This window comes from bacterium (genome assembly GCA_016708315.1).
GTDB lineage: Bacteria > Zixibacteria > MSB-5A5 > CAIYYT01 > CAIYYT01 > JADJGC01.
The window spans coordinates 1-166,869 of record JADJGC010000005.1; the positions used below are offsets into that span (position 1 = coordinate 1).

The following is a 166,869-nucleotide window of genomic DNA, read 5'->3' on the forward strand; positions in this document are numbered from 1 at the left end:
GTCGTTGGCCGACAACGGAGAATCTGTTGTCGTAATGATAAATTATCCTCCTTCAAGATCGCAATCACGATCAGTCTATCGATCCCCCTTTGCACTCAGATGGGGACGAATCACAACAGAAAGTGGATACTTCTCCCAATACAAAGAGGCCCGTCAAGGTCTCAATGTACAGTGAGCGGTTCTGCGTCAAACAACGCTCCAAATGATTCTTAATTGGCACCAATTGTCCCGCTTAGCAAAGAGCGCGTTAGGCATCATGCCTCGCGACTTATGGTCAAATTAGGATTTCGAAATGCACCGCCTGAACGAAGGTATCCTTCCGGCATCCTTTCTTATCTCGTAGATGGCTCCCCAGAACGGGAAGCGACGTAGCGTGGCAAAGTTGCGGATGATGCGCGTTAAGGCCGTTCGGTATGACCTATTACATATTCCCAAGTCGAATCGGATCGAGACCGTGTTCGAACACGTTCAGTCCAAAGGCGTCATCTCCATAAATGATTGTGGCTGCGAATGCATCAGCCTGAGCTTCCAAGGTCTTCTTCGCGTACATCGACCAGCTTTGGGTGAATGTCTTTGAAGCATGCTCCCAGAATCTCGCGCAATTCATGGGCGAGGGTAAACAGCTGGACCTCTTCAGTGTCGTCGGGGCGAACAAAGATGAAGATTTCGTCACCTTCTTTGTTGAACATGCCTTCGGGTCCAGCGTCTGCAGGATAGGGCACTATTGCGGTCACTCCCATAGTTCCCAAGAGCAGCCTTTTGAAGCCCTTGAGTGTAAGATGCCCTTTGATTCCATAGAAACGTCTGCACGCCATCGCGAGATACTCTGGGTCTTTTATTCGACGCCGACCTGAAGTTCTCCAGAAGTGATCGCAGAAGTTCATCAACGATTTGTCAACAGCTACTTGAACCTGCTCGAGCATCTCTAACCCCCGCTCTTCCCCTTCCCCTTCTGCTTCAGCTCGCGATAAAGATTCGCGATTACTCTCTTTGCTTCAAGACTTAGATGCCCCTGAATCTGTGACCAACGTTAACAGTCTGGTCCTTCATCGCTTGCTGAATAATTCTTCGACATCGAATCTGTCTTGCTCCTGCACGGTAGCGTCAAGATATCCAGCGATCTTCATCAGCTCTTCCAGATCTTCTCCGTAAGCCGCCGCAAGGCTCTTCAGTATCCGTGGATGTGGATCTTTCCGTTTTCCGCTTTCGATCAAGCAAAGATAGGCATTAGAGACGCCTGACAGCTCCTCGACCTGGCGGAGCGTCATTCCACGCTCTTCTCTCTCTTGCCTTCAAATAGGCTCCAATTTTGCTCACCAACCCTCCGTTAGTGTCAAACTAAAAAGAACCTGCTAACATATGCAAGCAGTTTTTTACAATTTTGCGATTTAGTACTTGCTGTCAAGTTAGCAGATTCTTACTATTGTAAGCAAATGTTAGCGAGGCTATGCAAGATATCATGAACCGTACAAAGCTCCGACTCGACACGATTGTTGATCTCTAACCAGAAAGAACCTTTCGCAGAATTGGCTGGCTAAAAGGCTGAACATATCCAGTGGCTATATGTCGCAACTACTGACCGGACAGAGAACCCCATCGCCAAGTCTGCGTGCCCGAATTCTCGAACACTTTCCCGAGACCACGTTTGACGACCTGTTCGAGATCATGAAGTGACGATCAGTAACGAGGGCATTCAGGAGGCTTGGAATTACTCGCGAGGATCATTGCCCGTAAAGTGATAGCCCATGAGTCAACTCAATCGGCTTCCCCAATCAGTGGAAAGGGCAAGATGATTCGCCAAGAGACGACTCCGACGCCATCCAGCGAGCAGCTACCGGCTCTCCACCGAAAGAGGGTACGCCCTGAAGCGGTCAGTCAGTAATCGGATTAACAGGGTTCGCCTCATCAATTCTTACTCGATGAGCGAACTTGCCAAGATCCTCCAGGTGCATGTTCGTACGATCCAAGCCTGGCACAAGGCAGGTCTCTCACCAAACAACCCCAACGAACGTCCACTCCTTTTCAAGGGCGAAGTTGTCCGGGCATTTCTCACCAAACGCCGGGACAAGGGTCGACACGAACTTAGACCCGGGGAATTCTACTGCACCAAATGTCACAATCCCAGAATGCCACGGCCCGGCTCTGTTACTTTCGAACTTACCAACAGGCGTATCGGCAAAGGTGCACTGCAAGTCATTATCCGTGCATCGTGTCAGGTGTGCGGCTGTGCTGTGGATCTCTTTTCAACCGACAAGCATCTTGAGAAGCAGCAAGCAAACATGAAGTCTGTGCAGCGTCAGCGAGGATTAGAATGTGAGCAATTAGGCTTCGCATTCACTGACTTGAAAGCAGGATAATTAGATGAAGATCAATTCCGAAAATGAGAAGCTGAAGAAGAAGTATTTGGACCGTCTCAAAGATGCGGATGGCTTATCCGAGGCTTCCGTAGTCTCGATTTCAAGGGCGATCAACAAGTATGATGTTTTCTCGGAAACCGAGAACTATCGAATGATCTCCCTGCTAAGGCTATAGCCTTCAAGCAGTGGCTCTTGGAGCAGCAAAACCGAGGAACACCAGTCTCCCTATCGACTACTTACGGCATATTGCGGCACTTTCGAGGTTTCGTTAAGTGGTTGTCGGCAGAACCTCGATTTAAATCGCAAAGTCTCCGAGATTCGGTGTCCTACCTTAAACTCGATCAGAATCAAAATCAGGAGGCAACGGCCACCAAGCTCGTTGAAGCGCCAACTCTCGATCACGTGAAGACTCTCGTTTCTTCTATCGAACAAACTGATGAAGTTAGTAAGCGAGATTGTGCTCTAATTGCATTTCTTTTGCTCTCTGGAATGAGAGACTTGGCAGTCGCTACCTTGCCTTTGGGGTGCTTTGACCGGCAGAATCTGGTAATCCACCAGGATCCCAAGAAAGGCGTAAAGACGAAGCGGAGAAAGACCATACATTCCAGGCTCCTGCCGTTCGATAATGAGCTTGTCCAGACGGTACTCGATTGGTACGACTTTCTCGTAAATGTGAAAGGGTTCAAGGAGACTGATCCGCTTTTCCCCCAAACAAACCTTGTGCAATCAAGCAATGGGTATTCCTTTGAAGTACAAGGGTTAAAACCGGCCTTCTGGAAGACCGCATCTCCCATTCGAGGGATACTGTTAGGCGATCCAGACAGGCCGGGCTAACTTATTTCAAGCCTCACTCATTTAGGCATGCAGCTGTCAGATTGGTTGAACGGTTCTGCGTCACCCTTGAACAATTCCGGGCAACGAGTCAGAATTTCGGTCATGAGAACATCGGCACAACCCTACGAACTTACGGGAAGCTTGATACTCACAGAGTCATTGAAGTCGTTGGGACAATCAACTTTGACCCGACTGCTGCTGGGACTGTCGACTACGCACAACTTGACAAAGCCATTGAGCTACTGAATTCTATGAAGAATAAAGTCAGACCCGATCTGAACCGGAAAGAGATTGCAGATTTGCCAGAAACGCCTTAATATCATGTGCAAATTCACGGATAGGAAGAGGCTGGCAAATTCCCCATTTGCTGGAGCGGAGCATGGCAGAGCTAAGATTCAAAGGCAAGACGTTCGTTCAGAATCACCATCTAATGGTGCCTTATCATGAGTTAATCCCGGTCAAGAACAAGAGCCTTACCGACAAGGTGAACCTCCAGGACAATCTTATAGTCCACGGCGACAATCTCAAGGCGCTCAAGGCGCTTTTGCCAATGTATGCAGGAAAGGTGAAGTGCATCTACATAGACCCGCCGTACAATACAGGCAACGAAAACTGGGTATACAACGACAACGTCAATTCGCCGATGATGCAAGATTGGCTCGGTAAGGTTGTAGATCGTGAGGATCTGACTCGCCATGACAAGTGGCTCTGCATGATGACGCCCAGGCTAAAGATCCTGCGTGAGCTACTGACTGATGATGGTGCCCTGTTCGCAACAATTGACAATAACGAAATTCAACACTTGCTCATGATCCTTAATGAAATATTCGGTGAGGATAATTTCGTTGATTGCTTGGTGTGGCAGAAGAAAGTCTCACCGTCTAATGATGCAAAGTGGTTTAGCAGCGACCACGATTACATCGTGGTTTTGCGAAGAACAAACAACCGTGGAGACCGTTGGACTTCAACGGTCTCAAAAGCAAACTTTCATACTATGGGAATCCGGACAATGACCCACGGGGCCATGGAACTCATCGACATATACCTGCAATAAGTCAAAGTCGGAACGGCCTAATCTCTATTATCCGATCACGAATCCAATAATCGGCAAAAAGTCATTTCCCAAAGAGACAGCAGTCTGGGCTTATTCCCAGGACGCCTACAAAGTTCATGTACAAGAAGATCGACTATATTGGGGAGCGTCTGGCACTTCAAAGACGCCGCGACTAAAGACGTTTCTTTCTGATGTCGAGGATGTAGTTCCAAGGTCGGTGTGGCAATATGATCAAGTCGGTCACACGCAGGAGGCAATGAGGGAGTTCTTAGAGATTTTTGAAGAGGGTGGATTTAGTACACCCAAAACCCAGCCGACTCATCAGGCGAATTCTCCAGATATCGACAACTCCTAACTCAAACGATATAGTCTTGGACTCCTTTGCCGGGTCTGGGTCCAACTGCGCATGCACTTCTTGCGCAAAATAACGAAGACGGTGGCAATCGCCGATTTATTTTGATAGAATGCGAAGATTACGCCGACTCTCTTACTGCCGAGCGTGTACGCCGGTAATCAAAGGGGTGCCAAAGGCTAAGGACGAATCTCTCAAAAGGGTCTTGGCGGGTCCTTTAGCTATTTAGAACTCGGAAAGCCAATCGAATTGCGGGGAATTCTCGACGGCAGCGCCCTGCCTTCCTATAAGGAACTCGCCAGATACGTCTTCTACACTGCGACCGGCGAGGAGTTTGACGAAAAGGCAGTTAAGGCGGAGAAGCACTTCATCGGCGAAAGCGCAAACTACCAAGTCTTCTTGTATTATGAGTCTGATATCAAGAAATTGAAAAACCTCGCCTTCACCCTCGACATGGCGAAGGCGCTACCCACGCTTAAGAAAAGGAAACGTCGACTGGTGTTCGCCCCGACCAAATATCTGGACCAAGAGATGCTGGATCAATTCAGCATCGACTTTGCGCAATTGCCTTACGAGATTTACGAACTGACCCGGTGAGCCATGCAACCCCGTGAGTACCAGCAGAGAGCCCTAACCGAAATTCGGACATATCTTGGACTCCTGGCCGACTGGCGCAAAAAGGCTGAAGCCAATCCCGATCTCGAAATCGATTTCCCGGCGAAAGCCTGGGAAAAGGTTGGCAACGGACGTCTTTACATTCGCCGAAAAACGGAATCGGCGAACCACTACCAACATTTTGCATGAAGATCCCCACCGGTGGTGGCAAGACTTTTCTCGCAGTCAAGACTATCGACCTGGTGAACATGGTTTATCGTCGTCGCAGAACTGGCTTGGTCCTGTGGATTGTTCCCTCAACGCAAATCTATCGCCAGACGATCAAGCAACTTCAGGATAAGGATCACCCTTATCGTCAACACTTGGACATCGCGAGTGGTGGCCATACAGTTATCAAGGAAAAGACCGACCGATTTCTGCCCGAAGACATAGCCCAAAATCTCGTTGTGCTGATGCTGATGCTGCCTTCTGCGAACCGCAAGACCAAGGAAACACTGCGGCTTTTCAAGGACAGCGGCGGATTCCAGGGGTTCTTCCCCGATGAGGACAATCTCAAGGCTCACGAAGCGCTGCTCAAGCAATACCCAAACCTCGACACTTACGAAAAAGTGAGCGGATTCTGGGGGCGACAAGTCAAGACTTCGCTTGGAAATACACTTCGACTGTTGTCACCTTTGATCATTCTCGACGAGGGCACAAGGCGTATAGTGAGGGGCACAGGAAACTCTGCGAGGATTTAACCCTTGCCTGATTGTAGAGCTATCGGCCACGCCAAGTCAAAGCAATATACTTATCGATATTGCCGGACGCGAACTGCACCACGAAGAGATGATCAAACTTGACTTGCATGTGACCAACAAGCAAAGCCCTGATTGGAAAGACACATTGCTTGCAGGTGTGAACCAGCGCAATGTTCTCGAGGAGAAGCTAAGGAATACGAGGCAAATTCCGGTATCAACATCAGGCCGATCTGCTTGATCCAAGTTGAGCGGACCGGCAAAGATCAAGAAGGCGGCAAGTGGATTCACTCCGAGCAGGTTCGAGAACACCTGACAAAAGTCGTCGGAATTCAACCGGACGAGATTGCAGTCAAGACAAGCGAGAAAGACGAACTGAAAGAAGTCGACGACATCGGTGGATTGCTGACTCGCGACTGCAAAATTCGGTATATCATCACCAAACAAGCCCTTCAAGAAGGCTGGGATTGCTCTTTCGCCTATGTCTTAGTAATTCTGACCAACCCCTCTTCGAAGAACTCTCTTACGCAGCTGGTGGGCAGGATATTGAGACAACCGTTTGCTCGCAAAACACACGTTCGCGAACTCGACGAGAGCTACGTCTTCTGCTTCCAGCAGAAAGGGAAGATGCTGTTAGACAGTATCAAACAGGGATTTGAGCATGAAGGGCTGGGAGACTTGCGTGGCCATGTCGTCACCGATTCCGGGACCGACGGAGTCGACTCTTCCGGTGCCACTCTGTACGGAATTCGTGAGAGGTTCCGAAAGGCTGCCGGTCACACGATCCTGCCGGTCTTCGTAGTCAAGAATGGTAAAGGCTGGCGACCGGTCAACTATGAGATGGATATCGTTTCACGGATTTCCTGGGACCAAGTCGACCTGAAGCCCGTAATGGAATTGTCGCTCTCACCTATCGAGGAAAAGGACTATGAGAGTATTGTAACCCTGATAGACGATAAGCATCGTGTAATTGATACCAAAGGGCACCGAAAGCTCAAGGAGGGCGGGATCAGAGTTGATCCAGTCTTTATGACTCGGCAGCTTCATGACCTCGTGCCCAACCCTTGGCAGGCTCACGAATTCGCAGTAAATATCCTGACACACTTTCGAAAATCGGCAAGTAAGGGCGAATACATTGAGGCTCTGATAGCCAACAACTTCGTTTTTGATTGAACAACTTCGTCAGCGATTAGAATCCGAGAGAGAACGGCTTTCAGAGGAAGTATTTTTGATCGCGTTTACGTGGTCGAAACAAAGGGCTTCACCTTGCCGGTAATCTCAAGACCGACTACATTCGAAAGATCTTCGATATCTGCACCAAACAGGCCAAGTCCAAGTCCTGGACAGAGCTTGGTCTTGAAATGAAGGACAAGGACTTGCGCTTCGAAGTTCTTTCAGAAGATGAGTGGGAGGCGAAGCTGAATGAGATTTTGTCGATTTAGTGGGGACTGCAGATTGAGTTTTGTAACTGTGTCAGTTGATCAGTTTGACCAAGGGTGACCAATTCTGGAATGTAACAAGTCAGAAGTGCGCAGCGTCAATCATTAGGAGAGGCGGGGCCAAATTCCTATGACCCCGCTCCCCGATCAATCACTAAGTCAATTTAGTGCAAGATCTCTATCAACTTGTCAATAAGACCTTCGTGAATAAGCGCCACCAAAATCGCGGTGACCGCCGGGATAATCACGCAGAGCAAACGACGACTTACTCTTGGGCTTGAGTTATTCTTCATGGTTGGCCTCCACTAAAGAACCAAATCACCATCTACAAGAGCGACTGTTTCGATTCGAAACCAGCTAAACTGGTTGAACCGTAAGGTATTGCTGAGAGAGCAACGGTATCGACTGATAACCAGTCAAGCTGGTTCAATCGTAAGGTGCTCCTGAATTGACGGGCACATTGTGACAGGTCAATCGATTCCCGAGTCTGGTGGAGGTCCGAAAATCAGCCCCCGCCGGGCTCTCGAACCAATTGGGCTGTGGACAAAGCACTACCCGCCCACAGCCCTTAATTAAAACAGAACTTGTCTGTTACACTCTTAGGGATGCAGTTAGCGAAGAGAGTGCAACATTTGCTTAAGGCAATACATAGGCAGTAACTCTCTTTCTCCTTCCGAAGTCGGCGTGACTGAGAAGCAAAAAAATGCTTCATTAGTTTTATTGCTTTTGGATGGTGATTTTGGTGCCCTAAACTGCTTAGAGTCAGGACATTTACTTATGGAGGCCATGATAAGAATACATCATACATCTAACTTTGTCAAGAAGATTTTACGGACTCTGAGAATGGAAGTGAAGGATTGCTACTTTGGTTCTTCAAAATTGGTGTCGCCTAAGTCCCGCCACTGTCAATCCCTTCGAAATCGGATGCTGCGGTTCTTTGATAAAGCCGAAGATCTTCGCTATCTGCACCAAACAAGCCAAGTCCAAGACCTGGACAGAGCTTGGTCTTGAAATGAATGACAAAGACTTGCGCTTCGAAGTTCTTTCAGAAGTTGAGTGGGAAGCGAAGTTGAATGAAATCCTCAAAGGTCAATGAGGTAGCAGAAAAGGATTGGCTCCAACAACTGTCCATGTACGTCTCAAGAACACCTACCCTTTGAGGGCTCTTTTTGCCCACATCGCTTTCAAAACATCCTGCGATTATTCCAAGATGAAGTACGGCACCAAACTCTGGAACCATTCAATTTCGTACTCATCTCCAAGGCTACCTTGAGCCTAAGAGTCGAATGTGATTCCGTTCCAGAATGCCGAGTTTACAAGGGTCTCAGCGGCAACGCACCAATTCAATCCTTGGTGCCGGTCCCACGAATGTTCTTTCGCAGTTAGACCTTGTGGTTTGCACCGAGACTCACCTCGTGGTGAATCCCGGTATGCTTCTGCCGATCGACTGCTGCTATCGATGTTCGCGACGCAAATCCGCAGCCATCTCTCTGATTTCAGATAGATCTCGAACCATTTCACTCCAGCCGTACCAGAGCGCATAGTCAGGGTTGGCGTGAAGGTGCCTTGGAAGGCACGCATGCGATGCTCCAAGTGCATTTGAAAAAGCTGCTGTTCGATTACGGTCGGTGCATCATGGAAGGTCAGCAGATCAGGAAATGCTGTTGCGTATCCTTCCGGCTTAGCCAAAATACCATCTTGATATAGACTCGCTATGATTCGGATAGCCTCTGCCAGCAGGTGATCCGCTTCCCGAATCATGTCGTCACCCTTGGCAAGCTCTGCTTTCGCGAAGTTCTCTGAGTGGCAATCACCACAGATACTCACCATCTTATTGCGCTCGATATCAAACGATTCCTGAGTGAGTCGAGCAACATCTGCCGCCTTGACAACATCCAATCGGCCCGTAGGATTGCCTGTCGGATCGAGGACACCAAGAGCCTGGAGGATGGTCACCTGATCCGCTTTCCAAACCGAGTCCTCAGCAAGTGGGAGTCTCACAGCCAGAAAACCCCACGCGGTCCTGACTTCGTGATTCCCATCGGCCATGTGGCAAGTTTGACACGTGGGTGCAGCAATCGTCTCTGACAAAGTGCCGTTTTGCTTGAGCAGATAACGGACACCATGCTTTGATGCTGAGTACATTTCCCACTGGGGATGGTCGAAGCCCATGTGACAGGTTTGACATGCCTGTGGCTGTTGGGCTTCAACCTTTGAAAAGTATGGCGCGTGTGACAGGCATCACATGAGGCATGGCCAAATTTGGAGCCTTCTGCTTTGAGCCTCTTGACTTCTGCTTCACCTTTATCTCCGAGCTTGTGACAACCACCACACCCCTTCATTCCCTCGGTAAGTGCCATCGGTAATGCATGTGTGGTGGGCATCGCGGTCATCGAGGCCCAAGCGAGTGCGTGCTTGCCCTTGCCAAACTGTGTAGCTTGATCCCCGTGGCATTGAGCGCAAGTCGCAAGCGTCGGTGTTTCCGCCATGGCAGCGTCCAGTTCATTCTGGTGTGCCGAGCCATGACAGCTTTCGCAAGTAACGTCGTTCAGGGAGTGCTTACTAAGCCTCCAATCAGTAACCACGCCTGGTGTCGTAGTCTCGTGACATTCCAGACAAGTCTTGCCGAAGCCGTTCTGTGTTGCGACGAGCATCAAGATGATCAAAGCAAAAGTACGAACTAACATGTAAATCCTTTCAGTTAAGGTGTTTGGCCTAATATCGCTACTTTCATCTTCGATAGGCAACAACAAATCCAACAGTTGCCTGTTGAATCAACTTCTCAGATTGGATGTAACTGAACATGATGGAAATCGTCTGCTGATTAAATCTTACCTCATGGTATTCCGGTCACAATTTTGAAAGACTCCTGACGACTGATCCGCGACACCGTATCTCGATACCAATCGGCTTAGAGACTTCTCCAAGAGTATCCTTTGCTTAAGAGTCAGGGTTGACTCCGCCTTGATCCGTAGACTTCGCTTCTCAATCAAGCGGTCAGCAATTGGGAACACGTGATGATCTTCGCTACAAATGTGGCAAGACAACAACGTGTCATATGCTTGGGCACTCGATACGAATATCTTGCGCCACCCGCGAAGACCGGTGGCCGCTCCGTCGATCGCTTCCGAGATTCGGTGTACCAAAAAGCGACCCATGACGTGCTGTGTGACTAACTGCTCCATCATTCGTCGAAGTGATTTTGGCGCTATCTCAGCAAGCGGATCGAAGAGCAGACTTTCCTCGGCGTGATGGTGAATACTGTCAGCATAGACTTTGAAGAAACGCTTCAAGACTATTGCGCCAATCGATGACAGAACATGAAGTGTCTGAAAATGTTCGGGATAAGAATGCAAGCCTTTTGGTGAGCCCAGCGTCCCAAGAATAAACTGAGGCACAAAAGTCACGGCGCCTCCGAGCAACATACCTGCAGCTGCCAGAAATCCAAGCGAACGCGAATACTCGCGGTTCGTCAAAGTCGGTAGCCAGTGAAACAATCCGGCAAGGAAGGACGTTAAGACTGTTCCAAGTAGGACCAAATGAAGTTGAGCAACAGTGAAGTAGGAGTTATGCAGGTACACTCCAAGTGCTGGGATTGCAAGCGCGAGCGTGGTCAGTAAAGCGACCGTCATTGCTACTAATTGTATCCAGATAAAAGTCAATGGTACTGTCAACAATTTGCGAGCGGCTAAGATTATGCTGAGCCATGAAACAACAATCAATAAGAGTGGAACGGTTGTCAGGGCGGCGAAAAGGCTTCCTGTGGCAGCAAGTTTTTCCTGATCGGCCGCCGTGATCAAGTTCTGCCCCCACGACAGCATTATCAGAAAACTAAGCCCTACTCCGGCAACAACCAGCTTCGTGCGTGAAGCAAGCAAGTATCGAGTTTGAGCTGATAGAATTTCGAAAGTAGTTCCAATTGCCGGGAGCAATGCTGCAAGAACCGCTGTACCTGCATAAAACCAGAATAATTGCTGGTATCTCACGATTCCTGCTGGATCAATCAATGAAAGGTATGAGCTTGCATCGTTACGCGCGGCCAAAGTCAATGCCAAGGTCACAAGGCGAACTGGAGCCACAAGGACATTGATGACGGCCCAGAAAAGGAAGAACCAGACAAAAAGCGGGAACCTTCGTAAGGCAGTCGCACGATGTCCGGGCGAAAGGATGGATCTCACTACGCATAATGATTGAATCAAGAGTGAGCAAGCACAAAGTGAGAGTCCGACAATTAGCGAAGCAAATAGAAGCCGTGAAACAGTGGGAGGCATGAGCATAGTCCATCCGCTGGTGTACGAACCAAGTTCGACGCTTACGAGGATTAAGATCCCGCCGATGACATGACAGAACCAACCAAAGAGATTTAACCCCGGCATGGCGAGATTCCTGACTCCCAATGCTGCCGGGAGTGCAAAGTTCCCGAGCGTACCGGCCATTAGTGGCAAAAGAAATACGAAAACCATGACCATGCCATGCTGAGTAAGCGCTTTGCCGAATTGCTCTGGGTCAAGAAAACCAAAACTCAGTTTCGACAAGTCAATCTGAACAGCCAAGGCACAGGTGGTACCTACCAATAAGAAAACGGCGCAACTAACTAAGTAGAGAAAACCGATCCGGCGGCTTTCACATTCAAGAAGTTTGTGAAATGCAAAAATCACTTTGGCTCCCATAACTGGCCTTTGTTTATCGCCCTAAAGAGGCTATAGATCCTTATGCCTGAATTGCCGCAACCCAATAAGTACCGGCGTAACAATCCACAAGCACAATGCCACTACCGCAATCGAAACGCCCAGACCTGTTCCAAAGAACCGATTGAACACGGCTCCGGTGTATCCCATCAAAGCCGCCCAATCGGTCTGTACCAAAAGCGTGACTCTCGCCAGATCGATCGGGTTTGTCACCACTGCAATTAACAGAGGCGTCTCGAGCGGATAGTCGGAGAACGCCATTGTTGCCAGCATCACCAGTCCGTCGTAAACAAGGGCAGTAAAGAGCCAGACACCTAACATTGCCGCCAGCCCCTTCCCACGGTCATCAAGAATCGTCGCCAGCAGGAATGAAATCGCCAAAAAGATAATAGTCAGAAACGAGCCGACTGTCAGCAATAGCAACAGTGACAACATTTGCTCCTGGCTAATCGACATGAAAAACAAGTACGGTAGGCCGACACCAAGAATAAATCCCGCCACAAGCGAAGCTCGAGGCCGCAGAACATTCCTACGTACACCGTTCGACGGTTCACCGGCTGGGTCAAGACTAACTCCACAAACTCGCGCGAGTTGTAAAAGTAAATGGTTCCAAACAATGAACTAACCAGCGGAATCAAGAACAGGCAGATACTCATCAAACTCACCGCAACCTTTGCAGATTGAGCTTGAAGCTGGAATAATCCGACTGTCACTGTCAGAAAGAACGCTGTATACAGCAGACCCCAGCGGTTGCGGGCAACATCACGGATAGCATACCAGCCGATGTGAAGAGCCAATCTCATGCCGCCTCCCTTTCGAGCAGACGTGCAACCGCTACTTCAAGCCGAAGTTCACCGGTCTGAACCTTGAGTTCGCGAATCGGACCGGCAAAACGAATTCGGCCATCAATGATGATGACGACCTCGTCTGCCATTTCTTCCAAGTCACTCATAATGTGCGTGGTAATGAGAACCGTTCGCTTCTGATTGCGATGATCGCCAATGAACTGCTTGAGACGAATGTTGGAAACCGGATCAAGTCCCGCTGTCGGTTCATCGAGGATGAGCAACTCGGGATCGTACATCCCGGCAAGCACCATACTCAACTTCTGGCGAGTTCCGCCAGATAGTGCGCGTGTTCGCTTGGCAAGCTCATGCCGCAAATCGAACCGCTCGACCAATTCACGTTCCAAACTGGCGGGCTCCTTCCGCAATCCCTTGACAATGTCAATGATCTCGTTACCGGTGAGATCCTGCGGGAAGCGGGCAATCTGCGGTACGTAGCCGATGGATTGACGATAGTCGCATGCTCCATCCAGAACGGATCCATTGATCGTGATCGTGCCGGAAGTCGGATTCACCAACCCGAGCAGGCACTTGATCAATGTTGACTTGCCGGAACCGTTAGGCCCGATGATACCTGTGACACTCCCGCGCTCAATGGAGAGCGAAACATCGTGCAGCGCGACAAACTTGCCGAAGCGCTTATGGAGATTAGTGACTTCTATCATGAGACCGGCTTCATCCTTGGTTTCGCGTCCGCCAGGGCCTCCGGCGTGAGTGTCGGCATGATGCGCTCCGCGAGATTGAGCAAATCGACCAAAAGGCTGCGAATCAGCACCATGGTCGCCGGTTCAGATTCCACTATCAAAGAATACAGACTGACAGGCCGATACGGCATATCGCCATAACCGTCACGATCAAGATCGTACCCATGATAGGTGCTCCAATAATTGCCGTCAAACTCGCTGAAGCTCTGCCTGCTGTTGGTGGCAACTTGGAAAGAATTATCAATAAAGTCGTTTGCTATGACTTTGCTCCCGACACAATTTGCCATGATCTTGATCGCCCACCCATTGGCATGAAATTGATTGCCTGAAATGACGATGCGATCCGAACCCTCAAGGTATATACCGACGGAGTTTCTCGTGATGGCATTTCCCCGCACGCGACTGTCTCTGATATCCTTGAGCAGCAACCCATACGAGGCGCCGCCCCAACTATCCTCAAATGAATTTCCTAACATGTCAACTTGACTCGTATACATCACGGCAACTCCGGCGCCGTTGCGGGCAAAACGATTCTTTTCGTACCGGCAACTGTCAGAGAACATGAAATGCAATCCGTAACGCAAATTGTCCGAACTGTCATTCCCGCTGATCGTACTGTGCTTAACAAACTCCAGATAGATGCCGTCGCGCTGACCATGAATCTGATTATCCTGAACTGCAATGTCTCTGCAGTACCACATGTGAACACCGTTGCCTGCGGAAGTCAGTGCCGTCGCTGAACCGACTATTGAATTTCGAATGACTCGACATCGTTTGGAATGCGCCAGGTAGACCGCAAAGAAATTGTCGACAAAACGATTGTCGCGCACTTCACAGTTTTCCGTCTCACTTAGTAGAATCGCGGCGTGTTCTTTGACGAAACTAACTGGAACGCCGCGAAGTTCAAATCCGCTGATAACGACATTGGCAGCGGTCACTTCGAATATTGGTCCGCGCCCGGCGGCATTCACAACCGGCCAATCGTTGCCTATCAATGTCATTGGCTTGACAACGCGGAGGTTTGCCTCAAGGTAAGTCCCCGACTCGACGCGCACAGTATCGCCCGGCATGGCCAGCGAGAGTGCTTCGGACACGGATTGAATCGCTCCTCCCGGCTGCACCGTGATCACAGTCGCAACAGTCGACTTCGACCCTATGACCAGGCAAACTGCAACCAGCACTCCGGCAATGTGGCGGGAGAATTCGCTGTGACGAATGCTCTGCCCTGTCCGGCATGACTTCGACCAAAGAGTCAATTGCTGTTCTCCAGTTTCCAAGCCACTGTCACGATTTCCCTTGATCTCGCCCCATGTTACAATTCTGCCGCCAACATCATCGATAAGTTTCGTTGCTGATTCTTCCGTACTGACCGCAACCAACCCAATCCCCATCGGGCTCTTCTGGCGCTCCGCGAGAACGATCCAGGCCTTGTTCGCATCCAGAAATTGACCAGGTTGGCCAAAGTCGGTCACCCACCGTGAGTGCACATCCTGCGATTTGTTTGCAAACACCATGTCGGCAGCGGCCAAACACTCGATGGAATCGTATTTCAATACTTTCCCCTTTTGAGTAATCAACTCGGAACCGAAACTCTTATCGGCAATCGTCATCTTGCAGTAATCACACTGGTCGGTACCGTAGTGGATTTCTTCCGGAGCATAACCTGCGCACCCAATCAGAGCGGCCGCTATCAAAGTCATTACCAGCATTGCCGTCATCTGCCTAATCGACATTTGGAATCACCTTTCTTGCTCTGCGCGTTTCCATAAACCAGATCAGCGCTCCCGCCAACACACTCCCTATCGCAGCCCACCCACCGAGTCCAGGCAGCGACACCGCTTCGAAATTCAGCAATTTCTTGCTGCCGATCAGCGGCGGTTGATAGGTCATGCCCGGCACCTTGATGATCGCATTTTCCAAATCCAAGTTGTGACCGTAGTCATAACCCCATAGGTAGAAATCCACCAATCCTGCCAATGCGACCACCAGGAAAATGACCAGCCACGCTGTCAACATCCATTTTCGTCCACTGATGGCCACCGCCAGTCCAAACAGCATCACTGCCCGCATAACCCACGGCATGATGCGTAGTTCTGGAATCGATTCCGGTTTGATATGCTTCATGCCAATATAATGATTCAGATTGTTGATCTTGGCAAGATCACCCGGGTGCTGCCCCTGCACTTGATTGATCCAAATCTCCATCCCCAAACCTTCCGGATATTGCGGCGCAATCAACTCGATCTCCCACAACGGCAGGAAGTATGTCAATGTGAGCAACAGGGCTGCGACAGCAATTGATGCTCGAGATAGCGGTTTCATGATTTGACTCCTTGCCTGCTTCCTGCTGCCATTGGTCAGCATCACCGGTTTCCGCTTTTTCTGGAAACCGGCTTCAATATTATTGAGCACTGTGACTCCATCAGCACCTAACTGGAAACCCTGATCCAGCCTTGCATCTCCTGATGCAGCGCCGAACAGAAGTCGGTGCAATAGAACGGTATGACACCGGCCATCTTCGGTTCCCACAGTAGTGTGCGGGTTTGTCCCGGCATGACAAGTAGTTCCGATGTCGTCGCACCCATCACACTGAATCCGTGTGGAACATCCCAATCCTGTTCGAGATTGGTCACATGGAAATAGACTTTGTCGCCAACCTTGATCCCCTCAATGTTGTCCGGGACAAAGTGCGTGCGAATCGTACTCATGTACACATGCACCGTCTTACCGTCGCGTTCGATACGCGACTCGTTCTCGGCCTTGATCGCAAATGGATTCTTGTTCTCAGCGATTGGATACCACCGCACCGAGCGGTCTTTGATCATTGTCGCCGGAAGCGCCTGCGCGTAATGCGGCTCGCCGATGGTCGGGAAGTCGAGTAGAAGCTTCATCTTGTCGCCGGTGATATCGATCAACTGCGCGGATTGCGTCAGTTCGGGTCCAGTCGGCAGGTAGCGATCCTTGGTAATCTTATTCAGCGCGACAACATACTTGCCATATGGCTGCTTGGTGTCGCCGCCCGGAATCATCAAGTGCCCGATCGAATAATAAGTCGGGATGCGATCAACGACTTCCCACGTTCCGATCTTCCACTTCACAATCTCGGAAGACAAGAACATGGAAGTGTACCCGAAACCCTGCCCGTCAAATTCCGTGTGAAGCGGCCCTAAGCCCGGATCCTTGACTTCTCCCGCAATTACCGACTCGTACTTGACAATCGGTATTCCGTCAAACTCACCTTCGAAATCGCTGGCTTCAGCAGCCTTTTTGAATTTGCTGAACGAGTGCACCGGTATGAGAGCTGCAAGCTTCCCTCCGGCAACAATGTACTCGCCGGACGGATCGATGTCGCAGCCATGCGGCGACTTGGGTGTCGGCAGGTAGTACATCAGTCCCGGATGGTCCTTTGCAACCAGCACCTTGACCGAGTTTAGAACTTCACTTTGGCCAACATCGGCATCGTCCATGTAATTGTGGTAATGCGAAGCCGTCCAATCTTGACCCTTACCCTGTGCGATCAGCTCTTCGGCCAGCTTCCAATTGATTGCCGCAACGAAGTCCTTGTCGTTCTTTGATGCATTCACTTCAAGTTGCGTATTGGCCTGTTCGGAATTGTATGAGCTGAAGAATGACCAACCGTGCGACGGCCCCTTGCCGGAACGCGACAGATCGTAGTTGATTCCCGGCACGAGAATTTGAAATGCGATCTTCATCCGTCCGCTCACAGAATCGACGCTAATAAACGATATCGTTCCCTTGAAGTTCTCTTTGAACGAGGAGATAGACACATCCTGCTGCGGAATCGGAACGCTAAACCGGGTTGAGGCTACCACATACTCGTTGTTCGGAGTCAAAAATGGTGAACCGTGATTGCCGCCCGAATTGGGAATTTCAATCGTCTCCACGGTTTCGAACGTCGTGAGATCCATGCGCGCGATACGTGGGGTATTGTTGCCGTTGATGAACAGCCACCGGCCGTCGGACTGCCCGTCGGTCACCGACAGCTGCGGGTGGTGAGCATCATCCCACGGCACAAAACCGTGCGAAGTCATCAGCAACGGCTTCGTCTCTTCCGAATATCCGTAGCCCTTCTCCGGATCGACGCTAAACACTGGAATTACCCTGAACAACCGCCCCGATGGCAAACCGTATACCGAAACCTGTCCGGAAAATCCACCGGACATGAAGGCGTAAAATTCATCATAACTTCCCGGCGCGACATAGACCTTTTCCGCCGCATCCCCGAATCCGCCAACCTCTTTCTTGGGCGAACAGCCGGAGAACAACGCCGCGATGCCAATTATCGATACGACAAATCCCATGGCGACAATAAGGGACCTCTTCATCTTCCGCTCCTTCCGATGGGAATAACTCTCATTAAGCTGTGTCATCGAGTATCTCACTTCGCATCCGCTGTTGGCGGGGGCGGCGGTGTTCCGAAGCCCGGCTGTTGTTCCATCGGCGCAGGCGGGTTACCAGCTTCGGAGCGCAGGAAATCAAGCAGCTCAAGTGTGTTGTCGCGCGTGATACCTTGGATGGTCATGAACTGCGCGTACTGTGCCACCAGCTGCCTGCCGTCCGGATGCATTTTGCCCATTTGTTCGGGATTCAGGATTTGATTCATGACGTACTCTGCAGACCGCCGTTTTGTCACGTCGCGAAGCGGAGGACCAGTCTTTTTCATGTCGAGATAGTGACAGGTTGCACATTTCTGGACAAATATCGCCTTGCCGCGTTCGGCCAAAGCGTTGTCCACGGCTGCTAATTGGATGTCCTCCACGACTGGACCGATTCCGTGCTGGATTTCCCAACTCGTGAGATTTCCTTGCTGCCATCTGGCTTGGCGTTCGGCATCCGTCTCTGGCGTCGATGAGCACCCGCCCATCAACCAACCGCAAGCAAGCAGGCCAGCCAGCGAGATCATTCTTGAAACTGTTCGTCCAAGGTTCATTGTCACAATCCTTTCATTTGATATAGAAATTTTGAGCTTTAATCGCTGTCTCGTTTAACCAACCGAAATGCCGATTTCGGAGTCGGTTATCCTTAATAGGCGCAGAATTACTGGCGGGTGTATTCATACTATAGCCCTAACTCCTCAAGCTGTCTTTACTGAAGTCCTGTGCAAGTGTGGCCAGCGTCGTCTTTTCGAACATCCGCTTCAATTCGTCCCGTCGCTTGGACCAAGATTGGTGCAATGGGCAGGGCTTGGCCTCTCCGCAGTCGGGAAGTCCCAAGGCGCACTCGGAGAATAGCGACATTCCTTGTTGGCTTCCCGGGCAAGCCCGATACCTACGTTTGGACGACGGAAAGATTCCATGATTTCCGCCTCGGTGAGAACCTGTAGTATCTTGGTGAGAAAGTGAAACGACAGATCAAGTTCGTCGGCGAGTTCCCGAATAGGAATGAACTTGCGTCCCTCTCGCGTCTCTTTCACCGCCACCAGTAGAGCGGCGCGAATCGCGTATGTACAACCTTTAGAAAACAGCATTGCCTATTCCGGTATTAAGAGTCTCTTGTCTTAATATATCGACAGCAAGACCTTCGTCAAGCACAAATTTGAGAAGATATTCGCAATCACTATGGGTTGTTTCTTGCAGACGCAGAAGTCGGGGCAGATTTTGAAGCTATTCGGGAAACATTGTCAAGAGACGCCGTCAGTTCAAAAGTTCTGAGTTCTGCCCTATTCGGGGAGCTTAAACTGCAAAGAGACCCCTTCGGCGATCAAGTCGAAGGGTTTTCTGTATGTAGGGTATACAGTTAGCCCTTCCAGTTTGCAGTTCGAGAGAACGCCATCCTGCAACAGGCGTTTCTCGGTCGATACTCGCTTGTCGCAAGGCGGGCGCGGGAACATTGCGAATTTTGAGACTTCCGGGATATTCACGGCTTTTGCTACTCCTTCATTAGTCTTGTGGATAGATCACTTTGATCCACGACTCACGCTACTTTGCCGAGTGCGGCAAGATTCATTGCTTCGGGCAGTACACTGCCCATATGTCCGGTGCGAAGGAACGCCAACTCACGGAAACATGAGTCTTCCTTCTGCACCCAACGTTTAGCGAAATGACTCCAACAGCCGCACCGCCGTTTCAGATGGTCGCATCATAGAATTCGTCGACCCGAAATTATCCGGACCAACACGGCCACAATGGCAATTACGATAAGAATATGGATAAATCCGCTCATCGTATAACCGGTCACCAAGCCGAGAGCCCACAGGACCAACAATACTACAGCTACAGTCCACAACATTTGAATTTCCTTTCGATTCACTTGCGAGCCGCGGTTTCAATCGCGCAGACAAGGTATTAATAATCATTGATTCGACGTCCAGAGACTAGCTGGAGAAAGATCGCCGCGAGTGCGATTACGGGCATCAAGTGAATAAATCCACTCAACGTAATTCCAGCGACTAGTCCCAAGACCCAGAGAATGAGCAACACGACTCCGATTGTCCAAAGCATGTTAATCTCCTTTCAGTGCTTCGGAGAAACCGCCAACCGGTGATTGTTGCATCGGCCGGCGGCCATCCAAGTAGGTTTTAAATCAAAGTTTTCATGGCTTCGATTCCGTTTCGGTTAAGTGCGACGTCCAGATCAGTGAAGCTGCTCTTAGAGTTACTTCCCGAATGTCCAGCCGACGGTAGCCTTGAAGTCAGGTGCGTCAGCTAAGCCAAGTTTGCCTTCAACAAAGAAGCGTCCGGACTGGCTTGCAGAGCGACCTTTGCCAATTCCGAATTGCAAGTAGACCCCAAGTTCGGAGTTGCTATGGCCGTGCTTCGATGAGTAGATCACCGGTCCTACGCCGCCACCGAGGTAAGGCGTCCACACTCCCCAATCATTGCGGAAGCGGTAGTCAAGCTCGAACGTCGGTGCGATTGTGGTGACATTCTGGCCGAAACCGATTTCAAGATTTGGCTGCATCATGAAGTTGTTCGATAGATCGCCAAGGTCCATATGGAATCCGACATGGAACTGATCAGGATTAACCGTCAGTCCAACTCTTGGTCCAATACCGCGGAAGCCAACCGGGCGTCGGAGACCAAAAGCGGTCATACTCAGCACCAGAGCGAGTATCAAAGATGTTATGATGATTCTTTTCATTCTTGCATTCCTTTACTTATGAGTTTTCGTTTCTATCTATTTAAGAGCGATTTGTTTCGATTGACTTGTGTAGAAAGTCACTTCCGTGCCAACGCCATGGAAGATGTCCTGCTTGCCGGTTGCGGCAGCTGCACCAGTGCCGGCGGCTGCGCCAGCGGCTGCGCCGATTTCGGTGCTGCCTTTTCTGTCAATGATTTTGCCGATGATGCCACCGACAATTGCACCGCCGCCGATCAAGGCGACCTGTCTATTTGTGTGCGACGCTTTCTTTTCAAGAATGGTGTTGGTACCAACGTCGATCCAGCGGCCACTTCCATCCTGTATTGAAGTCAAAGTGAAGTTGAGTTCAGCCGGAGTCTTGAGACGGCCCGACTCAACAACCTTGTTGAGCGTTCCTTTGGCACTGGCGCCGTCGGCAAACAGAGTGTGTCCGTCGACCATGATTGAACGACTAAGCTGAGCCCGGAAGTCACCGCCAGTGACATCGACATCAGTGTCGATCGAATCGGTAAGCGTAACGGAGATCGCGGTATTCTCCGGCATGGTGACATACTGAGTTTGCTTCACCGGTTTTTCGACTACCGGCGCCTTACCGGAAGGCTGTCCGCTGGTGTTGCCGGTGCCGCACGACACAAGGGCGAGCGCGAGCAAGCCGACCAGTGAGAGAATGAAATTCTTAGACATGTTTACTCCTGAGTGAAATGGTGATTGAATTACTGTTTCGATATTACTTTCCATACCCGTTCTATTCCTCCTCACTCCGCCTGTGCACAAGGCGTACCTGCTCCATGCACGACATGGTGGCGAGACTCTCTCTAAAGAGTTTGCGGCCACGAGGAAGATTGGATTTTACAGTCGCTAAACGGATGCCGGCGATTTGAGCTGTTTCTCCGTGCGAGAAGACTCCGAGCATCGACAACACCACTAACAGCCTGACATCATCGGGAAGCGCCCTAATGGCTTTTTTGACTTCGTTGCTGCTCAAACCTGAAAGCGTGGATTCGTCGGGGACACTCGTTTGCGGTGGGTAATCAGACTGGCGCTTGGGTTGAAAATCATCAAATGCGGCTGCACTGTTAAGCGCGATGCTGAGTCGTGGTGAATGAGACGACAAAGAGCCGTTCTCACTCATCGGTGTCGTGAACCGTCTTCGCGGTCTAAAGTCCTCGGTTTCGCTCGCAATATTGATTGCGGCATTCATGCTGATGGGCATGGTTTTGCCGGAATCATCAAGTCGCGGCTGAATCGCCGGCCGCGAAGCTGAACTGTACCCTTCAGGCCAATAGGCTGCATTGAGCGACTCAATCAATCCGGGGAATGGTCGGAACTTGTTGATGTAGGCTTTAGCCAAGATTCTAAAGAGCCAAACACGGCGGTTCGCCCAGGGCTGAAGTTCATCCCACGATTTATATGCCGCGCAAAGTGACTCCTGTACAAGTTCTCGCGCTTGGACGTCGGTACCGACGAGACATGAAGCTGTGCGATACATATCCTCGAGTTGAGTCAACGCGTGTTCTTCAAAATCACGCATCTTCTCGCCACACTGAGTTTCGTCATCGTTCTGGCGAGTCAGTTTTGGTGCGATGTTGTTTTTCATGCGCTTGCCGACTCCTGGTCTGATTCCTCTTTGAACTCTTCCTTGCCCATCAGATGTGCATAAAGCTCTTCGCGCAAAAATGTGCGGCCGCGATTGAGCAACGTTTCAACCTTCTGCGGCTCGACTCCTGCAAGCTCGGCGATCTCCCGATTGGAGAATCCCTCTAAGCAAGACAAGATCATTGCTGAGCGATATACTGCCGGCAGGCAGGCAATAGCTTTGAAGTAATCGAGATCTTCATTCGATTCGCCGGACAGAAAGGACGGCTGGCGGAAGTTGATTGTCGCATCTGGAAAAAGGCGATTGTTCTTTATCAGACGGTCATCCACGTTGACGGCTATCGGCGCCTGCGATTTTTGCGCTTGTTGGAATCCATTGAAGAATCGCCGGGTGAGAATTTTGTGTATCCAGATCCTGCGGCTTTCGTCAGGCGTCCGATTTTCCCAAGACTCGAATGCTTCTTTAAGTGCGTCGCGCATCAGGCTGGACGCATCGCTGCCATTCTTGGTCAGCCATAACGAGAATTGCAGGAGGATTTCAAGGTCCGGTAAGACTTCGGTCTTGAATGTCAATCGATTCTCACTGTTGTTCATCATTAGGCGATACCTCAACTTTCGTCCGTGGCGATGTTCGGACTTCTTCGCTATCGAGCGAGCATTTGGATTCGAACTACATTCGAGAATCCAATTACTCATGCGGCCCCGCATTAGATCCGTCTGCTTCGAAAGGTTGTTGTGCTTCCGGGAGTGGTCTTTGCTTCTGTACTAACTACGACAAATACTAATTGAGATTCTATAGCTCGTGGGGTTGAAAAGGGAGCTAACCCAATGGGATGAGGAGAAAGCGGAATCGATTAGCGTCGCTTGGACTTTGGCTTTCGCTTTGCGGTCACCAAAGGCGGGATCGAGGGATTCCAGACGAGTGTGAAGCGCAAGTTTATCGAGAATGTTTCGTTGATGTCCCTTTACAGTGAAGACGGCAATTTTGAGTTTGCGGGCAATCGCCGCGATGCTCTTTGCCTCCGCCAACAGGACGACGACTTCCAATTCGCGTTTAGTCAATTTGACCGAATCTATCACCTGTTGCGTTTTGCCTTCCTGAATCGCGCTTTCCACAACCCGAGAGAAAAGCGAATCCGCCTCTGTTGGCGGCAGGACCTTAACGCCTTTAACAACAGTTCTTATAGTGCGGAGAAAATCAGCAACCGTTGCGTCTTTGGGAACAAATCCCGACACGCCGGCTTTGATAAACTCGCCCACTTCCGTTTGTGTAGGAATCAAATCCATGACAATGACCTCCGTTCGCGGCAGCAATTTCTTGATTAGTGCCACTACTTTTAGACTGTTTTGACTTTTGAGACCGATGTCGAGGAGCACAACGTCCGGTACCAGTGCCTCGGCTTTCGCAATGGCGCTTCGGTTGCCGGCTGCAGACACAGCTATAATGTCGGCCTGGTCGTTAAGTAACGCAGCCGTCTCCTCGCGCAGGAAACGATTGTCTTCGATCAGAAGGATCTTTATTCGTTTCATCGATCATCAATTCTTTCACCATAGTGATCAAGGATCTTTCAAAGTCAGGTGAACTTGGCCGAAAAAGATCAGAACAATGGCATATGTCTATTTAGGCATACGGCACGTATCGGTGGAAATCAACTGTTCTTAGGATTGATAATGTAGTTAACTCTTTTGTGGAGTAACTAATCGCCATTATCCGACGATAGGGACGGACTCTTTCTTTCCATCCCGCGCGTATGGGCGTATGTGGCTAATTCGAGGCGGGAATGCAGAGCCAATTTTTCCAGAATATTATGTACATGGCTCTTGACCGTGTAGACGGCAATATTCAGTTCGCTGGAGATCTCCTTATTGCTTTTCCCGGCGGCTATGTGAACAATGACATCCTGTTCGCGGCTGGTCATCTTGACGGAATTTAACAACTTCTCCGTTTTACCCGACTGAATTGCGTGATCGACAATCTGCGAAAACAGGGAGCTGGTCATCAGCGGGGGGAGAATCTTGACGCCCTTCGCGACTGATCTGATTGTATGCAGGAAATCACGAAGTGTGGCATCTTTGAGGATGAAACCGGCAACACCGGCACGAACAAATTCAGCAACCTCCGCATGTGCCGGCACCAGATCCATGACAACGACGTGAGTTGAAGGAAACTGCTTCTTTATCACGCCGACTGCCACAAGACTATTCTGGTTCTTCAGCCCCATATCGAGCAGCACGACATCCGGATTCAGCTCTTTTGCTTTTTCGATGGTGTCGCCCTTGCCGGAAGACGCGAGCACTTTCATGTCGGCCTCGGCATTTAACATCTTTGTAATACCTTCTCGAAGAAGGCGATTGTCTTCTATGAGTAGAACACGAATTTTAGGCACGCGTGTGTTCTCCGCACTCACTTAGATGACTCGTCATTAATTGTAGTATAGTAAATCTACAATTAGTCTTCAAGCAACAAATTGATGCCAAATTGCCACATACCCTTGATGCTGTCGAGTTACTCACGTTAAGTAAGTACGCTTACTTGATGCAGTTTGTTGGCAAAGAACATATTACTGCGAACCGGAAACGGCGCGATTTAACATTCTGCAAGACGATAAGTCCAACTCGATGGTCTCTTTAGCTCTGCCTCCCTGATTCACTACTCGTTTGAATATTGACGATAGTCGATACGTTGCCTTGGAGGGGTTAGTTCCTATTTCAACCTTTTGGACGATTGCGCGCTTTGCGATTCGCAGTATTGTAAGATGACATAATCTCGGTCGTCTACCAGGTAAGGTCTTTATGCAAGGCCTGACTTGCAGAGCGAGCCATCTTGGTAGTTAAGCGATCGAAAGATAGGAGAATTCAATTTTGCAGAATGATTCAGTGAGTTCAATAATAAAGCGTATCGCATTCATCGGTAATTATTCTCCGCGCCGTTGCGGTATAGCGACATTTACCACCGATCTGTGCGAAGCGATCGCCGCTGACAATGAAGACACGACCTGTATTGCGCTTCCCGTCAACGACAATAGTCATGGGTACGAATATCCTGGTCGTGTTCGGTTCGAACTGATAGAGCGGGATATCGACTCGTATCGCCGCGCCGCCGACTTCCTGAACATCAATGACGTGAATCTTGTCTGCCTGCAACACGAATATGGTATTTATGGAGGCAAAGCAGGCAGTCACATTCTGGCTTTGTTGCGGGAGTTGCGCATGCCGATTGTAACGACGCTGCACACGATCTTAACTGATCCGGATGCCGACCAGCGGCGGGTTCTTGAGGAAGTCGCAAAGCTATCGGATCGGCTCGTTGTCATGAGTCACCGGGGCAAAGAGTATTTGTCCAGCATCTACAATGTCTCACCGGATAAGGTCGACTTCATCCCTCATGGCATTCCTGACGTTCCCTTTGTTGACCCGAGTTTCCACAAGGACCTATTCGGCGTCGAAGGAAAAATGGTCCTGCTTAGTTTTGGACTGCTTTCTTCAAGCAAAGGAATTGAGAATGTTATCGAGGCACTGCCGGCAATACTGGCGGTGCATCCGAACGTGGTATATATGGTACTGGGTGAAACCCATCCTCATGTGAAAGAAGTTGATGGCGAGGCGTACCGGCTCTCGCTCCAATGGCTGGCTCGCGAGCGAGGCGTGGAAGCCAATGTCATATTTCATAATCGGTTCGTCAGTTTGGAAGAGCTGATTGAATTCATCGGAGCTGCGGATATCTACATTACTCCCTATCTCAATCAAGCGCAGATCACCTCGGGTACACTCGCATACACCCTTGGCGCCGGAAAGGCAGTCATATCGACACCGTATTGGTACGCCGAAGAATTATTGGCAGAGGAGCGCGGTGTTCTGGTGCCGTTTCGCGACCCGCCGGCAATCGCAAGAGAAGTCATCAACTTGCTGAACGACGAAGCGGCGCGTCATGCGATGCGAAAGCGCGCCTATATGTTCGGCAGAGAGATGACCTGGCCGCAAGTGGCGCAGCGCTACCGCGAGACATTTGAACACGCCCGCGCGGGTCGTCGCCATTTCAGCAGACCCGGCTTTACAGTCAAGGCCCTTGATAAGCATCCCGGTGAACTCCCGACATTGAGGCTCGATCACCTGCGAAACATGACGGACGAGACCGGCATCTTGCAGCACGCCATCTTCACGATACCAAATTACCACGAAGGCTACACCACCGATGACAACGCTCGTGCCCTCATCGTGAGTGCCCTATTGGAAGATGTCGTTAATCCGGAAGCATTCGAGCTGGCATCGCGATACCTTGCGTTTGTCTGGTACGCTTATAATGCCGAGACAGGGCGCTTTCGTAACTTCATGACGTATCAGCGAACGTGGCTGGAAGTGACCGGTTCGGAAGACAGCCATGGCCGTGCATTATGGGCTCTCGGAACGGTGTTGGGCCGCTCGCGAGCCAAGGCGTTGCAGAGTATGGCGGGTTGGTTATTTGAGAAAGCCGTGCCGGCGATTCTCGACACTACAAGTCCTCGAGCTTGGGCTTTTGCGCTGATCGGCATCCATGAATACTTGCGGCGCTTCGCCGGAGACCGTCGCGCCGGACAGGTTCAAGTGGAGCTATCGCATCGGCTGATGGATTTGTACAAACGCTGTCGTACCGACGATTGGCGTTGGTACGAAGACGGACTTACGTACTGTAATGCAGTTCTGCCACATGCCTCACTGATTTGCGGACATTCGATTCAGAATAGGGAGATGATAGAAGTTGGACTCGAGTCCTTGACGTGGTTGGCAGACGTTCAGCGCGCCACCAAAGGCGGGCATTTCGTTCCAATCGGATCCAACGGTTTCTACCGCAAAGGCGGTGAGCGGGCGCGTTTCGACCAGCAGCCAGTGGAGGGTCAGGCCATGGTATCGGCTTGCATTGAGGCATACCGAATTACTTTGGACGATAAGTGGCGCAAGGAAGCGCAACGCGCCTTCGAATGGTTCTTGGGGCGCAACGACCTAAATCTATCAATCTACGATCCAACAACCGGCGGTTGTCGCGATGGTTTACATCCCGATCGACCGAATGAAAATCTCGGCGCGGAATCGACTCTTGCATTCCTCCAGTCTCTGCTGGAATTGCGCTTAGCAGAGAACACCCTTTAATACTGCGGAGACGAGACTTTAATGAGCAACACACATCCTGAACTATTGCAACGACACAAACTCAATCCAATCTTAACCGCAGCTAATTGGCCATATCCAATCAACAGCGTGTTTAATCCAGGCGCCACGTTACTTCCCAATGGAGAGACGCTGCTATTGTGCCGTGTCGAGGATCGCCGCGGTCTGTCACATCTTTGTGCAGCTCGTTCAGCCAACGGAGTGGACGGTTGGCGAATTGATCCAGAACCGACGATGGCGTCGGATCCGGAAAATTATCCCGAAGAGATTTGGGGAATTGAGGATCCGCGGATTACCTTTGTTCCGGAATTGAATCAGTACATAGTGGTCTACACCGCCTTCACGCGCGATGGCCCGGGCGTTGCTCTGGCTACTACCGATGATTTCCATAGTTTCAAACGTTACGGGGTTATCATGCCTCCGGACGACAAGGACGCTACCTTGTTGCCGCACCGCATCGACGGCCGCTGGGCGCTGATCCATCGACCGGTTAGTTCGCCGCGGGCTCATATGTGGATTTCATATTCTCCTGATCTGATTCACTGGGGGGATCACAAGATAATGATGGAGGCTCGCCGCGGTGGATGGTGGGATGCCAACAAGATCGGCCTATCACCGCCGCCGATCGAAACTCCGAAGGGGTGGCTGGTGCTGTACCATGGCGTGAGGCATACAGCGGCGGGAGCAATCTATCGACTCGGCTTGGCACTGTTCGATTTGAAAAAACCCGAACTGTGTCTCAAGCGAGGCGGCCAGTGGATCTTCGGCCCGGAACAACCGTACGAACTTCACGGCGACGTCGGCAACGTGGTGTTCCCTTGCGGTTACACGATTCTCAGCGACGGCGACACTGTTCACTTTTATTATGGCGCAGCGGATACGAGCATTGCACTGGCAACAGGCAGTATATCAGCCATGTTGGAATGGTTGGAGAACGACTCGTGACATGAATGGTAGAGTCGCGCGACGATTCGCTAAACAATTGCGGTACAAGTGAATCAGTGCAAACAAACGCGGAATTCATGAACTTAGATCGACTTTCTCCTCGCTTTCAATTGTAACACTTATAGGAAGGAGGATTCTATGTACACATCAATAGACGAGAAACTTCGATTTGAGCTGATGATCTCCGAATTATGCTCGGCGTTTGTAAGCGTAGCGGCGGACAAGGTTGACGACGAGATCAACCGCTGGCTGGCATTCGTTATCACCACGCTGGGCGTGGACCGTTGCACGTTGTTTCAGATCACCGAAGATGATAGTACCGGTGTTCTCACACATACATGGGCTGCGAGAAAATCACTCGCCCTGGAACCAAGTGCGATAGCTGAACTTCGCGAAGGCGTGTATGTGTTGCCTTGGAGCGTCGAGCAGTTACTGCGCGGAGATCACATAGTGTTTTCTTCGATGAACGAGCTGCCGCCAAGCGCAACCGAGGACAGAGAATTCTTTGAGTCGAGCGGTACAAAATCCAACGTAACTCTGCCGATGTCGGTCGGAGGCAGTCTGATTGGCGCCATAGCTTTCAGCACGGTTCGGTTGGAGATCAAGTGGTCGGAGGAGTTGATCGGGCGACTCCGGATGGTCACACATGTGTTTGCCAGCGCCCTTGCGCGCAAACGGGCAGATCTCGAGTTGAAGTCTTCATACGACAGGTATCAGACCCTTTTTGAATCCGCCAGTGACGCGATCATTGTCTTGAAAGATAATGTAATTGTCGAGTGCAATGGAAACAGCGTGGCGATGTTCAAGTGTGCAAACAAATCGGAAATCATCGGTCATAAGCCTTGCGAATTGTCCACTGAGAAACAAGTCGACGGCGAGTCTTCATTTGAAAAGATGAGTCGACTTGCGGATGTTGCCTTAAGTGGAATCCCGCAGCAATTCTACTGGAAATGTCAGCGAAAAGACGAATCCATTTTTGACGCGGAGATCTCGCTTAATACTTTCAAAGTATCGGGCCAGTCATTGTTATTGGCGATCGTGCGGGATGTTACGCTGCACATCTCGGCGAAGGAGATTCTGAAAGAGGCGAATGACCGGCTGCAGTCCGAAAGAGAGATGTTAGCCGAGAAGAACGCCGCTCTGCGGGCAATCCTATCCCAGATCGAGCAACAACGACTTGAGTACGAGGAGCAAGTTTGCGCCAGTCTCAAGAACATGTTTGCTCCTTCACTCAAGAAACTCCGCACTGGAGATGGCAAACTCAGCAATAAGGATCTCACAAAACTCGAAGATGCCTTTGAGTCACTTGTAGGGCAAGGGGTGAGTACTTTCAAAGAAAATTACGCCAAATTGTCGCCGCGCGAAACCGAAGTTTGCAGGTTGATAGCTGAAGGCAGAAGCTCTAAGGAGATATCGGAGACGCTGAATGTTGCTCCGCAGACCATTCATAAGCATCGCGAGATCATCCGGCGCAAACTCAAAATCCAGAATCTGGAAATCAATCTGCCGACCTACCTTCGCAACAAATCATAATACATCATTGCTTTCCTCAGGGTATTGCCTACGCAATAACCCCGTATCGTCCAATCCTTTCACTCAACGTAGAATAAACTGGACGAGCGAGTCGAGCTTACGCGACGACACAAAGACCTTGTGATACTCAACTCGAATTGACACCTCGTGTGTCGTTGTGCGGAGTCGATTGCTCAGAACTTAGGAGGCTCTTGAACCGGCGAACCGGGGCGACCGAGCATGGACGCCCCAAGCCGTTCGGTGAAAGGAGCCTCTTGAGCCTTTCAGAATATACCCGCTCCAGTTGAAAGCAACCTCAGGCAATCACTACGCAATAAGCCCGTATATCGTAACCACGGATTTAGGTGTACCATCTTGCGGCTGCGAGAATCCTCTATCTTGTAGTCCAGAATTGTCAAAGTGGTAACTCTGGCCGAGAAGCCACGCATTTACAAGGTTGGCAGATACCTCTCTCGTCGACCATGGTTCGTTATGATCTAAAATCGGATGGGGGCATCCAGTGAAGGGATTCAAATGATCTGCTTCAAGAAAACTGTGCTAGCAGTGGCTATAGCCATGTGCCAGTTGCTTGCACTTTCCTCTGCTGAGGCCGCAACCTACTATGTTCGGGTCGGCGGCAACAATTCGAGCAACGGTCTGACTTGGGCGACCGCGTGGGCTACACCGACCTATACCAACGGTCGAATCGGGGCCGGCGACACGGTACTCTTCGGTCGTGGAATTTACCTAAACTCACAGATAGTTCCACCTACCGGAAGTACTCGCACAAATATGACCTACTACCTCGACTCCGCCTATGTCGCCAATGGGTCAAATGGTTTCTCCGGATTGGCCCAAATCAACGGCGCAGATGTTATTCCCAAAGCTAGCTGGGCTGTCTATTCCGGCAGTGTCTACCGCGCGTCGTGGACGGGAACCGGTTGCGACATTGAGGACGGCGCAGGCGGTCAAGCATACGTCGGTGCTCAAGACGGGACTCTGCTCGAACCGCAATTGTCAATATCGGGAGTCAATTCCCCGGGTGAATTCTACCACGATTTGGCAACTAATCGAGTTTATATCCAGTGCTTTGGCAACGTCAATCCGAACACTGTGGAAATTCAAGTGGCGTGCAAGTCGCCGGTGAAATTCAACAACACAGCTCAAGACAACATCTACTTCGGTGGACTCGATATCCGAATGGGAAAACGCGCCGCCGTGATGTTTCTTGCTGGCTCAGACTCGGCGATTTTTCGCCATTGTAAGCTTTCGCGCACTTCATATTGCCAAACCTGCAACCCTGCTGTGATTATGTCAAATCAGCATGGTGAAGTGCACGACTCTACCGGCAATTGGGACGCGACTTACAATCGTTTCAATGTCTTCAGCAGTTGTTCGATTGGAGTAGCGATAGCACCAGAAGGCGAGGGCACAATCGCCCACCGCGGTTCCGGCTTTATTGGATACGATATTACCGAAACGACATTTGACAGTTGCGTCTTCCACAATTTGCCCGGTGACGGCATTGAGGTAAAGAACTCCTATGCCTCAGGCACAAAACGAATCGTCGAGCGTCTTACAGTGCGATTCAGCAAGTTCGATAAGATTGGCGGCGAGGGTGTAAATCTGTACACCAACGCGTATGCATGTTCAGTGTACGGTTCAATATTCGTCGATTGCGACGATGCCGGAATTCTCATTGGAAACAGTTCACCCGGCAATGACGACCGCGGCAACCACGTCATCTACAACAACACTTTCTACAACTGCAATGCGGGACTCCAAGTGCAGTCTCCTTATGCCGCAAATACCGGAGTATTCAAATACAATGTCATCTATGACATAGCGGCAGGGCCTTACGGTTACTCTTATCACTACGACTTTCGAGACAACAGCTCCGGTCTGGCGATCTCGATTGATTCGAATCAGATCCACGAACCATCAGGATCGTTTTCGGCACTCTGGGGAGGCAGCAGTCAGACCTGGTCATCGTGGCAGTCGGGCGGTCGAGATACTCGCGGTACGTATTCAAACCCCGGGCTCAATACGACGACATTCGAGACTTCTGCTACCGGTTCAATGAACCGCACCTATGGAGGGAGGAACTGGACTCGGTACGGAGCGATTCAGTCCACTTCCGGCGGATGTACACTTCCCGGCGTCACAACTCTGACCCTGCCCGCTAATGGCGCCACCGGTTTGGCATTGCCGGTGATCCTTGACTGGTCCGATGTCGTAACAGCAACATCGTATCAAATCCAGATAGACAATAATTCTGATTTTTCGAGCCCGGTCTCTGACCTAACATCACCGATCTCAACATACACTGCCGTTAGCTTAACAACCGGTACTCTGTACTGGCGAGTTCGAGCGCAGAATACCTGCGGTTGGGGAAACTGGAGCGGAGGACGGACATTTGCTATCGTGTCGTGCACTGCGCCTGTTGCACCAACGCTTGCCAGTCCTTCGAACGCGGCGACCAATTTGTCGCAACCGATAACTCTAGACTGGAATGATGTCGCCCTGGCGACTGGCTATCAAATCCAGGTCGATAACAACTCAGATTTTTCGAGTGTGACTGCTGCGCCGACAGCGACGGCTTCTACGTATGCGCTCTCCGGGTTGGCTGCCGGAACCACATTCTATTGGCGTGTTCGTGCGCAAAACGCTTGCGGGTCGGGAAGCTACAGCGGCATCAGGTCGTTTACTACAACCTGCACATTGCCTGCTGCGCCATCGTTTGTATCGCCGGCAAATGGAGTTACGAATTTGACCCAGCCAATAGCGCTCGATTGGAGCGATGTCGCTGGCGCAACCCGATATCATGTGCAGGTCGATAACAACTCCAACTTCTCAAGTCCAGCGGCTGACAATCAGCCGACGACCTCAACCTATTCAGCTAGCAGTTTGACTGTTGGAACGGTGTACTACTGGCGAATGCGCGCTCAGAACGCGTGCGGCTGGAGCGTCTGGTCTGCCGCCAGATCGTTTTCGACGTCATGCAGTCTTCCCAGTGCGCCGTCTTTCGTGTCACCGGCCAACGGCGTAACTAATGTCGCTCAGCCGGTTGTGCTCGATTGGAGCAACGTGACTGGCGCAACCCTATACCAGGTTCAGGTTGACAACAATTCAGACTTCTTGAGCACAGCGGCCGACAATCAGCCGAGTGCTTCAACATATTCGGTGAGCGGTCTTGCCGGTGGAACTTTGTTCTATTGGCGGATGCGCGCTCAGAATGCTTGTGGTTGGGGTGCCTGGTCTGCGGTGCGAGCATTTACGACGAATTCCGCAGATGCCGTGCCACCTGTAATCTCGAATGTGATAGCGACCAATATCACCAGCGTATCAGCAGTGATTTCGTGGACAACCAATGAGGCGGCCACGACACAAATCAACTATGGCGCGACAGCTTCGTATGGCACATCGACAAGTCTCATTTCGACGCTGACGACTAACCACGAACAGGTGATCACCGGCCTCGGCTCGCTGCAGTCTTACCACTTCCGAGTGCGCTCTCGCGATGCCGCCAACAACGAAGCCGTCAGCGGCGACTTCGTGTTCAACACGGTCGTTGATGTGGGCGAGGGCATTATGCCTACGGTCTCGAGCACATACCCAGGTTACAGCGCAGCCCGTTTAACCGATGGCAACTATAACTCGCGCGGCGGCGAGTCAACCACATGGGCAGCGCTAAGTGCAACTCAGGCACATTGGGTCGAAATCAATCTCGGTGCGAGCCGGACGATCCAGGGAGTCGCTGTGTATTGGGCGTGGAATCCTTCGCAGCAGAAATGGATGACTTCACAGCAATTCCGCGTTCAGATTTGGAGCGGCTCTGCGTTCAGTGATGTCGCAACGAGTAACAATATTGTTGGCGACAGCTGCACATTCGTTGAATTCGCAACAGTTGCGACTACACGTGTGCGTTACTTTCAACCGGCGAATATGGGGGCGCCGACATATGCAACCGTAGCGTGGTTAACAGAGTTCGACATCTTCGGCGCAAGCGGACCGAATTCGGCACCCAGCGTACCGACGATCGTAAACCTGGACGACGGTGCAGCGGGAGTGGCATCGGTTGCGATAGAAGTTCTTGAAAAGACAGCGGCTGTGGCTGGTCAGGGTTACACTAAGTTACTCGGAGCAACGAGCTCAGTTGATCCTGATGGCGATGCGATCTCATATCAATTCGAGATTTACGCGAACACTGACTCAAGCTTAGTTTTGAAGACTACTACGATTTCGGCAGATTCAATTACTACGCTTTGGGCTGTCCCAACTGATTTGCCCTCTGGAAAGCAATACTCCTGGCGCGCAAGAGCTACCGACGGCGTCAACTGGTCCGACTGGTCGGAGCTGTCGCACTTCAATACGGCAGCCGCAGGCGTCTGCGGCGACGAAGATGTTTCCGGAGCGGTCGATGTCAGGGATGCAATCTATCTATTGAACTATATCTTCTCCGGAGGAGCACTAACAGTCAACGGAGATGTCAACTGTGATCAGGTAGTCAGCGTATCAGACGCGGTCATACTCTTGGAATTCCTCTTCGCAAACGGTGATGAACCGTGCGCGAAATGCGGCCAATAGGCCCTGCCTACTTCCACCACCGAACGAGGGCGCCGCAATGGCGCTCTCGCTTCGATTCTGCCGTGATGAGTGCCACCCGAATTGCACGCGGTTCACCAGTATCAACGCGATTATCATTGAGTAGAACTATGAAGCGGCATGTCGTAGAGTAGATTCTACTTCTGATCCCGCTTCGGCTGCTTGTCCTTTCGTATCTTTTCATCATGGACGTGTTTGTTATCCTTCTGCTTCTGGCCCTTCTCTTTGTCTTTCTTTCCACCCTTGTCTCCCATATTCGTTTCCTTTCTTGATTGCTTCGAGATCGTGATTCACGTTCTCGGTAGCGCAATCATTGCGCCTGTGAAACTGACTTCGATTTGTCGTGAGCCGGGACGCCAAAGCTAACACCTACAGAGTATTCGCGTCCCGACCGACGGACAAATCGCTTCAGCGCGATTTTCTTGAGTTGACCCAGCCGACTACGGATTCGGCGTAACTATCGTGCTTCCGTTAAGTGTGACTGCACCGGTTCGAGCGAAGGCTCTGCCTTCCAACGACGCACCGGTATTCATCGTGATCGATTGGTCGGCCATGATGATACCAGAAAAGGACGATGTCGCTCCCAGCGTCGCCGATGATCCAACCTGCCAATAAACGTTGGAGGCTTTCGCACCGCCGCTGAGAATTACTCGGCGATCCGTGGTGGTAACAAGCGTGGATGCGATCTGGAAAATCCAGATGGCGCTGCTGTTTCCTTTGGCGTCGAGAGTAAGATCTCCGGATGAGATTTCAAGACCGGAAGTCGATTTGTAGAGACCGGAGGGCAATGTCATGCCTCCGATATTACCGGCGATTGTAACAACACCCGATGACCGTCCAGCCGCGCTGGCAAAAGCCGAGGTCAGGTCAAGTTTTGCTTGAATGGAACCTGGGTCGCCGACGTGACTGGCTCCTGACATGATACCGGGAGGAAAGCCGGTTACAGCCGTTCCCGGGCTAAGCCCTACTGCGCCCGCTATAAAGGTTGCACCGGTACTGGCAATGGTCGAGCCGGCGATTACTGCAAAATCAACAGTTGATTCCAGCACTACCGGAAGTTGGTCGATCGTTGCATCGAATGTGGTGAAGCTCCAGACGTATTGATTGGCAATAGCATTGCCGGCTTGATCCTTCGCTGTGCCAGTTATGGTTGCCGTATAGACAGTTGACAACGCTAGGTCATTGGTCGGAACAAATAGAGCGCGATTGTGTGCGGCGTCATATGAGACCGAACCAGCGACGTTGGTGGCACCGGGGCCTTTCACCGTAAACGATGTCAGTCCGATTGTTGAAGAACTCATCGATTCGCTGAAGGTCACATTAATGAGTGCCATACCGGTTGCGCCGTTAATGGGATTCGTGGACAACACCGTTGGGGCCGTTGTATCGGCTGCCGGACCATTTGGCTCGTCGTCACTGCAGCCAGTGATTAGCGTTAAGCCCAACAGAGCCATTGTCATGGTCAAGCTCGTAAACTTGCCAACATAATTTGGTTTCTTCATCTTCATACTTTCTTGAGTGAGTTTTGCGGCTCACTCTTCGTGTCGTTATGATCGCAATGTCAAGACAGCCTGTTTACTGTCAAAGAGCTATTGGCGATCCGAAAAGTCTGGACCGGCAGTTGCCGGATGCGGATTTGTGATCTCCATATCAAAATCCGAGATCCTTCTCAGTTGGTTCCTACCTACGCCGTCTTACGCCGTCCAACAACAATCAAGACAGTACCAATCGCCACCGCTGCGGCGCCAAAGATTGGCGGGAACGGAATTTCTTTCTTCTCATCGACCCGAAGTTCAATTGGTCCAAGGTCAACGACTTCTTTATTGGAGGTATAGGTAATGCCTCCGTAGATCAGCCCGACTAAGCCGAGCCCAATTAGGATGATTCCTATCATCGTCACAGTTTTCAAAAGTGATCCTTTCTAAAGGCGGAACAGCACGCCGATATTTATTGAATAGAAATCGGATTTGGCGCCATCAAGGACGGCATCCGGTAGTTCTTTGAACTTGTACTCGAGAAACACATAGCGGATATCTCCGTACACGTGGACATTTGGCGATGCGGGTAGTTCGAGTCCCGCGACCAGGTGCCAACCAAACTCGCTCTTAGTTTCGTCGTCGATTCCAGCATCGTTATAGATGTCAGAGTAATCAAAAGTGGTGTTATACCAGCCGCCGCCGATTCCGCCATAGATGATCGGCAATGGATAGAGCAATCCCGTAACGGTGAACGGCCAGCTCTTGGCAGTCAGCGCTCCTGAACCGTACTTCTCCTGCCGATAACCGATATCGCCCTCTATTCCGATGACCGGCATCAGCTTCAATCGCAGGGTGGCGCCGACAAGGTAGTTGGCATCTTCGGCGTCGTGTGATTTCTGAATCCCGAGGTGGGGGCCAATGTAGGCGCCCGGTTGGCTTTTCGCTGTGGGCGGAAAGAGCAGCAGAGACCCCAATAACAGCCCGATTCCAATTTTTCTAAACATGCTATTCTCCTGTTTGAGTTGTAAATACAAACTTGTGCGCAGGCGCCGCGTTGTACTGTCTGAGCACTACAGAGGACTACGGTGATTGCTCTGGTAGATTCATCGTCCATAGGGATGAAAAGGGAGCTACATCGCTCGAGTGATTTCCGCCGAGGTCGTCCTCTGGACCGTCATCGGATTCGAGCGAAAGATCTCCTCGAAGTAGACGGTCGATGAAGTCAGTGCTGGACCAGTTAACTTTGAGCGCAAACAATGAGGCTTTGGAATGTTCTGTATCATCCGGCTCGATCTACTGAGCAATTCCAAGCTCGACACCAAAAATGCCGACTATTGCCGCTTCGAATTCGGTTCAGAACTCAAAGATCAAGACAAGAATTCCGAGTTCTGTCTTGCTCGGAAAACTCATTGTCTATATTTTGTCGGCGATCATCGAGAGACCAGTGTTTAGATTAAACGACAACAGTAGTTTCGGGGAAAATGATGACTCAGATCATTAGGACAGATTCTTCCAACTCGGATTTTCGCAATCTCGTAACGCTCCTCGATCAGGACTTACGGATACGCGACGGAGACGAACACACGTTCTATGCCGCCTACAATAAGATAGACTCGATAGCTCACGTCGTGGTGGCCTACAGGGATGTAACACCGGTCGGTTGCGGAGCGATAAAGAAGTATTCTGACCTCGTGATCGAGATCAAGCGAATGTACGTCCTGCCGGAATATCGCGGCAAGGGTATTGCCGGGGCGGTGCTAAGCAATCTTGAAGCTTGGGCGGTTGAATTGGGATTCACCGAAAGTATTCTGGAAACCGGCAAAAAGCAGCCCGAAGCAATCCGCCTGTACCAGAAGTCGGGATACACCACAATTCCCAACTACGGCCAATATCAGGGTGTCGAGAACAGCGTTTGCATGCAGAAGAAGCTCACAAAATGATCAACTGCGCTCTAACCTTGCCAGAATCTTCATAGTTTTTAATCGGAAGCTCGATCACAGCGTTAGGGGGTTGACAGTCAACTGGAATTTGGCATACTCAGTCTCATGTTACCTTCAGTGTTGTTGTTTGACGCCGCAAATCGGGTGTGGTTGGCGTTTGAGAATCCGGTTGAAATCATAACTGCGACGAACATTGAAGATGTCGCCGCGTCTATGCTTCTGGTTCAAAATCGAGTTGAGACCGAACAACTCTGGGCTGCCGGCTTTCTGAGTTACGAAGCTTCACCAGCCTTTGATCGCAGCCTCATAGTTCACTCTGAATCGGAGTTTCCCAAACTGTGGTTTGGGCTCTACCGCGAACCACGCCGCTTTGCTCTTCCTGATGACGCTGATGAAGCAGCAGATAACTCATTGAAATGGACTTCTTCAATCGGACGTGAAGAGTACGACGCAAACATTTGCAGGATCAAGAATCTCATCGCGCGCGGCGACACCTATCAGGTCAACTTCACAACGCGATTGCGCGCTGATATTAGCTCCGACTTCAATTCAGCGAGTTACTTCCAAAGTCTGATACAGGATCAGCAGGCTTCATACGCCGCATATCTGGACATCGGTGATCATGTGATATGCTCGGCATCGCCGGAGTTGTTCTTCCGATTGGACGGTAATTTTATCACGACCCGTCCGATGAAAGGGACGGTACATCGCGGACGAACGACATTGGAAGATGCAAAGTTGTCGGAGTGGTTAGCTCAGTCTGAAAAGAATCGCGCTGAGAACGTCATGATTGTTGACATGATGCGCAACGACCTTGGCAAGATCGCCAAGGTCGGCTCTGTGCAAGTGCCGCAATTGTTCGCGTTGGAACGATATCCAACAGTCTGGCAGATGATATCAGAAGTAACCGCTTCGACGGATGCCTCTTTTAGTCAGATCATTTCTGCGCTCTTTCCAGCTGCCTCAGTGACCGGGGCTCCCAAACCGAAGACGATGGCGATCATTGCCGACCTGGAGCCGGAAGCCCGCAAGATTTACACAGGTACTATTGGATTCTTGTCGCCGAATCGTCGGGCGCAGTTCAGCGTCCCCATTCGCACAGTGCTAATAGATAGAACACTTCGCACTGCTGAATATGGCGTCGGCGGTGGGATCGTCTGGGACTCGAACTCCGCCGAGGAATACGACGAATGCCAAACGAAGGCGAAAGTGCTGGCAAGACGGCCTCGTGACTTCTCATTGCTTGAGACATTATTGTGGACACCAAATGGCGGCTACTTCCTTTTGGAAGAGCATCTTTCTCGGCTGAACGATTCTGCTGACTACTTCGGATTTGAATTTGACCTAGCGAAGGCGCGTAAATCATTGGCCACTCTTTACAATCAACTCGATGGCCGACAGAAGATCCGACTACTGCTCGATCGTCGCGGTACGATCACACTGCAAAATGATGCTATTGCGGACGTCGTTTCGGAGGTACCATTGCGTTTGCGATTCGCAAAGGACCCGATCGACTCAAGCGATGTATTTCTTTACCACAAAACCACCAATCGCGGTTGTTACGAATCGGCACGACAATCGGTAGAAGATTGTGATGACGTCGTCCTGTTCAATCGAGAAGGATTCATAACCGAAACCACAATCGACAACATCATTGTGAAAAGGTCTGATGGCGCTCATGTCACTCCGCCGGTGAGTTGCGGCCTTCTTGCCGGTACGTATCGTGCCTCGCTTCTAAGTGAAGGCAAGATTATCGAAGACGAAATCACCATCGAACAGTTGAAACGCGCAACGTCGATCACAGTCATCAATTCTGTTCGCGGTTGGCGAAACGCGGTTCTTGTTGTCGATTAGTCGCGCTCTTCGACTACAAGCTGCTTGACCAAAACCAATATAATGTGCATTCTTGCTAAGCAGATTAGCGACTGCACGCGACTTTCTTGACTACTGGAGGTTCAGTGCCTGACTCGATATTACTTGGCAAAGGTGAAGCCCATGTGAAGCTGCTTCTACGCATGGCCAATCGCCACGGCCTAATTGCTGGTGCAACTGGCACTGGAAAAACTGTGGCTCTTCAAGTGATTGCTGAGAAGCTCAGTCAAAACGGCGTGCCGGTGTTTCTCGCTGACGTAAAAGGCGACCTTGCGGGGATATCTCAGCCGGGTGTTGAGAAACCGAAGATCACCGAACGTATTGGACAGATCGGGATTGCTGATTTTCAGTTTGCCGGTAGCCCAGTAGCACTTTGGGATCTGTTCGGCGAGCAGGGACACCCGATTCGCACGACGATCTCCGATATGGGTCCGCTATTACTTGGGCGATTGCTTGATCTCAATGAGACTCAGACCGGCGTACTCAATCTCGTATTCCGAATCGCCGACGACAATGCCCTACTGTTGCTCGATCTAAAGGATTTGCAGGAAATGCTTAAGTTCGTTGGCGAAAATGCGAAGCAATTTACCACCGACTATGGCAACATCTCCGCAGCAAGCGTCGGAGCAATTCAACGGTCACTGCTTACTCTCGAAGAACAAGGCGGCGACAAATTCTTCGGCGAACCGGCATTGGACTTGGATGACCTGATCCACACCGACAGCATGGGTCGAGGCATTGTCAACATACTTGCTTCCGACCGGATCATGATGTCACCGAGGATTTATGCTACGTTCCTGCTGTGGCTGTTGGCAGAACTCTTTGAGCAACTCCCCGAAGCCGGCGACATCGACAAGCCGAAACTGGTCTTCTTCTTTGACGAGGCGCATCTCCTATTCAATGAAGCGCCCAAAGCACTACTCGAGAAAATTGAACAGGTGGTGCGGCTGATTCGCTCCAAAGGCGTCGGCGTTTTCTTCGTCACACAGAACCCGCTCGACATTCCCGACTCAGTTTTGGCACAATTGGGAAATCGCGTGCAGTTTGCTTTGCGGGCGTTTACACCGCGCGACCAAAAGGCTGTCCGCGCCGCCGCGACTACCTTTAGAAGCAATCCAAAACTGGATATCGAGAAGACTATCACCGAATTGGGAATCGGCGAAGCGTTGGTGTCGCTTCTCGATGAAAAGGGCGCACCAACAATCACTGACCGCACATTGATTGCACCGCCACAGAGTCAGTTGGGGCCGATTCTGCCGCAACAGCGAAATGAACTGATTCGCACTTCGACGCTAATGGGAAGATATGAAAAGACAATTGACCGCGAATCGGCGTATGAACTTCTCAAGGCAAAAGCTCAACGCGCTACCACAGCCAGCCCACAGGTAGTGTTCGAGGATTACGGCGCACCGCAACGCGCGACAAAGCAGCCGCGAACAACATCGCGGCCAACTCGCCAGCCGGAGAGCATGGCGGAGTCTATCGCCAAGAGCACGCTTCGCGCCGCCGGAAGTCAACTCGGCCGTTCATTGATTCGTGGTGTACTTGGTTCGTTGCTTGGTGGAAGACGACGTTAAAGCGCGTCACGCTTTGACAATCTTCTGAAGAGTATTGAGATTTCGGACCGTGTGGTGGTCCTTGTATTTCGCCTTTGACAGCAGTTTGCCGAAATCGCTCTTGAGTGTCATTCCCTTCTGGACCCGCCAATAGACAATCATTTCCCCTGCTTTAGCCTGTTCAACAGCCTTGTTTAGATTTGTTTCTTTGACCATTTCGCTACCCAAGTCCTGATTGAAAAACACGACATAGTGCTGTTCATCTTTGTTGAGGCCATCAAACGGATACTCGGCGATAACATCGTTTAGCCGCTCAAGCGTGACACAACTGCTTTCGCCGGATAGTCGAATCTCTTCGCTAGCCCGGTTTCGATTGTACTTCGGACTTGAGCCGCGTTTTTCGAGTCTGAGGTGAACTTCACATTGCCGCTCTGGAGGATTGTTTTGACATCGCCGAACCCCATTTTCTCGAAACACTTCTTGAGGTCGGCACTGGGGATAATACGATTCCCTCCGACGTTGATGCCGCGAAGAAGGGCGACGAATTTACCTAACGACGATTGGAGCGAGTTGCCATAGGTTATAAGCAAAATACGCAATACCCAATGTTGCAGCAATCACATTTGCCAACCGAACGCGAGTGGGTTTCGACAGACGATCCATCGACAACACCGATCATTTCCCAATTTCTCAAGCCGCTTGTCACGACCGCCCAACTTGCCAAGGAGAATTCTGGTCTCTGCGCGTAGCAAATCCCCCGAGTGGTAAGTCGGCGATTTCGAGAATGCTGGGATCGTGTTCGATCATTTCACCCAGAGAGATCAACATTGCATCCTCTTCTCGCAACTGATGATCCTGTCGTAGAAACTGCCAATCGCCTTCAGTATCGTGGGATACGTAGGTGATTGGCAGCTTCTCCAGCACAATACTCTTGAGCGTGAATACATAGACTGCCAATTTGTCGCTAAATCGCTTTGACATAATGGTTCTACTAAACACCATTCTCTATTGAAGTAGGTCGAAACTACTTCTTGCAGCAATCAGATTCACCAACCGAACTTTTTGGGGTCTCGACCCACGAATTGACGGACAAGCTAACGTTCCAAGAAAACAGTCTCTACCCGCCATCCCGACGCCGTTCGCTTATAGGCGACACCAAGAAGGATATGACGGACGGGATCCTCAAGCTGAATTCGGGCGTCATCACCAAATTGCTGATAGTCAATAACCCAGAAATAAGCAGGCAGTTTCGCGCTGTCAGCTAACGTCTTGGTGATGAAAGTCACCGGTTGTCCGAACTTTGTAACACTCGGTATGCCAGCGCGATTTGCGAGAACATCATCAGCTATAGTTAATGGATACGCTGTGCCATCTGACTGTCTATAGAAATGTGACTGTAACGTGTCTAAATCGAGAGTCTGCTGCAATATATCCGCGTAGGTCGAGATACTTGCTTCTGCGGTTCCAGATCGAGAGGTCGTCGCACAGGACAACACTCGAGTGCCGCTGCGATAAAGGCAATCACCTTCACTGCAAATTCACCGATTTGAGCGACTGTTCTTCTTCTGTGCTGTGGGGGTTGGAGGCTCTTCAAAGTAATTGCCTCGTAGTCGAACGGTTTTCCGGTATAGTAAACCATGCAGAATTGCACCCCAATCCTGTGTATCCACCTAATCCGAATTTTATGGCGGAGTGGCAGGGATTCGAACCCTGGAGACCTTTTTGGGGCCTACACACTTTCCAGGCGTGCTCCTTCAGCCAGCTCGGACACCACTCCGTTTGAAGCCCCAATTTATGTTTTGCCCGCCAAAATGCAATTGATTCTTTGGGTTCTATTCCTCAAGCCACAAATAGCAGCCCGGACGCTTTGTTAGGGTCAAGATTGGGGGAAACGAACTAACTAGAATACCAGAAGACGAGAATCACGACGATTACGAGAATGATCAGGACGAAGAACATCGGATTGAGTGCGCTTTTTTTTTTGGGCGGAGGAGGAGTGAATTCACCCGTCTCAACGCTCGAATGTGTATCCTGCGCCGGTGGGCTTTCCTGTTGGAAATACTCGCCGGCCAACCGGGAAAATTCGGTCAGTTCCTGTTCCGTGCCCCACTCAATCGTCACTCTCCTGACCTCATCGAATTCCGGTGTTTCCCCCATCTCCGTGATCCGCGCTGCGCAGACTGTGACATTGTCGGCGCCCCCGGCATTGTTGGCGCGCTCAATTAGGTTATTGACTAGCGCCTCTAGATTGCCGCCATGTTCAGTCGCAGCTTTAAGGATATCGCTGTCGCTGACCATTCCCGTCAACCCGTCTGAACAGATCAGGAAAAGGTCATTTTGGATGAAACGGACCTGCGAAATATCCACCCGAATTTGCGGCTTGGTCCCGAGCGCACGGGTGATGACATTCTTGTTTACCTGCAATTCGGCGTCAGCTTCCGAAAGATTATGCTTTTCCATCAACTCGCTGACCCAGGAATGGTCAATCGTGACGCGGCGAATATTCTGCTCGCGAATCAAGTAGGCGCGGCTGTCGCCGACATGGCAAATCGTGACTATACCGTTGTCGAATTGGCAGGCCACGACCGTAGTGCCCATTCCGGTCTGCCCCGGGACACTGCGCCCATGCTGGATGATTCGATGATTGGCTACGGCAATTGATCCGGCCAATAGCTTGCCCAACGGTGTGATGGTCTCCGGGTAGCTATGAATGTCCGAATCGAACATTTTGGGATCATTTGTATTGAATAGCGCCGTGATGGTTTCGATACCAATGCGGGAAGCGACCTCGCCGGCGGCATGGCCGCCCATACCGTCACATACCATCATCAGGTTATGCGCGGGGTCGATAGCGAAAGAATCTTCATTGTGTTGGCGCACTTTTCCGACATCGGAAGCGCCGGCGAATTTGACCTGCATCGTCTTTTCTAGTCTCCAAGCAACCAGATTGTTGCTACGATAAGCAATGTTATAAGGACCGCAAGTCCAATAATTATCGGAAGGTACTTGCTGCGACCTTTGTCGGGTGAGAAGTTCTCGTTACCTACAAAACAAAGGCGGAACTTGACCTCTCCGGTGGGCACCGGAATCGAAATAATATCTTCCGGAGCGATTGATTCGCGCTGATTCGGCTCGATCACTTTTCCATTAATGAAGGTACGCAGGCGGCTCTTCTTGTCGATCAGCGAAAGACCCTCATCAGTTGCCACAATCGTGAAATGCTCGCGCGAAACGGAATTGTCCAAATCCCCGCTTTCAGTTCGATCTACGACGAGATCGCAAACTGACGAATCGCGACCAATTACGAAATCCCGCGTATCAATTTCCCGCACCTGACCCTTGTATTGTCCCGATAATCCAACCAGCGAGTAGACCGGTGTGATTCGCGCTTTCCGCGGTGCCGCGGGAGCTTGGCGCTCAGGCCGCCCGACATCTGTTGTCGGTGGTCCCTGCCGTGGGGAAGCACTTTGCTGTTCGCGCTGGACAGGAGGAGGTGGTGGAGGTGACTTTGCCTGCTGCGATTGCATCATCGCAGCGGAGTCGATAATTGTCGTCGGTCGCTCCACTCCGCGAGGCGCTGGTTTCGGTTGCTCCGGCTGTGACGGAGGAGGAGGTGGTGGTGGCGGTGGAGGTGGTTGAGGCGCTGCAGACACGACTGGAGCAGTGTCTTTTGACACTTTCGGCGGTGCCGGTGCTTCAGGTGCTTTCGCCGCTTCCGGTGCCGGTACTGGCGAACCCAGCGTTGGTGGATACGTCGCAATGATCAAGTAATCGAGAAATGCTACCTTATCTCCATCGTTGAGCAGAACACGATTTCCACCCGGAGCACCATTGACACTGAAGCTGAGCCCGTCATTGCGGCGCTCAATCTCGTAGCCGTTTGCCGACTTAGTCAAAAAGAACAAATCGCCGGTCAAGCCGGGCGAGTCAAGGTTCAAGTCCATTGTCTCGCCGGATCCTATCCGGGCGATGTTGCCATCAAACTCGAATAATTTGTAGCTGGCGCCGCCTTTCAGCACCACAAATCGTGCCACGCTATCTCCTCTTCACCTTAATCGTCAGAACATACTGCTCGCCGGCTTTGACGTCTTTCGACTCGTCAGCGTTCTTGTAGTTCTCATGCGAGGTGATGAATTTGTATTTACTTGGGTCGAGTTTTGCAACAACCCTGCCATCGCCATCGGTGCGTCCGATATCAACCAGTTGCTTCTCTTTGCCCTTCTTAAACTCGGCAGTAACCAAGACACCCTGGATCGGACTCTTCTTATCATCAACGACGAATATCTTAACCTCGGACTTGCTGCCGTCGTCCTGTTTGACGGGAGTCTCTTCGCGTACCGGTTTGCCGGCTTCGCGCTTGCGCATGACTACCGTGAATTCCTTGGCGGTCGGAGTAACTATTGTATCGGTATCCTGATAACCGTCAGCAGAGAGAACAATGCGGCATTCGATTCCAGGCAGCCTTACTGAAGCCGGAGTTACGTCGCTGGATGAGTAACTCTTTCCGTCATATACGACTTCACGAATCTTGGCATTGACCGAACGATCGGGGCTACCGGCCTCGTACGCCTGAATGTCCACCCGGCGGTAGAGGTATTCTTTGTAAGTGTCCTTGCGTTTGCCCGATGCCGGGATTTCGAGTATTCGGTCCTCAAAGCCGCTCTTGGTAATCGTCAGCATAACAGCATCGTCACCAAGATCCTTCTTCAGTGGGGTTCTTCCCAATTCTACGCCACTATTGGTGATTTTTACCGTTGCATCGCGAGGATACGTGATTAGTGTGGTCGTCGGTCTATCCGAGAAGGATCCCGAAAATTCAATACCGCCGCCTTCTCGCTTTGATACATCAATGTCGGTTAAGTTTAAAGTCGCAAAGTCGGCCAAAACCACTGGGCCGCTTGTTAGCGCCTTTTTGCCCGGCACTTCCAATGTGAACTGGATGGTATCTACGGCTGCAGCCACGAACTGATAAGGCGTCGTTTTGCCGGCGTCTTCTCCATTAATAGTCAACTTGGCGCCGACCGGATTTGAAGTCACCTCTACAACTGTCTGCATCACATAACTGCCTTCGGAGAGGCGGTCGAAGTTCAACACAATGGCGGAATCAGGACAACACGGATGACGCAATGTCAGTAATTCGCCTTCCGGCATCGTCAATGTCAGCGGAGTATATCCAAGCAGCGAATCGGCGGAGTAAACTGCCACACCGTCCGGCGTGGTCGCAATTGTGCCGCTTTTCATTTCCATCACCTGAGGTTCACTGCTCCCTCCGGTGTTTTGCATCATCTTGCGTACAACGAGAAAACCGACTACCAACACCAACATGGCTGCCAAACCGCCCAGGACAAGTACAGTCTTGTTGCCGCCGAGACCGCTGCGTTTGGCGCGTTTCAAACGTTCCGACACCGGCGTAGTGGAGATTCTCGTCTCCTGTCCGGCTCGCGGCCTCTTATCGTCGTCGCGATCATTCCGTGACTGATCGGCCATAGTTTGAATCCCTTCTTCTATATCGGTTCGATCAATAGCCCGGGTTCTAACCCGTTCGTTTCTGCCCGCTGGATATGGATGCAATTTAGGTGTTTCAGCAATTTTTTCAACTAATTCTCTTAGTCTTTTTTCCGGATGATCTGTCGCTTCACGGTAGAGCGATTCGGCTCGATCTCCAATTTGGGTAGCAGTCACAAGTCGGTCATTGCGATTCTGTCGAAGACAATTCTCGATGAGGCTGGTAATTCTGCTATCAGCCTTGCTCGTTGTCATGGCTTCAAGTCGATACTCGCCCTTGAGGATAGTCGACATCAGCTCGGAAACATTGGCCGTTTCGAAGAGGCGCTTTCCTGAATACAATTCAAAGGCAATAACTGCCAGACTGAACAAGTCAGTACGCTGGTCAACTGCCCCGCCCTGAATCTGCTCCGGCGCCAAATAGGCGACTTGCTTTGTTTCTTTGATTTGCGCTGGTGGAAACTGGAAATCGCTGATTCTTACAGAACCAGCATCAGAGATCCAAATTGCCTCAGGATTGAGTCCCAAGTGATAGAGTTTCAAAGATTGACCGGTCTGACGGTCGCGCGCATCATGCGCTGCTGCCAGACCTCTTGCCAGTTGCGCGACGATCAGATTCGCTATCTCAATGTTCACGTCGATTGCAAAGGGACTATCAAGCAACCGGCGCAGGTTCGCTCCGGCGACGAATTCCTGCACAACATAGACTGTGCCATCTTCGCCACGCTTAACGCTAAGTATCTGGCGCAAGTTGGGATGCGCAACTTGAGTCTGTCCAAAGGCCGCGCGAACGTAGGTGCGAACATCGGCGTCGCTGGGAAATGCGTGACGGTTAATCTCGACAACATTCAGTTGCCGCGACAGCTCGGTGTCACGCGCAAGATGCAGATTCCCCCACGACCATTCCTGGACCAATCCAGTAAGCTCAATACGTCCGTCGATTAACTTCATAGTTGGCAGATGCTGTGTATGAACCGGCGTTCCCGGGGTCTACAACTTCAGCATAAATCCTTCAGTTGTCAGTGACATCGGTGATTTCATTGGGGACTATACCAGGTCCCAATTGAAAAAGATCGTCTATGACAAGCAGTTCAGCAACGACTTTTGAAAACAAAAAAGCCCCGCTCATTCGAACGGGGCTTCAACTTTCACGAAAAGAGATAGACTACTTCAGAAGCGTCATCTTTCTGGTCAGAGAAAACTCGTTGGACGACAGACGGTAGAAGTAAATACCGCTGGCGGCCTGACGACCGGAATTGTCAACGCCATACCAAGTGTATTCGTATTGACCGGCGCCAAGGAATCCCGACTGAAGCGTCGAAACCTTGCGGCCAAGGATGTCAAACACTTCAAGCGTGACATCGCCTGCTTTTTCAAGATTGAATGCGATCTTTGTCTCGGGGTTGAACGGATTCGGGTAATTTTGTCCCATCGAGAACTGACCTGGAATCGCATAGCCGCCGTCAGCAACATCAGTCGATTGATCAACCGTCGTGGTAATGACCTTGTTGAAATCAGCGGACGGATCGAACAGCGAAGTGACCGAAATCGTAAGTTCGTCCTGCTGACCGACGGTGGCCGAGCCTGGGACAAAAACTGTGACTTGGATCTGCTTGGTCTCTCCCGGATTCAGATAGAATGAATTCGCGGGCTGATTGTGCGAGATTGTCCATCCAAGCGAGCTGAACAGGTCGAGATTAATCCAATCGATGCCATCGCCGTCGTTCTCGACAGTGATGATGTAATTGGTTGGGACTCCTGCAAATCCTTGTCCGCCATCCGGACCGACGATATTGAGCGAAAAATTCTGGACTGTGGCTAAATTCATTAACTGGATCGGTCCAATTCCGATCCAAAGGTCGCTATCGGGGCCTAACTTGGATGCTACTCTTCCATTGACCTTAAAAACAACCACCTCATTTGCGACACAGCCCTCGTCCAGTGCTGGAGTAAAGAGATCGTCTCCGTACACGTTGGTCGCAATATACGTTCCTGCCGTCGCAGTAATGCGCTCGCCGCAGAGAACGCCGGACTGGTCAAATGCCTGAACAATGCTTCCGATTGGCATCGGGTTTCCATTGAGAGTACAGGCCGTACCGCCGAAATTCGTCCAGACATTCGTCGGTGTAACTTGTCCCAGCGCAGCTGCAGTCATCCCGATTGCAACCATTAGCGCCAAAATCAATATTCGTGTCACCTTCATAACTTTATATCCCTCGTGAAAGTTTGTATTCATAATAATCATCACCTTCGTCTCCGCAAACTATTTTACGAGCATCATCTTCCGGGTGTAAGAAAAATCTCCGGCCGACAGGCGATAAAAGTAAATGCCGGAAGGAGCTGTCCGACCAGACAAGTCATCACCATTCCAAGTCACGCTGTAGCGACCGGCGGGAAGGTTTCGATCTACCAGCACATTCACCTGTTCGCCGAGAAGATTGTATACTTCGACGCGGGCATGGCTGGATACGGGTAGATTAAATTCAATCATTGTTGACGGATTAAAGGGATTCGGATAATTCTGATTCATGCTGAAGTCATTCGGCAACGCATCCGAAAGCTTTGTGACAGAATTCAGATTCGAAATCGACAGATTGTCGCCGAATCTTCCGTAGGCAAAACTCTCACGTACCGGTTCGCCATTGATAGAAAGGCTGATCAAGCTGCCCGGTTCGAGACCTTCGTCGTTCGCGGTCGATTTGTCGTCGAAATAGACCGGCGTGAAACTCAACTTACCGTCTTGTTCGACCAGTGCCTGACCGCACAGCGTTCCCGACTCGTCAAAGATTTCGACAATCGAACCCGCGCGAATCAACTGGCCATCAAGGTTGATGCCTTCTCCATAGAGATTTACCCACTCACGGGTCGGTATCAAACTATATGACATCGGTCCTTGTTTGAAGGATTCGGTTATATTCGGGATATTCCACGGCGACGGCAGCGCACCCGGATAAGCCAGTACCGAAGGCGTCGTCGTCTTAACCCAGTAGCCGAAATCACGGCGCATGAATTCGAGAGAAGCCAATTCCGGATTAGCCGGATCGTAGGAAACGCCTCCGCTTTCATAGCCAAGAGTAACTACCAAGTCATCAATCATTGATTGCAGTGCAATCTCGGGTTCGTTGTCTTCATCAGGAAGATAGCTTACCAGGTTCCAATTCGATTCAAGTTGAATCGGAGTTCCCGGTGCAGCCTTGAGTCCGGTTACACAAAGAACTGTGTCGCAATCCATCCGGAACCAGTATCCGTGCAGGTGATAAAGAGCTTGTAATGTTGAGAACTGCGGCAGATTCGGATCATAGGTTGCCGCACCGGCTTCAAATCCGAAGATGCCGTCAACGCAGCCTTTGATATCCGCTATGATCGTCTCAATGTTGTCATCCGGTGTGTCGACGTTCCAGCTGATCAGATTCCAGCCTTCGCTAAGGGCGATACAGCGGGTTTCTTCTTCCGGCTCATCCGTTATCGTAAGATGAACCTGTGCCCAGGCTGTTTGCGGATCAGCATTCGGATCACTCACGGCTATAGAGTCGTTGTATTCACCCGCAGCGAGGCCGGCAACACTGACAGTCAAATCAACAGTGCTTGGCGCCGCGCCGGAGTTGGGAGAAACAGTCAACCAGTCGGGCTTGTACGTCACTGACCAGTTGAGCGGCTCATCGCCGAGATTTGTGATGCTCATTGACTGAGACAACGGGTCAATATCGATTTCGGTCAAGAAATAGAATTCATCTGGATTAAGATCAATCACTGGCGGGCCAGGTTCTCTGACTGTCAACGTAATCGGCGCATACAGTTGTTTCGGTGTGGCGAATTCGTCATGCACCGCGATCGAATCGATGTAGGTACCAAGGGCGAGCCCGGTTACATCGACGCTGACCGTAACGTTTGTTGGAGCCGTACCAGAGTTTGGTGTGAGAGTAACCCAGTCAGGCTTGTAAGTGATGTCCCAATTCAATGGATCGATTCCAAGATTTGTTACTTCCAAATTCTGCGACGGCGGATTTACACCGATCGTAGCGACAAATGCCAGAGAATCCGGATTGAGGCTGATAATCGGTCGATGAGTGAAAATATGCAAGCGACCGAAGTTGAATGCATCCTGCACTGGAGTTCCAGATGTGTTAAGCATCTTAAACTGCATGTCACCGATCGTGCTTGAATCAACGCAAATTGTGTGAGCATGTGCCGACGAGAAAATCAAAAAGTGTACGGTCGCAATCAGGCCGTCACCCGCAGGCAACGGTGTTCCTTCGGCGGCATCGAATGTCACCCAGAACTTGCGGCCGCCAAGATCGAATCCCTTGGTAATCGCACCGAGCCCAAGGAAACGGCTGCCGACGACTGATACTGAATCGATTCTTACATATGTGCCGGGAACGAAGTCAATAGGAGCAATCACTTGATCAATAGCTACGTTGTTGCTCATATAAACGGGATATGCTACCCGCTGTCCGTTGGCGATATACACTTCCGGCATGGAAATGACGTTCAGGGGTGTCTGTGCAAACACAGACCCGGTTGTCAACATGAATAGAACAGTGACAACAGCCACAAACATTAAACGTCCCGGTAACATCTTCATCGAAGAGTCCCTCCTAAAAAGAAGTAATAATCTAAGTCAATTCCCCGTGAGGGGACCACAGTTCCAAATGGTGTGATCTTCCTATATCTGGCGAGTAGTCTCATTTGCAGACTACAAACAGCGGTAAGTATGAGCAAAGCATTCCTTCTTTGCCGCGATAATATAACCCCATACCCAAAAGAGTCAAGCGAAAATGCTCAACAAAGAGGAGCGCAAATGTCTAATTCTTAAACAGTTACGGCTAATAGCTAAAGTCAATAATCGTAGGGAGCTGCCAACTATCATTTGACAAAAGCAGTTATACGGTATTGATTTAGAGTGCCGAAAATTCGGCAGGGATAAGGTTTCGGGCTTACCGGACGATATCCCATACTATATAAAGGAGTATTGAGTGCAGATTTCGCGCTATCTAACCCCGAAACTCGTTAAGCTGGAAATGGATACGGTATTTGAGCCGCCGGAAGACGGCGAGGCACAGATACTCACCATCAAGCGAATTCAGGAGCGTAAGGAAGCACTCATTGCCGAATGTGTTGATCTTCTCAACCTGTCGGGAAAGGTCGGAAATAAGAACAAACTCCTCAGAGACCTATTTGACCGGGAGAAAAAGGCGACAACTGCAATCGGTAAGGGGATCGCTATCCCACATGTTAGGACTATGCAGGCCAAGGAACTGATTATCGCTATCGCGCGGTCTACTGAAGGTTACGACTTTGACGCCGCTGACGGACAACCGGTTCATGTGTTTGTCGCGATGGCCGCGCCGCCCTATGACGACAGTTTGTATCTTCGTGTCTTTCGCGCCCTCGCCCAGCTCTTCACTTACGAAGGGTTTTACGAGCGGATTATGACAGCCCAGCAACCATATGATGTTATCCGCGCTATCCAGGAAATTGAGTAATCCCGCTTCATTGCCGAGGATCGCGACAGAGATTAGAACTTTCAGAAATCTACTTTAGCGAGGGGCTGCAATACTCGTGGGAAGATCCAACGTCACCGTCGTACCTCGACCGATTTCGCTTTCAACTTTGATATCACCCTGATGCTTCTTTACGATATTGTATGCTGCAAACAGCCCGAGTCCTGCCTTTATTCGCGAGCCTTTGCGGCTAAATGTAGGCTCAAATAGATGCTCGAGTTGCTGTTGTGGAATGCCAGTTCCTGAATCGGAGATGATCACTTTGATTCGATGTTTGTCATTCTTGGTAGTGATCGAGATCTTGCCGTCGTCGCGAATTGACTCAACTGCGTTTCGAAGCAGATTCATAAATACCTGATTGAGTTCGCCGGGATAGTGTGGAAATGCCGGAACCTCGCCAAAGTTCTTTTCCAGCTTGATGCGGCCATTCAGTTCCGGTTCGAGCAACTGCAATGCGCTGTTGATACCTTCGTGAATATCAGCCTGCTGAAATGATGCTTCATCCAGACGGGAAAACGTTTTGAGACTGCGCATCAGCGCCAAAAGGCGCTCCAGCGCGCTTTCAAGGACGGTTTGATTCTCCAACATAACACGAACAAGCCTGCTATCGCGATCGACCGAGATGCCATCGTCGCGATGTAGCTCTGCCAGCGCAGCCACACATCGCTTGATTACATCGTTGGCGCTGGTCATAACACCCAGCGGTGTATTGATTTCGTGAACTACGCCTGCAACAAGCGAACCCAGTGCCGCCATCTTTTCCGAGTGTACCAGTTGACTTTGGGTGGCGCTGAGTTCTGCCAACAACTGCTCAAGCTGCTCGTTCTTTTCCTGCAACTCGCGATTCTTCTCTTGCTCCATAGCAGCCATCTTTTCAGCGCCTTCGACCTCGAGACTCACCTGAAGATTCTTCACTCGAGCGTTGGCCTCATTGGAATACACCTGTTGCTGCAAATCTTGATAGATGCGAAAATGCGTGAGTGCCGACTTGTAATCGCCTGCCGCTTCATGCGCCTGTGACAGCAACTGGTGCGATAGGAAGACACGTGGCCGCGCCTTCAGTGCTGTCGCCAAATCCAATGCTCGTTGCAAGACAGCCAATGCGTCGTCAATGCGGTTTGTGCGAAGGTACAATCTTCCGAGTTCGAGTAGACTTCCGGCCAACGCCTGCCGCATATCGAGCTTCTCGCGAATCGCAATACTGGCGTTCAGGTATTCAAGTGATTTGTCGTAGACGCCGCATTCTTGACATAATATGCCCAAATCATTGAGGGCTCGTGACTCGCCTTCCGGATTGTCGAGTTTTCGATACTGACCGAGTGCCTCCCGGTGGTATTCCATAGCCTTGTTGAGATCCCCACGGCTCTGATAGACAGTGCCCATGCCTGTAAGGGCGCGGGCTTTTCCCACACCGATTTCGGCATTGTCCGGTTCCTCACGACTCAATCTCTCAAACATTGCCAGCGAATCCTGGTGATATTTGAGTGAACGTTCAAAGTCTTTGAGGTCGTGGTGAATTCCACCGAGACTGTTGAGAATCCACGCGTGCATCAACGTGCCTGGGTGTGCTTCAAAAATCTTGAGTGCTTTCAGAGCACACGAGAAAGCTTGGTCGAAATTCCCGAGGCTGCGGTGCACCATTGCCATTACACTGTAAATGCGAGCCTGCCCCATCTCGGAACGGCCTCCCAAGGCAATAGACAACGCCTGTTCGAGATCGACCAATGCCGATTCGAAGTCGGCAAACATGTACTCGGTGTAGCCAATCAGGGCTAGTGAATACGCCTCACCATGAGGGTATTGCAGCCGCCGCGAAATCTCGAGCCCCTCTTTGGCAAGCATCAGCGCCGCCGAGGTGTTAGACACCATCTGCTCTTCCGACAGCTCCAGCATTACATCGACGAGCTCGTTTGATTCAGCGTCGCGCTGTCGCAATGCTGCTAAATTGTCCTGCAATTTCTGAACTATACTCAATGGGCAACTACCTCAAAATTTACGATAATTGATACGCATCCATCGGAAGGGAAGCACAACTATCCTTTTCTTGCTTGATATTTTCAGATACTACGTTAAATTAGACCTATTTAATCGAACATTACTAATCGCAATTCGTATTTATCTTATAATAGTCAATCGATACTCATATGGCAGAAAGCTGTCGTGCCTCGAAACAGGGCGCAAAGGACTGCTCGAAGCCAAGTCGGAGGGAAATCCACAATGTCAAAACGCTGTTTTGCACTGGCGCTGTTATTAGCACTGAACTTGCTTTATTCACAAGGCATCAGTGAATCTCGGCAATGGGTCGATAATCCTGCGCCGGCTTTCAATTACGACAATAATCCTAACACATACAAACCGGAAAACGCCGGTGTCGCCCAGCCACAAGTCTCTCAAAATATCTCGCTTCCGTCGGCAAATATCAAGACGGCAACTAACTTGAAAACCATACTCTCGGAGACAGAAACCGATGCCTCCGATTCACTGTACTTGTGGGGGCGCTGGCACGGACGCACTGGATATGGTGGAAGTTGGGGCTATGTCGACTCTGCGACCGGCAATGAGTATGCTCTAATCTGTTCGCGCCCCCAGGGCGTATCGATTGTGGATATCAACACTTGGCCGCCGCAAGAGGTCGGTTTCATGCCTTCTATCACGCCGGGTCGCGATGCCAAGGAGGTAAAGGTGTACCGCCATTGGGCGTTTGTGGTCAAGGAAAATGAACCGATTCAGGTGTTTAACCTCGCCAACGTTACCAACCCAGTTCAAGTCAGCACCATTACTCCGATCAACTCCGGATCGCACAATTGCTGGGTCGAGGGCAACTACCTCTATGTCGTCGGCAACCACGGAGTTGGCGGACTTGAAATCTGGAATATCACAAATCCAGCCAATCCCGGCGCTCGCGTTGGCCAATACAACACCTATTACTACCACGACATCGACATCCGCAACGACACGCTCTACGCTGCCGCTATCTATGGACAGGGTATCGACGTGCTCAATATTTCCAACAAGGCTAACCCGACCTTCATCACGAACTGGAATTACCCCGGCTCGGGAGCCCACAACATCGAAATCAGCCCCGATGGTCAATATGCTTTTGTCGGAGACGAAATTGGATCATCCGGACAGTGGACCCGCGTATTTGAAATCTCCGATATCCACAATGTCCAGTTGATCTCACAAATCGTCGTCAATCCGAGCGCGACCGCGCACAACTCGTACTATCGAGATGGCTTCCTCTACATCGCTCATTACACCGAAGGCGTACGCATTTGGGATGTATCAAATCCATTTGCTCCATCGGAGGTTGCCCGTTACGACACCTACCCCGGCATGGGATTCGGTTACAACGGCGTGTGGAATGTATACCCGTTCTTCCCTTCAGGAAAAGTCATCGCATCCGATATGCAGACCGGGCTTTATGTGCTTCAGTGGGGCAATTTCGTCTGCCCTGATGTAGTGGACTCCGACCTTGACGGTCTCGGCAACGCCTGCGACAATTGCCCCGGTGTGGCAAACGTTGAGCAGTTTGATGAAAACCACGACGGCGTCGGTGATGCCTGCGACGGTTTGTTGCACATACAAAGCTATCACCCCGACTCGGCGTATTTGAATGTCCCGTACAATTTTCAATTTGACGCTCTTGGCGGAACCGAACCGTACAACTGGACTTTTGTCGGCGGCGACTTGCCGTTTGGCTGTTCGTTTACAAATGGCGCCGGAACCATAACCGGCACGCCGACCTTTAGTGCTACCTATTTCTTTACGATTGCAGTTTCAGATGTTTCCGATCCGATTCGTGTCGACACCCTGAGTGTCCAAATCACTGTGACCAATGCACCGGATCCCGGCTATGTTTGTGGTGATGCCGACAACAATGAGTCAGTCAGCATATCAGACGCTGTCGCCTTGATCAGTTACATCTTTGGTGGAGGCGCTCCGCCGAATCCGTTGCAAGCGGGAGACTGCAATTGCGATAGTGTTGTGTCTATTTCCGATGCGGTTTCGTTGATCAACTACATCTTTGCCGGCGGACCGGCGCCGTGCAGTGGATGCTAATGCAGATTAGATGCTGAATCGCCATGCGCACCAGTAATCCGGGTGCTTGGGATCGGGCGGACAACCAACGCATTCAGTTTTGATAGCCGGGTCAATTGTTTGTGCGAACAATGAGTACTCGACAATTCCAACTTCCTGACAAGGAAACGCCTGCATCCCCTGCCTTTGTCGGGCGCTTTGGACGCGACAGTCTTTCATCCGGAAGAGAAAGCTCGTCGGCGATTCCTCGACGATATCCTGCACGTTCACATAAGAATACAGCCTGTATCCGAGTGCCGTTTTCAACGCCGCCAGTCCACCATTTTCTGGAATGTGGTGCCGCGCCATGATTCGCTTGGCTTCGATGACGGTGAATCGCGCCCAAGCGTTCTTATCGAGTTCAATCGCCTTTTCCAGCCCGAATGCCTTTTCGATTTCTTGAAACCAAAGCCCGTCGTGAGCTAACCACAATTTGGCAGCGTCTTCAAGCATCTCCCTATCCAAATCACTCATCGCAACACGCTCCCGTCAGCTTTTGGTTGCTGCCAGTGTTCAACGATACCCCAAACTGACTTGGTCGAGCCCGCATGCTCCAAAGTCCCCGACACCACGGACAAACAATATCCGCTGGTGTAGAAAATTCTCGGTTCTACTAAGTCAACGCTAAACGTCAGATTCAGCTCCGGTATCGAAAGAGACTTCTTCAGTGCAATCGTGTCATAGATCTTGCGGTCACGAGTCAGTCCGTCAGAGTTGATTCGCACCTTCGCACTGCCGTCTGCGAAACTCAAACCGCTATTGGTTTGAAGCAGCGCAAAATTCTTCAATATCTTGTCGCCTGCTGTTGTCGAATCGGATGAAGCAATCAACGTTGTCTCGCCATCAAGCAAGGCAATCCAATCATAGTTGGTATACTCGATCCCGGCATTCACCTTGTTGATCGGATTGTACCCATCGAGCTGGATTAGCTCGTAGATTACAGTACCGGCCAGGGTGTCGGCGCCAAACGTCATTACGCCTTTGCCGATGCCATGCGAACGCCGATTGATTTCGCCATTCGTGTTGCTTTGAACAGCCTCGATGCCGCTGAATTCAACCCCAACCTTGACACCGCGCCAGTTATAGTGCATACGCCCCGACTTGTGGCCGGCGTCCCAATCGAGCCCACCGGACGGGAAGTTGTAACCAATATCAACACGCGAAGAATCGTGACGTGCCTTGGTGTACGGCAACGCCTGCCAATATGAACCATCGAACACGAATCCGGAGAAATCGCGTTCGGCGCGAATAAACTCATTGTCATTCAGCACGCGACGGAACGTAACCGTCACTGCCCTTCGGACCGTATCGCGTTCGCCGAGGAAGACCAGATGCTCGATTACCGTGAAACGCTGGAGTTCTGACTTGAATGTGATGCTGTCGGGGATGATTGCACTTTGATCAACAACGTGATTTGTGGATACAGCCCCGCTTACCCCATCAAATGGAGCTTCCGACGATTTTTTACTGCAGCCGGCTGTCAGAAGCGCAAGCAATGATACTGCCAATGCGAATATTGTGATTCTTTTCATGCTCCAATGGTAGCAGAATCGCGCCACATGGCAAGTGCATTTTGATTTGCACTCCCGGCAATATCCGGTATATTTCGTCCATGCTTTTGGCAATTGACATCGGTAATACCAACATCGTCGTCGGATTCTATAACGGCAACAAATTGGCCAGTTCTCTGCGCTTCGCCACCGACCACGGACGCACATCGGATGAGTCCGCGCTTGTTCTGCATCAGTTTATGCAGATGAAGAATCTCTCCGGCATTGACGGCATTATCGTTGCCACAGTGGTTCCGCGCCTTGACCCGATTTTTCGCCGGATGTCGATCGATCATTTCCATATCGAGCCGTTGGTCGTCAACTCCGGCCTGAAATTCAATATCACTTTTGATTATCCGAACCCGCCGGAAATCGGCGCTGACCGCATCTGCAACTCGGTTGCCGTATTCAAGCAATTCGGTGGTCCGTGCATCGTCGTCGATTTTGGTACCGCAACGACATTTGATGTCGTCTCCGCCAAAGGCGCGTATCTCGGCGGCGTGATCGCGCCGGGAATCGAAACTGCCCAAAGCGCACTCGCCCATCGCGCCGCCCAGCTTTTCAAGATCGGATTCGAACCCCCGAAATCACCGATCGGCAAATCCACCGAAGACGCCATGAAGGCCGGATTCTATCTCGGCGGCGTCGGTCAGGTTGAGTACATCATCGAGCAACTCGCCAAAGAGCTTGGCTCCGAGCCAAAGGTTGTCGCTACCGGCGGCTTGGCTTCGCTGATTGCGCCGGCTTCCAAATACATCACTGAGGTTCTCCCCGACATCACATTAGACGGCTTACGTCTCATCTACGAAATGAACCGCTAACTACCTTCTATTGACAAAATCGCCATTCCGCGTATCTTGTACTGACGTACCGCTGCCGCTCCGAAACATTCTGTTTTGCCATACGTCTTACTATTAATAGTACCACACGAGCATATTCTTGAGATTGGAGATATCCGTCATGTCCCTCGCTCTACGCACTGCCTACCGTATGATCGCTGCATCTTTTGTTCTAATTGTCTTGTTCGCTTTACCATCGCTTGCCGAAACTCTTGCCAAGCGCACCGAATTGACCAGCGAGCAATTCATTATTCAGCCTGGCAAGCAATATGAACTGCAGGTCAAGTTTCGCGACAATCTCAAGATGCGTGCCACCGTCGACGGCGGTGTGCAATCCCTCGTGAAAGCAAGTTTTGACAACGTGGCTCGTACTGCCGCTTCTCTCAATCTCCAGTTCGAGCAATTGATTCAGCTTCCTGATGCCAAAATCGACAAAGTCGAACAGCGTGCCGCTGAGTATTCCCGCATCGAACAGCCCGACTTGCGCGGAATGATGGTCGTCCGAATTGCGAATGCAACAAATGAGCTATTGCTTCGTGCAGCAGAGACTCTGCGCGACCTTCCCGAAGTCGAATGGGTGTTTCTCGAAGAACTCAATCCCCCGCCTCCGGGTGACTATGCCCCGCCGACCCCGAATTATGTTCCGCTTCAGGGATATCGCTCTGCTAATCCCGGTCTGAATGTTGACTACCTCTGGGCTCGCGGCGGCAAGGGTCAAGGCGTGCGTTACAGCGACTGCGAATATGGCTGGGATGTCGATCACGAAGACTTAGTGGACATTCCGATCGTGGTCGAAGCCGGTCAGACAATGAATTCTCCTTTTGGCACCGACCACGGCACCTCGGCAGTCGGAATTACCGCCGGTGTTGAGAATGGTTATGGCATAACCGGAATTGCCCCCGATGTCGAAAGCGTCAATGTCTATCCGGAGATCTCTGTTGAACAAGGTTCGCGCCGGACAACTTGTATCATCAACGCAATTGCCGACTCTGATCCCGGTGATGTCGTCCTGCTTGAGATGCAAACCACTGGCGCAGGCGGCGACTATGCCCCGGCCGAATACAGCTCATCAGTCTGGACCGCCGTAAAAAATGGCGGCGACCAAGGCGTAATCGTTGTCGCTGCGGCCGGCAACGGCGACCAGAATCTTGACAGCGCGCCGTACGCGACCTACATGGCTCGCGGTGACAGTAAATCGATAATTATCGGCGCCGGTTCCGCCAATACTGGCCATAACAAGCTCAGCTTCAGCACATACGGCAATCGCGTAAACGTGCAAACTTGGGGTGAATTGGTGTTCACCGGCGGATACGGCACACACGCGATTCTTGGCGGCGATTCGAGACAATCGTATACGGCCACATTTAACGGCACCAGTTCAGCCTCGGCAGTGGCCGCTGGTGCAGTCAGCGCATTGCAGTCGTACGCCCTTCTCACTCTCGCACGACCGCTAACACCGGCAGAGATGCGTTCATTGCTCATTCAGACAGGCATCCCACAGGGTGCCGGCGGCCATATCGGTCCGTTTATCAATCTCCGCGATGCTGCCATCTTCATGGACCAGTTCCTCGTAAACCCGACCGACACCGACAACGATGGTGTTGCTGACGTATTCGACAATTGTCCAATGACTGCCAACGTGACTCAGGATGATGTCGACCTCGACGGTATCGGCGACCTGTGCGACTCCGACGCCGACAATGACGGTATTGCCAATATCTCTGACAATTGTCCGTTTGTCGTTAACCTCTCGCAAAGCAATCTCGACGGTGACAACTATGGCGACGCGTGCGATAACTGCCCGACAATCGTCAACGACGACCAATATGACGAATACTCCGACGGTATCGGTGATGCCTGTGACGGAGCGATGCACATCCAGAATTACACGATGCCTGACGCCTACAACGGCCAGCCTTACTTTGTCCAGATGACTGCCCTCGGCGGGCTCGCGCCTTATAGTTGGACATTCCTCGGCGGCGACTTGCCGTTTGGTTGTAACTTCAATGGGGGAACGACCGGCACCATAACCGGCACGCCGACTTTCAACGCGACTTACTTTTTCACGATTATGGCAGTTGACTCAGACGCGCCATTCAAAGCCGACACTATCAGCGTGAGTGTCACCGTCATCGATCCGCCCTATGTTTGTGGCGATGCCGACAACAGCGGTGGAGTAACTATCTCCGATGCAGTCTACTTGATTAACTACATTTTCTCAGGTGGTCCGGCGCCGAATCCGGCAGAAGCCGCCGACGTCGACTGCAGTGGTGGAGTCTCGATTTCCGACGCTGTCTATCTAATAAGCTTCATTTTCTCGGGTGGTGCTGCACCGTGTGCGGGGTGTTAGGAGTATCGTCTCATTCAAGCTCCGTATCCTCTGAGTAGTATTCGATCAGACCTGATCTAATTCCGGCAACAATCCATGGCGCCTTGTAGGATCCCACCAGAAATCCCGATAGGCGCCCTGAATGGAAGTTAGCCAATTCACCTGGCTCCCCGGATACCCCAATCCCTGCACCAAGCTGGATGACCATCATTGCACCTGGCACTACATACTCTGCGGCAATTGTATGCGTCGTGTCAGTCGTGAAGACGAGTGTGTCCAGGTAAACCATCAGCTCGGGAGAGACGGAATACACCTGAACACTAAGAAAGTACTTTTCCGCATCTTGCGATTTTGACCAATTAACTTCGACGGATTCATTTGGTGGCAAGCTGCCCCGGGAGATAGAAGCTCCGTCGGTTCCGGAATTACGATATCGAGTTCAATTGAGTCTCCGTCAATCATCATGACGACCGGCACATGCTTCACATAGCCGGTGTCGATGTCTCCGTTGAAAACTGGAAATCCGTTATCGGTTCGGTACAATGTTCTTTCGAACCATGAAAATCCTGTTACTTCCGGCACCGGGTCTCCTATGAATCCAGCCCCTATTGAGAGTGTCGATTGACCGTTTGTTGGAAGTTCTGGAGCAAAACCAACATTGCAGTAAAACAAGACCTCCAACTGTTCGCCACATGTCGGACAATCATCATCCGAACACCCGGCAGAAAACAACATCACCAGTCCGAGTGCTGTGAGAATTCGAGTAAAAGTAGCCACTTTTGTACCCTCGTAGTTTGACTTTGAGTTTATTTGTGAATCAAAGTAGTATGTACGCATTTGATTTTCAAGAAACAATCAGGACAGCTTTGATTGTTCAGATATCTTTCGCGTGCAAGATTGACGATTTCGCCAACTCCGACTTTGGTGGTGGAGTGACTATCTCCGATGCAGTCTACTTGATTAACTACATGTTTTCAGGCGGTCCGATGCGCTCCGTGACGTGCCGAACAGTTAGTTTTCCGGACTGCTGCTATCTCGCATTCAAAACAAAACATTAGTCCCTTGACAACGTAAGTACAACAGAGCATTCTTGATACTAACCCTGTATACTGAGCCAAACTGGAGGTCTCTACTATGAAGAAATTTGCTATTGTTATCCAATTCGCCTTGGCCGCTCTGACCCTAATTCTTGCAAGCCCGCCGGCAGAGTCGGCGAACCCTAAAGCCGCTGATGTTGTCGTCCTCGATTTCTTCTATCAGTATATCGATTACGCAACTCCATCCGACTTGCCGATGCACTTGCGCATCGCCGCCTCCGTCAATGCAGCAACCGATCTCGCCGCGGCCGTAGGAAGCGATGTCGACGCTCTTACATTGATGAAACATACCCGGAATCCATTGGTGTTTATGCCGGCCTCCGATACAACCTACACTTGGGTCGGTTCCAGCTGGGTGCCCGATACGCGCACCACTTATTCCTATACCGGTGGCAAGAAGAACACCGTGATGACTGAAGAATACTCAGGCGCCGTTTGGCAAATGCGCACGAACTTAGTCTACAGCTATAACGGCAGCGGCTATCTGTCCACCTATCGTTTGCAAAACTGGAGCGGCACTGCCTGGGAGGATGCCTTCCGTTATACGACGACATACACCGGTGCGCTTCCAACCGAAACGTTAACCGAACACTGGGATACCGGCGCGTGGACCAATCTCAGCAAGACCGTCAATACCTACGACGGCAGTTCGCGCGTAGTGACGATCCAATCTTATACCTGGGCCGACCCCGACTGGATGGAACTTTACAAGAGCACCAATACCTACGACGGCGCGGCGATTTGACTGTGGTGCTGAACCAACTTGCCTTGGGCTTCACCTACTTGGATCAGACGCGGACATTGTTTGTATATGACGGCAACCATCACCCGACTTCAGCGATAAATCAATCCTGGAACATCGGCCTGTCGGTTTGGGAGAACCAGTCAAGATCCGAATCTGAATATAACGGACTTGGCAACCGCACTCTGGAGCGGGAATCTAACTGGATCAGCGGGGCTTGGTTGGCGACGGATGTCGATACTTTCAAATACAACGGCCTCAACCAGAACAACCAAAGCGTCCACTGGGACATTCCCGGCAATGAGGTGACCCGCGATGATATAAGCTACGACGGTTCCGGCAATCTGGTCGAGGTCATCAGCTACGTCTTCTTTGGATCCTGGTTCCCACTGATCGCTATGTGATTGTCTATACTTCGGTTGCCGTCAAGGTCGATGACACCGCGCTTCCAGGTGATTTTGCCCTGTTGCAAAATCATCCGAATCCGTTTAATCCAACGACGACGATTCGCTATAGTCTCTCACGGCCGCATCTGGTACAAATCGAGGTTTACAACGTGCTGGGGCAATTGGTTTCAACACTTGAAAACTCCGAGCAAGGTGTCGGAGTATATGAGACGACATGGGATGGCACAAACGCCAACGGACAGAATGTTGCCAGCGGTGTTTACTTCTACCGACTGAAGGCGGGTGAATTTGTACAGACCTGCAAGATGGTCTTGTCGCGCTAAGCTGACTTCTACAAATCAAAAAGCCGGTGACACAAGTCGCCGGCTTTTTTATTGGTTGAGTTTTCGACTTCATTTTCGCGGCAGTATTATCAGCGTATCTTCGATAGCATAACCCTCAACCGCCGGCACAACCAACGCCAAGTTTTCTCCACAAGTTTAATCTTGACAATATCAATCCATTTTTGTTACTTTTTGCAGATAACAACATGCCCCAAAAATCAGGAGACCACAGTGAAACGAAATGCTCTTTTCGCCGTTGTTGCCGCAGTTGTCCTCGCCTGCTGCACGATGAACTCCTTCGCCCACGCCGCCAAGTTACAACCTGGAGATTCTAAGATTATTGATTTCATGCTTCGAGTGTTGGAACATTCTACGCCCGCGAACATGCCGATCGAATCGCGCATTAACGTCGCTGTTGCGGCGGCAGCCCTGCAAGCTCAGGCGATGGGTGTTCAGCTTGACCGAGCCACATTGGAATCTTTCGCCGTTCGTCCCCAGGCATTCTTTCCCACCTCTGATACTTCATACTTGTGGACTGGAGCAGCCTGGCAGTTTACCGAACACGGCACCTACACATATGTTGGCAGCAAGGTGAATACATACCTTTCGCAATTCTGGATCGGGTCCTGGGACAATTACGAACTGTCGATCTGGAGCTACAACGGCTCTGGAACCATCGCATCAATACTCTTTCAAACCTGGGATACCGATTCGTCTGCCTGGGCCAACAGCGCACGCAGTGTCATGACTTATGATGGCAGCAATCGCCTGACCGTGATGGAATCGCAAAGTTGGAATGGGGCAGATTTCGCTGGTACGGCGCGAATCCTCTATACCTATGATGGCTCCAGCCGTGTCGAAACTGTAATCACGCAAGAATGGACAGGTGCTTGGAGCAACGTAACCCGTACGACTTACACCTACAATGGCGCCGGACTTGAATCTCAATCGGTAGTCGACAACTACTTCGGCGGAAACTGGTTGACTACTTACCGATGGACATCAACCTATGACGGCAGCAATCGACTCACGCTGCGTGTCCGAGAGTTCTACAACACTTTTGGAATAATGACGCCAAAAGTGAATACGATTACAATGGCTCCGGCGACAACACACTGCAACGTGATTATCTTTGGCTAACCTCCGACTGGGCGCTCACGGACGTTGATACAATGAAGTATGACGGCAGTCATCGCCTGACGCAAACCGTCTACAACAACATCCTGCCGTTCGCGAATGTCAGTCGGACCGACAATGCATACGACGGCTCGGGAAACTTGGTCGAAGAAATCTCCGCAGCATTCTCCGGCACATGGATCAATACTGATCGCTATGTTTTCGTCTACACGTCTCTGGCATCGAAGATCGAGGGAGAGCCCCTGCCCGCCGACTTTTCGTTGTGGCAGAATCATCCGAATCCGTTCAATCCAACGACAACGATTCGCTACAGTCTCTCACGACCGCATCTGGTACAGATCGAAGTCTACAATGTGTTGGGCCAGTTGGTCTCAACACTTGAAAACTCCGAGCAAGGTGTCGGAGTGTATGAGACGACGTGGGATGGCACAAACGCCAACGGACAGGATGTCGCCAGCGGTGTTTATTTCTATCGTCTGAAGGCGGGTGAATTTGTACAGACCCGCAAGATGGTCTTATCGCGCTAAGCTGACTTCTACAAATCAAAAAGCCGGTGACACAAGTCGCCGGCTTTTTTCATGGCTGAATGTTCGCCGCTATTTTCGCGGCAGAATTATTAGCGTATCCTCGATGGCATAACCCTCAACCGCAGGCGTATCGGGCGGAAAGACCAATCGCAGTTCCTTGCCCGGCTCCAGCACGACATCCATGGTATTCTTCGAAGTGTAGTTGACTGACGATTCGCCGCTACCACCCGAACGGCCGCGCGAACGAATTTGATAGGCACGCTGGAAGGTTATCGTACACTCAGTCCGTTCGTTTAGCGACTTCAATGCGCCGGGCATCGAAATCATCACAATGTACTTCATCTCATCTGGATCGCCATCGCTGCTGCTCTCATCGACTCCCGATCGAAACTCCATTGCTTCGGCGAGAAACTTTCTCCCCGAAGTCCCGCTGGATACTTTGACGCCGTTCTTGAGATAGGACGACTTGAGCACCACCGCCGACTGCCCGCAATCGGCGCAATCGCTCGGCAATTCGCTTCGCAGTTCCACCTTCAGATAAACTTGGCGTCCGTCCGGCAACTTGTGCGAGCATACCAGTTCTTCCTGTCCCATTGGCAGTGCTTTCTCAATCGAAGTCCGTTCCGCCCGACCAGCTTGATCTTTATCAGCATAGTTCAGAGCACGTGTTGCTCCTGCTAACCAGGTTCCGGCTTCGTTGATCGACAGGAGAAGGTTAAACACAAGTTCAAATTTAAGATCGTTCGACTGGTAGCGCGAAGTCTCAGCCGTAATCCCGCAAGAGTTTCCGGCGATAAAGTACACACCGCCATAGTTGTGCTCTTGCGTGATATCGAACCACAGTGAGCCTTCGCAAACCGGATTCGCAGCACCCTTCTCGCCGGAAACCACAACGTGCAGATAGCGCGGCTTAGGCGCGGCAAATGCAGCTGCAGTAAGACATAGCATACAGATGATGACCGCCGTATTTCGAATCATAACACTTCCTCCTCGTTATTTTTCGATTTGTCTTGTTCACTTTCAACGCGAACCGCTTGCACCGCGGGAACTCGCACAGTTTCGACACTGTGCACCATGATCGATGTTTCCGACATCTCAATATTCGACTTGGCGGGCGAACGCAGCGCCAACAACCAGCCGCCAATCGCAACCAGCGCAATCGCCGCCGCTACCGGCATCGGAATCGACAGTCGCCGTCTCCACCATTTCAACGTGTTCGGCGCAGCCCTGAATCCATCAGGTACGACGATATCCGGAAGCGACTGGAGTATTCCCCGCTGTGACGTAAGTTCGATGTCGAAATCGCGGCACGACGGACATACCGCGAGATGATTCTCCAATTCGAGCTGTTGTTCGCTCGGCAACTCTTCATCGAGCCGACTCGAGAGAAGTTGCTCGAAGTATTCGCAATCTTTTGTATTCATCGCCTTCCTATCTCCTGCATCTTTTTTCTCACTCGATATAGTCGCACGCGTACGGTCTCTTCGGTAACGCTCAACAGTAATGCTATTTCCCTTATCGAGTAACCTTGTTGCTCGCGCAATAGAATCAAATCCCGCTCTTCAACTGACAGTTTGCTAAGTACTTGTTCTATAAATCGCGCAGTCTCCGCATCCGGCCCCGTCGCCGCTTCAGTCAACCCTTCGACCACACTTTCCTGCGTCCTCTCACGTTTCGATAGACTGAAGCAGAGATTACGCGCGCAAATGAACAGCCAGTCGGCCAGTGATGTTTTGATTGTCAACTTGCCGCGCTGATTCATCAATCGCAGAAATGTCTCCTGCACTACATCCTGTGCTCGCGTTCGGCTACCGGTCGCGTACGAGCAGTACTTCATCAGCGCCGCTTGATGCCTGAAGTGTATTCGTTCCAGAGCGGCATCGTTGCCGCCGACGTATTCCAGCCAATCTGTTTGGTCGAGATCGTTCATCCTGCTACCTAAAGACTATTGTGACCCGATTATGTTACAGAAATATTTGAGATAAACGAAAAGAAGTAGACTGGAAGCCTTTCGACTCCCGGTCCATGAATTTGGAGAATATCTGTGATCTAACGTGCTTCGGCGGTAAGCACTGCCTTGTTGCGTACTAACTCCATATACCCTTGTCGGGCATAGTCGATCGCCTCGCCGAGGATGCGCGTCGCATCTTGCGGTGCGTGGAATCCCATCGAGTTCTCGGCGGCGACGAAATCAAGACGCCATTGCGCCTTACGGTGAAAGTCGCGCGGCTTGGTCAAAGACAAACTGTCGGCGCCGTTAATCTTGGCGACTTCAATCGCCTTGATCAAATCGATGACTGCCTCTTCGGCACGAATCATCAGATCCGATGTCTTGTCCTGAATTCGTTGTGCGCGGGCGAGAATCTCATCCTCCGGCGAGCGATGACAGTTCTGACAGGCGCGGGCAATGTTGAGTAACGGCGAACGAATATGATGATCGCTGATCTTGACAGCGCCCTCGCGGTAGTACGGCATGTGGCAGTCAGCACAGGCAACGCCGGAGCGGGCATGAATCCCCTGATTCCACATTTCAAACTCGGGATGTTGCGCTTTGAGCACCGGCGCACCGCTCGTCGCGTGTGTCCAATCCTTGTGACCGACAGAGTCGTAGTAGGTTTCGATCTGCTCCATGTTGATTCCGTCGTGCCACGGATACGTCAGCATCTTTCCTGTACCCTTGAAATAGTATTCCACATGGCACTGTCCGCATACAAACGACCGCATCTCTTGTCTCGACGCGTCGACGTTGGGATCGTAAGGCTTACTGCGGTCGCCCTTCTGCCAGCGCTCGATACTTGGCAAATGCGGCAACGATTGCCCGCTCTCGGCTAGTCGCTGTATGCCGTTCAAGAATCCCGGCCGCGTTACGCGTAACGCCATCGACTGAGGTGCGTGGCAGTCTTGACAAGTCACCGGATGTTCCACCAGGGTGCGAGCATCTTTATAGTCCATTGCGCAGACGATTTCGAAACCCTTCATGATTTGTCCAAGCGAGTCGCTGTCGGGAACACCGGCTTCTTTGCCTTTGGCACGATATGCCGGAATGATCGCCGAGTGGCAATGCAAGCATGCGCCCGGTTGTTTGAAATCCTTGACGCGTTCCGTCATGTCCTGATCCGCCAACATATAGGCGTGGCCGCGCTCTTCGCGGTAGTCGACGCCAAATGCATATCCCTTGAACAACTCCCGCCAGCGCGGATCGACATCAAGCTTCTGAAACGCATCACTACCGCCGTGTCTCGTGCGAACGGTGTCGACTGTGCGCAAATACGAATCGTATTGACGCGGAAAGTTCTTTCCCCACTCGGCCGGATTCACCACAGTCTCGTCAATGTTGGCAACCTGGAAAACGACCTGCTTGCCCTCTTCCTTGCGCAGTGCGATGTTCTGCATCAACAGCATCACCGCAAATGTCGCTGCCGCGATGGCAATGATGGTGATGACATATACCCATGTCCGCGATCTCGCTTGAGCCATAATTTCTATATCCTCCTAACGCGCTGCGCCGTGTCCAACCTCGCGGTGACACCGGACGCAGTTTTGGTGATCATCTGCATGTTCAAAAACCCCGACCGACTCGCTGAGAAGTTGTGTGTGACAACGCAGACAATTCTGCTGTAATACTTCGCGGTTGGAGGGGCGTATCTGTATCGGTTCGTGAAAATCCTGGAATGTAAATTTGCGCGAGTGGTTGAATCCGTTCTCGGCTTTGACAATGTAACGATTGGGAAACTCCTGCGGCAGATGACAATCATTACAAGCCGCTACTCCGTGGTGACTCCCCTTCTGCCAACTATCAAAATGCTCACGCATGATGTGGCAATTAGTGCAGACATTCGGATCGTCCGAAAGATAAGAACTCCCCTTGGCATAGTAGAACGTATAGAACCCGATGCCGAAGAATATCCCGGCGAGAGTCATTATCGCCAGCGCCCATTTCGAAATGTTGCGCGACTCAGCCATTTTGGAAGTATCCTATTCGCTTTGGTTTTGCGTCCATGCCGCGATTCCTTGTTCTTCTATTGTCCACAAGATTAGTCCATACTAACCATATCATCTTCGCAAGTCAACCTCGCTAAACTCCAATCCAAAGTCTTTGACTTTGGTCAAGATCGGCCTCAAAAGTGCCAGAAAATGACCATTACAATTACGGCTCTTCTGCTTCTTCTTCATTATATACCTCCAAAGTAGCATTACTTTGTGCCACAATTCTGGACATAATCTATTACCCAACAACATCTTATGTTGATTTTGATCAAGATTCTGTGAAAAAATTCTCAAAATCGATTGACGAGCTGCAACCGAACGGATAAATTAGCGTACTATTGTTAGCACTCGCTTGAGATGAGTGCTAACAGAATTGAAAGCACATTGAACGTCGAGTAACAACTTTAACAATCACCATTTACCATTAATAGGAGTTATCTAATGAACATCCAACCGTTGCAAGACCGCGTTCTGGTCAAGCCGCTTCAGCAGGAAGAGGTCAAGAAGGGCGGAATCATCATCCCCGATACCGCCAAAGAAAAACCGCAGGAAGGTCAAGTCGTGGCCGCCGGCCCGGGTCGTTTGTCCGATGAAGGCAAGATTCTGTCAATGTCCGTCAAAGTCGGCGACAAGATTCTCTACGGCAAATATTCCGGCAGCGAAGTCTCTGTCGATGGCGGCGAATTCCTGATCATGCGCGAATCCGATATTCTCGCGGTACTTAAGTAATCCAGTCACTACAAGGAGTCCAATACAATGGCTAAGCAAATAGAATTTGATGCGATTGCGCGCGAGAAGCTAAGAAAAGGCGTAGACAAGCTCGCGGATGCAGTCAAAGTTACCCTCGGTCCCAAAGGCCGCAATGTCATCATCGACAAGAAATTCGGTTCACCGACCGTCACCAAAGACGGTGTCACGGTGGCCAAGGAAGTCGAACTCGAAGATCATTTTGAAAACATGGGCGCCCAGATGGTGCGTGAAGTTGCCAGCAAGACCAGCGATGTCGCCGGCGACGGTACCACCACCGCTACGGTTCTCGCCCAGGCGATCTATAACGAAGGTCTGAAGAACGTCACTGCCGGCGCCAACCCGATGGGTATCAAGCGCGGTATCGAGAAGACCGTCGTTCGTATCATCGAAGAACTCAAGAAGCAGTCCAAGCCGATTGCCGGTAAGACTGAAATCGCCCAGGTCGGCACCATCTCCGCCAACGATGACAAGCTCATCGGCGACCTGATTGCCGAAGCGATGGAAAAAGTCGGCAAAGACGGCGTCATCACCGTTGAAGAAGCCAAGTCAACCGACACCACCCTCGAAGTCGTCGAAGGTATGCAGTTCGACCGCGGCTATCTGTCGCCCTACTTCATCACCAATCCGGAAAACATGGAAACCGAGATGGAGGATCCGTATATCCTCATCCACGACAAGAAGGTTTCCGCGATGAAGGAACTTCTCCCGATTCTTGAGAAGATTGCCCAGACCGGCCGTCCGCTCCTGATCATTGCTGAAGATGTCGAGTCAGAGGCTCTTGCCACTCTCGTCGTCAACAAGCTTCGCGGCACACTCAAGGTTTGCGCCGTCAAGGCTCCGGGCTTCGGCGATCGCCGCAAAGCGATGCTCGAAGATATCGCTGTCCTGACCAACGCCAAGGTGATCTCCGAAGAGCTTGGCTTCAAGCTTGAGAACACCGTCCTCTCCGATCTCGGCACCTGCAAGAAGATCGTCATCGACAAGGAAAACACCACCATCGTCGAAGGCGCCGGCAAGGCCGCTGACATCAAGGGCCGCATCGAACAGCTTAAGCGTCAGATCGACGACACCACCTCCGACTACGACCGCGAGAAACTGCAGGAACGCCTTGCCAAGTTGGCCGGCGGTGTGGCAGTGATCAACGTCGGTGCCGCGACTGAAACCGAAATGAAAGAGAAGAAGGCGCGCGTCGAAGATGCTCTTCATGCAACCCGCGCTGCGGTTGAAGAAGGTATCGTCCCGGGCGGCGGCGTGGCTCTTCTGCGCACCATCCCGATGATCTCGACGATGAAACTTGAAGGCGACGAACTGATCGGTATGCAGATCGTCCGTCGTGCCCTTGAAGCTCCGATTCGCTTTATCGCTGAAAACGCCGGCCACGAAGGTTCGGTTATCGTTGATAAGGTGAAGGGTGAAAAAGGCGCTTATGGTTTCAACGCTCAGACTGGTGTTTACGAAGACCTGATGAAGGCCGGCGTCATCGACCCGACCAAGGTCACTCGTTCGGCGCTGGAAAACGCGGCTTCAATCGCCTCGTTGCTTCTGACCACCGAAGCCATCATCTGCGACAAGCCGGAACCGAAGGGTGCCCAAGCTGGCCCAGCCATGCCTCCCGGCGGCGGCTACGGCGACATGTACTAAATCGTTTAAACACGATTTGCCTATAATAGACGCGGCGCGGTATCACCGCGCCGCGTTTTGTCACTGAAACATTCTGCAAGGACAAATTCGTGATGCTCAGACAATTTCGTATCGATGTTTGAAGGGTCGAGCGATATAAATGGAACCTCGGACTATCGCCGTGAAAGATCTTCCGCGCGAGATTAAGGAAATTGTACTAACTGATGTCTCTCATTACTCTGTTGGACTTCTGCGCATGTATGCGGACGGAGCACAGAAGATATCACAGTATATCGGATCTGGTACTCTTGTATCCTTGGGCGACAATCTCGCTGTGCTGACAGCCGGTCATGTGATCAAAAACTTTGACGACAAGGGGCGCGGATGGGATCTGTCGGATGAGAAATATGCGGATTTCGTTGGTATGATAATTGCAGATTATGGACATAGATTCGCGATCCCTCGAGAATCTCTCACTTTCCACGGCTACTATAACCTGGAACAATCTCCGACGGGACCTGACTTTGGACTAATCGTTCTTCCACACGGTGGACCTGAACTGGGCCAACTGCGGCGAAGAAAGCTTCTACCGCCTAGATTCGATTGACCTTTTTCACTAGTGCTCAACGTCGTGTGGAGAAGTCGTACAACTTGGCTGTGTTAGTAGGCGCACCGGATGAGACAAGAAGAGTCAATCAGGGAAGCGGCCAGTTCGACAAGGGAGTTAAGCATTGAGTCTGACAGTGGGGTTTGGCGGGTTTCAGAACTATCGGCAATCGAGCAATTTCGATCTCTTGGATTTTGCAGCAGTGAAGGATGAGTGTACGAAGGACCTGTAAACTTCGCTGGTTGTAGCGGCGGCAGCATTTGGGATTTTGAAGTAGAGATGTCACCAGAGGGTAGAATTGTCTCGAAACGTCCCATTCTAGTTGGCTTACCATTCTACGAAAGGCCAGATTCGGTTGAGGAAGCACCATCATTGCGCATGGTCGGTAACAATCTATCGCGAGCCTGAAGCTCCTTGCGTAAAGTAGCTGGGTCGCCCAAAGCTACAGTTTGTTGCATGAATCACCCACAACTTATTATGAACGAAAATCGCAGAATCGAACTTGCGGAACCACCTCTTCGCGTCGGATGTCGGGAATGTCGTTTTCAAATGTTGCGGCTTGCGAATCCCGACAAAGGCGGGACCTACCGCCGAGCCCCTGCTGTGCATTCATGTCAAATCCCTTTCCGGGCATGCAAACAAGCCCCCTACTATGCATTCATTTCAAATCCCTATCTGGACTTGCAGACCAAGCCCCTACTATGCATTCATTTCAAATCCCTTTCTGGACTTGCAAACCCGAGCCCCTACAACGATGATGACCGTTCTTACTATGATTCCCGCCCGTCCGATCCGCCTGCGCTTGTTCGCCAACCACGAATTTGCGATTGACGACCATATTATCTATTATATTTTGCGTTTATGGAAAAAGGTGCCAATCGTCGTCGAAAGTCAATCCGACTGGAGGGCTTTGACTACTCACAAGGTAATTTCTATTTCGTGACAATCTGCGTCCGGAACAAACAGCACTTGCTCGTTCGATAGCCAACCAAACAATGGTCTTGAACCGTCTCGGCGAGCTTGTCGTCCACGTCGCTGGAAGACACAGAACGACATTTCCAATCCGTTACCGTCGACACCTATTCCCCCTAATGCCGAATCACATCCACCCTGATCATTGCCCTCTCCGACATTGCCGGCAGACGGGGCTCGGTCTGCGAGTCCTCGTCCAGACCACCCACTTCCGACAGTAGGGGCCCGGTTTGCGAGTCCTCGTCCAAATCACCCCCCCCGACGGTAGGGGCTCGGTCTGCGTGCCCGCGTCGATTCAGACCACACCAACACTCGGACAGGTCGTCGCCTACTTCAAATTTATGTCGACGAAGTTCACCGGTCAATTCCTGAAAGACCCGCAGTTCCGACTCTGGCAACGGAACTATTATGAACACGTCATCCGCAATGAACGACCTACTCGAAACACGGCGCTACATTGTGGACAATCCGTTGCGTTGGGAACTCGATCAGCATTGCGGGCGTTGATTCATCCCGGAATCCCTTTACCCAATCGTCTGGACTTGCAGACCAAGCCCCTACTTTGCATATTTGTCAAATCACAGAGCGTAGGTCCGCGCCCCGTGGTTCGGCATTCTTCAATTCACACTATCACCAACCGCACCCGTCGCAAAGAACTTCGGACTAATCAGACCAATTGTCTTAGTTATCCCCGCATTCCTTCCGATTATGATCCGGCGGTGGCGGTAGTTTGAATGGTCGAGGACCCCAAGTTACCGGAATGCCGTCATTGCAGTCGTTACCGCCCCTGTTGTCGTCATCGTTCCCGCCGTCGAAACGATCGGGGTTATCTGTCTCAACTGGCAGACTTTGGCCGCGTCCATGTTTGGCGTAACAGGTTCGACAACATTTGGGATCATCTCCAAAACCACGTGCAGCGAAGTAAATCTGTGCACCAGCTGTGAAGACGAATTCTGCTTTGCATTCGCTGCAAACAAGAACTCTGTCGCGAAATCCTATTGACTCGCCCATATCGATCTCTGCCTCCCGCTCATTGTGTGGATTTCAAAATATCACTCTTACAGAGTCCGTGGTCAATTGGAATCTTTCCTTCCCTTGAATAGATCCGAGGTCACCAGAGAAGTACACCACCAAACCCGCCACCAAATATGTCCCCGCCCCACCGCTGCGGCTCTACGCCTGGCGGGCCGCGACATTATCTAGTTGGTGAATTCTACTCATTTGGGACCCGCCACCGGCGCCTCGATTAACAATCTGCACTCAATCCTAACCAACGCCGAACAACTTCGCGGCGACCGTTTCGTAGACATAAACAGCGACAATACAAGATGGAGGAGTACATGAAACCGCAGTCACTTTTGTTCTCCGAAATGCTGAAGTGGTCCAAGGTCCAAAGGAAACGGCCGCGTACCTACGAACTCTCGCAAGGTGACAAAGCACTCGCCCACCTCACTTGGCAGAAATTTGGTGGCTCGCAAGCCATCGGCGAATCGCCGGCCGGAAACTACAGTCTCAAGCGCGTCGGATTCTTCGCAACCAGGGTCTCGATTCGCACCACTGACTCGGACTCTGAAATCGGCTACTTCTACCCCGGAATGCTCGGCGGTGGGCGCATCGAAATGCGCGATGGGCGGAACTGGAAAATCAAAGCGACCGGGCTGTTTCAGGCTCGCTATGAAGTCACCGACCAAAATGATCGCCTCGTGCTTAACCTCAAGATCAAGGGTTTCGGCTCCGGCGCGGAGATATTGTTCTCCGAACCGTATCCGGATGAGAAGACCGCTTACATGCTCGCAATAGTCAGCTGGTATGTGTCGATTCTCGCAGGCGAAGATGCCTCGGCGGTTACAGCTATAGTGTGTTGTTCGGGAGCTGTTTTGTGACCAGTGTTGCCCTCAACCAACCACCAGATCTGACTACTTGCCCAACAAAGACTCGCTCAGTATATTATTGCAAACAAACAGTTCAACTTGACCCTTTCTTGCGGAGTCTCTCGTGGATGACATCAATAAACTTCAGGGTACCTGGAACATCGCCTCGCTCGAATTGGAAGGCGTCAAACAACCGGACGGTGCCTTTCACGGCGCACAGATAACGATTAAGAACGACAGCTTTGTTACACTCTCCATGGGATCAACATACAAGGGCACATTCACACTCAACTCTGCGGCAACTCCGAAGACAATCGACATGCACTTTTCGGAAGGTCCCGAAAAAGACAACACTTCACTCGGCATTTATGAAATCGACGGCGACTCGTGGCGACTCTGTTTGACGATGACCTCCAAATCGCGGCCCAAGTCGTTCACAACCTCGCCGGGAAGCGGACACGCACTCGAAACACTTGTGCGAACAGACTCGAGCAGCGCAGCCAAAACAACCAGAGGAAAGGGTGAAGCAGATACCGCCAAAGTTATTCTTGCCGATATCGAATTCGCTCCAGTGCCTGAACTTCAGGGTGAATGGAAGATGGTGTCCGGAACTCGAGATGGGTATCCACTTGAAGCAATGATGGTCAATTCGGCGAAACGTGTGGTGAACGGTTCTGAGACGATCGTTTCATTCGGCGGACAGATGTTTTTGCGTGCCAATGTCAAAGTCGACAAAACCAAGAGCCCCTTTGAAATTGACTATCATAATATTGCCGGCATGGGTGCAGGCAAAATTCAGCACGGAATTTACAAGCTCGAAGACGGATTACTCAGCCTCATCTATGCCTCGCCCGGCGCCGCTCGACCGAAATCGTTCGATACAAAGCAAGGCGATGGATTGACGTACACAATTTGGAAGAAACAACAAGCCGGCTAAGAACTGCCGGTGGAGATTCTTGATTTGTCCGACGATGCAATGAAACAATACTACGCCCGCCGCGCCGACGAGTACGAAGCCATCTATCACAAGCCGGAACGTCAAAGCAATTTGCGTCTGCTTGAATCGCGCATCGCGGAAGTGTTTGCCGGCCGCAAGGTATTGGAGATCGCTTGCGGCACCGGATACTGGACGCAGTTTGCTTCGCGTAGTGCGCTTTCGATCACAGCCACCGATATCAATCCCGAAGTCATCGCCGTCGCCGAAACGAAACAGTATGGCGTCGCGCCAACATTCCTCATTGCAGATGCTTACCGTCCGCAAGAGATCGCCGGCGATTTCGACGCCCTATTATGCGCTTTCTGGTGGTCGCACGTACCGAAACAACAATTGGCGGAGTTCTTGAAGCCACTCAGTCAGAAACTGCCGACCGGTTCTTTGATGGTATTCCTTGATAATCGCTATGTCGAGGGCAGCAGTACGCCTATTGCTCATACCGACGAATCCGGAAATACATTTCAGGATCGCGCGCTCAAAGACGGTACAACTCATCGTGTGTTGAAGAACTTCCCAAGGAGCGAGGAGATCAAGATTGCACTGGCTCGATTCGCCGACGACATTGAAATCACTGAGCTTGAGTATTATTGGCTGGCGAAGTGCCGGTCGACTGGCAAGTAACTGCCTCGACAATTGTCCAAGCTTTCCACCTTGTGCATTTCCCGTTAACAATATTTAACATCAGTACTCTCGTAATCTCGCAACGGTTCGCTGCCAAGGCGCGTAATAGCTATCATATACTCGACCAATGGAGGTTTGATGTTGACTCGCAGTCTGATATGTGCCGCGCTAATGACGCTTGGCTCGTTCGTGATGATAACAGCTAACGGAAACGCACTTCAACTTTCGGAAACGCGTGGCGGGAAGTTGATACAAGATTACATAACCGCGCTTAACTCAGGCGATGAAGCAACCATGCGCGCCTACCTCGAAACCAATGTTGCGCCGGCCGCACTCAAAAATCGGCCGGTCGCACCTCGGCTGGCGATCATGCTCGATCTCCACCAGCGCTGGCAGTCAGCCACTATCAACGAAGTTGCCTCAGCCACCGACACAACAACCACGGCGCTAATCACCACCAAGGCTGGCGACTGGTTTGCCTTTACCATGCTGCATGATCGTAGTGAACCCGCCAAGATGCTGGGAATCCAAATAGAGGATGTCGAACCGCTTTCCACCGTCAAGTTACAACCGTTGACTTCAAAGCAATTGCTGACGGAGGTTGCTGCGGCACTTGATTCTCACAGCAAGGCCGATGACTTTTCAGGAGTTGCGCTCGTCGCTCACAATGGTAAGCCAGTCTTCTTCAAAGCGTATGGATTCGCGGACACAGGTCTCAAGGTCTCAAATAAACTCGACACCAAATTCAATCTCGGCTCGATCAACAAGAAATTCACAGAGATGGGTATCGAGATGCTTATCGCGCAGGGGAAGCTTTCGTACGGCGACACCCTCGGTAAACTTCTTCCCGACTACCCGAACAAAGAAGCCGCCTCGAAAGTAACAGTCGGACATCTATTGCAGATGCAGGGCGGAATTGGCGATTTCTTTGGCGAGGCGTTCGACGCTACACCCAAAGATAAACTGCGTCACAATAACGATTTCATTCCACTCTTTGCCAACGAGAAGCTCCACTTCGAGCCTGGTACCAATTCGGAGTACTCCAACGGCGGATACATTCTGCTCGGTGCAATCATTGAAAAAGCAAGCGGCATGGACTATTACGATTTCATTCGTGCAAACATTTTCGAGCCGGCAGGCATGAGCAATACTGATTGGTTTGAAACCGACAGTCGGACTCCCAATTTGGCAGAAGGATATACTCTCGAAGGAGCCGCTGGCGGCAAGCGCATTTCCAACTTCTACTCGCGCCCTGCCCGTGGAAGTGCTGCCGGCGGTGGTTACTCTACTGCTGAAGACCTCTTGAAGTTTGTCAACGCCGCCGCGGATGGCAAATTCGGCGCTGCAAGTGAACACGCGCGCGGATTGGGGATTGCCGGTGGCGCACCGGGAATCAATGCCGCCTTGGAATCGGATCTCAAGGGCGGATATACGGTCATCGTTTTGTCCAACTATGATCCGCCGTCCGCAGAGAGAATTGCGCGCGAACTGCGGCAGTTGATTTCTCGGGTGACAAACTAATGTAAACGGCGAGATTAGGGTCTTTCCATTTTGCCGCGAGCGAGCGAGGCAAATATGCCCCCGAAGCACATCAACGCAAAGATCGCAAATGCATAGCGGCAACTGACGACAAATCTCTCGGCATTTGCCGCTAGTATCTCTGACGATCCAATGAAAAGCGTCATCGTCACCGTGACGACCGCCATCGAGAACATCATACCGATCTGTCGCATCGCGCTTACCGTGGCGCCGGCAAATCCGTAGTCGTTTCGGCTGACCGAACTCATGATCGCATTTGTGTTTGGTGACGAGAACAAGGCAAACCCGAACCCGAGCAATACCAGACACGCGACGATGTAGACTATCGGCGTGGTCAGACTCACTACTGTCAGCATCAGAAGACCGACACAAATCACCGCCATCCCCCATGATGCCAATGTCCGCGGCTCAATCTTGTCGGACAATCGCCCCGCCAATGGAGAGAAGACAGCCTGAATGATCGGCTGTGCCACGAGAATTGTTCCCGCAGCTTGCGGCATGAGACCACGAACTTTTTGGAGATACAGACTTAGAACAAATCCAACGGCAAATGTCGCCGCATAGTTGATGAGCGCAGCCAAGTTGGAAAACGCAAAAGTCGGATTATCGCGAAACAGCGATACTTCTACCAACGGGCTCGCTGCAACTTGTTCATATTTAACGAAGAAATACAGTGCCGCTACTCCCAGGACAACCAGCACACCGGCAAGATATGATGGCATAGTTGTGAATCCGTACATCGTCAAAAGTAGACCAGTTGCAAGAATTGCCGCACCGCGAATATCAAACTTGGTGCGCTCTTCCGCCAGCCAATCACCTTTGAGGAGAAGTGTCGTCACGGTAAGCAGCAATATACACAACGGCACATTGAGCCAAAAAATGAAACGCCATCCCAGTTGTTGTGTGATGAATCCCCCGACAAAGGGCCCAGTCGACAGTCCGAGATAAACGGCAGCGACTGTCAAGCCAATAGCTTTCCCGCGCTCAGCTGGCGGTACCACCGACATCAGGATCGGCAATCCCGTAGCGAAGATCATCGATGAGGCAAACCCCTGCAGCACCCGGAACAAGATTATCGTTGTTGCTGAAGACGATGTTGCAAGGAGGACAGATGACGCGAGAAGCAGGATCACCCCCGCCGAAAAGATGCGTTTGCGTCCGTAAATATCTCCGAGTCGTCCGAATGGTATCAGAAACGTCGCGGCAGCCAACAGGTACGCGGTGTTTATCCAACCCAATAGCACGGCGCCCATCGTGAACTCTTCTCCAATCGCCGGGAGCGCGACAATTACCGACGCCCCCATAAATGGTCCGATGAATGAGCTTAGCGCGGCTACCAAAATGGCCGCTCGTCGTGCCGTGCGTGGATTCTCCCGTTGCATGAGACGAAATCTACGGAATGCCCGCTTTGAGCGCAAACTGCATTAGTGAGTATTGTAGATCACTTCTGCGACGAAAGATTCTTTAGTTTCATTTGAAGCTGCCGCTTTCGGCTTCTGCTGACGCGAAGAATACTGCCATCCCGCAGCAGCACAGAACAAGCGCCGCTCTCGTCGATACGAAACTCCTTCACGGCACCGACATTGACTATCGTCGTCCGGTGAATGCGAAGAAACTGTGCCGGATTGAGCTTTCGTTCGAAATCGCTGATTGCATAGTACACAAGGTATGACCGAGAATGGCTGTGCAACTCAACGAAGTGATCTACTGACTTGATCCAGTCGATAGCATTTACTTCCAAGGAAGCTGACGCCTTTCCAGTGCGGACAAATACGCGGTGCAGGTAGTCTGCCGCCGGACCACCGGCGACTTGGCTGATACCAGGCGATTCCCAATGCTCGAGCAAATCTCGAAAACGCCTGAAATTCTCTTGAGCACGTCCGGTTGCGTAGTGCTTCCGAACACGTTCAAGTGCTTCATGAAATCGCTCGCGCCTGAATGGCTTGAGCAGGTAATCGAATGCGTGATAGTCAAATGCCTTTACGGCATATTGGTCGTACGCTGTTACAAAGATTACGAGCGGGAATTGCCGCGGAGTGAGTTGCTTCAAGACTTCAAATCCGTCAAAGTGTGGCATCTGAATATCAAGGAACACTAAATCGGGCCTCTCGTTCTGCAACACATTAACCGCTTCGCGTCCGTCGGAACACTCTCCGATAACGACAATATCCTGCTCGTCTCCGAGCAGTCGCAATATCAGTTCGCGTGCCGGTCGTTCGTCATCAATGACGACTGCGCGCAATTGTTTTCTGGTCCCGGTCGCCAAGTGATCTCGCAGTTTGGTGTTTCGTGTATGGAATCGCGATACTTACACTGAAGTGTTCTGAATTCGAATCAACTTTGAACTCATGGTTTGCACCATAATGATATTGAAGCCGCTGAACCGCGTGAGTCAGCCCGATACCATGACCTGTCGGCAGTGCATCCGGTGTGATTTTGCCGACGGGATTGACTACCGAAAAGTGCACGAGCATGCCATCAACTTTGGCACTAATTGTCACGATGTGCTTCTTGTCGTCGCCACCTACGCCATGTTTTATAGCGTTCTCGATCAAGGGCTGCAGAATCATATTTGGAACGGCGGCATCAAGAGCATCTGGATCAATTTGCCAATCTACAGAAAGTTGATCAGGGAACCGCCGCGCCATGACACTGACATAGAGTCTAGAAAACTCCATTTCTTCTTGGAGTGACACTATTTCCGACTGGTCGCGGTCGAGACTGATTCTCAACAGCTCGGCCAAATCCGCCAGTGTGTCGTACGCTTCCGATTTCTTATCACTCAACACCATCGATGAAACAGTGTTGAGCGCATTGAACAGAAAATGCGGCTGCAACTGGTTCTTCAGCCGTTCAAGTTGAGCTTCTGCAAGCTGTGCCTGCAGTTGTGCCGTTAATCTCTCTCGCTCCAGATATCGGTGGTAGTATGCGACGACATGTTCAATCGCGATCACTGCCCAAAATGCAAGAAAGTAATAGGTCGAATGCCGGGAGATTACAAATGCCAGCATCGACTCAAATTGTCCCTCTTGCGGCTGTTGAGACGTCAGCCATAGTATCAATAGCGTGTATGTCACAAGATACAAGCCGGTAGTGACCAATCCACCGGCAAGCAATATGGCCGATCGTTGGACCTGCAATTGCGATTCAATTCGAAATCGCGCACCAAGCCACAAAATCAATGGCGTCAGCAAGCCCCAGGCATACCAAACCGCCGCTTTGACTCCGAAAAGCTCCCACCAAGTGTATGGATAGATTCCCTGCGGGTAGAACCACCAATGAATCGCCGAAGCAGCAGCAATCACTGTCCAGAGTCCAATGTAAGCGAGTATTCTAAACGAAGCCGAAGGGATCAGATTACGATAGAGCTTCAGTGCCTCGACACAGAATACCTTTTGCTGTGTACCGATAGCTGATGCATCACGTGTGGTCATGGAGCGGTTCATTTTACTCATCTTGCTTATTAAATACGTTTCAGCACCAGAAATGCCTAAGGCCATCTTGCTGACGAGGCAATTTCCCGTGGTCAGTCACACAGCACATCAATCTACTGTTCCCCGCGTCATCAACGCAACCGATCACGAAATCTGTAGCCTAATCACGAGCAACTTGCACACGGAGCAGCTCCACCGCCAAAAATGTAGCTAATCAAGTAGACGGCATCCGAAATCGTCACCGAACCGGAGCAGTCCGCATCACCGGCAACGAGTGGCGAAGGCGCGGGTCCTCCTGAGAAAATGTAGCCGATCAAGAGCACCGCATCTGAAATCGTAACACTCGAGGACCCGTCTGCATCTCCGCAGACATAATCACAAGCATCACCAACGCCATTGTTATTGCTATCAGCCTGGCCAGCATTTGCATGATTCGGGCAATTGTCGCAAACATCTCCAACTCCATCACTGTCGACATCAACTTGGTCGAGGTTCGCGGTAGTATCGCAATTGTCGCAGGCATCGCCGAGTCCATCAAGATCGGTATCGATCTGATCGAAGTTGGCAACTGAAGCGCAGTTGTCACAAGCGTCACCAAGCAAGTCTCCATCTGTATCGGTCTGTGCTGAATTCGATACACTTGGGCAGTTGTCAAGACAAGTAACTCCATCCCCATCTGCGTCGGCACACTGTTCCGTGAATTGCAGCACCTGATTGAGGCTGACATTGGTCGTGTCGAACATGATGCCGGATGGCCACTCAATTCTTAATGAATCGAGAATTGCCGCATTTCCAAATCCAAAGTATGCCTCGAGCGCGCTGTGTCCCAAGAACGTATTCTGCGCCGAGATCTCGCGAATCTGCTGAACAGGCGTGCCATTGATTACGGCATAGGCAAACACTTTTGCGCCAATTGCAGCGCGGTTTGAAACTTGCCCTACCAGTTTGATCCGCAGCCAACCATTCGATCCCGCATAGTCATTGCGCAGCAATATTCGCTTATTGGCGCCGGTACCGACGACGAAGATGTCGACATCACCATCGTTATCATAGTCGCCCGAGGTCGCACCAGTCGATTGTTCGTTGGTGTTAACATGATCACCGGTCGTCTCTGCCGTAAACGTACCATCACCGTTATTGCGGTAATAGGAATTCGATCCGATGTTCGCTACAAAGCAATCGATGTCGCCGTCATTATCAAAATCCTGCCAGACCGCTGAAAGGGATACCTTTTCATCCTCAACAATCGGACCGAAGGTCTGTTCGACATACGTGCCGCCTTCGTTCTTATAGAGATCGTTTGCACGCGCCGTTGGATTGGATCCGCCCCAATTGGTGCGATAGGCATCAAGGTCACCATCGTTTTCGATGTCGATCCAGTTCCAAACCTGGCCGTCGCCTAAGTCGGTAGCGATTGGAGCAACAGTTATGCGCTCAAATCCAGGCACACCACTTTCGACCAATCGATTCTTGTAAAGATCATCCAATCCGGGTGTTGCGATGGCCGGGCCGCTGCCAATGAACAAATCCAGATCGCCATCGAGATCATAGTCCGACCAGTTCCCGGAAGTGTATGGATTCAGTCCAGTCACGATCACTCCTGTATCTACGACGCTGAAGTGATAATTTGGCGCCCCGCCATTACGCAGCATGCGGTTTGAACGTTGTGTTCCTCCAACAAAACCGGTGGGAAATGTAATCACCAAATCGACATCACCGTCATTGTCGTAATCGCCCCATGCCGGGCTCCAACCGCGCATATCGGTCGTCCCCATGTCGGCATTGGGAATCCGTGTAAAGGAGAACGACCCGTTGTTACGATAGAGTGCGCCATTGTTGGTACCTGCCAGAAAGCAATCGAGATCGCCGTCATTGTCGTAGTCTGCCCAGGTAGTTCCCAATGCCAGCAAATTCTCCATATTGATGGCCGTTCCGGTGATCCGCACGAAATTCCCGCCACCCGTGTTGCGATATAATTTTGTTCTGTTTGGGTCAACTACTATGAGGTCGAGAAGACCATCATTGTCCATATCGACAAACGCAGTTCCGGTATACGTGGTTACTGTTGTGTCTCCTACTACCGGGTTAGCCGTATTCGTTATTCGCGTGAACGTTGTCTGTGCACGAGCCCCCGAGAACAGCGTCGCAATTGCGATGGCGGCTGACAGAATCAGAGTTAGCGATGAACGGTTCATATTCGTTTCTCCTTGTAAGTTGATGCTTTAGCGCTTACTACGAGATTACTGCGCCATCGTCCAAGAGCACTGCGCGAATGGCACGAATTTATTCGCCAACGGTCGAACACGAGTGAGAAATGGCGCTTGATTAGCGATAACAGTATCCGTATTTTCATGTTTGACACTGCGACCGACGACCAAGATTTGCCGGCAAATGCCAAGGAGATTGAAATGCAGAACGATTCAAAAGTATTAGCCGAAGCTCTGCGTCAAGCCGCTATGGCGGAACGTGAAGGGCACAGTTTCTACATGATGGCGGCTCACGACACACAGGATCCCAAAGGTAAAATCGTGTTCGAACTCCTGGCGCGTGAAGAGATGGATCACCTGCATTTTCTCAAAGAACATTATGATGCTGTAGTCACTACCGGCAAACTAAGTCCAACAGCGCACCTCGGAACTCGAACAGACCTTGGCCTCAGCTCTCCAATCTTCACTGACAGCATCAAGTCACGCATCCGCGAAGCTCACTTTGAGATGACAGCGCTTGCAGTCGGCATTCAGCTCGAACGCGACGCCACTGCTTTCTATCAAAAGCACGCCGCCGAGTCGCACGACCCCGATGCTCGGAAATTGTTCACCGAACTTGCCCAATGGGAATCGGGACACTACCAGGCGTTACTCAAGCAACAGGAAGAACTTAAGTCCGAATACTGGTCCGGCGCTGGATTCTCGCCGTTCTAAACCTCCCCCACTCTCCAGATTCAGCTTGCTAAAGAGGGCATCTTCTCTACATCATGGAGTAGGAGGATAGATAATGGCATGGTTCTACCTTGTCATCGCCGGAGTTACTGAAATCGCTTGGGCGATTGGCTTGAAATATACAGATGGCTTCAGTCGACTGTGGCACAGCGCAGGGACAATCGCGGGCATGATTTTGAGCTTCTTTCTGCTTTCGCAGGCATTGAAGTCGATTCCTGTTGGAGTGGGATACGCAATTTGGACCGGCATTGGCGCCGCCGGTACATCGACTCTCGGCATAGCACGGCTCGGTGAATCCCGCGAATTCGGCAAGATCGTTTGCATTGCTCTGATCGTCGCCGGCATTATCGGGCTGAAACTCTTCTCGCAACAACCGGAGGCAAGCTAATGACCGCAGGATACTCTGCCACACCGCTTCTTCAGAAGCTGGGAATCAAGGAAAAAGCCAAGGTTCGTTTCATCAATGAACCTGCTCACCTTGCCGAATTACTCGGTCCATTGCCGAAAGGAGTGACATTGGTCGAGTCACGCGCTTCAGGTGTTGACTACGTTCACTGTTTCGTGACCCAAAAACCGCGACTGGCCGCCTTGCTCCCCGGTCTGATGAACAAAATGGCTCGCGATGGAATGATCTGGATATCATGGCCCAAGAAATCTTCGAAGGTCCAGACTGACATAACTGAAGACACAATTCGTGAAGTTGCTTTGCCGCTTGGTCTGGTCGACGTCAAGGTCTGCGCCGTTGACGAAACTTGGTCGGGGCTGAAGCTCGTCATTCGCAGCGAAATCCGATAAACTCGCCCATTATACCGACTATCCATCTTTGCTCAAGCAGTGCAAGAATCTGGTGAGAATCCGATACTATTCGTGTGCCTTAGTTTTATGTTGCCGACGGGCGACGCCGATGCAATTTTCAAGATCGCTGTTACTAAGACACGATTGGCTACACGAAACGAACGGATTCAATCGCTGTGATTTCAATGCAGATTCGCAAAGCTCTCGGATATCTCCGAGGTCTTTTGCTTAGACGGCGCGTCAACGCCCTTGGCCGCTTCAAGGTCTATGGCAAAGTGAAGATCAAGCACCCAGTTGGCCGAATCACGATTGGCCCTCGCGTTACATTGCATCCCGATGTTATTTTCGACTTTGAGGCAGCCCCTCAAGGCACCACGCCGGAAATTGCCATCGGCGAACGCACCGCCATCGGCGATCGCACTGAAATCCACTGCGGACACAAAGTCACAATAGGTAGTCAGGTGGCAATCTCGTGGGACGTTATCTTCCTTGAGAGCGACTATCACTCGATCGGTGGGGGCGAAGGCGTCCCTCGTCCCATCATCATTGAAGATGGTGTTTGGATCGGTACTCGCTGCATAATCCTCAAGGGTGTGACGATCGGCAAGAATTCCGTCATCGGCGCCGGTTCGGTCGTCACCAAGTCAATCCCTGCCAATTCCATCGCCGCCGGCAACCCCGCCAGGGTGATCCGAACGATCGAAACACCATAGCACTGAGATTCACGCAACTTCAGGAATTTCATCTCGACCATTTTCAAATGAAAGATAACTGGTCAGTTCGTAACTGAATTTGGACTCCGAAAACCACTCTGACCCCAAAATCAAAAGCGCCCCGGCGAGGCCGGGACGCTTTCTTATTTGCAGTGACGGCAGAAATTGTCCTGCCGTCAGAATGTACTAATCGACTTAGTCGTTCAGGCGTACCAGTTCGACGCGACGGTTCTGGGCGCGACCCTCAGCCGTAGCATTGTCATACTTCGGCTTGGTCGATCCATAACCCTTTGCGGTCAAGCGGGACGCTTCGATTCCGTTGCTGATCAGGTTTTCGCGAACGGCTTCGGCGCGGCGCTGAGCCAGCGTGTCGTTCCATTCGGCTTTGCCGGAAGAATCGGTGTGACCCTGAACTTCAAGCTGAACGTGCGGGAACGCCGCAAGGGACTTGGCAACTTCCGCAAGTGCCGTCTTGGCCTTTTCGGTAAGGGTCCAAGTATTCACTACGAACTGAACCTCTCTCAAGATTAGTTCGCGTTCCGGATAGGCGAAGTCCTTCGGACAACCGTCGGCATTGACAGCGAGTCCAGCCGGGGTACCCGGGCACTTGTCGCAACCGTCGCAAACGCCGTCGTTGTCGGAATCAAGCGGGCAGCCGTTGGCATCTACCTTACAGCAAACCGGTGTATCCGGGCACTTGTCGCGGCAATCCCAAACGCCGTCTTTGTCGCTATCGAGCGGGCAACCGTCGGCGTCAACTTTGCAGTCAGCCGGTGTATCCGGGCACTTGTCGCAACCATCCCAGACGCCGTCTTTGTCGGTGTCAAGCGGGCAGCCGTTCAAATCGACCGTAGCGCACTTCGGAGTATCCGGGCACTTGTCGCGGCCGTCGCAAACGCCGTCACCGTCGGTATCGATCGGGCAACCGTTTTCGTCAACCACGCACTTGGCCGGTGTATCCGGGCACTTGTCGTCGTCGTTGCAAACGCCGTCTTTGTCGTCGTCCTTGCACTTGCCGAAATAGGCAGTAGCAAGAAGGCCGCCTTCGAGAAGGCCGCTGTGGATGTCGAGTGCGTCTTTGTAACCTTCACGTGCTTCGTTGTCCTTGAAATTCGACAACACGTCTGAGAAGATGTGGTAACGCAGCGCTCCGCCCACGGAGAAATTGTTGATCAGGAAGTATTCAACGCCGCCGCCGATCATCATCGCGAAACGCTGATCCTTGAGATCAAAGGTATTACCATTCAGATCGGTAACCTTGACGACATCATCGCCCTGCTTTACTGACCAATATCCAATACCGATACCTGCAGTCAGGAACAGATTCCACTTGTCGTCTGGGGTGGCATTAAAGGTCGGTCCAAGTTCGAGAATGTAGTTATAGAGCTTGGCGCCAAATTCGCCTTCAGCCGGTTCACGATAAATCGGAAGCCCGCCATCGTTGACATCAAGAACGGCTTCGCCGGTTCTACCATAGGTTCCGGTAAGCCCAATCGCCCAATTCTTGTGAACGACGAATTTCGCTTCGCCGCCATGCATCGTCTTCAGACTCCACGGATCCTTCATAACAGTGTGGAATCCAAAGCGATAGCCAAGACCAAGTCTTCCGGTCTGATCGTAAGCCATTGCTGGAACTGCACACCCGATAATCAGGGCGAGCAGTGTGAACAAAATTATTGCTTTTCGCAAGGTGAGTACCTCCCAAATTAGGTTTAATTCAAAAGTCCCGGAAGAGACAGTCTCAACTTATCCCTCCATGGAAAGTCAATTCTCCAACTCAAAAACCACGGGCATGAGATACCCGTCCAAAATTAAGGCAAAACCTACGTTTTCCTCAAATCGAAATCAACTAAAAAGATAACTTAAACACGGCCAGCAAAATCACGATATGTAGACTAATTCTGTGTAGTTTGTGAATTTTTTATCTTGCAGACGCTATTTTCCGACGAAATTGTCGGAAAAATCCATCCAAGCAACATGTTTAATTCCAATGAGTTACAGAAAATCGACTCAAAGGCTTCTCTTTTAGTAGTTTATTCCCTTGACAACGTAAATATGGTGAATATCTTCGTCGATAACGAAGATTGAATGTATAATGATTAAGATGATCATATAAACATCTTGAGGAGGATACAAATGAACAAAAAATTGACAGTGTTGGCGATAATGATCGTCGCCGCATTCGCATTGATGCTGAATGGACTGATGGCACAGGATTCCGCCAAGGTCGACACCCCGAAGGCCGATGCTAAGAAGTTTGATTATGTTGGCGATGCCAAGTGCAAGATGTGCCACAAGATCGAGCATACTTCATGGCTGACAACAGCCCATGCCAAGGCCTGGGATGTTCTTAAGCCCGAAGAGCAGAAGAAGGAAGAATGCGTTGCCTGTCACTCTACCGGCAAAGGCGCTGATGGCGTGCTGATTACCGGCGTTGGCTGCGAATCCTGCCACGGCCCGGGTTCGGTTTACAAGTCACAGAAGATCATGAAGGACAAGGCCCTCTCGTTGGCCAGTGGCCTGATTGAGCCGAAGAAGGAAGTCTGCGTTAAGTGCCACAATGAGAAATCACCGACCTTCAAAGGTTTTGATTTTGACAAGGCAGTCAAGAACCCGAAGGGTATCCACGAGAAGACCCCGGCGAAAGACGCGACCAAGGGTTAACTGAGTCGATCATTCACAGTCGCGAGACTGCGATTCCAGATAGAAGGCAGGTGACGTTTGTTACCTGCCTCTTCTTTTGCTATTGAGTCAATTGAACAATGTTCGAGATTGGCGAGGTGTTCGTTGCTTCATCGGAAACTTTGAGCGCAAAATATCTAGGCAGTGTGAAAGTGTGGACAATCGCTGCTTGCTCATGCGTTCCGTTTACCGACGGCAGCGGCTCGCCTTGAACCTGAATTGCCCCGCCCCAGTTGAGAATTGTGCTTGAATCGCCAGCCGAGCGCAAGTCATAGTAACGCGCCTTCCCATCTACCCCATCATCGCCAGATGCTGTCCACGAGAAGTATACCATTCCCGATAGAACACTATCGAGACTCAAGTCGGATACTCGTGCTGGACGTGTAGTATCCGTAGGTCGAAGCGGATCGTTGTGGCAGGAAATAGTCATGATTGCGACTATTGCGGCGAATATCAAGAGCTTAACTGTATTACAATTTCTCATCCTAATTAATGCCTGGGTGATCGTAACCCGGTCGCACCGCATTTGCTAGAAATCGACGCGCCCTTCAAGAGCCTTGGCGAGGGTCTGACTGTCGGCAAATTGAAGATCCGTACCCATAGGTAATCCGCGTGCGATTCGAGTTACCTTGATTCCCAGCGGGTGTATCAACTTGGCGACATATATGGCAGTTGCTTCGCCTTCGGTGTTTGGACTGGTAGCAAGTATAACTTCCGAGATCGTGCCCTGCATTCTGGTCAAAAGCTGGCGAATCTTGAGGTCATCAGGGCCGATACCGTCCAGCGGGGATAGCACGCCGCCAAGAACGTGATAGACTCCCTTGTATGCTTCACCCCTTTCCAACGCAATCAGGTCGCCTGCCTCTTCAACAACACAGACACGAGTCTGATCGCGGTGAGTATCAGTGCAGATTCGACATGGGTCGCTGTCGGTGAGGTTACAGCAAACCGAACACTCCTTGACCTTGATCTTGACATCGGTGATCAGACGAGCCAAATCATCCGAGTCTTCTTTTGGCAATTTCAGAATATAGAACGCAAGCCTCTGCGCTGATTTGCGGCCGATACCGGGCATGCGTGAAAGGCGGTTGACCAGTTTTTCGAGAGTCTCAGAGGACGCAGACGGTTTCATGATATTCCGGTTCAACACTGACAAGGTAGGACAGACATTGCTGTCTGTCCTACTCCATCAATTGATCTTAGGTACCCATTTCCCAACTGGCGAGATATTTCTTCTGCTCTTCAGTCAGTCTGTCAATCGGCACGCCCATCGACTTGAGCTTCAGTGCCGCAACCTGCTGATCGAGCTTCTTTGGCAGAGATAGAACTACCTTACCCAGCTTCTTGTAGTTCTTGCAAATGTATTCAGCAGCCAGCGCCTGGTTGGCAAATGACATATCCATCACCATCGCCGGATGCCCTTCGGCAGCCGCGAGATTGATCAGTCGGCCCTCGCCAAGAATGTTGATCTTGCGTCCAGACTTCAGCGTGAACTCCTCAACGAGGTTGCGCACCATGCGGCGTTTCTTCGACATCTTAGCGAGTCCGTCAAGATCAAGCTCGACGTTGAAGTGACCGCTATTAGCTACGATCGCGCCGTTTTTCATCTTAGCAAAATGCTCCGGTCGAATCACATGAATATTGCCGGTCAAGGTTACAAAGATATCTCCCAGTGGCGCAGCCTGTGACATCGGCATGACACGGAATCCATCCATCACCGCTTCAATCGCTTTGATCTCATCAATTTCGGTAACGATAACATCAGCGCCGAGGCCTTTGGCGCGCATCGCAACTCCGCGACCGCACCAGCCATAACCGGCAACAACAACTCTGGCGCCGGCAATCAGGAAATTGGTGGCGCGGATAATACCGTCCAAAGTGGACTGGCCAGTGCCATAGCGATTATCGAATAGATGCTTGGTCTGAGAGTCATTCACTGCAACTATCGGATACTGCAGTACTTTCTTCTCGGCCATGGCACGCAAGCGAATCACACCCGTAGTCGTTTCTTCTGTGCCGCCGATGACGCCCTTAAGCAAAGCGCGGCGATCCGAGTGCAGAACACTAACCAGATCGGCGCCGTCGTCCATCGTCATGTGCGGCGACTGGTCAAGCGACGCATTGATATGCTTGTAATAGCCCTTCTTGTCGATACCGCAGATGGCGTAGACGCTGATGCCGTGGTCTTTCACCAAGTTTGCGGCTACGTCATCTTGAGTCGAAAGCGGATTAGAAGCACACAGGCTTATTTGCGCACCGCCGGTTTTGAGAACGCGCATCAAATTCGCTGTTTCCGTTGTGACATGCAGACAAGCGGCCAGCTTCATGCCCTTCAGCGGCTTTTCCTTCTTGAAACGCTCTTCAATCAGCTTGCAAACCGGCATGAAGTTGGACGCCCACTCGATGCGGCGGCGACCTTCATCTGCCAGTTTGAGATCTTTGACATCGTATTTCTTCAATTTCATCTCCTCGTGTATTGTTAAGATCGCTCAACTCTCAAACCCTTTTTTCGAGGCTTGGAGCTCTTGCGACTGCAATTTACTTACGCGTCTTTCTTAAGTGCCGCAGCTTTATCAGTCTTCTCCCAGGTGAACTCTGGTTCTGTTCGCCCGAAGTGCCCGTACGCTGCAGTCATTCGATAAATCGGCCGACGTAGCTGCAGCATGTCGATAATCCCCTGCGGTGTCAGTGCAAAATGCTTGCGAATCAGCTCGATCAAACGATCATCGGAGACTTCCGAAGTCTTATCTGTGAAGACCATGATCGATACCGGTTCTGCAACACCAATCGCATAAGCCAACTGCACCGTGCACTTGCGGGCGATACCGGAGGCTACAATGTTCTTGGCAATGTATCGTGCCATGTATGCCGCCGAGCGATCGACCTTGGTCGGATCCTTGCCCGAGAACGCGCCGCCGCCATGTGAAGCCATGCCTCCGTACGTATCGACGATAATCTTTCGACCGGTCATACCGGTATCGGACTGAGGACCGCCAATGACAAACTTACCTGTTGGATTGACATAGAGCTTGGTCTTGTCATCGATCATTTCCTTGGGAACAACGGTGCGGACCACAGCATCAATGATCTCGTTGCGGGATTTGTCTGTGATTTTCTTGCCGGTCGAGTCAAGGATTGACTCATCATGCTGCGACGACACAACTATCGCCTCACAACGAGCCGGTTTGCCATTGTCATATTCGATTGTTACTTGCGATTTTCCATCCGGTCCGAGATACGGCAGCGAGCTGTTCTTACGGACTTCAGCCAATTTCCGGCTGATCTTGTGGGAAAGCATAATCGGCAACGGCATCAGTTCGGGGGTCTCGTCGCAGGCAAACCCGGTCATCAGACCCTGATCTCCGGCGCCGCCAATATCGACACCTTGTGCAATATCGGGCGATTGCGAACCGATGGCATTCAGGATCGCGCAAGAATCATAGGAAAACCCGTATGACGGTTTGGTGTAGCCAATCTCTTTGATGATTTTGCGCACCAATCGTTGAATGTCCACGAATCCTGTTGTAGTGATTTCACCGCCGACGACAACCAAACCTACCGTTACAAATGTCTCGCAAGCCACGCGGCTCTTCGGATCTTGCGCAAGCAGGTCATCGAGAACGCCGTCAGAGATCTGGTCCGAGAGCTTATCTGGATGCCCTTCGGTGACCGATTCCGACGTAAAAAGGAATCTGTTTGTACTCATGCTCCATTCCTCTATTTGTGATGTCGCCGAAACGACCGATTAGTTTGCTGGGTTGGTTTTGCCGGCTACAGCCGATTGATCGCCGAGATTGAATACTCCTGAGATTGACTTCAAACTCACGTTACTGCCAATCATGGAGTTGTTTATTACCGACCATTCGACGCTGACACTTTCGGCAAGAATTGAATCTTTGATTGTCGAATTGCTGATAGTGCAACCCTTGCCAATCGAAACATACGGTCCGATTGTCGATTTCGTTATGACCGCGTCTTCTGCAATGAACACCGGCGGAATAATCGTGCTGCCAGCGCGTTCTGCGCTTGCCTGCTGGCGGTCAAGTATGAATCGATTCGTCTCAAGCATAGTCTCTTTTCGACCACAGTCGTACCAGCCGAGAGTTGGAAATGTGTGCAATGCCGATCCTTTTTTCAAGAGCAAATCGAAGGCGTCGGTCAATTGAATCTCTCCGTGAGTTCTAATCCCCCGGTCGATAATTTCGGTCGTACACTGGTGAAACGCTTTCACATCGCGAATATAGTATACACCGACCACTGCCAGATTTGTCGGCGGATTCTGAGGCTTCTCCACCAGTCGGACGATCCGATCACCGTCTGTTTCAACGACTCCAAACGCTCGAGGATTGGCAACCTCTTTCACAGCCAAACAATTGCGCCCAGTGCCAATCATCTTCTTCCAGTCGATCTCAACTATAGTGTCGCCCAGGATTATAAGTACGTCTTCTTCTGTTGAAACGAGCCCGATATGAACAGCATACCCCAACCCGTAAAGCGTGCGCTGCTCGACGAAGGTAGTCTTGATCGTATAAGTGTCACGAACAAATTTTTCGATCTTATGACCTTGCGGGCCGGTAACAAAAATCAACTCGCTGATATCGAGATCAATGATCTGATCAATGATATGTCCGAGTATCGGTTTGCCGGCAATTTGGAGAAGCGCTTTGGGTGTTGTAAATGTGTGCGGGCGCAGGCGCGTGCCCTCGCCGGCGACGGGAATTATGACCTTCAATGTTCCTACTCGTCCCTAAGATACCACTTTGAACCAGTCGATGAAGATGAACTGGATGCGTCCAATCAACAGACTGATGCGACCCATTACAGTGTAACCAAAATGCGCACCGAAGGCAATCATGATAAACCAGATGCCGACTCTGGCGGTCGCGCCTAACGCGCCGGTGTGCTCTTTCGAGAAGTAGAAATATATCAAGGTTGACAATACACCAACAACGATGATCGAGTTTAAGATGATCATATCGATCGGCCCGCTGAGATCAACAAAGGTCGATGCCACCTGGGCAATCAACCGGCCGTGCAGTTCTGAAGTCAAATAAATGCCCGCAGTGTTTCCCATCACAAACGCAAGTGGATACCTGGAGACCCACGACATCTTCGGGAAAAGCCGGGCAAATATCATGACGCCAAGCAGCCCGGCGATAACCAGGAATACCACTTGCATCGTGTGAGTGCCGCTGTTTTCTCCAGAGAAGATTCCTGCCCAATTTTGGCTGATCGGATCCGCCAATTGCTGAATGATAACCGACTGCCAGATTAGACCGAGATAATACCCTGCTGAAAGGCCCGCAAAGATGTGCTCTGCCAAACGATAGAACGGGTTGTCCTTATAAAGGAAGGAGAATATCGCCAGAGTGAGAAACCCGGCTACCCAAAGTCCAAACGTTTCCATTACTCGGAGGTTCCTTTCCGTCTGCGAGCGGCAAAGAAAGCCACATTTCCAAGCACAACGAATCCAATTATCAACAGATGCACTAATGATTGCGAGTTCATACCGCTAACAGCCATCGAAGGTTTGTTGACCAACATTTCGTATTCGGCCGCGCCTTTCATGCCGCCAAGGAGGCCGATCATCTGATTTGCCTGCAAATAGCTGTAGAACTTCGGCGCCATAACTGCGGTCACACCTGCGCCCATCGGCTTGTTAAACTGCGCGTTGACAATTGAAATCCAGTTATCAACTATGCCATTGTCGGCAACGATGAAAATGAACGAAATATCCTCGTAATTCTTCACACGTTGCATCAAAGGTAGCTCCGCCAAATGTGTCCCGTATTGGTCCGTGGGATAAATGCCTTCGATGGATGTGCCCATTCCTAATAAGACTGCCGTATAGTTGGCTTTGTACCCGAGATTGACATAATCAACACCATAAGTCTTGTTGTACTCCTTTGCCATCAGCCGCGTCACTTCACTCGCCATCGACGGCCCACCCAACGGAATAGTGGTCATTGTGACGACCTTGATGTTCTTGCGAAATAGATGATGAAGCGCCGCAATTGAGACCGGACGAGTTTCTGCCGTAGCCGAAGCATAGTAGTCAAATGTCAGCATTACAACGCAGCTATCCGGCAGCGCCTCGATGGCATCATAAAGTTGTCTCGCTTCGGGCGTGACATTCATTGGCAGTTTGAGCGGGAATATCACTGGAAAGATAACCGTGAGCGCCACGGCAAGATAGATCCATCGGCGATCAACGTTGCCAATCTTTTCCCAAATGCTCACTTGCTGCTACCGCCCATATAGGTTCTTTCAATTCCCAGCATGATACGCAGTCCCATCGTCGCGGCTCCCATCGCCGAACCAATGATAATTCCGCGTTGCACGGCGACGTTTATACCGCCCATGACATAGTTGTTGATTCCCTGAGGAAGATCTGGATGAATTGAAGCAAATAGCGATTCGCCCATCGGCACGCGCCAAAGCATGACAATCACTGCCGTCACCAGAAGCATTGTCGCTTCGGTATTGCGAGCCCTGAAAGCCCGAAATGCCGCCGATGCAATGTAAAATGCCAGCATGGCAAACATCGTCGACATCATCGGTGCGTTCATATTGTTAAACAGCCAGTCGTATATCGAATTGTCGCCGGTGCCAAGCATCGGCGACCAGCTTACCGGAAGAACCGCTGGAATACCTGTCGCTGCAACCGCAAGAAGCAGGGCAAGCTTGTTGTACCAACCTTTTTCGCGACGCATCACCGGGCGGATATTAACCCGAACAATTGAAATCACGCCCAGAAGCAGCGTAAATCCGGCAATGATCGAAACCCAGCGAAGCAGTTCTCCACCAACATCGCCAAACTTGCCGGGACTGAGAATAAACGCGGCAACCATGGCCAAGCCGGAAAGAAATGCGATTATAACCGGAATCGTTGACTTCATTACCTGACCTCAAACAATTTATTGAGCCACTCGACATCGGTTGAGAAAGTAGTAATCAACGTGCCTGTTATGATGGCCGCTATGATCAGCACCTTCATCCAGTCCTGCCCCTTAAGTCCGCCGAGCATGATCGGCTCATGCGACAAATATGCTGACGCCGCAAACAGCTCTTCGCCCATCAACGTGTAATCACATGCTGCGATGAAAAACGGCAGTTGTTCCGGCTGAGCTGTACCTGCAATTTGGATTGAGCCGGCTGCATTGCCTGTCTCGGCAAGCAGAAGCGACTCTGCATAGAAAGCGCCCATGAAAATATTCGCGGCTGGCCGTTCGCGCATCATATAGCCGTTAACCGTCGCAGTAAACGCCATCTGTTCACCGGCGACATACTGAACGGCATCTCGATCCTGCGCGTCGCCCTTGCCTTCCTCGATGTAGGCTTGCTGAACTACCTCTTGCGCTGCCGCTAGTACCATCGGATATCGCACCGGCACATGCAGTGGTGTTTCGTATCGTGCCGTTATCTTGGCGACACGGCCAAGGATTGACAACCCGGCAATGGTGTCCATGACATCGATTTCATTGATTCCGGGGATGAATAGAACCGGACGCCCCATTTCCGTGGCACGCCCGACAGCTTCTTCGACTGCATCGAGACCTGCCAATTTGCGGATAAACAGCTTTTCACCGCGTTTGGCGCGGTTGGTGTAATAGGTGATTGCCGCTGAAAAGACTACGATCAATACAATAGCATTGAATCGATAGCTGCGGAACCAGCCCTCGTCAACCGGGGCTTGGTTATCCTGCGCCATTGCACTCGCAGAGAGAATCAGAGTCAGAAAGAATGTGAGCGCAAAGCGCCGGGCAAAATTCAACGCATTTTCTCCAGAGACGTTTTCAATCGGTTAATGACATGTACGGGTGAAGGGTCGGTTTTGTTGACTAACGCCAGATAATAGCTCGCCATATCGCCCAATTGCACCAACGAGAATATCTCTGCGAGCCGGTTCGGACCCTTGGCTTTCAGTACCTGTGTTTGAGCGCCTTTCTCTCGAACGATCTTGTCGACCACCTTGATGCGATTCGTGACGCCCTTGGAATCGCCTGAACCGGTCAGGAATAGGACGAGCAGCTTCTTGATCAGCGGCTTCGGATAGTCAAATCCAACTAACTCGTTGTGATTGAACTCGGGGAAGATATTCGCATACGACAAATGCTTGCCGTTTTCGCAGATCTGACCCTTGAAACGAATGGCGGCAACATCGTAGTAGTCGGCGCCCGCATATACGATCCCGATCTTATCTTTGAGCAGATTCGCCAGCTTCTTTGCCTCATTTCGGCTCTCGGCCACACCAACTGCCATCTTCTTGCGGTTCTCTTCAAGAAATGCGCAAGTATCCGCGACAATCTGGTTCTGATTGGGAATGAAACCCATCGACTGCATAAGTTGCAGGATTGGTCCAAAGGAATATCCCAGTGCCGCACGCGGTTCGAATCCGCCGGGCAAGGTCACATGCGGATAGTTGCCGTCAATTGCCGCCTGTCCAATCTTGCCGCCAGTCGTTGCGATAAGAATCTTACAGCCGCGCCGCTTGGCTTCCTCAAACGATGCAATTGTCTCCTCGGTATTGCCTGAGTACGATGACACAATCACCAGAGTATTGGAATCGACAAACATCGGCAAACCGTAGTTGCGGTTGATGAACAGCGGCACTGTGAGCTGGTCGGCGAGATAGGTCCGGACAAAGTCACCGCCAATAGCCGAACCGCCCATTCCGGCGATTACGATGCTCTTAAATTGTCCCGCCGAGTAGTTGGACAGATCGCCGTTAATCGGCAAATCGAATCCGGTGCGAAGTTGACTTGGGAAATCAAATATCCGCTGATACATGTTGGTCGGGTCGAACTTTGTTATTGTCGCCTGAGTCAATTCCATTTAGTCCTCCAGGAATTCCTTGCTCACGTGAGCTTCAATCCAATTTTGTAGAACCGCCTCGATCTTTTCTGTCGTCGCCAGTTTCATCAGTCGGTCAGCAAGCGTACGACACTCGGAATAGTCGAGTTCAGCAATCATCTTCTTAACACGTGCCACTCTTGGCGGAACGACTGAGAATCCATTGAGTCCAAGTCCAACCAGAAGCGGTATTGCATCAATCCGGGAAGCCATTTCGCCGCACATGGTCACGGGAATGTTGTGCGCTGTCCCGGCATCAATTGTCATCTTTATCAACTTCAAGACTGCCGGATGCAGTTCCCGATAGAGCGAAGCTACTTTCTTGTTGCCCCGATCGGCGGCCACAGTGTACTGTACAAGATCATTGGTGCCGATGCTGAAGAAACAGACATGTCGCGCCAGTTCCTGCGCCATTAGTGCTGCCGCCGGAACCTCAATCATAATGCCAAGATCGATCTTCTCGTCGAAAGGAATGCCTTCGGAATGCAGTTCTTTCATGGCGCTGTGCATTATGCGTCTTGCCTTCACTAACTCCATTGCCGTCGAGACCATCGGCAGCATGATCTTGACGTTCTTATTCACCGAAGCTCGCAGAATGGCGCGAATCTGTGTCTTAAAGACATCAGGCATATCGAGATCAAGTCTAATGCCGCGCCAACCTAACGCCGGATTCACTTCTTCAGAATCACGATAGTCGTTGATTACCTTGTCTGACCCCAGATCATAAACGCGAAGTGTAACCGTGTTCGGGAAGAAGGTACGGGCAATATTCGCATAGATCTTTGCTTGCTCATCTTCTGTCGGGAATTTCATCCTGGTCAGATAGAAGAACTCCGTCCGATACAATCCCACACCAACCTTATTACTGGCGAGAATTTCATCAACATCTGTGGGAATTTCAAGGTTCGCTAACACTTCGATTTCGCGGCCATCACTCGTAGTCGAGGGAATCTTACCAATGCCTCGAAGTTGTTTCGCTATTGCTGTACGACGACGCTTCTGTTCTTCCTTGTACTCATCGAGCGTAGCTTTCTCGGGATTTACAATCACCCAGCCGTTCTCGCCGTCAATGATGGTCGTGGCATTGTCGGGAATCTTTTCAAGCAACTTGCTGACTCCCACAACGCCGGGTATTGAAAGCGACTTTGCAATCAATGTCATGTGCGAGGTTTGACCACCCAATGATGTCGCGAAACCGGGCACTTGATACTTACCCATCAATACAACTTCGCCTGGCGAAAAATCTTCCGCCAGAGCTATCTTGCCCTGAGTGTTGGACAACTTATTGACATGGTGACCAATCAGATAGCCGAATACCTTTGCCGCAGTGGCATTGATATCATTGGCCATTTCTTTGAGATAGGCATCCTGTGACTTCCGCAATGAAGTCAAAGTTCTTTGTAAGTGGCGATTGTAAATAAACTCGGCATTTAGCTTCAGCTTGCCGATATCATGACACACTGCATCAAAGAATGCCTTATCGTCAAGAATCAACAACTGGGCTTCGAAGATCTTGGCCAACTGATTGCCGACAGAGCTGTCGGCTTCGTCGTGAATCTGCTCCAGCTCTTCTCGCGCTGAGGCAATAGCTTTCTGCAGACGCCGGACTTCGGCGTCAATCTGATCGGTTTCAATCTGCTGTTTAGTAATTGTGTGCGGAGCATTGTCGTGCTTGAAGCAGCGGCCAATGGCTATTCCGGGTGACGCCACCAGACCGCGAAGACGAATCTCTTTGGCGTGCGCTGTGTCTGCTGGTTTGTCCTTGTATGGCATTGTAACGATTGAACCTTGGACTCCGCCCGAGGCAGAGCATCAAATCATCGGCGGTAACTAATCAAACTTCGAGGCGATTACTTCGCACATCGTATTGACAGCTTCTACTTCGTCTTCCCCGGTCGCAGTGACCGTGATATCGGCGCCCATTTCAGCCGCCAACATCATTACGCCCATAATCGACTTGCCGTTAACTTCAAGCCCTTCTTTCTCCAAGGTGATTTCCGACTTAAATCGTGTTGCCGTCTGCACCACTTTGGCGGAGGGACGCGCATGCAAGCCTAACTTGTTGTTTATCTTAACCGTTTTAGAGACCAAGTTCAAATCCTTTTACACTGTCCGGAGAAAAAGTTTTCCCGGAAGCTGCCGCACCAATCCAGCCATCTCCAAGCTCAGCAACAATGACAGGACCTCGCCAACCGGTCTATGGACTGAATTCGATAGACTGTCAACCAGTTGCGGCTGCGTCGAGAGTGTATCATATATCAGTTGTTCAGCCTCGGGCAAACTGATTCGCGGCCGTTCTTTCGCTGCCGCTCGCGATGTCGGATCGATACCGAGAGCCAGAAGCACGTCAGCCGCCTGTGTGACGGGTATTGCGCCTTGCTTTATCAATTCGTTTGCACCTTGAGACGGCGCGGATGTGATATTCCCCGGGACTGCGAAAACCTCGCGGTTTTGATCAATGGCATGTTGAGCCGTCACCAATGCACCCGAACCTTTCCGGGCTTCGATTACGATTACACCTCGCGAAATTCCGGATATTATGCGATTTCGCGCCGGGAAATTAAACTTCTCCGGTCGGGTCCCAAATTCAAACTCGGTGACCACAGCACCTGAACCGGCGACTTCTTCATACAGCTTCTTATTCTCCGGCGGATAAATCACGTCCAGCCCGCAACCTAGCACGCCGATTGTGCGTCCGCCACCTGCGAGTGCCGTTTGGTGCGCTATCGAATCAATACCACGCGCAAGACCAGAGACAATCGTGAGACCCTGCTTACTTAAGTCCCTGACAAGCATTTCGGTAACCTGCCGCCCATACTCGCTGCTCATGCGGCTGCCAACAATTGCCACAGCCAGACGGTCTTCCGGCAAGAACTCGCCTTTTACGATCAAAAAAGGCGGCGAGTCGTAGATACGCTTGAGATGCTCAGGGTAGTCTTCGTCAAGTATCGTTATTAGTCGGGCATTGTGGTGTTCAAGTTTGGCAAGCTGTTGCTCAGCGTGCTCCTCGTTAACCTCGCTCTTGAGAGCTTGAACGACTTTGTCGCCAATTTCTGCGACATTGTTCAGCGACTTGGGCGAGGCTTCCAATACCGCCTGCGGTGAGCCGAAGTGCTTTACTAACGCGACATAGCGGACAGCACCGATTCCCGGCACAGTATTGAGGGCAAACCACCAAAATCGTGGATCATTCCTCAGCGACATAACTCTCCTGCTTCGATTCAAGCAGTTTATCCCAAAGACGGGCGACAGCCACATCGATATTTATCTTCTCCAGTGCCGAAATCGCAATCATATCTTCATTGATTGCAGCATCAACATCAGCTCGATCTTCATCGTCGAGTGCATCAATCTTGTTGAACAACACCAACTCCGAGCGATTGAGCAAAGTCGGATCGTAGGCAAGCAACTCCTGCTTCAGCGAAGTAAATTGCACTTCATAGTTTGGATCTGATGCATCAAGGATAAAACAGAGCACCCGCACGCGCTGGATATGCCGTAAGAACTGCAATCCCAGCCCCTTGCCCATGCTGGCGCCTTCGATGATTCCCGGAATATCTGCAACTGTAAATGTCTGGAAGTCATCTCTCCGCACAACACCCAAATTCGGCGTCAAAGTCGTGAACGGATACGAAGCAATCTTCGGTTTGGCATCCGAAACCGCCGCCAAAAATGTTGATTTCCCGGCATTGGGATATCCGACCAATCCGACATCAGCGACTAACTTGAGTTCCAAAATCAAGTGACGTTCGTCACCGGCACGACCGGCATCCGCGCGTCTCGGCGTCTGATTTGTCGCCGACTTGAAATGGTCGTTTCCCCGTCCACCGATACCGCCCTTGCAGACGATGAACTGCTCCCCTTCCTTTTCCAAATCGCAAATCAGGTCGCCCGTTTCTTTGTCGCGTACCAGAGTCCCCGGCGGAACCTTGATCCGCAAGTCCTCACCGCCCTTACCACTGCGAAGACCCGATTCTCCCTGGGCGCCGTCTTCGGCGTGGTACTTAAGTCGGTAGGTAAAATCGCGAAGAGTGTTCAGATTGGTATCGACCACAAACACGACATCGCCGCCCTTGCCGCCGTCGCCGCCGTCAGGACCGCCTTTGGGGATGAATTTTTCCGTCCTGAACCCGATTTTTCCGGGTCCGCCGTGACCAGCACGGACGAAGATTTCGCACAAATCAACAAATCTTTGCATAATTAGATATAGAGTATAGGTCAATCAAGGGGGATTAACAATGGAAAAGCGGTTGGCTACCGCCTTATTCGCGCCGTGTCGAGCTTAAAGTAGTCCACGGCGAGGTTCCAAAGGTCGATTACGTCGGCGCGAGCGGAGTCTGGACGAAGTGCCGGACTGTCTACTCCCTTGCGGTAAAGATCCACTCCCATGAATTCGATGGTTCGAGTCACTCGGTATTGATCGTGATAGAGCCCATCTAAATCAAAATAGACGTAGCGGCGAGTCTCGGTGCTCCAGCTTTCCTCGTAGAACTTGTCGAATTGACAAGGCGCAACCTCCCGCAAGAATATGCTTCCACCCCAGCCTTCGCCACCGTCGGCGCCAACATTCTCAATGCATAGCAAGACAGTCGTGTCCGGTAGTTGGGCGAGCCTGCGAATCCGAGTCAGGCCGATACCGCTCTCGTACTCTCCAAAATCGAGCCCGACGAATTGGAGTGAGTCCTTTCCCACGAATTCCCAGCAGGTCAGGACATTGTATCCTGTCTCGAACCCGCAGGCGTCCTGCATGATGCAGAAGGCGCGTCGCGGCATCGATTTCATGTACATGTCGTCATTAGAGTAGCGGAATTCCTCAAAGCTCTCGTCTGGGACATAGAGCCAGGTCAGGCTGTAGTCGGCTCCGCAACGTGCCGACGTTGATCTGAATCCGCCGACCGAATCCAATAAAAGTATAAAAGAGGCTTGCACGCTGTCTCGATTAAGTTCCGGTCGGTCCCCATGCCGGAAATTCGCAATGACTCTATGGAAATCCTTCACGGCGTAGGTCTGCGCGAAGACTGGCGAATACGGTAGAAAGAAAGGGAATGTCGCGAAGATGAAAATGATGATTGAAGTCAGATAACGCCCTTTGTTACTCGATAATCTCAATGAACCCTCCTTGATTACTCTATGTACATTCAACACCGGCAATCGTTCCACAGCGAGAATACTTCCCCTACCCATCACACGGCGCCGGTCCACCGCCAAAAATGTGACTGATTAGATACACCGCATCCGAAATCGTCACCATCCCACTTTCGTCGGCATCCCCAGACTCCAGCGGCCAAGGCGGCGCTCCTCCGGCGAATACGTAACTGATCAAATAGACTGCGTCCGAGATATTGACAACATCACTCCCATCCGCATCGCCGCAGCGATAATATGCCTCAATGTGAATATACATCTGTGTCAGTGGTGTTTGCATCGACCAGGTGTCCACCATCATGTAAAACTCCCCTGCCGGAAGACTCACTCCCCTTACTCCGTACTCCTGCCCAAGACTGTCCGCCGCCTTGGCCAAACACTCCGAAGTCGGCGGGCAGGTAAGATTCAGCGCAAATCCGCTTCCCGCAACTCCTCCCGGGTCAAGGCTGATATTCACCCGCAGGCTATCCGGTAGAGTGAATTTCAGGAGCAAGTCTTCACCGCTGTCATGCACTCCGAGGCATGTCTGATTGTAGTTGTCCTCCGAACTGGTCGTACTCTCCGGTCCAATGGTGAGGGGAAGATCCTCCGGAGTCATTATGATGGACAGAGGCAAATTACAGTCGACTCCCCACGGATCGGGAAAGAGACGAATAATCTGGAGATCAAATTCCGGGATGCAGTTCGGCGACGGCCAGGTATCAATCATGATGTAGTAGGTGCCGACATCCAAAAAGACATAGTTTATGTATTGTGGTTGCCCGCCGCTGCTTGTACTTAAAGCCAAACAGTCGTTATCCGGCGGGCAGCTATTGTCGATGGCAAAACCAGCCCACCCGGTCCCCTTCGTGTCGAGCCGCTAGTACGCATGCATCGCCTGTTGCACTTCAAGCTGAATGATGTAATCCTCGCCGCCATCGTAAGAGCCAAGACAGGTCGCGTTATAATCATTGCCGTGCAGACACGTCGACAACCCAGTCAAAGTCATCTGATCAAGCCACAGTGGAAACACGACATAGTGCGGTATATCGCAGTTCAGTCCCTCCATGGTCGGAATAGTCGTATCACGAACAACCAGATCCTCTCCTTGCAAAGCGACAACGGACAGAATAATCAACGTACCTGTTACCAGCGCTATTGCCTTGAAATTCCACACATGCGGGAAGCTCATTGCCCTACCCTCCACTTGAGGACCGAAATGCAATATCTAATCGATTCGCAGCTGTCGGATTGTTACGGTAGTAACATATACTGATTGCTCCCCATTGTCAAGCGGGCTCCTTTTTTGTCGATGAATGTCGTTCCCCTCAAGGGGGTGTCGCTGAAGTCGGGCAGACGGGGCTTGCGTGAGCTTCAAGTCCTGGCGCGGTCCTGTGGGTTCGACTTGAGTCGAACAATCCCGCATTACTGCGCGGCAGTCGTCAACCCTGCCGCTAATACTCCTTCAACTTCTCCATCCCGCTCAAATATCTCATCCCCGCCGCCGCCAGCGCTTCCATCTCAAACTCGCCGCCAACGACAATGACCTTGCCGAGGAATCCGATATACTTGCTGATCTCATCAACCAATCTCTGCGATTTCGCCATCCCGCCCGTGAGCACAATCGCTTCATACTTGCCGCGCAGCACCACCGCCGCCTGCCCGATCTCCTTGGCAATCTGATACGCCATCGCATTGAAATACAACAGCGCCTTCTCGTCGCCGGCGCGGATCATGCGTTCGCATTCGCGCAAATCCGCCGCACCGATATATGCCACCAAGCCCGATTTGCGCGACAGCTTGTCGATCATCTCTTTTTCCGTGAACTTGCCCGAGAAGCACAACTTCACCAGCGGTCCTACCGGAAGCGCCCCCGCGCGATCGGGCGAGAACGGCCCCATCCCCAGAAGCGCATCATTGACATCCACCACGCGGCCACCCTCAAGCGCCGCTACCGACACACCGCCGCCCATGTGCGCGCAGACGTAGTTGACCTCTTCGAGCTTCTTGCCGATCTTCGCGGCCTCCCGGCGGCAGACTTCCTTGATATTCAACGCATGCACTCGGCACTTGCGTTCGATCTCGGGAATGCCGGACACTCTCGCGATGTCGGTAAAATTATCAACCGTGATCGGATCGGAAATGAAGCACGGCACACCGAGCTTCTGCCCGAAGTGATGCGCGATAATCGCCCCCAAATTCGAGGCGTGATTCGAATACTTCATCGTCCGCAAGTCAGACAACATCTGCTCACTGATCGCATACGACCCGCCCGCAAGCGGTTTGACCGGCGCGCCGCGACCGACAACCGCTTTGATTTGCGACATGTCAATCTTCGTCGACTCCAGCCATTCGTTGATCGCCGTTAATCGAAATTCCAGCGAGTCGGCGACATTGTCGAATTGCGCGAGATCGTGGGCATCGTGCCGGATGCCTTCTTCCGCGACTTTGTTGTCCCTGTCCGCCGCGGCGGACCCGTCGAACACCGCAACTTTCGTCGATGTCGACCCGGGATTGATGATAAGAAGGTAGGTTGGATTACGCGAAGTTGCGCCCTTGAGGGGCCGAGTCGGGAGACGGGGTGGGGAGTTCAGAATTACCTCACTTGCGGCGTTCTCAACATCCTCACGTCTAGTTAGCCACTCTATGTCCATGAACAGCTCCCGTTAAATCAGGGGCGAATAGCGCCTGAACAGAGTGGCAATGATTCTAACCATCCCACGCATCGCCGCAGAAATATTGCGGTGAAGAGTCCGAAGATCCACAATACCGTCCGTTCGGGAGCTTGCCTGATGAGACTTAAGAAACTCCTCAATTCCGTCTTGGGGGCGGACTCCCACCGCCCCAAATGAATTCCCGCCCCCTCGCAAACGCCTGCAAATTCACCGCGACAAACTTCTCCTTCACCAGCGACTTGATCACATCCACCCACAGCTTCTCTTCAAACGGAAGCAGATTCGCCAGTACGCCGATCAAAATCGTATTCACCAATCGCGGGTTGCCCAGTTCGCCCGCAATCTTGTCGGCTTCGACATCGATCACGTTATGCGCCTTGTTCTTCAAATCGGCAATCGCGTCCTCGGGATAGTGGAACTCCTTCGAAGAGGTCACAATCGCCGGCACCAAAGTCGTGTGCGACACAACCACCGTCCCCGTCTTCTTCATCCACCCGACAAAACGCAGCGCTTCGGCTTTTTCAAACCCCATCAAGAAATCAACTTCGCCCTGCTGTATCGTCGGCGAATAAACTTTCTTGCCGATCCGCACATGCGAGGTCACCACGCCGCCGCGTTGCGACATGCCGTGAATCTCCGACTTCTTGACATCCATCCCGGCGTTCATCGCCACCTGCGAGATGATCTCGCTCGCCAGAAGCACGCCCTGCCCGCCGACACCGACAATGAGAATATTGTAAAACTGTTCAGACATTTCGTAACTCCTCACGCTTTCGCAAACTGGCTTTTGAGCAATATCGCCTCGGTCGGACAAATCTGCGCACACAACGTGCAGCCCGTACAGAGTGTCTCATCGATAATCGCTTTCGCATGCCCCCGCTCGTTGGTTTCGGTCGATGCCGCAATTGCCGGACATGAAATCCGGAAACACGCCGAACAGCCGTTGCACAATTCCAGATCGATCTGATACGGCTCGTCCATGATCCGTTTCGGCATCAGCACGCACGGACGACTTGTCAATATCACCGACGGTCCCGGCGTTGCCATCTGGCGTTTCACGCAAGAGAGCGTCGCATCAAAATCGTAGGCGTCAACTTCCTCGAAATTCTTCACGCCGAGCGCTCTCACCAATTCCTGAATATCAGTCCGCCCGACCGGCTCGCCCATCAGCGTCTTGCCGGTGCCCGGATGTTCCTGCCCGCCCGTCATCGCCGTCGCGCGATTATCGAGAATGATCACAGTCACGTTCGATTGATTGTAGACCGCATCCAGCAATCCCGTAATCCCCGAATGGAAAAACGTCGAATCGCCGATCACCGCCACTGTTCCCGTCGCCGAGCCCTGCACTTTCTCCATACCAATCGCATTCCCGATCGAAGCCCCCATGCAGATACAAGTATCCAGCGCATTCAGCGGCTTGAGTACCCCCAAGGTATAACAACCGATATCGCCGGTCACAGCAACACCGAGTTTTTTCAGCGCCATAAATGCCCCGCGATGCGGACACCCCGGGCACAAAACCGGCGGACGCGGGAACAAATCTTCCTGCGTAATCTCCGGCACGACAACCTTGTCAATCAGTCCTGCTTCCTTGAGACCCTTTGCCACTCGCGAGGGCGACAGCTCGCCCAGCGCGCCGAAGTACTTCTTCCCCTCAACTTTGACTCCGGCGGCTTTGATCTGATCTTCATACACCGGTTCAAGTTCTTCGACGACGAGCGTGATATCATGCGCCGCCACAAACTGGCGGATACCTTCAAGCGGAAGCGGATAGCCGAACCCAATCTTGTAGTAGTCAAACTGCGGAGCAACTTCCTTGGCATATTGGTAGGCAACTCCGCCGGAGATAATCCCGACCTTGGAGCCGTTGGATTCGATGTAGTTAAATGGTGTTTGCTCGGAATACTTGGCGAGATCGATCAGCCTCTGCGCAACCACGACGTGACGAACCTTCGCATTCGAGGGAATCATCACATACTTTTCCGGATTCTTGACGAACTTTCGTTCCTGCGGTTGCAATGGCTCGATCACTTCGACAATCCCCATCGTATGCGAAATGCGCGTCGTCATCCTCAGCATCACCGGCGTATCAAAGCGCTCCGAAATCTCGTACGCCGCCACCAGCATATCCTTCGACTCTTGCGAATCCGCCGGTTCCAGAAACGGGATATTCGCAAAGCGCGCGAAAATCCGGTTGTCCTGCTCATTCTGCGAAGAGTGCATCTCCGGGTCGTCCGCCGATACGAACACAAACCCGCCGTTGACACCGGTATATGCGAATGTCATCAGCGGATCAGCCGCGACATTCAGCCCGACATGCTTCATCGTCACCAGCGTCCGCGCTCCACCAATCGAAGCCCCGATTCCCACCTCGAAAGCCACCTTCTCATTCGGCGACCATTGCGAATACACCGAGCGGTGCCGTTCGGCCATGGTCTCGAGAATCTCCGTCGAGGGCGTCCCCGGATACCCGACCGCCATCTTGACCCCGGCCTCATAAGCTCCCCGAGCGACTGCTTCGTTGCCCGACAAAAGTTGTTTCATCGTTATCTCGCTTTATGTAGAAAAGAACAAATCATCATACTAGCATCTTGTGACAGCATCGCGACCTGTCATCTCCCCTCGCCCGCTTGCGGCGAGATCAGGATGGTAGGAGCACCCCCACCACGTCATTCCCGCGACCTGTCCCGCGCTTTGGCGAGAAAGCGGCTGCCGAAGGCGTCCAGCTTCGCCTGGCGACCAACACACCCCGTCTTCGAGCCTCATCCGCCGCGGCGGATCGGCTCGAATCCACGAGACCGGCGTCCCTCAAGAGGGGGTCCCACGTCCGACGAAGGAGGACGCGGCTGCAAATCCGAAACAACCCTATCCGGTATCCACACCAGAATACTACATCCGATGTGAATCTTTTCACAAATTAAGAGAATAACAGGATGAGAGCAACCCTTTTTTGTGGTGTTTTTAGACGGTTTTCGACTGTGTAGAACCGCCCAATAACTTCGAAATCTACCCCTTCACAATCTTCCGATACCGGTTCCGCCTATTCTCAAACGGCTTGCCGCCCAGCTCACGCTTGTGCCAATCTTCATACTCGCGATAGTTGCCCTCAAACCACCGCACATTGCCCTCGCCTTCGAAGACGATCAAGTGCGTGCAGATACGATCAAGGAAAAACCGGTCGTGGCTGATTACCATCGCACAACCCTTGAAGTTCATAATCGCTTCTTCCAAGTTGCGCAGCATATTCACATCGAGATCGTTCGTCGGTTCGTCGAGTAGCAGCATATTCCCGCCCGCCTTGAGCACCTTTGCCAAATGCGCCCGATTGCGCTCACCGCCGGATAGCTCGTTCACCATCTTCTGCTGATCGGTGCCCTTAAACCCAAATCGCGCGAGATACTGCCGGATTGGGACTTCCAGCTTGCCCAGCATCACATTGTCGAGGCCGTCGCCGATCTCTTCGATCAAACTCACATCCCCCTTAAACGAGTCGCGCTCCTGGTCAACATATGCCAGTTGCACCGTCGCTCCGACCGTGACCTCACCCGAGGTCGGCTTCTCCTGCCCGACAATCATCCGGAACATCGTCGTTTTGCCGGTGCCGTTGGGCCCCACCAGACCGACAATCGCCGAACGCGGCACGATAAAATTCGCGCCCTTGAAAATCACCCGCTCGCCATATTGCTTGGACACATTCTTGAACTCGATCACCGACTCGCCCAATTCCGGCCCCGGCGCAATCACGATATTCGCCCCGCCCTCTTTGGCGGCAGCCTCTTCGCGCGCGACCAACTGTTCATACTCGATGATGCGTGACCTGGTCAGTTCCTGCCGGTCGCGGTTCGACATCTTGATCCACGCCAGTTCGCGATTCAGCATCCGCGACCGCGGCGTCTCTTTCTTCTCATCACCGGTAATCTTCGAAAGCTTCTGCTCCAGCCATGACGTGTAATTCCCCGAATACGGGATTCCGTACCCGCCCTCAAGTTCCAGTATCCACTTGGTGATATTATCGAGGAAATACCGGTCGTGCGTCACGATGATCACCGTCCCGGGATAATCCTTAAGTTGTTCTTCCAGCCAGTCAACTGTTTCGGCATCGAGATGGTTCGTCGGTTCGTCCAATAACAGCAGATCCGGCCGCTCCAATAGCGCTTTGCACAGCGCCACCCGCCGCTTCTCACCGCCCGACAGCGTATCAACAATGCGGTCATCATCCGGAAGACACAACGCATCCGCCGCTTGACGAATCGCGACATCGAGATTCCAGGCGTCGGCGGCATCAAGCTGTTCCTGCAATTCCCCCAGACGATCCATTAGCTTCTGCATCTTGTCGTCCGGCATCTCATCGCCCATCTTCGCTGTGATCTCGTTATATTCGTTCATCATCGTCGTAACCTTGCCGAACGCCTGCTCGACGACGGTGCGAACCGTAGCTTTTTCATCCAACAGCGGTTCTTGCATCACGATTCCGGAACGGAAATTGCCGATCAACTTCGCCGTCCCCTGATAGGCATCATCCAGACCCGCCATAATTTTGAGTACCGTCGATTTGCCCGAGCCGTTTTCGCCCACGATTCCGATTTTAGCACCGGGAAAGAAGCTCAGATTGACGTTCCGCAAAACCTGCTTCTGTCCGTAGAACTTGTTCAACCCCAACATTGTAAAGATATATTGTTCAGCCATTCCTTGTTACTTTCGTGATTAAATCCATTACCCACCGGAAAACCTGCTGTCTCCAGCCGGACACCCGGAATTTGAGAAGTCAAATGAATCGAATTAAGTCGCTGAAGTCAAGCGGATTGCGTCCACGGCGCTGCTTGTCGGCAGCCATACTTTACATCATGCAGCCCCGATTTAGATTAAATCGTTCCATTTAGTCAATTTTCTTTGCGCCTTCGTGTACGAATCAGAGTTTGCCTGACTCTGTAGTCTGACATTAAATGTCGAAGCTGCCGGACGTACCCAAGTATTTGGACAATCTCAGGAGGGAAATGTGAGATCATCAATGAAAAGAGTAGTACTGTCGTTGTTCGTCGGCGGCGTTCTTCAGTTGGCTTTTGCCGGCTGTTCAAGCCAATCGCCGATGGATCCTGCCTCAAGCGAGCCCATCTCCAACGCGTTGATCACCAATCGACCGGCCGTCGTCACCACAGCAGACGTCAATACCGGAACTCAAGCGCATCAAGGTACCGTTGATGCACGTACTGCAACAGATTTCAGTGTACGGCCTGATCGTGACGAAGTCGAAATGGAATTGAGTTTCACCGGACTAATTGTCGGGTTTGATGTTGCAACTCAGACAATTCGTCTGATGGAAATGGAAGGCTCGTTCAAGACCTGGATCGGCCACGTAACAGAAAACACGGAAATGATCGGTTTGGACGGTGAAACTGTCCAGTTATCCGACTTTGGCGTCTGCAGCCAGGCGATTACTCGCGGCGAACAGATCGATGAAGACGAATTTACGATTAACTACTTGAAAATGAAGAACTTCTAAGAATTGGTGACACTCTGCTGACGGCGGCAAAATCATGAGCCGGCAGCGACGTTGGCAGTGATCCCCATACGGGTACAGGTAATTCTGTGCCCGTTTTTGTTTACAGACGTTTTTTATCGAATTTTCTTAACTTATATTAAAAACTTGTTGACATGCTTCATAACACTCCATTAATTCGCCCCTTGTTTGATATGGGATTGTGAAAGGATGCGCAAGCGTTGCTAACTTGATTGCGCATTCGACCAGATCTGATTGACAGTTCCGGATTGAAAAATCCGGGGGAAATGAAAACAATAAGCTAACTGAAGAAAACAGCCTCGTCAGGATGGGTGCAAGCTAAGACAGCTTTCGCGTGTCCTTTTTTTTTAACCCATAACGTCGAGGTAAGAAAGGAAGTACCACCATGAAGAAGGTATTGTTAGCCGTCATCGCTATTGCTCTATTAGTGATCGCTGGCTGTAGCAAGCCGCCGGAAGCCGAAATGGCTGCCGCTCAAAGTGCAATCAACAACGCGAAGGCCGCCGAAGCCGAGCAGTATGCTCCGCAGGCTTTCCGTATGCTGTCCGACTCCCTCAATGGCGCCAACGCCATGAAGACCGAACAGGATAACAAGTTTGCTTTGTTCCGCAGCTATGGCGACTCCAAAGCCATGTTTGAGCGCGTTGCTACCATGTCAACCGACGTGATCAACCAAGCCAATGCCGAAAAGGAAAGAGTGAAACAGGAAGTAACTGGAATGATGGCTGAGACTAAGACTCTGCTTGATTCCGCGATGGTCCTGCTTGACAAAGCTCCTCAAGGCAAAGACAACAAGGCCGAATTGGAACTGATTAAGAACGACCTTACCAATATTGGCTCCGAGTGGATGGTTGCCGAAGGCGACTTCAACGGCGGAAAGTACCTTGTCGCTCGTACAAAGCTTGAATCAATCAAGTCGCGCATTGCCAGCATCACTGCTGAAATCTGCAAGGCGTACGAAGCCAAGGGCAAAAAGTGCATGTAGCACTTAGCCGATACTAAAAAGGCGTGTATAACTTTGGGGGGACAACGGCAACGCTGTCCCCCCAATTGATTTTTTGAATGCTAACGGTACATCCGTTGATTTACGTTGCGGGGATCAACAGTGCGCTACTTCAAACGAGCTACATTACTACTTATCGTCTTGTCTTCTCTGGTGCTATTGCTTTCCGGATGCGAAGACCCGCCGGTCATTAACTTAGAGAATGCCCGACAGGCACTCCGTTTAGCTGAAACCGCCGGAGCCTTGCGCTACGCCGAGATAATCTATCGCGATGCTGAACAGCTGGTTAACACTGGTTGGATGGAAATGGCGAAACAAAACGGCCGCTTGGCGCCGTTCCGTGATTATGAAAACGCGGACTCGATTTTGTCAATGGCTTTACGCCGCGCTAACGAAGCCAGGCAGAAGGCAATCGACAGTATCGAAACCGCACGCTCATCATCCGTTGCCGATTTGACCGAACTTAACGGCGAATTGAAGGAATGGAATGAAGCGTTGAATGGTTCATTAGTCAATTTTAACGTTCGTGATGACTGGCAGCGAGCGCGTCTCAATCTCGATATGGCCGAAAAGCTTATGGCAAACGGCGAATTCGATGAGGCGAAAATCTCGATGATCAAGGCTCGCAATCTGCTCAAGCAGGTCGGCGCGGCGCTTGAATCTCATCAGGAAGACGAGTCGCGTCAAATCAGTGTCTGGCGCAGATGGGTTTCACAAACGCTGGAACAATCACGCGCGACCAATAGTTATGCTGTAATAGTGGACAAAGTGGCTCACAAGACCTATCTGATCAAGGGTGGAAGATTGATCCACACCTATGACTCTGAGCTAGGATACAACTCCGCTCGTCAGAAGCTATTTTCCGGTGATGCCGCCACTCCAGAAGGAATGTATCGCGTCGTTAAAGAGAATAATCGCAGCAAGTTTTACCGGGCACTATTGATCGACTACCCTAACGGCTCGGATAAAAAGCGCTTCGCTGAGAACAAGCGAAAAGGCGTTATCTCCAAACGCGCCCGCATTGGCGGCTGGATAGAGATTCACGGCGAAGGCGGTAAGAACCGCGACTGGACTGAAGGTTGCGTTGCATTAACCAATAAGGAAATGGACCACATTATGCAGTTCGTCTCCGTTGGCACTCCGGTAACAATTGTCAGAAAGTCAGACCAATGGCCGTAAAGAAAGTCCTGCTGATCGTAATTCTGCCGGTGTTCACCATCGCCGCCATTGTGCTGTTTGCCTTGGCGATCAATCGCGAGAAGCCGGAAGTTATCGCCGAAGGCTATTCTGTCGACACGCTCTCGACCGAATTGCCGGATGAGGAGAAGAAAGCCAAGAAGGAACTCGAAACCGCCCGCAAAACGCTCGACAAGTTAACTCCGGCGAAACCGTACATTGTCATCGACACGCATGCCAATCGAATCTACATGCGCACGAAGGACAAGATTATCCTGGATGCCCGTTGCTCGACTGGTTCAGGCGGCGAATTGATTGACTCAATCACAGGCCGTCGCTGGATATTCGATACGCCAAGGGGAATTTTCAAGATCCGACGCAAAGTCACGGAACCTTGGTGGCGCAAGCCGGACTGGGCGTTTATCGAAGAAGGCGAAGCAGTGCCCAAGAAGGAAGCGGACCGCCTTGACCCTAACGTCATGGGTGATTATGCGCTCGACTTTGGCGATGGGTTCTTCATACATGGAACAATCTACGAAAGACTCCTGGGAGTGAACGTCACTCACGGCTGTGTGCGTCTTGGTAGCGAAGACCTTGACTCCCTCTACAAGCAGACGCCGATAGGAACTTATGTCTACATTTTCTAATTCTGGATCAACTGCGACTGCCATTTGGGTACGAATGGTATTCGTAATGGCACTTACTGTAATGTTTGTCTCATGCGGAAAAAAACAAGCCGAGTCGCAAACGACGGCCGGCACAGAATCTAAGCCTTGGGTCCAATCCGATGCCGAATCTGAGTACCGGCTGATAAGGGCAGAGCTGAACTTGGCAGAAGCCAAGAAGCCCTACTTAGTACTGAATTTCCCTCGTAAGCAGGTGGAATTCCGGCTAAATGGCGTCCTCGTGTGGGAATTCCCGATGGATTTGATTGAAACCGACGAAAGCGACCTTAAAGGATTTTCGGATGACTTTCTCGGAAGCAAACAGACTTTGGTCAGACCGATTCTGGAAAAGCATCTCTTCGGTTCCAAGGGACTTACTCCCGACTCAGTGTTGGCAATTATCAGCGAAGCAACGCGCGTTAACGCCGAATTGCTCCAGCGCGAGCTACCGTCGCGATTCCAGCTCCATTGGGCGGGTGGCCTCACGATTGACGTTCGCACTGATGTTGAGGGCGTTCCGAAGTCCAAACTTCAGAATACCATCGTCGATATCAAACAGGCAATTGCCCGGCCATTGGGACGCGAGATCATCATTCTGAGAATGCCGCGCGAGAGCGCCTTGACGCTTTATCGCGCCACACTTCCCGGACTGCCGACCCTGATTATTCCTGCTTAAGAACTATTTCAGAATATTCGCTTCGAAGTTGCGACAAATTGCTTCGGGAATTCAACAATCGGCGTATAATAGCAAAATATGAACGCAACAACGGGAAGATAAGCCCACGCTATAATGCTATCAGACGAAGACAGTAGTACCGCAAATATAGTGACGGAGTTAACTCCGTCGATCTCTCAACCTCAGAAGCGCCGTGATCGAAGTTTCCTCGCTCGCCTTCACGGTGAGCCCGGCATTGTCAATCTAGCTGGAAACTATAACTATCTCGAAACTGGTTACTACACTTCGCTCGATCTTGAAGCCGAAGGCTTCGACATTCATCCCACATGCAAGGAAGCGCTCGATGCCTACGTCACGCCCTTGATGTTGGAAAAGGCAAAGCTAAATGATGTTCCTGTGCCGGAATGGTATATCACCAACGGCTACTTTGAACCACCTGTTATCATCGATACGATCAATCCATTTATGACCCGTCACAGCATCGTTGAACGACAAGGTCACGTCGATCGAGTCGCCAAATCAATGACGCGCAACTTCAAGTATGCAATCTGCTGTCAGGAAATCCCGCACGAGGCTACGGTCGGATCGTTTCGAGCCATCTTGGGATGGAGCGTTGTTCCGGCACATCGACCGCTTGCTGAGGCGCTTTGGAAGGTATTTCGTATTCCGCTTGCCGTCGTGCGCACAATTCAACTCGCAGACGACCAGATCCTGCTCAGCGACATTAATCCGCTTCCGTTCGAGAAACTCAACAACCGCGAACGGTTCTTTCTCCAAAAACGAATCGAACAATGGCTAATATAGGCGTCTTCGTCGAGCGCTACACCATGAGCAGCTCAGAACAAATGGGAGCGTTGATGAAGCTCGGCCAGGTTGCCCACATGCTCGGCCATCGACTCGATTTTCTGTTTCGCCCCGACATGTACAAGATCCCCGGTTACGACGCAATCTTCATTCGCGCCTTGACTGACCCATTAAATTCATCCTACGTCGCCGCCCGTCTTGCGCAAATGAACGGATTGCGCGTCATTGATGACCCCGAATCAATCTATATCTGCTGTGACAAGGTCAACATGTACCGCCACCTGCAGGATAAGAATGTCCCAATGCCGGAAACAAAGTTTCTGATCGAATCCGATCTGAATCTCGAATTCGGTGAACGACTGCTGTCCGAGATGGGATCACCGCTTGTCCTCAAAGCACCGAACTCCAGCTTCTCGATGTATGTCGATAAAGTTCACACGCCGGAAGAGTTCGTCAGCGTCGGGACGCGCTACTTGCGTCGCGCTGATCGAATCGTTGCCCAAAAATTTGTCCGTTCTCACTTCGATTGGCGCGTATGCGTCCTCGCCGGGCAACCACTTTTCGTATGTCAGTACACCATTCCCAAACGGCGCTGGAAGATCATGACCTACACCGAAGCCGGCCGTGCTATCTACGGGCAGGTGCGTGGAATTCCTGTCAACGAAGCTGATCCCGAACTGATCCGCGTCGCCATCGCAGCGGGAGCGGCAATCGGCAACGGTCTCTATGGCGTCGACCTCAAGCAGACTGATGACGGCTTCGTCGTTATCGAGGTAAATGACAATCCGACTATCAATCAGGATGAAGAAGACCAGGAAGCACCGGACCTGTATGAGAAGCTGATTACTTATCTCGCTGGTGAATGGAACTGATGGCCGGGACTACTACCATCCGCAAGACGCTTGTCCGCGATCTCGATAGCATTGTCGCACTGGAAAATCGTAGCTTCAAATTTGACCTCTTCAGTCGCCGGCAATACCATTACCTCGTTACCAAGGCCAACGCCACCGCCTTTGTTCTTCTCGTCGGTAAGACAATAGCGGGCTCGGCTATCATTCTCTGGCGTACGGGATCGACAAAAGCCCACCTTTACACAATTGCCGTGGACCCCAAATTTCAGGGGCGTGGTCTGGGACGTAAATTGCTTGATAGATGCCTGCGTGAAGCGCGCACTCGTGGTTGTGACCGATTTTCACTTGAAGTCCGCGCCGACAACAAACCCGCAATCGCGCTCTACAAAAAGATGGGCTACGAAATCATCGGACGCGTCGTCAAATATTACGAAGACGACTGCGACGCCCTCCAGATGCAGAAACAGCTTTGATGTAGTGCCTGATTAACATCACGCGAAAAATGACGTAGTACTCCCGCAATACTTATAGACGCTCTGACGTATGTCCGATTACTCTTTCCGAGATTGACCCGAGAATGACTTCCTTACGATAGGAAGTGCTGGGACTTCCAATGTAAGCACCGCGTTGAGACTAGTCGACGATGATGCGCTGCTTGAACAATTTGAGGGCGGCGAGGCGCCGGCGCTCGCATACTGGGTACACAAGCCGAGAAAATAGTATTTGCCAGGGCCAAGCAAGCCGGTTATCACGGTATCGCGCTCTGGATGACTCGGCCCCGTGGTTAGATTGACGATGAATCCTCCCGGCAAGTTCCGCAATGCAGCCTCTGCGATTCCGTCGCCAAAGGCGCCGAACGAGTTACTATTCGAGAAAGAGGTTTGCAGTTCCAATGTAAACTTGACCTCTTGGGAGCCAAAGATTTCGAAGAACCACGCTGTTCCCCCAACGATACCCGCACTTGCGTTCTGTCCGCTCGCTCCTTCGGCACAGCCCTCACCGCTAAGGGAAACATAGGCGTCCCCAGTGCCGCCTCCGCCAACGGTAAACACGTAGACATTGAGATCCTCATGTACCACCAGCGACGAGTTATGGCTTACGAAAGAGGTGGCAGCGCCAGAAACTCCTGCCTCGGGGTTGTTTAACTGCTGAGAATTCGTCCGTGAATCGGAGTACGAGCCAAAATAGTCCGACGGTGGTCCGTACACGTCGAGCGAAGTCTGACGCTCGTAGACCTGAACTACAGCCGCCTTGACCGCGTGCGCAGATCCCGTAGCGACAACTGTTCCGGATACGGACGCTACTATCTCGATATCAATCGCTGCTGCAAGCGCGTCGATAGTCGCAGTTGTAGTTGCGAGTCCGGATGCGTCTGTCGTTGTGCTCAGCGGCAGTACAGAACCGCCGCTCACATTATATTCTACTGTGACATTAGGTTCCCAAATGGTGCCAAAATCCCCAACTCGTCCGACGCGCACTGCCAGCGGGGCGTCATCATAGACGGCTCCAGGGAAATCGACTTCGAGCGTCCAAACGTCGACGCAGTCGTTCGGCGAGTTTTTTGCACCAGTGCAGACGGGACAGCCCAGTTCAATCATTAGCGAGTCCCTGACGTCCAAATCCTGCCCCTGATAAAGCGGCGAGTTAGCATAGTAACACAAGATATCGCGATCAGTGACTGTGTTCTCCTCAAAATGCTGGGTTCCGTTCTGCAAGGTCTGCGTAATTGGGCCGTACGACGGAGGCGAGTCAACATCCAGATCGAAGCGTGTCGCGTAGTCGCCGCCTGTGAATCCGTCGCCATTGAGATCGAAACGGGAGTAGTCTTGGGCTGGGCTCGGGATGCCTATTCGCAATTGTTCGAAGAACTCGAGTCTTTCGCGAAATCTGGCAAGGTCGTGTTCGTCAAAGCTCCCATCCGGAATGCTGTCACCAAACGCGTTTGCGACATCAAGGAGTGTCCTTCTCACAGGAGCAGTGAACAGATCATCATCAAGAGATAAGGCGCACAAGTAGCCGTCGAGAATACCGGTGCCGCCGATCGTCCACGTGTCCTGAAGTAAGTCTCTCAGCGCGTTTACGCTTAGATCGGGTCGAATATTCCAGATGAACGCCGCCAACCCTGTCACCTGAGGCGTGGCCATGGAAGTTCCCTGATAAAATGCTAGCAAATCTCCGGAGTTCGGCTGACACGACGCCGGATTCAAACTGGTTTCAGGCTGAATGCACGGCCCACAGACAAACTCACCCATCGTGCGCAGGTCAGGCACGAAACTTGAAAAGGCTGAGCTCGTGTAATCCGCCTGTGAGCTTCCAACGATAATGACATTTGTCAGCGGAAATTCTGCTGCCGGAACTTGGGAGCGCACCCAATCCCATGCTATGATCAGTTTAAGCGATCCCAAGAAACCCACCGTGTCGGGGAATACCATCGCAGCCGGAGTATCGAAGACCTTTGCAGTGTTCCAAGGAGAGCTGTACTTGGCAAAACGACTCTCGTCAGTTAGTTGCCTGATATTTCCTGCGGCAGACAAATGCAGGAAGTCTTCTCGTCGTGGTGCAGCGAGCATTCGCCAATGCAAGGCATAGACCGCGCGCTGGACCTTGGAGAGGGACGATATCTGTGCATTGTACCCCAAGCTTGTATTCAAGAGAAAGCGCTCATTGGGCAGGTGCTGAGCTATCGTCGAGATTATCCCTTGCCAGCTTAGTCCGCCAACTATTAACGACTGAACATCGAGCAAAAGGTTTGAGCCCGGATGTACACCAGTAGCGCCGTTGGCATCATAGTCGGCCGCCAAGATTCCACAAACGTGAAAACCATGATTCCCGGCAAAGGCGCCGTTGGCATCCGCAGTCGTCGTAAGTGTCCCGCCGCCGGTGAGAAATGATTGAGCTGAGATGTCGGAGTGTGGCACGTTGGTGAAATAGAGATCTGGGACGAGTGCGGTTACGGGAGCAGCCTGATTCTCGGCCAAGGCGCGCAAATTCCAGAGGGCAGGAGCCTTCATCATTCCGATGCTGCCGATATTGCCTGAACCCGCGGGCGGCAAGTCTCGTCCCGGTTGCGGTTCGGGATACGACGCTACTGCTGAAAACGTACCGAATGCAAAAAGGAACGCGCCACTTTCGAGTAGCGTTACGCCAGCGCTATCGGCTTCTGCCTTCGTTTGCACTTCAGGAATCTCCAGAGTCATGAAGATATTACTTGAATCCATGCCTACTATCAATGCATCGATTTCAGTTAGAGCAGCATTTACTTGTTGGATAGTAGCGCTGGGATTGAGGACGCAATCCAAGCGTGTCCGCATGAACCCGTCAATGTCAATTTCATCTTCCTTGGCTGGAATGTGGGGAAAATCGTAAACCGCGTCGATCGCGGGCGAACTTGGTACCCCCGTCAACATGACTCCCCGTGGTTCGCAATTGGACCCGGAACATGGCGCTGGCCCTGAAGCAAAGATGTAGTTGACCATGAACACAGCGTCGGAGATGTCAGTTTGACTACTGCAATTGAAGTCCCCCAGAGCATCATCAATCGGCATCGGACCGCCGGCGAATATGAAGTTGATTAGATAGACAGCATCTGCGATATCAATCTGGTTAGATGCGTTTACGTCACCGCAGATTGCTGCTTCTGCCCGGTTAGTCAATCCAGCGACCGCAAGCAAAGCTAGCAGTACTAAAGAAATTCGTATGAGTTGTACTGGCGCCATCATCTGCCATCGATCTCCAGTCATGGAATTTGCCCTGATTCTTAATCTTGAGTGTACGAGACAAAATAGAGAATCTCGCAGAATTGTCAATCGAAAGTCCGTAAAATGGAGCCATTTATTCCCCTATGCTTTTCTCTGAACTGCCTCCTGTCCTTTGCTTCGAAAGGAGATTGCAACAGATTGGAAGATCTGCATCAGCATCCCCTACACCTCAAACGTCCGCTTGCAGAAATACGACCGCACCGAACCATCCGACTGCTTCTGTGACCAAACTTCGAAACCCTTCTTGTTGACCGCGTCCAGAAGTGGCGCCGGCACAAACGGCGTGATCAATTCATAGATCTCACCAGCTTTGAGTTTTTCAAGGTCGCTCATCACTCTGCCGAGCGGATGCTCCCCTGCTTCAAGAATCGGCGCGGCATCAAGCAAAGCCGCAATCTTTGTCTGCGCAAACCAATCCGGAACTGAGTCAATATCGGGCTTATCGGCTGCGCCGCCCTTCCACTGCTCTTCAATGCCAAGCTCTTTGCGCAGAGTGTTGATCAGGACTCCGATCGATACTTCGCCGATCTTCGCCACCTGTTGCAATGTCGCCACCTTTGCGACCGTCTTGCGCAACAGCGGATTTTTCAATTTTGCGTAAGCCGGTGATAGTTTCATCAGCGGCGCTTCCAACTGCGGGTATCGGTCAAGCAGCGGACCGATTTTGGTATCGGGTGTGATGGTTAAGATTTCAACTTGTGATATTGTTATTCCTTCCTTTAGTCTTTCGCGTACTCAAGCAAACGTTGCTGTCCATCGAGAGCGCGCTTGTCGGTCAGATCCTGGCTCACTTCGAGCGTTCCGAGATACTCTCCCTTCTTGTCGCGCAGTGCGAAGTACTCAATGTGAATAAACCGCCCCTTAATCGTAATCCAGAATGGCGCTCGCGATTGTTTCCCTGCGCGAAAATCCTCAAGTATTTGCTGTACAATGTGAACGCTGTGCGGCGGATGACACAACTGCACTTTGCGGCCAAGAATAGCACGGTTGCGATCGAATATCCGTTCGCGCCCCTGCGTAAAATAGCGCACTGTGTCGTCTTTGTCGACGAAGGTCAGGTCAAACGGAATCGAGTTCAGAATCGCATTCAGTTCCGTCGGTGTCATACTGCCTGACGGGAGCTGTATCCGTCCCTCTTCCGATACCGACTCGCTCGCCATCGCTGTCTCGCCGCTTGGTGTCCATTCTTCGGTCGGGTCAAACAAACAGAACCCGATTTCGAGACTCTGATTGTAGACCTGCCACCACTCTTGCTCCGTCAGCGTATCCATGCACATCGGGAAGAGAATCTGTTCCTCTTTGAAGATCATATCCTCGACGCCGTCAAAGGCTGGCTTGAACACAAGCTCAACCAATGTGCGCGCTTCTTCCGCTCCAATGCCTTCCATGTGTTCAAAACTCTCGACACCGGCTTTGAGCATGGCGCGGATCTGATCGTGTTTTCCCCACATCACGGTCGGCGGGCCGGTGATGCCGTGCTTTTCGAGAAACGGGAAAATCAAGTTCTCTTTGCGGCGATAGTGCTTGTCGACGTCACAAAGATTGTGAATTCGCACTCGTATCTGAGCAATCGCAGCCTTCAAATCATCATCATTGACGCCTTTGTTTACTGCTTCAAAAGCTTGCTTTAGGCTCGACAATTCCCACTCGATCGCGCGATTCTCTTTCAAGAAAGTATCTACTGGATGCCCTGCCGGTGCCGCCTTTGCTGCTGAAGTGTCGATGTTTCCTTTCAGCGCGGCGCTGTGGATATCGCACATCTTGAGCACTTCCGTAATCGGCAACCCTTCATCGATCAGTTCCTTTTCGACAGCCATCACTTCATCGTATGGCACCTGCCCCAGTATCCGCTGCAATTGCATCCGCACTTCATTCGGTGCTTCGCCTTTGTGTAACTGCAGGATCAAGTGCTTCAGTAGTTCTCGGCGTTTTTCGGCGTTGTTTATTAACTCGCTCATTCTACGTAACCTCTATTCATCTTCAGGGCCGCGGCGGAACTGTCTGATTGTTCAGTTCGCGCAAACCCTTGGTGTCGGTGGGATGACCGTAGCCCTGAAGATTTTGTTGGTGATATAAGTATTCTTCTGTTGTGACTTTGCTGTTCCAATATCCGGTAATCAATCCGATTCCGGTGATCACGATGAATATGCCGACCGTCGCAATCGCCACCCAGCGTTTGTGTATCGGCTTGCCTGTAATCAACGATTTGACTTCAAGTGTATCTGCGACCGGACAAACATCCACGCAACTCATGCACGAGGTACACTCGTCGGAGATGACAGTCTTGACCTTATCTACTTTGATGAATGACGGGCACTTCAGTGCGCACTTGCCGCAGTCAATACACGAAATCGGATTGCGTTTGATCTTGTGCGGTGAAGCCAGTGACAACACGCCCAGCAGTGCGCCATACGGGCAGAGATTTCGGCACCAGAAACCGCGCAGCGGAATCGAAAGCAGTACCAGCGCTCCGATAACAATGATGGAAAACTGCGAAATCTGTGCGAAGAAGTAGTACATCTTCACATCGGCGACGATGTTGTAGTCGCTGTCGAGGAAAGCTCTCAATGCGAACTTTCCCATCGTGAAGAAGATTGCGTATACGAAAAACGCAAGGAGCAGATACTTCAAGCTTCTTAGCGGATAGTCGAGCCAGCGCGGAACTGTGATTCGACGGCGAAACATCTTCTCACCCAAATCACCCAGAGCTTCTGAAATCAAACCGACCGGACACAGCCAGGCGCAAAACGCTTTTCCGAAGACCAGCGATAGGGCAATGATCGCGACCAGAATCACCAATCCCGCCGGATGGGCAGGGTGAAACTCTCCGGATAAAACGAGATAGTACAAGCTCATCAGCGAGCTGATCGGCAAGAACCCTTCAACTCCCGGCGGGCGTTGCACAAAAGTCGTCGCACCGCCAGATTCGAGATACTTCACAAACAAATGCATCTCGACACCGATCCACACACACAGCAGTGCAAAACCAATCTGTACCGCGAGACGCCATTTCTGAATATGTGACTGACGATTACGAATGACTTTGGGCTTGGCGGAGGTACTCGGCGAAGTATCGTCGCCGTTGTCGTCGTATTCTTGAAATCTATTCATAACCATATTCCCAATCCTCTTAAGGCTCATCTTGCCTTCACAGACAGAATCGGAAAGTGGGCTATGTAAGTCCTTGATTTAAGTCAAGCAGGTCAGATTTTTTCGCCTGTGGCGATTGATTCCAAGTGGTCCGAATCGAGGATGGTGATGCGTTTCCCTTCGACGGCAATGACTTCTAAGTCCTTGAGTTTCTTGAGGCTGCGTGAGAAAGTCTCGCTGATAGTTGCCAGTTCGCTGGCCAATTCGCTTTTCGTGACGTCAAGCTCAAAACTGCTCGCCTTGAGTTTCTGCTGTTGACGCAATAGGTACGACGCTAAACGCGCCGGGACTTCCTTAAGCGACAAGTCCTCCAATTTCGCGGCAAATTCCCTCAGCCAGCGGGAAAGGCTTCCAATGATTTTCAGCGAAATATTGGGGTACTTGGTTATCAGAGAAATGAACTGATCCTTGGGAATGAAAGCGGCCTCCGAATCCTCCATCGCCATGCAATTCGCCGGATAGGTCTTCCCGCGAAAAATAGCCGCCTCCGCAAACATCTGCCCCGGCGTTATCTGGTGAAGCGTAAACTCTTTGCCGTCAGGCGAGGATTTATAGATTCGCACCCTACCTGACAACAAAACGAAGAACCCGGTCGCTGGATCACCTTCAAAAAACAGCATCGTCTCGTTATCGAATCGACGCAACTGGGTAATGCCGCGCAACGATTCAAACTCCTGCGGATCGAGTTCGCGAAACAACGGAGCGTTGTGAAGAAGCTTTTCCATCGTGATAAATGGATAGGCAAAACGAGCTGATACAACAACAAGAAACGAATGACAACTAAATCTCCCTTAATTTGCCCCAATTATCGACTGCTTTAGCCGCAATAATTCACCCATTTTCGCTCAGAATTGCTTATTTTGGAGAGTAATCAATGGCGACTAAGTCGCCTTTACAGCGAGGTGTATTCGCAGTGACACAGTCAGATCATTCATTCTCGCCGGACGTCGTTGACCACTTCCTCCATCCGCGAAATGTCGGGTCGGTCGAAAACGCAACGGCAGCGGTCGAACTTGTGAACGAAATCTGCGGTGACAACCTGCAAATGTCGGTGAAGATTTCCGCCGGCAAGATCGAGGCCATCAAGTTTCGATCGGAAGGCTGCGCCGTCGCAGTAGCATCAGCGTCCAAGCTAACCGAAGCTGTCACTGGCCGGACTATCGCCGAGGCAGACAATCTCGCCAAATCTGCCGTTGCCTCTGTTCAGCAAGGCACGCACAGCGAGAAACAGCACTGCCTTGAAATTGTTCTGCTTGCCTGGCAGAAGCTGTTGGCAGAAATAAACACGAAATGAATTTATCCCGTATAGAGGAGTATTGAGATGACCGACGTGAAAAAGCAAGTTGAGGATATCATCAAGATCGGAATCAAAACCGAGATTGAGGGCCAGCATTTCTATTCGACGCTGGCTCAGAAGATTCAGAATCCCGACGCCCGTAAGAAGATCGAATCTCTCGCAATCGACGAAGTCAACCACGAGCGGACGTTGCGTGCTTTGTACAAAAAACTCGTCGGCACTGACGTATCAGAGTTGCCGGCAGAAGGACTCGCCATTTTTAAGAACGCTTTTGGCGACGGACCACTTGCGGAAGCTGACAAATTTCGTTTGATTGAGTTGGCGATGGAGGCCGAACGCCTCACTGCCAAGCATTATGCCGACGGCATGGCCAAGTCCACTGATGCCGGCATTCGCGAGGTCTTCGCCGAACTTACGGCCGAAGAAGACGGGCACTATGATATGCTCGCTGCTGAACGTGAAGCTCTGCGCGGCAATATCAATTGGTTCAGCTACGGCGATTCTTCAATGATGGAAGAATAGCCGGCACCCCACCCGCGGCGAAGCGTAGGGTGGGGCCTTTGAGGTAGATAGAGATTTTTTTGGAGGAATAGACAATGTCAACAGAAGTTTACGACATCACGATAATTGGCGGCGGTCCGGCTGGACTCTTCGCCTCTTTCTATGCGGGCTTGCGCGATGCCAAAACCAAGATCATTGAATCTACCAACGAACTCGGCGGAGCGTTAGTGCACGAATATCCGAATGAAGTCCTGCGCGATGTTGCCGGCTTCGTCTTGATTACCGCCAAGAAGCTCGCTGAGAATTTCATCGAGCAGGCGATGATGTACGAACACGCCATCTGCAAAAATGAAATCGTCAGCGCGCTTGAGTTCGACAAGACTGCCAAAGTCTGGACCGTGACGACCAACAAGGGCGCTCATAAGTCCAAAGCTGTAGTCCTTGCCCTCGGCACAATGGAGAAAGTTCAGACCAAGAGCAAACTCCTCGTCGAGTCGCTCAAGAAAAACGGCGTCAAGATCAACGAGCAGGGCATTGCCGTCGATGCCACGATGAATGCCGGGATGCCGGGACTCTATGCTTGCGGTGACGTCATCAGCAAAGCCAAAGAGCTGAACTTCATTTCGATGGCTACCGCCGAAGCCGCCATGGCGGTCAACAACGCCAAGAAGTATGTTAATCCCGAGGTTGACACCTTCCCCGGTTACTCGACCGATATTCGCAAAGACAAGCCGAACTATCACACCAATCCGTTGGCTGATTAGTCCGGCACCGTTTCGCTCAAACTGCAAATTGCCAGTAAATAGGCGGCAGGAGAATTCTCCTGCCGCCTTCTGATTTTGTACTCTACGGCGCATTGCATTCGACGAATCAGACTCCGACAAAGCTGCACGGTAACAGACTTCAAGTAGTCGCAAAGCCCATTTAGGCAGGCAAAACTCTTGCGATTTCGGCGGTCGTTTCCGTATATTTGAATAATGTAATCTTAGAGCTATGTTTCCCGACCGACAAGTCGGCGCTACCCGACATTGCCCGTAAAGAGTTGAGAAATCTAATTGAAACTACTCGCTGGTGAGGTGCTCTGTGAAGCTACATTTCCTTGTTGTTTGTGCCGGTCTGTTAGTCTGTGAACTGGCGGGCGCAGCAGTCCCGAACCTTGTCAACTACCAAGGTCGATTAACTGACGGCTCGGGCATCACCGTCCCAGACGGTAACTATTCTGTGATGTTCTCAATTTACTCGGTCCCTGACGGCGGTATCGCGGTCTGGTCGGAAACCCAGAACGTCACCACGACGAACGGTATCTTTGCGGTTCTCCTGGGTTCGGTAAACCCCTTCACATCGAATGCGTTTTCCGATACCAGCCGCTACTTGGGGATCAAGATCGGCGACGCTCCTGAGGAATTACCGCGCAATCGACTTGTGTCGGTTCCCTTTGCCATTAGTGCCGGGAGTTCCGGTGGTTGGGTAGATGATGGCGCTAATGTCCATCTTGCAAGCCCGTCAGATCGAGTGGGGATCGGTATTTCCTCACCGCCCGTGGCACCGCTTCATATTCACGATCCGATCAACTCTATCAACGGCAGCCGCGTGCAATTGACCCAGGAATCTTCCGGGGCAGGCACTTTCGACGGTTTCTCGATGATTTACGGATCCGGAAACGCCTTTCTGTGGCAGTATGAGCCCGGCGCGATGATTCTCGGCACAAGTAACACCGAACGGATGCGCTTTGATGCTCTCGGCCGGGCGGGTATTGGTACGGCGCTGCCGCAGTCTCCGCTGGTTGTTCAGGGCTCAAGCAATTGGGGCGTCTTGGAAGTTGTCGGATCTGCTGTCAATTCCGAGGCGAGCATCGCGTTCCGGCCAGTGAATCGAAACAAGGGGGATAGCCTGACTTGGATACTGGGTGTCAATAACAACGCAGGTATCGTCGGCGCGTTCTCACTGTACCGTCCCAATGGACTCGGCAACGGCTCACAGGCGATAACGGTGCTTACCAACGGCCATGTCGGCATTGGAACGCCGGTGCCGCTGGGAGCACTTGATGTGTCTTCCACTACCGGAGCCCTAATTGTACCGCGCATGACCACGGCACAACGGGATGCCCTTTCAACGATGGACGGAATGATCATCTATAACACGACGACAAACCAGTTTAACTTCCGCGAGAATGGCGCCTGGGTAGCAAAGTAACTCGCCGGGCAAAACTAATCCCTGGAAAATAGCACTACCAACAAAAGAGCGGCAGGAGAAAACTCCTGTCGCTTTTTTTCCGTTGACAGCCTTCCCCGAATTCCTATCTTGACCAATCCAGTCAGGATTGTGGAACTGATGGATACACTTAGTCGTTTATCTCTCGGAGGATATTGATGTTTGTAATGATGAATCGCATGTCGGTACCGGAAGAGTACCGCGAGAAGTTCGAGCACATGTTCAAGACCCGTGCCGGTGCCGTCGACCGTCGTCCCGGGTTTATCAAAGCCGAAATACTTAAGCCTACTCAAGGCAATGAATATATTGTAATGACTCATTGGGAATCCGAATCCGATTTCGAGGGTTGGACCAAGAGCCCCGAGTATATCGAAGGCCATCGCCGCGTCGGCGAATTCAAAGGACCAGACGGCAAAATCGTCCTGACTTCGAAAGTCGAGAAGTATGAAGTCTTCGCCTCCTAACGGCGTAACCGAAGATACCGACGTCGAAATCGGGGCAGTCGCCAAACCGTCGATCTGGCGCCGATTCAAGGACTTCATGAAGCAGTTCAAGCGCGATCTCCGCGAACCGCTTCCTGGAACCGAAGACCTGAACCGCATGGGTAAGGTTAAGGCCCGATTCCGACACCTCTTCAAACGCTACGGCTGGAAGCTGTTGGTTGCCATCTGCGTCTACTATCTCATCCGCGACGGAATCCTCTACATCCTGATACCCTATCTCGTCGCCAAGAAGCTGCTAGCTGATTGACTAATTCGGCAAATTCGCTATATTCACGGCCTCAGACGGTTCGAATTGCGCCCTAATTGATACTTGAGGAATGACATTGGACAAGACAGCTACAAACGGCAATGGTAATCTGGTGACCGACAAACTTAGTCGGCACAAGACCGTCTTTGTCGAAACCTACGGCTGTCAGATGAACGAGTACGATTCCGAAATCGTCCGCGAGATTCTGCGCCGAAGCGATTTCTCCTTGGCTGAAACCGTCGAATCTGCCGGAGTCATTCTTCTCAATACCTGTGCCATTCGGGAAAATGCTCACGATAAGATTCGTTCGCGCATTGGCGAACTCAAACATCTCAAGAAACTCAACAAGGGCACGATTCTTGGCGTTCTCGGCTGTATGGCGCAAAATCTCAAGAAAGAACTGCTCGAAGACAACACCGGTGTCGACCTGATTGCTGGTCCTGATTCCTACAAAGCACTGCCCGTCATGATCGACCGCGTTCACAATACCGGCGAGCGCGAGTTCAAACTGACATTATCCGAGTATGAGACCTACGCTGACGTGTTCCCGACCAACCGCCACGGCACCAATGCCTGGATCGCCGTCATGCGCGGTTGCGACAACTACTGCACTTTCTGCGTAGTGCCAATGACCCGTGGCCGCGAACGCAGCCGTGATCCATACAATGTCATCGAGGAAGTTAAGCAACTTGCCGACCATGGCTTCAAGCAAGTCACCCTACTTGGCCAGAATGTCAATTCCTACAAGTTCAAGGGCTTTGACTTCGCCAAACTGATCACCGCAGTCAGCCGCATTGAAGGCATCGAGCGAATTCGCTTTACCTCGCCGCACCCGAAAGATTTTCCCGAATCGCTTTTGGAAGTTGTCGCAACGAATCCCAAAGCGTGCAAACACATCCACCTGCCGCTGCAAGCCGGTTCGAACCGTGTCCTTGACGCCATGAACCGCACCTACACACGCGAGTACTTCGTCAAACTCGCAGAGCGTATGCGCGCACTCATCCCCGGACTGGTGCTTACAACCGACGTCATCGTCGGATTCCCCACCGAGACCGAGGACGAATTCCAGGAGACGATGGCGGTTATGCAGGAAGTCCAATTTGATTCCGCGTTTATGTTCAAATACTCCGAGCGCAAAGAAACTATGGCCTCGCGCACAATGCCCGATGATATCTCTGACGAAATCAAGACTGACCGCATTGTTCGCCTTATTGACCAACAACGGCACATCTCCTATCACCGCAATCAGCTTCATCTCGGCGAATCCTTCAACGTTATGGTCGAAGGCTACGGCAAGAAACCGAAACAGCTCCTTGGCCGCAATGACGGCAACAAAATCGTCGTTTTCCCCGATACCGGCGCCAAACCCGGCGATTTCGTCAATGTCAGAATTGAAGAAGTCACCCCCAATACACTAATTGGCGTCGTCGTCTGATCCATTTCAACTGTTTTAGCTCAAATTGAGATTTCTCACCACCACCTCTGAACTTTAGTCGCGTACCATAATGCGATTGCCGGATCTCTCCGGTTTCCGAATCATCTGTCCGGAACTATTTACTTAGAGGAATACCATGTCCCAAGTTGAAAAGATCGCTGATCAACTCAAGCGTGCCGTTTACGGCGATGCTTGGCACGGACCTTCCGTGCTCGAGAACCTCGAGGGCGTAACCGCAAAACAAGCCATTAACAAACCGATTCCAAACGCGCATAGTATCTGGGAAATCACCCTTCATATCACCGCCTGGTTTCGCATCGTGGCTCAGCGGCTTGAAGGCGAAGACCCCGAAGTCACCCGCGAAATCGACTGGCCGGCAATTGAAGATCCGTCAGCCAAAGCATGGGTCGCCGCCGTCGCTGATATCAAGCGTGCCTACAAGGAGTATCAGAAGGTGGTTGACAAGACCATGGACAACGAGCTATTCGTCGAACTCCCGGGCCGCGGTTTCGATCTGTACCATCTCTATCACGGAATGGTGCAGCACTGTACCTATCACGCTGGGCAAATTGCGATTCTTAAGAAAGCACAGGAGTAGCGTGAGGTTCAGCGAAAGATAGCCGCTTCACAATTTTGTGAAGCAGCTTTACTTTTGTGGTAGAAGTGTGTCCGTTGAGGGCGTCGCGGCGACTCTACCGAGTCGCGTTTGTGCTCGTCTTCGCTGCCGGATTCTCGATGAATGATGGAGCAATACCCGCCTCAAGATCGATCAAATGCTGCTTGCGCCACAGACCGCCGCCATAGCCACGTAACTTGCCATTGGCTTCGATAACACGATGACACGGTATCACTATCGACAAATAGTTGGCACCGTTAGCGCGTCCAACTGCCCGCGAAGCGTTCGCGTTCCCCATCCGGCGAGCCAGTTCGCCATACGATATTGTACTGCCATACGGTATCTCCAGTAACTGTTCCCAATCGCGCATTTCAAATGGCGTCCCCTTCACAGCAACCGGCACAGTGAACTTCTTCAAGCTACCGGAGAAGTACTTCTCCAGTTCCTTCTTGAGCAATTCCAGATGACGATTACTCCCCTCTTCAAGCTGAGCCCGATAACGCTTGATGACCCGCTCTTTGATTCGCTCAACGCCGCCGCGATCATGCCATTCGAGAAAACAAACCCCGTCATCCGTCGCCCCGGCTATCATCTCGCCCAGCGGACTGTCAAAATTGCAGTACGTAACTTTAGTTTCGTTCATAAAATGCTCCCGGCGGTTTGCCAAATTGTTTGCTAAAGGCATCGCGGAATCCCGATGCCGATTCATAACCGCACTCGTAGCAGGCCGTAAGGTAGTCATGCCCCTGCTCGATTAACTCGCGGGCAAAGTTCAGTCTGATCCGCCGGTGAAATTCCAGCGGCGTTGCCTTAAGATGTTGTTTGAAATAGCGCCTAATTGTAGAAATATCCACGCCGCTTAGTTTGATTAGTGCAATCTCATTGAGCCGGTCCTGCTTGTGTTCGCGCATATACCGAAGAACCACATGCAGCCAAACGGGAAGATAGTCGGGATATCGCTCCGCTGCGCACCGCTTACAGCTTCTCAAACCCGCAGCTATTGCTTCCTCGCGTGTGGAGTAGAACACCACATTCTTGAGCAGCGGCTTACGCGCTTTGCACGACGGCAGGCAGTATATCCCGGTCGAGTGAACTCCGACATAAAACTTGCCGTCGAAACCTGCATCCTTGCTCATCATGGCTTCTACCATTCGGCTATAGTTCTTGGTCATCATGTGTATAAGTTATAACAGCGTTGATTGGACGTCTACCGATTTTCGCTCAAGGAATTGCCCGATCTTCGATAATTTGTCGTGCCGACTAAGCAGAGCTGGCTAATTCCATAAGTGCGACCAACTTCGAAGGTTTGAAATTCAATTGCAGATTTTGACCCGGCCCCGTATTCATGGAGAATCTGTTTGTTTTCATAATGAATCAAGGAAAGGAAGTTGCGATATGAAGATCCTTCGGCTGTTCAGCGCTACGCTTGTGTTGCTGTCGCTGTTTTTAGTTGTCTCTTGCGCTTCTCGTAGCTCTCTAAGTAGCTGGCACGACCAAGAGTATCGTACTGCTGGATTTACTAACATCTTCGTGTTGGCGCGCAATGACGACTTGGCGCTTCGGCAGAAAGTCGAAAACGTCGTCGTCGAGAAACTTACCCAACAGGGGACTCGCGCGATTTCCAGTCTCAGTGTGATTTCTCCCACCGACAAGCGGGGTCGGGACCAGCTTGAGTCAACCTTTGACAGTCTCAAAGTCGACGCCATCTTGATTATCAGGGGCACAGGAACGGAAGACATTGAAGAGTTTGTTCCGGAAACAACTTACTACAAAGTCTACGATGATGTCTTCAACGAAGAAGTCGTCGAAAAAACGACCGAAGGCGGATACTGGGCTAAGGCCGGCGTTGTTTATTTCACGAAAACGAGCCTGTTCGCCAACACCAGCGACAAATTGGTTTGGGAGGGACGTTCGCAAACTGCTTATGATGGCGACGTCGACGTTTCAGTGAACGCATTTGCCAAAGAAATCATCAATGACCTCGTCGCAGTCGGATTCTTGCCTAATAAGAAGAACTAAGAATAGATTTCAATCCTGTTACTGAAATTCTGAAGCCGGCACGCTAAATCAGCTACCGGCTTCTTCATTTTATCGTCGGCTGTAGATCAATTGGGAAGCCGGTTCACGATCAACAGAAAGACTGTCAACGAAGCGTACGTAAGCAAGAGATGGGGTCGAATCAGGGTCCGCAATGTAAACATGTTAGCTCCAGGTATCAGTTGAGAATATGGGGTAATCGTTCTCAACCAATGTAGTACTGCATAAAACCTGCCAGATTCTCGCAGAAAACGCACTTCGCAACCCTCGGCCCACGAACGACTAACGATTCGTAAATTGCTGAGAATACTCGCGAAATTTCATGCCCCTGTTCAGAATTCGGATTTTGTGCAATTGTTGTAGCACGGTCTAGTCTGACATCTGCTTATTCAGCTCGTCCGCATCGAATGACACCCGCGCATCGAAAGTGTACATTTTCACTTCTCCAGCTTTCCCGACTACTACCGCCAGCGGAAACTCGGCAACCCCGTAATTTCGCATGAATACCATTCCGGTGTCTGCATAAATTGGAAAAGTCAGCCCGCGCTTTTTCGCATACGTCTGTACATACTTCAGTTCTTCGAAACTAACTCCGATCACCTGATCTTCTGCGATTTCCCCGGAGTTAATCAGCTCCTGCCACTTCTGTGTCATCGTCTCACACGGCGGACAACCAACTTCCATAAACACAAAGACCGAGCCGTCTTGGTCAATCATTTCGCTTGTCCGAATGGTCCCCGAATCGGAAGTAATAAGCTCGAGGTCAGGAAATGTCGTTCCCACTTGAAGCTTCGATGTCGGCCCGGAATGCTGCAAAAACTCACTATCTTGCGATGCCTGCATCGACTTGACCGACATACCGAGATACATACCCGCAGCCGCTATGACCAGCACCAAGATTCCGACTCCGACGTTCTTGACCAACTTGTTCATTCTTAACCTTCTGTTTTCCCTCTAACCTCTGAGCAAACGATTTTCATAAAAATCCCACGGAAGCTCCAATCCCTCAGAACTCCCGTGGGGCGTTTTGCAACTACCGACCTTGTATTTTAAGGCCAAATGTTGGCAGTTAGCACGTAATGATAGCCGGGCAATAAATGACGCCGCCGGCCGGTTTGCAAACTTCAACGCCATTGGCATTGATACAGCACTTCAACGGAGCGCCGGTGCAGCTGCACTTGTAGTAGCACGGGCCTGCTTCTGCCGCCGGACTGGCTGCGCCGAATATGAACGCGGCGACGAAAACGACAAGGAGAATTCCAAGGACTTTACGCATAGTCTCACCTCCTTCCATGTAAAGTTGGATGAATCAAGCTAACACGGGTCTACCATGTCCGTCAAGTACTTTTTGCCGGCAACCGATTTTGTGCCGCAAATGTCCTTGCGATAATCGCCGATATAATTAGCGTAGTGTCACTATTCTCATGGACTTGGCCGATTCTGGCGTCAGGGATGACAGGAGTACTATCGTTTTGAAGAAAGTCAAATTCTGTTTCGGGATACACAATCACCAACCAGTCGGAAACTTCGGTTGGGTAATCGAAGACGCATACCAAAAATCATATCTGCCGTTCTTGCAGTTGCTTGACCGCTTCCCCTCGATTCGTATCTCCCTGCATTTCACCGGCATTCTCTACGACTGGATCAAGCAATTCCATCCCGACTGTTTCGACTTAATCCGCAAAATGCAGAATCGCGGACAGCTCGAGCTTCTCACCGGCGGATTCTACGAGCCAATTCTTCCGGCAATTCCCGATCGCGACAAAGTCGGTCAAATTCTCATGCAATCTGATTTCATCGAACATGAATTCGGCGTCCGTCCGACCGGCATGTGGCTCGCCGAACGCGTCTGGGAACCGGGACTAGCCAAACACCTCAATCAGGCAGGCGTCAAATACACCATCCTTGATGACATCCACTTCCGTTATGCCGGCCTCGAAGAGTCCCAGTTGGATGGCTACTATGTCACCGAAGACCAAGGCTACCAGATCGCTCTTTTCCCAATCGCCAAAAAATTGCGCTACACAATTCCCTTTGCCGATCCGGAAGACACCATCGCCTATCTCCGCAGTCTCGCCACTGAATCAGGCGACAGCATCGCCGTCTATGCCGATGACGGCGAAAAATTCGGAGTTTGGCCCAAGACCTATGAGCATTGCTTCGTCGATGGCTGGCTCGAACGCTTCTTAACGATGCTCACAAACAATCTGGACTGGATCGAAATGACCACCTTCTCGGAAGCGCTCGCCTCAGTCCCAGCCAAAGGCCGCGTTTACTTGCCGACAGCCTCATATTCCGAAATGAATGAATGGGCAATGCCCGTCTCCGCAATCGAACGATATGAGGATTTCGTCCACAAGTTGAAAGATTCCAAGCTCTACGAGGAATTTGAGCCGTTCGTCAAAGGCGGATTCTGGCGCAACTTCCAGACCAAGTATGACGAAAGCAACAACCTGCACAAACGCATGTTGCTCGTCAGCGACCTGCTCGAGCTCAATCGCAAAAACATGCCGCCAGCCAAATTTGAACAAGCTCGCAAATTGCTCTATGCCGGCCAATGCAATTGCCCTTACTGGCACGGCGTTTTTGGCGGCCTCTATTTGCCGCATCTGCGTGGCGCCGTCTTTCAGGAATTGGTCGCCGCCGAAGCTGTAATTAATGCGACTCTTGCGGATGCTGGCAATACCCGGGTCGAAATGCGCGACATCGACTGCGATGGCCGCGACGAAGTCGTCGTCACCACGCCTTTAATCAAAGCAATCATCGCTCCCGAACTTGGCGGCATGCTCACCGAACTCGATCACTTCGGCATCGCAAAGAATCTCATCGATATCGTCGGTCGCCGCAAGGAAGGCTATCACCGGAAATTGCTCCATCGCGATGAAGCCTCAAACGCCTCCACCAAGTCGATTCACGATTTAGTCATGGTCAAAGAAGAAGGTCTCGAGAATCTTCTCATCGAGGACTCCTACCGTCGCGGCATCTTTGTCGATCATTTTTCTTCAGTGAATGCAGTTCAAAAGGACTTTGAGCTGACCAAGTTCGCTACCCTCGTGGGGCATTGCCAGCAGCCGTATTGTGTCGCGCTTGAATCTTCGAAAAGCTCGGCTACAGTCAAATTGTCTCGAGTAAACAAGATTAGTACCACGCAGGGTCCAGCCGATTTGGAAATCCTCAAGACTCTCAAGTTCGCATCCAACCAACGCGGCATTTCCTCCAGCTACGAGATTCACAATCAAAGCAATCAGAGTCTTGCCTTCTGTTTCGGCTCCGAAATCGGCCTCGGCAGCTTCCCATTCCCGAACACCGAATCATTCTTGCTGGATGCCAATGGCGGCCGTCTTGACCTCGGAATTAGCCATGAGCTGAGCAACAGCCCCAGTGTGGCAATTTACAGCCGCCTCTATCGATTCCTCTTGAAGATCGCCGTCAATCGCAATGCGACAATATGGACCCACCCTCTTTGGACAGTCTCACTCTCCGAAGGCGGATTCGAGAAGGTCCTGCAGGGCACAATCATGCTCCTGCACTGGAGCATTGAATTGGCGCCGGGCGCGGTTTGGTCGGCAGAAATCAGCCTCGAAGACCACGCAAATACCGACGAGTCGGCAATCCCCGGGAAGTCGTAGTCGACAGCAGTTCATTTCCAATTCTTCAAAAAAATCCTGTCAACTATCGCCGTTTTTGGCGTTATATGATGAAATGCTGAATCTCATCGATCAACCATACATGACGAGATCTTCTTCTTGAGCTCGACACCGAACCAAAGCGGTCATAATACACTCAGAAAGTACTACCGACGGTACATCTGGTACTTCCTTGGCGGCATTATCGTGCTCGCCGGTGCAAACATCTTTCTCGGTATGTCTCCGTGGCTGCTTCGGGAAGCAATAGACTCGCTGGAAAACCCGAGTCTGCCTTCGCTGGCTCCGACCGACGCCTACTACGGAATGCAGCACGCAATGGCCCAAACCGCTACCGGAGTGTTGCCCTGGTTTGCCTTGGCGATAGTTGGAGTGACGCTCATCGCCGGAATCTTCCGCTTCTTTGCCCGCCGAACCATTATCTGGGCATCTCGCGATATCGAGTTCGAGCTTCGCAATGAAGTTTTCAACCATCTGCTGAAATTGTCGTCGCAATTCTATCAGCGCACACCGACTGGCGATATCATCGCACGTCTCTCAAATGACATTGAATCGGTGCGTCTGATGGTCGGTCCGGCAGTAATGCAGTTGATCAACACCGTAATGGTTAGCATCGTGGCGTTCTACTACATGATCAAAATTTCACCGACCTTGACGCTCTATGCGCTCATTCCACTCCCGCTGCTGACAATTGCCATGTGGCAGATCGGCCAACAAACCCATCGCCGCTTCATGAAGATTCAAGATCACTTCTCCACCCTGTCAACATTTGTGCAGGAATCAATGGCAGGAATCCGCGTCATCAAGGCATACCGCCGCGAGAAGTACCAGCAAGGTAAATTCGAAGTCGTCAATCGCGAGTATGTCCGCCTAAACCTCGATCTCGTCAAGGTCCGCGCTCTGCTTATGCCTACCGTCATCTTCCTCGTCCGGATTGTTGTTCTTATTGTGATCCTGGTCGGTGGTGCGGATGTCATCAAAGGCAATATCACCAAAGGCGAATATGTCGCGTTCATGGCATATCTCCTGATGCTCGTCTGGCCGATGCTTGCCGTCGGTTGGGTGATCTCGCTCTATCAACGCGGCAAAGCATCACTAGCTCGATTGGATGACTTGCTCCGCGAGATTCCCGATATCCAATCACCTGAGAATCCGCAGCGTTTACCCCAAGTCGCAGGAGCACTGCGATTCTCCGGGCTGAATTTCACCTATCCCGGCAGCAATGTCCAAGTGCTGCGCGATATCAACTTCGAAGTCAAACCCGGCGAAACGCTTGCAATCGTTGGCGCTACCGGATCCGGCAAGTCTACACTCATTTCGTTGTTGATGCGCACCTATACTATTCCTGACGGTACAATCAGAATCGATGAGACTGACATCAATCGCATGGCTCTCGACGACCTACGTGGAATGATTGGATTCGTCCGCCAGGACTCTTATCTCTTCTCGGATACTATCGCCGCTAACATTGCGCTGTCTCAGCCCAAGATCGATATGGATGCCGTTCACGAAGCCGCTCAGGTCGCTGCGTTCGAAAGCGAAGTCGATTCCTTCCCGCATAAATATGACACGATACTGGGAGAACGCGGTATCACGCTCTCCGGCGGCCAAAAACAGCGCGCCGCGATTGCCCGCGCATTGCTCAAACAACCGCGAATTCTGATTCTCGATGATGCCTTCTCGTCGGTTGATACACAAACCGAAGAAATGATTCTCGAACGGCTCAAAGCATCGCGCGGCGACATTACCACATTGCTCATCAGTCATCGCCCTTCCACAATTCGTCGCGCAGATCGGATTATCGTGCTGGACGGCGGTACGATTGTCGAGCGAGGCACGCATGATGAATTGATCGCCGGACAAGGCCGCTACTACGAGATCATTCGCCGCGAACTGCTCTCTTCTGAACTTGAGGCACTCGAGTAGTATGCAAGACTTCCGCGACGAAGACAAACTCGGCAAAGGCTACGATGGCCAATTGATGCGGAGACTTCTGGTCTACCTGCGGCCATATCGCCTCTATGTCGGACTTGCCCTGCTGCTTCTATTGGTTGCCGCCGCGGCGCAATTGGCGACACCGTATCTGATCAAGATAGCATTTGACGATCACATTGCGATTGGCGACCAGGACGGACTCATAATCGTCGCCATTCAACTGCTTGCCATCATGTGCCTCGAATTCTTCACCGGCTACGGACAGATTCGCATTATGGAATGGATCGGCCAAAGCGCCATGTTCGATCTGCGCCAGAAGATATTCAATCACATCCAGTCGATGCACCTTGCCTTCTTTGATAAGAACCCCTCGGGACGGCTGTTGACGCGAGTCACCTCCGATGTCAACGCCCTCAACGAAATGTTCGCGTCCGGTGTCATTGATATCCTTGGCAACATCGTGACCTTGGTCGGCATCGTTGCGGTCATGTTCTTCCTCTCGCCGAAGTTGTCCTTGGTTACATTCATCATATTGCCGCTCATTGTCGGCGCCACTTTCGTCTTCCGTAAACGCGTTCGCGATTCATACCGTGAAATCCGCATCATGATCGCCAAATTGAATGCCTTCACGCAGGAACATCGCGCCGGCATCAATGAGATCCAGAGCTTCGTTCAGGAACGCAAGACCATGGATCGCTTCACATCCGTCAACACCGACTTGATGTACCAGCACAAGCGGTCGATTCTGTACTACGCCGTCTTCTTCCCGATAGTCGAATTAATTGGCGCGATTAGCCTTGCATTGATCGTCTGGTACGGCGGAGGTCAAGTGGTGCAGGAAGCAATCACCTTCGGTACATTGGTGGCTTTCATCCAGTACGTCGAAATGTTCTATCGCCCCATTCGCGACTTGGCAGAAAAATACAATGTCTTGCAATCAGCCATGGCGGCAGCCGAGCGGGTCTTTAACATACTCGACACCAAATCCGACATCAAGGTGCCGGAGAATCCAGTTCCATTGACAAGCTTCAGCGGCTCGATAAGATATAACAACGTCGACTTCGGCTATAACAAAGACCAGCGCATCCTGCACGACATCAGTTTTGATATCAAGCCCGGTGAAAAAGTCGCTCTCGTCGGCGCCACCGGATCCGGCAAAACTACTTCGGTCAGCCTGATCTGCCGATTCTACGATATCGAAAACGGCTCGATCAAGTTCGACTCTGTTGACATTCGCGACCTTGACCCGCAAGTTGTCCGTTCGCAAATCGGCTTAGTTCTGCAGGATGTCTTCCTCTTCTCCGGTTCAATTCGCGAGAACATTACCCTGGGCAATGAAGCAATATCGGAAGAACAAATGAAAGCAGCCGCCGAACGCGTCGGCCTCGCACCTTTGTCGAACGACTGGAAAACAAGTATGATCATCGTGTCGGCGAACGCGGCGGTGCACTCTCGGTCGGCCAACGCCAGTTGATCAGCTTCGCTCGGGCACTTGCCTACAATCCGCCGGTGTTGATCCTCGACGAGGCGACATCTTCCGTCGATAATGAAACCGAATTCATCATCCAGAAAGCTATTCAGAAACTGTTCGAAGGGCGCACTTCTTTGATAGTCGCTCACCGACTTTCGACTATCGAAGAAGCCGACAAAATATTAGTATACCACAAGGGCCGCATCGTTGAGCAAGGCAAACATGAAGAGCTGCTCAAACAACGAGGCGTATATTGGCGGCTGTATCAACTGCAATATCAAGATCAGGAAGTGACACGCGGAACATGAGAATCAGTTCATCAATGACCGCCGCGCTGCTGGCAGAGACTTCTGCAACAGCCAAAGCCGCCGGAAAAATCCTCCTCGATAATGTTCAGAAGAACCGCAAAGTGCAATTCAAGGGCCGTATCGACATCGTCACCGAAATGGACTTAGCCAGCGAGAAGTTGATCGTTGCCCGTCTTGGCAAAGCCCTGCCCGAAGCCTCATTCCTCACCGAAGAAGGAAGCATCGCCGACTTGAACTCAGAATTCAAATGGGTAATTGACCCGCTTGACGGAACAACAAACTACGCCCACACTTTTCCGGTCTGGTGCGTTTCAATCGGCTTGCAATACCGCGATGAAATGATTCTCGGCTGTGTATACGACCCGACCCGCGATGAGTTGTTCACTGCGACCAAGCATGACAAGTCGCGGCTCAATGGTCAGATTATCAAGGTCAGCGATCGTCGCCGTCTCGATCAGGCGCTGCTCGCCACCGGTTTTCCGTATGATATCCGCACCAGTCGCATCAACAATCTTGTCAATTTCACCAACTTCGTCAAGACAGCGCGTGCTGTCAGACGTGCAGGTTCTGCAGCGTTGGATCTGTGCTATCTTGCCTGTGGACGATTTGATGGCTATTGGGAGTTGAAACTGCATCCATGGGATATGGCTGCGGGAGTCTTGATAGTTAAACAGGCAGGCGGAAAAATCACCGACTTTGAGGGCCAACCTTTTTCAATCTATCGGGATCGTTTACTCGGTTCGAATGGCCGCATTCACAAAGAAATGATGCGGGTTCTCGCCGCGGACAAAAAATAGAGTTCTTACTTCAGGGCCGCGACACAAGATTTAACGACGTCATCAAGCTCGCTGAAATTGACCGGTTTCGTCAGAAACTTCTGTACTCCGGACTTCCGTATCCGCTCGACCAGATCATCCGTCGCGTAAGCGCTCACCATTACTACCGGCAAATTCGGGAAGCGATCGTGCAACTGGCTTATCAGGCTAAGCCCGTCGCCATCCGGCATCTTTAGATCGGTGATTACCAGATCAACAGGATTCTCAGTGAGGTATTCAGTTGTATCTTTGACTGTCGTGAATGCGTGAACTTCATTGTCGCCCTCTTCAAGCCGTTGACAGAGACTCGCAAGGAACTCCTCGTTATCATCGATTACAACGATGCGACGCCTTTTCAGACTCGACAACATCTTGCCAATTTCCGATTCCATTGTTCCAATCCGAAACGGTTTCGCCAGAAAACCGTCCGCTCCCTTTGAGTATGCCTGCGCCTTAATCCCGTCACTGCCAATTCCCGTGATAAGCATAACCGGAAGACGTCGATTTCTCTTCTTGATCTCTTGCAGCAGTTCAATTCCCGACATTTCCGGCATGTTGATGTCTGATATCACCAGATCGATCCGCATCGAAGACAGCACATTGAGCGCCTCCTGCGCAGACCCTGCCGAATGTGGCTCGTACCCGATTGCGGATAGCGTATCTACAAGCAAATCCGTGAGGTTTGGATCGTCATCAACTACCAGTACTTTCGAGATTTCTGCCGCCATAATACCGTAACTCCGTCTGACCGCGCCTACCATTTTCGGTTAATGATTTCGACCCCTCCATCTTAGTATCGGCACCTTCCCCTGATTACTCAATTTTAGTTGGTACCGACGGCAAAGGAAAATAGATTCCCATAATGAGCAGAATCGAGTTTCGCAGCGTCGTCAAGCGCTTTAACAACAATCTGGTAATCCCCCGGCTGGATCTGCAAATCCCCTCCGGTTTGTTGACTGTCTTGCTTGGTCCTTCTGGATGCGGCAAATCGACAATCCTGCGCATGATTGCTGGTCTCGAAACGCCTGATGAGGGCGCCATTCTAATCGACGACATCGACATTACGACACAGGAACCCCGCCACCGCAACATGGCAATGGTGTTTCAGAATTATGCACTATATCCGCATTTGTCTGTCCGGGGGAATCTCGAATTCCCTCTCAAAGTCGCCAAAACTCCGAAAGAGACCATGGTCGCCAAAGTCGCTGAAGCGGCTCAGCTCCTCGGCTTGACACCGATGCTTGACCGCTACCCACGTACACTCTCTGGCGGAGAACGTCAGCGTACTGCTGTCGGAAGGGCAATCGTGCGCAATCCACAGGTCTTCCTCTTCGATGAACCTCTTTCGAATCTCGACTTCCAGCTCCGCAACCAAATGCGCGGCGAATTGAAGTCTCTGCAGATGCGTTTGGGCAAGACAACTGTCTATGTGACCCATGACCAGACCGAAGCGATGACGATGGCTGACAGCCTCGTCGTTCTCAATCAGGGGAAGATCATGCAGATTGGATCCCCTACCGAAGTCTTCCGAAAACCGGCCAACCTCTTTGTTGCCCGCTTCATCGGATCGCCCCCAATGAACATCATCCGAATCGAAGTCGAATCAGGCGTCTGCTATCCAATCGGTAAACGTGTGCCGCTCACAAACCTCCCTATTCCTAACGGAAGGTACATTCTCGGCATCCGACCTGACCAGCTTCCCGTCTCTTCTAAAACCGGCCAGAAGCACCTCTCCGTCGAGCGTATCGAATTTCACGGCACGGCGACATTTCTGATAGGAAAAATCGGCGATGACATCGTTATGGCGCTCGCTCCAACTGACCGGACAGTCAATGTCGGCGATCAAATCGAACTCGATTTCGCCAACTCAGTGCTGCACGTCTTTGATGAAAGCACCGGCAATCGTCTCTCATTCTGAGATATTCTTCAATCAAGCAATAGTCAGGAGAAACTCTTGACTTCGATACCGAGCCGCCTATATTTGGAGTAAATGGTATCTTTTTAGTGAGGTATAGAAATGACAATTAGCCCAGAAGCTCTCAGCTATCTTACCGCTGGAATCCAAGCCGAAATCGCTGCTTACGTGTTCTATCGCATCGGCGCAGAGAAGATAAACGACCAGGACGTCTAAACAACCATGCTCCACTTCGCCGGCGAAGGACGGAAGCACTTCCTTACGCTCGAACACCGATACGACCTTCATGTTCGGTCTGAGAAATGGGTCACCTACCGCGATGTCATGAATCGCGACGAGCTACCCGTAATCGACGAATCAATGGGCGATAAGCACGTCGAGCGCATTGCACTCGTCAAAGCCGCCAAATCCAAGAATGAGATTTTGGCAATTGCTCTCCAATTGGAGAAGGAAGCTTTCGAGCTGTACTCAGCCGCTGCCAAGGTCGCAAGCGAACCCGATGTCCGCAAGACGTTCGAATACCTGACTCAGTTTGAGATGGGACACATTAAGAACGTAGAAGGAATGATCGCAGGGAAATAGGAGTCTGTTCGCACAGGCAGGGCTCAGTCGCTTGCCTGTCGAATATGATCCTTGCCGCTCTGCTTAACAGAGTACATGAGTGTGTCGGCTTTGGTGATCATCTCGTCCACAGACTCTGGCGGACGGCTGAAAGTCACAGCTCCCGCACTGTAGGTCACTGGCCAATTATATGTCTGTGCCATGGCAGTCAAATCGCTTCTTAGGCGCTCCATTACCGTGGACGCGCCTTTGGCATCGGTACCACTCAAGAGCAGCACAAACTCGTCGCCTCCAAGTCGCGCAACTTGGTCAATTTCACGCACATTCTGCCTCAGTATCTCCGCCGTAAGTGTCAGGAGCCGATCCCCAATTAGATGGCCGAACTTATCGTTGACGTTCTTAAAATTGTCAATGTCCGTGAAAACTACTGTAAACGGTGTCGGAGTACGGTGCGCACGAGCTATCTCCAATTGCGCAGCTTCGTAAAATGCCCGTCGATTTGGAATCCCCGTCAGTTCATCAATGCGCGCCGCTTGTTTGTGAACTTCTGCAGTACGCTTTAGCGTTGTCAATACCCAGGCGACTGCGATGAATAACGCAAGTCTGAGTATCATATTGATCCCAAGCCACAATTGACCCACATTTGACGCACCGTCATAAATATCTGCAAAGTACCATGTCGCTACACTAAGGAATGAATAGAAAACACCTGACCAATACCCTACAGTCCAGGTAGCAAATGCGATGGGAATCAGATAGAAGATTGAGAAAGATAGTTGAGAGCCAGTAGCATAGTAGACCGCACTTATGGAAGAAACGAGCAGGAACGACGCGGCGTGACAGAGCCCCGGCGGCACATTCTCGAATCTCCTGAGTACCTGAGGCACACTTTCTCCGCTACTTCAAGGTTGGTTTTGAACCAATTCAGACAATCCATTCTTGAAAGGTCTGTTTAGTGCTGATAACTTAATCATCGACATTTTGCAACAGATTTTTACCTGACAATGAGCACCAAATCCTCCAAGAAGAAGCACGTTTGACTCGTATATTTATCTCACAAGACAATCGGCGACTTAAGTCATCAATGATGTCTTGAAAACAAACATAGTTAGTGAATACTTGCTAGCATAAGAAGGAGTCAATATGGCCTACGAATTACCCAAACTTCCCTACGCATATGATGCACTTGAACCGTTCATCGACAAGGAAACGATGACCATCCATCACACCAAGCATCATCAGACTTACGTCACCAAACTCAACGAGGCTCTCGCCAATGCGCCCGATCTTCAAACCAAGTCGGTGGAAGCACTTGTGACCGACCTCAACTCGGTTCCCGAGGCCATCCGCACAGCCGTCCGTAATCACGGCGGCGGGCACGCCAATCACACTTTCTTCTGGAATATCCTCAAGAAAGACGCCAAACTTGGCGGAGCCGTTGCCGATGCGATCAACAGCACTTTCGGCAGTCACGACACTTTCAAAGAAAAATTCACTGCTGCTGCGACTGGAGTCTTCGGCTCAGGTTGGGCATGGCTGGTCGCTTCCGGCGGTAAGTTGGAAATCGTGACGACTCCCAATCAAGATTCGCCACTCACCCAAGGCAAGAAACCGATCATCGGCATTGACGTCTGGGAGCACGCCTACTACCTCAAGTACCAAAATCGTCGCCCTGAGTACATTGCTGCTTTCTTGAACATCATCAACTGGGATGAGGTCAACAAAGTCTTCGCTGCCGCCAAGTAGACTCGTGCAGGCATTCAGTTATCGAAGGGACATAGCGCGCTGTGTCCCTTTTTTGTGTCTGGGCCGATTCTACAACTGCTTCAAGAATCGCAGAAATCGCTTCACAATTTTGGGAGTTGAACGGACAGGTTTGCTTACTTCAGTTTTTTTTTAAGCGCTAACTTGAAACGCGCATCAAAACGCGAGGGCGAGCACTTCCCGCACGACGCCGATATCAACCGCTTACGACGCGGGTATTCCGTCTTGCACGACTTGCACTGATAGATGTAGCGCGCCGGCAATCGTAGTTGCGAATGCGCCTTGGCTTTGACCGAAGCGCCAATGCGCGCGGCCTCGCTCTTGAAATCAGCATTGTGATTGAAGTGAATTATGTGGATCATCTCATGCTTGAGCGTATCATCGATATCTTCCGGAAACAGCTCATGATACTTGCTCGATAGCACGATCTCTACCCGGCCGCGGATGTATTGGCCCGCGCACAGCATCCGCGAAGAGTAGCGAATCCGCGGCGTTGGGAGCTTACCCGCAAAATACTTTACGTTAAAATGATGAAATCGATTATACAGTTCATCAACCGATGGCAGTATCCCGTCACTTGGTTTCTCCGTCTTGGACGGCTGTACCAGGAACGGTTGCTCGAACAGGCTGAGATTGGTCGGCAACGTATTGGGACTGCTTTTTTTCCTGTTCATGGGCGGCTAACTTATATAGTTTAAACCGTTCTCGCAAGTGGAGGTCTTATGCGTTTTTGGATATCGTTGCTGGTCTGTATCGTCGCACTTCTTCTATCCTGTGCCGGTCAGTATCAGCCTGATTACAATACTGTCTTTGTAAAATCAAGTGCCGAACCCGGCGGCGATGGCACTTTCCGGGCGCCTTTCGTAAGTCTCCAAACCGCAATCGATTCGGCGCACTCTGGCGACAAGATCGTCCTGCTGAGTGGCACCTATAATGGGATATCGACCAAATTTACTGAGGATTTATGCGGCAACTGCACCGAGCCGATTACCCCCGTCGAAGCGTCCTACGGATTCATCATTAAGGACAAATCCCTCTCAATCACCGGCGACCATGCCGATTCCGTCGTTCTGATAACCAACGCCGGCTACGGCATCTACTTCTCCAATAGCTGGGGATCAACAATTGAGAACGTAAAGATCACCGGCGGAGTCCGCGACCGCGATGGCAACGCCACCGATGCCGCTATCGTCGCCAAGTTCTCCCGCCTCACCGTCCGCAATTGCGAGATCATTAACAACGACAACCGCGACACCACCGTCGTCGTCGGCATCGGCGGAATCTTCGTCCGCGAAGGCTCGGAGCTCTTCATCGAGAACAACCGCATCATCAACGGCGGCTGGGATGGCATCGCGCTCTATCGTGGCGCCAAAGCCTTCATCGCCGACAACGTCATCACCAAAGGCCGCGGCGCTGGAATCGGCATAACCTGGGACGCCCAAGCCACCGTCCTACGCAATCGCGTCAGTGAATTCTGGAAAGGCATCGGCTCGTTCGGAACTTCGCGTGCAGTCGTACGCAACAACATCGTGCAGGACTGCCTCGGCTGGGGAATCATCGCTACCGGCGAGTCATTCATGGAAGCATCCAACAATCTGATTTATCGCAACGGCAACTGCGGCTTTGCCAATTGGGGCGACCGCGAACAAAAACTCGGACCGCGCGGCGTCTTCGTCAACAACATCGTTTACAATAATGGCTGGCGTGCAAAGTGGGTCTGTCCTTGCGTGGGAATCTGGATGCTGGGCAATCCCGTTGACTTTGTAATCGCCAACAACAACGTCTATGTCGACCCGGAGATCATTTCCGCCGAACGCGCCGCACCGACTACCGCTGCCGGCGAAGACCTCAAATGGGCGGCAAACTACCAGGAAATCGCCGACCTGACCGGCAAGTTCGGCAACATCTCTGTCAATCCCCTATTCGCTGATACACTGTCATTCAAACTGCTTCCGACATCCGTCTTGATCAATGCTGGAGATTCTGTCCTCACCGATCTCGACGGCACTCGCTCCGACATCGGCCCTTGGGGCGGCAATTCGGCAGCGAAGTAGACTCAAGATCGCAATGAATCTCTCTTGTCCAAAGATACGATTCATGTGAGGGTGCCCCAGCGCTTGCGCTGGGATCACTTTGGTGGTCCGTGTTCTTCACATAATTGTAGGTCGGTGTTCTCAGGGACCCGTCCCGCGCTTTAGCGGGAAGCGTGGAACCCGACAATCGGACTGCGCCCCCTACTCATTCCTCAACGACTCCACCGGATCGAGCCTTGCCGCCCTTCGCGCCGGATAATACCCCGCAAGCAAACTCACCACGATTCCAAACCCCAACGCAATCGCGATCAACCACCACGGCGTCGCAAACAACTCGATTGCTTCCATACCCTCTTTGCGCATAAACGACTGCGCCGTAAACGACGCAATCCGCGCAATGACCCAGCCCAAAATGATTCCAAATGTCGCTCCCAGCGTGCCGATTGCCGCCGCCTCGTACAAGAATATCCGCCGAATATCCGAATCATCCGCACCCAGCGCCTTGAGCACGCCGATCTCGCGGCGACGCTCCAGAATCGACATGATCATGGTGTTCGCAATCCCCAACGAAGCCGTCACCAGCGCAATCAAACCGATCATCCCCAGCGCCATGTCGAAATAGATAAACATCTTCTGTATCTCTTCGAACTCCTCGGCAAAACTGAAAGTCTTAAATCCCAGCGCCTTCACCGAATCGCGGACTGTTTTGAACGGCATGTGCGGATCAAAATCGAGCGTCACCTTGGAGTATGACTTGCCCTCCTTCGGCGCAAACATATCCGGCAGATTTCCCGAACTAAACGAACTCATCAAACTCGCCGGCGACATCGAGATATCGCTGTCATTAAGCCTCCGCGCCGTAGCCAGCGGCAAAACAACCTGCTCCACACGCAGAGGACTCTCGCGCCTGCCCGGAATAACACCGGCAATCTTCAGCGTTTCTGTAACCAGCTCGCGGTTATTCATCAATCCCGAGTAGAACCGCCGCAACGCCTCCGAGGTCTCCCGCCTCAGCATCCCCATCATATAGCCCGGCTCAAAAATCGAATCGCGATCAATGCCGCGCAGTCTCTTGCGTATCGCACCGTCGCGATCGCTGATTATCGCCGACCACGCGCTGTCGATTCGAATCAACCGTGCAGTAACCACCAATTCTCTTCCTACCGCAGAGTCCGCATCTTCGATACCCATTCGCTTAAGGAAATCGCGCGTCACCACCGCCTGTCTCGCACTGTCACTCGCAAATCGTGTCCCTGCGACGTACTGCGACATTGCCGTCGTACCGGCAACCTCCGATGATATCGCCTGCGCATTTAGTGTCGCTGTGCTGTCTCCCATTTTGGCTACAATTTCGAACGCCTCCAGCGGATAAGCCAGACGCACACCCGGGATTTGCGCCAGCAGCGCCAGCGCCGAATCATTCAGCACCTTCGCCTTGACACTGTCGCTCTTGTCCTTGTCATCTTCGGGGAACACCTGCATCGTCGTCAACAGCCCGAATTTCTCGAACTGCTCGTTGACATACTGCTGATTTCCGGCGCCGAACGAGATCATCGACACAAAAGCCGCAATCGCAATCAACACGCCGGTAATCGTCAGGATCGAACGCAGCTTCATCCGCCACAGATTATCCGCCGCCGCCGTAATCAGATCGTACGATGTCACTGTTGTGCCCCCGAATCTTCAACGATCCGGCCATAGTGCATTTTGATGATTCGATTACAGATACTGCGCGCCAGTTCCAAATCGTGCGACACCATCACGACAGTCAATCCCTCTTTGTTCAGGTCAGTCAACAACGCCGCAATTTGCCGTGCATTTTCGTAATCGAGGTTCCCCGTCGGCTCGTCGGCGAATATCACTTCCGGCCGCTTGACCAGCGCCCTTGCAATCGCCACGCGCTGTTGCTCGCCGCCGGAAAGCGCACTCGGACGATGTTCCAGCCGGTCGCCCATTCCCAGGCTGGTCAAGATTTCGCTCGCCCGTTTGTGGCGCTCGTTGCGCGGTGTGTCATTGAAATACAGGGCGACTTCGACATTGCGAAGCGCCGTATGATGCGGAAGCAGATTAAATGTCTGGAAAATCATCCCCACTTGGCGTGCGCGATACGCTGCAAGGTCCTTGCGGCTAAGCGCACTCAACACCGTCGCACCAACTGCAATACTCCCCGCAGTCGGCGTATCGAGCCCGGCAAGCAAATTCAAGAGCGTCGATTTGCCGGAACCGGAGGACCCGACTATTCCGACAAACTCGCCGCGGGCGATATTAAGATTAACACTGTCGATTGCGCGAATTTCTTGCGGACCGCGTTGATAGTAGCGGCAAAGTTCTTTCGTGGTTATCCAAGGTTCGGTCATACTACTTGATATAACTTTACGTTTCTATCCACAAATAGTTGCTTCATTCGCATCTCCCGTATCCAACCCCATTGTCGGCGTCCTCCTTTGTCTCCTCCCTGTTTCTGTGGGTTCGACTTCAGTCGAACAACCTGCCCTCCGTTGCTGCTCCCCTCTCCCTTTGGGAGAGGGGAAGGGGTGAGGGCAACGCGCTGTGTCGATTGAAACTGCTCGAAAGCCACCACCTTCCACACCCCAAATTCCCCCTTGAGAATATTTGACAATCCTCGCGAAATCCCTATTATGTTCGCGGAATTTTTGCAGTTCATCTGCGTACTCGGGCTTCTCTCGGATACGTGCAACCAAGAGAGGAGTCTGTTATGGCTTCAGCTAAAAATGGCGATACCGTCCGCGTTCACTATACCGGCAAACTTCTTGACGGAACCATCTTCGACAGTTCCGAAGGCAGCGACCCGCTCGAATTTATCCTCGGCCAACAGCAAGTCATCGCCGGTTTCGACAGCGCCGTTCTCGGCATGAATATCGGCGCCAAAACCACTGTGACAATCCCGGTCGCCGATGCCTATGGTCAGCGCAAACCCGGCTTGGTCCTCGATGTCGACCGCTCGGAGTTTCCGCCCGACATCGAACCTCGCATCGGCCTGAATCTGCGCATGGAACAATCCGACGGCTCAACCGTGAATGTCGCTGTTACAAACGTCGCAGACAACATGGTCACGCTCGATGCCAACCACCCGTTGGCCGGCGAAGACCTCGTCTTCGATATCGAACTGGTCGAAATCATCGCCGCCTAACGGCATCAATCACAAGACTCGCTACAAATCAAAACGCGGCAGATGTTGTCATCCGCCGCGTTTTCTCTTGCTGGGTCAGAATGGAGGTTATAGTTCTGCCCAATTGATCGTATAGTGTCCGGATGCCTGTGTATCCGGTTATAGTACTGATGATCTGAACACCTTGTAAGTCTTACCGCCAACTTTCAATGCATAGATATCTTTGCGCGAGTATATGATGAGTCTGCAAATTGTATTTGTACCACGATCGGGATTTCTAAAGACGGATGCAATCTCGTCCTGGACAGCACGCTGGCCCAACCGTTTGAGCGCTTGAGTAGTCATCAAAGTCCGTCGAGTCGGAAGGATCACTGGGCCGGGAATCATACACCTGGAATGGCCGACGCCCTGGCCGATGCCGAACACTCCGCTGTTCAAGTCGGCATCATAGTGAAAGAATCGTATATCCCAATCAATCCGGTTGCCCGGGTCGGTCAAATTGAATGACGCGGTACCTGTTGAAAAATCATAGTACAGCGTGTCGTCTGTAGGACCTACTGTATCAACTTCTGCAGCAGCTGACAGGTCAGTACCTGTCGCCGAGTAAACATACTTGAGAACAATCTGCCCCATCGTCGGAGGAGCGCCTCCGCCAATGACGTCCAACAATCTGGAACTTCAGGCATTTGCCTTCCGCATCCTTCATTGCAAACACGTAGTTGGAAAGTTCCTGGGTAGTCGGACTGAGCCAGTTGTTCAAAGACTATCGAGAGCAAAGTGGTTCCATCCACCATCCACTGCCGACAATAGTGTTGCATCAGCAGCTGTTCGTATTGTTATCACCCGGTCCGGTTCCGTCATCATCATTCGAACACCCAACTACGGCCGTCATCAAAAGCGCAATCAATGAAACTACCTTGAAGTACCTCATTCGTTACTCCTCTCTATTATTGAATTGTTGTTCTTTCATACTTCAGATTCCTCGCGAACTACATGCTGTTCCAGCGCAGCCCAGCGTGAAATGTCCTGCCCGGCCAGTAACCAAATTCGATCTCGACATCGTCAGTCAAGTTCTCGCCGCGCGCGAAAACCTCGAGATTATCCCACACCCGCTTCGATACACTCAAGTTGATATCGCGTCGCGTCGGCGCCCACACATCCGTCTCGAAATCATTCTGCTCTCCCAGCGGCACCCACAGCTTGCCCGAGTACCAGCTTCCCCATGCCGTCACGACCAACCCGACCTCATCGAAATGAATCGATGACAGCAATTTCAGCGCATGCTCCGGACGGTTCAACAGCCAATGTCCCGTCTCGCGATTCTTCGCCGTCAGCCAGGTGTACGACACCGAGAAATCGACGTGATGATTAATCTTCAGTTCGCTCTGCCACTCGATCCCGCGTGTGTATGCTTTGAAAACATTCTGATACTTGTAAATCCCGCGCCAATACGTCGGCGAGAATCCCGTCAGGTTGAACTCGATCATGTCGTTGATGTCGTTGTAGAAATAGGTAATCCGGTGCAGTCCGATCCCCTCGTAGCTGTACTCCAAAGACAATGAACTATTGCGCGACTTTTCCGGATTCAGATCTTCTCCACCGCCGATAACGATGTATCCCGCCGCCGAGTGATCGAAACGGAAGTACAGTTCCTTGATCGAAGGCGCTCTGAATCCGCCGCCGTGAAATCCGCGAATACGAAACCGCGGATGCGGATTATACATCACGTTGATTGAAGCATTGACGTGTTCGCCGAATGTCGAATGTTCTTCGAGCCGGATTCCCGGAAGCATAGTCAGATTCTCAACCGGCTTCCACTCGTACTGCATATAAACATCGCCGCTGGAAACCTCCTGCGTACCGCCTTCAATCTCTTCCGATTTCAGCGACTGCGCGACGAAGTCGCCGCCCATCGTGACGACATGTCCATCCTTGTAGCTGTGCGTCGCATTTACCGACGCTTCGCCCAGATAGTCCTCGGTTCGCGACTTGTCCGACAGCGCGCCGGATGCCGTAAATTTCTCCCACAGGTGGTCATAATAGGTCCCATACACATTGACATCCACCAGCGTACGCGGATTCGGCTGGAATGCGATCTTGCTCCCCGCCGAATAACGAAAGTTGTTTTCCTGATCATCGAAAGTAAACGTGATCGGGTCGATGTATTCCGACTCAATCCAGTCCTTGCGTTCGCGGAAGAAATTCCCATTGACTGTCAAATCAAACGCCTTCGAAAGTCTTCGCGTGACCTTGCCGTCAAGGTTGAATCGCTTGATCCGCTCCATTCCATTGGTGTGCGGTGTCGTCTTGTCCAAATCAAATCCGTCAGTGCGGTCAAATCGCGCTCCCATCTGCAGCCCCCAATTGCCCCGCTTTGATTCCAGTTCAAGATTCTGCATATACGAGTTGAAAGTCCCGTATTCGCCTGCGCTATTCAGCCTTAGTTGAGCTTGTGGTTTGCGCGTGATGATATTCACCACACCGCCGATCGCATCACTCCCGTACAGCGTCGAGCCGACTCCCTTGACCACTTCAATCTTCTCAACGTTGGCGAGCGATATCTGCGCCAGATCAATCGCCCCGCGCACACGTCCAACCATCTTCTCGCCGTCGATCAGAATCAGCACCCGCGTCGGATCGAGACCGCGCAACGATGCCCCGCTGCCGGAGAAATTGTTGTCAACATTGATCCCCACTGCCGACTTCAATGCCTGATCAACTGTCGAAGCTCCCGTCTTTATCGCATCATCGGTTCGGATGACTTCCGTCGTCACCGGAACATCCTTGAGCAAATATGGTGTGCGCGTGCCGGTAACCACGACTTCGTCATAGATGTAGGTTCGTGAAGACAGCGTCACATTGATCACCGTATCGCGCTCACCCAACTCGATGTCGAGCACCTTCGTCTCAAAGCTCACATGCGTTATCTGAAGTCGATACTTGCCGGCTTTGTCGATTTCAATCTGATACCGTCCCTCAAGATCGGCGCGTGCATTCAGATCAAGCTCTTCTACCAAGATATTCGCTTCGACCACCGGCGACTTGTCTTCGCTTGATGTGATCGTTCCACCCAGCTTGATACCAAATGCGGGAGCACTAATGCTAAGCAACAGAACAAGCATCAGCGCGAAGGCACAACGTTGGCTGGACTGGAATACACAGAATCTGCTTCGGTGAGTTGTCGAAACGGGGAGCAAGAAATCCATACAATAGAGAGTACGGATTTTCGCAGAAAATCGTGTCAAACGGCTGTCACAGCTTGTGAATTTTTTCTATAACTTCGAGATTGGGGGTCGAAATAGTAGCATTGCAAAATGCAATTCCCGGCGGGACTCTTTCGGTTCCGCCGGGAATTCTATACTTAGTGCTTTTGTCAAAAGACTTTAGCTACGCGCCCAAACCAAACAACAGCCCGAGCCGGTAAATTGCGAATGCAGCCACCCACGGCACTGCCAACTGCACCGACATTCCAAACCACATCCACTTGGCGCCAATCTCGCGCTTCATCGCCGCCATCACCGTAATACACGGAGTATACAACAGCACGAACACCAGGAACGCATACGCCACTAGCGGCGTGATTCCTCCCGACTCATCGCTAATAATGTTCATCAGCGATGTCGAAGTCTCATCCACATCTTCACCAAGCTGATACAGCACTCCCAACGTCGAGACGACGACTTCCTTGGCAACAAACCCTGTGATCAGCGCAATTCCCATCTGCCAGTTGAACCCAAGCGGCTCGATTATCGGCTGAATCAAATTACCGATCCGGCCAATGTACGAATGCTGAATCTCTTCGGTCTGCATCTGGCTCTGCAAGTGCACAACCTGCTCTTCGGCTTCGGGTGTACCCTGCTGTTGCAGCACACTGATCTGCGAATCGTAATCCTGCGAATAGTTATCAATCTTCGGGAACGCACCCAAAAACCAGATTACCACTGAAGCGACAAGAATCACTTTGCCAATCTTGCCGAGATAAATCTTCGCCCGTTCCCACATCATCAGCAGGCCCGTCTTGAAAGTAGGACGGCGATACGGCGGAAACTCCATGAAAAACGGCGCTGTGTCGTCCTTGAATAAACTCTTCTTCAGCAGCCGGCCGAAAATCACCGCAACCGCAATCCCCAATAGATACAGGCTGAAAATGACATTCCCTGCATTTCCCGCAAAGAACGCGCCGCAGAACAATACATACACCGACAACCGCGCCGAGCACGACATAAACGGAATAATCAACACCGCCAACACGCGGTCGCGATGCGACTCCAGCGTCCGTGTCGCCATGATCGCCGGCACATTACAGCCAAATCCCATCAACAGCGGAATGAAAGCCTTCCCGTTCAATCCCAGCACGCGCATGAAACGATCCATCATAAACGCCGCTCGCGCCATATACCCCGAATCTTCCATGATTGCTATACCGAGATACAGAATCATGATATTCGGCAGAAACACCAGCACTGCGCCCATGCCGCCGATCATTCCGTTCGTAACCAATTCATTGATCACGCCCGCCGGCAGAAGACCGGAAATCAAACCTTGCAGCGCCAACACGCCTTGGTTAATCCAATCCGCCGGATACTGTCCGATAACGTATGTCGCTTGAAAAATCAACCACATGAAGAACAGGAAAATCGGATATCCAAAATATCTGTGCGTCAGAATCGAGTCGAGTTTGTTTGAGAAGTGCATCCGCGTATCGCTGCCGCGATTCACCGCCGAATCAAGCACATCGCCGATATAGCGATATCGCGCATCGGTGATCGCAGTATCCGATTCGTGACCAAGATGCTTCTTGATGCGATTCTTGGAATCCGCCACCTGCGTATGAATCAGCGTCCGCTCCGAAGGAGTCGGCTTCGCGAAATCGTCAATGTTGACCGTATCTTCAAGCAGATTCACCGCATACCAGCGCGGCGGCAGCGTATTGCAACTCGTAGATCCGACGGTACGGGTAATCTCTGCGATCTGCGTGTCAATCTCGCCGCCATACTTGATCTGCGGAGTGAACTCAGCAAGGTTGCTCTTGTCGAGCAGGAATTTGACAGTGAGTTCAAGCAGTTCCTTTACCCCTTCACCCTTGTGCGCAACCGTCTTCACGATCGGACCGCCCAACAATTTTGTGAACTTGCTTTCCTTAATAGTAATGCCCTGCTTCTGAGCTTCGTCCCACATGTTGAGAACGAAAATCATCGGCACGCCCATCTCCATCACCTGAGCACTCAAGTACAAATTGCGCTCTAAGTTGCCGGAGTCGATTACGTTAATGACGACATCCGGCTTATTGTGCAGAATGAACTTCCGCGCAATCCGCTCATCGAGCGTCGCCGCGGATAGCGAGTAGACACCCGGCAGATCGACAAACTCAATCTCCAATCCCGATCGATTGAGCACCGCGCTGCGCTTCTCAACCGTTACGCCGGGATAGTTGCCGACATGCGCACGCGCACCGACAAGTCCGTTGAAAATCGATGTCTTGCCGCTGTTAGGATTACCAACCAGCGCTACGGTGTATGTCTTCTTCTCAACACCAAGGCTCATCATTCGGAGCCGTCCACTTCAATCAGGTTCGCTTCTGATTTTCGCAAACTGACGTATGCGCCGCGAAGTTTGTAAGCGATTGGATCAGCCAGCGGTGCCGAACGCACCATCGTGACCTGCTCGCCGCAACGGAAGCCAAAGTCCATCAATCGATGTCGAGCCGCGCCAAGGGCATGCACTGCAACTATGCGCGCACTTTCCCCCGGCTTGAGGTCCGCAAGGCTTAGCTTCTTGGTATTCATAAACTCTCCCGAGAAAATCGATATTCTAAGGTGACCGCTGTCACAAAACTGTCATAATTCATGACTATTTAGACCCTATTGATTGGCGATACCGCCCCAAACAGCCGGGGTTCCCACCGCCGCAACCATTGACCGCATCAAGGAACAGACTCAACCGCCGCAGTGTACTCCGCGAAAGCCCATGTTCCATCCGGCAGGCCTCTTCATCCGCCTTTTCTGCATCAAGCAACAACACCTCGGCGAGAAATCGCCGAATCGTACTGTGTACCGAATAGATCTGTTCGCCAAGTTTTTCGCCGTCCGAATTCAGCATGATCTTGCCGTAATGCTGCTGCCTGACCAAGCCATACCGAATTAGGCGGCTGACTGCAGATCTGGCAGTCGGAACAGTCACATTGCGCGCTCGCGCAATATCAGTAACACCGACCGTGTCGGAATCGCGTGAAATGCGATAAATTGTCTCGAGGTAATCCTCATCCTTTGGCGTCAATGTAATCATGTGCTCACAATGTAAGATTCGTCTTACTTTGTCAAGCAAATTAGCGAAATTTTGTGAAATCTTTCTCAAATAACAGGGAGGAGCAGGTCCGAATTTCGGGCTTCGGACCTGCGGGGAACTCTGAGCTACCTAGGCTTTTCGCTGAATCAGCGCGATTCTCTGCCGCGCCATCGATTGCAGTAAGTTATTTACCAGATTATAGTTATACGCCTTTGTGAAGTAGTCTTGACTTAGGGCGGCGTCGCCCATTGCGTTGTAAACTTCGCCAATCAAGTACAAATTGGGCATCATACTGATAATTCAGTCGCGCCTGATCTGAAAGTTGATCAGAGTTGTTTTCGGCTTTGGCCTGCATTTCGACGGTCTCTTTGAATTTCGCCAAAGCATCATCATAACGACCCATCTCGATCAAGACAGTTCCCATCAAGTTCACATCACCGGACATTGCCGCGAAATCGTTTTTCCCTGCGGCTATTTCGAATTGCTTCTGAAGCATCTCTAATCCAAGATCGTACTTCCCTTCATCGATATATGATACCGCCATACCGGCGAATGCCGCCCGTCGCTGTCCGTCATTGACTGCGAAATCAAGAAACTCCTGCATCTTTTTGCGAGCATCCTCGTAACGTCCGAGGAAATTCAGATTCGATGCGATCCCGAAATAAGATGGCGGAAATGTCGGCTGCACCTTCAACGCCTGTTCATACTGCGCGATTGATTCATCATACCGTCCCAGTTTCATCAGCAGCTCGGCATACGAATCGTAAGGGTTCGGATCATTCGGGATGAGTTGAATATATTTCTTGAATGCCGACTCGGCATCCGTGTCACGATCACTAAAACGATAACTGTAGCCGAGCTGATTATAGACTGGCGAAAACGACGAATCGATTGCCGCTGCCTTCTGATATGCCGCTACCGCTTCAGTCCAATTCTGTTGTGCAAAATAGAAATTGCCCATCAGCATGTGGACACGCTCATCGCCCGGACGCGCGGCGGCTAACTTCTGAAGCGTCTGCAACTGCTGCGTCGTGTTTCCGGCAACAGCCGCATCAAATGCCTGGATCATCCACTGCTCAGCTTCGCTTGCAAATGTTGCGGTACGTCGTGCCGCTTCAAGGCTTGCAAAAAACTCCGCAGCCCCCGGTGCGGTTTGCGACATCAGCAAATGCGCCTGGGCAAAATTCGAATCAAGCGCGACCGCCTGTTGCAGAAGCGGAATCGCCTCATTGCCCCGCAACTTGTCATTTAGATCCTGCGCCTGCACAAACAGCTCGCGTGCTTCTTTGGAAGTTGTCGATATCGGCACCTTGCCGTCATCAACAGGTTTGCTGCTGCACGCCGTCAGGCAAACAGCAAGAATCACGATAGTGGCAGCTTTCACGTAATTCATCGGTTTCTCCTTTTGAGGAAACGCGCTTGGCACGAAAAGGTAATTACTTACTTATGTTCGTAAGACGAACCAGGAAGTTTCGTGTTTAATCGCTATCTAACTGCCATCAAAATAATTGCACACTGAATTTCCCGAGGACTTTGCCTCCTGATTTGCGTATCATAAGGCATGAAAACGCTCGGACTTATCGGCGGTACCACCTGGGTATCGACCGTCGATTACTACCGCCTCATAAATCAGATGGTCAATCAACGACTTGGCGGGCTGAATTCCGCCCGGATGCTGCTTTACTCTGTCAACTTCGAGGAGTTTCGCCCTCCTGACACCGTCGAAGGCTGGGAAAACGTTACACAAAGAATCATTGCCATCGCCCGTACTCTCGAGCAGGGTGGCGCCGAGGGCTTAGTCCTCTGTGCCAACACCCTGCACAAAATTGCCGACCCGGTTCAAGAGAAGATTGGCATTCCTATCATTCACATTGCCAAAGCCACCGCAGCTGAAATCGGCAGAGCCCAACTTCACAAGGTCGCCTTATTGGGCACCAAGTTCACCATGCAAGAGCCATTCTATCACGACAAGTTGCGTGCGCAAGGCATCGAAACCTTGATCCCCGAACAAAATGACCGCCTCTACATCCACGATGCAATTCTCGATGAGATGGCGTTGGAGATATTCAAGCCGGAAACGAAACAACGCTTTCTGGAGATCATCACACAACTGCAACAGCGCGGCGCGCAGGCAATCGTCCTCGGTTGCACCGAAATCCCGATCCTCATCAAACCAGCCGACACAACCACACCGCTCTTCGACACAACTCACATCCACGCCCAAGCCGCCGTCGACTTCGCTCTGTCAGACTAAGCCACTTCCGAGTCCGCAATCCTTCACCCTTCACTCTTGTGCGTACGACATTAGTTTTGTAGGTCCGATCCACTGTGATTCGGGCTTCTTGTTACCATCAAACCGTAGGGGCGCGGTCCCCGCGCCCGCCGTTGCCTAACCTAGCAGCCCAAGTTGATCCCTCTCCCACCGGGAGAGGGACGGTCGAAGATCCCGCGCTTCGCGGGAGGTGAGGGCAGTTTGCAGGTCGGTATTCCCACCGACCTGTCCCGCTCCTTAGCGGGAAGCGCAAAACCCGACACCCTACAATTCTTGGAGCCAAGTTCAATTCCCCTCTTGAGAGGGGTGCCTTGAGCGCGCGATCCGCCGCCGCGGCGGAGAGCGCGATCAAGTCGCGGTGTGTCCTCGCGCCGCGGCCGCGCACGCCCCCCCCCTCTCCCTTTTTGGGAGAGGAGTTAGGGGTGAGGGCTTCGCGGGAGGTGAGGGCAGTTCGTAGTAGCGCAGTCCTTTCGCTCTCCGCTACCATGCACCCACCACACGACTCATTTGTCACCAATGCCTCCTCCAACTTCAATTCCCCTCTAAAAAGAGGGGTGGCTCGAACGCCCGATCCGCCGCGGCGGAGAGGGCGGTCGAGACGGGGTGTGTCCTCTCGCCATCTCAACGAAAACTAAGCAAGAAAATATGTTGTCATCCACTCGACATTATTTCTCGCGCCAATAAGTGAAGGCACTGATGTTCGCTCAGAAGCGCCAGCTTTGCCGGCCCAACATGTGTTTGCAGTGAGTTCGCAACGGCCGTTGCGGTTCAACAATCTCGATCTCACTGTCAGCTCTTGTGGGGGCGAGTCTGCAAAAGGTAGCCCCGGTTGCAGATGCAAATGGTCTCTATAGCGGACACCGGTTTCGGTAAACGGCCTTTGCTGTCCCGATTAACCCGGGTTATGCCGATTTATTAACAGACTTTGGAAGGACGAAAGTAGAACAGAAACTCAGAAAGGAAACAACGATTCAGAACTAAGCGCTCTCAGTGGCAGCGACCTGACGCATACTCGCAATATCGCGCACTGGCGAATTTCCGAACAAGCGGTTGTACTCGCGGCTGAACTGGGACGGGCTTTCATAGCCGACCCGAAAGGCCGCCGTCGCCGCATCGAGACGTTCGATCAGCATCAACCGCCGGGCTTCGTTCAATCGCAGCCACTTTTGATACTGCAGCGGACTCATCGCGGTCAACGCCCGGAAATGATGATGAAAGGTCGATGGACTCATGCTCGCTTGCGTTGCCAGGTCTTCGACACGCAACTGCCGCGAATAATTGCTCTTCAGCCAATCGATTGCCCGCGCCACTTGATGGCCCTGGCTGCCATTCGATGCTATCTGACGAAGTCGGGCACCCTGCTCGCCTACAAGCAGACGGTACAAAATCTCCCGCTGGATAATCGGCGCAAGAATCGGAATATCCTGTGGTTCATCGAGCAAATCTACCAACCGTTGAATTGCGGTCAGAAGTGGCGTTGTAATCTTGCCGTTCGCCATACCAAGGCTCGATTTCTGAACAGGTGGCGAGGGAAGACCGCTATCGACCATGAGTTGCGCAATCTCGCGCCGATCGAGCTTCATTACGAGTCCCAGACATGGTTTCTCCCGGCTCGCCTTGATGACTTGCACGATCGTGGGAATGTCCACAGTCGTGATCAGAAAATGACGCGAATCATATACATACGATTCTTCGCCCAAAAATACACGCTTTGCGCCTTGAGCAACTACACAAAGACAAGGCTCGTACAAAGCGCATTCCGGTTCAGTCGCCTTTTCACGACGAAACAAGATGAGCCCCGGGATCGCTGTCATGAGTAGATCTTCCTGATTGGTCCACCGGGCAATATTCGTTGCAAGTTTTTCATCAGTAATTGTCATACATGAATGTACGCAGCAAAAGATCGACAATCAACACAATTTTCGCACTCATCGGAGGATTAGGCAATGATTCAGCAGGACTGGTCTACCCGGTTCGGTGCCATTGGGCGTAAACTCTATTGTCAGTCGGTCTGATCTCTAAAGGCACGAATTTGCAGATCACAGATCGTCTGATAAGTCAGACATATCAACAGGAGAAATAGATGAATAACTACCGAGCCTATGCTGCAACCAGCCCCACGTCCCCGCTTGCTTCCACCAAGATTCCGCGGCGCAATCCAAATGAACACGATGTTCAAATCGAAATCCTCTACTGCGGCATCTGCCACTCCGATCTTCATTCGGTCCGCAACGAATGGGGCGGCACCAAGTATCCGATTGTGCCGGGCCATGAAATGGTCGGCCGCGTCACCAAGGTCGGATCTGCCGTCAAGAAATTTGCTCCCGGCGACCTCGCTGCTGTTGGTTGCCTGGTTGGTTCCGACCGCACCTGTCCCGCGTGTCGCGAAGGCCTTGAGCAATACTGCGCGAAGATGGTCATGACCTATAACTCTCCCGACGAGTTCACCGGCGTCATGACCTATGGCGGTTACTCGGAAAGCATCGTCGTCGACGAACATTTCGTTCTGCGCGTGCCGAATAATCTTGAACTCGCCGGCGCAGCACCGCTACTGTGCGCTGGAATCACCACCTACTCGCCCTTACGTCACTGGGGCGTCACCAAAGGAAAGAAGGTTGGTGTCGTCGGTCTTGGCGGGTTAGGTCACATGGGAGTGAAGTTCGCCCACGCCTTCGGTGCTCACGTGATTGTGTTCACCACCTCTCACAGCAAAACCGAGGATGCACTCCGCCTTGGCGCCGATGAAGTCGTCGTCTCGAACGACAGCAACCAGATGCAAAAGCACGCCGGTAGCTTCAACTTCATTCTCGACACCGTCTCTGCTAACCACGATATCAATGCTTATATCAACCTGTTAGGACGAGACGGAAACTTCACCTTGGTCGGCGCTCCGGAGAAGCCGCTCGAAGTCTCCGCTTTTCCTCTGATCATGGGCCGCCGCAGTTTCTCCGGTTCGCTCATCGGTGGTCTCGCCGAGACGCAGGAGATGCTCGATTTCTGCGGCAAGCATAACATCACCGCCGATGTCGAAGTCATCCCGATCCAGAAAGTCAACGAAGCTTACGAACGGATGCTCAAGTCCGACGTGAAGTATCGCTTCTGCATCGACATGGCATCCCTCAAATCAGAGTAGAGCGACATTGATGAATAGTTGTCAATCTCGACAAGCCTAAAGCGCGAGATCTTCAATGAGCCGTCAGGCAAAGTCCCCCTAATGGGAACTCCTGCCTGACGGCCGATTTTGTCGTTCGTTCTGAGAGTTCGCTTTGTGGGTTCGTTCTAACGGTTCGTTCTGTGGGTTCGACTTCAGTCGAACTTCTTCTTGTCATTGCATCAGACCTCGACTCGAATGTGATGCGTTCGTAGCCTAGCCCCTTGTGGGCGTATGTCTCTTGTCCGGAGGCGAAGGAGTTGCACTCGCTCTCCATGACTGACACCAATGTGAATCACCCTGCACAAAGTTATCAATTATTTCATTGGTCCACGTTTGGATCGCCCACGCCCTGCTCATTCTCCAATCCGATTGGCGACTTTTTTCTCCTCTTAACCTCATTGCGGAAGCGACATTAGTTCTCTCAGTATTGCCCTTCCCCCATAGCTTGGAATCGTGACTCACGTTTAACCGTGTCGGCATATGAATTGCAATGACATATCTGTGACAGTGTCGCCTTGCAGAAAGCGCACGGAAAAGTTCTTTAACATAACCGGAGGAAGCTTATGAAGACGTTGGCAGAATTGTCCATCGTAATCGTAGCTTGGACGCCCATTGTGTTGGTGATTCTTGTACTTTGGATCGTGTACAAGATCGTCGCAGTAGTGGCGAAAGCCAAGCAGTGATTGCAGGAAGTTTTGGCGAAACGCCTGAACACCGTTTGAGTAGGCCGCGCACGTCAGACCCGGCACTAGATTTCGTGCATCGGACCAGTGGTTTGACGTCGCTGCCTATCAGAATCTCGCACCACTCGTGTTGCGTCAGGTCTTGTCCCGGACGAAGCGGAGCCTGACCGAGATCAACACCCAATCGTTCGGAATGTGATGCGTTCGTAGCCTAGCCCCTTGCGGGCGTTGGTGCGTGCAGGCTCACCTCCCGCTATACTTCGCCGTAAACTCCTCTGTGACGACCCGCAACGGCTCCACCAAATACGTCATCGCTTCATCCGCAATCGCCTTCGGCACTCCGCCGTAGAACGCTTCCGCAATTCCACCCGTGATACAAGCCAGCGTATCGCTGTCACCGCCCAGCGACACCGCCAGTCGAATTGCATTCTCATAATCGGTCGAATCAAGAAACGCAATGATCGCTTCCGGCACCGTCCCGCGACACGATTCGTTGAACGCGTAGTCCGGCCTGACTTCATCGCACGTGCGTTGAAGATTGTATTGGAAGTTCTCACTGACATACCTGCGAATTTCTTCCTTGGAGCTTCCCGTCCGCGCCAGAAATATCGCCGCCGCCGTTGCCTGCGCTCCGGCAATCCCTTCCGGATGATTGTGCGTGACCTCGGTGTACTTCTTCGCCTTCGCGAGTACATCTTCCAACGAATCAAACGCAAACCCCACCGGACTGATTCTCATCGCCGCGCCGTTCCCCCAGCTGTTGTATGGCATGTTGTCATCGGAACGCACCCACCTTAAGAACGACCCGCCGTAGCCTCCGTACGGAAAGCGAACATAGTATTGCTTCATCGTCGCAACATAGTCGAGATCTTTGAGAATCGCCTCTGCCAGCGCAATCGTCAGGATGCTGTCGTCCGTGAAATGACAATCTTCACCGAACAACGGAAACTCCGTCATCTTGATGTTGTCGAATTCATAAACCGATCCGACTATATCACCGACAATCGCACCTAGCACTAAACCTCCCTATGTTTTGTTGCGTCAAGTCTTGCGCCGAGCTGTCCGCCGAGACGGAAGCACCGACCCACGCACAATGCGTGCTGCAACCTCCACGATTGCCTACCACAAGTTCCCCTCTCCCTATGGGAGAGGGTAGGGTGAGGGCGTTAGAGCCTCCCCTTCACCCACTCCTCTAACCCGCCTTCCAAGATCAACTCCTGCGCCGCCACACCAACCGGTCCAATCGGATATTCCTTTCCCCGAAGCCAATATCTTCGAGTGCGCAAAATCCACCACCGCCGCAATTCCTGTCTTGACGGTTAACTTCTCCGCACCAAATTGCGCCTTGAGATCATTCACCAATTCCGGCGCTTCAATCGCCAGAAATCCGTTATTCAACGCATTGCGTTTGTATGTCTCCGAAAACGATCCCGCCACCACCAGCGCAATACCGCGATACTTCAGCGCCGTCGCCGCCTGCTCGCGCGAAGACCCGGTGCCGAAATTGAATCCGCCCACCAGCACATTTCCCTTCTCGACGATCTTGCCGAATTCGGCATCGTAGTTTTCCATCACCACGCCCGCCTGCTGTTCCGGCGTGAAGTCATCATTATATGTGTACTTGCCCGGATAGATGCCGTCGGTGTTGAGATTGTCCTGATGACAGAAAATCAGCTCGCCCTTAATCTGCGCCGGAAATCCCTCGATGATTTTCACCGCCGCCGGCTTGGCCGCCGTTGCACCCTGCGAAATCACACCACCGACCGGTTTGCTGTCCCCGTCAATCCCCGGCAGATCGATATGCCCCGCTATCGCCGAGGCCGCCACCACTGCCGGCGAAGCCAAATACGCCTGTGCATCGCGACTTCCCATCCGTCCCTTGAAATTGCGGTTCGTCGCCGAGATACCGACTTCGCCGTCTTCGAGCGTGCCAGTTCCGAGTCCGATACACGCGCCGCATCCGGCCGGAAGCACAATCGCTCCCGCGTCCACCAGCACCTGCCAGTCGCCGCGTCGTTCCGATTCGGTCTGCACCTCTGATGATGCCGCCGCCAGATAGAATTTGACATCCTTCGAAAACTTCTTGCCGCGCGTAATCGCCGCCGCCTGTGCGATATCCTCAATGCGCCCATTCACGCACGACATCAGGTACGCCTTGTGAATCTTAACTCCCTTGTCGCGCATCGCCGCCACCGAGTTCATCACCTTCACGGTATTCGGTCCTGACACATACGGCTGCACCGAATCGAGATCAAGATACAGCACCTTGGCATACACAGCGTCTTCATCCGCGGTTGGAATGTTCTTCTCAAGTTCATCAATACGCGCATGATTCATCCGAGGATGTCCGCCCTTGCCGTCTTCGTCCGAAGGCACACCCTGCGCTCCTCGTCTTGTGACATATTCCGCACGCGCCCGCAGCCACGCAATGGTCACTTCATCAATCGGGAACATCCCCACCAGTGTCCCCCACTCGGTTGTCATGTTCGCAATCGTCAAGCGCTCATCAATCGACAACGCCTTGACGCCATCGCCGCCAAATTCCACCGCGTGGTTGAGGACCTCGTCTCTGTTGAACAATCCGCACAGCGTGACAATCACATCCTTGCCCGTCACGCCCCTGCGCATTTTCCCGCGCAATTCAACCTTCGCCACCGGCGGCACCTGCCACCATGTACGACCCGTCGCCCAGATCGCCGCCGCATCGGTGCGCACAATCGGCGTCCCTAAACATCCGAGTCCGCCATACATATTCGAATGCGAGTCGGATGCCACCGCCATCGCGCCGGGCCACGCATAGCCCTCTTCGCACATGATCTGATGTCCAATCCCGCGACCCGCCGGATAAAAATCGATGCCGTGCTCTTTCGCGAACGCCTCGATCTTGCCGTACTTCTTCATATTGTCCGCGCCGGTGTCCTGCACGTTGTGATCAAGCGTGAACACAATCTGCCGCCGATTGAACACCTTGCTCGCGCCGATTGATTTGAATTTTGGAATCACGGCGCCGGTGTTGTCGTGTGTCATCACGTATCCGGGGCGGATCGAAATGTAGTCTCCGGCGTGGACGACCTGTCCCGGCTCGAGACCGAATGCGAATTTCTGTGCTATCTTTTCAACAAGTGTTTGCGGCATGACTGGTCAACTCCCATAGATTTTAACATTCATTGCGCAGAAGATACCCTTGGGCGCTCATCAAGTCAACGCTGGGAATAATCTCTTCCAAGTCGTTGTGCTGCAACAGGTCCATTTGTTTTTTGTTGACTAAATCGCTCCCCATTTACGATATTGTAGTCAACAAAACATGAATAGAACCTGCCGCACCTGCCGGCACTCAGCGCTGGACTGCGGTAACTAATCGATTCAATCACTCCAGGAGGAATCATGCACCAACGCTATCGCGCGCCAATAATCATTATGATGATGATTCTTATGGCGCTCTCGTCTTTCGCACTTGCGAATGAACGCGACATTCCTACATCCGTCTCGTCCGTCAAGCTCGATGATCTGGTAAGGGTCAACGGCAACCTGCGCTACGGCTTCAACTACTTGGACGATTTCAGTGATGACCCCGCTGCGTCGGCTCACGATTTTCGCACGCGCCTGACGCTGAACTTTCTTTCCCAACGATAAAGAACAAGGCGTCGTCGAGTTTCAATCGTGGAAACTTCTCGGCGGTGATTACTACGGGCAAGGCTCCGACGACGGCTCTATCAACTTTTCGCAGATGTACATTTCCGTAGATGACTGCCTCGGCGCCAACATCGGCGGCAAGATCGGTCGCATGCGTTATCAGGTCGCTAACGAGCGCATCATCGGCGATGATAGCTGGAGCAGCAGCCAGAGCTATGATGGCGGTGTTTTCTATCTCGGCGATAAGAACATCTTCACTCACTACAATGAAGTCCGCAATCACACTGAACACACATGGATGGAACGCATCGAGATACTCAAAACCGCACCTGCGTCAAGATACAGCACCAGCCTCGGCGGTGAGTTGTTGCTCTTCAAGCGCGCCGAGAATGATCCGGCGGGCGATGATGATCAGGAATTCATGGGCGTCAATCTATTCGTCCCCAAGATCGGCATCATGCCGTTTGCTTACTATGACCGCGACAATGAACTTATCGGCGGTCATCGCCGCGAGCACCAGTATACCATCGGCAGCTACGGAAAGTTCGATATCGGCAAGAATTTGCTTCTCGAAGGCAACTTTGCCTATCAAATGGGCAAGTTCCGTTACGGCCCCGACGACGAGGACAAGGAAGATATCGGCGCCTACTTGCTGCAGGCTGATCTTTTCTACTATGCCGGAAATTACGAACGCCCGATTGCGTTTGGAGTCGGTATTGATATGACCTCGGGCGATGATGGCGAAGACGAAGACAAGTACAAGTCATGGACGAATGTGACGCGTTCGCCGCACCAGTTCCAGGGACGCACTGATCTGCTCGGTGACAACTTGATCTATGGCCTCAACGACATCGTTGGCCGCATCGCTTACTATCCGTCAGAGAAGGTCACGACCGGATTGGATCTTCACCTGTTGCGCACCAACGTCGATTACTTCACTGGTGTCGAAGATGAAAAGAGCAGTTCGATCGGCACCGAGTTCGATTTCTATCTGCGCTACAACATGCATCAGCGGACCCATTGGACATTCGAACTCAACTACCTCAAGCCGAGCGAAGACTGGGCCGGCGAAGATGCAGACGCCTTCATGACCGGCATCGTTCGCGCGACATTTACGTTCTAAAAACTTCACCCTTTGAACAACTGTAGGGCAGGTCTCCTTAAGAGACCTGCCTTTCTATTCTTGATCCGAGATAACCCAAAAGATGTCGAAACCACAAGAAGCCCGACC

Annotated in this window: 152 protein-coding genes, 1 tRNA gene and 6 pseudogenes; 67 read left to right on the forward strand and 92 right to left on the reverse strand. The window is 51.6% G+C overall.

Going from position 1 to position 166,869, the window contains the following annotated elements; translation table 11 throughout:
• Nucleotides 1-515: 515 nt before the first annotated feature.
• On the reverse strand, nucleotides 516-923 hold the full coding sequence (locus tag IPH59_06530) for a hypothetical protein (GenBank protein ID MBK7091364.1): 408 nt from the start codon (nucleotides 921-923) through the stop codon (nucleotides 516-518).
• Between the two features lie 123 nt (nucleotides 924-1,046).
• Entirely contained in the window at nucleotides 1,047-1,268 is a 222-nt protein-coding gene (locus tag IPH59_06535; GenBank protein MBK7091365.1) for a helix-turn-helix domain-containing protein, read from the reverse strand.
• Nucleotides 1,269-1,459: 191 nt separating this feature from the next.
• Here IPH59_06535 and IPH59_06540 point away from each other — a divergent pair.
• The 8 genes and pseudogenes from IPH59_06540 to IPH59_06575 all read left to right on the forward strand — a co-directional run bounded on the left by IPH59_06540 (nucleotide 1,460) and on the right by IPH59_06575 (nucleotide 8,484).
• Nucleotides 1,460-1,674, forward strand: a pseudogene (locus IPH59_06540) (helix-turn-helix transcriptional regulator).
• A gap of 687 nt (nucleotides 1,675-2,361) precedes the next feature.
• Nucleotides 2,362-2,532 (forward strand): hypothetical protein, encoded by a 171-nt coding sequence (locus tag IPH59_06545; GenBank protein MBK7091366.1) that lies wholly within the window; start codon nucleotides 2,362-2,364, stop codon nucleotides 2,530-2,532.
• Between the two features lie 146 nt (nucleotides 2,533-2,678).
• Entirely contained in the window at nucleotides 2,679-3,191 is a 513-nt protein-coding gene (locus tag IPH59_06550) for a site-specific integrase (GenBank protein ID MBK7091367.1), read from the forward strand.
• A 379-nt stretch (nucleotides 3,192-3,570) separates the two neighbouring features.
• Nucleotides 3,571-4,245, forward strand: a complete 675-nt coding sequence (locus IPH59_06555) for a site-specific DNA-methyltransferase (GenBank protein ID MBK7091368.1) — start codon at nucleotides 3,571-3,573, stop codon at nucleotides 4,243-4,245.
• A gap of 256 nt (nucleotides 4,246-4,501) precedes the next feature.
• Nucleotides 4,502-4,758: pseudogene (locus IPH59_06560) on the forward strand (hypothetical protein).
• 88 nt (nucleotides 4,759-4,846) lie between these two features.
• Nucleotides 4,847-5,194 (forward strand): hypothetical protein, encoded by a 348-nt coding sequence (locus tag IPH59_06565; protein MBK7091369.1) that lies wholly within the window; start codon nucleotides 4,847-4,849, stop codon nucleotides 5,192-5,194.
• Nucleotides 5,195-5,197: 3 nt separating this feature from the next.
• A pseudogene (locus tag IPH59_06570) lies at nucleotides 5,198-7,391 on the forward strand (DEAD/DEAH box helicase family protein).
• Between the two features lie 934 nt (nucleotides 7,392-8,325).
• Nucleotides 8,326-8,484 (forward strand): hypothetical protein, encoded by a 159-nt coding sequence (locus IPH59_06575; GenBank protein MBK7091370.1) that lies wholly within the window; start codon nucleotides 8,326-8,328, stop codon nucleotides 8,482-8,484.
• A 357-nt stretch (nucleotides 8,485-8,841) separates the two neighbouring features.
• Here the strand turns inward: IPH59_06575 and IPH59_06580 are convergent.
• From IPH59_06580 to IPH59_06660, 17 genes and pseudogenes are all read right to left on the reverse strand, one after another.
• Nucleotides 8,842-10,042: pseudogene (locus IPH59_06580) on the reverse strand (cytochrome C).
• 177 nt (nucleotides 10,043-10,219) lie between these two features.
• The gene (locus IPH59_06585) at nucleotides 10,220-12,046 is read right to left on the reverse strand and encodes a cbb3-type cytochrome c oxidase subunit I (protein ID MBK7091371.1); all 1,827 of its coding nucleotides are present in this window, start codon (nucleotides 12,044-12,046) and stop codon (nucleotides 10,220-10,222) included.
• A gap of 42 nt (nucleotides 12,047-12,088) precedes the next feature.
• Entirely contained in the window at nucleotides 12,089-12,577 is a 489-nt protein-coding gene (locus IPH59_06590) for an ABC transporter permease subunit (protein MBK7091372.1), read from the reverse strand.
• A 298-nt stretch (nucleotides 12,578-12,875) separates the two neighbouring features.
• A complete protein-coding gene (locus IPH59_06595; protein MBK7091373.1) occupies nucleotides 12,876-13,586 on the reverse strand; it encodes an ABC transporter ATP-binding protein in 711 nt (236 codons plus the stop codon).
• Entirely contained in the window at nucleotides 13,583-15,358 is a 1,776-nt protein-coding gene (gene nosD, locus IPH59_06600; protein ID MBK7091374.1) for a nitrous oxide reductase family maturation protein NosD, read from the reverse strand. Before nosD ends, IPH59_06595 begins: the two co-directional genes overlap by 4 nt.
• Nucleotides 15,348-15,947, reverse strand: coding sequence for a hypothetical protein (locus IPH59_06605; GenBank protein MBK7091375.1), 600 nt, complete (start codon nucleotides 15,945-15,947; stop codon nucleotides 15,348-15,350). The genes nosD and IPH59_06605 overlap by 11 nt, the downstream gene beginning before the upstream one ends.
• Before the next feature lie 107 nt (nucleotides 15,948-16,054).
• On the reverse strand, nucleotides 16,055-17,947 hold the full coding sequence (nosZ, locus tag IPH59_06610; protein ID MBK7091376.1) for a Sec-dependent nitrous-oxide reductase: 1,893 nt from the start codon (nucleotides 17,945-17,947) through the stop codon (nucleotides 16,055-16,057).
• Nucleotides 17,948-18,024: 77 nt separating this feature from the next.
• On the reverse strand, nucleotides 18,025-18,576 hold the full coding sequence (locus IPH59_06615) for a c-type cytochrome (GenBank protein ID MBK7091377.1): 552 nt from the start codon (nucleotides 18,574-18,576) through the stop codon (nucleotides 18,025-18,027).
• A gap of 207 nt (nucleotides 18,577-18,783) precedes the next feature.
• Nucleotides 18,784-19,113: an Rrf2 family transcriptional regulator gene (locus tag IPH59_06620; protein MBK7091378.1), complete on the reverse strand. Its 330-nt coding sequence runs from the start codon at nucleotides 19,111-19,113 to the stop codon at nucleotides 18,784-18,786.
• Nucleotides 19,114-19,724: 611 nt separating this feature from the next.
• Nucleotides 19,725-19,874: a lmo0937 family membrane protein gene (locus IPH59_06625; protein ID MBK7091379.1), complete on the reverse strand. Its 150-nt coding sequence runs from the start codon at nucleotides 19,872-19,874 to the stop codon at nucleotides 19,725-19,727.
• 56 nt (nucleotides 19,875-19,930) lie between these two features.
• On the reverse strand, nucleotides 19,931-20,086 hold the full coding sequence (locus IPH59_06630) for a lmo0937 family membrane protein (protein ID MBK7091380.1): 156 nt from the start codon (nucleotides 20,084-20,086) through the stop codon (nucleotides 19,931-19,933).
• Nucleotides 20,087-20,239: 153 nt separating this feature from the next.
• Entirely contained in the window at nucleotides 20,240-20,725 is a 486-nt protein-coding gene (locus tag IPH59_06635) for a hypothetical protein (GenBank protein MBK7091381.1), read from the reverse strand.
• A gap of 36 nt (nucleotides 20,726-20,761) precedes the next feature.
• Nucleotides 20,762-21,409, reverse strand: coding sequence for a hypothetical protein (locus IPH59_06640; GenBank protein MBK7091382.1), 648 nt, complete (start codon nucleotides 21,407-21,409; stop codon nucleotides 20,762-20,764).
• Nucleotides 21,410-21,470: 61 nt separating this feature from the next.
• The gene (locus IPH59_06645; GenBank protein ID MBK7091383.1) at nucleotides 21,471-22,322 is read right to left on the reverse strand and encodes a hypothetical protein; all 852 of its coding nucleotides are present in this window, start codon (nucleotides 22,320-22,322) and stop codon (nucleotides 21,471-21,473) included.
• The gene (locus IPH59_06650; GenBank protein MBK7091384.1) at nucleotides 22,319-22,918 is read right to left on the reverse strand and encodes a hypothetical protein; all 600 of its coding nucleotides are present in this window, start codon (nucleotides 22,916-22,918) and stop codon (nucleotides 22,319-22,321) included. The genes IPH59_06645 and IPH59_06650 overlap by 4 nt, the downstream gene beginning before the upstream one ends.
• Nucleotides 22,919-23,086: 168 nt before the next feature.
• Nucleotides 23,087-23,851, reverse strand: coding sequence for a response regulator transcription factor (locus IPH59_06655; protein MBK7091385.1), 765 nt, complete (start codon nucleotides 23,849-23,851; stop codon nucleotides 23,087-23,089).
• A gap of 167 nt (nucleotides 23,852-24,018) precedes the next feature.
• Nucleotides 24,019-24,708 (reverse strand): response regulator transcription factor, encoded by a 690-nt coding sequence (locus tag IPH59_06660; protein ID MBK7091386.1) that lies wholly within the window; start codon nucleotides 24,706-24,708, stop codon nucleotides 24,019-24,021.
• Nucleotides 24,709-25,210: 502 nt separating this feature from the next.
• On the opposite strand from IPH59_06660, the gene IPH59_06665 reads away from it, so the two are divergent.
• The 4 genes from IPH59_06665 to IPH59_06680 all read left to right on the forward strand — a co-directional run bounded on the left by IPH59_06665 (nucleotide 25,211) and on the right by IPH59_06680 (nucleotide 34,507).
• The gene (locus tag IPH59_06665; GenBank protein ID MBK7091387.1) at nucleotides 25,211-27,445 is read left to right on the forward strand and encodes a glycosyltransferase family 4 protein; all 2,235 of its coding nucleotides are present in this window, start codon (nucleotides 25,211-25,213) and stop codon (nucleotides 27,443-27,445) included.
• A 21-nt stretch (nucleotides 27,446-27,466) separates the two neighbouring features.
• Nucleotides 27,467-28,408, forward strand: a complete 942-nt coding sequence (locus IPH59_06670; protein ID MBK7091388.1) for a glycosidase — start codon at nucleotides 27,467-27,469, stop codon at nucleotides 28,406-28,408.
• A 138-nt stretch (nucleotides 28,409-28,546) separates the two neighbouring features.
• Entirely contained in the window at nucleotides 28,547-29,941 is a 1,395-nt protein-coding gene (locus IPH59_06675) for a GAF domain-containing protein (protein MBK7091389.1), read from the forward strand.
• A gap of 513 nt (nucleotides 29,942-30,454) precedes the next feature.
• Nucleotides 30,455-34,507: a discoidin domain-containing protein gene (locus IPH59_06680; protein MBK7091390.1), complete on the forward strand. Its 4,053-nt coding sequence runs from the start codon at nucleotides 30,455-30,457 to the stop codon at nucleotides 34,505-34,507.
• A 458-nt stretch (nucleotides 34,508-34,965) separates the two neighbouring features.
• Here the strand turns inward: IPH59_06680 and IPH59_06685 are convergent, their stop codons facing one another.
• From IPH59_06685 to IPH59_06695, 3 genes are all read right to left on the reverse strand, one after another.
• Nucleotides 34,966-36,027 carry a DUF3494 domain-containing protein gene (locus tag IPH59_06685; protein MBK7091391.1) on the reverse strand — a complete coding sequence of 354 codons (1,062 nt, stop codon included), beginning with the start codon at nucleotides 36,025-36,027 and terminating at the stop codon, nucleotides 34,966-34,968.
• A gap of 182 nt (nucleotides 36,028-36,209) precedes the next feature.
• The gene (locus tag IPH59_06690; protein MBK7091392.1) at nucleotides 36,210-36,434 is read right to left on the reverse strand and encodes a DUF3185 domain-containing protein; all 225 of its coding nucleotides are present in this window, start codon (nucleotides 36,432-36,434) and stop codon (nucleotides 36,210-36,212) included.
• Nucleotides 36,435-36,446: 12 nt separating this feature from the next.
• The gene (locus IPH59_06695; GenBank protein ID MBK7091393.1) at nucleotides 36,447-37,007 is read right to left on the reverse strand and encodes an outer membrane beta-barrel protein; all 561 of its coding nucleotides are present in this window, start codon (nucleotides 37,005-37,007) and stop codon (nucleotides 36,447-36,449) included.
• Between the two features lie 480 nt (nucleotides 37,008-37,487).
• Between IPH59_06695 and IPH59_06700 the strand changes: the two genes are divergently transcribed.
• The 3 genes from IPH59_06700 to IPH59_06710 all read left to right on the forward strand — a co-directional run bounded on the left by IPH59_06700 (nucleotide 37,488) and on the right by IPH59_06710 (nucleotide 41,392).
• Complete coding sequence (locus IPH59_06700; GenBank protein ID MBK7091394.1) at nucleotides 37,488-37,943, forward strand: GNAT family N-acetyltransferase; 456 nt, start codon at nucleotides 37,488-37,490, stop codon at nucleotides 37,941-37,943.
• A 105-nt stretch (nucleotides 37,944-38,048) separates the two neighbouring features.
• Nucleotides 38,049-39,797, forward strand: coding sequence for an aminodeoxychorismate synthase component I (gene pabB, locus IPH59_06705; GenBank protein MBK7091395.1), 1,749 nt, complete (start codon nucleotides 38,049-38,051; stop codon nucleotides 39,795-39,797).
• Between the two features lie 104 nt (nucleotides 39,798-39,901).
• On the forward strand, nucleotides 39,902-41,392 hold the full coding sequence (locus IPH59_06710) for a DUF853 family protein (GenBank protein ID MBK7091396.1): 1,491 nt from the start codon (nucleotides 39,902-39,904) through the stop codon (nucleotides 41,390-41,392).
• Nucleotides 41,393-41,398: 6 nt separating this feature from the next.
• Here IPH59_06710 and IPH59_06715 read toward each other — a convergent pair whose 3' ends face one another.
• From IPH59_06715 to IPH59_06760, 10 genes are all read right to left on the reverse strand, one after another.
• Nucleotides 41,399-41,587 (reverse strand): hypothetical protein, encoded by a 189-nt coding sequence (locus IPH59_06715; protein MBK7091397.1) that lies wholly within the window; start codon nucleotides 41,585-41,587, stop codon nucleotides 41,399-41,401.
• 89 nt (nucleotides 41,588-41,676) lie between these two features.
• A complete protein-coding gene (locus IPH59_06720; protein MBK7091398.1) occupies nucleotides 41,677-41,955 on the reverse strand; it encodes a DUF1697 domain-containing protein in 279 nt (92 codons plus the stop codon).
• A gap of 118 nt (nucleotides 41,956-42,073) precedes the next feature.
• Nucleotides 42,074-42,295 (reverse strand): hypothetical protein, encoded by a 222-nt coding sequence (locus tag IPH59_06725; GenBank protein ID MBK7091399.1) that lies wholly within the window; start codon nucleotides 42,293-42,295, stop codon nucleotides 42,074-42,076.
• Between the two features lie 170 nt (nucleotides 42,296-42,465).
• Nucleotides 42,466-42,798: a hypothetical protein gene (locus tag IPH59_06730; GenBank protein MBK7091400.1), complete on the reverse strand. Its 333-nt coding sequence runs from the start codon at nucleotides 42,796-42,798 to the stop codon at nucleotides 42,466-42,468.
• Nucleotides 42,799-43,056: 258 nt separating this feature from the next.
• Nucleotides 43,057-43,148: transfer RNA gene (locus IPH59_06735), tRNA-Ser, on the reverse strand.
• Between the two features lie 119 nt (nucleotides 43,149-43,267).
• Nucleotides 43,268-44,290 (reverse strand): Stp1/IreP family PP2C-type Ser/Thr phosphatase, encoded by a 1,023-nt coding sequence (locus IPH59_06740; protein ID MBK7091401.1) that lies wholly within the window; start codon nucleotides 44,288-44,290, stop codon nucleotides 43,268-43,270.
• 8 nt (nucleotides 44,291-44,298) lie between these two features.
• Nucleotides 44,299-45,405, reverse strand: a complete 1,107-nt coding sequence (locus IPH59_06745; GenBank protein MBK7091402.1) for an FHA domain-containing protein — start codon at nucleotides 45,403-45,405, stop codon at nucleotides 44,299-44,301.
• A gap of 1 nt (nucleotide 45,406) precedes the next feature.
• Nucleotides 45,407-47,827 carry a protein kinase gene (locus IPH59_06750; protein MBK7091403.1) on the reverse strand — a complete coding sequence of 807 codons (2,421 nt, stop codon included), beginning with the start codon at nucleotides 47,825-47,827 and terminating at the stop codon, nucleotides 45,407-45,409.
• Nucleotides 47,828-48,041: 214 nt separating this feature from the next.
• The gene (locus IPH59_06755) at nucleotides 48,042-49,079 is read right to left on the reverse strand and encodes a T9SS type A sorting domain-containing protein (GenBank protein ID MBK7091404.1); all 1,038 of its coding nucleotides are present in this window, start codon (nucleotides 49,077-49,079) and stop codon (nucleotides 48,042-48,044) included.
• A gap of 60 nt (nucleotides 49,080-49,139) precedes the next feature.
• Entirely contained in the window at nucleotides 49,140-51,461 is a 2,322-nt protein-coding gene (locus IPH59_06760; protein ID MBK7091405.1) for a T9SS type A sorting domain-containing protein, read from the reverse strand.
• 391 nt (nucleotides 51,462-51,852) lie between these two features.
• On the opposite strand from IPH59_06760, the gene IPH59_06765 reads away from it, so the two are divergent.
• Nucleotides 51,853-52,362: a PTS sugar transporter subunit IIA gene (locus IPH59_06765; protein MBK7091406.1), complete on the forward strand. Its 510-nt coding sequence runs from the start codon at nucleotides 51,853-51,855 to the stop codon at nucleotides 52,360-52,362.
• Nucleotides 52,363-52,416: 54 nt separating this feature from the next.
• On the opposite strand, the gene IPH59_06770 is transcribed toward IPH59_06765, so the two are convergent.
• Nucleotides 52,417-54,354 (reverse strand): tetratricopeptide repeat protein, encoded by a 1,938-nt coding sequence (locus IPH59_06770; GenBank protein MBK7091407.1) that lies wholly within the window; start codon nucleotides 54,352-54,354, stop codon nucleotides 52,417-52,419.
• A gap of 243 nt (nucleotides 54,355-54,597) precedes the next feature.
• On the opposite strand from IPH59_06770, the gene IPH59_06775 reads away from it, so the two are divergent.
• On the forward strand, nucleotides 54,598-56,442 hold the full coding sequence (locus tag IPH59_06775; protein ID MBK7091408.1) for a choice-of-anchor B family protein: 1,845 nt from the start codon (nucleotides 54,598-54,600) through the stop codon (nucleotides 56,440-56,442).
• Between the two features lie 6 nt (nucleotides 56,443-56,448).
• On the opposite strand, the gene IPH59_06780 is transcribed toward IPH59_06775, so the two are convergent.
• Together IPH59_06780 and IPH59_06785 are read right to left on the reverse strand one after the other, a co-directional pair.
• Nucleotides 56,449-56,934 carry a hypothetical protein gene (locus IPH59_06780; GenBank protein ID MBK7091409.1) on the reverse strand — a complete coding sequence of 162 codons (486 nt, stop codon included), beginning with the start codon at nucleotides 56,932-56,934 and terminating at the stop codon, nucleotides 56,449-56,451.
• Nucleotides 56,931-57,992, reverse strand: coding sequence for a hypothetical protein (locus tag IPH59_06785; GenBank protein MBK7091410.1), 1,062 nt, complete (start codon nucleotides 57,990-57,992; stop codon nucleotides 56,931-56,933). The genes IPH59_06780 and IPH59_06785 overlap by 4 nt, the downstream gene beginning before the upstream one ends.
• A gap of 80 nt (nucleotides 57,993-58,072) precedes the next feature.
• On the opposite strand from IPH59_06785, the gene IPH59_06790 reads away from it, so the two are divergent.
• On the forward strand, nucleotides 58,073-58,831 hold the full coding sequence (locus tag IPH59_06790) for a type III pantothenate kinase (GenBank protein ID MBK7091411.1): 759 nt from the start codon (nucleotides 58,073-58,075) through the stop codon (nucleotides 58,829-58,831).
• 139 nt (nucleotides 58,832-58,970) lie between these two features.
• A complete protein-coding gene (locus tag IPH59_06795) occupies nucleotides 58,971-61,199 on the forward strand; it encodes a S8 family serine peptidase (GenBank protein MBK7091412.1) in 2,229 nt (742 codons plus the stop codon).
• Between the two features lie 10 nt (nucleotides 61,200-61,209).
• On the opposite strand, the gene IPH59_06800 is transcribed toward IPH59_06795, so the two are convergent.
• Together IPH59_06800 and IPH59_06805 are read right to left on the reverse strand one after the other, a co-directional pair.
• On the reverse strand, nucleotides 61,210-61,467 hold the full coding sequence (locus IPH59_06800; protein ID MBK7091413.1) for a hypothetical protein: 258 nt from the start codon (nucleotides 61,465-61,467) through the stop codon (nucleotides 61,210-61,212).
• The gene (locus IPH59_06805; GenBank protein MBK7091414.1) at nucleotides 61,467-61,955 is read right to left on the reverse strand and encodes a hypothetical protein; all 489 of its coding nucleotides are present in this window, start codon (nucleotides 61,953-61,955) and stop codon (nucleotides 61,467-61,469) included. Before IPH59_06805 ends, IPH59_06800 begins: the two co-directional genes overlap by 1 nt.
• Nucleotides 61,956-61,990: 35 nt before the next feature.
• Between IPH59_06805 and IPH59_06810 the strand changes: the two genes are divergently transcribed.
• The 6 genes from IPH59_06810 to IPH59_06835 all read left to right on the forward strand — a co-directional run bounded on the left by IPH59_06810 (nucleotide 61,991) and on the right by IPH59_06835 (nucleotide 65,411).
• Complete coding sequence (locus tag IPH59_06810; protein ID MBK7091415.1) at nucleotides 61,991-62,236, forward strand: hypothetical protein; 246 nt, start codon at nucleotides 61,991-61,993, stop codon at nucleotides 62,234-62,236.
• 76 nt (nucleotides 62,237-62,312) lie between these two features.
• Nucleotides 62,313-63,020, forward strand: a complete 708-nt coding sequence (locus IPH59_06815; protein ID MBK7091416.1) for a hypothetical protein — start codon at nucleotides 62,313-62,315, stop codon at nucleotides 63,018-63,020.
• A gap of 2 nt (nucleotides 63,021-63,022) precedes the next feature.
• Nucleotides 63,023-63,421, forward strand: a complete 399-nt coding sequence (locus tag IPH59_06820) for a hypothetical protein (protein MBK7091417.1) — start codon at nucleotides 63,023-63,025, stop codon at nucleotides 63,419-63,421.
• Complete coding sequence (locus IPH59_06825; GenBank protein ID MBK7091418.1) at nucleotides 63,418-63,747, forward strand: T9SS type A sorting domain-containing protein; 330 nt, start codon at nucleotides 63,418-63,420, stop codon at nucleotides 63,745-63,747. Before IPH59_06820 ends, IPH59_06825 begins: the two co-directional genes overlap by 4 nt.
• Nucleotides 63,748-63,978: 231 nt before the next feature.
• Entirely contained in the window at nucleotides 63,979-64,887 is a 909-nt protein-coding gene (locus IPH59_06830) for a hypothetical protein (protein ID MBK7091419.1), read from the forward strand.
• Between the two features lie 32 nt (nucleotides 64,888-64,919).
• Nucleotides 64,920-65,411: a T9SS type A sorting domain-containing protein gene (locus IPH59_06835; GenBank protein ID MBK7091420.1), complete on the forward strand. Its 492-nt coding sequence runs from the start codon at nucleotides 64,920-64,922 to the stop codon at nucleotides 65,409-65,411.
• A 69-nt stretch (nucleotides 65,412-65,480) separates the two neighbouring features.
• On the opposite strand, the gene IPH59_06840 is transcribed toward IPH59_06835, so the two are convergent.
• The 5 genes from IPH59_06840 to nrfH form a co-directional block, all read right to left on the reverse strand.
• Entirely contained in the window at nucleotides 65,481-66,389 is a 909-nt protein-coding gene (locus IPH59_06840) for a hypothetical protein (GenBank protein MBK7091421.1), read from the reverse strand.
• A complete protein-coding gene (locus tag IPH59_06845; protein MBK7091422.1) occupies nucleotides 66,386-66,835 on the reverse strand; it encodes a zf-HC2 domain-containing protein in 450 nt (149 codons plus the stop codon). Before IPH59_06845 ends, IPH59_06840 begins: the two co-directional genes overlap by 4 nt.
• On the reverse strand, nucleotides 66,832-67,341 hold the full coding sequence (locus IPH59_06850) for a sigma-70 family RNA polymerase sigma factor (GenBank protein ID MBK7091423.1): 510 nt from the start codon (nucleotides 67,339-67,341) through the stop codon (nucleotides 66,832-66,834). Before IPH59_06850 ends, IPH59_06845 begins: the two co-directional genes overlap by 4 nt.
• A 119-nt stretch (nucleotides 67,342-67,460) precedes the next feature.
• Nucleotides 67,461-68,888: an ammonia-forming cytochrome c nitrite reductase subunit c552 gene (locus IPH59_06855; GenBank protein MBK7091424.1), complete on the reverse strand. Its 1,428-nt coding sequence runs from the start codon at nucleotides 68,886-68,888 to the stop codon at nucleotides 67,461-67,463.
• Between the two features lie 15 nt (nucleotides 68,889-68,903).
• Nucleotides 68,904-69,374, reverse strand: coding sequence for a cytochrome c nitrite reductase small subunit (gene nrfH, locus IPH59_06860; GenBank protein ID MBK7091425.1), 471 nt, complete (start codon nucleotides 69,372-69,374; stop codon nucleotides 68,904-68,906).
• A gap of 465 nt (nucleotides 69,375-69,839) precedes the next feature.
• Between nrfH and groES the strand changes: the two genes are divergently transcribed.
• The 3 genes from groES to IPH59_06875 all read left to right on the forward strand — a co-directional run bounded on the left by groES (nucleotide 69,840) and on the right by IPH59_06875 (nucleotide 72,375).
• Nucleotides 69,840-70,127 carry a co-chaperone GroES gene (groES, locus tag IPH59_06865; protein MBK7091426.1) on the forward strand — a complete coding sequence of 96 codons (288 nt, stop codon included), beginning with the start codon at nucleotides 69,840-69,842 and terminating at the stop codon, nucleotides 70,125-70,127.
• Between the two features lie 27 nt (nucleotides 70,128-70,154).
• Nucleotides 70,155-71,789: a chaperonin GroEL gene (groL, locus tag IPH59_06870; protein MBK7091427.1), complete on the forward strand. Its 1,635-nt coding sequence runs from the start codon at nucleotides 70,155-70,157 to the stop codon at nucleotides 71,787-71,789.
• A gap of 139 nt (nucleotides 71,790-71,928) precedes the next feature.
• Complete coding sequence (locus IPH59_06875; GenBank protein ID MBK7091428.1) at nucleotides 71,929-72,375, forward strand: hypothetical protein; 447 nt, start codon at nucleotides 71,929-71,931, stop codon at nucleotides 72,373-72,375.
• Between the two features lie 1,653 nt (nucleotides 72,376-74,028).
• Here the strand turns inward: IPH59_06875 and IPH59_06880 are convergent.
• Nucleotides 74,029-74,358: a zinc-ribbon domain containing protein gene (locus IPH59_06880; GenBank protein MBK7091429.1), complete on the reverse strand. Its 330-nt coding sequence runs from the start codon at nucleotides 74,356-74,358 to the stop codon at nucleotides 74,029-74,031.
• A 329-nt stretch (nucleotides 74,359-74,687) separates the two neighbouring features.
• Here IPH59_06880 and IPH59_06885 point away from each other — a divergent pair, with 329 nt between their 5' ends.
• The 4 genes from IPH59_06885 (at nucleotide 74,688) to IPH59_06900 (ending at nucleotide 78,354) form a co-directional block, all read left to right on the forward strand.
• Nucleotides 74,688-75,230 carry a hypothetical protein gene (locus tag IPH59_06885; GenBank protein ID MBK7091430.1) on the forward strand — a complete coding sequence of 181 codons (543 nt, stop codon included), beginning with the start codon at nucleotides 74,688-74,690 and terminating at the stop codon, nucleotides 75,228-75,230.
• A gap of 112 nt (nucleotides 75,231-75,342) precedes the next feature.
• The gene (locus tag IPH59_06890; GenBank protein ID MBK7091431.1) at nucleotides 75,343-76,155 is read left to right on the forward strand and encodes a TIGR03067 domain-containing protein; all 813 of its coding nucleotides are present in this window, start codon (nucleotides 75,343-75,345) and stop codon (nucleotides 76,153-76,155) included.
• A 39-nt stretch (nucleotides 76,156-76,194) separates the two neighbouring features.
• The gene (locus tag IPH59_06895) at nucleotides 76,195-76,833 is read left to right on the forward strand and encodes a methyltransferase domain-containing protein (protein ID MBK7091432.1); all 639 of its coding nucleotides are present in this window, start codon (nucleotides 76,195-76,197) and stop codon (nucleotides 76,831-76,833) included.
• A gap of 138 nt (nucleotides 76,834-76,971) precedes the next feature.
• A complete protein-coding gene (locus tag IPH59_06900; GenBank protein ID MBK7091433.1) occupies nucleotides 76,972-78,354 on the forward strand; it encodes a beta-lactamase family protein in 1,383 nt (460 codons plus the stop codon).
• A gap of 14 nt (nucleotides 78,355-78,368) precedes the next feature.
• Here the strand turns inward: IPH59_06900 and IPH59_06905 are convergent, their stop codons facing one another.
• The 4 genes from IPH59_06905 to IPH59_06920 all read right to left on the reverse strand — a co-directional run bounded on the left by IPH59_06905 (nucleotide 78,369) and on the right by IPH59_06920 (nucleotide 84,001).
• Nucleotides 78,369-79,754 (reverse strand): MFS transporter, encoded by a 1,386-nt coding sequence (locus IPH59_06905; protein ID MBK7091434.1) that lies wholly within the window; start codon nucleotides 79,752-79,754, stop codon nucleotides 78,369-78,371.
• 59 nt (nucleotides 79,755-79,813) lie between these two features.
• Complete coding sequence (locus tag IPH59_06910) at nucleotides 79,814-80,614, reverse strand: response regulator (protein MBK7091435.1); 801 nt, start codon at nucleotides 80,612-80,614, stop codon at nucleotides 79,814-79,816.
• Complete coding sequence (locus IPH59_06915; GenBank protein ID MBK7091436.1) at nucleotides 80,595-81,818, reverse strand: histidine kinase; 1,224 nt, start codon at nucleotides 81,816-81,818, stop codon at nucleotides 80,595-80,597. Before IPH59_06915 ends, IPH59_06910 begins: the two co-directional genes overlap by 20 nt.
• A gap of 152 nt (nucleotides 81,819-81,970) precedes the next feature.
• Nucleotides 81,971-84,001 carry a VCBS repeat-containing protein gene (locus tag IPH59_06920; protein MBK7091437.1) on the reverse strand — a complete coding sequence of 677 codons (2,031 nt, stop codon included), beginning with the start codon at nucleotides 83,999-84,001 and terminating at the stop codon, nucleotides 81,971-81,973.
• Between the two features lie 126 nt (nucleotides 84,002-84,127).
• Between IPH59_06920 and IPH59_06925 the strand changes: the two genes are divergently transcribed.
• From IPH59_06925 to IPH59_06940, 4 genes are all read left to right on the forward strand, one after another.
• Nucleotides 84,128-84,727, forward strand: a complete 600-nt coding sequence (locus IPH59_06925) for a ferritin family protein (protein ID MBK7091438.1) — start codon at nucleotides 84,128-84,130, stop codon at nucleotides 84,725-84,727.
• 73 nt (nucleotides 84,728-84,800) lie between these two features.
• Entirely contained in the window at nucleotides 84,801-85,133 is a 333-nt protein-coding gene (locus IPH59_06930; GenBank protein ID MBK7091439.1) for a multidrug efflux SMR transporter, read from the forward strand.
• Nucleotides 85,133-85,540, forward strand: coding sequence for a DUF3052 family protein (locus IPH59_06935; protein MBK7091440.1), 408 nt, complete (start codon nucleotides 85,133-85,135; stop codon nucleotides 85,538-85,540). Before IPH59_06930 ends, IPH59_06935 begins: the two co-directional genes overlap by 1 nt.
• A 185-nt stretch (nucleotides 85,541-85,725) precedes the next feature.
• On the forward strand, nucleotides 85,726-86,253 hold the full coding sequence (locus IPH59_06940; GenBank protein ID MBK7091441.1) for an acyltransferase: 528 nt from the start codon (nucleotides 85,726-85,728) through the stop codon (nucleotides 86,251-86,253).
• A 195-nt stretch (nucleotides 86,254-86,448) separates the two neighbouring features.
• On the opposite strand, the gene IPH59_06945 is transcribed toward IPH59_06940, so the two are convergent.
• Nucleotides 86,449-87,942 carry an OmpA family protein gene (locus IPH59_06945; GenBank protein MBK7091442.1) on the reverse strand — a complete coding sequence of 498 codons (1,494 nt, stop codon included), beginning with the start codon at nucleotides 87,940-87,942 and terminating at the stop codon, nucleotides 86,449-86,451.
• 447 nt (nucleotides 87,943-88,389) lie between these two features.
• Here IPH59_06945 and IPH59_06950 point away from each other — a divergent pair, with 447 nt between their 5' ends.
• Complete coding sequence (locus IPH59_06950) at nucleotides 88,390-88,917, forward strand: cytochrome c family protein (GenBank protein MBK7091443.1); 528 nt, start codon at nucleotides 88,390-88,392, stop codon at nucleotides 88,915-88,917.
• A 79-nt stretch (nucleotides 88,918-88,996) separates the two neighbouring features.
• On the opposite strand, the gene IPH59_06955 is transcribed toward IPH59_06950, so the two are convergent.
• The 21 genes from IPH59_06955 to ettA form a co-directional block, all read right to left on the reverse strand.
• The gene (locus tag IPH59_06955) at nucleotides 88,997-89,419 is read right to left on the reverse strand and encodes a hypothetical protein (protein MBK7091444.1); all 423 of its coding nucleotides are present in this window, start codon (nucleotides 89,417-89,419) and stop codon (nucleotides 88,997-88,999) included.
• Nucleotides 89,420-89,464: 45 nt separating this feature from the next.
• Nucleotides 89,465-90,067, reverse strand: coding sequence for a recombination protein RecR (gene recR / locus IPH59_06960; GenBank protein ID MBK7091445.1), 603 nt, complete (start codon nucleotides 90,065-90,067; stop codon nucleotides 89,465-89,467).
• A gap of 67 nt (nucleotides 90,068-90,134) precedes the next feature.
• Nucleotides 90,135-91,400 carry an adenosylhomocysteinase gene (locus IPH59_06965; GenBank protein ID MBK7091446.1) on the reverse strand — a complete coding sequence of 422 codons (1,266 nt, stop codon included), beginning with the start codon at nucleotides 91,398-91,400 and terminating at the stop codon, nucleotides 90,135-90,137.
• Nucleotides 91,401-91,477: 77 nt separating this feature from the next.
• On the reverse strand, nucleotides 91,478-92,641 hold the full coding sequence (locus IPH59_06970) for a methionine adenosyltransferase (protein MBK7091447.1): 1,164 nt from the start codon (nucleotides 92,639-92,641) through the stop codon (nucleotides 91,478-91,480).
• A 39-nt stretch (nucleotides 92,642-92,680) separates the two neighbouring features.
• Nucleotides 92,681-93,667, reverse strand: a complete 987-nt coding sequence (locus IPH59_06975) for an NTP transferase domain-containing protein (GenBank protein MBK7091448.1) — start codon at nucleotides 93,665-93,667, stop codon at nucleotides 92,681-92,683.
• Between the two features lie 15 nt (nucleotides 93,668-93,682).
• Entirely contained in the window at nucleotides 93,683-94,342 is a 660-nt protein-coding gene (locus IPH59_06980; GenBank protein ID MBK7091449.1) for a hypothetical protein, read from the reverse strand.
• Complete coding sequence (locus IPH59_06985) at nucleotides 94,342-95,175, reverse strand: hypothetical protein (GenBank protein ID MBK7091450.1); 834 nt, start codon at nucleotides 95,173-95,175, stop codon at nucleotides 94,342-94,344. Before IPH59_06985 ends, IPH59_06980 begins: the two co-directional genes overlap by 1 nt.
• Nucleotides 95,172-95,834: a hypothetical protein gene (locus IPH59_06990; protein MBK7091451.1), complete on the reverse strand. Its 663-nt coding sequence runs from the start codon at nucleotides 95,832-95,834 to the stop codon at nucleotides 95,172-95,174. Before IPH59_06990 ends, IPH59_06985 begins: the two co-directional genes overlap by 4 nt.
• On the reverse strand, nucleotides 95,834-96,709 hold the full coding sequence (locus IPH59_06995) for a hypothetical protein (protein MBK7091452.1): 876 nt from the start codon (nucleotides 96,707-96,709) through the stop codon (nucleotides 95,834-95,836). The genes IPH59_06990 and IPH59_06995 overlap by 1 nt, the downstream gene beginning before the upstream one ends.
• A complete protein-coding gene (locus IPH59_07000) occupies nucleotides 96,706-97,770 on the reverse strand; it encodes a bifunctional phosphoglucose/phosphomannose isomerase (protein ID MBK7091453.1) in 1,065 nt (354 codons plus the stop codon). The genes IPH59_06995 and IPH59_07000 overlap by 4 nt, the downstream gene beginning before the upstream one ends.
• The gene (gene ptsP, locus IPH59_07005; protein MBK7091454.1) at nucleotides 97,771-99,561 is read right to left on the reverse strand and encodes a phosphoenolpyruvate--protein phosphotransferase; all 1,791 of its coding nucleotides are present in this window, start codon (nucleotides 99,559-99,561) and stop codon (nucleotides 97,771-97,773) included.
• A gap of 57 nt (nucleotides 99,562-99,618) precedes the next feature.
• Nucleotides 99,619-99,879, reverse strand: a complete 261-nt coding sequence (locus IPH59_07010; protein MBK7091455.1) for an HPr family phosphocarrier protein — start codon at nucleotides 99,877-99,879, stop codon at nucleotides 99,619-99,621.
• 12 nt (nucleotides 99,880-99,891) lie between these two features.
• On the reverse strand, nucleotides 99,892-100,992 hold the full coding sequence (gene dprA / locus IPH59_07015) for a DNA-protecting protein DprA (GenBank protein MBK7091456.1): 1,101 nt from the start codon (nucleotides 100,990-100,992) through the stop codon (nucleotides 99,892-99,894).
• A complete protein-coding gene (gene obgE / locus IPH59_07020) occupies nucleotides 100,976-101,986 on the reverse strand; it encodes a GTPase ObgE (GenBank protein MBK7091457.1) in 1,011 nt (336 codons plus the stop codon). Before obgE ends, dprA begins: the two co-directional genes overlap by 17 nt.
• Before the next feature lie 56 nt (nucleotides 101,987-102,042).
• Nucleotides 102,043-102,897 carry a hypothetical protein gene (locus IPH59_07025; protein ID MBK7091458.1) on the reverse strand — a complete coding sequence of 285 codons (855 nt, stop codon included), beginning with the start codon at nucleotides 102,895-102,897 and terminating at the stop codon, nucleotides 102,043-102,045.
• Nucleotides 102,898-102,964: 67 nt separating this feature from the next.
• Nucleotides 102,965-103,720 (reverse strand): dockerin type I repeat-containing protein, encoded by a 756-nt coding sequence (locus IPH59_07030; GenBank protein MBK7091459.1) that lies wholly within the window; start codon nucleotides 103,718-103,720, stop codon nucleotides 102,965-102,967.
• Between the two features lie 72 nt (nucleotides 103,721-103,792).
• Entirely contained in the window at nucleotides 103,793-104,104 is a 312-nt protein-coding gene (locus IPH59_07035; GenBank protein MBK7091460.1) for a hypothetical protein, read from the reverse strand.
• A gap of 262 nt (nucleotides 104,105-104,366) precedes the next feature.
• Nucleotides 104,367-105,566, reverse strand: a complete 1,200-nt coding sequence (buk, locus tag IPH59_07040) for a butyrate kinase (GenBank protein MBK7091461.1) — start codon at nucleotides 105,564-105,566, stop codon at nucleotides 104,367-104,369.
• 157 nt (nucleotides 105,567-105,723) lie between these two features.
• The gene (locus IPH59_07045) at nucleotides 105,724-106,341 is read right to left on the reverse strand and encodes an indolepyruvate oxidoreductase subunit beta (protein ID MBK7091462.1); all 618 of its coding nucleotides are present in this window, start codon (nucleotides 106,339-106,341) and stop codon (nucleotides 105,724-105,726) included.
• Between the two features lie 11 nt (nucleotides 106,342-106,352).
• On the reverse strand, nucleotides 106,353-108,131 hold the full coding sequence (gene iorA / locus IPH59_07050) for an indolepyruvate ferredoxin oxidoreductase subunit alpha (GenBank protein MBK7091463.1): 1,779 nt from the start codon (nucleotides 108,129-108,131) through the stop codon (nucleotides 106,353-106,355).
• Nucleotides 108,132-108,593: 462 nt separating this feature from the next.
• Entirely contained in the window at nucleotides 108,594-110,273 is a 1,680-nt protein-coding gene (gene ettA / locus IPH59_07055) for an energy-dependent translational throttle protein EttA (GenBank protein ID MBK7091464.1), read from the reverse strand.
• Between the two features lie 322 nt (nucleotides 110,274-110,595).
• Between ettA and IPH59_07060 the strand changes: the two genes are divergently transcribed.
• The 8 genes from IPH59_07060 to rimI all read left to right on the forward strand — a co-directional run bounded on the left by IPH59_07060 (nucleotide 110,596) and on the right by rimI (nucleotide 116,753).
• The gene (locus IPH59_07060) at nucleotides 110,596-111,087 is read left to right on the forward strand and encodes a hypothetical protein (protein MBK7091465.1); all 492 of its coding nucleotides are present in this window, start codon (nucleotides 110,596-110,598) and stop codon (nucleotides 111,085-111,087) included.
• A 403-nt stretch (nucleotides 111,088-111,490) separates the two neighbouring features.
• Complete coding sequence (locus tag IPH59_07065) at nucleotides 111,491-112,090, forward strand: DUF4398 domain-containing protein (GenBank protein MBK7091466.1); 600 nt, start codon at nucleotides 111,491-111,493, stop codon at nucleotides 112,088-112,090.
• 120 nt (nucleotides 112,091-112,210) lie between these two features.
• Nucleotides 112,211-113,287 (forward strand): L,D-transpeptidase family protein, encoded by a 1,077-nt coding sequence (locus IPH59_07070; GenBank protein MBK7091467.1) that lies wholly within the window; start codon nucleotides 112,211-112,213, stop codon nucleotides 113,285-113,287.
• Nucleotides 113,278-113,931, forward strand: a complete 654-nt coding sequence (locus tag IPH59_07075; GenBank protein ID MBK7091468.1) for a L,D-transpeptidase — start codon at nucleotides 113,278-113,280, stop codon at nucleotides 113,929-113,931. Before IPH59_07070 ends, IPH59_07075 begins: the two co-directional genes overlap by 10 nt.
• A gap of 46 nt (nucleotides 113,932-113,977) precedes the next feature.
• Complete coding sequence (locus tag IPH59_07080; GenBank protein ID MBK7091469.1) at nucleotides 113,978-114,625, forward strand: hypothetical protein; 648 nt, start codon at nucleotides 113,978-113,980, stop codon at nucleotides 114,623-114,625.
• A 150-nt stretch (nucleotides 114,626-114,775) separates the two neighbouring features.
• A complete protein-coding gene (locus tag IPH59_07085) occupies nucleotides 114,776-115,429 on the forward strand; it encodes a RimK-like ATPgrasp N-terminal domain-containing protein (GenBank protein MBK7091470.1) in 654 nt (217 codons plus the stop codon).
• Nucleotides 115,417-116,301, forward strand: coding sequence for an ATP-grasp domain-containing protein (locus tag IPH59_07090; GenBank protein MBK7091471.1), 885 nt, complete (start codon nucleotides 115,417-115,419; stop codon nucleotides 116,299-116,301). Before IPH59_07085 ends, IPH59_07090 begins: the two co-directional genes overlap by 13 nt.
• Nucleotides 116,301-116,753, forward strand: coding sequence for a ribosomal protein S18-alanine N-acetyltransferase (gene rimI, locus IPH59_07095; GenBank protein ID MBK7091472.1), 453 nt, complete (start codon nucleotides 116,301-116,303; stop codon nucleotides 116,751-116,753). The genes IPH59_07090 and rimI overlap by 1 nt, the downstream gene beginning before the upstream one ends.
• A gap of 78 nt (nucleotides 116,754-116,831) precedes the next feature.
• On the opposite strand, the gene IPH59_07100 is transcribed toward rimI, so the two are convergent.
• The 5 genes from IPH59_07100 to IPH59_07120 form a co-directional block, all read right to left on the reverse strand.
• Entirely contained in the window at nucleotides 116,832-119,999 is a 3,168-nt protein-coding gene (locus IPH59_07100; GenBank protein MBK7091473.1) for a S8 family serine peptidase, read from the reverse strand.
• Between the two features lie 201 nt (nucleotides 120,000-120,200).
• Nucleotides 120,201-120,656, reverse strand: coding sequence for a DUF2249 domain-containing protein (locus tag IPH59_07105; protein MBK7091474.1), 456 nt, complete (start codon nucleotides 120,654-120,656; stop codon nucleotides 120,201-120,203).
• Nucleotides 120,657-120,757: 101 nt separating this feature from the next.
• Complete coding sequence (locus IPH59_07110) at nucleotides 120,758-121,996, reverse strand: DUF438 domain-containing protein (protein MBK7091475.1); 1,239 nt, start codon at nucleotides 121,994-121,996, stop codon at nucleotides 120,758-120,760.
• Between the two features lie 22 nt (nucleotides 121,997-122,018).
• Entirely contained in the window at nucleotides 122,019-123,149 is a 1,131-nt protein-coding gene (locus IPH59_07115; GenBank protein ID MBK7091476.1) for a 4Fe-4S binding protein, read from the reverse strand.
• Nucleotides 123,150-123,241: 92 nt separating this feature from the next.
• Nucleotides 123,242-123,913, reverse strand: coding sequence for a Crp/Fnr family transcriptional regulator (locus IPH59_07120; GenBank protein MBK7091477.1), 672 nt, complete (start codon nucleotides 123,911-123,913; stop codon nucleotides 123,242-123,244).
• A gap of 149 nt (nucleotides 123,914-124,062) precedes the next feature.
• Here IPH59_07120 and IPH59_07125 point away from each other — a divergent pair, with 149 nt between their 5' ends.
• The 8 genes from IPH59_07125 to IPH59_07160 all read left to right on the forward strand — a co-directional run bounded on the left by IPH59_07125 (nucleotide 124,063) and on the right by IPH59_07160 (nucleotide 129,980).
• Entirely contained in the window at nucleotides 124,063-124,482 is a 420-nt protein-coding gene (locus IPH59_07125; protein ID MBK7091478.1) for an iron-sulfur cluster assembly scaffold protein, read from the forward strand.
• A 27-nt stretch (nucleotides 124,483-124,509) separates the two neighbouring features.
• A complete protein-coding gene (locus tag IPH59_07130; GenBank protein MBK7091479.1) occupies nucleotides 124,510-125,007 on the forward strand; it encodes a ferritin family protein in 498 nt (165 codons plus the stop codon).
• 74 nt (nucleotides 125,008-125,081) lie between these two features.
• A complete protein-coding gene (locus IPH59_07135; GenBank protein MBK7091480.1) occupies nucleotides 125,082-125,750 on the forward strand; it encodes an FAD-dependent oxidoreductase in 669 nt (222 codons plus the stop codon).
• Between the two features lie 319 nt (nucleotides 125,751-126,069).
• Nucleotides 126,070-127,179 carry a hypothetical protein gene (locus IPH59_07140; GenBank protein ID MBK7091481.1) on the forward strand — a complete coding sequence of 370 codons (1,110 nt, stop codon included), beginning with the start codon at nucleotides 126,070-126,072 and terminating at the stop codon, nucleotides 127,177-127,179.
• 176 nt (nucleotides 127,180-127,355) lie between these two features.
• The gene (locus IPH59_07145; GenBank protein ID MBK7091482.1) at nucleotides 127,356-127,661 is read left to right on the forward strand and encodes an antibiotic biosynthesis monooxygenase; all 306 of its coding nucleotides are present in this window, start codon (nucleotides 127,356-127,358) and stop codon (nucleotides 127,659-127,661) included.
• Nucleotides 127,642-127,947, forward strand: a complete 306-nt coding sequence (locus IPH59_07150) for a hypothetical protein (protein ID MBK7091483.1) — start codon at nucleotides 127,642-127,644, stop codon at nucleotides 127,945-127,947. The genes IPH59_07145 and IPH59_07150 overlap by 20 nt, the downstream gene beginning before the upstream one ends.
• Nucleotides 127,948-128,017: 70 nt before the next feature.
• Complete coding sequence (gene miaB / locus IPH59_07155) at nucleotides 128,018-129,382, forward strand: tRNA (N6-isopentenyl adenosine(37)-C2)-methylthiotransferase MiaB (protein ID MBK7091484.1); 1,365 nt, start codon at nucleotides 128,018-128,020, stop codon at nucleotides 129,380-129,382.
• A gap of 136 nt (nucleotides 129,383-129,518) precedes the next feature.
• The gene (locus IPH59_07160; GenBank protein ID MBK7091485.1) at nucleotides 129,519-129,980 is read left to right on the forward strand and encodes a DinB family protein; all 462 of its coding nucleotides are present in this window, start codon (nucleotides 129,519-129,521) and stop codon (nucleotides 129,978-129,980) included.
• A 94-nt stretch (nucleotides 129,981-130,074) separates the two neighbouring features.
• Here IPH59_07160 and IPH59_07165 read toward each other — a convergent pair whose 3' ends face one another.
• Together IPH59_07165 and IPH59_07170 are read right to left on the reverse strand one after the other, a co-directional pair.
• Nucleotides 130,075-130,641: a methylated-DNA--[protein]-cysteine S-methyltransferase gene (locus IPH59_07165; GenBank protein ID MBK7091486.1), complete on the reverse strand. Its 567-nt coding sequence runs from the start codon at nucleotides 130,639-130,641 to the stop codon at nucleotides 130,075-130,077.
• Nucleotides 130,628-131,137: a methylphosphotriester-DNA--protein-cysteine methyltransferase family protein gene (locus IPH59_07170; GenBank protein ID MBK7091487.1), complete on the reverse strand. Its 510-nt coding sequence runs from the start codon at nucleotides 131,135-131,137 to the stop codon at nucleotides 130,628-130,630. Before IPH59_07170 ends, IPH59_07165 begins: the two co-directional genes overlap by 14 nt.
• A 256-nt stretch (nucleotides 131,138-131,393) precedes the next feature.
• On the opposite strand from IPH59_07170, the gene IPH59_07175 reads away from it, so the two are divergent.
• The gene (locus tag IPH59_07175; protein ID MBK7091488.1) at nucleotides 131,394-132,017 is read left to right on the forward strand and encodes a hypothetical protein; all 624 of its coding nucleotides are present in this window, start codon (nucleotides 131,394-131,396) and stop codon (nucleotides 132,015-132,017) included.
• Between the two features lie 387 nt (nucleotides 132,018-132,404).
• Here IPH59_07175 and IPH59_07180 read toward each other — a convergent pair whose 3' ends face one another.
• On the reverse strand, nucleotides 132,405-132,968 hold the full coding sequence (locus tag IPH59_07180) for a TlpA family protein disulfide reductase (protein MBK7091489.1): 564 nt from the start codon (nucleotides 132,966-132,968) through the stop codon (nucleotides 132,405-132,407).
• A 136-nt stretch (nucleotides 132,969-133,104) separates the two neighbouring features.
• A complete protein-coding gene (locus tag IPH59_07185; protein MBK7091490.1) occupies nucleotides 133,105-133,311 on the reverse strand; it encodes a hypothetical protein in 207 nt (68 codons plus the stop codon).
• 196 nt (nucleotides 133,312-133,507) lie between these two features.
• On the opposite strand from IPH59_07185, the gene IPH59_07190 reads away from it, so the two are divergent.
• The 4 genes and pseudogenes from IPH59_07190 to IPH59_07205 all read left to right on the forward strand — a co-directional run bounded on the left by IPH59_07190 (nucleotide 133,508) and on the right by IPH59_07205 (nucleotide 140,190).
• The gene (locus IPH59_07190) at nucleotides 133,508-135,664 is read left to right on the forward strand and encodes a DUF1926 domain-containing protein (GenBank protein ID MBK7091491.1); all 2,157 of its coding nucleotides are present in this window, start codon (nucleotides 133,508-133,510) and stop codon (nucleotides 135,662-135,664) included.
• Between the two features lie 117 nt (nucleotides 135,665-135,781).
• On the forward strand, nucleotides 135,782-137,605 hold the full coding sequence (locus IPH59_07195; GenBank protein MBK7091492.1) for an ABC transporter ATP-binding protein: 1,824 nt from the start codon (nucleotides 135,782-135,784) through the stop codon (nucleotides 137,603-137,605).
• A 1-nt stretch (nucleotide 137,606) separates the two neighbouring features.
• Nucleotides 137,607-139,393 (forward strand): annotated as a pseudogene (locus IPH59_07200) (ABC transporter ATP-binding protein).
• Nucleotides 139,394-139,407: 14 nt separating this feature from the next.
• Nucleotides 139,408-140,190 carry an inositol monophosphatase gene (locus tag IPH59_07205; protein ID MBK7091493.1) on the forward strand — a complete coding sequence of 261 codons (783 nt, stop codon included), beginning with the start codon at nucleotides 139,408-139,410 and terminating at the stop codon, nucleotides 140,188-140,190.
• Between the two features lie 5 nt (nucleotides 140,191-140,195).
• Here the strand turns inward: IPH59_07205 and IPH59_07210 are convergent, their stop codons facing one another.
• Nucleotides 140,196-140,936, reverse strand: a complete 741-nt coding sequence (locus IPH59_07210; protein ID MBK7091494.1) for a response regulator — start codon at nucleotides 140,934-140,936, stop codon at nucleotides 140,196-140,198.
• Between the two features lie 134 nt (nucleotides 140,937-141,070).
• On the opposite strand from IPH59_07210, the gene IPH59_07215 reads away from it, so the two are divergent.
• Both IPH59_07215 and IPH59_07220 read left to right on the forward strand, forming a co-directional pair.
• On the forward strand, nucleotides 141,071-142,126 hold the full coding sequence (locus IPH59_07215) for an ABC transporter ATP-binding protein (protein MBK7091495.1): 1,056 nt from the start codon (nucleotides 141,071-141,073) through the stop codon (nucleotides 142,124-142,126).
• 219 nt (nucleotides 142,127-142,345) lie between these two features.
• Entirely contained in the window at nucleotides 142,346-142,705 is a 360-nt protein-coding gene (locus IPH59_07220) for a hypothetical protein (GenBank protein MBK7091496.1), read from the forward strand.
• A gap of 23 nt (nucleotides 142,706-142,728) precedes the next feature.
• Here IPH59_07220 and IPH59_07225 read toward each other — a convergent pair whose 3' ends face one another.
• Nucleotides 142,729-143,571, reverse strand: coding sequence for a diguanylate cyclase (locus tag IPH59_07225; protein MBK7091497.1), 843 nt, complete (start codon nucleotides 143,569-143,571; stop codon nucleotides 142,729-142,731).
• Nucleotides 143,572-143,827: 256 nt separating this feature from the next.
• On the opposite strand from IPH59_07225, the gene IPH59_07230 reads away from it, so the two are divergent.
• Nucleotides 143,828-144,430 (forward strand): superoxide dismutase, encoded by a 603-nt coding sequence (locus IPH59_07230; GenBank protein MBK7091498.1) that lies wholly within the window; start codon nucleotides 143,828-143,830, stop codon nucleotides 144,428-144,430.
• Between the two features lie 134 nt (nucleotides 144,431-144,564).
• Here IPH59_07230 and IPH59_07235 read toward each other — a convergent pair whose 3' ends face one another.
• Nucleotides 144,565-145,122, reverse strand: coding sequence for a SprT-like domain-containing protein (locus IPH59_07235; GenBank protein MBK7091499.1), 558 nt, complete (start codon nucleotides 145,120-145,122; stop codon nucleotides 144,565-144,567).
• A 48-nt stretch (nucleotides 145,123-145,170) separates the two neighbouring features.
• On the opposite strand from IPH59_07235, the gene IPH59_07240 reads away from it, so the two are divergent.
• A complete protein-coding gene (locus IPH59_07240) occupies nucleotides 145,171-146,502 on the forward strand; it encodes a right-handed parallel beta-helix repeat-containing protein (GenBank protein MBK7091500.1) in 1,332 nt (443 codons plus the stop codon).
• A gap of 180 nt (nucleotides 146,503-146,682) precedes the next feature.
• Here the strand turns inward: IPH59_07240 and IPH59_07245 are convergent, their stop codons facing one another.
• Nucleotides 146,683-148,146 (reverse strand): ABC transporter permease, encoded by a 1,464-nt coding sequence (locus IPH59_07245; protein ID MBK7091501.1) that lies wholly within the window; start codon nucleotides 148,144-148,146, stop codon nucleotides 146,683-146,685.
• Nucleotides 148,143-148,838, reverse strand: a complete 696-nt coding sequence (locus IPH59_07250; GenBank protein ID MBK7091502.1) for an ABC transporter ATP-binding protein — start codon at nucleotides 148,836-148,838, stop codon at nucleotides 148,143-148,145. Before IPH59_07250 ends, IPH59_07245 begins: the two co-directional genes overlap by 4 nt.
• A 359-nt stretch (nucleotides 148,839-149,197) precedes the next feature.
• On the opposite strand from IPH59_07250, the gene IPH59_07255 reads away from it, so the two are divergent.
• On the forward strand, nucleotides 149,198-149,632 hold the full coding sequence (locus IPH59_07255) for a peptidylprolyl isomerase (GenBank protein MBK7091503.1): 435 nt from the start codon (nucleotides 149,198-149,200) through the stop codon (nucleotides 149,630-149,632).
• A gap of 138 nt (nucleotides 149,633-149,770) precedes the next feature.
• Here the strand turns inward: IPH59_07255 and IPH59_07260 are convergent, their stop codons facing one another.
• The 6 genes from IPH59_07260 to IPH59_07285 all read right to left on the reverse strand — a co-directional run bounded on the left by IPH59_07260 (nucleotide 149,771) and on the right by IPH59_07285 (nucleotide 157,289).
• A complete protein-coding gene (locus IPH59_07260; GenBank protein ID MBK7091504.1) occupies nucleotides 149,771-150,280 on the reverse strand; it encodes an HmuY family protein in 510 nt (169 codons plus the stop codon).
• 320 nt (nucleotides 150,281-150,600) lie between these two features.
• Nucleotides 150,601-152,721, reverse strand: a complete 2,121-nt coding sequence (locus IPH59_07265; protein ID MBK7091505.1) for a TonB-dependent receptor — start codon at nucleotides 152,719-152,721, stop codon at nucleotides 150,601-150,603.
• A gap of 277 nt (nucleotides 152,722-152,998) precedes the next feature.
• A complete protein-coding gene (feoB, locus tag IPH59_07270) occupies nucleotides 152,999-155,158 on the reverse strand; it encodes a ferrous iron transport protein B (protein ID MBK7091506.1) in 2,160 nt (719 codons plus the stop codon).
• Nucleotides 155,155-155,397 (reverse strand): ferrous iron transport protein A, encoded by a 243-nt coding sequence (locus IPH59_07275; GenBank protein MBK7091507.1) that lies wholly within the window; start codon nucleotides 155,395-155,397, stop codon nucleotides 155,155-155,157. The genes feoB and IPH59_07275 overlap by 4 nt, the downstream gene beginning before the upstream one ends.
• 64 nt (nucleotides 155,398-155,461) lie before the next feature.
• Nucleotides 155,462-155,896, reverse strand: a complete 435-nt coding sequence (locus tag IPH59_07280; GenBank protein ID MBK7091508.1) for a metal-dependent transcriptional regulator — start codon at nucleotides 155,894-155,896, stop codon at nucleotides 155,462-155,464.
• Nucleotides 155,897-156,098: 202 nt separating this feature from the next.
• Complete coding sequence (locus IPH59_07285) at nucleotides 156,099-157,289, reverse strand: tetratricopeptide repeat protein (protein MBK7091509.1); 1,191 nt, start codon at nucleotides 157,287-157,289, stop codon at nucleotides 156,099-156,101.
• 168 nt (nucleotides 157,290-157,457) lie between these two features.
• Here IPH59_07285 and IPH59_07290 point away from each other — a divergent pair, with 168 nt between their 5' ends.
• The gene (locus IPH59_07290) at nucleotides 157,458-158,150 is read left to right on the forward strand and encodes an aspartate/glutamate racemase family protein (GenBank protein ID MBK7091510.1); all 693 of its coding nucleotides are present in this window, start codon (nucleotides 157,458-157,460) and stop codon (nucleotides 158,148-158,150) included.
• A gap of 995 nt (nucleotides 158,151-159,145) precedes the next feature.
• Here the strand turns inward: IPH59_07290 and IPH59_07295 are convergent.
• Nucleotides 159,146-160,048 (reverse strand): AraC family transcriptional regulator, encoded by a 903-nt coding sequence (locus tag IPH59_07295; protein ID MBK7091511.1) that lies wholly within the window; start codon nucleotides 160,046-160,048, stop codon nucleotides 159,146-159,148.
• A gap of 203 nt (nucleotides 160,049-160,251) precedes the next feature.
• Between IPH59_07295 and IPH59_07300 the strand changes: the two genes are divergently transcribed.
• Nucleotides 160,252-161,301 carry an NAD(P)-dependent alcohol dehydrogenase gene (locus tag IPH59_07300; GenBank protein MBK7091512.1) on the forward strand — a complete coding sequence of 350 codons (1,050 nt, stop codon included), beginning with the start codon at nucleotides 160,252-160,254 and terminating at the stop codon, nucleotides 161,299-161,301.
• A 947-nt stretch (nucleotides 161,302-162,248) separates the two neighbouring features.
• Here the strand turns inward: IPH59_07300 and IPH59_07305 are convergent.
• Nucleotides 162,249-163,022 carry an ADP-ribosylglycohydrolase family protein gene (locus tag IPH59_07305; GenBank protein MBK7091513.1) on the reverse strand — a complete coding sequence of 258 codons (774 nt, stop codon included), beginning with the start codon at nucleotides 163,020-163,022 and terminating at the stop codon, nucleotides 162,249-162,251.
• A gap of 149 nt (nucleotides 163,023-163,171) precedes the next feature.
• Nucleotides 163,172-165,140 (reverse strand): annotated as a pseudogene (gene lysF, locus IPH59_07310) (homoaconitase).
• Nucleotides 165,141-165,389: 249 nt separating this feature from the next.
• Here lysF and IPH59_07315 point away from each other — a divergent pair.
• Together IPH59_07315 and IPH59_07320 are read left to right on the forward strand one after the other, a co-directional pair.
• Nucleotides 165,390-165,638, forward strand: coding sequence for a hypothetical protein (locus IPH59_07315; protein MBK7091514.1), 249 nt, complete (start codon nucleotides 165,390-165,392; stop codon nucleotides 165,636-165,638).
• A 94-nt stretch (nucleotides 165,639-165,732) separates the two neighbouring features.
• The gene (locus tag IPH59_07320; GenBank protein MBK7091515.1) at nucleotides 165,733-166,761 is read left to right on the forward strand and encodes a hypothetical protein; all 1,029 of its coding nucleotides are present in this window, start codon (nucleotides 165,733-165,735) and stop codon (nucleotides 166,759-166,761) included.
• Nucleotides 166,762-166,869: the final 108 nt, after the last annotated feature.

Excerpts from the sequence above, each read along its gene's own strand:
- IPH59_06530 (MBK7091364.1), bottom strand. The coding sequence starts at position 923 with ATGCTCGAGCAGGTTCAAGTAGCTGTTGACAAATCGTTGATGAACTTC.
- IPH59_06535 (MBK7091365.1), bottom strand. The coding sequence starts at position 1,268 with ATGACGCTCCGCCAGGTCGAGGAGCTGTCAGGCGTCTCTAATGCCTAT.
- IPH59_06545 (MBK7091366.1), top strand. The coding sequence starts at position 2,362 with ATGAAGATCAATTCCGAAAATGAGAAGCTGAAGAAGAAGTATTTGGAC.
- IPH59_06555 (MBK7091368.1), top strand. The coding sequence starts at position 3,571 with ATGGCAGAGCTAAGATTCAAAGGCAAGACGTTCGTTCAGAATCACCAT.
- IPH59_06595 (MBK7091373.1), bottom strand. The coding sequence starts at position 13,586 with ATGATAGAAGTCACTAATCTCCATAAGCGCTTCGGCAAGTTTGTCGCG.
- nosD (MBK7091374.1), bottom strand. The coding sequence starts at position 15,358 with ATGTCGATTAGGCAGATGACGGCAATGCTGGTAATGACTTTGATAGCG.
- IPH59_06605 (MBK7091375.1), bottom strand. The coding sequence starts at position 15,947 with ATGAAACCGCTATCTCGAGCATCAATTGCTGTCGCAGCCCTGTTGCTC.
- nosZ (MBK7091376.1), bottom strand. The coding sequence starts at position 17,947 with ATGGGATTTGTCGTATCGATAATTGGCATCGCGGCGTTGTTCTCCGGC.
- IPH59_06615 (MBK7091377.1), bottom strand. The coding sequence starts at position 18,576 with ATGAACCTTGGACGAACAGTTTCAAGAATGATCTCGCTGGCTGGCCTG.
- IPH59_06620 (MBK7091378.1), bottom strand. The coding sequence starts at position 19,113 with ATGCTGTTTTCTAAAGGTTGTACATACGCGATTCGCGCCGCTCTACTG.
- IPH59_06625 (MBK7091379.1), bottom strand. The coding sequence starts at position 19,874 with ATGTTGTGGACTGTAGCTGTAGTATTGTTGGTCCTGTGGGCTCTCGGC.
- IPH59_06630 (MBK7091380.1), bottom strand. The coding sequence starts at position 20,086 with ATGCTTTGGACAATCGGAGTCGTGTTGCTCATTCTCTGGGTCTTGGGA.
- IPH59_06635 (MBK7091381.1), bottom strand. The coding sequence starts at position 20,725 with ATGAAAAGAATCATCATAACATCTTTGATACTCGCTCTGGTGCTGAGT.
- IPH59_06640 (MBK7091382.1), bottom strand. The coding sequence starts at position 21,409 with ATGTCTAAGAATTTCATTCTCTCACTGGTCGGCTTGCTCGCGCTCGCC.
- IPH59_06645 (MBK7091383.1), bottom strand. The coding sequence starts at position 22,322 with ATGAAAAACAACATCGCACCAAAACTGACTCGCCAGAACGATGACGAA.
- IPH59_06650 (MBK7091384.1), bottom strand. The coding sequence starts at position 22,918 with ATGATGAACAACAGTGAGAATCGATTGACATTCAAGACCGAAGTCTTA.
- IPH59_06655 (MBK7091385.1), bottom strand. The coding sequence starts at position 23,851 with ATGAAACGAATAAAGATCCTTCTGATCGAAGACAATCGTTTCCTGCGC.
- IPH59_06670 (MBK7091388.1), top strand. The coding sequence starts at position 27,467 with ATGAGCAACACACATCCTGAACTATTGCAACGACACAAACTCAATCCA.
- IPH59_06675 (MBK7091389.1), top strand. The coding sequence starts at position 28,547 with ATGTACACATCAATAGACGAGAAACTTCGATTTGAGCTGATGATCTCC.
- IPH59_06680 (MBK7091390.1), top strand. The coding sequence starts at position 30,455 with ATGATCTGCTTCAAGAAAACTGTGCTAGCAGTGGCTATAGCCATGTGC.
- IPH59_06685 (MBK7091391.1), bottom strand. The coding sequence starts at position 36,027 with ATGAAGAAACCAAATTATGTTGGCAAGTTTACGAGCTTGACCATGACA.
- IPH59_06695 (MBK7091393.1), bottom strand. The coding sequence starts at position 37,007 with ATGTTTAGAAAAATTGGAATCGGGCTGTTATTGGGGTCTCTGCTGCTC.
- IPH59_06700 (MBK7091394.1), top strand. The coding sequence starts at position 37,488 with ATGACTCAGATCATTAGGACAGATTCTTCCAACTCGGATTTTCGCAAT.
- pabB (MBK7091395.1), top strand. The coding sequence starts at position 38,049 with ATGTTACCTTCAGTGTTGTTGTTTGACGCCGCAAATCGGGTGTGGTTG.
- IPH59_06715 (MBK7091397.1), bottom strand. The coding sequence starts at position 41,587 with ATGGTCAAAGAAACAAATCTAAACAAGGCTGTTGAACAGGCTAAAGCA.
- IPH59_06740 (MBK7091401.1), bottom strand. The coding sequence starts at position 44,290 with ATGCAGGTCAAATTCGCCGGCGCTTCCGATGTCGGAAAAGTGCGCCAA.
- IPH59_06750 (MBK7091403.1), bottom strand. The coding sequence starts at position 47,827 with ATGAAGTTAATCGACGGACGTATTGAGCTTACTGGATTGGTCCAGGAA.
- IPH59_06755 (MBK7091404.1), bottom strand. The coding sequence starts at position 49,079 with ATGAAGGTGACACGAATATTGATTTTGGCGCTAATGGTTGCAATCGGG.
- IPH59_06760 (MBK7091405.1), bottom strand. The coding sequence starts at position 51,461 with ATGAAGATGTTACCGGGACGTTTAATGTTTGTGGCTGTTGTCACTGTT.
- IPH59_06775 (MBK7091408.1), top strand. The coding sequence starts at position 54,598 with ATGTCAAAACGCTGTTTTGCACTGGCGCTGTTATTAGCACTGAACTTG.
- IPH59_06780 (MBK7091409.1), bottom strand. The coding sequence starts at position 56,934 with ATGAGTGATTTGGATAGGGAGATGCTTGAAGACGCTGCCAAATTGTGG.
- IPH59_06785 (MBK7091410.1), bottom strand. The coding sequence starts at position 57,992 with ATGAAAAGAATCACAATATTCGCATTGGCAGTATCATTGCTTGCGCTT.
- IPH59_06790 (MBK7091411.1), top strand. The coding sequence starts at position 58,073 with ATGCTTTTGGCAATTGACATCGGTAATACCAACATCGTCGTCGGATTC.
- IPH59_06795 (MBK7091412.1), top strand. The coding sequence starts at position 58,971 with ATGTCCCTCGCTCTACGCACTGCCTACCGTATGATCGCTGCATCTTTT.
- IPH59_06800 (MBK7091413.1), bottom strand. The coding sequence starts at position 61,467 with ATGGTTTACCTGGACACACTCGTCTTCACGACTGACACGACGCATACA.
- IPH59_06815 (MBK7091416.1), top strand. The coding sequence starts at position 62,313 with ATGAAGAAATTTGCTATTGTTATCCAATTCGCCTTGGCCGCTCTGACC.
- IPH59_06835 (MBK7091420.1), top strand. The coding sequence starts at position 64,920 with ATGAAGTATGACGGCAGTCATCGCCTGACGCAAACCGTCTACAACAAC.
- IPH59_06840 (MBK7091421.1), bottom strand. The coding sequence starts at position 66,389 with ATGATTCGAAATACGGCGGTCATCATCTGTATGCTATGTCTTACTGCA.
- IPH59_06845 (MBK7091422.1), bottom strand. The coding sequence starts at position 66,835 with ATGAATACAAAAGATTGCGAATACTTCGAGCAACTTCTCTCGAGTCGG.
- IPH59_06850 (MBK7091423.1), bottom strand. The coding sequence starts at position 67,341 with ATGAACGATCTCGACCAAACAGATTGGCTGGAATACGTCGGCGGCAAC.
- IPH59_06855 (MBK7091424.1), bottom strand. The coding sequence starts at position 68,888 with ATGGCTCAAGCGAGATCGCGGACATGGGTATATGTCATCACCATCATT.
- nrfH (MBK7091425.1), bottom strand. The coding sequence starts at position 69,374 with ATGGCTGAGTCGCGCAACATTTCGAAATGGGCGCTGGCGATAATGACT.
- groES (MBK7091426.1), top strand. The coding sequence starts at position 69,840 with ATGAACATCCAACCGTTGCAAGACCGCGTTCTGGTCAAGCCGCTTCAG.
- groL (MBK7091427.1), top strand. The coding sequence starts at position 70,155 with ATGGCTAAGCAAATAGAATTTGATGCGATTGCGCGCGAGAAGCTAAGA.
- IPH59_06875 (MBK7091428.1), top strand. The coding sequence starts at position 71,929 with ATGGAACCTCGGACTATCGCCGTGAAAGATCTTCCGCGCGAGATTAAG.
- IPH59_06880 (MBK7091429.1), bottom strand. The coding sequence starts at position 74,358 with ATGGGCGAGTCAATAGGATTTCGCGACAGAGTTCTTGTTTGCAGCGAA.
- IPH59_06885 (MBK7091430.1), top strand. The coding sequence starts at position 74,688 with ATGAAACCGCAGTCACTTTTGTTCTCCGAAATGCTGAAGTGGTCCAAG.
- IPH59_06895 (MBK7091432.1), top strand. The coding sequence starts at position 76,195 with ATGAAACAATACTACGCCCGCCGCGCCGACGAGTACGAAGCCATCTAT.
- IPH59_06900 (MBK7091433.1), top strand. The coding sequence starts at position 76,972 with ATGTTGACTCGCAGTCTGATATGTGCCGCGCTAATGACGCTTGGCTCG.
- IPH59_06905 (MBK7091434.1), bottom strand. The coding sequence starts at position 79,754 with ATGCAACGGGAGAATCCACGCACGGCACGACGAGCGGCCATTTTGGTA.
- IPH59_06915 (MBK7091436.1), bottom strand. The coding sequence starts at position 81,818 with ATGAACCGCTCCATGACCACACGTGATGCATCAGCTATCGGTACACAG.
- IPH59_06920 (MBK7091437.1), bottom strand. The coding sequence starts at position 84,001 with ATGAACCGTTCATCGCTAACTCTGATTCTGTCAGCCGCCATCGCAATT.
- IPH59_06930 (MBK7091439.1), top strand. The coding sequence starts at position 84,801 with ATGGCATGGTTCTACCTTGTCATCGCCGGAGTTACTGAAATCGCTTGG.
- IPH59_06935 (MBK7091440.1), top strand. The coding sequence starts at position 85,133 with ATGACCGCAGGATACTCTGCCACACCGCTTCTTCAGAAGCTGGGAATC.
- IPH59_06940 (MBK7091441.1), top strand. The coding sequence starts at position 85,726 with ATGCAGATTCGCAAAGCTCTCGGATATCTCCGAGGTCTTTTGCTTAGA.
- IPH59_06950 (MBK7091443.1), top strand. The coding sequence starts at position 88,390 with ATGAACAAAAAATTGACAGTGTTGGCGATAATGATCGTCGCCGCATTC.
- IPH59_06955 (MBK7091444.1), bottom strand. The coding sequence starts at position 89,419 with ATGAGAAATTGTAATACAGTTAAGCTCTTGATATTCGCCGCAATAGTC.
- recR (MBK7091445.1), bottom strand. The coding sequence starts at position 90,067 with ATGAAACCGTCTGCGTCCTCTGAGACTCTCGAAAAACTGGTCAACCGC.
- IPH59_06965 (MBK7091446.1), bottom strand. The coding sequence starts at position 91,400 with ATGAAATTGAAGAAATACGATGTCAAAGATCTCAAACTGGCAGATGAA.
- IPH59_06970 (MBK7091447.1), bottom strand. The coding sequence starts at position 92,641 with ATGAGTACAAACAGATTCCTTTTTACGTCGGAATCGGTCACCGAAGGG.
- IPH59_06980 (MBK7091449.1), bottom strand. The coding sequence starts at position 94,342 with ATGGAAACGTTTGGACTTTGGGTAGCCGGGTTTCTCACTCTGGCGATA.
- IPH59_06990 (MBK7091451.1), bottom strand. The coding sequence starts at position 95,834 with ATGAAGTCAACGATTCCGGTTATAATCGCATTTCTTTCCGGCTTGGCC.
- IPH59_07000 (MBK7091453.1), bottom strand. The coding sequence starts at position 97,770 with ATGGAATTGACTCAGGCGACAATAACAAAGTTCGACCCGACCAACATG.
- ptsP (MBK7091454.1), bottom strand. The coding sequence starts at position 99,561 with ATGCCATACAAGGACAAACCAGCAGACACAGCGCACGCCAAAGAGATT.
- dprA (MBK7091456.1), bottom strand. The coding sequence starts at position 100,992 with ATGTCGCTGAGGAATGATCCACGATTTTGGTGGTTTGCCCTCAATACT.
- obgE (MBK7091457.1), bottom strand. The coding sequence starts at position 101,986 with ATGCAAAGATTTGTTGATTTGTGCGAAATCTTCGTCCGTGCTGGTCAC.
- IPH59_07035 (MBK7091460.1), bottom strand. The coding sequence starts at position 104,104 with ATGAGCTTCCCGCATGTGTGGAATTTCAAGGCAATAGCGCTGGTAACA.
- buk (MBK7091461.1), bottom strand. The coding sequence starts at position 105,566 with ATGGACATAGAGTGGCTAACTAGACGTGAGGATGTTGAGAACGCCGCA.
- IPH59_07045 (MBK7091462.1), bottom strand. The coding sequence starts at position 106,341 with ATGTCTGAACAGTTTTACAATATTCTCATTGTCGGTGTCGGCGGGCAG.
- iorA (MBK7091463.1), bottom strand. The coding sequence starts at position 108,131 with ATGAAACAACTTTTGTCGGGCAACGAAGCAGTCGCTCGGGGAGCTTAT.
- ettA (MBK7091464.1), bottom strand. The coding sequence starts at position 110,273 with ATGGCTGAACAATATATCTTTACAATGTTGGGGTTGAACAAGTTCTAC.
- IPH59_07060 (MBK7091465.1), top strand. The coding sequence starts at position 110,596 with ATGAAAAGAGTAGTACTGTCGTTGTTCGTCGGCGGCGTTCTTCAGTTG.
- IPH59_07065 (MBK7091466.1), top strand. The coding sequence starts at position 111,491 with ATGAAGAAGGTATTGTTAGCCGTCATCGCTATTGCTCTATTAGTGATC.
- IPH59_07075 (MBK7091468.1), top strand. The coding sequence starts at position 113,278 with ATGGCCGTAAAGAAAGTCCTGCTGATCGTAATTCTGCCGGTGTTCACC.
- IPH59_07080 (MBK7091469.1), top strand. The coding sequence starts at position 113,978 with ATGGCACTTACTGTAATGTTTGTCTCATGCGGAAAAAAACAAGCCGAG.
- IPH59_07090 (MBK7091471.1), top strand. The coding sequence starts at position 115,417 with ATGGCTAATATAGGCGTCTTCGTCGAGCGCTACACCATGAGCAGCTCA.
- rimI (MBK7091472.1), top strand. The coding sequence starts at position 116,301 with ATGGCCGGGACTACTACCATCCGCAAGACGCTTGTCCGCGATCTCGAT.
- IPH59_07100 (MBK7091473.1), bottom strand. The coding sequence starts at position 119,999 with ATGATGGCGCCAGTACAACTCATACGAATTTCTTTAGTACTGCTAGCT.
- IPH59_07105 (MBK7091474.1), bottom strand. The coding sequence starts at position 120,656 with ATGAAACTATCACCGGCTTACGCAAAATTGAAAAATCCGCTGTTGCGC.
- IPH59_07110 (MBK7091475.1), bottom strand. The coding sequence starts at position 121,996 with ATGAGCGAGTTAATAAACAACGCCGAAAAACGCCGAGAACTACTGAAG.
- IPH59_07115 (MBK7091476.1), bottom strand. The coding sequence starts at position 123,149 with ATGAATAGATTTCAAGAATACGACGACAACGGCGACGATACTTCGCCG.
- IPH59_07120 (MBK7091477.1), bottom strand. The coding sequence starts at position 123,913 with ATGGAAAAGCTTCTTCACAACGCTCCGTTGTTTCGCGAACTCGATCCG.
- IPH59_07125 (MBK7091478.1), top strand. The coding sequence starts at position 124,063 with ATGGCGACTAAGTCGCCTTTACAGCGAGGTGTATTCGCAGTGACACAG.
- IPH59_07130 (MBK7091479.1), top strand. The coding sequence starts at position 124,510 with ATGACCGACGTGAAAAAGCAAGTTGAGGATATCATCAAGATCGGAATC.
- IPH59_07135 (MBK7091480.1), top strand. The coding sequence starts at position 125,082 with ATGTCAACAGAAGTTTACGACATCACGATAATTGGCGGCGGTCCGGCT.
- IPH59_07145 (MBK7091482.1), top strand. The coding sequence starts at position 127,356 with ATGTTTGTAATGATGAATCGCATGTCGGTACCGGAAGAGTACCGCGAG.
- IPH59_07150 (MBK7091483.1), top strand. The coding sequence starts at position 127,642 with ATGAAGTCTTCGCCTCCTAACGGCGTAACCGAAGATACCGACGTCGAA.
- miaB (MBK7091484.1), top strand. The coding sequence starts at position 128,018 with ATGACATTGGACAAGACAGCTACAAACGGCAATGGTAATCTGGTGACC.
- IPH59_07160 (MBK7091485.1), top strand. The coding sequence starts at position 129,519 with ATGTCCCAAGTTGAAAAGATCGCTGATCAACTCAAGCGTGCCGTTTAC.
- IPH59_07165 (MBK7091486.1), bottom strand. The coding sequence starts at position 130,641 with ATGAACGAAACTAAAGTTACGTACTGCAATTTTGACAGTCCGCTGGGC.
- IPH59_07170 (MBK7091487.1), bottom strand. The coding sequence starts at position 131,137 with ATGATGAGCAAGGATGCAGGTTTCGACGGCAAGTTTTATGTCGGAGTT.
- IPH59_07175 (MBK7091488.1), top strand. The coding sequence starts at position 131,394 with ATGAAGATCCTTCGGCTGTTCAGCGCTACGCTTGTGTTGCTGTCGCTG.
- IPH59_07180 (MBK7091489.1), bottom strand. The coding sequence starts at position 132,968 with ATGAACAAGTTGGTCAAGAACGTCGGAGTCGGAATCTTGGTGCTGGTC.
- IPH59_07185 (MBK7091490.1), bottom strand. The coding sequence starts at position 133,311 with ATGCGTAAAGTCCTTGGAATTCTCCTTGTCGTTTTCGTCGCCGCGTTC.
- IPH59_07205 (MBK7091493.1), top strand. The coding sequence starts at position 139,408 with ATGACCGCCGCGCTGCTGGCAGAGACTTCTGCAACAGCCAAAGCCGCC.
- IPH59_07210 (MBK7091494.1), bottom strand. The coding sequence starts at position 140,936 with ATGGCGGCAGAAATCTCGAAAGTACTGGTAGTTGATGACGATCCAAAC.
- IPH59_07215 (MBK7091495.1), top strand. The coding sequence starts at position 141,071 with ATGAGCAGAATCGAGTTTCGCAGCGTCGTCAAGCGCTTTAACAACAAT.
- IPH59_07220 (MBK7091496.1), top strand. The coding sequence starts at position 142,346 with ATGCTCCACTTCGCCGGCGAAGGACGGAAGCACTTCCTTACGCTCGAA.
- IPH59_07230 (MBK7091498.1), top strand. The coding sequence starts at position 143,828 with ATGGCCTACGAATTACCCAAACTTCCCTACGCATATGATGCACTTGAA.
- IPH59_07235 (MBK7091499.1), bottom strand. The coding sequence starts at position 145,122 with ATGAACAGGAAAAAAAGCAGTCCCAATACGTTGCCGACCAATCTCAGC.
- IPH59_07240 (MBK7091500.1), top strand. The coding sequence starts at position 145,171 with ATGCGTTTTTGGATATCGTTGCTGGTCTGTATCGTCGCACTTCTTCTA.
- IPH59_07250 (MBK7091502.1), bottom strand. The coding sequence starts at position 148,838 with ATGACCGAACCTTGGATAACCACGAAAGAACTTTGCCGCTACTATCAA.
- IPH59_07255 (MBK7091503.1), top strand. The coding sequence starts at position 149,198 with ATGGCTTCAGCTAAAAATGGCGATACCGTCCGCGTTCACTATACCGGC.
- feoB (MBK7091506.1), bottom strand. The coding sequence starts at position 155,158 with ATGATGAGCCTTGGTGTTGAGAAGAAGACATACACCGTAGCGCTGGTT.
- IPH59_07275 (MBK7091507.1), bottom strand. The coding sequence starts at position 155,397 with ATGAATACCAAGAAGCTAAGCCTTGCGGACCTCAAGCCGGGGGAAAGT.
- IPH59_07280 (MBK7091508.1), bottom strand. The coding sequence starts at position 155,896 with ATGATTACATTGACGCCAAAGGATGAGGATTACCTCGAGACAATTTAT.
- IPH59_07285 (MBK7091509.1), bottom strand. The coding sequence starts at position 157,289 with ATGAATTACGTGAAAGCTGCCACTATCGTGATTCTTGCTGTTTGCCTG.
- IPH59_07290 (MBK7091510.1), top strand. The coding sequence starts at position 157,458 with ATGAAAACGCTCGGACTTATCGGCGGTACCACCTGGGTATCGACCGTC.
- IPH59_07295 (MBK7091511.1), bottom strand. The coding sequence starts at position 160,048 with ATGACAATTACTGATGAAAAACTTGCAACGAATATTGCCCGGTGGACC.
- IPH59_07300 (MBK7091512.1), top strand. The coding sequence starts at position 160,252 with ATGAATAACTACCGAGCCTATGCTGCAACCAGCCCCACGTCCCCGCTT.
- IPH59_07315 (MBK7091514.1), top strand. The coding sequence starts at position 165,390 with ATGCACCAACGCTATCGCGCGCCAATAATCATTATGATGATGATTCTT.
- IPH59_07320 (MBK7091515.1), top strand. The coding sequence starts at position 165,733 with ATGTACATTTCCGTAGATGACTGCCTCGGCGCCAACATCGGCGGCAAG.